Source organism: Pedobacter jeongneungensis (assembly GCF_039538295.1).
GTDB lineage: Bacteria > Bacteroidota > Bacteroidia > Sphingobacteriales > Sphingobacteriaceae > Pedobacter > Pedobacter jeongneungensis.
Genome location: NZ_BAABBY010000008.1, coordinates 1 through 230,686 on the forward strand (window position 1 = coordinate 1; position 230,686 = coordinate 230,686).

A 230,686-nucleotide genomic window follows, 5' to 3' on the forward strand; every position below is an offset into this window, starting at 1 on the left:
AGAATATATTCACTATTATAATAACGACAGAATCAGACTCAATTTAAACGGGATGAGCCCGATAAAATATCGAGCTCATCAGTCTAATTAATTTTTTAACTTTGTCCAACTTTTTGGGTTCAGTCTATTTTATATCGGGAGCATTTTTTTTACCAATAAAAAATATATTTTTGCAACCCAATCGGAGAGGTGTCAGTCCGAAGGACCCCTTTGGGGAGTGTTGATAGGGCACGCTTGGAAAGGAGCTAATAAATTATACTTCGAACACTTGCAATAATAATAGATAATTATGTTTTATAGTTATATTTTAAAAAGCGAGAAAGATGGGAAGTAATATTATGGAAGTACAGAAAACCTCGAACTAAGATTAATTAAGCATAATAGCGGAGGGGTGAAATCGACAAAAGCCAGGTGCCCTTTCATTATTCACTATTTTGAGGAATTTAATACAAGAAGTGAAGCTTTTAGAAGAGAACAATATTATAAATCCATAAATGGATATTTATATCTGAAACAACATAATATCATATAACCGGAGAGGTGTCAGAGTGGTCGATCGAGCACGCTTGGAAAGCGTGTGTACTGCAAGGTACCGCGGGTTCGAATCCCGCCCTCTCCGCTTTAAACAACCATAGTTACTTTTAGGCTATCATTTCTCATTTTAAACAAGCTTTTTTCGCAACCATCTTCGAACAGGCTCATCATACCATTTTAATGCGGCATAGGCCAAAACAATCGCACTGGTTAAAATGAGTAGCGCATAAGGCCAGGCCTCAACAATTGTTATACCTTTATGGTTGCTGATCCAGGCAACATAAAAATAAACCAGCGGATAGTGTACCAGGTAAAGCGGATAAGATATATCACCTAAAAATTTGCAAATCCTGTTTTCTCTCTGGCTTTGGATTACCCCACTCGCGCCAAGGTACACTATCAGCGGGAAGGCGATAATAATACAAATAGATTCATAAAACCCGTTCATCCAGAGATGCTCTGCACCGCCAATACGCGGCATATAGAGTACAATGGCTACCAAAAGGCTGCACCATAAAAATGCATTTTTAATTCGGGTGGGCTTCGCTATGCGTGAGAGTAATAAACCGGCAAAGAAAGGGTACATGGTACGGGTTAACCCAATTCTAACCTGTTCCACATTCAATGTCCAGCCACCGCTTACATCACCATTTGTGATGGCCAGGTGTGCAAGTGCAATAGCCGCAATAACAACTAAAATACTTAAAGCCGTTTTGGAAAATTTCCTGATCCAGATGGCATACAGAATGTTAGCAATGTATTCAAAAAACAATGACCATCCTACGCTATTTAAAGGATGCATCTCTTCCCAGCCGCGTATATCAAGCGATAAGGGTACCGGAAGGATCGTATAACCGATCAGCATTACCAGCAGCATTTTCCAGACAGGAATGGTATGGATGAGTGGCCATATGGTAGAATCCGTAAAATAGAATCCGATCGCGCCAAGGGTCATTCCTAAAACTACCATAGGCTGAAGGCGCTGGATACGGCGTTTAAAAAAATTGCCGGCCGTCATTTTATTCCACCTGTCGTCGTAAGCGTAGCCCATTACAAAACCCGATAATAAAAAGAAAAAGTCTACTGCCAGGTAACCGTGGTTAACCAGAATGTCTAAGTGTCCTGTTCCTAAAGGTTCGGTAAGGTGAAAGGTAACAACGATTATGGCAGCAATACCGCGAAGGCCGTCTAGTATGGGGTAGTGGGGTTTGGTGGCCAGCTCATTATTCAGGTCGGTTCTCATCTAAGGTTGTAAAAATTGCAATTTTAGCTAATAATCAATCACCGGGCTGGATTCTAATTGTAGAAAGATAACTGCCAGAAAATTTCCCTGTCCGATTTGATTTAACAAAAATGTCAAAATAAACGGTTTTGTTAACACTTATTTTGACAAAATGTAGTTACACGAACTGCTCATTAAACCACTGCCTTAATTCCACTGGTGAGAAATACGTCTTCGTTTCAAAAATTGCAGATAAATTGGCTGGTTTTATCGAACCTAATATTTAAATCATTTTTCAGAATCAAGAAATATTTTGAAGAGAATTGATATTAAATATTGTCTGTTTGTTGTAAGAATAACGTAGATACAGCTACCCTTATTGCGGTTGGAAAAATATAGTTAAAAAACGTTGTTTTCGCAGTTCTAACCCTATACTTTTGGCCTTTCTTCTTCCTGATTAATAGTTTAAAGTGTTGAAATACAGCGTGTTTTTTCTTGCTGAGATCAGGAGGATTGAAATTTCGACCGGATAAAAAAAGAAACATATGGGGAATTACGTAATTGGTTTTCAGGGAATCGGCAGGTCAGATCTTTTAACAGCAGGAGGAAAAGGTGCTAACCTGGGCGAACTATCAAAAATTGAAGGCATAACTGTACCTGATGGCTTTTGCATCACCACCGAAGCTTATAAAAAAATAACTGGAAACAATGAGGAGCTAAAAAACTTATTAGATGAATTGGAAGGGCTTGAGGCAGAAAATCTGAATGTAATTAGCGAAATCAGTAAAAAAATCAGGGCGATTATCGAAAATATGTCGATTTCAAAAGATATAACTGATGAAATTGAAGCTTTCCTCAAAAAATTTAATGAAAATGATGCTTTTGCAGTGCGATCTAGTGCTACTGCAGAAGATTTGCCTGCAGCATCATTTGCGGGTCAGCAGGATAGTTATCTGAACATTGCTGGGAAAACGGCTATCCTAAGACATATCAGCAAGTGTTGGGCCTCTTTATTTACCGACCGGGCCATCATTTACCGCATCCAGAATGGCTTTGCTCACCATAAAGTTCGGCTTTGCGTTGTAATACAGAAAATGGTGTTTGCTGATGTAGCCGGAATTATGTTTACTGCTGATCCCGTTACCGGTAACCGGAAAGTACTATCCATCGACGCCAGTTTTGGCTTAGGTGAGGCCATGGTTTCGGGTTTGGTAAATGCCGATAATTACCAGGTTTATGATGGCAAAATTGTTGGTGAGAAAATATCTTTCAAAAAATTGGCCATTCATGCGATAAATGGCGGAGGCACCATTTCAAAAGAAATCGAAGCTGAACAACAAGATCAAAAAGCGCTTACAGCTGAACAGGTTTTGAAACTCGAAAGTATAGGCAGGAAAATTGAAACACATTTCGGCCAGCCACAAGATATCGAATGGTGTTTGGCTGGTGGCCTGTTTCATATCGTTCAGAGCAGGCCAATCACAACTTTATATCCGGTGCCTGAGGCAGGCGATGAGGAGAAGCATGTTTATATCTCTGTTGGTCATCAGCAAATGATGACCGACCCAATGAAACCCCTTGGTTTATCTTTATGGCAGTTAAGAGCCGCCAGGCCCATGTTTAAAGCGGGTGGAAGATTATTTGTAGATGTTACAGATAACCTGAAAACCCCTGCAGGAAAGGATGGCTTACTGGAGGCCATGGCGCAGCACGATCCGTTGATTAAAGATGCACTGATTACCATCACAGAGCGGGCAGATTTTATAAAGTCGCTACCAGACGATGGAGGAGGGCCAGAAGTTGTAAAAAGCACTAAGGGTTTATCGTCTGCCGATATTTTAGCACCGGTAGGAAGCGACCCTGCAATTGTTTTTGAGTTGATTAAGCATAGTGAAGCATCGATAGAAATTTTAAAACAAAGTATCCGCACAAAATCAGGACAGGAGCTATTTGATTTTATTCTTGAAGACATCGGGCTATCAAAAAAGATGACATTTGATTCGAAACATATCAGTGTGATCATCGCAGCCATGAATGCTGCATCCTGGATTAATGAAAAAATGGGCGAATGGTTAGGTGAAAAAAACGTAGCAGATGTACTTTCTCAATCCGTATCAAATAATATCACTTCCGAAATGGGTTTGGCACTATTGGATGTAGCTGATGTAGTTCGTCCTTATCCTGAAATCATCGGTTATTTACAAGATACTAAAGACGATCATTTTTTAGATAAACTGCTACATTTTCAGGGCGGAAAAATAGTTAAAAATGCTATTGATGATTATCTGGATAGGTATGGCATGCGGTGTGCGGGCGAAATTGATATTACAAATACACGTTGGAGCGAAAAACCATCTATATTGATTCCGGTTATCCTCAGTAACATCAAAAATTTTGAGCCAGATGCCGGTAAGCTGAAATTTAATCAGGGAAGAGCACAGGCTTTGGAAAAAGAAAAAGAATTATTGGACAGGCTCGCGTTATTACCAGAAAGTGAACAAAAAATCAGTGAAACCAAAGAAATGATCAGCCTGCTCCGCAATTTTGCCGGTTATCGCGAATATCCAAAATACGGAATCGTTAGTCGTTTTTATATTTATAAAGAAGCCTTGATGAAAGAGGCCGAAAAGCTTTTACAAGCCGGGGTAATTAACGAAAAATCTGGTATTTATTACCTCACTTTCGAGGAATTAAAGGAAGTTGTCGTTACCCATAAACTTGATGAAAATCTTATTGCACAGCGAAAAGATGAACATTTGTTGTTTGAAAAACTTAATCCACCACGCGTAATCACTTCTGATGGTGAAATTATTTCAGGCAGATATCACCATGAAAATCTTCCGGATAATGCCATTGTAGGTTTGGCGGTATCATTTGGTGTAACAGAAGGACGGGCACGTGTAATTTTAAACATAGAAGATGCTGATCTCGAAGAGGGAGATATATTGGTAACCACCTTTACCGACCCAAGCTGGACCCCATTATTTGTAGCCATTAAAGGCATGATTACTGAAGTTGGCGGCCTGATGACTCATGGCGCCGTTATTGCACGTGAGTATGGCTTACCGGCAGTTGTTGGTGTAGAAAATGCTACGAAACTAATTAAAGATAAACAACGGATCAGGGTAAATGGTGCGGAGGGTTATATCGAACTCCTTTAATTTTAAATATACCCAAAAGCGCAATCAGCGCTTTTGGGTATTAGATTCTAACTATTTTCTGATCGAAATAAACGTTTGTAAAATAACAGATGTCATTACAAAAGCTAAACCGATATAAAAAGATAAATTCAGCTCTTTGCCTTCGTTAAAAAATAAAAAAGCCAGTATAATGGAATATACAGGTTCGAGGTTGAAACTCAGGTTTACTGTAAATGCAGAAATCCTTTTCAAAGATTCGGCAAACAGAACGTACAGGCCAACGGTGCAAAAAGAAGCCAGTAAAATCAGGTAAGCTGTATCTTTCCAATTTGGAATGATGCTTTCAACCGGAAAGAAATGCAGATAAACCGGAAGTAAAATACCTAAACCAATTGTTCCGCCAAGCATCTGGTAATAGTTGATCAGCCTGCTATCGTACACCTTAACCAGTCTTTCGTTATAAATTGTATAAAGCGCAGCAAATGCTGATGATATCACGCCTAAACCAATTCCTAGTTGAAAAGAAGAATCGAAATGGAAAATCAGGGCTATGCCGAAAAGGGTGAGCAAACTCAATAAAAGTTCGGATAGGTTAAATTTTTGCCTGTTAATTAATGGTGAAAAAACTGCAGTGAAAAAACTGGTTAAACAATAACACACCACACCAACCGAAATATTCGAGTACTTGATACTGGCGTAAAAAAACACCCAGTGTACAGTAATAAACATCCCGATTTTAGTGATATGAAACTTTTCTTTGAACTTAATATTGGTTGCAACCTTAAACAGTTTTAAAACCAGCAATAAAATAATAGCCGAGAAGAATACCCTATACCAAACCAAAAGACCTTCGTTAAGGGAAATAAGTTTACCGAAGATGCCGGTAAAACCTGCAAGTATTACCGCAAAGTGTAATACCAGATATGATTTTTTCATAAAAAACTAGCTGTCGCCCCCAGTAGGGCATAAATTAATAAATAAATTGTTTAGGCAAAGTTTAAGTACCGGTAATAAACCAGCACCATGCCATTACATAGCAATGCTATTTATTAAGGTGTTGGAGGAGGAAGACAGCTCTTTCTGTTCATGTCTGTTGTTTATGCTAAAGTAGTAAATTTAACTGAAAAAGCGTGGGCGTTTGGCGATAAACGTTTAAAGTTTGTTTCTACTTGTGTCAATATTCAGATGTCAGATGTTCGAAAGTCCGAAGTTTGGTTGTATCTTAAGTAGCCGCCTAGCTTTGCACCCTCTATGGATTCTCTCTGTGTCCTTTGCGGTAAAAATGGAAAGTTAATCAGTCGGAGGTCAGATGTTCGAAAGTCTTAAGTTATGACGCAAATAGAATCGCCCTTCGCTCAACGCCCCACACTCTCCGCTCCAATTTTGTATCACGATTAATACCAATCATTTGCCAAAACAGTATTATTTTTATCGCAAGATTAACTAACATGATAAATAAATATTGGCTTACTGTAACGGCTTGTACTTTAGCCATTACAGCAAATGCTCAGCAAAAAGCTTTAACCGTAAACGATTACGAAAGAGCGGAAAGTTTTATGAGCTATAATACCGCAAAGTATATCGACAATGCCAGCGGGCAGCCCAACTGGCTTGAAGGTGATAAATTTTGGTACAGTATCAAAAACAATGGCACCGAACAAACTTTTTTGGTAGATCCGGTAAAGAAAACCAAAACCCCAACTACCGATTATAAAGGCGGCGAAATGTCATCACGACGCATAGGAGGCCGCAATGAGGTTTTATCTCCCGATGGCAAAAAAGCCATTTTAATTAAAGATTACAATCTTTTTATGAAAGATGTGGCCTCCGGCAAATTAACACAACTCACTACCGATGGCATTAAAGATTACGGTTACGCCACCGATAACGCAGGCTGGAAACATAGCGATGCGCCAATTTTACGCTGGTCGCCTGATTCGAAAAAGATAGCTACTTTTCAGCAAGATCAGCGCAATTCAAAAGATATGTACCTAGTAACCACCAATGTGGGCGCGCCGGTATTAAAAGCCTGGAAATATCCTTTGCCGGGTGATAAACAAATCGCGACCATCAGAAGGGTAATCATTGATGTGGAAAATCCAAAAGTAATTTCACTGAATATTCCTGCCGATCCGCACCGCGCAACGTTGAGCGATGATATTTCGAGCAGCGGTACTTTTGATGATATCGATTGGAAAGCCGACGGCTCAGAAGTGGCCTTTTTGTCCACCTCCCGCGATCATAAAAACGAAAAATTCCGTATTGCCAATGCCACCACAGGTGCGGTGAGAGAAGTTTTCGAAGAAACCGTAAAAACACAGTTCGAGTCGGGTCAGGGCGCGATTAACTGGCGCTATCTTCCGGCGTCGAAAGAAATCATCTGGTACTCGGAAAGAGATAACTGGGGGCATCTTTATTTGTACGATTCCGGTAATGGAAAATTGAAAAACCAGATTACCAAAGGTGATTTTGTGGTTTCACGTTTAGTTAAAGTGGACGAAAAATCCAGAACTCTATATTTTTTCGCCAATGGCCGCGAAAAAGATAATCCTTATTTCAGTTACCTATATAAAATTGGTTTCGACGGCAAAAATTTAACCCTTTTAACACCAGAAGCCGGTAATCATCAGGTGGTATTTTCTCCATCTTTCAGGTATTTTGTAGATAGCTATTCACAACCAGATGTGCCGCCTGTTACCGTATTAAGGAGCATCGACGGAAAACTGATTAACACGCTAGAAAAAACTGATGTTTCGAGATTAACCGCTACAGGCTGGAAAGCACCAACCCCGGTTTCACTTAAAGCTAAAGATGGTAAAACTGATATTTATGGTTTGGTTTTTACGCCAACAAAAATGGATGCCAGTCAAAAATATCCGGTTATCGATTATATCTATCCTGGTCCGCAGGGTGGTAGTGTGGGTAGCTGGGCATTTGCCGCATCGCGTGGCGATAACCAGGCTTTGGCCGAACTCGGCTTTATTGTAGTGGTGATAGAGGGAACCAGCAATCCTGACCGTTCTAAAAGCTTCCACGATATGAGCTATGGCAATATGGCCGAAAATACTTTGCCAGATCAGATTGCTGCCATCAGACAGCTTTCGGCAAAATATCCTATTGATACCACAAAAGTTGGCATCTGGGGGCATTCTGGTGGTGGTTTTGCTACTGCTGCGGCCATGTTCCGTTATCCCGATTTCTTTAAAGTAGGTATCTCCGAATCAGGAAACCACGATAACAGAAACTACGAGGACGATTGGGGCGAACGCTATAACGGCCTGTTAGAAAATTCTGATTATGAAGCTCAGGCGAATCAAAATTATGCTAAAAATCTTAAAGGCAAACTGATGCTGGTGCATGGCTTAATGGATGATAACGTGCCGCCATATAATACACTATTGGTAGTGGAGGCGCTTGAAAAAGCAAATAAATCATTCGACCTGGTTATTTTTCCTAACAGTGCCCATGGTTATGGTGCTTACTCACCTTACATGATGCGTCGCCGCTGGGATTATTTTGTCCAAAACCTTTTAGGGGCAGAACCTCCAAAAGATTACCAGATGAAAAGTCCAACATCAAGATAATTTCTAAGAGCAGCTTTAACCGGTTGCTCTTTTTTTATATTATAGTAAACAATGCCCGCTCCTGTCGGTTTATTTTTTAAATAATTATCATGGGAAAAACCAGAGATCAGAATAACGTTATCATTACCGGTGCTACCGGGATGGTTGGCGAAGGCGTATTGATGAAATGCCTGAATAGTCCCGAAATTAACAGCGTATTAGTCATTAACCGCAAACCATGTGGTTATGTTCATCCAAAACTCAAAGAAATTATCCATTCTGATTTTTTCGATTTTTCGAAAATAGAAAGTGAGCTAACCGGCTATAATGCCTGTTTTTTTTGCTTAGGGATAACTTCAGTAGGCGTTGATAACGATACCTACTACCAAATGACCTATACCCTCACCATGCATGTAGCGCAAACATTAAGTAAGCTCAATAATGATATGACTTTTTGTTATGTTTCTGGCGGAGGAACCAATGAAAATAGCCGTTTGAAATGGGCACAGGTAAAAGGCAAAACCGAAAGCGATTTAACAAAATTACCTTTTGAGCAGGTTTTTAATTTCCGACCGGGTTTTATTAAACCATTGCCGGGGCAGAAATATGCACATAAATTCTATAAGTATATTAACTGGTTATTTCCGGTTGGCAGGGCCATTTACCCTGGTGGTTTCTGTACCATGGCCGAGCTGGGGCAGGCAATGATTAACACCTTAAGCCATAACGATAAAAGACGTGTTTTGGAAGGGAAAGACATCATTGCTTTAGCTAAAGAATAAGCTCAGGTATCGTGTAGATACCCGAGCTCATCTTCAACTGGTTAAGGATTTGGTTTAGGTTAATTGATTATTTTGGGTTTAATATAAGGCAGCTGTTGCGTCTTTATCTTTTTGCGATAATACAGTAGCACCCGAATTGCATTGACCACCATTCATCAATGATGAAGCATCAGTTCCGGGAACGCCAGGTACATTTGTTGCTGTAGATTCGCCTTGGGCAGACCAGTTGGTATGTCTGAAAGAAATACAGTGACCAAATTCATGGCAAATGGTTCGTGCACGTTGGGCAAAAGAATTACCTGCTATAGCCGATTTATTAATGCGTACAAGCGCTCCTGCACTGCCTCCCGATGGAAATTGTGCCTGTCCGCAGGTTACGAATCCCGGAGATGCAGCTAAAGCTTCGTCTTTAATTAAAATATCGTAAGGGGCTGTGGTTACAATACTAAAACGCAAGGTAGAATTTGGTACACCATTCCATTGAGCAATTGCACTATTGATCTCGCTGCTCATAGATGTCATAGATGGATCTACAAAAATCCTGATGTTCAGTTTTTTTGTTGCGTTTACAATACTACCGGTATAATATTGTTCGATTTTTGTACCAACACCATCAGCCGGTATTTGCATGTTTTTAGGAAACAAAATATCTTCTTCTACAACAAATTCACTTCCGTTATCTACGATACTCGATGCAGGGAAGCCCAGATCTTTAATATACTGTAAAACTTTGTCGGCATTTTTTACAGTTTCCTGTGGTTCTGTTTGTGCCGATTCCTGGTTTTTTTTACAGGCTGCAATTACCATTGCAACCATCGCAACGATAGCGATTCTTTTTAGATTTTTTTTCATGTTTTGTTTAGGTTAGTTAATCCTTAAGTGCTGATGAAACAAATGTAACAGAACGTGTTACATAAATTTTGGCCTATATCAGAATTTTACACGAAAACTTAATTAGTATGTGTTGTAATTATTTAAAACCTTAATTGTATTTAAAAATTTACATCAACTATCGTATTTCAGGATAATTTTTTTGTTAAAAAAGAGTTTTGCAAAGCAGTTTTTGCCTTAATAAAAGAAGTAAACTGTAGGCGAAAAATATTTTTTAATCTGGTTTTACGCTGCCATAGGGTTGTCAGTGCCCGATGTTTTCTTTGTATAACTAAAACAAAAAAGATATGGTACAAGAACAATTATTCGCAGAAACAACGGAAGAAACCTCCCTTGTTTATTTGATGAAAAATTATGCTAACTACAATTTCTGGGCAAATTTGACCCTGATAAACTGGTTAAAAAAACATCCGCAGCAGTTACTGGAACAAGAAGTGCCCTCGAGTTTTAAAAGTGTAAAGTTAACCCTTGCGCATATTTTACAAACACAGGAATATTGGTATTCTATTCTTGCCAAAACCGAATTTGAGTGTCGGGAATATGGAAGTTTAGCTGATGTTTTTAATTCATTATTGAAACAATCAGAAAATTTGGCTGTTTATGTTACTGCTATTGGCGAAGATAAGTTTAATGAGAAAACAGAAATTCAGAGCCCGTGGTTTACCTCCGATTTTCAGAATTTTGAATATGTCCTGCATGTTTTTAACCATAGTACTTATCACCGTGGTCAGATCATCACCATGTGCCATAATTTAGGCATTACAGGGGCACCAATGACGGATTATAATTTCTATAATGTAATGGCGAAATAAGAATAATTTGTTTATTTAGTAGTATTAAACACTAAATAAAACGCTATGGATTTAATGCTGGGGACTATAACCCTTTTTGCCGGTGATTATGCACCGGTTGGATTTGCTAAATGTGATGGCTCGCTGCTGTCCGTTACTAAAAATATAAAGTTGTTTTCTATCCTCAAAACAAGGTATGGTGGCGATGGCATGTCGAATTTTGCCTTGCCTAAACTTCTGTCAGTAGAAGGTGCAATATATATCATTGCTACAGAAGGTGTTTATCCCGGACATCCTTCGGATTAGGAATTTATGATTAACAAAAAAGGTGATGATCACGCGATCACCACCTTTTTTATTATTTTTTATTGTCTTGTTTCCTTTGATTGTCTTTGTTCGAAGTCTGGTCAGACCGTTGCCCGCCGCCATTGGTTATACCCTGGATTTTTTTATCCGTTTTAACATCATGATTTGCACGATCTGCTATTGAACTGCCCTGAACCGTTGGATTGTTTTTTGGTGTGCCTGTATTTTTCATAACTGTAAAATTTAGTGAATAATATTGCAGAGCGCTGTATTAACAACCAATGTGATGTTGGATATGTTTTGATTTTTTGAAAGTTGTGGTAGTCAAAGAAAATCTATCTGAAATAGATCTCTCCGTTCCGCTTCGCTCCAGTCGAGATGACGGAAGCGTGGAAGTTGCAAAACCAGTTAACCAATTAACCCAATTAATACAACAAAAATATAGTTGGCTGTTTGTGCAGGTCTATTTCCTCTTTGCGCCAGTTATAAACGCTCTGGGTTTTAATAAATTCGTTTTCTGCAGTGAGGTTACTGGCTACACAAACCTGTGTGTTTGGTTTACAACTTTTTAATACCTCTTCGAAAAGCTGGTTATTACGGAAGGGGGTTTCGATAAAAATCTGAGTTTGTTTATAACGGCTTGCCGATAAATCAAGGTCTTTAATTCTTTTGGTACGCTGCTCCTTGTCGATAGGTAAATATCCCCAGAAAGCAAAACTCTGTCCGTTAAAACCTGATGCCATTAAAGCAAGCAAAATTGAACTTGGGCCTACCAATGGAACCACTTTAATACCGCGTTTATGTGCTTCAGCTACAATATCTGCACCCGGATCGGCAATGCCCGGGCAGCCTGCCTCGCTCATTAAACCTACATCTTTCCCGGCATTAAGTTCAACAAAAAACTGACCCAAATCGGTACGGTTATGTTTGCCGTAATCATGTACAATCAGATCCTTTTGAGGGGTTTTTAATCCCGCCTCCTTTAAAAACCGGCGTGCAGTTTTACTGTTTTCTACTATGTACGTATCAATGTGGTTAATGGTATCAACCAGGTAAGGAGTAAACGTTTTGTGTGCTACCTCTTCTGCCAATGGTACGGGAACGAGGTATAAAGTGCCTTTTTGCATGTTACAAAAATACTCACAATAAATAGAATTTAAGTTCTAAACTTTAGGGTACTGGCAATATAATCTCTTTTATAAGTAATGGTGTAGCAAATTTTATTTCTAACTGACTAATTTTCTGCACAATTAAAACGTACTTAAAACGTTAAATATTAGTTAAATATGCCTTCCGGGGCAATATTTAAAGGAAAACGCAAAAACTATGCTTGCATATTAAACCATCTGCATTTTTGGTTCTCTAATTGATACACACACATTAGGTTATTAAAAATAAAACACACAAATGAAAACACTGAAATCTACGGCACTTGTGCTGGGGCTCTTTGCGCTCCTTGCCGGAACCACAACCCTTGTCAGGGCACAAGACTATCAAAACGATTACCAGGATGATGGTTACAGCACTGGCAATGTTTCTTTACAAACCTTTTACGACGAACTTTCGCCTTATGGAACCTGGATTCAGGATCCGCAATATGGCTACGTTTGGCGTCCGGATGTAGATCAAAGTGATTTCCGTCCATATTATACAAACGGACGTTGGGCCATGACAGAATATGGCAATACCTGGGTATCTAATTACGATTGGGGCTGGGCACCTTTCCACTACGGCCGTTGGGTAATTAACAGTTACAGACAATGGATCTGGTTGCCTGATACCAATTGGGGACCGGCATGGGTTGACTGGAGAAGTGGCGATGGTTATTACGGCTGGGCACCAATGGCACCAAGCATCAGTATTAATTTAAGCTTTGGCCGCCGTTATGTAGTGCCGGAATTCTGCTGGAATTTTATTCCGCAGCGTAATATTTATATCAATACTTTCCCACGATATGATTATGGCCGCAACAATGTGTATATCCGTAACACAACCATCATTAATAATACTTATGTGTATAACAGAAGAACTTATTATGGCGGACCACGGGTTGAAGATATCAGACGTGCAACCAACAGGGATGTAACCGTTTATAGATATGCTCAGAGTTCACGACCTGGCGCAAGCAGGGTTGGAGGCAGAGAGGTTTCTATTTACAGACCAAGACCAGAGCGTAATGTGGATAACCGCAGTGCTGCACCTAAAAGATTTGAACAGGGCAATGCGGGTTTCAGCAGAAGTGGAAGAAATGAAGGTTATACCAACCGCGATCAGAGAGGTGGTAATCCAGGCAATAACGATAACCGTTTCGGATCAAGGGATAACCGCAATGCAACACAACCCGACAGAAATAACGGTAATGTAGGCAGAGATAACAACCAGCCAAATAACAGGGGCGAAGCTTATAACAGGGATGCAAACGGACGTGTTAGCCGTGGAGGTACCAATGGTATTGATAATGGCAACAGACAGGATAATGCCAACCGCGGTCAGGATCAGCAACGTTTAGAGCAGATGAGGCAGCAGCGCAATCAGGATCGTATGAGCCAGGATCAGCAACGTACGCAACGTGATGTTCAGCCACAACGAGGTGCAGATGATCAACAACGTGCGGCTCAAATGGAGCAACAAAGAGCTCAGCGTAACGAACAGATGCAGCAGCAACGTTCACAACAAGCCCAGCAACAGCAGCAGGAAAGAGCTCAGCGCGATGTACAGGCACAGCAACAACGTAATGAGCAAATGCAGCAGCAACGTTCACAACAAGCCCAGCAACAGCAGCAGGAAAGGGCTCAGCGCGATGTACAGGCACAGCAACAACGTAATGAGCAAATGCAGCAGCAACGTGCACAACAGGCACAGCAACAGCAGCAGGAAAGAGCACAACGCGATGCGCAGGCTCAGCAGCAACGTAATGAGCAAATGCAACAACAACGTGCACAACAGGCACAACAACAGCAACAGGAAAGAGCGCAGCGTGATGCTCAGGCTCAACAACAGAGGGTTCAGCAACAGCAGCAACAACAACAGAGACAAGAACAAAGAAGATCGGAGGCTCCGCCTCAACAAAGAGGTGGTGGTGAAAGCGGAAGACCATCAAGAGGTGGCAGAGGATAAATTGAAAGTCCCGATGAAAATCGGGACTTTTTTTATTAGCTGGCCAGTTTATCTTCTTTTAGTTTTACGGGTATCAATATTAGAAACCATATGATCGAACCGATACAAAATGATAAGATTGTACAAAGCAGATAAACATCACCTCTTTTTTCGAACAGATTATATTTTGGAATCAATATAATTGGCTTTTTGGCATAATAAACATTGCGAATGCCCAGGTTGAAATTTTCATTTTCTTTACTAAGGCCTGCTTTCTGAAGGTAATCAAAGCCATAAATTTTATCATTTTTAAAATTCAGATAGGTTTCTTTAATAAAACTTCTAAACACCGAATCTTTAACTGCATCGGGTTGTCTGTTTCTTATACGTAATGATCTTTGCCAACCTAGCCAGGCTTTAGGCACAAAATAGTTTAAAGGTATGTTCGATAACAAAGGGCCATCACTGTGGGTTGATTCTCGTGTAGGTAAAGATGCCCATAACGGCGGGGGGATCGGGTATTCATAAATGGGAACCGCAACATATGCAGTAAATGTAAGATTCGCATTGTTTTTGCCGCTTATCTTAGAAACAAACCTTATATTAGAATGGGCTTTATCAAGATAAATATGACTGATATGATAAAACTTTGTTAAATGGGTTTTATCAATCTGATTAATAGACGGCAATTTAGTTAGTTTGCCCACTGCATCACGAATGTATTTCTGACTTAAGAAAAAAGGAAATAGTATGGCAAAATATGCCAATAGAACATATAGGTTAAACAGATCCCTGCCATTCTTTTGCTCTAGTTTCAAAAGTTTCCGGCAGGGCCTTAGCCAAAAGATCAAAGGTATAACCGGAAGTAGAAGCGGCATTAAAAATTCGTAAAAGAAATCCTCGAGCGGTATAAGTTGCGTTTGGAAAAAGTAAATATTTAATAACGAAAAGCCTATTATCGAACCGAGTGCAATAATGAGATAACGTGAATAAATGAATTTGAGCTTATAAAGTAGATTATCCATATGGTTGAGCAAAACAATTTTGCAAAAGTATCTATTTTATACCATCAAGATATACCGGAAATAAATACTTTTATTGCTCCGCCGCTTTATGTAGCATACTCAAATCATTCCATCTAAACGTGCTCTCTGCGTTTGGGTGTAAATTATCCGGATCGAGTAAAAAAGTGCTGATTCCCAGTTCCAGTCCGTACCTAATTTCTGAGTCAGCATCATCGCCAATAATTAAAATGTCGTTAACGTTAAGATTGTGCTGATCGATCAACTCTTCAAAAACGTCTTTCTTATTGTTAACAGAAACATCCACAACACGCACCTCCTCAAAATCATCGGCAATGCCCAGCATTCTAACTTTCGATACCTGTTGTTTTTGAAAGCCTGCTGTTACAATAAATTTCCGCCCCTTCAGGTTTTTAATATAATGGTAATCATCACTGGGTTTCAAAGGCTTGCTTACTTCGCGGTTTTCAAGGTAAGAAAGCACTTCGGGCATTACTTCTTCCCTAAAACCATATTTCTTAGCCACTTTTAAAAAAGGGGTTCTTAGCATATCCTGTTTGGCGAGCTGAAAGTCTTCATCACTGATTCCTAAATCCAGACTTTCTAAAAAGCGGTATAATTCACCCATTAACTGTTCTTCGTTCGGCTTTGTAAAATAAATGGTATTGTCGAGATCAATAAAAAATATACTTTTCATTGTGGATTGGTTTTTGTAAGATGAAAAAAATAAAACACCTGTGGATTAAATATGTTTAATAAGTAAATCACTAAGATCATGAAAAAAGAGACAAAAATTATAGTAGGCGTATTAGCCGGAGCAGCACTTGGTGCAACCATCGCATTGGCATTATCATCAGATTCTACCAGCGATCTTAAAAGTAAGGTAACAGACTTTTTTGCTGATCTTTTAGATGCCTCGAAAGATAAATTAGCAGGATTGGCCGAGAAAGCCACCAGTGTTGTGGATAAGGTTAAAGATAAAGCATCAGAAATAAATGCTTAAAGAATTGGAAGTGCCGGAAATATCCGGCATTTTTATTCTAAATATTTTCTAACCAACATTTCTAGATGAACATTGCTTTTCATGGAGCCGCCCGTACAGTTACGGGGAGTAAGCACCTTATTACCTTAAAAAACGGTACCCAAATATTATTAGATTGCGGATTATTCCAGGGGATGGGCCGCGTTACCGATAAATTAAACGATTATTTTGGCTTCGATGCTAAAAAGGTTACCTACCTCGTTCTATCCCACGCACATATCGATCATTGTGGTTTATTGCCCAAACTGGTTGCAGAAGGTTTTGAAGGCAAAATTTTTTGTACTTCGGCCACAATGGACCTTGCCCGGATACTGATGATGGATTCGGCAAAAATCCAGATACAGGATACCGAATACGCTAACCGCCACCTCCGCCATGGAGAGGAAATGGAAGAAGCGCTTTACACGGAAGAAGATGTTACCAGAACATTAAGTTTGATGAAGATTGTGGAGTATGAAGAAGACTTTGAAATTGAACCTGATATACATTTGAAATTTACCGATGCCGGCCACATTTTGGGCAGCGCTGCGGTTCATCTTACCATCACCGAAGATGGGAAACCAACACGTATTACTTTTTCTGGTGATGTGGGCCGTTATGGCGACCTGCTTTTAAAAAGCCCGCAGCAGTTTGATCAGGCCGATTATATTTTAATGGAATCTACCTATGGTGATTCATTGCATAAAGACCTCGATCCGATTGAAAATTTGCTGCTGGAGATCATCAACAATACCTGTAAAGTAAAAAAAGGCAAAGTAATTATTCCCGCTTTTGCCGTTGGCCGCACACAGGAATTGCTTTATGCTTTAAACGGATTGGAACTCAAAGGCAAATTGCCTGATGTGCCTTATTACGTAGATAGTCCGCTATCATCAAAAGCGACCGAAATTCTTAAAAACCACCCTGAAGTGTACAATAATGGTGTTAAGGAAATTTTAAAAGTTGATCATGACGTTTTTGCTTTTAAAGGGCTGCGTTTTATTGAAAGTGTAGAAGAATCGAAAGCTTTAAATGAAGATCCAAGGCCATGTGTAATTATTTCGGCATCGGGTATGGCTGAGGCTGGTCGCGTAAAACACCACATCAGAAATAACATCAGCAACCAGAAAAATACGATTTTAATGGTGGGTTATTGTGAGCCTAACTCACTTGGCGGCAAGTTAATAGCCGGACAAAAAGTAGTTGAAATTTTCCGCGATGAATATGAAGTGAAGGCGGAGGTAAGATCGATTAAATCGATGAGTGCACATGGCGATTATGAAGATTTACTGCACTTTTTATCTTGTCAGGATCCGGCAAAGGTGAAACAGTTGTTTTTGGTTCATGGTGAATACGAGGTACAGCAGCATTTCGCTACAAGGTTAAAAAATACAGGTTTTAAACATGTTGCTATTCCCGAGTATCATCAGGTATTTGAGCTGGAGTAATATAAACTAAGCGTTGGTCCGGATTTGTAATCCGGACCCATGTATTCCAGATTTTTAATCTGTTTTTGTAAGGATTGAAAATCCTTAGTTCTCAAGTCGGGATTACAAATCCCGACTAACTATTCCTTGCCCCGTCCACCACACCTCATCCATCTTACATCGTCCATCATCCTTTTTCCCTATCTTTGCCCCCATGGATGTTTTTGGTAAAGCGCTAACAGATATTTACAGAACAGGCGAGGCAGATACCCTTTGGCTGCATAATTCGTACGGCGAACCTGAAGAAATGCCTTTAGAGTTTTTCTTCCGTGATGATGAAGACATGCCGGTTTTAGAATTGCAGGCTTTGCATATGTGCAGTGGTAAGGTATTGGATATCGGTGCCGGCGTTGGCAGTCATGCCCTGCTTTTACAGGCTTTTAACATTGATGTTACGGCTATCGACATTTCTGAGGCTGCGGTAAATATCATGAAAGACCGCGGCGTTAAAAAAGCATTTGTACAGGATATTTTCACCTATCGGGAGAAATTTGATACCATTATCATGCTCATGAACGGTATCGGCCTGACGGGAACATTGCCCGGATTCAAAGATTTTCTGATCAGATTGAAAGATCTCATTAATCCCAACGGGCAGGTACTTTTCGATTCTTCGGATATCGCTTATCTATATGAAGATATGCCAAAACCGGAAAATCAATATTATGGTGAAGTATCTTACCAGTACGAATATAAAGGGGAAAAAGGCAATTGGTTCAACTGGATTTATATAGATGAAGAAACCATTAAAAGCACTGCAAAAGAAACAGGTTGGGATGCTGAACTGATTTTTGATGATGGAGAAGATCAGTATTTAGTAAAATTGACTTTAGCCTAATAATCTAAAAGTCATAAAGCTTTTTGTCGTGTCGATTTAAATCAGCAGGCTCATAAATTTGTTTAATACGATTATGGGCAATACAAAAATTAAACTCAGTGTTTTAGATCAGTCGCCGGTACGAAAAGGTGTTACCGCCCGTCGCGCCATTGAAGAAACCACTATACTTGCACAAGAAGCTGAAAAATTAGGTTATCACCGTTTTTGGGTTTCAGAACATCATAATACCACCAGCCTGGCGGGTTCTACTCCAGAAGTTTTAATTGCACATCTGGCTAATCATACCAAAACTTTAAGAATAGGTTCCGGAGGCATTATGCTGCCCAACCACAGTGCTTTGAAGGTTGCTGAGAGTTTCCGTTTATTGGAAGTAATGCACCCTAACAGGATCGACTTAGGGATGGGGCGTGCGCCAGGAACCGACCGGATTACGGCCTCAATGCTCAATCCATCAAACAACTGGAGCGAACAGGATTTTGTAGAGCAACTGCGCGAACTGCAGCATTATCTACATGATACTTCTGATTGCGGCATACAAGCTAAAATAAAAGCGATTCCGGTTTCTGAAACCGTTCCGCAACAGTGGTTGTTAAGCAGCAGCGGACAAAGCGCTTTGTTTTCAGCACATTTCGGGATGGGTTTTTCTTTTGCGCATTTCATTAATCCGGTAGGCGGTGCACAAGCGATTCAGTATTACCGGGAGCACTTTAAACCTTCGGTAGATCTGACTAAGCCGGTCGAAAATGTAGCGCTCCATGTTTTCTGTTCGGAGGATGAGGAAAAGGTAAAACAGCAGGAAGCTTTAATGAATTACCGGTTTTTACAACTGGAAAAAGGGAAGGGGTTGCCTGCCGTTGGCTGGGCCGATATTAAGGATGTAAGTTACAATGCTGCTGAACAGGAACGGATTAAGGCCAATAAACAGCGGATGATTTATGGTACACCAGCTGTAATTAAAGAACGATTAACCCAATTAGCTACTGATTATGACGTAGACGAACTGATGGCCGTTACCATTACCGAGCATTTTGAAGACCGGATAAGATCCTACGAATTGCTCGCTGAGATTTTTCAATAAAAATGTTCATGGTTTTTGCCCCGCGCAGACCATGAACATTATAAGGTAGCGGTTTGTGAAGACACAAACTCTGGCAATTAGTGCAGATCGTTATAATTGATAATTTTTACCTCCGGATTTTTGGCCAGAATTTCTTCCATCCATTTACGGTGCGATGCGCCAACACCCACTACAACCCGTTTTGCTTTTTGTGCCCTCGCTTGCTCAATGATGTTTTTGCACATGCCCTCATTTCTTAACATCCATTGGGCAATCATTGCTTTTACCGATTCAGTAGGGAAACCTGTATAACCATAAAAATGAGATCCTCCATAAAAATTCCATGCTTCATCCAACACGCCATATTTTACAGTATTCATGCCGGCATATTGATCGGCGTTGAAAACTTTAGATTCCTCATCACTATAACTCCAATAAGTTTCGATGGCTTTAACCGTTGCTGCTTCGGCAGATGTACTATCTGCTTTGGCTTTGGTGATCATGATTTTGTATAAAGAATCTGTTTTGGCCCAGGCTTCGCTCCAGGGTTTATCATAAGTCTGGCAATCCATTTTGTAAACCTGATCCTGACCTAATTGATAAATAAGCGGAAAATAAATTTTGCTGTATTCGCTTTCTGGCCTGTACAATCCAGCCTTTTTTAAAGAATCTACACTTCCAAACATTTTTGCATATTGTGCCTGCTCTTCTTTACCAAACTTATCTTTCATGTAATTTTCGAGTATAAAAATCTGGTATTCCGCATTTGCTCTATCCAGGTTTTTAGCATAATTAACGGCTAAATCCATACGGGTTTTATGATAGTAAGCAAAAGATGAAAGTGCTTTATGTTCTTTTTTAATTTGTGCAGCAATATTTTTTACCGGTTCAGGGTTTAGTTTTTCAACATAATCGTGGCCTTTTTTAAAGACTTTCACTGCCCAGTTGCTTTGTTCAAGCTTTGCATAATCGCTTTCCGGTAAATATTCCCCAAAAACCATATCAGGTTTAAAGTTTTTCAGTTTATCGATGATGGCCTGAAAATTTTGTGCCGATTTAGAATTATCGTGGGCTGAGCCTACTATAACAATTTCGAGCTGGTTTTGGGCATTCGATTTAAACGCAATTGCAGTTAATAATAAAAATGCCAGGCTAAGTTTTTGTATAATTTTCATAATGAATCTTGTTTCGTTTTTTGTTGATTCAAAGATGAGCATACGCACTTGCCTGCTATATTTAATTATCCCAAAGGCTTATTATATTATCCCAATCCGGTAAAACGGGAATTAAAAGGTTTGGATAGTGGTTTCAGGGTTTTGTCCTGAAAAAGAACCTATTCCATTAGTTTTTCGTTAAAACCAACAATCAGTTTAAAGAGATCTTTATACTCGGTAAGCGGTAAAGTTTCGGGTTGATCAAATACATCGTGATAAGCTGATGGGCCGCCCTGGGTGTAGATAAAAAATGCAGGAACCCCTCTTTCGGTAAAGAAATAATGATCGCTGTTGGCGGCCTTTCCCCTCGAATTGATTTTTGAAATATAGCGGTGTTGATTGTTAATATGATTAAGCAATGCAAATGCTTTTGGATAAACAGATGCATTAACTACCGTCATTCCGGCCTCACCTGTTCCAACAAGATCAAGGTTAAGGAGAAATTTAATTTTATTTAAAGGAATGAGCGGATTTTCTACAAAATACCTCGAACCTAATAGCCCGGCTTCTTCACCCGCAAAACAGATGAAACCGATAGAGTAGGGCTGTGGATGGGCAGCATAATATTTTGCCAGACTTAATAATGTGGCCACACCGGCGGCATTATCGTTGGCACCCGGGAAATAGGTATCGGCACCCATTCCGCCCAAATGATCGTAGTGTGCAGTGATCATTAAAAGTGAATCAGGAAATCTGGTTCCCTTAACAAAAGCACAAACATTTGCTGCCTGGAAACCGGGAACGAATTTATTTTCGATATCAACACTGATTTCTTTTGGTATGGCCGTAAAATATTTTTTATTAACCTGAAGGATTGTTTTTTCTCCGACTTCGGTTGCAACAGACCAGGTGAGTTTATCTTTTAAAGAAACGGTTAACGAAGATGTAGCCTGGTAATTAAGACTGTCCAGAGGGGTTAAATTCGCTTTTTGCTTGATGCCGGGGCTTTCGTTATTAATAATGAAATCTTTACCGGGAATAAGTTTCTGGCCATTAATGCTAACCATCATTTTTCCCGGGAAGGTGTTTACTGGAAAAGAAAAATCCTGTTTGTAATTGGTACCCATAGGTAAAAGTCCCATTCGGTGGTAAGCATCTGCAATATAATCGGCCGCTTTTTTCATGCCATCTTTGGTATAACCTCTGCCCCAAAATGCTTTTGATGTAAGCGTATTTATTACGTTACGGGTATAAACAGAATCTTGAGCGAAACTGTTAATGGTCAGAAATAGAAAGAAGATGAAGCCAGATTTTTTCATGCCGGAATTTAGTAAAATAAAGTTACTGTTGGCCGGGATTTGTAATCCCGACCCTGGTACTAAGGATTTTTAATCCTTTTAGTGGATTATAAATCCACAGTTTATTAAGTCGGGATTGCAAATCCCGACTAACATTCAAAAAAAGGTTGACGAGTAACAGCATAGCCATTACTCGAATAATTTATCGTTACAAACGATAGAATCGTATAGCTATTTATGCCTCGTTTGGAAACGAGCGCAAACATTTTCATGTTTAAACATAAAAAAGGTTGATGTTAACAGCCATGCTATTAATCACCAACCTTTTCATATAAGTGAGCTTATTTTACTTTAGCAGATAAGGCTGTAAAGCAGTTTTAATTTTTTCTTTATTCTGAGCAGCAGTCCATTTTTCTTTGATAGACTGATCGCCTAAGCTAAAAAGTGTTTCGTAAAGCAATTTACCATTTGCCATGGTTTGTACTTTGAAAGTATTTTGAGATCCGATAATATCGGCCCAAACGCCACGAACATCTGCCCAGTAAGATTTTTGGCTGGCCCACCATTTTTGTGCATTGGCGAAAGTTTTAGGGTCTATTTTAGTAAATTCTTCATAACCTTTTTCAACTGCTAATAATTTATCGCCACTGGCTGAACGTACAATCTTTTTATTATCCTGTTCGAACATCCAGCCATCCTTAGTGATGGTGATCCTGCTGCCACGGTTTAATACATTGTAATCTTTACGCACGGTCGATTCTCTTCTTGGCAGTGGAGAGTCGGTTTCGCTTTGCCAAGCATCATGTCCGCCTACGTGGCTCCAGGTTCCGTAACCCTGATAACGTGGACTATCATCTACCTGATAAACTTTTTGCGTCCATTTTCCTTTTACATCGGCAGGAGTTAAGTTGCCTTTTTTCCATGCATTACCTTCGGTGTAAAGCATAATGTCGGTATCTTCATACGTCCAGTCCTGGCGCCAGTGTTTAATTACAGTAGTATCATTAATGGCCAGCATGTGCTGGATCACGATCCTTTTAGGCTCATCAACAATAATTTCGGCCCATTCGTTACCATGGCTTTCGTAAGGCTTGCTGAATTTGTAATTCGGATCCGGAGCGGTTACTTCGCCGTAATTGAAATTCACTTCGTAAAAGCCTGCTAAAGATTTAATGGCTTTTCTATCTTTTTCCAATTTTTCTTCCGGAGAATCTGCTTTCGTTTGTGCATTAGCATTAAGGGCGATCAAACCGGTTAATACTAAAATCAGGTTTAAAAACTTCATTTTTATGATTAATTAGGGTGTGCTTAGTTTTCCGCAACTGCGGGATTTTTCTTCTTTTTCTTTTTACCCCACCAGATGATAAATCCGGTAATGGGCAAACTTGCTGCAATAAGGCTTGCAAAAAATGCCATAATTTTTCCAGGCAGGCCCAAAATAGCGCCTACATGGATATCGTAATTCATGCCAATAAGTGCTTCGCCGCCATTTTTGTCGCTTTGGTTTTTACGTGCCAATAATTTGCCTGTGTATTGATCGAATAGCAAAACATCGAAATTCCAAAAGGTTTCTTCTCCTTTGTAGCCGGTTGCATAAATAGGCGCTGTACCACCTCCGGCTGGCGACATCCCAATGCGTTCTGCATTTGTAAAGGTCTTTTTTGCCGTTTCAAAGGCTACATCGAAAGGAATGGCTTTGATGGTTTTGGTCGAATCTGATTTGGCTGTTACTTCTTTTGGTGGGCTAACACTACCTGATGCAACAACATAAACTGTTGCCTGAAACCATTGAAAGGCCCAAACCAGGCCGGTTAAAGCCAGCATCAGGCAAATCGTCATCACATAAAAACCCAGTACATTGTGCATATCGTAATTGATGCGTTTAAATTTCGCCTTCCATTTGATTTTGAAACTTTTATCGAAATTCGATTTTTTGAGATTTTTAGGCCACCACATTACCATACCGGAGATTAGCAGAAAAACAAAAATGATGGTGCTCCATCCGATAATCTGCTGGCCGATGGGATGGTTAATAAGAAAGCTCCAGTGCAACATTTTAATGATGCCAAAGAATTCATACTTATAATCAGAAACCAATGTAACCTTACCTGTGTATGGGTTGATAAGAACGATATCGTAATAATCTATCGAATCGAAATACCAGAAAGCTTTAGGATCGCCGGGTTTATAGGTCATAAATTCCCAGGCCCTGTCTGGCCTGCTGTAACTCGTCATAAACGTTACCTTCTTTTTTCCGCCTAAAGCTTTTTCTGCAGTAGCCGTTAATGTACTTAAAGGAATGTTTTTTTTATTTGCCGGTACCTCAACAAAAAACTCTTTTCTATGGATAAACTCGGTAATTTCTTTCTGGAAAGCAAAAATGCAACCCGTTACACCCAGATGAACAACCACCAGGCCTGATGCGATGCCCAGCCACAAGTGCAGCCAATCGCTGATTCTTCTTATCCGCGATTTTTTTGGTTTTTTCTGTATAGGTTTTGTAAGCGCCATTAAAGCTTTATTTAATAAAAGAACCAATTGACAATCTGGCTGCCAATTGGTTATAAAAATTGAGTTAATCTGGTTATTTAACTTCTGTAGTGTAAGTTACCAAATGCCAGATTTTTTCGTAGTCTTTGCCGTTCAGTTTTCCCGGTGTTTTATCTTCGGTAAAAGCTTCAAGGAAATAACTTCCTTTTGTTGCTGGTTTAAAGGTGAATTTACCTTGTGCATCGGTTTCGGTAGGCTGGCCTTTTTTATCAGGACCAACAACTGTTAATTTTTGGTTTGCAAAAGGCGTTTTGTTATAAATAACTTCATGAACAGCCGTTTCTCCCACTTTTAAAGCGTGTTTATCCGGTCTGATGGTTAAAGCAGCATCGGCAGGAAAAACCGTGTTAATTTTTGAAGCACCCACTGCAACATCTGCGAATGCATAATATTCAATTTTTGCTTTCTCGTAAACTGCAGCTACCTCATGTACCACAGAAATTTTGTATGTTCCATCCTGATCTGGTGTAAAACTGGCTTTGTAAAAAAGCACATCCGGCGAAGTTGTTAAAACTTTGGTAGTGCCATTGGGAGCGGTTAAAACCAATTTGAAATCTTTCAGGTTGCTGAACCATTTTGCTGCCGTATCAGGTTCATTGTGTTCATACTCACCAAAAAAAACTTTTACGTCCTGTGGCTGTCCTTTTTTACCCATTGCCGATGTTTCTATCCACAAAGCATGTGCAAATGCGCTCGAAATGCTAAACGCAAGGAATAATACTAATAAAGAGATTTTAGTTTTCATGTTTTCGGTTTTTAAAACCGTGAGCAATTGATCTGATCCAATTGCTCACGATTGATTTAATTAAAATTTATAAGTAACACTGCCGGTAAAAGTTCTTAAATCCTGAGCATTCATGGTGCTGTAACCTGTCCAGTATTTTTGGTTGGTGAAATTATCTACTTTAGCACCGATCCTGAATTTTGGATGATCGTAGAATACCGATGCGTTGAAAACTTTGTAAGCAGGAAGTATAAACACGTTTTCAGTGGTAGATGTTGGCGTGATGATTAAGTTATTCACGATTCTGTTATCACTGGCATAATTCCCGCCGGCACCTAATCCAAAACCTCTTAACGAACCTGCAGCAAATTTGTAGCTGATCCATAAGTTTGCAGAGTAAGGTGAAGCTGAATAAGCATCACGGCGTCCTTCAACATCAGGTGAAGCATTTTGCAGGTAGTTATCATTATAAGCAAAACCTGCAATAATGTTTAAACCGTTAACAGGGTTGGCAACAATTTCTGCCTCTATACCTTTACTGATTTTGTTACCATCCTGGATCTGTGCATTTGGGTTCGATGGGTCCTGGTTATAGCCCCTAACCATGTCTTTCACTTTAATATAATAGTAAGATACCGATCCGGTTAGTTTACCATTAAAAAGATTGCTCTTAACACCACCTTCTATCTGGTTAGCCTGCTCCGGCTTAAATGCATCACCTTTATAATCTATACCGTTAACGTTGTTAAAACCGTTTTGGTAATTGGCAAATAACGACAACTGATCTTTAATGGGTTGGAATACCAGACCGAATTTTGGTGAGAAGGCCGTTTGTTTATAAGCGCCAACCGGTGCAGAACCCGAACGGTCTGAATTTCCTTTGTTATCAAAACGATCCACCCTTAAAGCGGCTAAGGCAATTAACCTGTCGGTTAAATTAATAACATCCGATGCATAAGCACTGTAGGTATTGGATTTAAAGTTAGACAGGTATTTAGAATAAGGGTGCGAAGCGTAAAATGCAGCCAGGTTAACCTCAGTAAAATCGTTATAGTTAGCACCATTTCCGTTTTTGTTGGTTAAATCGAAAGTATCGATCGAATAGAACAATTGATCAGAATTTTGACGTAAATAATCCAGACCAAGGACAACCCTGTTTTTAATAGATCCTAAGTTAAAAGTACCGTTAAAGTTTTGTTGAACTTCATAGTTATAAAGTTTGCTGTTGTCGGTTGATTGATCGGCTCTGGATATCATATCAGCACCTGGGCCAGCTGTGGGGTTACCCAGTGGGGGATAATTGTTGGGAACCAGAAACAAATATGTTCCACGGCCGTTAGAAAAACTATAGCTGGAGGAGAAACTGGTGTGTGATGACCAGTTGTCGTTAAATTTATAATTTGCCTGACCAAAGAAATTTGTACTGTTATACTTTTGTTTCATCGCATCACCGGTAAACGATTTGTCGTAAGGTATGCCTGATTGATCTGCCCTGTCAAAACCCAGGTCTTTTACCGGGAAATAGAAGAAAACGAATGGTTTTAACGTGTTTTTACCATTGGCAATTTCGGCATCAAAAGTAAAATCCAGTTTATCATTTACCTTATAAGCTAAACTCGGAGCAACAAAGAAGCCCCTGTCGAATACATTTTGCTGAAAAGATCCTTTGTAATTATAAGAAGCATTAATACGTGCATAAATGTGGTTGGCTTTATCAACAGGGAAATTGAAATCGGTACTTACCCTGTTTAAATCATAACTACCTGCCGAATAGGTTACTTCTCCGCCCATACCTTCGAAAGGTTTTTTAGTAACGCGGTTAATTAAACCTCCGTATGAGGTTAAAGTACTACCGAATAGGGTAGCAGATGGGCCTTTAATTACCTCAACACTTTCGATGTTTGCAGCATCATTACGGCTGGTTACATTACCTGCAATGCCGTTTCTGAGTTTGGATTGAACAATAAAGCCTCTTGATGCGTAGTATGCACCACCATCTCCGCCACGACCAGTTGATTCCCACATTTTTTGAATCCCTACAGCATTACGTGTTGCATCGTCAACAGAGAATATCAATTGATCGTTAAATGTTTCTTTGGTAATGGTGGTATAAACCTGTGGGTTTTCTAAATTGGTAATCGGCATTTTTGATACATAATCACTCTTTTGTGCGCCATATTTATTGGCCCTGCCTTTATTGATATTTACTTCGCTAAGCTGGTTTGAATTTTGGCTGATTACAAAATCGACAGTTTTATTTTCGCCGGCAGTAATTACAATGGGCTTTTCTACTGATTGTACACCAACTGCCGAAACCCTTAAAATGTATGAGCCTGGTTTAACGCGTTGAATTTCAAAAACACCTTTATCGTTGGTTACATTTCCTAAGCCTTTTCCTTTTAAACCTACTGAAACATAAGCTGCTGGTTTTCCATCTGATGTGGTTACGGTACCACTGATGGTAGAAAACTGCTGGGCAAAGGAGAGTAAGCTGAGAAAAGTTAATAGAAAAGTTAAACTGAAAAGTTTGATTTTAAACATGATAAGATTTATTTGGATTAATTCTAAAGAGCTGCAAAATAACGGGAGAAAATGTTATTATCCAAATTATTTTGAATTATTCTAAATAATAAAATGTTAAAATTCTATTACGATTAAAAAAAAGCTTTCATTCGTGGCTTTTTTTATATTTTCAGTGCTTAAAACCTGTATTTCTGGTTAAATTATTGGCGGAAAGATGAATTTGAAAAATATTGAAAGACAGGAATCTTTCAGGAATTTAAACATAAAAAAGCCCCATACTAAATCAATAGTATTGGGGCAATTAGAAAAAAAAATATTTTTATTTAATTACAATGGCCTGTAAGCTCAATGGGCGTTCTGTATCATTTGCAGGTGTTACCAAACCGCCTAGTATCACATCATAATGGAAACCAGCGGTAAAAGTAGTGCTACCTGTTGTTGCTTTAACCGTACCTGACGAGGTTTCTTTTGCATCAAGTGAGTAAGTTCCTGCATCTACGCTGATAAAACCACTTGCATTTTTAAAAGTCTTACTGGTAAATAAAGCCGTAGTTGCACTGGTTTTGGCCAAATCGAATGCAGCTGCATCCGGCGATAAATTGATGAACCGGATATAAGCTTTATCAGCTGCCGGTACAGAAAGGTCATCACCAATGGTATAAATATCTAATGCTGCAGGTTTGTTAATTAAGTAAGTAGAATAATAATTGCTGGCACTTAGTGCAACCGTTTTGGTTAATAAACTTTCGGTACTGCTGGCCGTTGTAAATTTTAAACTGTATGATCCTGCTGCGTAAGAGGTATAAGAAGCTGCACCACCAAAAGGTAAAGCAGCTGTATTAACCATGGTGCTGTTAAAATAAGCATTGTATGTAGCTAAAGATGGCGAGGTATTCACAACTCTGATGTAGGCTATGTTCGGATCGGCAGTTTCAGTCTTTTTGCAAGCGGTAAATGTTGTAAAAGCGATCAGCAAAATTAAAGTAAGGGATTTGAAATAAAACGGAGTAGAATTCTTCATGGAGTTTTAAAATTTGATTTAATATTTAGAAACATTAATAAAACGACAGTTCGGCAGCATTCGCTACAGCGATACAAATATTGTATTTTAACCGTGTTTCAGTATGTTAAATGTTGTTAAGCAGATGTTAAAGTTTAAAGCTTCTTTTTAACAATGTTAATATTGATTGGGGCAGCAGAGATGAAATTAAAAAAAAATTAAAAGCGAACAGTTCTGTAAACCTTTATAAAGTCAGGTTAATTTAAAAAAAACAAAAGCTTAACATAAAAAAATCATGATATTATTGTGTAACTCGATTTTTATTTAAACCTTTGCACCTCAATAGAGTTAAAGCCGTTTTAATACGCAAGAAATGATTAAACAATTTTTACATAAACTTTCTGTTTCTACAGCGCAAATGGTGCCTGGGAAAGGTTTGTTTATTAATCATTTTCAGCCCGTTTTTTATTACCCCACAAGCCGGCAAAATTTCACTCCACGTATTTAGTACCTAAACTAAACGTAACGAGGAATTGATCCTCTCTAAAAACCCAATTAACAAGAATACTTATAATTTTTCGTTAGAAAACGAATGGATATTAACGAATTTATAGTGCAGGTTGCACTTCCTGAACATCGTGTATTTGCAGAACAAATTGTAACCGAGATGGCCGAATCTGCTAAAGCACGCGGTACCGGTATCGCAAAGCGTTCTCCGGAATATGTTGCAGGCAAAATGGCCGAAGGCAAAGCGGTAATTGCTTTCCATAAGGATGGCACATGGGCCGGGTTTTGTTACATCGAAACCTGGAGCCACGGACAGTTTGTAGCCAACTCCGGTTTAATCGTATCTCCTGAATTTAGAAAAGCAGGTTTAGCACATGCCATTAAGGAAAAGGTTTTCGAACTTTCGAGAACATTGTACCCTAAAGCAAAGATTTTTGGTTTAACAACCGGTTTGGCCGTAATGAAAATCAATTCCGATTTAGGTTACGAGCCGGTTACCTATTCTGAACTTACCCAGGATGAAGAATTTTGGAAAGGTTGCCAGAGCTGTGTAAACTTCGAGATCCTGAAAATGAAGGAACGTAAAAACTGCATGTGTACGGCTATGCTTTACGATCCGGCTACGCAAAAACACGATGCAGCTAAAAGATTTGCCGAAGAATTACAGAAAAAACCCAAATTATACGAGCGTTTTATGCGCATTAAACAACGTTTAGTTGTTAAACCAAAGCCAAAAACTGGCTTAAAAGCCCTTTTATTTTTATTTACCTTTTTATTTAAGTAGCATGAAAAAAGTTGTTTTAGCATTTAGCGGAGGATTAGATACCTCATTTTGTTGTATTTACCTGGCACAAGACCGCGGATTGGAAGTACACTCGGTAATTGTAAATACCGGTGGTTTCTCTGACGAAGAGTTGCAGGAAATTGAGAAAAGGGCATATGCTTTAGGCGTAAAATCGCATGCTGTGGTAGATGAAACAGAAGGTTATTATGATGATTGTATTAAATACCTGATTTTTGGTAACGTATTAAAAAATGCAACTTATCCGCTATCGGTAAGTGCAGAGCGCGTAAGTCAGGCAACTGCTATTGCCAACTATGTTAAAAAAATCGGCGCTGATTATGTAGCCCACGGTAGTACCGGTGCAGGTAACGATCAGGTACGTTTTGATATGATCTTTAATATCCTGATCCCGGGAGTGGAAATTATTACCCCGATCAGGGATTTAAAATTATCACGCGAAGCAGAAATAGAATATCTGGCGCAGCATGGTGTTGAATATAGTGCCGAAAAAGCAAGATACTCGATCAATAAAGGTTTATGGGGAACTTCGGTAGGTGGAAAAGAGACTTTAACATCACACGAAACTTTGCCAGAAAGTGCATGGCCAACCCAGGTTACCGAAACAGCAGCACGTAAAGTAGAATTAACTTTCGAAAAAGGCGAACTGATTGCTATTGATGGCGAAAAACTGGCGCCGGTAAGGGCAATCCAGAAATTACAGGCTATTGCACAACCTTTCGGTATTGGCAGGGATATCCACGTGGGCGATACCATTATTGGTATTAAAGGCCGTGTGGGTTTTGAAGCTGCCGGACCAATCATCATCATTAAAGCACACCATACTTTAGAAAAACATACTTTAACCAAATGGCAGTTAAGCTGGAAAGAGCAATTATCATCTTTTTATGGTAACTGGCTGCACGAAGGTCAGTTCCACGATCCGATTATGCGGAATATCGAGGCATTTTTAGCCGATACACAAAAATTTGTGAGCGGTAAAGTATTTGTAGAACTGTTACCATACCGTTTCCAGATTATCGGAATTGAATCTAACCATGATTTAATGAGCAATAAATTTGGTAGCTACGGCGAAATGAACAATGCCTGGAGCGGAGAAGATGTTAAAGGTTTCTCTAAAATATTCGGCAACCAGGTAATGATCTGGCACAAAGTGAATGGTGAGGAAGCCTAGTTTTATGTAAAATGTATGATGGAAGAGGTGAAATGGAAGTTTTTGTCCTCTCTTGATACTCAATATCAACTTGATACTTAAGATGAGCGAAATCCTTTCAAAAGATAACTGTTTAAGTCATTATAAATGGGGCGATAATTGTGATGGATGGAATTTTGTAAACAAGCCGGAGGCGGCAATTAAACAAGAATTAATGCCGGCTCAAACAGCAGAAAAACTACATTTCCATACTTATGCAGAACAATTTTTCTTCATATTGAAAGGACAGGCAACCTTTTTAATTGAAGGCGAAACATTTACAGTTGATGCCAATAAAGGTTTACAGATTAAAGCCGGTGATAAACATAAAATCATGAGCACTGGCGTTGATGATTTAGAATTTATACTTTTTTCAACTCCATCAACCCAAAACGACAGAACTGATTGTGAATAATATAACGATAAAACAGATAGGATTAACAGAAGCTCACCTAATAGTTGGCCTGTTTAACCAGTATCGTATTTTTTATAAACAGTTTTCGGATATCGGCATGGCCAGTGCTTTTATCAATGAACGTTTACAGCACAACGAATCGGTCATTTTTGTAGCCATTGATGATGATAGTTTGCAGCCCGTGGGTTTTACACAGTTATATCCAAAATATTCTTCAGTAAGATTAAGTAAAAACTGGATTCTGAACGATTTATATGTTGCTGAAGATTACCGCGAGCAGGGGATCGGCGAAAAACTGATTAAAACCGCCATGGATTTTGCCAGAAACAACGGGTCTACATTTGTACAATTAGAAACCGCTATTAACAATTTTACTGCGCAGCACCTGTACGAAAGTATCGGTTTTGTAAAGCAGGGAAATGACGAGGAATTTTTTCTTTATAAAATAGCACTAAACTCATAGAGATGAATAAAATTAAAGCAGGAATAATTGGTGGTGCAGGTTACACAGGTGGCGAAATGTTGCGCATCCTGGTTAATCACCCAAATGTTGAAATTGCTTTTGTAAATAGTACCAGTAACGCCGGAAACCTGATTTCTGATGTACATACTGATTTAATTGGCGATACCGATTTAAAATTTGTAAGCGATATTCCACAGGATATTGACGTTTTATTTTTATGCGTTGGTCACGGCGATGCGAAAAAGTTTTTAGCCGCTAACCCGATCAGCGAAGACATTAAAATCATCGATTTATCACAGGATTTCAGGTTACATGAAAAATCGGCATTCGAAAACCGCGAATTTGTTTACGGACTGCCGGAATTAAACCGAGATAAAATTAAAACGGCCAAAAATATTGCCAATCCAGGTTGTTTTGCCACTTGCATTCAGTTGGGTTTATTGCCCCTGGCTGCAAAAGGCCTGATTAATAAAGAAGTTCACATCAATGCAACTACGGGCTCAACCGGTGCCGGACAGAGTTTATCAACTACTTCGCATTTCAGCTGGAGAAATAATAACCTTTCCATTTATAAAGCGTTTGAGCATCAGCACCTGAACGAAATCAGCGAGAGTTTGTTGCAGTTACAGCCATCACTTTCTGAGGCTTTAAACTTTATTCCACAGCGTGGAGCATTTACCAGGGGGATTTTGGCTGCGATGTACCTTGAAACTGATTTAACTTTGGAAGAAGCACAAAATATTTACGAAGCGTATTATAGTGCGCATCCTTTTACGCATGTAAGCCGGAATAATATCGATTTAAAGCAAGTGGTGAATACCAATAAAGCACTGGTTCATGTAGAAAAACATGGCGGTAAATTATTTATCATCAGCATTATAGATAACCTGTTAAAAGGCGCCAGCGGACAAGCCGTTCAGAATATGAACTTAATGTTCGGCTTTGATGAAACAGCGGGACTTAAGTTAAAGGCCGCTAATTTCTAGGTAGAAGGCTTATAGACCAAAGCTGAAAGACCAAAGACCAAAGCAAAGATAGCATGATGCCAACATAAATTAAATAATGATTAAATATTGCATTAAGCTTAGTCTTTTTGCTTTTGCCTTTAAGCTTAGAAAATGAGAGATTATCAGAAATTGGATGTTTGGAAGAAATCACATTTGATGGTTCTATATGTCTATAAATTCATTTTGCCTGATTTTCCTGCTCATGAAAAATACGATTTGCAAAGTCAGGTAAAAAGAGCGGCATATTCTGTTCCATTAAATATTGTTGAAGGGGCAGGGCGGCGGACCGAAAAAGATTTTGCACATTTTCTTGATAATGCTCTAGGCTCTGTTCAAGAAATGGAATACGCTTGTTTTCTGGCAAAAGATTTAGAATATCTTGAAGAAAGCAAATATTTAGAAATTTATAAAATGGCTGGTGAAGTTAAAGCAATGTTAATTGGCTTAATTAAACACCTAAGACAATAACCAAGATTGAATACTAATAGATTAGGCTTGATGATATATGAAATATTGCAGGAAGCTTTGGTCTTTAGTCTTTGGTCTTTAAACTTATTAAAAAATGAACTTATTCGACGTTTACCCACTTAATGATATAGAAATTACCAAAGCAGCAGGCAGCAATGTTTGGGATGCTAACGAACAACAATACCTAGATTTATATGGCGGTCATGCTGTAATTTCAATTGGTCACACCCATCCGCATTATGTACAGCGCTTGACAGATCAGTTAAATAAAGTTGGCTTTTACTCTAACTCGGTTAAAATTCCTTTACAGGTTCAGCTTGCCGAAAAATTGGGTGAAGTATCAGGTAAAAAAGATTTTCAGCTGTTTTTATGTAATTCTGGTGCCGAAGCAAACGAAAATGCTTTAAAACTGGCTTCATTTTACAACGGAAGAAAAAAAGTGATTGCCTTTACAGGCGCTTTCCACGGACGTACCTCTTTGGCCGTTGCTGTAACCGATAACCCTAAAATTGTGGCTCCGGTTAACCAGACCGAAAATGTAATCTTTTTGCCTTTCAACAATGAAGTTGCTTTAGAAGAAACTTTTAAAGCACAGGGCAATGATATTTCAGCAGTAATTATCGAAGGAATCCAGGGCGTTGGCGGTATTAAAGAAGCTTCAAAAAGCTTTCTTCAAAAAATCCGTTCACTTTGTGATGAATATAATGCCGTTTATATTGCTGATAGCGTACAGTGTGGCTACGGACGCACCGGCTCTTTTTACTCACACGATTATTCGGGTGTTGAAGCCGATGTTTATACCATGGCAAAAGGAATGGGGAACGGATTTCCTGTTGCCGGGATTTCCATTGCACCTAAATTTAAACCTTGGCATGGCGAATTAGGTACAACTTTTGGCGGTAATCATTTGGCCTGCGCTGCTGCACTGGCGGTTTTAGAAGTGATGGAAAAAGATAACCTGATCAAAAATGCCGAAGAAGTTGGAAATTACCTGATTGCTGAACTGAAAAAATTTGAGCAGGTGGTAGAAGTACGCGGTCGCGGACTGATGATCGGGATTGAATTACCCGAAGAACTTGCACATGTTAAAAAAGAACTATTATTTACACACCATATTTTTACCGGCGAAGCTAAACCTAACGTAATCCGTTTATTGCCTGCTTTAAACTTGACTAAAGCGCATGCGGATGAGTTTTTAGCGGCATTTAGAAAATTAGTAAAATAAGTTAGATGGCAGGAAGGTAGCAGGGTGGAAGGCCTGGGATAAGGCTATGAATTATAAAATAAAAAAATAAATCAGGCGATATAAATCGCAATTATAAATTTTGAGGGATAGCGAGATTGAGGGAGAACAAACCTTCAACCTTTCAGCGCTCAACCTTTAACCTAATAGAAAAGATGAACTTGTTCACTTCCGTACACGATGTTCCAAGCATCAAACAATTTGTAAATGATGCACTTGCGTTAAAAGCAAATCCTTATGCGCACCAGGATTTAGGTAAAAACAAAACCCTGGGCCTGGTTTTCATGAATCCAAGTTTACGTACCCGGTTAAGTACGCAAAAGGCCGCCTTAAATCTGGGTATGAATGTAATGGTGATGAATATGGACAAAGAAGGCTGGGCTTTAGAAACTCAGGATGGTGTGGTGATGAACGGCACAACCGTTGAACATATCCGTGAAGCTGCAGCCGTTATGGGACAATACTGCGATATTTTAGGCTTGCGTTCTTTCCCGAAATTGAACAACCGTGAAGAGGATTACAGCGAAGATTTCTTCAATAAATTTGTGAAATACTGTGCTGTACCTGTAGTGAGTTTAGAGAGTGCAACACGCCACCCTTTACAGAGTTTTGCTGATATTATTACCATTCACGAAACGTGGACAAAACAGCCTGACGGACGCAAACCAAAAGTAGTTTTAGCCTGGGCGCCTCATGTAAAGGCTTTGCCTCAGGCAGTACCCAATTCTTTTGCAGAATGGATGTGTAAAGCACAGGAAGAAGGTATGATCGATTTTACCATTGCTCAGCCAGAAGGTTATGAACTTTCAGAAGATTTTACGCCTAAAGCCAATATTCAGTATAATTTAGAGGAAGCTTTAGCCGGGGCAGATTATGTGTATGTAAAAAACTGGAGCAGTTATAAAGAATATGGCAAAGTGTTAACCTACCCCGATGGCTGGATGATGAACAACGAAAAGTTGAAGTTTACCAACGATGCCAAAGTAATGCATTGTTTACCCGTACGCCGTGATTTAGAATTATCATCTGAAATTTTAGATGGGCCAAACTCATTGGTAATCCACGAAGCTGGAAACCGTTTATGGGCTGCACAGGCAGTAATTAAGGCAATGTTGGAGGAATTGAAATAGCATTAGTTGGATGGGAAAGCCAATGAAAAATATAACAACAGATTTCGAGCAGATTATTTTGCTTATTACAGAAGCCCGGAACCGGGTTTACAGTAAAGCGAATGCAGAATTAGTAATGTTATATTTTAATGTTGGTCAAATTGTTTCCGAAAAAGTTGCCAATGGGAAATGGGGTGATGGGACTGTAAATGATTTAGTAAACTATATTGCAGATAAACAACCCTTTTTAAAAGGGTTTAATCGTCGTGGGCTTTATAGAATGAAACAATTTTATGAAGTTTATAGTGATAAGGAAATTGTGTCAACACTGATGACACAATTTCAAGATGCTGATAATGAGTTAAATAAATTTGTGACAACAGTGTTGACACAAATACCCTGGTCTTCTCATTTACACATTTTAAACAAAACCAAAACTATAGAGGAAAAGCTATTTTATATCCATAATTCTATCAAAGAAAAATTATCTGTAAGAGAACTTGAGCGCCAGTTAAATTCTGCTACTTTTGAACGGACTATGCTTGGTAGTAAGTTTAATTTAGCAATGACGAAACAATTACCCAAAGGAATTTTTAAAGACCCTTATGTTTTTGAGTTTTTAGCTTTACCCGAAATTCATTCTGAAAATGACCTGCAGCAGGCATTGATTAAAAACCTGCAAAATTTCATATTAGAAATGGGAAAAGGTTTTACGTATATGGGGAGTGAATACAGACTGCAGGTAGGAAATAAAGATTACTATACAGATTTATTATTTTATCACCGCGATTTGCAGTGTATGGTTCTATTTGAATTGAAGATAGAAGAATTTCAACCGGAATTTTTGGGAAAATTAAATTTCTATCTCGAAGCTTTGGATAGAGATGTTAAACGGCCTCATGAAAACCCAAGTATTGGTGTCTTGTTGTGCAAAGGTAAAGATGTTGAGGTTGTGGAATATGCCTTGGCCAGAAACTTGTCGCCAGCCTTAATTGCAGATTATGAAACTAAACTCATTGATAAAAAGTTACTTGTAGAAAAACTACACCAGCTTTCAGAAATTTTCTATAAAAATGAAGAATAAACAACTCACTATCATAAAAATCGGTGGCAACGTAATCGATAATTCAGAAAACCTGCACCAGTTTTTACTGGATTTTACCGCATTACCGGGAGATAAGATCCTGGTGCATGGAGGTGGTAAAATTGCTACCGAACTAGGCGAATCGTTAGGCATTGAAGCTAAGATGGTTGAAGGCCGACGGATTACGGATATCGAAACCCTGCGGATTGTAACAATGGTTTACGCTGGTTTGATCAACAAAAATATGGTAGCCCAGTTACAGGCCAAAGGCAGTAATGCCATCGGATTGAGCGGTGCAGATGGAAATGTGATCAAAGCAACCAAGCGTCCGTTAAAAACCGTAACACATGGTGCTGCTCCAGGACCATTGGCTGGTGCCGTAATCGATTATGGTTTCGTTGGCGATCTGGATGAAAACTCTGTTTCTTCAACAACTTTAGATAGTTTGTTAAAAGCTGGCTTCGTTCCGGTTTTATGTGCCATTACGCATGATGGTGATACGCAACTTTTAAATACCAATGCCGATACCATTGCCTCTTCTGTTGCAGTGGCCATGTCGGGTTTATATGAAACGCGTTTGGTATATTGCTTTGAGAAAAAAGGCGTGCTAAAAGATGTTAATGATGATGCTTCGGTAGTAAGAGAAATCAGAGCTGATGAATTTGAAGGTTTAAAAGCAGATGGAACGGTACAAGGCGGCATGATCCCTAAATTACATAACGCTTTCGAAGCGATTAAAAAAGGTGTTTCGGCAGTGTACATTGGTAAAGCAGATGAATTAGCTGAACTTGCCGAAGGTACTTTCGGAACCAAAATGCTAAAATAGAGGTAGAAGGCAGGAAGGTAGAAGGCGGAGGGAGTTGTCGAGATGCATAAACTCATCGCTAAAAGATTTTAACAATCAGGACACAAAGGCACCGAGTTGCATTTGTAATTCTTTGTTGTGCTAACTTTCTGAATGTAAATTTTATAGGCATTTGGAGGGAAAAAGAAACCGATTTACCACTGCTTTTGCAAACTAAACCTGATAGTAATGGAAAGCTTCCGATTTTTCATCGGGACTTGTAATGGATAGCAGGACTGAACATCAATAGAATTACTGAAATTGCTTTTCAAAAACCGAAGGAAAATATAAATCTGTGTAATCAAATCATCTGTGTAATCAACCCGCAGGAAAATTAGTAAACATGACAAAAAAAATAGCCATAATCGGTAGTGGAAATATCGGTTTATCTTTAGCAAAAGGTTTGGTAAAAGCCAATTTTGCACAAGCTGCCGACATTACACTTACCCGTAGAAATATCGACCACTTAAAATCGTATGCTGAAGCCGGTTTTAAGGTAAATAATAACAATAAACAAGCTGTTGTTAATGCTGATGTGGTGATTTTAGCGGTTCTTCCCCAGCAATTAAATACAGTTTTAGATGAAATTCAATCTTCAATAGCTCCTGCTAAACATTTGGTTATTTCGGTAATTTCGGGTGTGAGCTGTGCTGCGGTGAAGGAAAAGCTTGGAGCTGATGTTGAGGTAATCCGCGTAATGCCAAATACGGCCATCGCCATCGGCCAATCAATGACTTGTATGGCCAGTGATAATGCTTCGGTGGAAAACATAGCAAATGTGACCAGGATGTTTGAAACCGTTGGATCTGTGGTTAAAATAAACGAAGATTTAATGACTTCGGCAACTGCCCTTTGCGCTTGTGGAATTGCATTTTTTTTAAGGGCAATTAGGGCTGCATCGCAGGGCGGTGTAGAAATTGGTTTCCATGCAGATGAGGCGCTAAAAATGGCCGTGCAAACTGCAAAAGGTGCCGCCGATTTGCTTTTATTACATGGAACACACCCGGAATCAGAAATAGATAAAGTAACTTCGCCGAAAGGTTGTACCATTGCCGGTTTAAACGAAATGGAGCACAACGGTTTTAGTTCATCACTGATAAAAGGTATTAAACTCTCGGCTTTAAAAGCGGGGAATTTATATACCAAAGAAGGTTAAAATCGATGTAAAATGGTTAAGGTAAGATGGATGATATACCTAACCAAAATTAAAAGTAACAGGTTAAAGATAAAACTTATCTTGCTACTGATACTAACTACTTGATACTATGTTACTAGAAAATATACAAAAAGAAAGTCTGGATTTATTGCGACAGTTAATCCGCATCCAGTCTTTTAGTAAAGAAGAAGACCGGACGGCGAATTTAATTGCGCAGTTTTTGGAGGAGAGAGGGATTAAGACCCAGCGTAAAATGAACAACGTTTGGGCTTATAACAAACATTTTGATGCAAATAAACCTACATTGCTTTTAAATTCGCATCATGATACGGTAAAGCCAAATTCTGGTTATACCCGCGATCCTTATGATGCCGCAATTGAAGGTGACAAATTATTCGGATTGGGCAGCAATGATGCAGGTGGATGTCTGGTTTCGCTAATAGGTACATTTTTATATTATTACGAACAGGAAAACCTGAAATACAACATCTGTCTGGCCGCAACTGCAGAAGAAGAAATTTCTGGCAATAACGGTTTAGAACTGGTTCTGCCCGATTTAGGTGAACTGGAATTCGGAATTGTAGGCGAACCCACAGAAATGAATTTAGCCATTGCCGAACGCGGTTTATTGGTGTTAGATTGTGTATCTCACGGTAAAGCTGGTCATGCCGCCCGTGAAGAAGGAGAAAATGCCATTTATAAAGCGCTGAAAGATATCGAATGGTTCAGAAATTATCAATTCGATAAAGTATCTGAAGTTTTTGGTCCGTTAAAAATGACAGTAACCATTATCAATGCAGGTTCGCAGCATAATGTGGTGCCGGCAAATTGCACTTTCACGGTTGATGTTCGTGTAACGGATGCTTATACCAATGAAGAAGTTTTGGAAATTATCCGTGCAAATGTTGATTGTGATGTTACCCCGCGTTCTATCCGTTTAAAACCTTCATCAATTGATAAAAACCATCCGGTAGTTCAGGCTGGTGTGGCATTGGGAAGGACTACTTATGGCTCGCCAACTACCTCTGATCAGGCTTTACTGGATATCCCTTCTGTAAAATGTGGACCAGGTTTTTCAGGCCGATCGCACATGGCGGATGAGTTTTTGTACGTACGCGAAGTGGCCGAAGGAGTTGCAGGTTATGTAAATATGCTGAAACCGGTTATTGTAGATTAACGGTTCGAAATCAAAGGCTTAAAAGTATCCTATAAGTAAATTCTTATAATATTGTTTATCTTTACATAATGAAAACTTATTCTAATTTCATAGAAATCGATTCGAATAAACGCTTTGGTAAACCTTGTATCAAAGGAACCAGGATTGCTGTTCATGATGTTTTGAGTTGGTTATCTAACGGAATGACTATTCAGAATATTTTAGAAGATTTTCCTGAAATTAAAGAGGAAGAAGTACTGGCTTGTCTGGCCTACTCTGCAGACAGGGAACATAATATAAGAGTTGCCTAGTGAAATTATTGTTCGACCAAAACATATCACATAGGATAACAAAACTTTTAGAGGCTGATTTTTCAGCTTGTGATCAAATAAGACGGTTGAAATTAGAAAACAAATCAGATAAGGAAATCTGGACTTTTGCTGGTCAGAAAAGCTATGTAATTGTAACCTTCGATGCAGATTTTTACGAATTTTCGAATTTATATGGGCATCCTCCCAAAATAGTCTGGCTTCGTTTTGGAAATAATATCACCACTGGAATCGCAAAAACCTTAATAGAAAAAAAAGAATTAATAAACGATTTTGTTAAACAGGATGAATTTTCTTGTTTAGAACTTCAGTAAATAATGGAATATGAAACCTGCGTAGCAAGCTTCATTGCCATTAAAAAATAAAGACTATAATGAAAATCTGGCAAAAAAATATAGATGTTAATCAGTTTGTAGAAAGTTTTACAGTAGGGAAAGACCGCGAACTGGACCTGCAGATGGCAAAATTTGATGTTTTGGGCTCTTTGGCACATACACAAATGTTAGAAACCATCAATCTGTTAACAGCTGATGAATTAAAAACCGTTCAGCAGGAACTTAAAAACATTTATGCTGACATCGAAGCCGGAAATTTTACCATCGAAGACAGTGTAGAAGATGTGCACTCGCAGGTAGAATGGCTGCTCACCCAGCGTATTGGCGAAGCAGGTAAAAAAATCCATAGCGGCCGCTCGCGCAACGACCAGGTTTTGGTCGATCTGAAGTTGTTTTTCAGGGCATGTATTGAAGATATGGTTAATCAAACTTCAACCCTGTTTAACCAGCTAATTGAGTTGAGTAATGCACATAAAGACAAATTAATGCCAGGTTATACGCATCTGCAGATTGCTATGCCATCGTCATTTGGTTTATGGTTTGGCGCTTATGCCGAAAGCCTTGCCGATGATATGGAGCTGATGCTTGCTGCCTGGAAAATCACCAATAAAAACCCATTGGGTTCTGCTGCTGGTTATGGTTCGTCATTTCCTTTAAACAGAACTTTAACAACCGAATTATTAGGCTTTGAAAGCTTAAACTATAATGTAGTGTATGCGCAGATGGGACGTGGTAAAACCGAAAGGATTTTAGCGCAGGCCATGAGCGCTGTAGCCGCAACTTTAGCCAAAATGGCAATGGATGTTTGTTTGTTCATTAACCAGAATTTCGGTTTCATCAGCTTTCCTGCAGAATTGACTACAGGTTCGAGCATTATGCCGCATAAAAAGAATCCGGATGTTTTCGAACTGATCCGTTCGCGCTGCAATAAAATTCAGGCTTTACCGAACGAAATTGCTATGATGATTACCAATTTGCCATCAGGTTATCACCGCGATTTGCAGCTGTTAAAAGAAAACCTTTTTCCGGCGATTACTTCTTTAAACGAATGTTTGGAAATCGCCACTTTTATGTTTCAGAACATCACCATCAAAGATGATATTTTGAAGGACAAAAAATATGATTACCTGTTTAGCGTTGAAGTAGTGAACGATCTGGCGCTGCAAGGCGTTCCATTTAGAGAGGCTTATAAAATTGTTGGCGAACAGATAGAAAATGGTACTTTTGCTCCATCTGGCCAAATACATCATACGCACGAAGGAAGCATAGGCAACCTTTGTAATGAGCAAATTAGTGGAGCAATGCAGAATGTGCTCTCGCAATTTGGTTTCGGAAAAGTGAATAAAGCAATAGAAGATTTAATCCGTTAAACGAGAAAGACTCTTTTAAGCCGCTAGGTAGAACTGAATGAAAATCACAGATAAAAAATATTTTGATCAGTATCATGAATTAATAGGTAAGGATTTAGAAACCCTTATAAATCAGTTTGATTTTGTTGAGCAAAATGGAAATCTGGGTTATCAAACTCAGGTATCTGCAGTATATTCTTCAAACATTGAAGGAAATACGATTGATTTAAATTCTTTTATGAATCTTGCTTTTTCAAAAGAAAAATTTAAACCTACTAAAGAGATTCAGGAAATTGAAGACCTGATTTTAGCATATAAAACTGCTCAGGAGAATAAACTAACAGAAAATAACTTTCTGAAATGCCATAAACTATTGGCAAAGCAATTGCTTATTTCAAGCCTGCGTGGAAAGTACAGAAACGATAAAGTTGGTGTGTTCGGTCAATCTGGATTAGTCTATTTAGCTATTGAGGCTGAATATTTAACAGATGCTATGAAAACGCTTTTTGCGGAAGTTGCTGAATTGCTTTTGGCAAAGTTAAGTGTTGAAGAAACATTTTATTTTGCATCCTTAATACACCTGAGGTTTGCTCATATCCATCCCTTTAGAGATGGAAACGGCAGGGCCGCGCGATTGCTTGAAAAATGGTTTTTGGCACAAAAATTAGGAAATGACCTTTGGAAAATTCCGTCAGAGAAATATTATAAAGAACACCAGCCGGAATATTATAAATATATTAACCTGGGGGTTAATTTTTACGAACTAGACTACGATAAATGTTTGCCATTTTTAACAATGTTACCAAACAGTTTAAAGTAGAAATTAAACATATACATATGAAAGTTTCAGTATTGGCCAGTTCATTAATTGGTTCAGAAATTATTAAAATTGGTAACGAAGTTAACGAAATGAAACGCAAAGGCGCTTCAATTGCCAATTTAACCATCGGCGATTTCGATGCCAACATCTACCCGATTCCAACTGAATTAAAAGCAGGGATTGTGGAGGCTTATAACGCAAATCAAACGAATTATCCACCTGCAGATGGTGTTTTGCCTTTAAGGGAAACCGTTTCAGAGTTGTTAAAAGATAGGTTCGGACTGGAATATAATACCAACAGTATTTTGGTTTCTGGTGGTTCGCGTCCTTTGATTTATGCTACCTACTTGGCTTTGATCGATCCGGGTGATACTGTGGTTTTCCCGGCACCATCATGGAACAATAACCACTACTCGCATTTAACCTCTGCTAAAACCATTGCAGTAGAAACTGATGCGGAACATAATTTTATGCCAACTGCAGCACAGTTGAAACCGCATTTAAAAGGCGCAACTTTATTGGCTTTATGTTCACCATTAAATCCAACCGGAACGATGTTCGATGCAGATTCGTTAGCCGAAATCTGCGATGCGGTTTTAGAAGAAAATGCTACGCGTGGCGCCGATGAAAAACCATTGTACATGATGTACGATCAGATTTATTCGCTTCTAACTTTTGGTAAAGAGCACGTCAATCCGGTTTCATTACGTCCGGCAATGCGCGAATTTACCGTTTTTGTTGATGGCAGCTCTAAGTGTTTAGCGGCTACAGGTGTGCGTGTTGGCTGGGGTTTTGGTCCTGAAGATATTATTAACAGGATGAAAGCTTTGGTGGGCCACATGGGCGCCTGGGCACCAAAAGCCGAGCAGGTAGCCATGTCTAATTATTTTAACGAGAAAACACAGGTTGATACATTTTTGACCAGCTTTAAAGCGCAAATCCAGGATAGTTTAAATGCGCTATACAATGGTTTTAACGAGCTAAAAGCCGAAGGTTTTAACGTTGATGCCGTGGAGCCGATGGGTGCCATTTATTTAACCATTAAAATCGATTATATCGGAAAAACGACCGAAGATGGTCAGGTTTTAAAAGACAGTGCAGATGTAAATTTCTACCTGATCAAAGAAGCCGGAGCCGCTTTGGTACCTTTTTCGGCCTTCGGGAACGAAGATAGTATGCCATGGTTCAGGGCATCTGTTGGTGCTTGTACTTTACAGGATATCAAAGACATGTTGCCAAGGATTAAAACAGCTTTGAATAAATTGAAATAAGGTTATAATTATACAGGAAACCCTCTTCAGTTAATTTTGAAGAGGGTTTTTTAATTTCACCGTCATTTCGAGCGGAGTGCAACGCAGTCGAGAAATCTATCTCGAGATAGATCCCTCCATTCCACTGCGTTTCAGTCGAGATGACGACTTTTTTATTGGATTTTATTATATACTCTTGACCAAGGACTTTAGACCGGGGACTAATCCTCTCTACTTCCATCATCGGCCATTCGCACCATTTTCGGCTCAAATTTAGCCACCACATCAACCAGTTCTGTTTGTGCTGCCATCACCTTGTTAATGTCTTTATAAGCCATTGGTGCTTCATCTAAACCTGCACCGATTAAAGTTACATTATGGTCCTTTAAAATCGCTTTCATATCTGATTTCGTAATCGATTGAAAGGCTTTGGAGCGGCTCATTGCACGTCCGGCACCATGCGACGCCGAGTTGATGGCGTTTGTTTCGCCCTTACCGCGCACCAAAAAACCTGGAGCCGTCATACTTCCCGGAATAATTCCCATTACACCTTTGCCTGCTGGGGTAGCACCTTTTCGGTGCACAATTACTTCTTCGCCTTCAAATATCTCTTTCCATGCAAAATTATGGTGGTTTTCTACTTTAGCTAAAACTTTTGCACCGATTGCCTTTGTTAATCTTTTATGGATCACTTCATGGCAAGCCGAGGCGTAATCCCCGGCTAAATTCATCGCGATCCAATATTCTTGTCCTTCGGCCTTATTCAAATCGAGATAAGCCAGGTTTACAGCTTCTTTAGGGAGTTTACAGATCTCTTTCGCCAGTTTGGTATAATGATCAGCAACGGTAGCTCCAAAACCACGCGAACCGGAGTGGGTTAACAAAGCCACGTAACGGCCTTTATCGATGTTTAAAATCTCATCGCGTTCGGCAAAATCAATAATTCCCCATTCTACAAAGTGGTTACCGCCACCCGAAGTTCCCAATTGTGCCCAGGCTTTTCCATGTAAGTTTTTAAGAAAGGGAGTAGAGTTAAACGCTTCATCTTCTAAAACTTCGTGATCGGCCCTTTCATTGCCTTTAAAATTCTGACCTGCGCCGAATTTGGTAAACGCGATCAATTCTCTTTTGTACATCGCATCTTTCCCGAAATAATGTTTTTCAGGAATATCGAAAATACTCAAAGCCATACGGCAACCGATATCCACACCAACACCGTATGGAATAATTGCATTTCTGGTGGCTAGAACACCACCGATTGGCAAACCATAACCTTGATGCGCATCGGGCATTAATGCACCCGCTACCGAAACAGGCAGTTTCATGGCAATATTCATTTGATTTCTTGCACCTTCTTCAATATAATCCGCGCCAAAAATGGAATAGTTTTTAGCATCGTTGATCAGTTCGATAGATCCGTCTGATTTTGGATTAGCTTCTTCCACCACGGCTGCTGCCAATGTATTCAATACCTCGTCGTCCAAAAAACTTTCGGGATAGTCTTTTACTTTTTTAAATAAGGCCAATAATTCTTTTTCTTCAATATCTGCAAAATTATCTTTCAGGATATTTAAGGCCAGGCCTACTATTTTTCCTTCGGTATAACCTATTTCGATCAGGTTATTACCTGTTATGTCGTTGTTCATTGTAATTTTATTTATCTCTTGGACCAAAAGGAGGTGTCCATTTCTTTTGCATGATTATTTTTTTTACCTCATCGTATGATAATGGGTAAAAGTTGTGATTGTCTACGCCAACGTCAAAAGAGCGTGAAGTTTCGTCATCTCTTAAACTTCCATGAGAGTGCCCGTATAAATGCCAGGTTCCGTGATGGCTTGCATTCCACACCTTCATGGCATAATGGAATAATACGATATGTTTTGGGCCATTACGATCGTTGACTTTCAATTCATAATAATCTTTTATCCATTCAAAACAATCAGCACATTCCAGTGCCGAACTTTCGTGGTTTCCTTTTATCAGATGGATTTTTCCATTTAACTGTTTTCTTAATTGTCGGGTTTTACCCGCCGAAGCCAAGGCAAAATCTCCAAGGTGATAAACATCATCATTTTTTCCAACTTTTTCGTCCCACCGGTTAATCATTTCCTGATTCATTTCCTCAACATCTGAAAAAGGCCGGTTCGTAAACCTGATAATGTTCTTGTGTCCAAAATGGTTATCGGATGTAAACCATATTTTATTTGTATTTATCTCTTTGGTATAACCTTTTTCTATCAGGTTGTTACCACTTATATTTTTATTCATTTTTTAACTTATTAACTGGCATAAAGTTCTGCTCTCATTTCTACAAGTAAAGATTCAATCAGTTTTGCATCAGGCTTTTCCTGAAGCTTACTTTTTACTGTTTCTTTTTCTATTTGTAACATCAGATTTTCTGCCATTTTTAATATTTGATCGTATTCAAATTCGCCATTTTTTATAGATAAAAGTTCCTCGCGGTTTTGCCGTTTTACGCTAAGTTTTCCATCACGTACAATTTCGAGCGCTACCTGAAGCAGCCTGATGGTGTGCATCAGGTTTTTGGCATCATAATCTTTACCGTGACTTTTGTTTGTTGCATACCGTACTTCATTCCGTTTTTCTACCCATTCCCAATAGTCGCTATGCTCTTTACAGTAGGATGAATAACTATCCTGATTGAAAAAGAGATAGGCAATTTCTTTTTCCCCGGCAGGTATAGATGATACGGAGACTTCGTTAGCAGTTTCTTTATTTGCAATCCCTTTATAATTAAATTTCTTTTCTGCATCATGAAATAGAGCATAAAGATTTTTAGTGTTCGGAATTTTCGCTAATCCGCAATCTGCCTGCGCAACACCGTTTCTTGTAAGCCAGCTTTTAACTTTGACTGATGAGTAATTAATTGTAATGAAACAAAAATCCAAAACTGTTTTCCTTCCCTTTGGCATTGGGTTTAAAATTTTCTTATTTAAGCCTTTTGCTTTTCTGATCTGGGTTAAGGCATATCCACCAAAAGTATCTTTGCATAGTTTCGACAAAATCATACCGATATTTAGCTTATTCATTATTGGATGCTTATACAGGATGCATTCTTCTGGAGTAGCTAATATTTCTACGATATTCGGATTGTTCTTGATCAGTAATTCAACAAATCGGCCGATTTCATAATATACTTCGTCGTTGCTTTCATTGCTGACCTGAGGAATATACTTCAGTCCAAAAAACATTTCTTTTGGCATGTAAAAAATTCCTTTAATATCAGTGTCTGATTGTGGCGTATCCAATCCGTAAGCTTTGCTGCCACTTAAACATTCAAATAAAAGCAGGTTTTGATCTTTTAAATCTTTAATGGTCATAACGGCTTATTGTGTTTCTAAAAAAGGCATCGAGCATTTCGGTGTCGAAACTTTCTTTGGGCAGATCTTTGGCACGTTCGGTACAGCTTTTAAATTCTTCATCGATGTATTCCCCTAATTCAGGATCTATTCTAATGACAAATCCTTCGGCAGAAGTCGATTTTAGCGTGATTAAATCCTTTACCAATTTTTGAAGCTGGGCTGGCATCAGGGTTAAAAGCGGACCGATGGTCATTGGTGCGATTGTATTTTTCTCCAGGCACCATTTTGCCGAAAGTAAAGAACGAAGCACATAAAAAAGCTTTTTGATCTTGATTTCGTTGCCATTTGTTACGGTTTCCAAAGCGCCATGTGCTATTCCTAAATAATGGTTGATATTCTTCTTCCTGTAGAAATAAGATTGGCACAATGTCCATAATTCATCCCTGAAATGAGCCTGTTCTCCGTAAACAATAGGGGATTGCAGCCATTCGAAAGGAGTGGTATTAGATTTACGGATTAATTTAAGCACCTTTTTTATATCCCAACCATATATATCTAACTCGTCATTGATCGGGAAACCAAAATGATCGTCTTTCTCCGAAACAGAAAGATAATAATTAAGTGGACGCACATAGATAAAACGGACATCGAAATCGCTATCCGGTGATGGAAATTCCCATCCACGACTTCCTGATTCGCAGGCAAATAATATTTTGATGTCGTTAGATCGTTCTATTTCTGCAAGCTTATTTATGATGGTGGTTTTCATTTTATTTTTTATTAATCCCCGGCAGGCAACATGAACCTAACCGAGGGGTTTCTAAATTTAGCTTATTTAATTAATGAGGCGATAAGCGAAAAATGTATTGATTCTAATTTGGACGAAGTAACATTTTTCAACGGCACCCATTTTTTGAGAGCGCGTAATTTTTAAGAGCAATACTGGCAAGTGTGTATTTACTAGCAGGATTCGAACCTGCACTTTATTCAACCAATCGAAGTAACACTTGCACAACGGCATCTTAATTTTTTAATTAACAGAAGCAAAAAAGCAACAAAAGTTTACGGGGCAAGTCGTTGCCGGAGTCGAACCGGATAATCTTGCTGGTTTTACAACTTCATTATTCCTCCCCTCAATTGTGACGAAGTAACTCTTGTTTACGGCATTCTGTTTTATTTTAATTAAGCAAGGTAAAAGGCAAAAGGAGACTGTTTTCCTGCTCTAACCACTTGAGCTATTCTATTTTATAAGAAGTAGGATTCGAACCTACAACCCGGGTATCCCTAAATACGAAGTAACTCTTTTTTACGACACTTGCTAATCTTTTAATTTCTTTCAAATTCCCACAGTCAAAATGTTGCGGGAGGGGTTTTTAATGTAATTCATGTTTTAATTCTTTAATATACATAATTATTTTAGCAAGGTAAAAGGCAAAAAGAGACTGTTTCCTGCTCTACCACTGAGCTACCCATTTTCATGGGGCAGGATTCGAACCTGCGACACGGGCATTAAGAGTGCGAAGTAACTCTTCCTTACGACACTTGCTTTTTTTAATTTCTTTTAAACTCCCGCAACCAAATATTGCGGGAGGGGTTTACAATGCAATCTGATTTATTTTTTCTAAAGCAGATTTGGTATCTTCCATAGCTGAAAGGATATCGAAAATTTTATCCGACCATCCTGCCAAAAGATAAACATCATTTTTTTGTATATCTAAAGGCACTTTACCATAACCTGAAAGATCGAATAAGTACAACTTTGCATCCGGAGCAATTTTTTTATAATTAGCCCATGATTTGGCAAAAGAATGACTGGTATGATTACTATTCCACATTTGTGTATCTGTAAATAACATCACTTTATCAACCACTTCTCTCTTTTTAATCAGGCTTTCAATAACCAGATGTCCGTTTGTAGAGCAGCCTACTTCACCTTCTCGTCTGTAATACTCCTGAACGTTTGCCAAAACATTTCTTTTTGGCATATTGATTATTTTCCAGGTATCGCCAAACATGCCCGATACTACATTTTTGCATTGTGATTGTAACAGCATCGCCAGCATCAATCCGATATCGTATAAAAATATCGAGCTTTTTGGCGAAATGGCATGTTGCATTGAACCTGATACATCGCAGGCAATTACTACCGAGGTATTAATACCAAAACCTTTAATGTTTTTTGCGCTGCACATTACCGCATCTTCCAGGGCGTCTAAAATAGCCGAAGCATATTTCGATTTCATTACCTTGATCTCACGGTAAGCCGATAAAAACCTGAAAGGCAATTGCTTCGAGCTTAAAATTGCTTTCTCGTTCGACAAATAGCTACAGATCATTTCAATATGATGACCTGAAACGTTAGCTTCCAAAATGTTGCGCAGGTTTCTCAATAAGGCCATATAACCAATTTTTTTGCTTTCGATCATTTCTTCCCATTTTTTGGTAAAGGCCATTGCTTTGGCAGATTCATTTTCAAATCTGTTTTTTCCTAAAGCCGAAAGCTCAGTTTCCCAGGTATAGGGCGTTGCTAGACTATCAGATGCTATTTTGTTGAATATCAACTGTTGATCAGCATTTTTAGCTTTAGGGTGAACCAGAAACAAAGCGTCTTTTAATTTTACCTCGGCGTTCCTATTGTATTTCGCAAATTGATACTCATCAAAATTGTTAAAAGATGACACCAAACCTTTTTGTATCTGCTTAGAAAGTTTATTTAATTTTTTGGTTTCAGTCCGCTCATTTGCAATTTGATAGTAAGCTAACATTTCGGTAATCTCATCTGCACGTAAAACAACTCGGTTTACCATTTTGCTTACGATAGAGTTACCAGATGTTTTTCTTGCCAGTTCTACCGATAAAACCATTGGTATTGATCTTAAATTCATTTCCGTTCTGGCATAAACAGCTAACCTCGCAATAAATTCTGGATTGCATTTTTGGATTAAACCCTTAATTCTTTCCAGCTTGCTGTTGCCAGCTTCGTAAAACGAATCGTTCAATCCAGTAGTCACAACTGCAGTGTACAGTTCCATTTCAGGACTCATGATATATGCTTTTGCACCTTCATGATTTTTGGTTACCTGAGTGTTTTTGTTAAAGAAATTGAATTTCATAATCGTTGAATTAAGTATTTAACCTTTTATTTAATCAGTGCAATTCTCTTTGCCGTTCTGACATTACAAAGATGCCATCGCCACTACGCGGCTTATTTGCGTAGTTAAGATTATTTTATGACAAAAAATTTAACTATTTGATAATTAACGCAATAAATTTTATTTTTCGTGAAAAATATTTCTGTTTATCATAAACTGCGCATCTGTATTGCGTAGATGTGGAGCGCTTTTGTATATTTAGGTTAAAGAAAATCACCACATTTTTGATAAAAACCTAAAACCACTCCAAAATGGCAGTAAATAAATTAGCGCTAATCAGGTATAAAACTATAGACGATTGTTTGAGAAACCGTTTCCGGAAATGGACATTAGAAGATCTTATCGAGAAAGTATCGGAAACGCTTTACGAATTGGAAGGGATTACCACCGGGGTAAGTAAACGCACTGTTCAGGCCGATATTCAGCTGATGCGGAGTGATAAACTGGGTTACAATGCACCAATAGTTGTGAAAGATAAACGCTTTTACGCTTATGAAGATCCAAATTTCAGTATTACCAAGGCGCCCATCAACAATGCGGATGTAGATAAAATGAAGGAAATTGTTGGAGTACTGAAACAATTTAATGCCTTCAATTATTTCGACGAAATGAGCGATATGATTGCCCGTTTGGAAAATAACCTCTACAAATCGACCAAGCAGAGCGGGAATAATATCCAGCTGGAAAGCAATAAATTGGTTAAGGGTTTAGAGTGCATTCCACCCTTGTACCAGGCAGTTTTAAATAAACGGTCGTTATTAATTGAGTATAAATCATTCAAAGCACAGCAATCGCAACAGGGTATTTATTTTCCATATCTATTAAAGGAGTATAGAAACAGGTGGTTTTTAATCTGTAAGGCCAAAAAACGACCAGGGATCTTAAATTTAGCTTTGGATCGGATTATAGAATTTCAGGAATTGCCCAACGAAGAATTTGTTCCTTACCAGGGTGTAGATTTCGACCGGTATTACGAAGATTTAATAGGTGTAACCAAAAATGAGAAAGATCGTGCCCAGAAAGTGATTCTTGAATTTACCAACGATCATGCACCTTATGTGGTAACCAAACCTTTGCATGCATCGCAGGTAATCTTATCAAAAAACGATAAAACAACCACTTTTCGGATCGATGTCGTATTAAACTATGAACTCGAACGGGAAATTCTGGGTTTTGGAGAATGCGTTAAGGTGCTTTCGCCGAGGTTCTTGATTTCTAAAATTAAAAAACGTTTAGAGCAAACTTTTAGCCAGTATGAATAATTACATTAATGAACGATTGAATGAGAGAATGTTGGCAGCTATGAGGCTATTCTCTCATTCAAAATTCACTCATTCAATCACTCTCCCCTTCAATTCTAACTCTTAAACTCGCTTGTTTTATGGAATTCGATATCAGGATAATCCTGTTTGGTTAAATTAATCATGTATTCGCTATCGGCCAGATAAACCGGATTGGCTTCTTTATCGAAACCGATGTGCTGTTGCTTACGCTTCACAAATTCTTCCAGTTTTTTTCTGTCAGTAGAAGTTACCCAGCTCGAACGGGTGTAACTTAAGGTACGGAAACGACATTTTGCACCATACTCATGCTCTAGCCTAAAGTTAATTACCTCAAACTGAAGTTCGCCCACGGCACCAATCACCTTCCTGTTTCCGGGTTGCATCACGAATAACTGCGCCACACCCTCGTCGGTAAGCTGCTCAATACCTTTTTCCAATTGTTTTGTACGCATTGGATCCATGTTTTCTACCTCTTTGAAGATAGACGGAGAGAAACTCGGGATGCCTTTAAACTGCAGTTTTTCACCTTCGGTTAAGGTATCGCCGATTTTAAAGTTGCCACTATCGTATAATCCCACCACATCGCCCGGCCATGCTTCTTCAACAATACTTTTTTCGTTTGCCATAAAATCCATCGGGTTAGAAAATTTTAGTTTCTTATCCTGGCGGGTATGGTAATAAAATTTATTACGTTCAAATTTACCTGAACAAATCCTTAAAAAGGCAATCCTGTCGCGGTGCTTCGGGTCAAGGTTGGCATGAATTTTAAATACAAATCCACTGAAATTTTTCTCTCCAACCAATACATCACGTTCTTCGGCTTCTCTGTGGCGTGGACTTGGAGCGATATCGATAAAAGTATCCAAAAGCTCTTTAATCCCGAAGTTATTAATCGCACTGCCAAAAAATACAGGCGCAACCAAACCATCGGTATATAAATCCTTATCTATTTTACCATAAATGCCATCAACAAGCTCTACATCGTCTTTTAAGGTATTGATCTCGTTTTCTTTGAGGTAATTTAATAAAGATGGATCATTCAAATCGTTTGCCGCCACAACCGAATCGGTTACCTTGGTTTTATCCGAATTGAATAAATTTAAATGTTTGTTATAAATGCTATAAACGCCTTTAAAGGTATGCCCCTGACCAATTGGCCAGGAAAGCGGACAAAGGCTGATATTTAATTTTTCTTCAATCTCATCCAATAAATCGTAAGCTTCTTTACCCTCACGGTCCATTTTGTTGATGAAGATAATTACCGGGGTATTACGCATCCGGCAAACCGACATCAGTTTCTCAGTCTGTTCCTCCACACCTTTTACACAGTCGACCACCAAAATTACGCTATCCACGGCCGATAAAGTCCGGTAAGTATCTTCGGCGAAATCTTTGTGACCAGGTGTATCCAGAATATTAATGCGTTTGCCACTGTATTCAAAACCCATTACCGAAGTTGCAACCGAGATACCACGCTGCTTTTCGATCTCCATAAAATCGGAAGTATTACTTTGGTTCGCTTTGTTCCTTTTTACCGCACCAGCAGTGTTAATGGCACCACCAAAAAGCAGAAATTTTTCTGTCAATGTGGTTTTGCCCGCATCGGGGTGACTAATAATGGCAAAGGTTTTACGTTTTTCTATTTCAGGGTTAAGCATAATAAAATTTTGGGTGTAAAAAGATGAAACCTTGTTAAAGGAATTTAACAGCGATAAGATTTGAATATTGTTGTTTCATCAGGGTGCAAAGATAAGTAATTTGGTTAACTGTTTGAACTGGTTAATTGTTTAATTGAAAAGTGATTGCAATTTTTTGAGATTTGGAAAGCAGGTACAATGGTTTTTTTTTACTGCAGCCCTGCCATACACTGTAGCTCCGATAGAAAAAATCGAAGGCTGCCGTTTCTGTCAGGTTTAGGTTGCTTTTGTAGTAATTCTATTAACGCCATTTATTCGACTTAATTAAGCCTTTATTGGCTAAACAAAGGCTTAGTCCGAAAAATATCCACTTAAAATTAAAATTTCTCATCAATCATTCTTTAGTTTGTGCTAAAATGTTTAGCTTTATTCGTCCCTCCGTTTATTGCTAACTAAAATTTTACTGCCGATGCCCACTTTAGAAGAAACTTCTATGCCCGCAGAAATTGCGGCCAAATTTGTTAATTACACCTCGAAACATGTTTTCTTAACCGGAAAAGCCGGAACTGGTAAAACCACTTTTTTAAGGAAACTCATTCAGCTTACGCATAAAAAAGCCTTAATTGTAGCGCCTACGGGTATTGCTGCCATTAATGCAGCCGGGGTAACCATACATTCGTTGTTTCAGATGCCTTTTGGTGCTTTTTTCCCTGATGCTGCGGGCGCTTTGATTAACGAAAATATTAACTTCAATTTTAATACGCCCAAAACTTTAGTAAAACATTTAAACATGCAAGGCAATAAACGCCGCATGCTACAGGAATTAGAGTTGTTGGTTATTGATGAGGTGAGTATGCTGCGGGCCGATATGCTCGATGCCATCGATTTCGCTTTGCGTTATGTGCGAAGGAATAGAAATCTTCCTTTCGGTGGCGTACAATTATTGTTTATCGGCGATTTGCATCAGTTACCTCCGGTAGTAAAAAATGACGAGTGGCGCATTATGGCCAAATTTTACAAGAGCATTTACTTTTTTGATGCACTGGCCCTGCAGGATAATCCGCCGATTTATATCGAACTGGATAAAATATACCGTCAGGATGATGCTGTTTTTATCGATCTGTTAAACAACCTGAGGAACAATAAAATCACTGCTGAGGATACCGCATTGCTAAGGCAACATTTTAAGCAGAATTTTAAACCTTCGGCAGACGAGAATTACATTACATTAACCACACATAATAATAAAGCGGATAGCATTAACCGTGAGCGGTTGACTCAGCTGAAAAATAAATCTTACTTTTTCGAGGCAAAAGTTCAGGGAGAGTTTAATGAATATGCCTACCCGAATGATAAGAGCCTTGAATTAAAAGTGGGTGCGCAGGTAATGTTCATTAAAAATGATATGACCGCCGAAAAACGCTATTACAATGGTAAAATCGGCGTAGTGCACCACATAGAAAAAGATATAATTGAAATTGAACTGCCGGAAGATAAAGTGGTGATCCAGATCTCACCCTACACCTGGGAGAACGTCAAATATAAACTGGATGAAGCCACGAACGAAATTAAAGAAAATGTGGCCGGCTCTTTTATTCAATACCCCATTAAACTGGCCTGGGCCATCACGGTACATAAAAGTCAGGGTTTAACTTTTGATAAGGCTATTATTGATGTGGGCGAAGCTTTTGCCCCCGGACAGGCTTATGTGGCACTATCGCGTTTACGGTCTTTAAAAGGCCTTGTTTTAACCTCCCATCTGCGTGAGAGTGGCTTGCAACAAGATCAGAATGTTCATTATTTTTCAAAAAGCAAGCAACCTTCTGAAGTGCTTAACGAACAGATCAGCGTAGAGAGTTATACTTTTATCCGCAGTTACCTTCTGGCAGCTTTCGACCTGAACCTGATCCGTTACTATCTTAAAGAACACCGTCAAACTTTTGATAAAAGTGAAAAATCGGCTAAGCAAAGGCATGAAGAATGGACGGATACCGTTTATACTGATTTCCAAAAAATAACCGCAACAGCCGACACCTTCGTTAACCAATTGAAAAACCTATTTGCACAACAAACAGAGCATACTTTATTTAATGTATCGAAAAGGGTAGTGGCCGCATTAAAATATTTTAATCCGCTGGTTAAAGAGATTTCAGACCGCTTTCTGGCTCAAATCGAAGTTATAAAAGAAGAAAAGCAGATCAAAACTTATGTTACCGAGCTGCTCGAACTCGAAATTCTGGTTTATGAGCAACTTAAAAAAATGCACAAAAGTAAAGCGCTTTTACAGGCATTGATTGAGGGTAAAGAATTTAGCAAAGCAGATACAGACGCATTACTAAACACAGTTGAGCGGAATAAACAGCTTCAAAAAGCTATTCAGTTAAAAGGAGAAACACTGAAAGTGAAATCAGCTGCAGAGAAAAAGAAAAAGGAACCAAAAATCGATACCAAACTGGTCAGTTTTGAGCTTTACGAGCAAGGCAAAACTATGGATGAAATTGCTAAAGAGCGAGGTTTTTCTGTGGGTACCATTGAAGGGCATTTGGCTTACTATGTATCAACCCAGCAATTGGATGTGACCAAACTGGTAAAGGCGAATAAAATCAGAAATATTGCAGATGCTGTAGAAAGTCAGAAAACAAAATCAATGGCTGTGATAAGGGAATTTTTAGGGAAAGATTATTCGTTTGGGGAGATTAAACTGGTGCTGGCATCGTTGTTTCCATCGGAGGAATAAGCTTGCTATTTAACCATATAAGACATATAAGAACATATTAGCCATGGTGAATAAAGAATATCTGAAAGCAATGATTTATAAAATTAATGGAGCAGCGATCGAAGTTCATAAAGCCCTTGGGCCAGGTTTACTGGAAAGTGTTTATCACAAATGTTTAAAACATGAAATGACTCTTCGTGGAATAAATTACAAATCTGAAATGTTAGTACCGGTTTACTATAAAGAAATTTTAGTTGAGGCAGAATTATGGTGTGATTTGTTTGTTGAAAATAGTATAGTTGTAGAATTAAAAGCGGTTGAGAAATTATTACCAATACATGAGGCGCAAATTTTAACCTATATGAAACTTTTGGAGGTGCCAATGGGATTGATAATTAATTTTAACTGTTTGAATATTTATGAGGGTGGGCAAAAAACCTATGTAAATGATCTGTACAGATTATTGCATTAAGCTAATTCAATGATAAATCTTAAATGTTCTTATATGTCTCATATGGTTTAAATATTTTAGCAATTTCTTATCTTAGCATCCGTGGAGAAAGTTAAAGTTTTAGCGCAATACATGCCCGAACCTGCGGCGCCGCTAATTGCAAAGTGGATTGATTATTTTCAATGTGAATTTAAGATCTCTAAAACCCGTTCTACAAAACTGGGCGATTACCGTCATCCTTATCAGGGCAAAGGCCACCGCATTTCAGTAAATTTTAACCTCAACCACTACGCTTTTTTGGTTACTACGGTGCATGAGTTTGCACATTTGCTTACCTGGAATGATTTTAAGAATAAAGTAAAGCCTCACGGATCTGAGTGGAAAAAGAATTTTCAGCGGATGATGGTTCCTTTTTTCGAATTAAATATTTTTCCTGATGATATCCATAAAGCGATTGACAATTATATGTCTAATCCGGCTGCTTCAAGTTGTTCAGATCTGCATTTATCGCGTGCTTTAAAAAAGTATGATCGTAATCAAACAGAGACTTTACACTTAGAACAACTTCCGGTTAATACTAACTTTAAAATTAAAGATGGCAGGCGTTTTACCAAAGGCGAAAGGATCAGGAAGCGGTATCGTTGTATATGTTTGGATGATAAACGTTTGTATCTGTTTAATCCTTTGGCAGAGGTTTTTGTAGTGGAATAAGATTGTCAATAATTAAACTAATTGATTAACTTTAGGTTATGGAAAAAATTTTTGACCGTATTTATATTGATTCAAATATTTGCGGTGGTAAACCTATTATAAGAGGTAAAAGAATTACCGTGCAGACCATAATGGAATTTTTGGCAGCAGGAGAGACTTCAGAAGAGATTTTAAAACAATATCCCTCTTTAGAGGCTGAAGATATTACTGCCTGTATGCTTTATGCCACAGAATTGATGAACCATAGTTTTGTGATTAAGCAAGCGGTAGCTTAATGCAAAAGGTTTTTCTCATTGATGTAAATCTGCCCAGATTCTTTTCTTTGTGGAATTCTGATGAGTATATTCACCAATATGAGCTTGGTGATGAATGGTCGGATAGTGAAATCTGGAAATATGCTCAATCAGAAAATCTGACAATCATTACTAAAGATAGTGATTTCTCCTCCCATATTTTGCTTCATAATCCTCCGCCGAAAGTGATTCATATTAAGTTAGGGAATGTGAAAATGAATTAATTTCATGATGTTCTTAATAAGTTATGGCTTCAGGTAATTGAACTTAATAAAGACTTTAAATTAATTAATGTCTTTATTGATCGGATTGAGGGAGTAAAATAAACTACAGAAACTTAAATTCATCTCCGTCGAATAAACCTTTATCGCTTAGCTTTAAATGTGGAATTACCAATAAAGCCATAAAAGAAAGTGTCATGAAAGGAGCGACTAAAGTTGAGCCCAGCTCTTTAGCAAACTGATCTATCGAAGTATAACTTTCTGCTACTTCGTAACCATTCTGATTACTCATTAATCCGGCTACCGGCAAAGCCAAAACTTCTTCTTTCCCATTCCCCAAGGCTACTACACCACCGGTTTCCTTAATCACCAGGTTTACTGCCTCGCAGATACTTTTATCATCGGCACCAACAGCAATGATATTATGGCTGTCGTGTGCTACGCTTGAAGCAATGGCTCCCTGTTTTAAGCCAAAGTTTTTTACAAAAGATACAGCAACAGGCGCATCATGATAGCGGTTTACCACCACCATTTTCAAAACATCGTTTTCCAGGTCGCTGATTATATTTCCGTCCGAAACCTTCGGTTTAGCAGATAACCTGTTCGTAATCAGCTGTCCATCTAAGGCTTCGATCAGCGGGATTTCTTCTTGTCCGCTAAAAGTATAAACAAAATCTTCTTCTTTTTTTAAGCTACAATCGAAATGGTTTACCGATTCTTTATCTTCTACATGTTTTATCCAATCGCCCACAGTTTTACCATTTTCGGCAAGCAATAATCCGTCGATATAGGTTTGTTTAACCTTGAAGTGTTTTAAATCTTCAATTACGATAAAATCTGCATCATCATTAATATTCAATGAACCAACATCTAATTTATAATGAAGAATAGGATTAATACATGCTGCCTGAAGGATATTGAAAATATCGATGCCTTTCTCTACCGCCCTCGCGCAAAGCTGATTGATGTGGTTTTCGACCAAACTATCAGGGTGTTTATCGTCGCTGCAGAACATCATCATTTCCGGCCAGTCGTTCAATAAATCGATCAGAGCCTCGAAATTTTTGGCTGCGCTTCCTTCACGAATCAGGATTTTCATGCCGCGCTGCAGTTTATCCAGCGCTTCTTCGGCGGTAAAACATTCGTGATCGGTGGAAATCCCTGCGTCGATATATTGTTGTACGGCATCGCTACGTAAGCCAGGCGCGTGCCCGTCAACAGGTTTGCCCAATTGGTGCGCGGCAGCAATCTTTTTTAGTACCTCTTCATCTTTATAAAGTACACCAGGGAAATTCATCATTTCGCTGAGGTATTTTATTTCAGGACGTTCTAAAAGAGCTTTTACATCATCGTGGTTAAGTTCGGCTCCTGCGGTTTCAAAAATCGTGGCCGGAACACAGCTAGGTGCACCAAAATTAAATTTAAATGGTACAGTATTGCCATTTTCGATCATAAAATCGACCCCTTCCATGCCACAAACATTGGCAATTTCGTGTGGATCGCTAATGGTAGAAACCGTACCATGCACAACGGCCAGCCTTGCAAATTCGCTCGGAATTAACATGCTGCTTTCTATATGTACATGACTATCAATAAAGCCCGGAGAAATAAAATGAGCACCATCACGCTGATCAGAAATCTTGATGATGGATTTTATCCTGCCTTCTTCTACCACTACTTCTCCAAAGAAAATATTCCGCTTGGTGATGTCGATAATATTTCCTTCGACTTTAAAATTGCTCATGCTGTTTATATAAATTAGCCACGGAGACACGGATTTGCACGGAAATAATAATCAATATTCTCCGTGATTTCTGTGTCTCCGTGGCAAAACCATTAATATTTCAATAATTTATCTATCGTTTCTGCTAATCTTGCTTTAGCCAAAAAATCTTCTTCCAGTATTTTGCTCATTGGAATTGCCGTATCTAAACTCGCACAACGCATTACCGGCGCATCTAAGTATTGGAAGCAGTGTTCTCCAATCCAGGCTGATATTTCTGCACCAAAGCCATTGGTTAAGGTATCCTCGTGCAAAATTAAAACTCTCCCTGTATTTTTTACCGCTTCATGAACGGTTTCTTTATCCCAGGGCTGAAGCGTGCGCAAATCAATTAAGGTCGCGCTGCTTAGCGGGTGTTGTTTAAGGTAATCTAAAGCCCAATGAACACCTAAACCGTAGGTAACGATCGCGAATTTATTTCCATCGCTAAGTTTAATAGCTTTTCCAATCTCTGTAGTATAATAGCCATCGGGAACAGGCACTGTTAAACTTCTGTACAGGTATTTATGTTCGAAATAAAGTACTGGATTTGGATCTTCAATTGCTGCCAGCAACAAGCCTTTTGCATCTTCCGGAAAAGCGGGATACACGACTTTTAATCCGGGGGTTTTAGTAAACCAAGCCTCATTACTCTGCGAATGGAATGGTCCGGCGCCTGTTCCTGCACCTGTTGGCATGCGTACCACAACATCGGCCTTTTCGCCCCAACGGTAATGTGTTTTGGCCAGGTTATTTACAATCTGGTTAAAACCAACGGTTACAAAATCGGCAAACTGCATTTCTACAACAGCTTTATACCCGTTTATCGATAAGCCTAAACCGGCTCCTACAATTGCCGATTCGCAGATTGGGGTATTGCGAACCCTGTCTTTGCCATATTTCGCGGTAAAGCCATCTGTAATTTTGAAAGCCCCACCATAATCGGCAATATCCTGTCCCATTAAAACCAGGTTGGGGTATTTTTGCATGGCCAGGTCCAATCCATCGGTTATGGCATCCAGGTATCTTTTTTCTGTGGAAGCTTGAATAGGTTGGATAACCTGTTGCTCATAAGGAAAATACATATCAGCCTCTTCCCGGTCTGCATTTGTCTCTGGTTCAGCTTCATTAAAGGCTTCTTCAACTTCTAACTCAATATCTCTTTTGATCTGGATTTTGATGTCGATTACCGAATCTGATGTTAAAATACCCTGCTCAATTAAATAGGCTTCGTAATTGCTTAAGGGATCTTTCTTTTCCCACTCATCAAAAAGTTCCTGAGGAACATATTTGGTGCCTGATGCTTCTTCATGCCCACGCATCCTGAAGGTAAGGCATTCTACCAAAACCGGTCTTGGATCCTTTCGGATTTCCATCGCCAGCTGGTTAATGGTATTGTAAACTTCCAAAATATTGTTCCCGTCAATCTGAACACCCTCAATGCCATAGCCAATCGCTTTATCTACCAGGTTTTTACACCTGAACTGTTCAGATTTTGGGGTGGAGAGTCCATATCCGTTATTCTCAATGAGAAAAATAACCGGAAGGCCCCACACTGCGGCAACGTTTACGGCTTCATGGAAATCACCTTCACTTGTGGCACCTTCGCCAGTGTAAACTAAGGTAGCGTGTTGTTTGTTCGCTAAAAGATTAGCTAGTGCAATACCATCGGCCAGGGCCATTTGTGGACCGAGGTGGGAGATCATCCCAACAATTTTATAATCCTGCGTACCGAAGTGGAAGGAGCGGTCGCGGCCTTTGGTAAAACCGGTTATTTTGCCCTGCCACTGGGCCATCAATTTTTTTAGAGGAATATCGCGTGAGGTAAAAACGCCCAGATTGCGGTGCATGGGCAAAATATATTCATCGCTTTGCATGGCCAGAGTACTGCCAACTGCAATGGCTTCCTGACCAATCCCTGAAAACCATTTGCCAATCCGCCCCTGACGCAAAAGTTTAAGCATTTTGTCTTCAACCATCCGGGGGTAAGCCAATCTTTTGTATAAATTCAGTAAGAATTTGTCGTCTTTATCTCCGCGATTGAAATGCATAAGTTGTTTTTGATTGAATCTTTAAGAAATATCCCACAGATTGAAGGCTTAAATGGAATTTAAGAGTTATTACTGTTACCTCTACCATCAATTACAGATTGTTGAAATTCCTCATCAGTCAGATTTAAAAAACTTCTAAATCTTTTGTGAAGATTTTCTTTTGGCTTGTTATCTTTTCCTAAGATTTTAACAATACTTAAAGCCTCTAAATCTTGTATAAGTTTGTAAGCTTTATCGTTTTTGATTTGCAACAAAACCGTGTCCATATTTTTTTAGTGTCTATATCAAATATACAAAATATGGGGTTGACTAAATATACTTTCTGATTTAATGCCGTGGACTAAAGACTCCGGACTCAAGACTCCCGACTTTTCTTCAACTCTTCCCACTGTTTTGCAAAAGATTTATCGGCAACCTTTGGCATTTCGCGGTATTTGCCCCAGCTTTTTTTGAAGAAGCTTTTGAGCATAAAGTTTTTAAACTTACCACCAAAAAAATCCATCCATTTACGTTTTTGCATCATTTTGTTAAACATGCTCCAGCCAATTTCCTCTTTTTTGCCATTATCATGAGCAGCTGCGGCATCTCTGCGGTTTAGGAGTAACATTTTATGGATGTCGATTTTAACAGGACATACCTCCGAACATTTGCCACAAAGGCTGGAGGCATAGCTTAAATGTTTAAACTCTTCCATCCCTTTAAAATGTGGGGTAATTACTGATCCAATCGGACCGCTATAGGTGGTATTATAGGTATGGCCACCAATATTTTTATATACCGGGCAGGCATTTAAACAAGCGCCACAACGGATGCAATATAAAGCCTGCCTTTGATCCTTTTGTGCCAATAAATTGGTTCGACCGTTATCCAGCAAAATGACATACATTTCTTCTGGTCCATCCGTTTCGTTAGGCTGGCGTGGACCGCTTAAAATGGTATTGTAAACGGTTAGGTTTTGTCCGGTTCCGTGTGAGGCTAATAATGGCCAGAAGAGATCCAGATCGGCCATAGAAGGGATTACTTTCTCAATCCCTACGATAGCAATATGGATTTTAGGAAAAGTGGTACTTAAACGTGCATTGCCTTCATTTTCGGTCAGGGCAATACTTCCGGTATCTGCAATTAAAAAATTGCCACCGCTGATGCCGATATCGGCTTTTAAATATTTATCTCGGAGTAATTCGCGTGCTTTTTGTACAAGTTGTGGTGGAGTGGCATCTATTGGGGTGCCAAATTTATCGTGAAATAACTGTGCAATATCAGTTGCACTGAGGTGCATGGCCGGGGTAACGATATGGTATGGAGCCTGACCAAGCAACTGAACAATATACTCGCCAAGATCACTTTCTAAAGATTCAATGTTGTTTTTTTCCAGGAAATCGTTCAGGTGGATTTCCTCAGTAGTCATCGATTTTGATTTGATTACCGTTTTACCATTGTTTCTTTTGATGATGCTGAGGATTTCCTGCTGTGCTTCCTCTGCGTCATTGGCCCAGATTACCTTACCACCACGACGCTGGAAATTAGATTCGAATTCTGGCAGGAACTTATCTAGGTTTTCCATTACACGCCACTTGGTAACGTGTGCCTTTTTCTTGGATGCCTCTAAATTTTCGAATTTTGACAGGCCGCGTTCAACAGCTACATTGTATTTGCTAATATTATAGTTTATGGTTTTACGATGCGGTAAATCGAAAGCTTTCTCGTCAGATTTCTCTAAAAATTCTTCGGCAATATTCATTAATTTTATTTTGTAATAGGGTAACGAATATTAACTGATTTTAGTTTTTAGCTATTTCGTTATAAATTCAAAGATAGGAAACCGTACTGAGTTTATTTTTATAAAAATTGAACCATACTGTCAGAAAAACGCCTTTTTTTAGGTGTATTCTTTGAAATCGTTTAATGGCGCATTAAAATCATCACTAATTTTCATTTTTCCTTTTAGTAAACCCAATTTTCTGGTGGTTTTTCCTGCATCCCTCTTTTTTACTTCCTTGTATAAAATAAAGTCAATAAAGTTTTCTACTTGTTGCTGGTAGGCAACAGGGATCGTTTTAATTTTTTCTAAAATATGCAATTGATCCATAAACCCGCTTTATTAAAAATAACATTTTAATCTTAAAATATAAACCTCAATTCGATTAATATTTATTCGTACCGACTAATTTAAGCCTGTGTAACTAACAAGATCGTCATGCTGTCCCGATTTATCCTAATGTGTGGACATATATTTTTAAGGCGTTATGCAAACTTGCTTTAAACAACAACCTGGTTTTACCGAAGAACGCCCGTCAATCCCAAGTGCATGGAAATCAAAAAAACAGTTGCAAAACGGTACAATTGGCATTATCAAACCTAAAACGCAGTGGTTTTGTGCAGATCTCGCAAAACTTTAAATTCTTCGATATTACTGCACAAAACAGAGTGCCGCTGTTTTTTTGATGTGAGATAGGCTTGTGTGGAAGCACCTAGCTGGATTGACGAAGCGCTTTGGGTAATTTGGCGCTCCAAAGTACCATGCCTCCGCGGCATAGGAGCGGAAAAAAGATTCTTGAGACTTGTGTCCATACGATAGAATTTATCGGGATCAGCATCTTTTCTGTGAGATGGACCCTGAAATAAATTCAGGGTGACGGCTATGAAATAAAAGTATCAACCACAAAAAAGCCCCGACATTTTGCCGGGGCCTGGTATTTTTACTTATTATTTCTTTGGATTGCCTTTTCCGTCCATATCTACTACAGGGCGTTTAGGTCTGTTGGCCAGTTCCCATGCGGTAAAGTAAGTTAATTTTGCCCGCTTAGATAAAAGTGGGAAGTTGATTTTACTCACTTCATCACCAGGTTTGTGATAGTCCTGTTGCAACATGCCATCATAATAAAAGATGATCGGAATACCTAATTTAGCGAAGTTATAATGATCTGAGCGGTAATAAATCTGCTCCGGATCTTTTGGATCGTCATATTTATAATCCAGTTTCATTTTGGTGTAAGTTGCATTAACCTGCTCACTTAATTTACCCAAATCGCTGCTTAACATATTCGAACCAACTGAATAGATATAATTTGCTGAATCTGGTTTGCCTAAATATTCTTCACCTGTACGGCCAATCATATCGGTATTTAAATCTGCTATGGTATTTTCAACAGGGAAAACAGGATGCTCCGAATACCATTCAGAACCCCACAACCCTTTTTCTTCACCAACAACAGTCATGAAAAGAATACTGCGTTTAGAACCTTTTCCAGCTTTTTTAGCATCAGTAAATGCTTTTGCCATTAATAAAACGCCGGTTGTTCCCGATCCATCATCATCAGCACCATTATTTACTTTGTCTTTTGCATTTGGATCAGTTTCTAAACCAATGTGATCATAATGGCCTGTAAGGATCAATACTTCTTTTTTAAGTACCGGATCAGAACCTTCTAAATAACCCAAAACATTTTCGCATCTAACAGGTGTTTCTGTTTTTGCTGCACTTGCGGAGAAAGGTACATTTAATACTTTTGAAGCAGGAGCCTGGCTCTCTGTTATTTTTTTCTGAAGATCAGCAACAGTCGTATTAGATGCTTTAAACAATTCATTTGCTAAAGCTACCGAAATTGAAACGCGAGGTGTTTCATTTTGCTTTTGAGCTTCGATAGCGGCATTGGTTTTAACCATCACCCTACCTTTTTTCAAGGTTTGTTTGGTGTTTTCGGTTATTCTGTCAACAGCAGGATCAATCAGGATAATGGCTTTTACATTGTTTTCAGCAAAATATTTTGCTCTTGCCTCTAATGTTGCGCGATATGCTGCTCTGTCGATTTTTGTACCTGGTTTTAAGGTTGGATCGCCTCCGTTGAACATCATTACTACTTTACCTTTAATATCGGTACCGGCAAAATCGTTGTAGCTATCTTTTTTTATCCCATAACCAATAAATACAATTTCGTCTGTAGAGAAAGTGAAACCTTTATCACTGATCAAGCTGGGTGATACAAGGTAATCTTTTTGATATTCTTTCGGCTGGCCGTTTACGGTTAACTGGCTTTCTTTTAAAGTAACGTTAACCAGATCGATTTTTTGAAAATAGCTGCCATTTACAGGTGCTTTTAAGCCTAACGACTTAAAGTAATTGCTGATATAATCTGCGGCCATCCAGGCGCCTTTAGTTCCTGTTTCGCGACCTTCATACTCATCAGAAGCTAAAACAGATAGGTGTTTGTAAGCATTCTCAGGATTGATGGCCTTGCTGAATTTTATCGCATCCTGGTTAGGCTTAAGGGGCGTGATCTGGCTAAAGCAACTCGCTGATACGAGCGACGCCAAACCAAGGGTTAAAAATTTTTTGTTCATTATGATAATAGTTAGTTGAGTTTATTATTAACACGAAATTTTTTCAACCCTGTTCTGGTGGCGGCCGCCCTCAAATTCAGTGGTTAAAAAAGTAGTGGTAATTTCTTTTGCCAGTTCCTCTGATACAAATCTTGCCGGGATGCACAAAATATTTGCATTGTTATGCTTGCGGACCAAAGAAGCGACTTCATTTTCCCAACATAAACCAGCCCTGATATGCTGATGTTTATTAGCCGTAATGGCTACTCCGTTTGCCGAGCCACATAGTAAAATACCATAAGTAAATTCGCCGTTTTCTACTGCTGAGGCCACCGGATGGGCAAAATCGGGATAATCTACAGAACTTTCAGAATAGGTACCAAAATCTTTTAGCTCATATTCCTGTAAAAAATCTTTTAATATTTCTTTGTATTCAAACCCGGCGTGATCCGCTCCAATAGCAATTTTAATTTTTGTATCAGACATTGTCAAATTTATAGAGAATTATGAAATCCGTTCGTAATGTTTTTGTTAGTTAGCATAGAAAGCTGCCTCGGCTTTTTTCTTCTTCCTTTCAATGTATGCCGAAACAAAAATACTGGCTTCATATAATAAAAATAACGGAGCTGCAACGGTTAGCATGGTAAGGATATCAGGCGTTGGGGTTACAATAGCTGCGATAATCAATATAATTACAGTTGCATATCTTCTGCTCGATCTCATTAATTTTGGCGTCATTAAACCAAGTTTCGAAAGGATAAAAATAATGATAGGCAGTTCAAAAATAATTCCGGTTCCCAAAGTTAATGTTGCTATCGAAGAAACATATGAATCAATTGTGAATGTGTTTTTAATTTCACTGCTCACCGTATAACCCGTTAAAAAGTTAATCGACAATGCGCAAATAATAAAATACCCGAAAATAATGCCAATGATAAAAAGTACAGACGCAAAAAATACAAAGCCGCTGGCTGATTTTCGCTCATTCTCATGTAAGGCTGGTTTAATAAAACGCCAGATTTCCCATAATAAATAAGGGAACCCGAGAATAATACCACACATTACGCAAACGTTTAGCTGGAGATTAAACTGGCCGGCCATCTCGGTATTGATAATTTCGCCATTAATTTTGGTGATACACATATCCTTACCCAATGATGGAAAATGTTCTACCAGTTTACACATCATGCGATAGGTCCAGAAATCTGGTTTTTTCGGTCCGAAAATTATTTTATCAAGGATCTCTTCATTGAAGTAAAAAGCGATACCCGTAAAAACGGCAATGGCAATTACGGCTCTGATTAAGTGTTTACGGAGAACATCCAGGTGATCGAAAAAAGACATTTCTGCCTCTAATGTAGTGCTCTTTTGCCCGATAGCTTTTGTAAGTAGATTTTTTTTAGTGTCGCTCATGTTGAAAACAAAAATACCATTCTATTTGAATAGAATGGTATTTACGTGTTAAATATAGAAATAGTTTATATTATTCTGAGAAATGCTTGAATATATTGACAAATTCAAACTAAAAGTTAATTGTAATGCCCTCTGAGCGAATAGATTTTAATAATTTGTTCAATTTCTGAGACAGCGTAAATAATTCTATGTTCTGAATTTATTCTCCTAGACCACTTGCCTGTTAGATTATATTTTAGTGGCTCTGGTTTTCCAATGCCTTCAAATGGAGAATCGCTTATAGCAACCAGAAGACTATGAATTTTCTTTTGTACAATACTATTTCCTGATTTCTTCCAAAAATCTAAATCATCGTTAGCTTTCGGAAGAAAAACTATTTCCATAAGTTATCTAAGTCAACTTTTGTGAAGTTTCCTTCTTTGAAATCTTTATCCCCTTGTAAAATTTTTTCTACAAATTCTGGGTTATAAGGCTTTTCTTTTTTTTCAAAAGAAATCTTCATGGCCTTTAATACCTGCTTTACGGCATTTAATTGGGCCTTATTTTCCGGATGTACAATTAATGTTTCCATAATTCAAATTTACTGAAATAAATTTAAACTTTTAACAAAGAAAAATCCCATCTCGTTTTACCAAAATGGGATTTGAATTTTATAGTAATTTCTATTATTCAGAAAATTCGAACGTTTCCATAAATTTAGTGGTGAAATTTCCTGCCCTGAAGTTAGGATCTTTCATCAGTTGTAAATGGAATGGGATAGTCGTTTTAATCCCTTCTATTACGAATTCACTCAGCGCACGTTCCATGGTACAGATCGCTTCTTCGCGGGTTTGTGCTACGCAGATTAATTTTGCAATCATCGAATCGTAGTTGGAAGGAATTGAATATCCTGCATACACGTGCGTATCTACACGAACACCATGTCCACCCGGAGAATGGAAATTAGTGATTCTGCCTGGAGAAGGACGGAAATTATTTGCCGGATCTTCAGCATTAATACGACACTCAATGGCGTGCATTTCTGGTGTATAGTTTTTGCCTGAAATCGGAATTCCAGCAGCTACTTTAATCTGTTCTTTAATTAAATCGAAGTTGATAACCTCTTCTGTAACCGGATGCTCTACCTGGATACGCGTGTTCATTTCCATAAAGTAGAAGTTGCGGTGTTTATCAACCAAAAATTCGATTGTACCTGCACCTTCATAATTTACAGCCATTGCACCTTTAATTGCAGCTTCACCCATTCTTTCGCGAAGTTCTTCGGTCATAAACGGAGAAGGAGATTCTTCTACCAGTTTCTGGTGACGGCGTTGAATAGAACAATCGCGCTCTGATAAATGACAGGCTTTACCAAACTGATCTCCAATAATCTGGATCTCTATGTGACGCGGATCTTCGATGTATTTTTCTAAATATAAACCATCGTTACCAAATGCTGCACCAGATTCCTGACGGGCACTGTCCCAGGCGTTTTCAAAATCTTCATCTTTCCAAACCACACGCATACCACGGCCACCACCACCGGCAGTTGCTTTCAGGATAACAGGGTAACCCATTTCGTTGGCAATAGCAATACCTTCTTTAACGCTGGTAAGCAAACCTTCCGAACCCGGGATGGTTGGAACACCGGCAATTTTCATGGTTTCTTTTGCAGAGGCTTTATCACCCATGCCATTAATCTGCTCTGGTGTAGCACCAATAAATTTGATGTTATACTCACGGCAAATGTTAGAAAATTTAGCGTTTTCTGATAAGAAACCGTAACCCGGGTGTATGGCATCAGCATTGGTTAATTCTGCAGCCGAAATAATATTTGGAATATTTAAATAAGAATCTTTACTGGGCGGGGGGCCAATACAAACAGCCTCATCAGCAAAACGTACGTGTAAACTCTCGCGATCTGCGGTAGAGTAAACAGCAACCGTTTTGATGCCCATTTCCTTACAGGTACGGATAATACGCAAAGCGATTTCACCCCTGTTGGCAATTAGTATTTTTTTAAACATAATTTTTTAATTGATGATTCCACCGATGATATGATTACACTGATCATTTGCGTAATGTAAACCGATATAATCAAATTTTTAAATTAAATGTCATGGTTCGTGTCGCCACGAACCATTTATATTTTTTCAGTTTGTTAAAATGCAAAACTGAAGATCATCATAATTTTACGGTATTTCGGTCAGTGAGCACACAGGCCGAGGCGTAAGGTGACGTTACGATTAAATAGGTTCTACTAAAAATAACGGTTGGTCGTACTCTACCGGTGATGCATTATCAACCAGGATTTTAACGATACGGCCAGAAACTTCACTTTCGATTTCGTTGAAAAGTTTCATCGCTTCAATAATACAAACTACTTTACCTGCACTGATCTCGTCGCCAACGTTTACAAACATTGGTTTTTCCGGACTAGCTGAGCGGTAGAAAGTACCAATCATTGGTGATTTGATGGTTAAGTATTTTGAAGTGTCTTCTGCGGCAGGTACAGCAGGTGTTGCTGCAACCGGAGCAGTAGGAGCTGTAGCAACTGGTGCAGCAGCCTGTACAAGCGGAGCTTGTGGTACGGTAGCATGCACAACTGTTGGTGCCTGGTTTGTTTTGATCGTGATTTTGAAGTTTTCCTGCTCAATAGCAACTTCATTTACTCCAGAACGAGAAACAAATTTAATCAGTTCCTGTATTTGTTTGATATCCATTTTTTAGGCTAGTTATGTAAAAAATAGTGTTTATTGAATTAACTAAGTTATACTTTTTTTGTTTTATTTTTCTTTGCAACCCTTTAAGGTTGATGGTTTAATAGTTGATAGTTAATGGCTATAGTGCTTAATCAGGCACCGGTTTAACTCCCAACTCCAATCTCTCAACTCAGTTACTCAGAGTCGTAGGCCCATTTAAGGTAAATTGAGCCCCAGGTGAAACCGCCACCAAAGGCAGCTAAAACGATGTTATCGCCTTTTTTTAGCCTGCTTTCCCACTCCCATAAGCATAACGGGATGGTTCCGTTGGTTGTATTTCCGTAACGTTCGATGTTGATCATTACCTTATCTGTGGTAACACCCATGCGGTTTGCGGTAGCATCGATTATGCGTTTGTTGGCCTGGTGTGGTACCAGCCAGGCAACATCATCAGCAGTTAAGCTGTTGCGTTCCATAATTTCGGCAGCTACATCAGCCATATTGGTTACGGCAAATTTAAATACGGTAGGACCTTCCTGGTGTGCAAAATGCTCTCTTGCATCAACCGTTTCGTGTGTAGCTGGTTTAACAGAACCACCGGCTTTCATGCCCAGAAAATCTCTTCCGGCGCCATCAGTTCTCAGGATAGAATCCTGAATACCCAAACCTTCTTCATTTGGTTCTAACAAAGCACAACCACAACCATCACCAAAAATAATGCAGGTGGTACGGTCTTCGTAATTGATAATCGACGACATTTTATCGCCACCAACTACCAAAACTTTTTTATGTCTGCCTGATTCGATGAATGATGCACCGGTAGAAAGACCGAAAATAAAGCCGGAGCAAGCTGCCTGCAAATCGTAACCCCAGGCATTTTTAGCTCCGATTTTATCAGCTAAAACGTTCGCTGTAGCAGGGAAAGTAAAATCAGGAGTAGTGGTGCAAAAGATAATCAGTTCTATTTCACTTGCATCAATACCCCTCTTTTTAAGTAAACCGTTTACGGCATGAACCGCCATATCGGAAGTACCTAAACCTTCGCCTTTTAAAATTCTACGTTCTTTAATTCCCGTTCTGCTGGTAATCCATTCATCCGAAGTGTCAACAATGGTTTCTAACTCTGCGTTTGTAAGCACATAGTCGGGAACGTAACCATTTACTGCTGTAATAGCAGCGTGAATTTTACTCATTTTAAGAATTTTAATAAATTATTTAAATGCCATTCTAATTTTTTCTACCAATCCGGTGGTAATCATTTCTCTGGATTGGAGAACCATATTTTTAACAGCTAGCGGACTGGAAATTCCGTGTCCGATAACAACTGGAGCGTTAACACCTAAAACCGGACTTCCACCGTACTGTTCGTAATTGAAACGATCGAAGAACTCATCTTTGAGTCCTTTTTTGATGGTAAGTACGTAAAACGATTCTGCTAATTTAAGCATTACATTTCCCGTAAATCCATCGCAAACAATTACATCCGCTTTTTCATTAAACAAGTCTCTTCCTTCAACATTACCCACAAAATTGAACAGGTTGGTTTCTTTCATTAACGGAAAAGTAGCCATGCTCAGCATATTTCCTTTTTCATCTTCTTCACCAATGTTCATTAAGGCTACTTTCGGATCGTTGATCTGCAAAAGATTTTCTGCGTATAAACTGCCTAAAACGCCAAATTGTAATAAAATATCAGGTTTACAGTCGGCATTTGCACCTACATCTAATAATAAGCCGGTACCGCCTTTAATTTTTGGAAGAATTGTACATAAACAAGGGCGGATGATGCCCGGAATGGTTTTAACGCTAAATACGGCGCCAACCAACATGGCTCCAGAGTTACCAGCACTGGCAAAAGAGTCGAGTTTGCCTTCTTTTAAAAGGTTAAAACCAACTGCTATGCTCGAATTCGGTTTCTGAACGATTGCTTTGGTGGGATGTTCGCCCATACCAATTACTTCATCAGTATGAACGTATTCAAAATGATCTGGATTAAAACCTTCTTCTGCAAGTATGGGTTTAATCTGTTCGGTATCGCCAATAAGAACTAAATGCTCTCCGGCGTTAAGCGATTGATGAGCAGCTATTGCTCCCAAAACAATTGCTTTGGGAGCATAGTCTCCGCCCATTATGTCGAGGCCTATTTTCATAGAAAAAATCTGTTTGTGTTAAGTCAGGTGTAATCCTGAATTTTTCAGTTGACTAAGGTATGACTAAAGCCGCTGAAAACACAAACAATTTTTTAAGAAAATTACCCAATCTGAGTATTTTCGATAACCAGTTTACCGTTGTAGTATAAGTTACCATCAACGTTGTAAGCACGGTGAGGTACGTGGATAGCACCTGTTGCCGAGCATGTTGCTAAAGAAGGAGTAACAGCTTTATAGTGCGTTCTTCTTTTATTTTTTCTCTGTTTCGAGATCTTCCGTTTTGGATGTGCCATTGCTGTATAATCTAATTATTTTTTTAACTTATTAAGGGCTTCCCAACGTGGGTCGCTTGTTTGTTCATTTTCTTCGTCCTGCTTTTCGATAGATAACTGATTTAAGCGGTCAATCATTTCCTGATCGCAATCTTTACCTGCCTGTTCGCAGTTTTTGATATAAGGTACCGCTACGTTAATCATTTCGTATAAAGGCCCCGATATATCAATTTCGGAATCTTTCCGGCTTAATGAGATAATTTCCTCATCATCGCTTTCCAGTTCATCTTCAGCAAACTTTACAATCTGCCTTTCGTAAAGGTTTACCGGGTAAGCAAATTCTGATAAACATTTATCACAATCTAAATTTACGGTACCAATAACTTTAAATTTTAAAAGTAACATGGTCTCTTGTTTCTCAAGTTCCAGGTCTACCTTTAAATTTCCACTTTTAATTAACGAGTACTCAAATGCATTAAAAAAGGTATCATCAAGCTCATAATCAAACTGATGAGTTCCCAATTTTAATCCGGTAAACGGTAATGAAAATTGTTTTAGTGGGTTCAAAGTACTGTAAAATTTTAGCCTGCAAATGTAGGGATAAAAAAATTAGATTAAAAATGTTTTTTAAAAATTGTTGGCGTTAACTCTTGATTTTTAGACCTTACAGGTTTTCTGGTTAACTGGGATTTGCAAACCGGGCTTTAAGACAAAGAATTTTTAATCATTGGGTGGATTGGAAATCCACAGCTCAGCTAGTCGGGATTGCAAATCCCGACCAACAAATTACTAATCAGCCAGTACCATTTCCTTATTGTTCCTACTCCACTCGCTCCACGAACCAACATAAAGTTTAGGGATAGGCAAACCGGCATAATCCATGGCCAGAAGGGTATGGCATGCTGTAATACCCGAACCACAGTGTACAATTACATTTTCGGGTTTTACATGAGCCAGGGCTTCTGCGTATTTTTCTTTTAATATTTCTGGCGCAAGGAAAGCACCGGTTGCATCTAAATTTTCGGTAAAAGGAATATTTGCTGCGCCCGGGATATGCCCTGCAATTAAATCAATCGGTTCGGTTAAACCGGCAAAACGGCTGGCATCCCGTACATCAATTACAATATAATCGTCGGTTTTGGCTACTTTTTCCACTTCGTTGATGTCTGATAACGGCAGGTTCCAGGCGGTGATTTCGTATTTTTCAACAGATTTTGGTATTTCTATTTTATCAGTTGTCGGGAAGCCCGCTTTAACGGCTGCCTGAAAGCCTCCGTCAACTACCTGTACTTTTTCATGTCCAATGGCTTTTAGCATCCACCAGAGTCTAGCAGCTGCATTACCACCATTTTTATCGTCATAAACAATAACATGGCTGTGTTTGGTAATTCCCAGTTTTTGTAGCACGGCAGAAAACTGTTCGGCAGTAGGTAAAGGATGACGTCCGCCAACCGCAAAATCTCCGATATTGGCCAAATCTTCATTTACATCGGCAAAGAGTGCTCCTGCCAAATGTTGCTCATCATACCTGGTTTTTGAGCCGGCACTCGCATCGATGATTACAATTTCGTCGTCCTGGTTTAGCCAGATTAATTCTTCGGGTTGTATAATGGGTGATAATTTGTTCTCCATATTCAATTATGTATCGGCTCAAAGCTTTTGCAATATAAGAGATTTTGCAAATTAGACCTAATGTGATTTTTTGCCGAGTAAGGCCCACAATCCCAAAACCGGACCAATGGCCAGTACCATATATAGATATTGAACATTAAGCTGTTTTGATAAAAGGTTGATCACCTGAATGCTGATGATGGTAATGGCAAAACCGATACAGTTTACCAATGTTAAGGAAGTTCCCCGCAAACTTTCCGGGGCATTTTTGGCGATTAAAGAAGAAAATAATGGCGAATCGGCCGTGCCTGATAAACCCCAGCAAAATAAAAAGATAAGAAAGAGGTAAGCTGAACCACTGAACAGGAAAACAGGCGAGAGCAGACAACATAAGCCTGAAATTGCCAATGCGATGGTTGCTATTCTTTTAGCACCAAATTTCTGGGATAACATGCCACCAATCATACAGGAGATTCCGCCTGATGCAATAACCAGGAATGAAAATAAGGGGATATTTAAAGCCGAAGAGGGATGTTTGCTGTTAAAAAGTAATAACATGCCGGGTAAAAAGGCCCAGAAAGTATAGAGTTCCCACATGTGGCCGAAATAACCGAAAGCAGCCGACCGGAACCCTGGATTTTTAAAACCATCAAAACAGGAACGGAAATTAAATTTTTGTCCGGCTGTTCTGAATGGACCGTTCGGCACCAATAATAATATGGCCAGCGCACCAGTTAATGATAAAGCGGATGTACCAAAAATTACATATTGCCACGGGAAACTTGCGGTGAATGTTTTTAATAAATGCGGGAATGCGGTGCCGAATACCAAAGCACCTACCAAAAAGCCCAGCGATTTACCCAAACCGTCCTTAAAGTAATCGGAGGCGATTTTCATCCCGACAGGATAAATACCGGCAAGCATAAAACCAGTTAAAAAACGGAAAAGCAATAATAAATGTACATCCGATAATGGAAGACAGGCACCCAGGTTAAATAACGCAGCGGCAATTCCACAGATGAAAAACACCTTTGAGGGTGAAAAAATATCGGAAATGGCAAAAAAAGCAAAAATTAAAGTACCGGTGATAAAACCAAACTGCACCATGCTGGTCAGGTTGGCCAAAAGGTTGGTTTCGGTAGGGAAGTTTTTAACGATATCGGGTAACACGGCATTGCCCGCAAACCATAAAGAAGTGCAGAGGAACTGTGCAATAACAATTGTAGGTAGGATGTAAGTGGATTTTTTAGCGCTGCTCATCTTAAATTTAATGCACAATTTTAACTAAAATAAACCTGATAGCAGTGGAAATCCTTTTTTGTTTGCAGTAGCCTTAAATATGCTTCATGCTGAGGTACGAAGCATCTGCAACCTATAAAACAGATGCTTCGTGCCTCAGCATGACAGAAGTTTAAAAAAGATTGTAACGGATAGCAGGGCTTCCGGAACCGATGAAAACCAGGCCTTGCTTTACAAAAAAAATCATTACTTAATTCACTTGAGTAATCTTAGTTTTTAGAAAGCCCGGGGTCGGATGTCCGAAGTCAGAGGCCAATGGTACATAACCTTTCTTATTCCTACTTTAGTCTTTCAGCTTTGGTCTTTCTGCTCTCCTAAGAAGCATCATCCTTAATATCGAACTGTGTTTCTACCACCTTACCACCTGAACGTAACTGGTTGCCCAGCATTTCTTCCTGCTCTCTGCGGTTTTTTACAATGTGAATAGCAGAAAATAAAGCCTCAGTGAATGAAGTAGAATCTGCCAGATCTTTACCTGCAATATCGTAACCTGTACCATGATCGGGAGAGGTACGCACAAAGTTTAGGCCTGCGGTATAGTTTACGCCGTTGTGGAAAGCCAGTGTTTTAAAAGGAATTAATCCCTGATCGTGGTACATAGCCAAAACCGCATCGAACTGTTTGTAACTGCCATTGCCGAAAAAGCCATCGGCCGGGTACGGACCAAAACAAACAATGCCTTTATCGTAAGCTTCCTGAATGGCAGGCGTAATAATTTCTGCTTCTTCGGTGCCCAATAAACCATTGTCGCTGGCATGTGGATTTAAACCCAAAACTGCGATTTTCGGTTTTTCGATCCAAAAATCCTTTTTCAGACTTTCGTTGATCAGTTTTAATTTATTTACAATTTTCTCTTTTGTAATCGAAGCCGGAACATCTTTTACCGGAATATGGCCGGTGACTACACCCACCCGCAAATTTTCGCTAATGAGAAACATCAGCACATCTCTGCTGCCGCTTTTCTCCTGCAGGTATTCGGTATGCCCAGGAAAAGCAAAAGTATCTGATTGAATGTTGTGTTTATTGATTGGAGCGGTAACCAAAGCATCAATATCGCCGTTTACCAGATCAGCAGTGGCACGCTCTAAAGATAAAAGCGCGTATTTTCCACCAGTTGCGGTAACCTGACCGAGTTCGATTTTTACATCTTCTTCCCAGCAATTAATCATGTTGGCACGTTTTACCTGCGCCTGATTGGCATGATTGATCACATTAAAACTGAAATCGCCAAGGTTATTTGCTTTTCTGTGGAAAGATGAAACCTTGGTATGTCCGTAAACAATTGGGGTACAATAATTTAAAATTGCAGGATTGGATAATGTTTTAATAATTACCTCTAAACCAATACCGTTTACGTCGCCTATACTGATGCCAATTTTAAGTTTATCGCTCATAATTACTGGAAAATTTTAGCGCAAATTACTGATTTTCGTTTAAAGAGGTGCTTACCGGATAAAAATTAGTTATTTTGTACAAAATAGAGTAGCCACGGAAACACTGTTTGCACGGAGCAGGGGAAAGGGTTTTCCCATTCTTTGCAAAATTTTTCTATGGTTTCTGTGCCTCCGTGGCAAAATAAAGCGTAAAGATGAGTTTAGTAAAAGCAAAAAAACACTTAGGTCAGCATTTTTTAACCGATAAAGGCATTGCCAACCGCATTGTTGAGGCCCTGGTAAATACCGATAAATACCACCAGGTTTTAGAGGTTGGGCCGGGGATGGGAATTCTATCTGATTTTTTGCTGCAGCGGAAAGACCTGGAAACTTACCTGATCGATATCGATACCGAATCTTTCCACTTTTTAAATGAAAAATATCCTCAGCTTGGCGACAGGTTAATTAACGGTGATTTTTTGAAACTCAATTTTGATGATATTTTTCCAGGCCAATTCGCCATTATCGGAAATTTTCCATACAATATTTCTTCGCAGATTTTATTTAAGATTTTAGATAACCGCAATAAAGTGGTAGAGATGGTGGGCATGTTCCAAAAGGAAGTAGCACAACGTTGTGCTGCACCTGCGGGGAATAAAGAATATGGCATTTTGAGCGTGTTTCTTCAGGCCTATTATAAAATTGAATATCTGATTACTGTTAAACCCGGTACGTTTAATCCGCCGCCAAAAGTGCATTCGGCCGTAATCCGCTTAACCCGTAACGAGGTAGAGACTTTAGATTGCGATGAAAAATTATTCTGGCGTGTGGTTAAAGCTGGTTTCAATCAACGTAGAAAAACCTTGCGTAATGCGGTTTCGGCGGTAATGCCAAAAGATAAAATGGACGATCATATTTATTTCGAAAAGCGTGCCGAGCAGTTAACCGTGGCTGATTTTGTGGCCTTAACGCAGCATGTGAGTAAGTTGATGGCTGTGTAATTAACATTCACTTTTGGTTAAAAAACGATTTTTATAAATATGCAAAGCATGCTTCGGCTCATTTCGGTTGCAGCAGTCCCGCTTTTCATTACAAGTCCGCACTCGTACCTCGCTTACGGGCTTTCCATTTCAATCGGGTTTATGTATTTCCTATAGTGCATTAAATCAAATGTTCTGTTTCACTAGTATGAACATTGCCCGAAATACAATTTTAAATCTGGTCGATCTTAAAATCTGTGTTATCCTGCGCTTGCGATTCTTGCAAAATAATGATCATTTTCCTTTAATTTCTCCTTTCCTTTGCGTTGTAATTTTTAGGAAACCATGATAAATTATCGCGAAATTTTTGAACAACAAGGTCTTGATTATTTAACCTATCGTGCACTGATTGACCAACTTCTGTTAGAAGGAAAAGCTACTGGTGATGTAACTTACGATTTGCACTACACCAAAATGAATGTGCAGCGCATGAACCGCGTGGATAAAACAGTTAGTTTAACTGAAGAATTAGCCTCAACTGTAGATCATTTAAAAGCGAACTATAAATTTTTAGTGATTACTGAAGGCTGGTGTGGCGATGCTGCGCAGATTGTTCCGGTGTTTAATAAAATCGCGACGGCATCATTGGGTAAAATTGATCTGAAATTTGTGCTCAGAGATAAAAATCTCCCTTTAATTGATGCCCATTTAACCAATGGCGGAAGGGCTATTCCGGTTTTAATTGTTTTGAATGAATCAGCAGATCAGGTTTTAGCCACCTGGGGCCCAAGACCGCAAATTTTACAGGAGCTATTAAAGGAATGGAAGAAAGAAAGCGCTGAAATGCCGGTATTAGCAGAAAAACTTCATGGCTGGTATGCTAAAGATAAAACGCTGACGACACAGGCTGGGTTATTAGAACTTTTGAGAGGGTTGGAGAATTATTAAAGCTCAATAGATTTTAAAATATCTTCGAGTTCTTTATTTGAAATGGAATCTCTCTCAAACTTGTCATAAATAGATAAAAGATAAATTTTTTCATTAATCACGCGAACGTTGGTAATTAGCCTGACGCCACCCGATTTACCTTTTCCCTTACTTGCAATGGCTATTCTTATCTTGTAACACTCGTTACCGATAGGAATGCCTTGTATAGGGTTTGTCTTAAGATTTTCTACAAAAGTAATGATATCACTTTTTGCAGATTTATGTTTTTTACAGAGTTTTTTGAATTCTTTATTGAATAGGGATGATGTAAATACATCAAATTTCATTTATTAAATCCTCAAACCTTTTTAATTTTATCTTTCCTTTTTCTGCTAATTCAGTTTCTTTATAAGCATTGGCTAATTCATTAAGGTATTTTTCATTTGATTGCTCAATGTTCTTAATCTTAACCCCCTTAATACTTTTCAATGTTTCTAGAATTGAAAAAGCGTTATCATCCTTTATTTCCAATGTAACTTGCATAGCTGTAATTGCTTATCTAAAGATAGTGATTTTCTTTAAAGAAAGTCATCTTTAATCAACAGAAACCGTCAATCCTTCTTGCTGTAAAATTTTACGATACACTTCCATTTCGGTAAATGATCCTTCTAAAACCGGGCATTTACCTTCATTATGCACTTTCCATGCAATTTTTTCTGCCTGCGATTCGTTATAATCCAGGTATTTCATCATGCAGTAAATTACATGATCAAAAGTATTGATATCATCATTCCACAAAATAAGGCGATGTACGGTTTTTAAGGAAGTTAAAATTTCTTCGAGCGTAAAGGTCTCTTCTTTGGTTTCTGTAGACATGGTGCAAAAATAAACAATAATTTAGAAGATTTGAGATATTAGATCTGAGATATTAGATTTTAGGACGTTAAGGTGAATCTCACGTCTCAAATCGCACTGCTCATATCTTTTTTTAATTAACTAACTTTGCTAACCAAATAATAATAAATACGAGCATGCACCAGTCTAAAATTGCGGGAATAGGTTACTACGTTCCGAAAAATGTATATACCAATGATGATTTAAGTCGTTTTATGGATACCAATGATGCCTGGATCCAGGAACGTACGGGGATTAAAGAACGTCGTTTTGCCGATCGGAATGAGGAAACCACCACTACAATGGGCATTGAAGCTGCCAAAATTGCGATAGAAAGGGCAGGGATTACTGTTAAGGATGTCGATTTTATTGTTTTTGCAACACTCAGTCCGGATTATTACTTCCCGGGCTGCGGCGTATTGTTGCAGCGCGAGATGGGCATGGGTGAAATCGGCGCACTCGATATCCGTAACCAGTGTTCGGGCTTTGTATATGCACTTTCGGTGGCCGATCAGTTTGTAAAAACGGGCATGTATAAAAATGTTTTGGTAGTGGGAAGTGAGAAACATTCATTTGCGATGGATTTCGAAACCCGAAGCCGTAATGTATCGGTAATTTTTGGTGATGGTGCAGGTGCAGTGGTGTTGCAACCTACGGATGAGCCTGGAAAAGGAATTTTAAGTACACATTTACATAGTGATGGGGCCGATGCTGAAATCCTTGCCATGTATTATCCGGGCTCTCATGCCAATAAATGGCTAAAAGATAAACCCGCTTATCCGGAACAGGAATTGGGCGGATTATTTATGACGAATGAGATTTTAGAGAGTGGTGCCGCCTTACCTTACATGGATGGACCATCTGTTTTCAAAAAAGCGGTGGTAAAATTTCCTGAAGTAATTAAAGAAGCTTTGGCTGCAAATAACCTTACGGAGAAAGATATCGATATGTTAGTGCCGCACCAGGCAAATCTGCGTATCAGTCAGTATGTACAGCAATTGCTGGGCTTAAACGACGATCAGGTTTTTAACAATATTCAGAAATATGGTAATACTACGGCAGCCTCTGTTCCTATTGCACTATGCGAAGCCTGGGAAGCCGGCAAAATTAAAGATGGCGATCTGGTTTGCCTCGCAGCATTTGGATCGGGCTTTACCTGGGCCAGTGCGCTGATTAGGTGGTAGGTTTTGGAGCTGGGAGCTGGGAGCTGGGAGCTGGGAGCTTTTGTCAAAAAGCCAAGCAAGTTAAGGTAAAATAAGAAAGTTACCGCATCAAAATAGATCCGTCATTTCGAGCGGAGTGCAACGAAGTCGAGAAATCTATAGCTAAAGATCTCTCCACTCCGCGTTGCTTCGGTCGAGATGACGACTGCACTTTTCTTAATTACCTTAACTTCTTAATGGTAGTAACCGTCTATTGCGTTTTCGGCCTGATAAAATCAGCTAAATAACTGCATTCTTCTGATGCAGTAGCATAAAAAGGCGTTTTATTATAATCAAGCCTCAATTCTTTAAGGTAAGGATTATTATAATTGGCCTTGATAAAGTTTCTCCATTTTATATCCTTTTTATCATAATAATAAAATGATAGCGGATTGGCGTTCATAATAATCTGCTTTTGCAAACATTTGGCCAGCATAAAAGTACATTTTGCTTTAAAATCGGCATTGGTGCTTAAAGCCCTCGCTTTTAAATACCATGCTTTTGCGGTTTGCGCTTTTTTGTAATCGCCATCATACACATATTTTGCCGGATTGGTGTTGTCGTATGATGACCAGTTGTAACTAATTAAAAACCAGCTATTACCGAAATAACCTGTCTGGTAAACCGCATTGGCCATTTTATAATAATAAAGCGCTGCATTCTTTTTATCGCTTACTAATAATTTCTGCAAGCGGAGCATTTCTGCAGCAAAGGCTTTTTTAGTAACAGATGCTTTTGCCGTTACATATTTTTTAGGATAATCGTTAATGGTCTCAATAAAAGGATTGGCATACAATTTTGAATTGGCCTCATCCTCATACCAGTTTTCCGGACTGAAATATTTGTAATTCGCCGAAACTTTTGCAAACATCTGCACAGCTTTATCATACTGATGCGTTCGCAGATAGGTAGTGCCATAAAGTTCATAAAAATCGTCATTTTTAAGCTGGTTTAAAGCTGATGCTAATAAACCGGTAACATCATTACCCGCAGCTTTGGTTTTATAAACCGCCAGTCCTTGCATACTTTTCGGACTTAAGTTTTTCTGCCAGAAATTGATACTCTGGTAACTCATGTTCTGAAAAAGTGAATTTTCTTTTATGGTTTTAGCGGTCATATCTCCTTTAACCATTGCCAGTGCTGCCTTAGCTGTATCGCCCATATTTAAGTAGGCGGGCGCTAAAATCTGTTGGTAAAAATTTCTGGTTGTTCTGCTAAAACGCTTTTCCGCCTCATCGTTATCATAATACTGTCGGTTAGATTGACTTTTATTTTCGGCAAAACGTTTTTCATCCAGCCATTTTAGAGTAGGCAATAAGTCATTCTCGTTAAAAGGGTTACCTTTTTTAATGTTTTTAGCTTTAATCAACAAATCGGTAATTCGGTATTGATCGCGCAATCTTTCAGGCAGTTTATCTGGTTTTAAAGTAGCTAGGTAATTTGAGGCCAGGAAATCTTTATTTTCCATCCACGATAAATAGGCGGCTGTTAAAGTGCCGAGTTCAGGTTGCGGATATTTCTTTTCTGTTGCCAGTTTTACCGCAAAATTCCTGATTTCGTTCAATCGTTTTAGATTAACTGTTTTTAAACTATCTTTATATTTAGGATTTCCATTATCCGAAAAGTAATAGTTATAACCAATTTTGGCGATGTCGTTCGCTTCGATAAGATCCTGCTCTAATTTATTTACTTCGCGCACCAGCAATGTTCCGTTCAGCTGACTTTTCGGTTCGTACTGATAAACTTTATTTAAGCTTTCTATCCCCGAATCGTTACCACCAAATCCATTTATCGCCCAAATATTAGCTTTCTCATTATTGGTTTTGGCATATTTTAATGCTCCGTTAACTGGAGTACTATTGTAATAATAATTTTTATACGCCTGTACCCTCCTCTCCGGATTGCTGGCAAAGACCTTAGAAAATAAAAAAGCCGATTCTTCAGGATTTCCCAACCTGCGGGTAGATCCGGCATATAGAGCCAAAGCCCAGCCTTTAGCCGCACTATTTACCTTGCTGGTTTTAATATACTTCTCGTAGGTCGATTTACTTTCGGTATGCATTCCTGCAAAGTGGAACATCCTTTCTGCCTGATACGCATAACGTAATTTTAGAAAATCATCTTTTTCAGCATCTGTTAATTTTAAACCTTCTTTGGCTTTGTCCGCCATTGTTGTGGTATCTCGTGGTTTCGGATCCCAAAGGCTAAAATCTACGTTGGCTAAAGGTTCGCAGCGCTTCGCAAAAAGATAATACTTTAAGGGTTCTTTACGTTTGCTTAAGGCCTGAATGAAGCTGTTTTGTTGTAGGCTATCAGGCAATTGCGAAACATTGCCGTCAAAATTGGTTAGTTTTACATTGGTGGCGCTATCGGTTTTGTACATTACTTTTAGCACATCCTCTTTTTTTACATTGAGGTATTTTGCCCATTCGCGGCTGTTGATATCAGGTTCACTTTCGATGTCGGTTTCACTGTTAAGGTACACCATTTGATTATAGGCAAACGGAGAATATTCGTCACCTTCAACGTTGTTGTGGAAATAGGAAATGTAATAATCGTAGGGATCTATCTCACCACCACAGGCAAGATTTACGGCAATTTCGCCGAAAAAAGTAATCAGGAATACACTAAAAATTAGCGATAACTTTTTGAAGGTTTTCATTGGTAAAATGTTTTAATAGGTCGGTGTCTAAATGGTAGAAAACAAGATTCCGGTCTCTGGGGGCTAAATATCGGGATAAAAATTTAGAGGTAACAAGTAAATCATCAGGAGAAATCTGTTCCCACCTCACTACATCACCCTTTTTTAATCCTGCTTCAGGATAATCAACCAAAAGATCGTATAAAATGAAATTTCCCCTTTGTTTAAATAGTTTTTTATCTTCAATCCGGCTTTTATCAATACGTTTAGAAATGCCTGCATATTTGCTATTTCTAAATACCACTGCCCATTCAAAAATTGGCAGTGCAACATCAAGTGGCAGCGGATATTGCTCTAAATAATCCTTAAGGTAAATATCCATTTCGTGCTGATCCAATATCGAATTTTGTTCGCCGTATTTACGCAGGTTACCCATGTTATAACACATTAAAATTGCCTTTTCTACTGGTGGCACACCGCTGGATACAATATTTTTAACCTGATGTAAACGCAGGGTTACCGAAATGGTTTTCCCTTTTAAAAGCCGATTATCCTTTAATTGTTCCAGAAATTTAAAATACCTGTTTCTGGTGCCTTTTGTCCAGTCGCAATCAATCTGAAGTTCGTGATAACTTTGTTTTCCTGCCTGTTTTACCTTTGCAGCTACAAATTTGGCAATCCGATCGGCCATTACTATGCTCTGCGTGGTATCAATCTTATCAAAAACCTGGTTAACAATAAACACCACCGGTATAATTTCGGTCTGTTCGGGCAATGGATCCGAAAATTTAATGGGCGAAACAGGTACGGGCAGTTGCAGATCGGGATTAAAATCTACATCCATTATCCGCACATACAAAGATTTTGATTTAAACTGATTGAGATAAGCAGTTTCTGCCTTCTTATTCTGGTAATCCGTTTTCCAATAGTAAAAAGCAGGATTAACAACTGATTTTTGTTTGCAGCTGAAGAAGAGAAATACAGAAATCACTAAAATACTTATCTTGCGCATATCAATTTTGTTAGCAAAAGTACTATAAAATGCGGGCAGTTTTACAAAGAGTTACACAAGCAAGTTGCACCATTGATGGTGAAATAACAGGAGCAATTGAAGGCGGATTTCTGGTATTGTTAGGCATTGAAGATGCCGATACCATGGAAGACCTGGATTGGCTGGCGCAGAAAATTATCGGAATGCGTGTTTTTGGTGATGAAAACGGAATGATGAACAAAGCACTTGCCGATGTGGGTGGAGATATTTTATTGATCAGCCAGTTTACTTTATTCGCTTCTACCAAAAAAGGAAACCGTCCGGGTTTTACAAGGGCGGCACGATCGGATGTTGCCATTCCGCTTTATGAGAAAATGATCGAAAAACTCTCGGCTTTATCGGGAAAAAAAATAAAAACCGGAATTTTTGGTGCCGATATGAAAATCACACTTTTAAACGATGGGCCGGTTACGATTTTGATCGATACAAAAGATAAGGAATAATTAAAATTTAATGTGCTGAACGTAACTAATCAGATAATGAATGGTCAAAAATCGTATTAATCTATTTCAATCGAACTTAAGCTAATATGAAAGAAAATCCGAACCGCTTAACTGAATATGGATGTCTGGTATTTTTTCTGATTTTAAAGGTTTTTTTATCTTTTCTGCTGGTTAATTCGGTTTATGAATTACACCGCGATGAATTTCTGCATTTAGATCAGGCCAATCACCTGGCTGCAGGTTTTACTTCAGTTCCACCTTTAACTTCGCTTTTTTCATGGCTGATTAAAGCATTTGGCAATGGCATTTTTATGGTAAAACTGGTGCCTGCGTTAATGGGTGCATTAACTATCCTGTATTGCTGGAAGATTGCAGATTTTTTAAAAGGAAACCTTTTGGCCAAATGTCTGGTGGCCATAGCTTGTATCTGTTCTTCTCTGCTCAGGTTAAATACTTTATATCAGCCCAACTCTTTCGATGTTTTGGCCTGGACGGCTATATTTTATTACCTCTTAAAATATTTCGATAAAAACGAAGCCAAATACCTTTACGCTTTTGCTGTTTTTGTAGCCCTGGGCTTCTTAAATAAGTATAATATTTTATTTCTGATTATTGGTTTGTTACCCGCCATCATCATTACCCCAAACCGGAAAATATTTAAAGATAAACATCTTTATCTGGCTGTTTTACTGGTACTTTTAATTATTTCCCCGAATGTAATCTGGCAAATTAGCCATCATTTTCCGGTACTCACCCATATGAGAATTTTGCAGGCCACACAACTGGTGCATGTAAACCGGATTGATTTTTTTATCGGGCAGTTCCTCTTTTTTTTCAGTTCCATATTTATCCTCTTAGCAGGAATAGGAAGTTTGATTTTTTATAAAGATTTCAGGAAATACAGCTGGATTATCCTTACTTACCTCATTACCCTTATCGTATTTAGCTATTTTAAGGCAAAAGATTATTACGCCTTAGGTTTATATCCCGTTTTATTAGCTTTTGGCGCAGTTTATATAAGTCGCGTTTTAGCAAAGAAATATATCTTAACGGGTGCATTGTTTGTTTTTAATGTTGGTTCATTTATTTATCTGCTGCCACTTTTGATGCCCGTTTATAGTCCTGCGCAAATTATTGCACACCATAAAAGGTTCGAGCGTGTAGGTGCATTGCGTTGGGAAGATGGTAAAAACCACCAGTTGCCTCAGGATTATGCCGATATGCAGGGCTGGAAAGAATTGGCTGCGTTAGTTGATTCCGCTTACGAAAAGGTTAAAGATAAATCTACCCTGCTGGTACGGGCCGATAATTACGGACAGGCCGGAGCGATTAACTACTATTCAAAATATAAAAATATAAACGCGGTATCCTACAATGCCGATTACCTGTATTGGTTTAAAATGGATAAGCCGGTAAAAGATTTCATTATGATTACCTATTGGAAAGATGAAGATCCGCAGCGTAAGCGGGAGCAGCCATATTTTCGCAGGATTACCAAAATCGGGGAAATAAAAACGCCTTACGCGAGAGAAAGAGGTGCCGGTGTGTTTTTACTCGAAGATGCAAAACCCCAAGTAACCGATATTATAAAATCAGAAATAGAAGAAGAAAAAAATGACCATTAACGAAGCACAGGAAACGGTAGACCGCTGGATTAAAACCACGGGTATCCGTTATTTTAACGAATTAACCAACACTGCCATTTTAATGGAAGAAGTTGGAGAAGTAGCGCGGATTATGGCCCGGAAATATGGCGAACAATCTTTCAAAAAGAGTGATGAAGAGGTAAACCTTGCAGATGAAATGGCCGATGTAATGTTTGTGCTGATCTGTCTGGCCAATCAAACCGGCATCAACCTGACTAATGCTTTGGAAAAAAACCTGGAGAAAAAAAGTATCCGCGATGCCGACAGGCACAAGAATAATGAGAAGTTAAAGTGAGTTTTGAATGATGGAATTTTGAATGGCAGCATGAGGCGTAATGTTTAGCATTCACGCATTCAAAATTCTCTCACTCTATCATTTATTGGCTTAGCCAACAAACTCCATCAAACTCCTGTAAGCTACAAAACGGTTTTTATACCTCTCGTTTAACTCTGCCTGTAAAGCCGGAGCAAATTCTTCCTGGTATTTATTGTATTGTTCGAGTGTTTCTGCTACATATTGTGCACAATAAGTTACGCCTTCGTTTGGCGAATCTACAACCTTTAACAAGCGGTTAGAAACAAACAGGCCTGTAGCCATTACCTCAGGGATATGGATATCCTGCATCCATTGTAACCATTCTTCGGCTGCTGCATCCTCAAGGATGAGCGTAACATTATATAAATACATGTTGCAAAGGTAAATAATATATAAATGCTAAAAAATGTATGGATGATGGTTTTTTATTCTTTTAAATGCCATGATTCAATTAAATTTGTGGTACCCTTTATTAGCATGATACGAAATAACGCCTCTCAAAAAATCGATAACTCCACGCGCAATTACATTTATACCGGTTACCTCACTGCAATTTTCGGTGGTGTTTTAGGTCTTGTCATCGGTTGGGATATCATGAAGAAAAAAAAGACACTGTACACCGGAGAAAAGGTGTTTTCTTATTCTTTAATGGACCGGCAGCATGGTGCAAGAATTTTAATTTTAGCCAGTATTTGCTTCATTTTGTTGTTAACCTTAACTATTATTGCATTGGATGCTTAAGTTAGCTGCAATATAAAAATGATTACCATTACCACATCTTCTACAACAAAAGAACTCAAAGGAATTCTTGAACTTCAAAAACAAAACCTAAAGCAGGATTTAACTCCCCAACAGATTAAAGAACAGGGTTTTGTTACGGTTTCGCATTCGCTTGATGATCTGGAAAAGATGCATCTACATGAGCCTAATATTATTGCAAAAGACGGTGATGTTGTTGCAGCCTACGTGCTGGGAATGACCGTACAATCAAAAAACGATATTCCGAGGCTTGTTGAAATGTACGAAAGTTTCGATCATATTATCTATCGGGAAAAACCGGTTTCAGATTATTCTTATATTGTAGTTGGACAGGTTTGCGTAGGAAAAGATTATCGTGGTAAAGGTTTATTTGATCAATGCTACGATGCCTACAAAGATTATTTTAAAGGAAAATATGATTTCGCCATCACTGAAATTGCAAGTATTAATCTCCGATCGATGCATGCACATAAACGCATCGGTTTCGAGGTAATTCACACTTATACTGATAATACTGATGTAGAGTGGAATGTGGTGGTTTGGAATTGGAAACTATAGATTTGTTTGGCGCTTCGCGATAAGCATCTGGGGTCAATTAAACTGTCAAACAGTTAACTAATTTGACTATGAACTATCAATCATTAACCAATAAGCAGCTGGCAATTGGTTGTTTACAATTCAGTTAACCAATTTAACAATTAACCAATTAACCAACGACACTGTTCCCAATGAACTAATGACTAATGAACGACTGAACTAATCAAACCCCATCTCCCCTTAAATTTCTGAATCTTTTTCTCGCTTCGGTACTGAACATGCTGCCGGGATAATCGGTAATCAGTTTCTGGAAATAAATTTTGGCCTGGGCAATATCATTCAGTTTCTTTTCGTACAGATCGCCCAAAGTAAAAAGTGCATCATCCGTCCAGATGCCGTCTTTAAATTCTTCCGTTACTTTTTTAAGGATATCTGCTGCTTTCTGAAAATCGTTCGCTTTAATAAAAATCCGGGCTTTACTCATCATAATGGCATCGGCCAAACTGTTTTGCGGATAGGCAATTGCAATGCTGTCCATTTTTTTTACCGCTTTTTCGGGCAGGTTTCTAAATAAAAGCATTTCTGCATCCGCATACATTTTTAGAGCGTTGCTATCGGCTGGTGTCTGGATATTATCGCTGATCAATAAACTCAGGTTTAAAGCATCGTTGGCAATCAATTGTGAGGTAGCCGCTTTTAAAACCAAACATTGTCCATTGCTATATTCGAAATTACCCTGATAAAAAGAAAGTTTCGCGCTGCGGAAACGGGCTTCGTTGCCCACCGGCTGACCTTCGAACTGTTTGCTTACCTGTTCGTACACCAAAAATGCTTCCCAAGGCTGGTTGGTTAAAATGTAAATGTCGCCTAAATCAAGCTTCAGCTGACCAAGTTCCTGCTCATTTATACCGGGCATTTTAATCGCTTCTTCCAATTCTTTTTCTGCTTTACCGGGCTGGTTTAAATAATAAGCCTGCAGGTTGGCCAGTTTTTTTATCGCGAAAAGGGTATTCCTGTTTTTACCATTTTCTTCCAGTAAGGCTTCGTAATCTTTTGCTAAAAGATCAAGATCGGCAACCGTGTATTTTCCAGTAGTACGCAGATTGTACCTGGTATTCAGCATTTCGATTTTCGATGGCAGGTAATATTGGTTATCCTTTCCTTTAGTCAGCAGGTAATCGTACGCTTTAATCGCCGTTTCGTAAGCACCATTATCTACAAAAGTATAAATGGCATTAAATAATGTGCCGCCATCGGCCTTGGTGCGTTTATCATAGGCAATTAACTGGCGCAGGGCCATATCAAACTCCTGTTGCTGAATGTAATTCCAGGTTAGTAACTGGATATAAATTTCGGCGTCAGGTTCTTTTTGTATTTTCTTTAAAATCGCTGCCTGGAAAATCTGATAATCGTTTTTATCCTCAAAAACAGATGATAACACCGCCTCGGCCTGTGGCAAAAGCTGTGGCATAGTTGCCATTACATCCAGGTATTCCTGCATCAGCATGGGTTTATCCTTTTTGAAACGGTAAATGTTCAACAGTTCGAAAGCAAAAGCCTGATCGTTGCCCAGCAGTTTTCTTCCCTGTTTAAAAGTTTCGACCGCAAAATCGTAATTTTCGAAACGGTAAAAACTGTTGGCCAGATTTCTGATTCGGTATTCTTCTTTCGGAAGTTTCACAATTACCTCGTTAAAAATTTTGTTGGCCGCCTGCACATCTCCTTTTTCCTGGTAAAGTTTGCCAAGTGCGATCGGATAAAGCTCACTTTGCGGGTTTTTTTTAACCTCGCGTTTAACCACTTTTTCGGCAACATCATAACGCTTTAATTTTAACAGCGCATTAAAATAAATGTCGAAATAAGCATCATTATTGGGGATGGCATAAAGTTTTTCGAGCAGCACAACTGCTTTTTCATAATCTCCATCCTGGTAATATTGTATGGCCAAAGTGCTTTCATCAGGTGCAACCTGTTGGTTTGGACGGAAAACCTGCGCACCGGCCCCGAAGGTTAACAATAAGAATATGATGAAAAGCAAGCGGTTCATAACCCTAAATTATAAGTTTTAAATGTAACATTTTAATACATCTTTAGCTAAAGCAGTTATGGATATAAAACGTATTTTAAATGTTACCTGTATTTTATTTTGACTAAATTTTATAAATACTAAATTGAGCAACAACTTATTATTATTTGCATAAGTAACATTGTTGGTGTAAATCGCAGTATAGTTGTCAGGTTACTTATTTTTGTCATCCGGTGAAGGATTTATTTATGCTGAAAAGGTTTTTTCTATTCTTAATGGTAGTGTTGATCTGGGCTTGTAAGGGTTCAAACAGTGATACTATCCCTGTGGACGATTTTTTTAAAACGCAGGATAAAGCCTATTACCGCATATCGCCAGATGGCAAAAGCCTGTCTTATTTAAAACTCCAGGATAAAAAACTCGATCTTTTTGTTGAAGACCTCGCTACCGGAAATAGTGTACAACTGACCCATTTAAATGGGAAAAACATCAGTTTTCATTTCTGGACAAGCAATAACGAACTCATTTATTATACCGAAGATGGCTCTAAAGAACGCCGGTCGGATATTTTTGTGATTAATAAAGATGGAAGCAAACAGGTGCAGTTAAGTGCCAACGAGAAAAACCGGTTGAGGGTAATAGAAGATCAGCTGATTGATGATAAATACATTATCGTAGCTTCTAACAAACGCGATTCGACCGTTTTTGACGTGTACCGTTTAAATGTACGTGACGGGAAAATGGAAATTGCGGCAAAAAATCCGGGTAATATTACCAAATGGATGACGGATAGCAAAGGTGTACTTAAAATTGCAGTGGCCAGTGATGGGGTGAATGAAACCTTAATGTACCGTGAAAGCGAAAGTCAGGCTTTTGCTCCGGTAATTACCAATAATTTTGAAACAACCCTGCAGCCGATTGCTTTTTCTGAAGACCAGCCGAATGTACTTTATGCCATCTCTGGTATTAACCGCGATAAAAACGCATTGGTTGCGATCGATTTAAAAAGCGGGAAAGAAAAACAGGTTCTTTTTGCAAACGATACCTTAAACGTAGTGGATGCAACTTATTCGCGTTTCCGGAAAAAAATGCTTTTTGCTACCTGCGAAACCTGGAAAAGAGAAAAATTTTACCTCGATGACAGCACCAGGGTAGCTTACTCTAAGATAGATAAACTTTTACCCGGCACCGAATGGGTAATTATGGATAAGGATAAAACGGATAAAGTGTTTGTAATACGCACCTTTACCGATAAAAATCCGGGATCTTATTATTTATATACCGCTACAGATAAACGGCTTAAAAAACTTACTGATGTAAGTCCTTCTATTAAACCGGAGGATATGTGTGCCATGAAGCCGATCAGTTTCAAAAGCCGCGATAGCCTGACCATTAATGGTTATTTAACCTTACCCAAAAATAAAAAAGCGATTAATTTACCAGTGGTGGTACTGCCACATAACGGGCCAAAATCAAGAAACAGCTGGGGTTATAATGCCGAAGTACAATTTTTGGCCAATCGTGGTTATGCTGTTCTGCAGGTAAATTACCGTGGCTCTACCGGTTATGGAAAAACATTTTATGCTGCCGGTTTTAAACAATGGAGCGATAAAATACAGGAAGATGTAAACGATGGGGTAAAATGGCTGATTGATGAAAAAATTGCCAATCCTAAAAAAATTGCCATTTATGGTAATGGTTTCGGCGGATATATTGCTTTAAACTGTTTATATAAAAATCCCGATCTTTATAAATGTGGCGGATCAAATTCTGGCGTAATTAACCTGTTTAGTTACCTGAAAACCTTTCCACCGTTTTTAAAGGCCAAATTGCAGATGTATTACGAAATTTTAGGCAACCCCATAACCGAAACCGATTATATGCGTTTTGCATCGCCCGTGTTCCATGCAGACCGGTTTAAGGCACCTATTTTTATTGCACAAAACCCAAAAGATCCTAGTGTTAACGTTGCAGAAGGGGTACAGTTTATCAAAGAGCTTAAAAAAAGGAATGTTCAGGTTACTTATATCGAAAAAGAAGAAGGTCCGGATCCGGTAGTGCGCCAGCAGAGCAGAACAGCACTGTATAAAGCCCTGGAAGAGTTTTTAAAGGAAAATCTAGGTAAAAAATAGGTATGGCCTTAGATAAAAAAAGCAGTTACCGTAAAAATTTCTCTCTTGGTGTAACCTTCATTATACTCATTTCGGTTCTTTTTATCCTGTCGCTTTTCCTTGCGTTTAACTATAGCAAAAAATCGATAGAAAATGATTTTGTTTCGGAAAAGGTAAATGTGCTGGAGCAGAGTATTAAACCTTACAATGACTTCTTTCAGAACAAAATGCCCGAAATTTCTTATTATAACGGCTTTTTGGATTCCTCTACTGCATCAAAGTTTGTTGATACCGTGATGTTGAAATATCCCTTCATCTCAAAAGTTACTTTTTACGATACAGAGGTGAAGAATGTTCCGGTTAAAGACGGGATTAATGCCAATCACCTTGGTATTGGCCCAAAATCAATTTATCAGTTTGGCAAAGGGGTAAAACCCGATTCGATAAAACTGTACTCAGAAGATGATACACGGTCTTTTAACGTGGGGAGCGATTTTAACGCAATTGCAATTAAACTGGCTACTTTTGTTGAAGATCTGGATACGACCTCCGTACCCACCCAGGAAGAACTTTTTACCAATTTCTCTATCGTTAACTCCAACGAAAATAAAATCACTTACCTTAATATTCCCCGTCGCGAAGATTTAAGGATTTATAAAGATATGATCAGGCGTAAGCTTAATCCTGCCCCGGTTTATCCGCAGGATGTAATGGTTTTCAAATTGGATGCACACCAGATAAAGATTGTTAATACCCGTCCTTTATTGTACCAAACCATCAGGATTGAGCCGCTTACCTACGATCCGATAGATACATCTGATGAAAACATTACTACTGAAATTGCATTGCCGGGAGCATTCTCCGATTTTAAGTTTTACCTGATTTCATCCAAATCTTATATCAAAAAGGAGATTTTTATTTATTTTATGCCAATAGCCTTAGTTCTACTATTGGTTTATGGCGTACTTCTGCTGGTTGCCTTTTTAATTTACCGTAACCTGAACATTAACAGTAAAATGTTTAAGCTCCAGTACGATTTTGTGAACAACCTTACACATGAGTTTAAAACGCCGGTGAGTGTAATTAAAATCGCTGGGAACAATATTAAAAGCGCTCCGGCTTTAACCCAGAGGGAACAGCAGCTTTATGGTAAAATATTGGATGAAGAGGCCGATAAACTTAATGGTTTAATGAACAAGCTGCTGGCCTTTACACAGATCGAAAATAAGGCAATCAAGCTGAATCATGAAGAGGTAAATATTGTTGATTTTATTGAGAGTACCATCGAATCGCATACCTTAAAACACCCCGATTTTAAAATGACTTACGAGGTTGTTGGCTTTAAAACCTTTATTACCGACCCGGTGTTGTTAGGGAGTTTGTTTGATAACCTGGCAGAAAATGCTTACAAATATTCGAAACCCGATCAGAAGAAACTGCATATCAGCGCTAAACTGATTAAAGGCGTGCTGGTGTTCCGTTTTACAGATAAAGGAATTGGTATCGCATCATCAGAATTAAACAATATATTTAAGAAGTTTTTCAGGATACAGAATGAATATAACCAAATGGGCAGTGTTGGACTGGGTTTGGCATTCTGCAAAGAACTGGTTAACTTTATGGAGGGAGAAATTACCGTAAAGAGTAAAGTAGGAAGTGGTACAGAGTTTAAAATTGTGCTGCCATATAATAGTTAAATTTAATAGTTGAAATGTTAAACGTTGGAAGGTTGTAAAGTTGAATTAACATTCAAACCTTAAAACTTTTCAACCCTTGCAACAATAAAGAAGTTTGAAAGTTACACGTTAAAAGGTTGGCATGTTAAACTTAACCTTTAAACATTGAAACTTTTCAACATTAAAACAGTAAAAAAACACATAAATGTCTAAAGAAGTAAAAATATTAATCGTAGAAGATGATGAAAATCTTCGCTTTCTTGTGGCCCACCGTTTAAAAGCCGAGGGTTATACGGTGCTTGAAGCAAATGATGGCGAAGCAGGTGAAAGAATGATTTTGGCCGATCAGGCCGATATTGTTTTATTGGACTGGATGATGCCAGGTAAACAAGGTGCCGAAGTTTGCGAAAATGTGCGTAAGCAGGGTTTCGAAAACCTGGTAATTATGATGACCGCCAAGGCACAGGATGTAGATAAAATTGATGCCTATAATTTTGGTGCGTCTGATTATATTACCAAACCTTTTAATATGGACGTTTTAGTAGCCATGTTAGAGAGCAAGGTTAAATTTATCGTGAATAAAGATTCTGCCGAGATTCACCGTTTTGGCAATATGGAACATCATCCGAACATCCACACTTTGTTTAGAGACGGAAAGAAAATTGAGTTAACGATATTGGAAAACCGTATCCTGCTTTATTTCCTTCGCAACCCGGGCAAAGTAATTAACCGTGACGAATTGATGCTGGTGGTTTGGGGTTACAACTCTGATGTAAACACCCGTACGCTAGATATGCACATTGTACGCTTGCGTAAAAAGATAGAACTGAACCCTGATAATCCACAGCTGTTACAAACGGTTAGAGGGGTAGGGTATCGTTTTAACGCGGGGTAAAGAAAAATCGTCATTTCGACCGCAGTGGAGAAATCTAATTAATGATTACTTAGATCTTTTATAGATTTCTCCATTTCGTTGCACTTCAGTCGAAATGACGAGTTTTATTATTTAAGCTCTTTTCAACGTAAAAATCGTAATTTCCGGTAAAATACCAACCCTGCCCGGATAACCTAAAAAGCCATAGCCTACATTTACGTAAAGTTGTTGTTTTTGCTCCTGGTATAAACCTGCCCATTCTTTGTAAATGTATTGCACAGGGCTCCATTGATATTCTTTCAGGCGAACACCAAACTGCATTCCGTGCGTATGGCCACTGAACATGGCATCTATCTGCGGATATTTCTGTAAAACCTCTCCACGCCAGTGCGAAGGATCGTGACTCAATAAAAGTTTAACCGGCAAATCATCTGTATTTTGAACAGCGAGTTCCATTTTTCCATATTTGGGGAAACGGCCCATGCCCCAGTTTTCAATACCTAAAATGCCAATTTCTTCGCCATCTACCTTTAACCTGCGGTTTTCGTTCATTAACAGGTCGTAACCCATTATTTTGTGTACGTCAACCATATCTTTCAGGTTTTTTACTTTGGCCGGAGAAGATTCCTTACCGAAATAATAATCACCATAATCATGGTTTCCGAGTGACGAAAATACACCCAGCGGTGCTTTTACCTTCGAAAATATATCCTGGTAATCCCTTACTTCGTTGGTGAGGTTGTTTACTAAATCGCCCGTAAAAAAGATAAAATCAGGCTTTTCACTCAACAACATTTCTACACCACCTTTTACTGCTGTTTTGTTGTAGAAACTTCCCGAGTGGATATCTGAAATCTGCCCCATGGTAATGCCATCAAAGGCTTTAGGCAAGTTAGGGAGGATTAAATTTACCCGCCGTACCTGATAATCGTAAGCACCAGAAATAATGCCCCAGCTAAGTGAGGTTAGAGGCACAGCAGCTGCCACCAACCCGGCTTTTACCAAAAATTCTGATCTTGAAATCTGTTCTCCAGGTATAGCTTCAGCCGTTTGTGTTGTGCCCGAAACTTGAGCCGTTTTATTTTTCCTGAAAATGCGGATAAACAATCTTCGTAGATCGTCCAATACCAAAAAAGGCAACATGGCCATTTTGCAGGCTACCGTTAAAAAGAAAGCGACTAAGATAATTGCCCTTAACGTGAGGAAAAGATTAAGGTAAATGCCACAGAAAACGCCTATAATCAATAGCGCGCTGTAAGTCCAGTAAGCAATGCCAAATGCTTTTTTTGTGCCCGGTTTCCATTTTTTAAAAACAGAAACAATGGCTTTATAACAGTAAATATCAAATGCAATAATAAAAATGCAGGCGGCAATAATAAAAGGTAATCTTCCCATTATATATTCGGGTTTGTAAATAAAAAAGCTTCGACAGATTCTTCTTTAAGGGAAGAATTTGTCAAAGCTAATCAAATTAGAGAAATTCAATATTATCTGAAATCGTCTTCATCCTCTTCCTCATCAAATTCGGCGTTAAATAAGCTGCCAAACATATCAGAAAAGCCGAAGCCTCCGTTTAAAAAGTTTTTGCTCAATTGGGAATATTCCGCCAGGCCATGCAATACAAACTCCATTAACAATAAGGTTTGGTTTTCACTCAGTTTAGGATGGAATTTCTTTACTAAATCATAAAGCCCAGGCACCAGCATTAATGCTTTTTTGTATTGCGCATTGCTCAAAGTATCCGTAACATCTACATTATGGCCTTCCGTAAACCATTCGGTTACTTCGGTATAAGGATTGGCTGTTTTGGTTTTTTTAGCCTTTTCGGGATCTGGGAAGTAACGTGCAAACAAAGTTTTAACTGCTTTGCCAATTAAAGTAGTGGCTACGTGTGCCGGACCTTCCAGCTCGCCTTCGTAAACCAGCTCTATTTTACCGGTTATAGCCGGAATAATCCCCGCAAGATCAGATAAACGTACGAACGTATTTTTCTCTCCAGCAATCAGCATTCTTCTTTCTGCCGTGCTGATCAGATTTTCATAGGCAGAAATGGTTAACCTGGCCGAAACCCCCGATTTCTGATCGATATATTCACTTTTACGGGCTTCGAAAGCAATCTGTTCTACCAGGTCTTTTAATAAGCCATCGGCCTCAATATTGGCTTTTTGTTCTGCAGTAAGTTTGGCCTCCTGAAAAGTAATTTTACGCGAAATCTCAATACTTTTTGGATAATGGGTCAAAATCTGACTTTCAATCCTGTCTTTTAACGGCGTAACAATACTTCCTCGGTTGGTATAATCTTCCGGATTTGCTGTAAAAACAAACTGGATATCCAAGGGTAAACGCAATTTAAAACCGCGGATCTGAATGTCTTTTTCCTGCAACATGTTAAACAAAGCCACCTGAATACGGGCCTGTAAATCGGGAAGCTCGTTAATCACGAAAATACTTCGGTGTGCACGTGGAATTAGCCCAAAATGAATTACACGCTCATCATTGTAGGTTAACTTTAAAGTAGCGGCCTTAATCGGGTCTACATCGCCAATTAAATCGGCAACCGTAACATCTGGTGTGGCCAGTTTTTCGGTGTACCTTTCGCTGCGGTGCAACCAGGCAATTTCGGTGTCGTCACCTTTAGTAGCGATTTCATTTTTTGCGTACCACGAAATTGGATTCAATGGATCATCAAAAATCTCGCTTCCGGCAACATACGGCACATATTCATCCAGTAAATTTACCATTAAACGGGCAATACGCGTTTTTGCCTGTCCGCGTAAACCTAACAATAAAATATTGTGGCGCGATAAAATGGCGGTCTGTAACTCCGGAATAACCGTTTCATCGTAGCCGATAATGCCCTCAAATTCGGTTTTTTTATCGCGGAGCACTTTAATCAGGTTTTCCCTCAGCTCTTCCTTAACGCTTCTTGATGTATAATTTGTAGCCTTTAACTGGCCTAATGTTGTATTTTGCATATATGGGATTGTACTATTCGTTATTTACTTTTCAGTTTTTTCATAAACTCACCAATTGCGGGCTGAAGTTCTTTGAAAAGTTCCTGGTCTCTGTTTTTTAAAACTACTTCTGTAAACATTTTCAAACCAATGGCAAACTCGGTACTTTGATTTTCATCATCAAAAATGTTTTTGCTTTTAATGGCATTGATAATGTTGAATATATTGTCGTGATTATCAAATTCGAGTGTTAAAGGACCATTTTTTACATCATCCTCTTTTGCTAAAGATATTTCTTCTAATGTTAATTTATATTTATTTGTACGTTTAGCCATGCTTAATTTATTTTAATGCCTTATGTCTTCCAATTCCGGACTAAAGACTTTTGACTCCCGACTATTTAACTGTTTTACGTCTGTTTTTAATGTAATCTTCAAAAATATATTCGCCTAAGCCATTTAATGAGCTATAAAATGCCCTTCCGCCATTAATTTCAGTAAACTGACGTACAAATTGCTGTAAATAAGGATCTTTTGCAATCATAAACGTAGTAATCGGGATTTTTAACCTTTTACACTGCGCCGCCATGTTTAAGGTTTTGTTAATCACTTTACGGTCCAAACCCATACTGTTTTTGTAATATTTACCATTTTCTTTCAGGCAGGTGGGTTTTCCATCCGTAATCATGAAAATCTGTTTGTTATGGGTTTTCCGGCGACGGAGCAAATCTGCAGCCAGTTCTAAACCTGCATAAGTATTGGTATGGTAGGGGCCAACCTGTAAATAAGGCAGGTCTTTCACACTGATCGGCCAGGCATCATTTCCAAAAACAACAATATCCAAGGTATCTTTAGGGTATTTCGTTTTAATCAGTTCGGCCAGGGCCATGGCCACTTTTTTAGCTGGCGTAATCCGGTCTTCACCGTATAAAATCATCGAATGCGAAATGTCGATCATTAGTACTGTAGAAGTTAAGGTTTTAAAATCTTTTTCTTCTACTTCCAGATCGCGGTCGGTTAGGGTGAAATCGCCGATACCATGATTAATCTGCGCATTTTGGATCGAAGCGGTCATATCAATCTGATCCAAACTATCACCAAAATTATATTCACGCCTGTCGGCATTTTTTTCTTCGCCTATGCCCGATTGGTTGCTGTTGTGGTTACCACGACCAGATTTTTTCAGCTTGCCAAAAATTTCGTCCAGGGCAGATTTGCGGATGGTTTGTTCCGTTTTGGCTGTAATTTTAAACTCTCCCGATTGATTGTCTTCCGTCAGGTAACCTTTATCCTTTAGGTCGTCGATAAAATTACCGATGCCATAATCATTATTGGTTAATTTATATTGTTTGTCGAGCTCGTTCAGCCAGCTTAAAGCCTCTGCCGCATCTCCTGCCGTATAGTTTAGCAATTCGCTAAATAATTTCAGCAGTTCATCAAACCCTCCCTTAGGCGCATCGCCCGGCTTATAATCAGAAAAACGAAAACCTCTCATGTGCTTATATTAACGATTTACCGAAGATAAAAGTTTCGCTTTGCATTAATTTAAGCGCCATGTCATATTTGGGGCCAAGCAGAAAGGTAAAAGCTGAAAGAGCAAAGCAGGTAGAATTGAAAACTGCCAACTGAGAACTGTAAACTAATTTGGGCGTTCCCCAATCCCGATGAATAATCGGGAAAGGGTCGGGCTTTTCAGGGCTGCGCTGCGCTTCGGTACCGATGAAAAATCGGTACTGAACCCTTCCAATCCCTAACGCAAAACCCACCGTTTTAGCTCAAGCCTATTAAGTTTTAAACTTTCCTTGTTAATCTGTGCATCCGTGGCAAAAGGCAAAAAGCTTACTACAATGCCATGTGATAAATCTTTTTATTGTAATCAGGGTTTGCACCCGGCTGCGAGGCTACAAAAGCGCCAACCTTACAGGCATTATCCAAAGTGGTTTCCATTGGGTAGCCTTGTAAATAGCAGGCAATAAACGTAGCTAAAAAGGCATCGCCGGCACCAACGGTATCGGCAACCTGAACTTTGTAACCCTCATGTTTAAATAATTTCCCGTCTTTTAAAACACAGGCGCCTTTATCGCCAAGTGTAAGGCAGATGATTTCAATATTGAATTGCTTGGAAAGTTGTTTCAAAAGCTGCTCATCAGTATTTCCGGTTAAACCGAACGATTCCTTTACCCAAACAATTTCGTCTTCATTTATTTTAAGAATATCGGCTTTAGCCATAAGCTCTCCGATTAATTCTTTATTGTAAAACGGTGCGCGGAGATTAATGTCGAATATTTTAGTTTTTGCGTGGTCTAGAAGTTCGAGAATTGTTTTTTTAGATTGCTCCTCCCTGCAGGTTAAGCTGCAATACACCAAGGCATCGGCCTGTTTTACAGCAGCTACGTTTTCATCCGTAATTTTAATATCGTCCCATGCTACCGGCTGTTTAATGGTATAGGTAGCCTGATGGTTTTCATCAAGCTGTACCACAACGGTACTGGTTGGTAATCCGGTGTTTATCTGTACCAGATCTGTTGAAAAATGATTGCCGGTTAAAAAGTTCAGTAATTCTTTTCCATTTTCGTCATCACCAACAGCGCTGATGAAACTGCTTTCGATACTTTGTTTGTGTAAGTTAAGGGCAACGTTCATACTCGAACCGCCTGCTTTCTTTCCCTCCGGGAAAACATCCCAAAGTATTTCGCCTATTGTGATTACCTTATTTTGCATGGTAGCTTGATAAAAAATGTAAATAACCAATTTTTAGCGATGGAACAAAATATTTTGTTTCATATCTTTAATTTTTACCAAAATTGTAATAATCATGAAAAAAATACTGCTTATCGCCCTGTTTTTTATTTATTTCAGCACTCATGCTCAAAATGCAAAAGATAAACAAGCTGTTCTCAACATACTCGAAAAACAGCGCAGCGATTGGAACAAAGGCGATGTTGAAGCTTATATGCAGGGTTACGCAAAATCAGACAGTTTACTTTTTGTAGGTAAAAGCGGACCAACTTACGGCTGGCAAAAAACACTGGATAATTACAAACGCGGCTATCCCGATAAATCTGCCATGGGCTTTTTGGTATTTGGAATAAAAAAAGTCGAATTTTTAAAACCCGATCTTGCCTTTGTGCTGGGTAGCTGGAATGTAAAGCGTGAGAAAGATGAATTAAAAGGATATTTTACACTGTTGATCAAAAAAATAAAAGGGGAGTGGAAGGTGATCGTTGATCATAGCAGTTAATTATTCCGATACCTTTAATATGTATTGAAGTACAGGATCAAGACCTTTAATTTTATCAAGATAACTTGTTTCGATTTGGCGATCGGGTAGTACAGGGTGTCTGGTTTTGTTGTTACAATCAGCCCCAAAATCTAAACTTGTTGATACATTGAAGCCGATTTTACTGTTAGGCAATTGAAAGTGGTAACCTTCACCAAAATCGTTTGTGTTTTCTCCCGTAGCTTCGCCAATTAGCTTTGCCAGTTTAAATTGTTTTACACCATCTGCAAGCATATTTGCACTCGAGAATGTCATGGGTCCGGTAATAATATAAACTTGGCCATTAAAAAAGGCTTGTTCGCTGGTGTATTTTGGATCATAAGGCTCGCAGTTGAGCCTTTGCCAGATACTATTGTTAGATTGTTTTAAGTAATTACTACTGGTATCACCCTGCTTAATTAATTGATCTTTGTACAGCTGACTTATTTTCCAATTTTTCCCGCCAGATAAGGTATATTTTTTTGAATTAAAAAAGCCTAAAAGTAAATCTGCATTGATAGAATTGCCTCCTGTATTTTTTCTGATATCAATGGCAAGGGTTTTGATTTTTTTCTGTTTTATTACCGTAAAACACGAATCGAAAAAATTCAGATAAGGATGGTAATCGCCCTCTAAAGTATTTAATTCAATGTTAGCAACCTTATCTTCCAATATATTAAATGAATAGGGCTTACCAATCAGGTTTGGAAATGCATCGCCTATTAAATCTCTTAAAATACTTCCATTTTCAATTGTTTTAATTCCTTTTTTGTGCTGATACTGATAAGCGATTTTAAAAGGGGGCCTTATACCCGAAAGGTATATGTTATAGCCGATCATTTTAATGGCTATCTCATTGCGGTAAGTTTGAAGCCCACCTACACGCAATGCACTTTCCTGGTAAAACTTTTGAATAGAAGTTCCGTTTACTGAAATGATTTCTGCACCTGCAGGAATAATACCCGGTAATGCTTTTCCATCGGAATAGGTTTTACCTTTTTTATCAGCAACAAATGTTAAGGGTAAAAAAACAGGTTTCCTGAAATCTGCCTTAAATATAGATTGTATAAAAGTGGGTGCAGTGTGGGCATCATCAATAAGACCTGTTATTTCTCCAAGTTTTAAGGTAAAGGGTCTGGTTTCAATTGAATCGGGGATGGTACTTTTTACCTGATTTATTTTTTGTATGTATTTAATCTCTGAAGTGTATAAAAATGGGTTGTAATGTGCCGCTCTGATTACCTTGTCGAGGTAGTCGATATCAGCAATGGCTTCTGTTTTAGAAATCCGTTGTGCAAAACCCGACAAGAAAGTAAAAAACACAAATAAAAAAGGTAGCGCTGTTTTCATTACATCAATTTACCCTAAGACGATATCCGGTGGGTTAAGGTTGCATTGAAATTTACTCACCCAACTTAAAATCCTTATAATAATAATCCTTGTCCTCATCGGTTAACTGGCGGATTACCCTGCAAGGGGCTCCTGCGGCGAACACATTATCCGGGATATCCCTCGTAACCACACTGCCCGATCCGATTACTACATTTGATCCGATTTTTACGCCGGGATTGATTACTACATTCCCACCAATCCACACGCTATTGCCAATCGTAATTTCCTGCGCCCACTCATATTCCTGATCTCTTAAATGTGCATGGATAGGATGGCCTGCGGTATAAATGGCTACGTTTGGCGCAATAAAAACGTTGTTACCAATACTCACTTTGGCGCAATCTAAAATAACGAGGTTGAAGTTTGCGTAAAAATTATCACCAATTTCGATGTTATAACCATAATCGCATCTAAACGGTGGCTCTACATAAAACATCTTTTCTGTTTTGCCGAACAGTCTTTTCAGTAATTCTTTACGTTGTTTAATGAATTTTGGAGCCAGGTTATTAAATTCGAAAACAATTTCGCGGGCTTTTAATCTTTCTTTTGCCAGCTCTGCGTCACCCGCCTGGTAAGCTTTTCCTGACAGCATTTTTTGTTTTTCGGTTAGGGTTGTTTGTTCCATGGATTTATTCTGGTTTGAAATGTGGTTAAGTTAGTTTATAACGAGAAGTCGATTTTATTTCCATTCCAGTCATGCATGCTGATATTGGTAACGACTTCGTCTAATTGAAGAAGGTAGGTTCTGATCTCTTCGAGAGAAGCAGATTCGTGAATGCAAGGGCCCCATAAACTATCAAATGTGCAGGTGAACAATTGTTCCTTTATTTTTCGTTCTATTTCCGCCTTGTCTAACGTTACCTTATAAATTTGAGTATTTTCTTCCAGTTGGGAAGTATCGCCATAAAGAACGTTAATATGTCGTTGTAAAATAGAAGCAATCTCGCCTAAATATTCATCATGAAGCTGATCACAGGCATCGGTAAAATTAAATGGATTGAAATTGGCATTGTATGCTGCAATAGTCTGATTGTTGAGGTCGAGCATTATGATGCCATAATTGTTCAGGCTGGCATAGAAAGGAGTGGTTATCGATTCGAACGAAATATCAATCTCAACGTGCTTATTGGCACTGACGAAGTGAAAATTACTCTGGGGGTTGTGCATCGGCGGTTTTTGAGAAAAATCAGAAAACCCATGCCCCTTTAAAAAGGAGAAATGATTTTCGAACATCGGTCTCATGTATAGATTCAAATCAAAGTCGGCCATGCGTGCTTTAAATGAAAAACGGGACTTCATTGCTGAGCGTCCCGTTTTGGTATTTTGTTAATCACAGCTTAACAGATTTTTAACGCCCATGAAAAACTATTCTTATGGTCTGCCTTTGGCTAGAGCTCTTTCAGCAATTTTAACTGCTTTTTTCTCTCTCCAGTTGGCATATTTTTCTTTGAAAGTCATTTTAATTAAGCTGTCAATGGCGCCGTGGGTAAATAAACTCCAAACGCTGGCCACTTTCCGGGTAATCGATTGATCCCATGCCCTAAGGCTTAACGAGAACGATCCATCCAGGTATTTCATCCAGTGCCACATTCCTGTAGGCATAAATAAGGTATCGCCATGCTCTAAGAAAACTTCATAACCCTCAACACCGTTTAGTGCGGGGAATTTTTCGAAATCAGGATTGGCAACGTCATAATCTTCCAAAGCATAAGTTGCATTTGGTAAGCAATATAACCTGTCTTTCCATTTATTATCGAATAGAACAATGTGTTTCCTACCACCAAAATGGGTATGGAAAATGTGCGGCAAATCGATATCGTAATGTAAAAAGGTTACCGAGTTAGATCCGCCAAAAAACATGGCCGGCATACTTTCAATAAAACCACCCATTAAATCTTTAGGGATTTTTACATCATTGATTAAACTAGGTACTTTTTTAAACAGGTTAAAAAAGAAAATCCTCAATTCTGTTGGCTCACGTTTAATCAGGTCGAGGTAATCGCCAAATTTCATGTGTGCAGTAGCCGCATTAATTGGTTTCGATGGGTCGGCTTTAGAGTTATCGTAAAGCGGAACTTCCAGCTCACCGCCAATTTCTTTTAAATATTCAGTAGTCCATTTTTCTCTGGCAGGCCAGTCTTTGGTAAGGCCCCTGATGACTAACGGACGTTTAGTTTTCAAATAATTTTTCTTAAAATCTTCAGGAGTGATATTCTCAACAATATCAACAGGTTTTAAAATGAAACTCATGCGCTTAAATCGGTTATTTGTGCCGAACAACAAATGTGTAAATTTTATTTTACAAAATTGAAGTTAACAGTTAAATGTGACTAAAATCACGTAATCTAAATTAGCAAATACTTAACAATTTAATAATTAAGCTTCAACTTTATTTTTAACAATTTCGGCATAAGCTGCATCCCAAAGGTCGATGCGTTTCTGTAAAGCCTGTTTTGTGGTTTCTTCTGCTTCTGCCCAAAATGCTTCTTCTTTTTCGCAGAGTTTCTCCGTCATCGAGAGTGCCAAATGGCTGTGGTGATCGCCGTCTACTTCAATATGGCGTTCTAAATAATATTTAAAAATCGATACTTTATCGGCCTGAGTACTGTTCAGGTCGTTTACCATGCTGTAAAACATGTTTGGAATTAAATCCTCCCTGCCAAAGGTAAAACTGGCTGCCTGTAAATGTGTTTTGCCGCTATTAATGGTTTCGAAAGTGGCATTTACAAAATCTTTTGCTGCGGAAGGTACATCGGCAATTTCAAAAGCTTCGTTGAAACTTTTACCATTTTTTAAGGCATTTAAAAAATCATTAATGGGTTTTGTATTGGCCCCGCACTGATCCATGGCATCTAAATATAACTCGAAATGACTTTTAATGGCGCCATCTGCATCCACATCCGATTCTTCTCCAGCTACAATTTCATTAATCAACTGTCTGGTAACCGGATCGCCAACCGGAAACCAGGGCAAACTGGTACAGGTAAGGTTAATCTGTAAAGCTTTAAGCAACGACATGAAATCCCAAACGGCAAAAATATGGTGTTCCATAAACACGCGTAAATCTTCCAGTTCGCTAATGGCCGAATAAACTTTGTGGTTAATAATCTGTTGTTTAAGTGGCGTGATGCTTTCTTGTATTTTTATAATGTTAGGATGCATATTTTATTATTGAATGATTGAGTTTTGAATGAGGAAATTGAAATTTTGAATGAGAGACTGATTGATTTAGTGAATTGGCATAAAGCTTAGCACTGCTCATTCTATCATTCAACACACATTCATTCTATCATTATTATCTTGGTAAATTCTTTTCTAACGCTTTACCTGCTCTTTTAATTGCAAGTTCTTCTTTCCAGTGCATGTACTTTTCACGGTAGTTTGCTTTCATAAAGTCGTCAAATTTACGCTGTAAAGTTAAGTTATACAAGCTTTTTGCTTTCACAGCCCAGCTTTTGTCCCATGCCCTCAAACTAATAGAGAAAGATCCGTCCAGGTATTTCATCCAGTGCCAGTAACCCGTAGGCATAAATAAGGTATCACCATGCTCTAAAAACGCTTCTACTCCCTGAACACCTTTTAAGGCCGGAAATTTATCAAAATCAGGATTTTCCACATCATAATCTTCCAGCGCATAAGTGGCGTAGGGAATCTGGTATAAACGCTCTTTCCACTTATAATCGAACAGGATTACGTGTTTGCGGCCGTTAAAGTGGGTATGGAAAATGTGTGCCAGGTCAATATCGTAATGTAAAAAAGTGACAGAACCTTTTCCGCCAAAAAACATATTGGGGTAACTGTCTAAAAAGCCGCCCATTAAATCTTTTGGGGCAATATAATCTTCCAGTAATTTTGGGGCAAATTTTATGGGATCAAACAAAAAAATGCGCAGATCTGTAGGGGTTTCTTTAATCAGATCGATGTAATCGCCAAATTTCATTTCAGCAGCCGAAGCATTAATCGGTTTAGAAGGATCAGCTTTCGAACTATCATAAAGTGGAACGGTTTTATCCCCAACAACATCTTTCATGTATTCCATCGTCCACTTTTGGTAAGCCGGCCATTTTTTAGCCATATTTTTTATTACCAGGGGTTTACGGGGTTTAAGGTAGTTCAGCTCGAAATCTGATTTAGATATGTCTTCAACTACATCTATCGGAGATAAATTGAATTTCATGTTAAATAACTATTAATGAAGCAAAATTAAATAGTTAAAAAACAGCAAGCAGCAGAAATGAGAAAACTTGAAAAAAAACTGACAATTCATCAAAAAAAGTCAGATGTTAAGAATAGGGAATAATGTTCCGGTAATTTGGTCAAAAACAAAAACGTTCTGGCAAAAACCAGAACGTTTTATTTGATTATAAGGATATACGATATATTATTTAGGCATTAAAACGGTATCAACCACGTGGATTACACCATTTTTTTGGTAAACATCTGCAATGGTTACAGTGCTCATTCCGCCTTTTTCATCTTTTAAAACCAATTTTTTGCCTTCCATCCAGGCCCAAAGTTTACCACCTTGTACAGTTGTTAATTCTGCTTTGCCGCCGCCAGCTTTAATTGCTGCTGCAATTGCTTTGCTATCCATTTTACCGGCAACAACATGGTAAGTTAAAATTTTGGTAAGGGTTGCTTTGTTTTCTGGTTTAACCAGGTTATCAACAGTTCCGGCAGGAAGTTTATCAAATGCTGCATTTGTTGGAGCGAAAACAGTAAACGGACCAGCGCCTTTTAAAGTTTCTACCAAACCCGCTGCTTTTACTGCTGCCACCAATGTAGTGTGGTCTTTTGAATTTACCGCATTATCAACAATATCTTTAGTTGAATACATGGCCGCGCCACCAACCATCGGATTTTTTTGAGCGTAAACTTGAGTTGTAAATGCCATGGTAATTACGGCAAAAACTGATAGGATTAAATTTTTCATTATTTCTAATTTTTAAGTTTCTGTTATTTGATTCCATTTACGATGGCTTACAGATACTTGGTTTTTAGAAATAAAATTTATTGTTTAATTTGTTGATTTTGAGTGTTTTAATTTTTGTTTTTTTAGTTTTGAAAAAGTAATATGGTAAACTTAGGGAGGGGGTAGCCCTGTTTTACTAAATTTCTTGACTGTTGTTCGCTTTGTTCAGAGTGATAATCTCCCATAGCATGGGCGTCATCTCCGGAGCCCCGCGAAGTGGAGAGATCTATCTGGGTAGATTTAGCTTCACTGAGCCTTCGGGTTCTCGACTGCGTTACACTCTGCTCGAAATGATGGTAACATAGCAGAATTTTGCACATAGATAACAGCCAAAAGGATATCGCTGCAATCGGGCTTAAGTATTTGGGTTCATTCTTAACGCTATCCGCCAAACACTCCACCTAATTCACCTTCGCTGTCCTTATTTTTTTAGAGAAAAATTTAGGGAAAAAGCGTTTCAATAATACACCTTTTGTTTCTTTTCCACCAATGTAAACCTCTTCTTTTTTATTGCTAATGGCCTGTACAATTTGTTTGGCGCAATCGGCCGGGCTCATCGCATTTTCATGTGCATCGCCCATCATGTTTAATGGTTTGCCTTCTGCAGTTAAGGCGTTGTAGGTTACGTTAGTTTTGATAAATCCCGGGCAAATTATGGTGATATCAATGTTTTGATCATAAACTTCCGATCGGAGGGAATCGAAATAGCCATGTAATGCATGTTTTGATGCAGCATAGGTTGAACGGAACTTTGTTCCAAATTTTCCGACTAAACTGCTGATTACGGCAATCTGTCCGCCGCCGTTGCTTATCATCAATGGTAAAACTGCTTTGCTCAATACAACTGTTCCCCAAAAATTGGTGTCCATAATCTGCTGTTCTGTTTGCAGGTTGGTTTCCAGTGCTAAACTCCGCTGACTTACACCGCCACTATTGATCAGTAAATCTACTTTTCCAAAAATGCGGATGGCATCAGCGGCTTTGCTTTCCAGTGTTTCGGTTTCGCTTAAATCGAATGGCAAAACATGCACATTAAAAGAATTTTGGCAATTTCCTTTTACGCGAAAAAGTTCATCACGGTTTCTTCCCGAAATAATCAGTTTGTTGCCTGCTTTAAAATATTCATATACCAGGGCCTCGCCAATACCTGATGAAGCACCTGTAATCCATACAATTTTTGACATATATTTTAATTATTGAATTAGAGATGATCGAATTAGAGAATGATTGAATGATAGATTTTACAAAAGCATTCACTCATTCTCTCATTCAGAACTCACTCATTTTAAACAACAAACAATTCCGAAGCAATATGATCGGCAAATAATTTTCCATTCTGGCTTAAACGGATTTTATCTCCATCCATGATCAGCCAATCTTTATCCTCAAAATTTTTGAGATTGTATTTTGTTTCTTCTAAAAAATCTTTCCCGAAATCGGTGTTTATTTTCTGCAGATCAGTGCCCCACATGGTTCTTAATGAGGTCATTATATATTCGTTAAACCGATCGTTCAAACTCAGCTCTTCAACTATTTCGGGTAGTTTATTCTGCTCCAGGGTTTCGATGTATAAAGCATTGTTAGCCGGGTTCATGTAGCGGTTCTGGCCGTTAAAACCATGCGCCGACGGACCAATGCCAATGTAATCTACACCTTTCCAATAATTGGTATTGTGCACCGCGTAATGTTTAGGTTTGGCAAAATTAGAAATCTCGTAATGTTCAAAGCCGGCTTCCACCAGTTTTTCCATTAAAATTACAAATTGTGCAGCACTCTGGTTATCGTTTACCGGAATTTGCTTTTTGTTCTTAATGGCATGGGCCAAAGCTGTTCTTGGCTCAACCGTTAAAGCATAGGCAGATATGTGCGGTACTTCCAGTTCAATCGCCTTTTGGATATTGCTCAACCACTTTTGATCCGTTAGTAAAGGGTAGCCGTAAATCAAATCGAGTGTTAGGTTTTCAAAACCAGCATCCTGACTTCTCCTGATACAATCTTCAGCTTCTCTGGCCTGATGTGCCCGGTTCATCCAGATCAGGTCTTCATCATAAAAAGATTGAATGCCCACGCTAAAGCGGTTAACAGGCAATTGTTTCAGTTCTTTTAATTTCTGGCTGGTTAAATCATCCGGATTGGTTTCGATTGTGATTTCGGCATTGGCATCTACCGAAAAAGTATGGTTGATGGTATCGAAAATCTTTTGTAAAGCGGCCTGTGATAAAATAGAAGGCGTTCCACCTCCCAAATAAATGCTTCCAACCTGGCTTGTTATCCGGTCTTTTTTCATTTTGATTTCCTTGCAAATGGCATCGACCATTTCATCAGCATATTTTAAAGACGTGCTGAAATGGAAATCGCAATAGTGGCAAGCCTTTTTACAGAAAGGAATATGAATATAGATACCAGACATTGGCGCAAAGATACACCATATTCTAAATCCATTTATTTTATTTAGGTAAACAGTGATTATTCGACTACTTTTGCAACTTTAAGTTTTGATTTACAGCATGCCGAAATTCATTTTTCTTTTGTTTGCCTTTTTATGGTCTGCGGATTTTGTGGCAGCACAGCAGGTTCCTGTTCAAACAGATAGTGCGGTGGTAAATCAATACCGGTATAGAAGATACCGCCCCGACTCGGCAACGCTTGCCCGACAAAAATTTTCTACCGATTCCTTGGTTCATCATACCTGGGTACTACCTGATAGTTTAATCAATAAAAATGCACTTTTAGATACGATTGAAAAGGAATATCTTTCTCCCAAGCTTGATTTATGGGCTTGGAATAAGAAATACCAGCATCTAAAGAAAAAGGCAAATCCATACCAGCTGGGTACAAAAATACCTAAAGGCAATGTAGGTTTACTGGGTTTTATTTATGGGATGCTCGTTATTTTTGCTGTCTTAAAAAATGCATTTTCCAAACAGCTATCTGCCATTGTGCAATCATTTTTCAGCAATCGGATTTTAAATAATATTAATAAGGAAGATAACCTTTTTAGCTCGTGGCCGTTTTTATTGCTTTTTGTGCAGTTCGGTTTTGTTTTTGGGATGTTCTTTTTTCTGGTAGCACAATGGAACGATATGTACCAGGCTAAAGATGGCTTCAAATTTTTCTTTAGCATATCCATTACCATAATTGCATTTTATGCGCTAAAATTAATCCTTTTGCGCTTTCTGGGTTATCTGTTTAATGTTCAAAAACCAGTAGGCGAATATATTTCCATATTATACCTGAGTTACTTTAATGCATCGCTGTTATTTATTCCTTTGGTGGTGGCTTTTGCCCTGTCGCCACTTAAATACGGGGCTGTTTATATCGTATTGGCGTTCTTGTTGTTAGGCATAATATTTGCTTTCCAATTATTGAGGGCGGGTATAACGATACTTTCTAATAATAAGTTTTCTAGAATGCATTTAATTTTGTACTTTTGCGCCCTCGAAATATGTCCTATCCTCATACTAATTAAAACGATAGGGCTGTAGCAGGAAAAAGGAAAATGCAAGAAAAGAACGACTCTAGAATCCGCAAAGTAAAAAGTATTTTGGTTACTTTACCAAAACCTGAAACCGAAAAATCTCCCTATTACGATTTGGCCAAAAAACACAACTTAAAAGTTGATTTCAGGTCTTTTATTCATGTAGAAGGGGTGCCAGCAAGAGACTTCAGAAAGGATAAAATTAACCTTGCCGATTTTACGGCAGTGATTTTTACCAGTCGTAATGCAGCAGACCATTTTTTTAGGATCTGTGAAGAAATGCGTTATGATGTGCCGGCAGAACTGAAATACTTCTGTCTTTCTGAAACAATTGCCTTGTATCTTCAAAAATATATTCAATATAGAAAGCGTAAAATCTTTTTTGGTAAACAAACTGCAGCTGATTTGGCAGAAGTGCTTAAAAAACATGCTGGAGAGAAGTTTTTATATCCTTGTTCGGATGTAGCTACAGAAGATACCATGAAATTTCTCGAAAAAAGCGGATATAATTTTACCCCTGCAGTTTTATTCAGAACTGTAGTGAGCGATTTATCTGATCTGGCTGAAGTTTTTTATGATGTTATCGCTTTCTTTAGCCCGTCAAGCATTCAGTCATTATTTAAAAATTTCCCTGATTTTAAACAAAACAATACAAGGATTGCTGCTTTTGGCGTAAATACCAGTAAAGCATGTGCCGATATGGATCTTATTGTTGACATTGCAGCACCAACTCCCGGCGTACCGTCAATGACGATGGCCATTGAAAACTACATCAAAATATCTAATAAATAATACGTACAATAAATTATTTTACGTCAACACAATAAATGCGTAACTTTGCTGTTATATAGGGAGTTACGCATTTTTTTTAAACAAAATTGCAGAAGCTTAAAACTCCTTAAAGTAACTTTAACCGCTTTGTAGTAATGATTTAACGTAAAATATTTGTTTTTGTTGATAATTTCAGTGATTTTTGATAAAATTGCTCCTAATCGTGCGCTGCACACCATAAAAAATATGAAGAAAATTTACCTTCTAGCTATTGTAGGTATAACTGTAATGCTAGCTAGCTGTGGCCATGGTGGTCAGGGTGAGCTGGTTGGTGCTTATAACCGCAAATTTAAAAATGATCGAATCCCGTTGGGGATGGTTTATATTCCGCCAGGGCATACACCATTGGGAGGATCGGATGAAGATATTACATTTTCTCAGAATGGACCGAGTAGAATGACCACCATTAGTGCGTTCTTTATGGATCAAACAGAGATTTCGAATGCCGAATACCGCCAGTTTACCAATTGGGTGCGCGATTCGATTGCCATTGTGATGATGGGAAATCCACAACAGTTTATGGTAACCCCAAGAGGCAATGCTGCGGCAGCTGTTGGGGGCGATAAATATATTGATTGGAAAAAAGTTGGGCCAAACGGAGTAAATATCTGGCGCAACAAGGGGAGAGGTGCAGCAGCAGCTCAAGCCAGTCAGTTAGATGGTATGTATTATTCTGGCCTTGATGCACTTCCCGGTAAAAAAGAACTTGATGTTCGTAAATTCGAGTATTCTTATGCCGAATTGAATATGGAAAAAGCAGCTATCGGACATAAAGATCCAAACAGCAAACGCCAGGATTATATTGATCGTTATACCATTGCCATTTACCCTGATACAATGGTTTGGAAAACAGATTATTCTTACTCACAAAACGACCCGATGGTTCGCGGTTATTATAACCACCCTTCATATGATGATTATCCGGTAGTTGGCGTAAGCTGGGAGCAGGCTAAGGCTTTTTCTCACTGGAGAACCAGGTTGTATGATGGAGTTGCAACAGCGAGAAGATTACCAGTTGGATCGAGATCTGATTACAGATTACCTGCAGAAACTGAGTTTGAGTATGCTGCAAGAGGTGGTAATACCAAAACAAAATATCCATGGGGCGGTCCTTACATCAGAAATACCAAAGGCTGTTTACAGGCTAACTTTAAACCGGGCCGTGGCGATTACTCAAGCGATGGTGGTATTTACACTGTTGGTGTGAGATCTTATTTTCCTAACGATTATGGCCTTTACAATATGGCAGGTAACGTTTCTGAATGGACAATAACAGCCTATAATAAAGGTGCCAGTCCATTATTGCATGATCTGAACCCTAACTTTACTTATGATGCAGGTGCGAACGACAGTAAGTACAAAAAACGTAAGGTGGTAAAAGGTGGTTCATGGAAAGATACCGGCTACTTTTTACAAAATGCAGTAGCAACATACGAATATCAGGATACACAAAGATCATACATTGGTTTCAGATGTGTTTCATCTTACCCAGGTACCGATTTAAGACATTAAACCAAACAAACTAAAAACTAAAGAAAAACATCAAAATTTTATGGCAGCAAAGAAACAACCAGGCTGGTTACACGTAGCGATTTCATGGGGAGCAAGTATTGTAATTATCGGAGCGTTATTTAAAATTCTACACATTGGTGGAATTGTGGGTAACTACATGATTGGGCTTGGTCTAGGAGTGGAAGCATTTTTATTCTTCTTAACCGGATTTTTCCCACCAGAACCAGAACCAGCATGGGAAAGAGTGTACCCTGAATTAAAAGAAGATTTTAAAGGAGAATTACCAACAGCATCAGCAAGACCTGTAGCAGCGGTAACTTCTTCGAACACGGCAGCTTTAGATAAAATGTTATCAGATGCTAAAATCGGTCCGGAACTAATCGAAAGTTTAGGTGCAGGTTTACGTACGTTTGGTGATAAAGTAGCAACCATCTCTAATGTTGCAGATGCTTCTACAGCTACTAACGAATTTACTGGTAAAATTAAAACGGCATCAGCTGGTTTTGATAATTTGAGCGCGTCTTTTGAAAAAGCTACAGCTAATTTAAAAGCAATGGGCGAGAGCAGTGTAGATTCTCAGGCTTACCACGATCAGGTTAACAATTTGGCGAAGAATTTATCTGCTTTAAACGCGGTGTACGAACTGGAATTACAGGATTCGAGTGCACATTTAAAATCGATGAATAAATTCTATTCAAACTTATCGTTAACCATGCAGAACTTTAACGAATCGATGGAAGATTCGAAACAGTTTAAAGAAGAGGTGAATAAACTGGCTAAAAACCTGGCATCACTTAATGCAATTTATGGCAATATGCTATCGGCCATGAATGGCCCACGTGTATAATTTGTTTAGTTTTTAATTTTTAAAGGAAAAGCTACATCAAACATGGCAGGCGGAAAAGAAACAACAAGGCAGCGGATGATCAATATCATGTATTTGGTATTGTTGGCCATGCTCGCCTTAAACGTATCAGATACCATTTTAGATGCATTCAAAAATATCAACGATAGTTTGGATACTTCTAAAAACAATGTAAATACAAGTATTAATCAGTTATTTTCTGCTTTCGAAAACTCGAAACTGAAAGAAGAGCCGGCACGTGCGCAGCCTATTTACGATAAGGCTAAAGAAGCACAAAAGGCTGCTGATGAATTAAATAATTACATTGAAAGCATTAAAAAAGAATTTACCCAGGCTGGTGACGGAATAGACCCTGAAACCGACGACCTGGTGAACAGATCAAATCAGGATATTGCTCAGAATATCATGATCAATCAAAAGAAAGCAGACGAATTAAAGAAAAGAATTAACGCCACACGCGAAAAACTGATTTCTTTATTAGATCCTGCGGATAGGGCAGGTGTTGCATTCTCTCTTGAAGCAAAAGATCCTGCGAGAAAAAGAAAAGGTAACTGGCAGGAAACTTACTTCGGTGAGGGAACGCCATTAACTGCTGCAATGACCATTTTAACCAAACTGCAAACAGATACTAAAAATGCTGAAGCAGAAGTAGTTAAAAAGTTGTTCGGAAATATGGATAAAGCGCAGGTTAACTTAGATCAGTTTGCGGCAGTTGCAGTAGCACCTACTTCTTACGTAATCCAGGGGCAGCCTTATACTGCTGAAGTATTTTTAACCGCAAGTGATTCAAGATCAACTCCTGATATCACGGTTAACGGAAGTAAATTATCGGTTAAAGATGGTAAAGGAACGTACACTGGTGGTACGGGCAGCGTTGGTCAGTTTACATGGGTAGGTACTATCCGTGTGCGTCAAACTGATGGACAGGTTAAAGAATACAAAACCCAGCCACAAACTTACCAGGTAGCTAAACCGTCGGCATCGGTTGCTTCAACAAAATTGAATGTAATTTATGCAGGTATTGCCAATCCGTTTACGGTATCGGCCGCAGGTTTTCCATTAGAAAGTGTTCGTGCTTCTATTTCAGGCGGTTCTATGTCTGGTAGTAACGGAAACTATAATGTAAATGTTCCCGGCAGCATGGTTGGTTCAGAAGTATCAATCAATGTATCGGCAAGTAATGCTGGTAAAACGGTAAGCTTAGGTTCACAAAAATTCAGGGTTAAAGCCATTCCTGCTCCGGTAGCAAAGGTTGGTGGCCGCGCTGGAGGTGATGTAGCTTCGGTACAGTTAAAAAGTGAATCGGAAATTGAAGCAGATTTGGATGATTTTCCTTTCGATGTTAAATTTAAGATTCAGCGTTATAAATTAACGATTATCAAACCTCGTTCGGATGCGGTTACCGTTGCTGGTAGTGGCGGAAGCTTTGCCGGTGCTGTTAAAGGTGCCATTAACTCGGTTACGCCAGGTACAAGGGTGTTTTTTGAAGATATTGTTTCTGTTGGTCCTGATGGCCGTCAAAGAATTTTACCTTCATTGGCGTTTAGTGTAAAATAAAAAGAAGATGAAAAGGATTTTAAGTATTGCTATTTTAGTTTTGTTAACCACGTTTGCTTTTGCACAAAAAAAGCCTGCTAAGTTAGCACCAAAAAAAGCTGCGCCCGCTGTTACTGCTTCTGTAGTTGACACGGCGAAAAAAGCTCCTGTTAAAACAGCTAAAAAGAAACTAAAGGTTCCGCCTAAAGATGGTTTCTATGCCCGTAAGGACATTGACAGTACTGAAATGGTTCCTTTGGCTGATGTAAGGGAAGAGGATGTTTTTTACGCAAAAAGGATCTGGAGGGAAATTGATTTACGTGATACTGTAAATTCACCATTAAGATCACCAAAATCGAGGTTAATCGATGTTTTAATCGCTGCAATTAAATCAGAAGAGCTTACTGCTTATTCTCCGATTGATAGCGCATTGAACGAAGATGATGCTTTCCTTAATCCAATGTCTGCAGATTCTGCAGCTAAATCAGCATTAGGGACAGCGGAGGTTTCAAATAATAAAACCGGAACTGTTACTACAGTTGTTAATGATTTTAATGCAGATTTATTCCTGAAGTTCAGGATTAAAGAAGACTGGATTTTTGATACTAAACGTTCTATTTTCGAACCACGCATTGTAGGTATTGCGCCTTTGAAATTCAACGAGGTTTCTAAACAATGGCAACCAGTATTTTGGGTGTACTATCCTGAAGCAAGGGAAATTTTGACGAAGAAACGTTTAATCAATACCAATAATGATGCATCTTCATTAAGTTTTGATGATTTCTTTATCCGTCGCTTATTCAGCAGCTATATTGTTAAAGAATCTAATCCTGGAGATAACAAGATCAGGGATATCATTTCAAATCCTAAAGATAGATTGTACGAATCTGAAAGGATTAAAAAGTCCGTTCTCGATTACGAACAAGGTCTTTGGGAATATTAATCTTATGTAGAAAGCTCCGATGAAAATCGGAGCTTTTTTTATTTGGGGCCATTCCCATCGCGATATCGTCATTTCGAGCGCAGTCTGGAACCTATCCAGAGACAGATCTCTCTGGCAAATCGTCACCCTAAACCTGTTTCAGTGTTTTTCATGCGAGATAGATCTCTCCAGTCCACTGCGTTCCAGTCGAGATGACGACGCTTTAATAGAGAACTCCTATAAATAGTAAAGAAGCTCTTTCGTATCGTCATTTCGAGCGTAGCCGAGAAATCTATCCGCAGATAGATTTCGCCCTGCCCGTAGCAGGCAGGCATTCCACTGCGTTCCAGTCGAGATGACGACGCTTTAATAGAGAACTCCTGTAAATAGTAAAGAAGCTCTTTCGTGTCGTCATTTCGAGCTTAGCCGAGAAATCTATACGGAGATAGATCTCGCCCTGCCGGTAGCAGGCAGGCATTCCATTGCATTCCAGTCGGGATGATGACGCTTTTGTTAGTCTTGTCATCCTCGGTGCAACGAAGGCTTTTTGAGCAAATTTATTAAATTATTCTTCACTGCTTTCAGAGTGACATAATAGTATAATGCAAAAAGCGGTAACCCATAAATTGGATTACCGCTTTATATTAAAATGCTGATGATCTCTACTGGTTATCGGTAGCTGCCTCTATTGCATTTTGAATTGATGTAGGTACGTTCGATAATAAATCGTAACCTGTAGCAGATTCGATTGAATTAACTGTTGTGCGATAAGTTTTCCAGTTGGTGTTTAAACCGTTGGTATTGGGCATATTTACCGTAATTACCCTTGTAGAAGAAGTGATTCTGCTTAAATCGTTATTTCCGTTAGGCAATACCACAATAACTTTCCAGGTGTTTGAAGGTACATTAACGCGGCCGTTATCAATGGTATAGGTAGTTCCGCCATTGCTTCCTGAACCACCAGATCCATAAGAACCACAGATTACATACACTTCGTTACCGGCGGTTACTAAAGCGCGCGTGTAGTTTTCTAAATCAGCCCAGGGCCCCTGGTTATTATTAGGTGCCTGTGCCATCATATTGCTCATTAAAAAGGTAGAAGAGTTGGCTGCTACTGAAGCTGTTCTATCAGCCGAAGGGCAGTTATGGCCACGGTCAAATCCTGAACCTGAATAACTGCTGCTGGACACCTGATACCAGCCTGCAGGTAAAGTGTTGTCGGCCCTGAAATCATCCTGACGAGGAGTTGAGCCTAAGTCAGACGATCCGATGTGCCAGCTTACCCAATTAGGTGTAGCCCTGCTTTTGCTGTAAGAACTTGAATAGTAAGTGCGTTCCATCAGGTAATTTTCGGGATAGGAGGTAATGGCAACAGCATTACTCGGATTGCCCAGTAAAAGATGGCTATTATCGCCAGGAGTGGTTGTTGGAGGAGTGGTTGTGCCACCGCCTGTCGAAATGCTAAAATCATCGATGTTTATTCGGGCTGTACCGCCACTGATTTTACGGACCTGAAAGCGTACATTCCCCGAAATGGCTGGGTTAAAAGTTGCTGTTGCTAATGTAGTCGTGCTACTGGTAATGGTACTGCCCGTTTGTTGCCAGCTCGAACCGCCGTTGGTAGAATACCAAAGCTGCCAGGTACTATTAGCATCAGTACCATATTTAGCGTGTGCAATGGTAACTACATCGGCTCCGTTTACATCAAAATTCATGCTTAATATGCCCGTGTTGCGAATACGCACTGATTGACTGCCATTTTTAGCATCGGCTGCTAAATTTCCGATTAAGGCATCATTAAGACTCCAGCTTCCGCTGCTTAAGGTAACCGATGCAGTTGTGTAACTTCCTTTGGTACCTGATTCGAATGTTTCGGGAAAACCAGCAGCTATAGCCTGGGCGCTTGCCGTAACAGCTTTACTGTTTAATTTCTGTTCGAATAGGCCGGAGTCTGGCAGCGTTTGATTTTCTTTTTTACAGGCAGCCAGGCCAAGGCATAGAACGGCCAGTAAGCTTAATTTTTTTAATGCTTTCATTGTTTTGGTTTGGGATTATTTTATGGATGGGATAATTTTCTTAGGTTTCTACAGCAAAGGTTTCAAGAACCAGGCAGGTGCCATCTGGTAAATAGCCGGTAATCAGGACAGGAATCCTGCTGGCACCTTCTACTCTTATTACTGAAATATTAGATAGGTTTTGCTCTAGAAAGGCGTGGAGTGCTTCTATTTTCTGAGCATTTTCGACCATTGGTGCATCAGATGGATCAACCTTTGAAATAAGACGGTCGAAAAAGGCAACCTGATCAACTTGTTTTAAACTGGAAAGATCAGAATCGTATTGACTTGCAATTTTCTGCAATAAGTCTGATGGTGCGATTTTGCCCCAATCGGCCACTTTAAAAGGGCTTTCCGATTCGCTAAAATACAGTACGCCCAACAAAAGTTTGGTAATGGTAGCCAGGATGTTGTTATTCATGTAAACAGGGATATTTTACTGGTATTAACAGCCCTAATTTATAGAAAAAGTATTTAAGTTATGCCAATTCAAGATTAATAAAGTGTTAACATTTTTACGCATCCGTCTGTTATTGTTTACATAACGGATTTACGCTTCTTTAAAATGTGCCAGCAGGGTAAGTACCTGTTTTTTGTTCAATATTTCTGAAAGTTCTTTTTCTGTAGCCTCTTTAATTTTTTTAACAGATTTAAAGTGGGTAAGTAATTTATCAGCAGTGGTTTTACCAATTCCCTCAATCTGTTCGAGTTCTGTTTTGAGGGTACCCTGATCGCGTTTTTTACGGTGAAAGGTAATTCCGAATCGGTGGGCTTCATCACGCAGCTGCTGGATAACTTTTAAAGTTTCCGATTTTTTATCTAAATACAAAGGGTAAGAATCGCCAGGATAAAATAATTCTTCCAAACGTTTGGCAATACCGATTACCGTTACTTTATTTTCTATGCCCAGTAATTTTAAACTCTTCACTGCTGACGAAAGCTGGCCTTTACCACCATCAATAATGATTAGTTGAGGCAATGTCTGGTTTTCATCTAACATTCGCCTGTAACGTCGGAAAACAGCCTCTTCCATGGTCGCAAAATCGTTTGGTCCTTCCACCGTTTTCACATTAAAATGGCGGTAATCTTTTTTTGATGGTTTGGCATCTTTAAATACCACAATTGCCGAAACCGGATATTTTCCCTGGAAATTGGAGTTATCAAAACATTCAATATGTTTCGGAAGCTGCGTTAAGCGCAGGTCTTTCTGCATGGTGCTTAAAATCCGGTCGGTACGTAAATCAGGATTTAACTTTTCGTATTGGTTGAGTTTCTCTTTTTTAAAGAACAGCACATTCTTTTGCGATAACTCTAAAAGTTTTTTCTTTTCGCCCAGTTTTGGAACTGTAAATTTTAAACTTTCATCTTCTAAAGACGGTTCAAATGGGACAATGATTTCTTTTGAGGTACTGTTGAATTTCGTCCTGAATTCCAGCATGGCCAGGGTTAAAATCTCATCATCGCTCTCATCAAGTTGTTTTTTAACCTCTATGGTCTGCGTTTGGATGATGGTTCCGTTCATTACTTTCAGGTAGTTCACAAAAGCATAACGCTCGTCAGAAGCAATGCTCACCACATCTACATTAGTGATGGCGCTGTTTACCACAGTCGATTTGCTCTGGTATTTCTCCAAAACCTGTAACCTCCGTGCATATTGATGCGCCAGTTCAAAATTCAAATCTTCAGAGGCAGATTTAATTACGCTTTTTACATCACGGATCACATTTCCGATCTTACCGTTCAGGATTTCCTTAATTTCAGCAATATTTTTATCGTAGTCGGTTTCCGTCTGGTAATTTTGGCAGGGGCCTTTACAGTTGCCGATCTGGTATTCGAGGCAGACTTTAAATTTGCCTTCATCTATATTTTTCTCCGTTAGTGGCAAACTGCAGGTACGTAAGGGATAGGTTTCCTTAATCAGGTCTAAAATGGTATGCATCATACCAATCGAGCCGTATGGACCGAAGTAGGTTGAGCCATCTTTTATTACCTTACGCGTCCAGTAAATACGCGGAAAATTTTCATTTTTCACGATAATCCATGGATAGGTTTTATCGTCTTTTAAATTAATGTTGAATTTGGGCTGGTGCTTTTTAATCAGGCTGTTTTCCAGCAGCCAGGCATCAATCTCCGTATCTACAATGGTAAAGGTAATTTTGCGGATCCTGGATACCAGCACCCTCGTTTTGCCATTAAACTGGTTTCTATCGCTGTTAAAATAAGAACCCACGCGGTTGCGCAGGTCTTTCGCCTTACCAATGTACATGAGCTTTCCATCGGCATCCCAGTACTGGTACACGCCGGGTTTATGTGGAATTGCGGTTAATGCTGTTTTATGGTCGAAACTGCTCATGAGAAATTAAAAGGAGCAAATATGTAATGATTAATAAAGAATAATATCGGGCATGAAATTGAAATCCTTCTTATTGTAAGTAAACAGTTCAATTTTGTTGACGATTGCTGTTGCTCCGATTATTGCATCAGGTATTTGAAGATGATGACTTAATTTAAAACTTTCAATTAACGCTATTGATTTTTGAGATATCAGGTTGTCAAAATGGATAATGTCATAATATTTTATCTTTTTCTTCATCTGCGCCAGCTCAGCCTTATTTCCCATTCCCTGCAACAGTTCCATAGTAGTAACAGATGAAAGAACGATGTTTTCGAAACCAATCTTTTCTAATGATTCTATCGTTGAAATATTTCCATTAAAAGCATGTATCAGAATATTGGTATCGCACAAAACCATAAGTTATTTTTTACGATCCCACGCATTAGCCCTTATATCTTCAATATTTCTTGGCTTATCTTTCCAAATACCAAAAAGTTCTTTTGGATTAAGAGATTTATTGCCCTTTAATATATTGGGTTTAGTATCATCTTGTGGAGAAATAATTTTAATATTTTCTAATTTCATGGTTCGAAATAAAGAAAGCAGTTTTTCCATCTCATCAAAATCGGCAATTTCAAGTGTAACCCTCATATATTTCAATTTTCTATTACAAATTTAACATTTATCCAATATAGTTTGATTAAGTAAAGGCAACAAAAGGATTTCCACTGCTATCCTTCACGCATAACCTGAGAGTTAGAATCCCAACTTCTCATCAAGCTCAGTGGTACCTTCTTCCTGTTGCTGGTACTGGTTACAATCAAATGTAATTGAAACACCCGATTTTGGCGCTTCGAAATCGGCATGACTGATTTTTAAAGCCGGATTGGCATATACTCTTTTTATAAATCCTGCAAAAATTGGTAAGGCAGTATTGGCACCCTCACCCTGGCTCGTGCTGATAAAGTGAAAAGCCCTATCTTCGCAACCCGTCCAGATACCGGTTACCAATTGTGGGGTAATGGCCATAAACCAACCATCGGAGTTATTTTGAGTGGTGCCGGTTTTTGCCCCGATTGGTGCATTAACTTTATATTTATAGTTCAGCCTTGATCCGGTTCCGTTCGTTACCACACCTTTAAGCATCCTGGTCATTACATAGGCAACTTCCTCGCTCATAATTGGTTTTGGTATTTCTTTTTGAGAAAATAATACCACGCCATTCTTATCTTCAATTCTCAATAAATAAATCGGTTTGGTATAGGTTCCTTTATTGGCAAAAGCACCATAAGCGCCCACCATATTATAAACAGAAGAATCGAATGTACCCAAACAGATTGAAGGAAAGGCCGGAACATTGGGGATACCCATTTTAGTAGCCAATGTAGATACAGCCACGGGACCAACCTGTTTCATTAAATAAGCGGTAACAAAGTTTTGCGAGTAAGCCAGGGCTTTTTGTAAAGTAATGCTGCCTGGTAATGGTTTACCCGAATTTCTTGGCGTCCAGGGTTCTCCATAACCATCTATGGTTACCGGAACGTTTGGCACGGTATAACATGGCGAATAACCATTTTCAATGGCTACGGCATAAGTAAACGGTTTTGCAGTTGAACCAACCTGACGGGTTCCCATTTTAACCTGATCGTATTTAAAATGCTCGTAATTAATTCCACCCACCCATGCTTTTACATGTCCGTTGGTCGGATCCATCGTCATCATGGCATTACGCAAAAGCATTTTATAATAACGTACAGAGTCGATCGGTTTCATAACCGTATCAATATTACCTTTCCAGGTAAAAATGGTCATTTCGGTTTTGGTGTTGAAATCGCTGGTGATTTCCTCGTCCGATTTACCTTCCAGTTTTAGTGATTTATAACGATCAGATCTTTTAATACCCTGTTCAATCTGCAATGCTTTATCTTTAAACGGATTTCTGCCTTTCCAGCTCGCAATAAACTGTGCCTGCAACACTTTCATGTATTCCTTTTGCGCTTCTTCGGCATATACCTGCATATTGTAGTTCAATGTGGTATAGATTTTTAAGCCATCGCGGTCTAAATCATACGGCGTTCCATCCGGTTTGGTAATCGACTGCTCCTGGAAAATGGTTTTGATATCATTCTTTAATACCGAACGGAAATAAGGTGCAATACCATCATTAACCGTTGCCGCGTTGAAATGCAGGTTTAAAGGTTTGTCTTTTTCTTCGTCAAATTGTTGTTGGGTTAGAAGCTCAGATTTAACCATCATTGCCATTACTGTATTCCTGCGGTCTCTCGAACGCTCAGGATGGCGGGTTGGCGAATACATGGTAATCCCTTTTTGCATACCTACTAAAGTCGCGGCCTGCGTTAAAGTCAGTTTATCGGGCGTAGTGTTGAAATAAACCCTTGCTGCCGATTTAATGCCATAAGCCTGGTTACCAAAATCGACCGTGTTTAAATACATGGTGATGATTTCTTCCTTAGTGTAATTCCTTTCCAGTTTAACAGCAACAATCCATTCTTTAAATTTAGTTAGCACCAAAGAGAAGAAGTTCAGGTTCGATTCGCGTGGAAAAAGGTTTTTAGCCAATTGCTGGGTAATGGTACTTGCCCCCTGTTTTTTACCGATTAAATTGTAACCGATAATAGAAAACGTACGTTTAAAATCGATCCCCGAGTGTTCTTTAAAACGGGTATCTTCTGTGGCAATTAAACCGTTTATTACATTTTCGGAAATATCTTTATAGGTAACGTTCGATCTGTTCTGAACAAAATAAGTACCCAATGGACGGCCATCTTCGGCAATAATTTCGGATGCCTGGTTGCTTTTGGGGTGTTCAATATCCCTGAAAGAGGGAAGGGCTCCAAATAAACCCAGACCAATCATCGAAATAAAAATAGCGAAAAGGGCAATTCCCCCAATCAGTAATTTCCAGATGATTAAACTATATCTTTTTGTTTCTTGTGCAGAAAGGGATTTATTCATTTTGTGTTGTTATTTTCCAAAATCACCAGAATGGCAATTTTGGATGCAAATTTATTAATTTTTATAGAATCAATTTTCAGACTTAAGTCTAAATGCCCTCTATATTTATTTGTAGTTGTCTTTTAAAAACTCCAGGTATTCGTTAATCCGCGACCGGTCTGTTAGCTTTTCGAAGTTTTCTTTACTGATGATAAAGCCTTTATATAGGTTAGCCGGAACTTTCATAATGTTCTTTAACTGCCCTGTAATGCTTGATTCGTAAATTTTTGCATCTTCAAGATCAATAAAACTTGTCACATAAATCAGCTGATCGTTATCCAGCTCCACCAATTTGTGTACCAAATCATTGTCGGGGTAATTTCCACGGTTAAACTGGCCTATTCCGAAACGTGATGAGCTTAAGGTTAAAGTAGCATCGGCCACGTCGATTACGTAGTAATATTCTTCTGATTTTGCCGAACTGAAAATGCTGGCAGGTTTGGTTGGATCGACTGGTTTAACTTCAACAGGTTTCACAACCGGGGCTGGTTCAGCTGTTTTTGTTACAGGATTTTCGACCACAAGCGGTTTTGTTGGTACGGCGATTGGTGTGGCCTGACTAACGAAGCGGGGTTCGTTGGCATCAAAATCGATAAGGGCAACCGGTCTTTGTTTAAATTCATCCAGATTAGCCTCGATGTATTTTAAATGATCGCGAACCAGTGGGGTAATAATTTTATCGTTTGGATAATTGGTGGTAATCAGGTTAAATTCAGTAAGTAAGGCATCAACCTTGGCAGTACGGCCAACTGCAATGGCCTTTAAATAAGCATATTGTGGCGCCAGATCGTTATTTGGGAAAGCTGAAATATTATCATCTGCCTGTTTTACCACATTTGGATAATCTTTTTTCGCATAAGCATCAAAAGCAACATTGTAGTTGTTGATGGCAATATTTTCCATCTGCGTTTGTTTAGCCGAATAAGATGGATCTAAAATATTCTTGGCAAAATTAGATTCAGGGAATTTGGTCAGTACAAATTGTTTGTACTGATCGGATTTTACTTCATCAGTACCTTTGTAATTGAGGTATAAACTGTAGTAAATGGCTGCTAAATGGTTGTTATCAGGATATCTTTTAATCAGTTCGAGGTATATTTTATTTGCTTCTGGCTTATCATTCAGTTCCTGCTGGTAAAAACTGGCGATTTCGAAATAAGCATCAATAATTTTCTGATCGGATGTAGCCAATAGCGCAGGGGTAACGGGCAAAGCATCTGAAAACCGTTTTTCTAAAGAAGTCTGGTCAGTTGCAGTTTGGTTGGTTTGTCCGTTTGCTGGGGTAATATTATCCGTTGCTACTTTTCCTCCGGCTAAAACCTGACTGGTTTCCTGTGCCGATGAGCGAACACTCTGTCGCCAGTTATCTTCAAACTGACGGTTCCCCCAACGTTTTTTAAAATCGCCGAATCCGCTACTTATTGCAGCATTGTTATTAAAATAAAAGGTGCTTCCTGCAACATTATTGCCGGTATTTAAGCTCTTGTTTGGAAAATCCGGATCGTTTAAAAATTGATTGTTGATTACGCCTCCGGTATTGGCCACCTCAACTTTTGGAGTTAAATAAGCTTTTACTTTAGCCTCGCGTTGGTCGGCTGGGAGTTTTGCAATGGCCTGGGCTGTATCTTCTCTGGCAATAATGGTATATCGATCGGTTAAATACTGAAGATTATCGGCTTTTTTAACAATGTTATCGTAATCAGGGAAGTTTTTAGGTAAAATCATTACCGTACTATCATAATACAGTTTTGCTTTGATGTAATTATTAAACTCTTTAAAGTTTAAATCAGCAATCCTTAAATATGATAATGCTTTTTGGGTTTGGTTTCTTGTACTTTTTGCAACCGATTTATGGTAATTTTCTTCTGCTTTTATAAAATTTCCTTCTGCAGAGAAAAGTTCGCCAACCTGATAATAGATCTGATCCGTATAATCGAAGTTTTTATCATCTTTCAGCAAAGCCAGCAACTGGTCTTCTTTATTCAGTTTAACTCCGCTGAGCAATGCTTTTAGCTTGATCCGGTTTAAATTGGCGTGAAAATACATTTCGAAAGGCGCATTGCTCTTTTCAACTTTAGTGAAATTGGCATAGGCATCCTCGATGTTTTTTTCTTTTTCCTGCAACTGTGCCAGAATAAAGCGCCAACGGATGCGCAACTGCTTTTCTGCCGGTAGGGCAATGGCAGATTCTAAAAATAAAATGGCTTCTTTATTCCGTTTCTGGTAAATGCGCATCTGGGCAGCTGTGGCCAGAGGTTCGGCCAGATCTTTTTTTAACTGGTCAGAAGCGCGTAACATGGTATCGATTATTTTATCGGCCAGCACCATATTATTCAACTGCATTTGGCTCCGTGCTTTCCAGTTCATGGCCATAATGAACGTTTTAAGGTCGCTGTTATAGGTTTTAGCCGTATAGTCGAAATATTCTGACGCGATAAAATAATTTCCTTTTAAATAGTTTGCCTTGCCCAAAAGCATATAGGCATCATCGATATAATTACTGAAACTTTTATCGTTAATGATGGTTTGACCTTTGGTAATCACGTCATCAAGCTGTTTATTGGCAACGCCAGGTGTAAGCACCAGGTTTACCTGTGGCTCAGGATCGAGGTAAACAGGCAGTGTTTTTTCATAATTATCTGCATAACTTTGCAATAAACTCTCATTATATTCGGTAAGTAAAACATTAGAGTTATAGATATAGTTATACCTGGCCGTTAAGTTTTGAAACCTACGGTCTATTGCGGTATCTTTATTTGCAACACAACCATAAATGAGGAGCGCGCTAAAAAGGAGAATGAAGGGATTTAAGTTTTTGTTCGCGTTTTTTTTCAATGATGTTAAATCTCTTTAAGTTGATATACAGTAAACAATATATATAGAAAAATATTTTATCTGGCAACAAATTTTAATTATCCCAAAGTTAATTTAATTATTGCATTAAAAAATGGAAAAACCAAAAGAAGAAAATACAAAGAAAAAGGTAAATGCAGCTGCTAAATATTCTGCCATTGGTTTCCAGATGATCGCTACAATTGGTCTGCTTACTTTTATCGGTTATAAGATTGACGAACACAGAAATAGTAAAACCAATTTAATTACGGCAGCTTTTGCGCTGGCAGGAGTGGGGATTGCATTGTATCAGGCCATTAGGCAGGTTACGAAGGGGTAGTTTACAGTTCCCAGTTTTCGGTTTTCAGTTGACGGTTCTCATCAGTTAACCAATTAGAAAAAATGTAAAATGTAAAATGTAAAACGGATGATGGAACTCCACACTATGCCCAATGCCCTCAGCTCTTTTAATTATCCAATTTAACCAATTCAAACAATTAACCAAACTAACAATTTAGCAATTAACCAATCTTCATTAGTTACTTGATCCTAAAAACCTTATCTTTGCAAAAGTTTTTATCTGCTAAGAAATTATTCCATTGACTCTAGCCAAATTTACCAGTATCTATTTCATCTTCGTAGGCTTATTGATAGGCGTTGTTGCCGTTTTACCTTTATTATTTCCCGACAAACAGCTTCTTGTGAACAATTTTTGGGTGATGTTCGGCTTTTTGGCCGGTATTACTTATATCGCTTACATGTTAGTAGATATTGGTGTAAAACGCGATCCTGAAGTGGGTATTATGGCCATTATGGGATCAATTGCAGTGAAGATGATTTTTTGTATGGCTTTTGTGCTGATTTACAGTATAAAAGCAAAGGGAATTGGGCTTGTATTTCTGCTTAATTTTTTTTCTTTATATTTATTGTTTACGGCCTTTGAAATTTACTGTTTGTTACGTAACTTGCGCCACCAAAATTTAAAGTAAAAAACTGCCAATAAATGGATTGTAACCGAGTTTTTGTGTCTAAAGTTAAAAGGCTAACTATTGTTTTTACGCTTTTAATCGCGTTTTTATCTATCAAAATTGATACTTTCGCTCAAGTTGATAGCGCTGTTGTACCTGTTGATAGTGCTATTGTCGAGTCTGCTCATGCAGTTTCTGGCGAGCACGGCGCTGATGCTAAACATGGTGAAGAAAAATTCGAACCTACCAAAGTAATTATGGAGCACATTGCTGATTCGCATGTGTGGCATTTATGGGGGTATACTTCGTTGCCTCTTCCGGTAATTTTATATACAGCTAATGGTTTGGAAGTGTTTTCTTCAGCTCATTTTCATCACGGCGAAGAAGATTATCAAGGAAAATACAATAAATACCGCCTGGTAACAGGTTTAAAGCAAAGCATGTCGAAAGATATGTTTAATAAAAATATTAAAGTTGTTGGTGCAGATGGTCAGATTGATGAAAATGCATCTGATACAGTAATCGATTTATCTATTACAAAAAATATAGCAGCAATGTTTGTCGCTATATTCGTAATTGTAATAGTGTTTGCTGCTGTGGCCAGAGCTTATAAAAAACGTGTTGGTAAAGCGCCAAAAGGTTTGCAGTCTTTCTTTGAGCCGATTATCATTTTTGTTAGAGATGATATTGCTAAGCCAAACATTGGTCATAAATACGCGAAATTTATGCCTTATTTATTGACTACGTTTTTCTTTATCTTATTTAACAACTTATTAGGTTTAGTTCCGATTTTCCCAGGTGGTGCCAACGTAACCGGTAATATTGCTTTAACTTTTGTTATGGCTTTAGGTACCATGATCATTGTTAACATTAATGGTAATAAATACTATTGGAAACACATCTTTTTACCTGATGTTCCATTTTGGTTATGGCCTTTAATGGTAGTAGTTGAGGTGATTGGTATTATTTCTAAGCCTTTCGCTTTAATGGTTCGTTTGTTTGCAAACATTACTGCAGGTCACATTATCGTATTAAGTTTAATTTCCTTAATATTTATTTTCGAAACATTGGCTATTGCTCCCGTTTCAGTTGCATTCGTATTGTTTATGGATGTATTAGAATTACTGGTAGCGTTTTTACAAGCCTTTATTTTTACATTATTAACTGCCCTGTTTATTGGTATGGCAGTAGAAGAACATCATTAACAGAAAACTATTTTTTACAAATTAATATAAATTAAATTAGTTATGGTAGGTTCAATCGCGGCAATTGGTGCCGGTTTAGCAGTAATCGGTGCAGGTATCGGTATCGGTCAAGTAGGTGGTAAAGCAATGGAAGGTATTGCTCGTCAACCAGAAGCTGCATCAAAAATTCAGACTGCAATGATTATCGCTGCTGCCCTTATCGAGGGTGCTGCTTTATTCGGTGTGGTAGTTGCATTATTAGGCTTAAACGGTTAATAATCACTGAAGAAATTAGGTTGGGTATTTAACGATTGGTTATTTACCCAGCCCTATTAAAAGATTGTTTTTAAAAATTAGATAAAAATGGAATTAGTAACCCCAAGCATAGGATTGGTTTTTTGGACGTCGTTAGCATTCATCTGCTTATTGATCTTACTTAGAAAATTTGCATGGAAACCTATTTTAGGTGCAATTCACGAGCGTGAGCAAAGCATTGATGAAGCCCTTAACAAAGCTGAATTAGCGAAGCAGGAAATGGCACGTTTAACCAGCCAGAATCAGGATTTGATGCAACAGGCGCGTGCTGAACGTGATGAGATTTTAAAGGAAGCTAAAACCTTGAAAGATGGTATCTTAAACGAAGCTAAAAAACAGGCTCAGGTTGAAGGTGCTAAATTGATCGAGAAAGCTAAAATCGAGATCGAAAACCAAAAGAAAGCAGCTTTAGCCGAAGTTAAAGATCAGGTTTCTACGTTATCATTAGAAATTGCAGAACGTGTTTTGCGTACTCAGTTAGATGATAAAACCAAACAGGAAGCTTTAGTAGCTAACTTATTAAAAGACGTTGAATTAAACTAGTTTGAGAAAATAGATTTGAGACACTAGATATTAGATAGGAGATTCGTTCTCACATCTTCCATCTCACATCTCACATCTCACACCTAAGAATATGTCAGAAATTAAAGTTGCAAGCAGATACGCCAAATCATTAATCGACTTAGCCGTTGAAAACAACGCGTTAGAATCCGCTTATAATGATATGGTTTTGTTTGAAAAAGTGGTTGATGAAACCCCTGAACTAGAAGCAATATTAAAAAACCCGATTGTACCTTTAGATAAGAAAACTGGTATTTTAAACGGTATTTTTGCAGATAAGGTAAGTACACTAACCATCTCGTTTTTCAAGATTGTTGTTAGCAAAGGTCGCTCTTCGATTTTATTTGCCACTGCAAAACAATTTGTACAACAATATAACCTAATTAAGGGTATTGTTACTGCTGATGTAACTACTGCAAGTGCTTTAAGCCCTGCAGCTAAAGAGCAGATTGTAGCAATTGTAAAAAGAGAACTAAACGCCAACCAGGTTATTGTTAACGAAAAAATTAACGAGAAACTGATCGGTGGTTTTATATTAAAAGTTGGTGATAAGCAATTTGATGCAAGTATTGCCAGCGGTTTAAGTAAACTTAAAAAAGAATTTGCGCAATAGCGGATAACGTTTTGCGTGAGGCGTTTAGCGTTGATTCGCAAAATGCCTAAAAAATATAGTGAAGCGTAAGTGTTGGTGGTAAAACGCCAAACGCCATGCGCCAAACACAAGAGTATTGCGATAAGCGTATGGCACGGAAAACGCCAAGCGCCATGCGCTAAGCACTAAACATTTATAAAAAGATATAAAGTAAAATTATGGTAGAGGTAAGACCAGACGAAGTATCGGCAATTATCAGACAGCAATTGGCGGGCTTCAAATCAGAAACCGAACTGGAAGAAGTTGGTACCGTGTTGCAAGTGGGCGACGGTATTGCCCGTGTTTACGGTTTAACTAAAGTTCAATCGGGAGAGTTAGTTGAATTTGCAAACGGCCTGCAAGGTATCGTATTAAACCTTGAAGAAGATAACGTTGGTGTGGTACTTTTGGGTGCTTCAGACGAGATCAAAGAAGGTGATACCATTAAACGTACCAAAAAAATTGCCTCTATTAAAGTTGGTGAAGGTATGCTTGGCCGCGTAGTTAATACTTTAGGTGAGCCTTTAGATGGTAAAGGACCAATCTTGGGTGAAACTTACGAAATGCCTTTAGAGCGTAAAGCACCAGGTGTAATTTACCGTCAGCCGGTAAACGAACCTTTACAAACAGGTATTAAAGCAATTGATGCGATGATTCCAATCGGTCGTGGTCAGCGTGAGTTGGTTATCGGCGACCGTCAGATTGGTAAAACTGCTGTTTGTATCGATACCATTATCAATCAGAAAGAATTTTATGAAGCAGGTCAGCCTGTGTTCTGTATTTATGTAGCTATCGGTCAGAAAAATTCTACCGTTGCCAACATTGTACGTACATTAGAAGAAAACGGTGCTTTACCATATACAGTTGTTGTTGCTGCTTCGGCTGCAGATCCTGCTCCAATGCAGTTCTATGCTCCGTTTGCAGGTGCTGCAATTGGTGAATTTTTCCGTGATACAGGTAAACCAGCTTTAATTGTTTATGATGATTTATCTAAACAGGCTGTAGCTTACCGTGAGGTATCTCTATTACTTCGTCGTCCACCGGGCCGTGAAGCTTATCCTGGAGACGTTTTCTACTTACACAGTCGTTTATTGGAAAGAGCTGCGAAAATCAACGCTAACGATGATATCGCTAAAAACATGAACGATTTACCTGAGTCGATTAAACATATCGTTAAAGGTGGTGGTTCATTAACAGCACTTCCGATTATCGAAACACAAGCGGGTGACGTTTCTGCATATATCCCAACTAACGTAATTTCGATTACTGATGGCCAGATCTTCTTAGAGTCGAACTTGTTCAACTCTGGTATCCGTCCGGCAATTAACGTAGGTATCTCGGTATCACGTGTGGGTGGTAACGCGCAGATCAAATCGATGAAAAAAGTAGCAGGTACTTTAAAGTTAGATCAGGCTCAATACCGCGAGTTAGAGGCTTTCTCTAAATTCGGTTCTGACTTAGATGCTGCAACTAAATCGGTATTAGATAAAGGTGCACGTAACGTAGAAATGTTGAAACAAGCACAGTTCTCTCCATTTACTGTTGAGAAACAAGTTGCAATTGTTTACGCTGGTACTAAAAACTTAATGCGTAGTGTTCCGGTTAACAAGGTAAAAGAATTTGAAACTGAATTTTTAACCCAATTGGAATTACGTCATCCGGAAACTTTAGCGGCATTAAAAGCTGGTAAATTTGACGATACCATTACTGGTGTATTAGATACCGTAGCAAAAGAGATTTCAAGTAAATATTAATAAGATTTGAGACATGAGATTTGAGATTTGAGATTGGGCAGAAACGTCTAAAATCTCATATCTCACATCTCACATCTAAATAAAGAATGGCTAATTTAAAAGAAGTAAGAAACCGGATTGCGTCGGTACAATCAACACAGCAGATTACCAAAGCTATGAAAATGGTTTCGGCGGCAAAGTTGAAACGTGCTACCAATGCAATTATCGCTTTACGTCCTTATGCAACTAAACTGAAAGAGATTTTAGGTAATCTGTCGGCAAGTTTAGAGGGATCGTCATCGCCTTTTATCCAGGAGCGTGAGCCCAATAAGGTTTTAATTGTTACTGTATCTTCAAACCGTGGTTTGGCTGGTGCTTTTAACATGAACGTAATTAAAGCGGCCAACAATTTAATTGCTGAGAAATATAGCGAACAGTTGAAAAACGGTAACGTGAGCATTATTTCTATCGGTAAGAAAACTCAGGATTTTTATGAAAAACGTAAATACAATGTTATTGGCAACAATAATGAAGTATTTTCGGCCTTAACTTTCGAAAATGTAACCAAAATTACAGATGCGATTATGGCTGGTTTTATTAAAGGTGAGTTTGATAAAGTAGAAGTGGTTTATAACCGTTTTAGAAACGCAGCTGTACAGTTTATTACTACTGAGCAGTTATTGCCTTTGCCTAAAGCAGAAGCTACTACAGCGGATCTTAAAACCGATAAGAAAACAACAAATGTTGATTATATTTTAGAGCCTTCTCAGGAAGAAATTGTAGAACAGTTAATTCCTAAATCAATTAAGATCCAGTTATACAAAGCGGTTTTAGATTCTCATGCCTCTGAACACGGTGCACGTATGACCTCAATGGATAAAGCAACTGAAAATGCTGGTGAGTTATTGAAAGCTTTAAAACTTTCGTACAACCAGGCACGTCAGGCAGCAATTACAACTGAGTTAACTGAGATTGTAAGTGGTGCAGCAGCATTAAACGGATAATAGTCTGCAGTTCTTAGTTTTGAATTAGCAATACTATTTGTATAAAATATAAAGCCCATTTCTTAATTGAAATGGGCTTTTTTATTGATGTAAGATTTATGTAATCCAGAATTATTATGTTTTTTATGGATTCGAATGTAGAATACGGTGAAAATAGAACAGCAAGATACCGTTACTTTTACGCAGGCTTATCCCGATGCAGAAACATTGTTGATATCAAAAACTGATAGAGGAACTTTTTTGAAAGGTTAAACTTTATCTTTGTCAATTATTATATATCATGAAAAGATACTCCATTATTATCCTGTTACTCGCTCCATTTTTTGTAAAAGCCCAAAACCCGGCACGAGATTATACCAATGCAGTGCTTTGGCAGCAAACCTCGGGCGAGTACAGAGCCTTATGTTTCCAGGCTTATAACTTTGCCCGTTTATCGTTAAAAGAAGCGTTATGGGCTGATACAAGCAGAAAACCAAACTGCGTAATTGTTGATATTGATGAAACAGTTTTGGATAACTCTGCCTTTCAGGGACACGAAATTAAAAAAGGTCAAAGTTATGTACCCGCCGATTGGACAGCGTGGACAAATCTGGCTAAAGCCGATACCGTTCCGGGTGCTTTGGCATTTCTAAAATTTGCCGCCTCAAAAAACATCGAAACATTTTATGTAAGCAACCGCGATGAAAAAGATTATGCTGCTACTTTAAAAAACCTGCAGCATTTTGGATTCCCTTATGCAGACGATGCACATTTGATTGTTTCAAAAGGTACCTCAAATAAGGAGCCGCGCAGGCAAAAAATAACAGAAACGCATAATATTCTGTTGTTATGTGGCGATAATCTGAGCGATTTCAGCAATATTTTTTATCGTGAACAGAAAAACACCTTTGAGCAGGTAAATACAAACCAGGCCTTATTTGGAACGAAGTATATTGTATTGCCAAACCCGATGTACGGCGATTGGGAAAAGCCTTTGTATCAGGGCGAAAAGCTTAGCGACAAAGATAAAGCGAAACAAAGATTAGAACGATTAAAAAGTTACTAAGTTTTATAATTATTCAGCAATAAGTATTACTTTTGCAGCATCATAAACATAAATATTATGGAGAACAACGAATTAAAGCACAATACAGAAAGTATGAAAGCGGCTAACCAGCCAGGAATTTATAAATTAATAATTTTTGGTGTAGTGGTTTGCATGGTGGGTACTTATTTGCGTTTCGCTCACGATTCTTGGCAAATGTCTTTAGTTTCATGGATTATCTTATTTGTCGGTGCAATTATCGCTATTAAGGGTGTTTTCAAAATATTAGACGCGTAAGCAATTTGCTATCAAGATATAAAGCCGTTCCGATTCACATTGGAACGGCTTTTTTGTTTTACTGCCCAAACCTATCAGGTTTTTAAAATCTGACAGGTTTGGAAAAAAAACTTAAAGTCGAAAACTGTAGATTATCAACTTCCGATTTATTTGGGCGTTACCTAAGCATCGCAAAGGTCGGGCTTTACAGGGCTGCGCTTCGCTCCGGTACCGATGAAGGATCGGTACTAAACCCTTACAATCCCTAACGCAAAACCCACCGTTTTAAAAACCTCACGGGTTTAATCGGGTTCTTTTAAATACCAAGAATCACCAGCTTTGTTAAATAAACCCGATAGAACGAAAAGCCCGGAGCGAGGTACGAGTGAGGACTTGGAGGGATAGCGGGACTGCCTTCTGCCATTAAAACAGAACCATACATTTTCTGAAAAAATTATTCTTTAAGCTTTTCTATTTTAACCTCGCAGAAGTAATTCGTATTGTATATTTGTTTTAATTGCCTATTGAGGGATGCGCCGTTTTAAAACCTGCAAGGTTAAAGTAACTACTCCAAACTCCCACCTCAGCACTCCAAATTCAACGTTGGGTTACCTAAATACAATTCTCGTATTAAGGATAAATACAGCGTTAAAAACTAACCAATACGCTGTACTTCTTATGGCCATTTGAAGCAAATATTTAAAATGATTATTTATTTAGAACCACACAATCATGAAAAGGAATATTATTGCTATAGCCATCGTTTTAACCATTTTTGGCTGCCAAAAGGAAAATAAAAAGTACGCAGGTGCTGATGCTGTCGAATCAAATGAGTTAAATAAGGAAATCTCAGATAGCACTGCTACAGAGAAAATCATCAAAACTGCCGATATGCGGTTTAGGGTAAAAGATGTGCAGCAAACCAAAGAACAGCTCAGCAAAACCATTAAAGCCGAAGGCGGCACAGTTGCCGAGTTCTCAATCGAAAGTACCATACAGGAAACCGATAAAATTAAACAATCAACGGATTCGCTAAAAGAAATTACTTCATACCGCACCCAGGGTTATCTGGTAGCTAAGGTACCATCTGATAAACTGGATGAATTTACCAACACCATCGCAAAAATGGCCGTCTTTGTTGACAATCAATCGATGAAGATGGACGATCAGAGCATTGCCTATTTAGCCAATAAATTAAAGGTGCAGAACCGGGTTGATGCAATTGAAAAGATCAATAAGGTAGCTTCTAAAAAAAGTGCCAATGTAGAATCTTCTCTTTACATCAAAGACGATTATGTGGATAAGAAAATCGAGAATATGCAAATCGATAGCCGCGTAAAATTCAGTACCATAACCCTTAATTTTTATCAGGACAATACGGTTAAAACGATGATTGTTGCCAATGACAATCTGTATGATTATCGTCCGGCATTTATAAACAGGCTTTGGTTAGGTATTGTAAATGGGTGGACAATCTTTAAAGAAATCATTATTGCTGTGTCTAATCTCTGGATGTTAATATTGATTGGTTTTGTGGTGTTTTTTGTGATAAAACATTTTATCAGAAAGAACAGGCTAGCTACTGAAGAAGCCACAAGAAATATTATTGATCGGGCCAGGCAATAAGGGGATATCGTTTATTGCCAAACTGGGCTTAGTTAAGGTCTTTTTATAATCGAACATAAAATAATTTGTCTTTCTACTACGCTAAGGATGACAATTATTTTATTCTCCGCGTCATGGTTCGTGTCCCCACGAACCATTTCATATTATTTAATTGTGAAAGATTGCTTCACTCCCTTACTTGTACCCCTCACTTCAGTTCGCAATGACGAATCATGGGATTTACTATGCAAATTATCTTTTATCTTGCCATAGTTCGTGTCTCCACGAACCATTTATGTATAAACTATTTCTTTGCCTTAACTACAATCCCTTTAACCTTGGTTTTATTATCGCTTACAAAAGATTCCCAACCCGAATAGGTTTTGGATTTACCCCCGGAAGTAATTTTCTGAAAGGAATGGCACACGGCTACTGCCAATCCATCGGTAGCATCTAAAAATTCGGGGGTTTCTTTAAAATTTAACAAACGTTGCAGCATGGCTGCCACCTGCTCTTTAGTGGCATTTCCGCTGCCTGTAATCGATTGTTTAATCTTCCTGGGGGAATATTCCGTAACGGAAATATTCCTCGATAGCGCAGCCGCAATCGCAATTCCTTGTGCACGGCCAAGTTTTAACAATACCTGAATGTTTTTACCATAAAATGGTGCTTCGATAGCGAGAACATCTGGTTTATATTGATCGATGAGTACAACTGTTTTTTCGAATATCCGCTGAAGCTTAAGAAAAGGATCTTCTAAATGAGTCATTTTAACCACTCCTAAACTAATCAGCTCCGTTTTATTTCCCTTCTCCAAAATTACGCCATAACCCATCACCGCAGTGCCCGGATCGATGCCCATAATTATCCGTTCCTTTTTTTCGTTCAACATTACAGCAATATTAAGCATATTTGCAAATAAAAAGAGCATCTTGACAGGCAAGCACAAAAAAATACTATCACTTTTAATTAAAGCTGCAATTGTAGTATTTGCCTTTTGGTTTATTTACCATAAACTCGTTGCCAATAAAAACCTCCGCGATTTTAGTACACTTTTAAAAGATATTCCACAGGTAGAAATTATCTCCGTGATTGGCATCGTTGTGCTCCTGATGTTGGTAAACTGGTTTTTAGAGGCCGGTAAGTGGAAGTACCTGATGAGCCACATTGAGCCGATTAGTTTTTACAGGGCCATCGAATCTGTTTTCTGCGGTTTAACATTAGCTATTTTTACACCCAACAGGTTAGGAGAATATGGAGGAAGGGTGTTTTTTCTTTCGCCCAAAAGAAGAATAGTTGGCATAGTGGCCATGAGCGTGGGCAGCATCGGTCAGCTGGTATTAACCAATGTTTTTGGCGCTATTGCGGCCTGTTTTTTTGTGTACCGCTTTATCCCGATTGATCGGGTACTGTTTATCGCCCTGGTGTTTTTCGCAGTAATTTTCTGCCTGTTTTTTCTGATTTTTTACTTTAATATCCGATGGCTGAACGGAATTTTGTTATCCTTTAAATTCACCAGGAAATACAAAAAGTTTTACGGCATTTTAGCGAGGTACAGAAAAAGGGAACTTTTTAAAATCATCACCTACTGTTTTACGCGTTACCTGGTATTTAGTTCACAATATTTCATTCTATTTGTTTGGCTGGTACCCGGTTTACATTATGCTGATATCGTAATGATGACCTGTTTGCTCTTTTTGGTGCAATCGGCACTGCCCTCGCTTGATCTTTTCGATGTAGGCATCAGGAGTGTTACTGCCGTTGAATTATTTAAGCATGTAACCGATCAACATGTGGCTGTTATTGCATGTACTGCCAGTATTTGGCTTATAAATATCATAATTCCTGCTATCTTAGGCACTTATTTCGTTTTTAAACTCAATTTTTTTGGAAATTCTAAATCTAATTAGTCTATTATCTGCTGTTTTAACCCTAATCTATGGTTTTTTAGTCCTTTATTTTATAAGAGGATGGCACAGGCTGGTTTATTTTATCCCTCAAAAATCAGATCTCCACACCAAAGTATCGATTATTGTAGCCGCCAGGGATGAAGAAGCCAATATCAATAAAACCATTGACGATCTGATTGCACAACAATACCCGAAAACTTTAACCGAGATCATTATTATTGATGATCATTCTACCGACCGTACCGCAGAAATTGTACTCAGCTATGCAGACCGTAATGTGAAACTGATCAAGCTGAATGAAGACCGGGCGTTAAATTCTTATAAGAAAAAAGCGATACAAACCGCTATCGGAACCTGTACAGGCGACCTGATCATCACCACTGATGCCGATTGTAGAATGGGGCCAAGCTGGCTGAATACCATCGTTAATTTATATGAGGATAAAAACTATAAAATGATCTCTTCTCCGGTCGCTTATTTTCAGGAGAAAAGTTTTTTTGAAAGATTACAGTCCTTAGAGTTTTTATACCTGATTGGTTTAGGTGCCTCTACCATTGGAAACCAGAAACCATCAACCTGTAATGGTGCAAACCTGGCTTATGAGAAAGCTACTTTTTACGAGGTTGGCGGTTTTCAGGGAATTGATGACCTGGCATCGGGCGATGATGAATTATTATTGCATAAAATTGCCGCAAAATATCCGGATAAGATTGGTTTTCTGAAAAACAGGGATGCCATTGTATATACCCACGCAAAAGAAACCCTGGGTTCTTTTATCCAGCAGCGTAAACGTTGGGCTTCAAAAAGTACCCGTTATAAAAATAAAGCGATTATTGTTTTGGGCGTACTCATCTGGATTTTCAATCTCAGTATATTGTCAAACTTTATTACAGGACTGTTTATTCCGGATTTTTTAACCCTTACTTTCTATCAACTGTTGATTAAAATGGTTTTAGAAACCTTATTTTTATGGGATGTAACCGGCTTTGCCAAAAGGCGCAGTTTACTCATTTTAATCCCTGTTTTAAATATGCTGCATGTAATTTATATGGTGTATATCGGCATTGCCGGAAACAGTGGGAAATACAATTGGAAAGGCAGAATGGTTAGGTAATGGATAATAGCCCATCAAAAAAAGTATGGTTAAAGTTTAAGCGGAATAAACTTGCGTTCGGCGGGCTGATTTTTATCCTGTTGTTAATGCTGATGGGCATTTTGGGCTATTTAATTATGCCCGATCATTCTCCCGACGCCAATGTTCAGACGCTTCAGTTAAACAAAAAGAAACCAGGCAGTACTTTTACTTTTTTAATCATCAGCCGGAACCCTAAAGTAGAAAAAGTAAATTTTTACTCCAGAATGCTCAACGGGCAAACACCGGCTTTTAAAAGTATCCCGATTACCTCGTATAAAATAAAAAATCAGGCTGTTTTTGTGCAGGAATACATCGGGGACGATGAAAAAGCCAGAGAAACGGAGTACGAATTAAAAGATTTATGCCCGGATTGTGTTTTACCTTCAAAAATCGGTTCTCCAAAAGCGCTTTTCGAGAAAAACAACATCTATAAGCAAACCTATATTCTTGGAACTGATATTTACGGACGCGATTTATTAAGCCGGTTAATTTTGGGCATCCGCGTTTCCTTATCAGTAGGTTTAATGGCCGTGCTCATTTCTCTTTTTATCGGGGTGAGTTTAGGTGCCATTGCAGGTTATTTTGGTGGCAGGGTAGATGCGGCCATCAGCTGGTTTATGAATGTGGTTTGGTCGTTACCTTCGCTTTTGCTGGTGATTGCCATTTCATTTGCACTTGGAAAAGGTTTCTGGCAGATATTTATTGCCGTTGGTTTATCTACCTGGGTAGATGTAGCGAGGTTAGTACGCGGGCAGGTAATGGCGCTTAAAGAAGTCGAATTTGTGGAAGCTGCAAGGGCTCTGGGTTTTAGTACCAGCAGAACTATTATTAAACACATACTCCCTAACATCGCCGGGCCGATTTTGGTGGTTGCTTCCTCTAATTTTGCATCGGCCATATTATTAGAAACCGGATTAAGCTTTTTGGGGTTTGGTGCACAGCCACCCATGCCAAGCTGGGGAAGCATGATTAAAGAACATTATGGTTACATTATTATGGATGCCGCCTACCTCGCTGTTCTGCCAGGCTTAGCCATTATGCTTACGGTTTACGCATTTAATGTGCTGGCCATTGGCTTACGCGATGCTTTTGATGTTAAGGGCCAAAACGTTACTGTTTAAAAAATACTTTCGTGAAAAAGCAGTACCGTTACGATACCGCTTTCACCCTTAAAAAACAAAATTTACACTTTATTGCAATTCAATTATTTTGCTTTTTTCTTATCAAAAGAGAATCTCCTCGCAATACTAAAACCCCAACGGTATTGTCCTTTAAGCCATGAGGTATTGGTGTCGGTAATAAATTGTGATTCCTGTATCGCCGTTGCATTGGTAAAATTCAGGTGGAAGATATGTCCTCCCGTTTCAAATTCCAGTCCGGCACCAAGCGTTTTGTAATATTGAGTTCCCAATGTATTTTCGAGATAAGCTTTTTTATCTTTATCCCTGAATGGAATCGTATAATCGGCCACAAAAGCCATGCGTTTGGTGATTTTAATACGTCCCCCAACTGATACCGCAAGCATATCGTTCTGATCGCCAAAAACCGTGAAATTCCGGTGTACATAAGAAGGCATAACCAACACCGAAAAGTTCGAATTAAATTTACGGGCAATTACTGCCTGCACCACATAGGTTAAGCGATCCTGAAATTCGCTGAATGCATTTGCTGCCGTCGGATCGGTAGAGGCTTTTGCTGCTGAAACGGTGGTGCTGCCGAATAAAGTTACCGCAACCGGTATTTTATCATCGGCAGTTTGCTCCAATAAGCGGTATTTTAAGTTTCCTTCGTACAATTGCGTAACTACTCCTGCGCCTTTTGCCCTTGATAACCCAACCGAAAGCCTGTCACTGATTCCATATTCGAAACCGATGCGGATATCTGTTGATTGATCCAGCCCGAAAAAGTTTTTTGTCCCCCCTGCACTGCCTGCAATATCGCCAAAACGGTGATCTACCCTAAAATCCAGTTCGTTTTTATAGATGGTTTCGTTGGTTTGAATATTGATTAGCTTGGTAGCCTTAAACGTAGCCTGTACATTCTTTTTTTCGGTAGGCATCTGTAATGCTTTTTCGAGCGAATCCTGGGCAAAAGCCAAAGAAGGCAGGCAGATTACAGACAGGTATAAAAGAGATTTTAGATGATATTTCATAAAAATTATTTTTTTGGTTGATAAATAGCGGTCATTTTTACCTGTACAGTTTCTGCAATCTGTTTAAAAACGATTGTTGGGATTTTGATGTCATGATCGGCCAGTTTTACATTAAAAGTAGAGATGGCTTTCGCTTCATCACTGGTAATCACCATCGATCCTTTTGCTGTATATTCTTTGGTTACCCCGTGGATCTGCAAGTTTCCTTTAACCGTAACAGGGTAAGTGCCGGGTTTCGAAAAATCGATCTGTTCTACAATTTTTCCCTTAAAATCAGAGGTAGGAAATTTATCACTCTCGATGTAATTTTCGTTAAAATGCTCCTGCATCAGCTTTTTCTTAAACTGAAAAGAAGTGTTATTGATCTTGAAAATAATTTCGTTTGTTTTAATATTAATGGCCGAAGCTCCTGTTTTGCTCTGTGCATCGATGTCTTCTACAGGTGTTGAAGAAAAAAACGAAGAATTAACGCTTTTGCTTACCCAAATTTGTGCTTTTACACCTGTGCATAAAAACAGGATTGTTAGTGTGAAAAATAATTTTTGCATCTGTAATGTATTTAAGTTCTTAATAAAACCGGCGTTAATCCGGATGGATTATTCTGGCATACCTTTATCAAACCATGCTTGTAACAGCTCCCTTTCGCTTACTGTTAGGGTGCTTCCTTTAGGCATAGTTTTGGTAACCAGTATGCTATTGGCCACGCGTGTATCGTTTTTGACCGAAGCGAAACCGTTAAATAACCAGATCGATTTGAGTGCACCATTGGGCCCATGGCAGCCATTACATTTGGTTTGAAAAAGTGCGCCGGCAAAATTGGTATAGGTTACGTTAGCCGTGGTTACAGGTGTAGGACCGTTAGTGGTTGGAGTTTCAGGCTTTATTTCTTCTGCTTGTTTTTTAGAGCAGGCAAAAAGAAATGCGGCAAAAGTGGCTAAGAAAAAAATAGAAAGTTGTTTTTTCATAAGTAATGGTAGATTGGATTAGGCATTTAATTGATTTTGTAGATTTATTTAGGTTTTTATCGTTTTGAAAATTTTTTATAAAAAATTTAACTATGATTTTGCAGATATTTAAAACATAAATAGAAATGCAGAGAATAATGATGCGATTACCTGCTTTTTTATCTTCATAGCTCGATTTTTTTAAAATTTATCCTTCGTTTGTTTGAAAATATTTGCCGTTTTGATGGGGTTATTGACTTTTAAATAGTGTTTCCATCAAAATATTAGTCGATACGTAAGTTTTTGTAAATGGGTTGCCCGCGAAATAAAAAAAATAAAAAAGCCGTCCCGATTTTTACGTCGGGACGGCTTTCATAATGGGTTAACTATAACTTAATTAAAATCCTCGGCTTTTAGTTGCGGATTTACCTTAATGTCTTTAATCACAATCGAAAATTCCTGTGAGCCTTGCGCGGTTGAAACGGATTGTGCCAGGTTGAATGGAAACAATACATCACCAACTTTTTTATAGTTGGAATATTCTGTTGACTGGCTAACCTCAACAGTACCTTTTGTACTGGTGCTTTCTTCTTTTAAAAGCAAACCTGATTTTGTATCATAATATTCGGTTTTCTTTTTGCCTGACGGAGAAGTGATATTCAATTTAAATGCATCAGCTGTGCCCACTTTAGCTGTTCCTGCTGATTCAATTTTAGTTCCATCAGTTGCATAATACAATTGGCTGCCATAACCTTTGTCGTCTTTCTTTTCAGCCAGGTCATCACCAGTTAATTCGGCTTTTTGCCCCATTTGCATCGAGTAGCCAGTTTTGCCATTGTAAACTTGTTTTACAGCTGTCTGTCCACCCATCAACATTTCCATGCTGCTTAAATTAGGAGCCATGTTTTTAATGTTAACCGTTAGTTTCTGTCCCTGTATTTCCATCTCGCCGGTTTGTTGTAGAGAAGTTATTTTTTTGATCGCCTCTGCACCGCCAATGGCTTTGATGTAATTGCTGATAATCTGAGCGGGTACCGGAGGTGGAGGAGAGAGTGTTACATCAAGCGGTTTAACCGGGTTTGCATAATTGTCGAAAACCTTTGGGATAAAATTAGCCCTCAATAATCCTGGTATAAAAGCTTCACCTTTACCAACAATCACAATGCGGGTATTATCATGGTTGTAATACTTTTTAGCTACCCTTAAAATATCATCAGTGGTTACTGCATTTACCTTTTGTAAATAAGTACGGTAAAAATCTTTTGGTAAGCCGTTAATCAGGATATTACTGGCAAAAGCTGCGGTACGTGCCGGGTTTTCTAAACCTAGTGCAAAAGATCCGTTAAACAGGTTTTTGGCATTCTGCAATTCATCTGCAGTAACTTTTGTGGTGCGGATGGTATTGATTTCGTTTAAAAACTCTACCACAGCACTATCTACCTTTTCATTTCTAACGGCCGCATTGGCTGAAAATTTAGACTGGAAACGACCTGAGCCTGTGCTGGAATAAGCACCATATGTAAAACCATGTTTTTCCCGTAAGTTGTTGAATAATCTAGATTCAGAACCGCCACCCAGGATCTGGTTAGCCAGTAAAACCGGGAAATAATCAGGATTGCTCATTGGTAAATCAATTAAGTTCATCACGGTAATTTCTGATTGAACTGCATTGCTTACATTGATCACATCGACTTCTGTTTTTGCGGGATTAGCTACTTTGGTTAACACCGGTAAGCTTAGCGCTGTTCCCTTCCAGTCGCCAAATGCTTTTTCGGCCAGGGCTTTTGCTGCTTCTGGTTTAATATCACCCACAAAAGTTAAATAACCTCTCGATGGGGTAATATATTTTTGATAGGCAGTTTTAACATCAGCCAGGGTGATGGCATTAAGCGAAGTTTCGGTTTCAAATTCTCCCATCGGATGGTTTTTGCCATAAGCCAAAGCATTTACCACACGGGCAGAAATGGCTTTTGCGCTTTTTTCGCTCGATTTTAACCCGGTAATGGTCTGCGATTTTAGTTTCTCGAAAGATTCTGCCGGAAAAGCCGGTTTGCGGATACTTTCTGACATTAAAGCAAATGCCTGAGGAAAATAACGGGTTAAAGCCGAAGCTGAACCGCCATTTGCACTTGCACTTACATCAGCACCCAGCTGATCAACAGCTTCATCAAATTGTGCTTTTGTTTTAGTGGTGGTTCCTTCATTTAACATATTGCCCATTAAGCTTACTACACCAGCCTTAGCGCCTTCGGTAATTGGTCCGGCATCAATGCTGTAACTGGCCGATACTTTTGGCAGTTTGTGGTTTTCTACTACTAAAACAGTAATGCCGTTTGATAATTTATAAATAACAGGATCGCCGATGGTAATTATTGGTGCCGGGCCAGGTTTTGGTTTGTGGCTGCGATCTATGGTTTGCGCTGAAATGCCTTGAGCCAATAAGGAAACTGCAGCTATAATGAATAATTTTTTCATGTTTTTAATAATTAAAATGAAAAGCGGTCAGCTTATTTCTTAGGTAAGTAATACAATACAACTCTTTGGTTTTTGTTCAGGTATTTCTTGGCAACATCTCTAATCTCTTCGCGGGTAATGGATCTGATTACCTCTAATTCTTTGTTAATGTCGTTTGTATCCTTATCATGGAAAGTATAACCATCCGCCAGGTTTTCTGCAACCCCAAGCATTTTGCTGTTAGCACTTACATAATTGTTTTCGAATTTATTCTGCAGCTTTTTATAATCGCTTTCACTAATCAGGTCGGTTTGAAGGCGTAAAACTTCTTCATCAATATCTTTTAACAGATCATTAAGTGGGGTGTCTTTATTTGGAAGAGCCAGTGTGATGTAAGCGCCATAATCCTCAAGCGAATAATTAAAAGCAGCAACCTGAAGGGCTGTTTTCTTCTGGTCGACCATTTTAGTGCTCAATCTCGAGCTTCCCCCTTCTGACAGAATAGAACTGATCATACCCAGAACCTTACTTTCCCTGGTTTTCATTCCCGGTACGCGGTAGGCTGCAAAAATTGCAGGGATCTGGATGTTGGCATCGTAAGCGGTATCGATAATTTCTTTGGTAATTTCTGGTAATTTGAAATCTTTACGCACAATCGGCGCACCTTTAGGTACCTCAGCAAAGTAAGATTTTACCAAAGCTTTGGTTTTATCGAGATCTAAATCGCCGGCAATGGTTAAAACGGCATTGTTTGGCACGTAATATTTTTTGAAGAAAGCAATAAACTCATCTAGTTTTGCAGCATCTAAATGTTCCATCGAACCGATGGGCTGCCAGCGGTAAGGGTGGCCGTCAAATAGATGGGAAAAGATTTTCTCGGTAAATTTTCCGTAAGGGGCATTGTCGATACGTAAACGCTTTTCTTCTTTAACCACTTCATTCTGCGTTTTTACACCAACTTCGTTTATTACAGGGTGCAACATCCGTTCGCTTTCCAGCCATAACCCCAGTTCTAATTGGTTTGAAGGAAATACTTCATAATAAAAAGTACGGTCTTGTGAGGTGTTGGCATTGTTCTGTCCGCCATTGCTGCTTACCAGTTTCATAAACTCGCCGCGTTTAATATTGTCGGAGCCTTCGAAAAGTAAATGTTCAAAAAAGTGTGCGAAACCGGTGCGCTGGGTTTCCTCATCTTTTGATCCAACATGGTACATTACCGAAACGGCAACAACAGGGGCGGTTTTGTCTTGATGGAGAATAACGTGGAGGCCATTGTCAAGATCAAATTCGGTAAACTGTACTTTTTGTGCGGAAGCACTTAAGCACAGGCCCGAAATAACCAAAGCAAAAAGAATTCTTTTTTTCATGAGTTTTTGTTTTTTAATACTTCGAAATGATCAAAGGCAAGAGCAAGCGATTATTTCTTTTATAAGTTAATTTGGATTTTTCCACTAAAGGGTGGAATGGAAAATAAGGAAGTCCTAAAGTATGCATTAAAACAAAAAAAGCGGATATTAAACCCGCTTTTTTATGATTTTTTTTGAAATTTTATCTCCAGTCTTTATACTGGTTGATTAAACCGTTTGTTGAACTATCGTGACTTGAAACTTTTTCGTTGCCCGCCAGTTCCGGAAGAATCTTTTTGGCCAGTTGTTTACCCAGTTCTACGCCCCATTGGTCGAAGCTGAAAATATTCCATATTACCCCCTGAACAAAGATTTTGTGCTCGTACATCGCTACCAAACTACCTAAAGTATATGGCGTTACCTTTTTCAATAAGATGGAGTTGGTTGGGCGGTTACCTTCAAAAACTTTAAAAGGAGCAATTTTTTCAATTTCAGCATTCGATTTGCCTTCTTTTTTTAATTCGGCTTTAACTTCCTCTTCGGTTTTACCGTTCATTAAAGCTTCTGTTTGCGCAAAGAAATTCGACAGTAAAATAGGGTGATGATCGCCCAGTGGATTTAAGCTTTGTGCAGGGGCAATAAAATCGGCAGGAATAATCCTGGTACCCTGGTGAATCAGTTGGTAAAAAGCATGCTGACCATTGGTTCCTGGTTCGCCCCAGATAATTGGTCCGGTTTCGTAATCCACCTCATTTCCGTTTCTATCTACATGTTTACCGTTACTTTCCATATCACCCTGTTGGAAATAAGCAGCAAAACGGTGCATATACTGGTCATAAGGTAAAATAACCTGTGTTTCGGCATTATAGAAATTGATGTACCAGACGCCAAGTAAGCCTAAAATCACGGGTAAGTTGCTTTCAAATTCAGCAGTTTTAAAGTGGTTATCGGTGGCATGTGCACCGGCCAGTAATTGCTTAAAGTTATCAAAACCGATGCTTAATGAGATGGATAAGCCAATAGCACTCCATAATGAGTAACGACCACCAACCCAGTCCCAGAATTCGAACATGTTTTCTGTATCAATACCAAAATCAGAAACATCTTTTGCATTGGTAGATAGTGCCGCAAAGTGTTTGGCAATATCGTTTTCCTTACCTCCCTTTTCTAAAAACCAGGTACGGGCAGAGTGCGCATTCGTCATGGTTTCCTGAGTGGTAAAGGTTTTAGATGCTACTAAAAATAAAGTGGTTTCAGCATTTAAATCTGCTAATGTTTCGGCGATGTGTGTACCATCAATATTAGAAACAAAGTGGATATTTAAGTGGTTTTTATAGTGCTTTAATGCTTCGGTAACCATTACCGGTCCTAAATCAGAACCTCCGATACCAATATTAACAATATCGGTAATGGCTTTACCGGTATAACCTTTCCATTCGCCGCTGATAATGCTGTTGCTAAATTTCTCCATTTTAGCCAACACTGCATTTACCTCAGGCATTACATCTTTACCATCAACCAGAATCGGAGTATTGCTTAAGTTGCGTAAAGCGATGTGTAATACAGAGCGATCTTCCGTTTCGTTGATCTTATCTCCGTTATACATCGATTTTATGGCCTCGTCCAATTTACACTCACGTGCCAGTTGAATTAATAGCGCCAGGGTTTCATCGCTGATGCGGTTTTTACTGTAATCCAGCAAAATATCCTCAAAAAAAACAGAAAACTTATTAAAACGATCTGCATCTTCAGCAAAAAGATCTTTAATGCTTTTTTGGTTGATATCTATAAAATGATCGGCTAAATATTTGTAGGCCTCAGTTTCGGTAAAATTTACTTTAGGTAACATAATCTTTGTTTTTTTGTAAAAGTAATAAAGCAAAAATTTAAAACGGTCTTTTTAATGTTCAAAATCATTAAGAATTTTTAATTCCGGTTAAACAAAGTAACTTTAAAATAACATCCCTGTTAGTTCATTAATTATTTTAATCTTTTAATTCTACACTCATGTTAGAAAATTTAAATGAAATGGTGCGTGAAAACGTACAGGAAAGTGTTGTAAACAATACCGCTATTCCAAACGAGCATAATGAAGCGGTAATCCAGGCGGCATCAGGATCTATTTTCGATAGCCTGAAAAATCAGTTGTCATCAGGTAATATTGGCGCTTTGACGGATATTTTTAATGGTAACAAAGCCGAAGGTACCCAGGTTGCCGAACAGGCATCCGGAAGTTTTATTGATAAATTAAGCGGGTTGGGGATTAATGCTGATACGGCAAAATCTTTAGCGGCGAGCATTATTCCCGGGCTTATTGCGAAATTTACCCAAAAAACAAATGACCCGAATGATAGTTCTTTTAACCTGAAAGATGTTTTAGGGAGTTTGGGTGGTAATGATGGTAAGTTTGATGTGAGCGATGTAATTGGTATGTTTAACGGAGGTAAACAAACAACACAGCCCGGCCAAACAGGTGAAGGCGGAATTATGGATAAATTAAAAGGGATGTTTAATTAAAGAATCGGTTTCCTGTAGATTTTTCTTAAGTGGAGTTGTCAACTTTAAGGGCCGGTTTGCTCTAAAAGTTGACAACTCTAAATCACTAACATGTAGACAGTTTATTCCATCTCTCCTCAAAATTGTTTAGATTAGGGCACCTAAACTAAACTACCATTTTATGAAGAAAATATACCTGATCGGTTTTTCCCTGCTGGGATTAAATGCCTTTGCTCAAAAATCAGATTTAAGACCACTGGTTTCAAAAAAAGCCGATGCCATCGAACAGAAAGTAATTACCTGGAGGCGCGATTTTCATGAGCATCCCGAATTGGGCAATACAGAAGTAAGAACAGCAGGCATTATTGCAAAACATCTTGAATCGTTAGGCATAAAAGTAACTACAGGTGTAGCCAAAACTGGTGTGGTTGGGATTTTGAAAGGTGGTAAACCCGGCCCGGTTGTAGCGCTTCGTGCCGATATGGACGGACTTCCCGTTACCGAAAGGGTAGATGTTCCATTTGCTTCAAAAGTAAAAACACAATATAACGGACAAGAAGTTGGCGTAATGCACGCCTGCGGACATGATAGCCACGTGGCTATTTTAATGGGTGTAGCTGAGGTACTGGCATCAATGCAAAAAGATATCCAGGGAACAGTGAAATTCATCTTCCAGCCTGCTGAAGAAGGTGTTCCGGCAGGAGAGGAAGGCGGTGCCGCTCTAATGATCAAAGAAGGTGTATTAGAAAATCCTAAAGTAGATGTAATTTTTGGTTTGCATATCAACTCTCAAACAGAGGTTGGTGAGGTAACTTACCGTCCGGGCGGTACCATGGCTGCGGTAAACGACATGAAAATTACAGTTACCGGCAGGCAAGCGCATGGTGCTTACCCATGGAGCAGCATCGATCCGGTGGTAATTTCTGCGCAGATTATCAATAACCTGCAAACCATCGTCAGCCGGAACCTAAACGTAACTGAAAACCCCGGTGTGGTTACCATTGGAGCCATTAATGGTGGCGTAAGGTCGAACATTATCCCTGAAAAGGTAGAGATGCTGGGTACGGTGCGGAATTTTAGCAAAGAGGATGAGGCGATGTTTATCGAGCGTATTAAAACCATTGTAACCAAAACAGCCGAAGCCGGCGGTGCAACGGCTGAAATTAAAATTCCATACAGCAATCATTATCCCGTTACTTTTAATAATATCGTCCTAACCGAAAAAATGCTGCCGGGTATGCAAGCTACCGCAGGTAAAGATCATGTTAAATTAAAACCACCCGTAACAGGAGCAGAAGATTTCTCTTTCTTTCAGGAAAAAGTGCCTGGTTTATTTGTGTTTTTAGGTGGAATGCCAAAAGGAAAAGATCCATTAAAAGCACCATCGCACCATACGCCGGATTTTTACCTTGATGAAAGCGGGTTTGTATTGGGGGTTAAGTTATTGTCGAATTTAACATTGGATTATATGGGGATGAAGAAATAAGGTGGTTTATTAGTTCAATAGTCATTGGTTTTATTTGTCATGGTTTCTGATAGATTAGTAATGAGAATAAAATGGTTAGCAAAGCAGTTTTAACTGAAATTGCTTTCCGACATGCGCTATGCTCAAAGCGATTTTATATATTTGCTCCATGACCAAAGAACAAATTCAGGATTTAAGGGACAGGGTAACGTCGCTGAGGAGGTATCTTTGACGTTGATGAGCTACTTTACGCCATCCGCGAAGAAGAAAAATTAACAATGGCGCCCGATTTCTGGGACGATCCAAAAAAAGCAGAAAAAATTCTTGCCGAAATCAGTTCAAAGAAAAAATGGACGGAAGGTTTTAACCAAACCCATAATGCAGTTGAAGATACCGCTGTGATGTTTGAGTTTTTCCAATCAGGCGATGCATCGGAAGCAGAATTAAAAGATCAGTTCGAAATCGGCAAAACCGCTGTGGAAGAGCTGGAACTCAAAAATATGCTGCGCAACAAAGAAGACCAGCTTTCGGCTGTGCTACAGATTACCGCAGGTGCTGGTGGAACAGAAAGCTGCGACTGGGCTTACATGCTCATGCGCATGTATATGATGTGGGGCGAGAAAAACGGCTACAAAATCACCGAGCAAGACAGTCAGGAAGGGGAGGTTGCGGGTATAAAATCGGTAACGCTTCAGTTTGATGGCGATTTTTCTTACGGCTACCTTAAAGGCGAAAACGGGGTGCACCGTTTGGTGCGGATTTCTCCGTTTGATTCAAACGCCCGCAGGCATACTTCTTTTGCTTCGGTATATGTTTATCCTTTGGTAGATGATACGATAGAGATCGATATCAACCCTGCAGATATAGAATTCGAAACTTTTAGAGCTGGTGGTGCCGGTGGACAAAACGTAAATAAGGTTGAAACTGCCGTACGTTTATACCATAAACCATCGGGTATTATCATTAAAAACCAGGAGTCGAGATCGCAGTTGCAGAATAAAGAAAACGCCATCCGTTTATTAAAATCGCAGTTATACGAAATCGAAGAACGTAAACGCAATGAAGCAACTGCACTGATAGAAGGATCGAAAAAGAAAATTGAGTGGGGCTCGCAGATCAGGAGTTATGTGCTGGATGACAGGCGGGTGAAAGATCATCGCACCAATTATCAAACTTCCAACCCTGATGCGGTTTTAAATGGTGATATCAATGATTTTTTAAAGGCATATTTAATGGAGTTTTAATTTAAATCAAATGGCAAAATCATCACTACTTATCATGTTATTGTTTATGGCAATTAACTATTCGAATGCTCAGGAAATCGTGCCCTTATATCAGGCAGAAATTCCTGGTGCCAAACCAACTCCTGTTGATTATGTAGAAAATACCGAAGTACGGTCAAATGGCACTTTAAGTGTTACCAAAGTATCTGTTCCTACATTTACTGTTTTCGAAGCGCCTAAAAATATCGCTAGCGGAACCGCAGTAATTATTTGTCCGGGTGGCGGCTATGGTGCCCTCGCTTTTAGTCACGAAGGGACCGATGTGGCCAAAAGATTCAATGCCATCGGTATAACGGCTTTTGTGTTAAAGTACCGTTTACCTAGCGATGCCATTATGGTAGATAAAACCTATGGCCCTTTGCAGGATGCGCAGCAAGCCATTTACCTCATCAGGAAGAATGCTAAAAAGTACGGGATCAAAGCCAATAAAATCGGCATTATGGGCTTTTCTGCAGGCGGTCATTTTGCATCAACCTTAATTACGCATTATAACGATTTAAAAATTGCTGATCCCGAAAAGATAAACTTAAAACCAAATTTTGGTGCATTAATTTATCCGGTAATTAGCTTTGAAGAATCGGTACATACCGGGACGATGAAAAATTTATTGGGACCAAATCCACCTGAAAACCTTAAACACTATTTTTCTGCCAATAAAAATGTAACTAAAAAAACGCCCCCAACGTTTTTTGTACATGCAAAAGATGATAAGACTGTTCCTTACGAAAATAGTGTTTTGATGAACGAAGCATTAAAAAAACAAGGCGTGGATACCGATATTTATCTTTATGAAAAAGGTGGTCATGGTTTTGGTTTAATTAACAAAACATCGGATGTAGACTGGTTTAACTTGCTGGCTGACTGGTTGAAAAAAGAGAAATTTTAATATCTTTACGGATATTTTAACCTCTTAACCAGAAATCTCGATGCAAAACACAATTAAGTATGCTATGGTAGCCTTTGTAGCCATCATAACCATAGCCGGTTGTAAAAAAGAAATTAATTATAACGAACAACTGCTTGCTAAAGGCAACGGTTGTAAGCTCACTACCTTAAAGGCCGATCTGGATTTTTTGGGCAGTTATACCATCACTTTTGCTTACGATGCTTTAGGGCGGATATCGAAAGCAACCACGGGGCCTGAAACAAACACTTATACCTATTCTGCCAGCAAAATTACTGCAGTTGATGAGAGTGGTTACATGGCCGAAATTGTGCTGGAAAATGGAAGAGCCGTATCGAGTGGAAGTGCGGGAATAATTAAAGTTGGGGGTGTTTATTATGATGATACCAGAAAATATAGCTATAATAGTGATGGTTACCTTATTCAGGTAAAGAATTATTTGAATGGCGATCTGAGTACAACTGATAATTTAACTTACGCAAATGGGAATTTGATAAAAGCTGTATCAGTTAGTGCAGATCTGCGCTTTACTGAAACTACTATCTATTCCTATTCCAACGATATTGCCGTTAATACTTACGAAATCTCCGATCCGCTTTCATATCATGTTGATTATTTTCCAGGAGGATATTTCGGCAAACAATCAAAAAATGTACTCATCAAAAGTGTATCTAAAACTGTTGATCAGGATGGTAAACCATTTAGTGATGATGTAATCACTTTCACTTCACAATATGATGCGAAGGGTAATGCCAGTTCACTTAACTTTTCAAATGTTTCTACCTTTTACCCCATTGGCGCACCTTCTACAACTGAAACTTATAACGCAAAATACATTTTAAATTATACTTGTAATTAAGGTTTTAAAAGTATTAGAAAGCCTGATCATAAACCATGATCAGGCTTTTGTTTTAATCAGTTTTTTAAGTTATTCATATGTTTGACTGATTAAAAAGCTCATTTTACCACTCTTTTTTTACGATTTAGCCCCTCATTTCTGGGTAAGTCTACGTCTATATTTGCTTACAGTAATGTCGTTTCGAAACCGATTACCATGCACTTGATTTGACCAATTTTATGAAAAACATATCAACCTGATTTATTAATAATGATTTTCAGGCGTTTATGCGTTTTGTTTGATTTGCCGGTCAATGGCTACCCATTACAATTAACCAAATATTTACCTAATTCAAAGAAAAATGAGAAATGAAAAAATGTGGTGTATGCTAATTGCATGCGCATTTTTAACCCTTTTATCTTGCAAAAAAGATAATGGAGGAGTTAAATCAGAAAATGGGCAGGTTAAAGCCTGGGAAACATTAATTGATGGTAACTCGCTGGCCAGTTATAGTGCTTTCGAGGCACAATGGAATTACAATTACCCATGGGGTACCGATCATAACGGTTCTGCACGTATGGTAGGGAGTACTACAAACCATAACCAGATTTCGTTAAGTGACGGGGTACTTACCATCAAAGCTACACGTTTAGCTTCCTCACCGGGAAACAGTACAGCCAATGGCTTTACCAATGTAGCCATATGGTATAATTCTGGTGCCTGTTATGCAAAACAGCAGGTGCTTATTAACGATCAGTTTCCCAGTTACACCATTTCCGGCGATTTCGCTGTGCCAACAACTAAAGGAACCTGGCCTGCTTTCTGGATTACAGGTGTTAATTCGTGGCCACCTGAAAGCGATATTATGGAGTTTAAAGGCAATAACACCAATTGGCAGAATACTTACGATGGAGGCTGGGAAAATAAACTCACCACAGTTTCTACCGCAGGCTCATACCACAATTACAAATGCTGGTACAATAAAGTAAGCGCAACCGATGTAGACTGTCATTATTATATCGATAATGTTTGGGTAGCTAAACATACCATGAGCAATTCGGTAAATAAACCCATGTGGCTCATCATCAACATGCAAATGGAAGGTGATAGTGGTTCTCCCGGCCCTTCTGGTAATACGCTTTACACCGGTAAAAATGTTTACGTGGGACGGGAAAGGGCCTTTTAATTTATAAAATTCAATGTTCATATTGGGGAGGTAACTTTGCAGTTGCCTCCTTCTTTAGTAAAAATAAAATATGAAAAAATACCTGGGCATATTCGCTGCTATGTTGCTCTTTATTTTACTGGTGCAATGTAAAAAGGACGAATTGGCTTTACCAGAGCAGGATATTAATTTGGTGATCAGTAAAATTAACTCATTAAGGCAAAGCGGATGTAATTGTGGTACAACATATATGCCACCAGTACCTGATTTATCACTAAATAACCAGTTACAAAATGCTGCAAATGCCCATGCTAATGATATGGCGCAGCGAAACTATTTTGATCATTTATCTCCAGAAGGGGGAACGCCAGAAGAAAGGGCATTAAATGCTGGTTATACAGGCGATTTCCGGGCAGAAAATTTAGCTAAAGGATACAGTCAGGCCGATCAGGTAATTGCCGCCTGGAAAAATAGTGTAAGTCACTGCAAAGCGATGATGGATGCTAAAAGCACAGAAGCAGGAGCAGGGATGGCGCAAAATTACTGGGTAGTAACTTTTGGCAGCAAATTATAATTTTTTGATGGTTTGGTCAATCACATCCAATAAACCATCAGTATAAGCATCATCGGTAAGCTCCCAAAACATAATGCCGTTTAGCTTTTGATCAATCACATACCTGGTTTTTAGTGATATGGATTTTGGATCGTCAAAAGTGGCGAGGTATTTTGTTTGAGGATTATAATAATACGGTGCCTGGGCAGTTTCATCCCAGTAATAGCTATAGCCGTTTACACTCGAAAACTGTTTTTTAAAGTTTTTATAAGAAACCCCGCTGATAAATTTTGTGGGCTGATATAAACCCTGGTTAGCATCGGTAGTGTTTTCGAAAATACGTGCATAAAAAGCTGCGCCCAGGGCTATTTTTTGTGCAGGAACACCTAATTTAATTAAAGCTTTTACTCCAAAATCGCCCGATAAGTCTTGTTCAGTTGTGGCATATAAAGGCGAGTGGTGACCACTTTTAACCGCATAACCACTTACCAGATCGTAACTCATTAAATTTACCCTGTTAACCAGTGGCATTACCTTATCCCATTCGAAACAGGAGTCGATGCAGTTTTTTGTGCCGCCTGCTGCAAAACTGATTTCAGCCTTTTTACCCAGTTTTTTTCGCAGTTCTTCAACCAGTAACGTGAAATTGTGCTTGTCATCAATTGTGTACCTGTGCCCGGGATAACCCATCACCGCAGGGTATTCCCAATCGAGATCGATACCGTCTGCATGAAAAAAATCAAGAATTTCTTTGGTGGTTTTGGCAAAAGTTTTTCGTCCGCCAGCCCTGCTAAAAACTTCCGAACATGGCGCGCAGCCACTCCATCCGCCAAGTGCAATCATCACCTTCAAATCAGGATTCCGTTGCTTTAAGGCAACCATTTTGCTAATTAAAGCCGAATCCTTCGCCGATTTAATATTTAAACTATCGCCCTTTAAATGCCCGAAACTATAAATCAAATGACTTAATTTTTCGATGGGAAAGCTATCGATTACCGAATTCTGCCCTGTGTAATAAGCAATAACATTCGGTTTAACTGTTTTTTGAGCTTTAGATTGGATACTCAAAAATGATAATGAGATAATGGCTGCAATGCAGAACAAAACAGTTGGAGTGGCAAGCTTTCTTTTATGCATGAGGTTTAGATAAACTATTTTTCGGCAATAATATCCTGCAATTCATTCAATTCAGCAACTTTATCGGTCGCTCCCGCATTTTCGTAAGCCGAAATCAGGTTTCTGATCACGCGACGGATAATGTCGGTATTGCTGCAAGGCCTGTAATATTCGGGCAGGGCTTCTAAATTAAGCTGGCGTAAAAACTGATCCACATCGTGCTTACCGAAAATATTACCACGGTTAAAAGCATTGATGTAAAAAAGTACTCCATATTCATTTCCTTCCTGTTTGCTATCATCTATGTAGCCTAAAATAAAATGCTGCGGCAAATTAATGCCGTAAACAGGAAGATCCAGTTTTTGAGCCAGCGTAGAATAGATAATGGCCAGCGAAATCTGGTTGCCTTTTTTACTTTCCAATACCTGGTTTAAATAAGAATTTTGCGGATCGTGGTGGTTTTTAGTGTTCCCTCCAAAGCCATATTGCTGATAAAGTACATGGTTAATCAGTTTCACCTTTTCAACCGAACTCATTTCATATTGCAGTCCAAGCCAGATATCACGCTTAATTTCTTCAATCTGGTTAATTACTTTCTGTTCGTCAAGATCAGGATATTGATAGCGGTTAATAATCAATGCACCCTGCAGTAAATCAAAGGCACCGCTTAAATACCATAAATTTAAATCTTCTTTAACCGTTCTAAACTGAATCTGATGAACAATATTCTCAATACGCTCCTGTAGCAGCCCATCGAAAGATTGTTCCCAGGCATTTTCTAAAAAATGAACTACCGAACCGCCATATTCCAGCAGTTTTTTTTCTACATGTTGGAACACCTCCTCATCAGGATCATCCAATAATTTTACTAAAGCACTTATCTCTGCGTTATTTTCCATAAAACATACATACGTTTGCGGCGTTTAATTACTTTTGCAATATTATGCTATTTCAATTTATAACAGATTACCTTAAACACCGTTTAACAGCAAAAAGCCGACATGGAACGCATTCACCATTCGTGTACAAGCTAGCTGATGAGGTAATTTACGATTTTACCGACAAATCTGAATACAAAAATATAGAAGAACAGCGAAAAAAACTTTTTAATGACGATTCTATAATCACCGTTACCGACCTCGGAGCGGGTTCTCACCTGAATAAAAACCGTACAAAAAAGGTCAGTCAGATTGCGAAAAATGCATTAAAAAGTCCACGGTTGGCTAAACTGATTTATCGTTTGGCCAAAAATACCAAACCTAAAAGTGCAATAGAGCTGGGTACCTGTTTAGGCATTACTACGGCTTACCTGGCCAAAACAAATCCTGAAACTGAAATTATTACTATAGAAGGCTGTCCGCAAACTGCTGAAGTAGCAAAAAAGAATTTTGAAGCACTTAATCTCGATAATATCGAGCTTCATATAGGTAACTTTGACCTGATTTTACCCGATATTATTGCCAAACAGCCAAGTTTGGATTTCGTTTATATTGATGGTAATCACCGTAAAGATGCTACGCTGAATTATTTTAAATGGTGCCTGCCAAAAGTTAATGAAAATTCGCTGCTTATTTTTGACGATATTTATTGGAGCGAAGGCATGAAAGAAGCCTGGACAGAAATTAAAAATCATCCTGATGTATCCGTAACAGTAGATTTGTTCTGGATCGGACTGGTTTATTTTAAAAAAGGGCAGGTAAAAGAACATTTTAAGCTTAAATTCTAAGAATATGAAAGTCGAACCACAGTTAGAGGGAATCCAGAAACGGTCAGCATTGTTTATTTTGTTGAGTAGTCTGTTTTCAGGGATTGCTTTATATTTGGTATCGCTTTTTTTCGAGATGAGTGTGCTTGCGCATATTATGTTTGGTTGGGATGTGTTTTGTTTAGTCCTGATCAGCCTTCACTGGTATATGTTCTTCCATACTTCCGTTGCTGAAACACACTTAAAGGCAAGAATGCAGGATGAAACCCGTGGCGAGATTTTTGCCATCGTGGTGGTTTCAACCTTTGCAGGTTTGCTCGCAGTAATTTTGCTACTCATCAATAAAGATGTTGAGCCGCTTGATTTGATAGTTGCCATTGCCGGTATGTTTTTATCCTGGTTTTTGGTGCATACCACTTTTAGCATGCGTTATGCACACCTCTATTATGGCGACGATCAGGATGGTAATACAGAAAAAAAAGGCTCGGGACTGGAATTTCCCGGTGATGATGAGCCTGATTTTATCGATTTTGCTTATTTTTCATTTGTACTGGGCATGACTTTTCAGGTATCGGATGTAGAAATTTCAGACCGGAAGTTGAGGAGACTTTCGCTTTTACATAGCTTAATTGCGTTTATTTTCAATACCGTAATTGTGGCCTTAACCATCAATGCCATTGCAGGTTTGAGTAAATAAGCGATCCCCTCAATCCGTCATATCGACCGAAGTGCAACGGAGTGGAGAGATCTATCGCGCACCCTTTTTTGTCGTCCTGAACGTAGTGAAGGATCTTTAAAATCATCAAATACCATAACTTTTTTTTTACACCACCTGAGCGCATCCAAGTGGTTTCCCTAACTGTCATGCAGAGGTACGAAGCATCTGTAACCTGTTAAGCATTACATTTTTTTTTGAAATGAACGGTTCTGTTGATTTGGCAGTCTTCAGTCCCGCTTTTCGTTTGTAGTGCCGGCGTGAAGCCGGCAGCTACCACTTCAATCGGGTTTATCAACAATAGTTAGGCTCCTTTGGCATCCTGCTTGGAGCAGACCATTCATTATAAACCTGACAGCAGCGAACACGAAGTAAAGCGAATGGCAGGACTACAATTGCCAGGAACCACTGTACATTCATTTCCAAATTAATAGACGTTTCACCATCTCGACCGAAGTTCAACGGAGTGGGGGAAATTTATAAAGCTACCCTTTTTTGTCATCCTGAACGCAGTAAAGGATCTTTAAAATCATCAAATACCATAACATCTTTTTTTGACACCACCTGAGCTCATCTAAGCGAACCACTATTCCTCAATCCGTCAATCTCAGCCGGAATGCAACGGAGCAGAGAGAGCTATTAGATAAATCCCTCTTTCATCCTAATCATATTTTTTTACTTATGATTATTTTATCTATTTAATAATCAGTTAATTATATTTTTAAACTGATTTTTCAGTAATGCAACTTATTTTATAGTTGTAAAACTGAAAAATAAGTTATAGATTTGATTATGGAAGAATTAACCAAAGCAGAAGAGCGTATTATGCAAGTTTTATGGAAACTGCAAAAAGCATTTGTAAAAGACATTATTGATGAGCTGGATGACGAACCCAAACCTCCTTATAATACCATTTCATCAATCGTTAGGCTTTTGGAGAAGAAAGGTTACGTTAATTACAAAGCTTATGGTAAAACCTACGAGTATTTTCCGGCCATTAGTAAAGATGAATACGCCAAAACCACTTTCTCCAAATTATTCTCGGGCTATTTTGATAACTCTCCAGGCAGTCTTTTATCCTTTATGGTAAAAGAAGAAAAGCTGAGCGAAAAAGATATAGAAGAAATTCAAAAAATCATTAACCAAAATTCAAAGTCATGATTTTAATCTACCTGTTAAAGGTTTCTGCCTGTACGCTGATATTTTTTGCGGTTTATCAATTTTTATTAGCCAAACTCACGTTTTTTAACCTTAACCGTGCTTATTTATTATTGATGCTGGTGGTGAGTTTTAGTATTCCGGCCGTTACTATCGAAAGTCGGCATGAAGTGGTGGCAGCCAATCAGGAGATTCCATTAAAAGTAAAATACAGCGACAATGGTTTTGTAGAGCAGGACAATGAGGGTGGAAGAAATGTAGTAAACAGCAGCATAAACCGGGAAAAATTGCTCTTGTATGGTTATTTCTTCGTTTTAATCGCCCTTGTATTCAGGATGCTTTTTATGGTTGCGCGCATTCAGGTCCAATTGCGAAAACATGTTGTAAACAAAGATGGTGCAGTTATTTTGGTCGACGAGAAATCAGCCATAAAAAACTGTACTTTTTTTAACCGGATCATTATAGATGCATCATTACCGGCTGGCGAAAAGCACCTGGTGATTAAACACGAATCCATCCACGTAAAGCAATGGCATGTTGTTGATAAGATGCTGGTTAACCTGATCACCGCTATACTTTGGTTTAACCCGATTATTTATTTCTGGCGTAACGCAATTGATCATAACCACGAATTTTTGGCCGATCGGGAAACAACCCGGTTTGCTGATAAAAAAGCGTATGCTTCACTGCTTTTAAACCTGGCCATGCCTGCTAAAACTTTAGTGGTAAATAGTTTTAGTAAACTTCCATTAAAAAACAGAATTATGATGTTGTACAAACAACCAAACGTAAAGTTTCAAAGGCTTGTTTATCTGACCATTCTTCCTGTGCTAATGATTTGCTGTATGGCATTTGTAAACCGTAAAGAAGTGGTGGTAGAGAAAACGTTAATTCAGAATTTGCCCTCTGTGGATGCGCCCGAAAAGCCTGATGTGCATACACGGAAATACTTAAACAGCAATAGCAAAGTGAACGTAACTGCAAGTTCTGCTATTAAAGAAGCAGACCCGATATTGATTATTGATGCCGGGCATGGTGGTAAAGATGATGCCTCAACCGCGTTTGACGGACAAAAAGAAAAGGACCTTAACTTAAGAGCCGTAAAAATACTGGCCGAAGAAGCCGTTAAAAGAGGGATAAAAATAGTATTAACCAGAAAAGACGACCAGTATTTAACCTTAAGTGAGCGTTTACCAAAGCAAAAGGCTACAGCATTTATTTCCATCCACCATAATGTAGCGCAACCAAATGAAGCAGCACCCTTTGGTGGGATAGAAGTTTATGTTTCTAAACTTAATCCAAAGATCAGTACTAATGAAGCGCTTGGTAGCGGTATTTTAAATAAACTAAGGCAGTTAAAAGATTTTGCCGTAAGGGATTCCTTAAAAAACGGAAATCTTTTTCTATTAAGGGAATCAAAAGTGCCAGCCATTGTAATTGAAATGGGAAATATTTCGGATGCGAAAACACTGGGTTACATCAGTCAGGAAAAAAATATTCGTAAGATTTCCAACCTGATTCTGGATGGCTTTGTGCAATTCTCAAAACGCGGAAGCTAATTAAATAATAATTGTGACCCGGATTTAAACCGCTAAATGTTCAGATCTCTTTTCTTCCTGATTGCATTTTTTTCTGCCTTATCATCACAGGGTCAATTTCAGCTTTCGGGCAAGGTAACCGGTCAGGAGTTTAAAACGTTGCCATTTGTTACGGTTAAAATTTCTGGGCCTCAAAATAAAATATTTTATACCCAAACCGACAGTACAGGTACTTACCAATTTAAATTACTACCAGGTAAATATTCGGTTGTTTTTTCTGCAATTAATTTCGAAAGCATGAGCCAGATATTTACGCTAACAAAGGATACCCTAATTCATATTCGGCTCAAGGGAAATCAACATCACCTTGCCGATGTTCAGGTGAGTGCTAAAAAAGCGTTGATTGAGAAAAAGATCGATCGTGCCGTTTTTAATGTAGAAAACAGTATTTCTGCGATAGGAAACGATGCATTAGAACTACTCTCAAAAGTCCCTGGAGTACGGGTGTTGAACGATAAAGTTTCATTGGTGGGTAAAGGCCTGGCTAATGTGATGATTAATGATAAATTGGTGCCTTTATCGGCAGATGAGCTTTCGAATTATTTAAAGTCCATTTCCTCAGAAAATATCGCCAGAATTGAAGTCATCACCAATCCGCCAGCCAGATATGATGCACAGGGAAATAATGGTTTAATTAATATTATACTCAAAAAAACTACATCAGAAGGTTTCAAAGGTTCGGTAAATTTAGCTGCAACCCAGGCAAGCTATTTCACTGCATCTGCTGGTGGAAATTTGAATTACCGGAAAAACAAAATCACACTTTCTTCAAATTTCAATATCAGAAAAGGATCGATTGTTCCTTTTGAGCAAAGTAATGTTTTTTATCCCGAGCAAACCTGGAATATTATCAATAAAGACCGGAATTTTAGAACGGTCCCCAGTGGACAGATCGGAATGGATTATCAGGTTTCCAAAAAAACATTGCTGGGTTTATCGTATAATGGCGGACTGACAAATTTCCATTCTGAAGAAAATATTAAAACCAAAATTTATAATCAAAACAATGGTTTAGATTCGGTATTGAATTCTGATGCGAATGCAAAAATTAAATCTCATTACCATTCGGCAAATATTTACTTAAAACAATCTCTGGATTCGACAGGAAAGCAACTCACTATTAATGGCGATTGGTTTACCTATAGAGATGATAAAGACAGATTTTTTAATAATACCAGTTATTTTCAAAACGGAATAACAATTCCGAATTCCTTTGCCGAATACCTCTCAACCAGTAAACAAAACATCGGTTTATATACTTTAAAAGCTGATGTAGATTTACCTTATAAAACTTTTAAATTATCGTTTGGTACCAAGCTGGGTTTTATCAAAAATCAGAGTGATCTTGCTTTTTACAAAGCACGTAATGAAGGATATGAAATAAATCCACAACAAAGCAATCTGTTTAGTTACAAAGAAAATACCCAGGCACTTTACGTTAATTTGAACAAAACAATCAAAAAATGGGATTTTCAGGCCGGATTAAGAGGTGAATATACACAGATTGATGGAATTTCAGTTAACGATCGGAATAAAGATAATTATTTGCTACTTTTCCCTACATTTTACGTGATTTATCATGCCAATGATAAAAATACTTTTTACGTAAACTATGGCCGCCGCATTAACCGGCCGGCTTATCGCAAACTGAATCCCTTTCGTTGGTACAGTAACCCGTTTTCCTATGCAGAAGGTAATCCTTTCTTAAAGCCTTCTTATAATGACAACATCGAGCTTTCTTATACCTATAATATATATACTGCCTCGTTGTCTTTCAGTAAAACTACAAATGGATTTAATGATGTTAATTTTATTGATGCTTCAACGAACATTCAGGCCATCAAACCGGTTAATTTTATAACTGCCTATCACTATCAATGGAATAATACCATTACGTTTAATGCGGTTAAAGGCTGGGAAAGTATCAATCAGCTTGATGTTTTTTATACGGCATCAAATTCGGGCATCGCCCAAACCTTAAGTAGCCTGAACGGATTTGGTGCTTATTTTTCTACGCTTAACCAGTTTGTGTTTAATCAATCAAAAACCATTTTAGGCGAAGCTAATTTCTGGTATCAATTGCCTTCGGTTGATGGACTGAACCAGAATAAAAGTCAGTATAATCTTGATCTGGGGATTAAAACCTTATTACTCCATAAAAAAATACAATTGGCAATTACTGCCAGCGATGTTTTTAAAACAAATCGATACCGTTATAACAGTTTAGTTAACAATATCAGGCAGGAATACAATAATTATTATGATAGCCGCCAACTTCGGATTACTTTCCGCTATAATTTCGGTAATGAAAAAATTAAACAGCCGGATCGGAAGCCCGGTAATGAAGAGGAGCGGAAAAGGAGCAATTAGGGATGATGGAAAACGGATGATGTAAGACGGAATAGGGATGACTGTAGATAAAGAATCTTAACTGTGTTCAGAATGACAAACTTGGCTGAATGATTGTTAGCAAAGATTCTCGCGTTTCCTGTGCCTCCTATGCAATATATTATCTGTGTTGATCAGTGTGTATTTGTGGTTAAAGATTCTTCACTGCGTTCAGAATGACAAACTTGGCAGAATGATTATTAGCAAAATATTCTCCGTGTTTCAGTGCCTCCGTGGTAATAAATATTATATGTATCTGTTGCTAATCCTTCGGCTCCGCTCAGGATGATCAAAAAGTTGGATGATAGAAATACTTCCATCATAACTTTTCCCTCTTACATCATCCATCCCTTCTAAAACGCTTCCGCTAAACTGATATAAAACCCTGCCTGGCGTTTTTCATTTGATAATTTTTCGCCTATTCCATAATCCAAGCGAACACTTAAACCTTTAGCCGGATCGAAAAAGTATCGACCACCTACACCAAAATTAGGTTTTAGCCCATCTCCATTAAACTGGCCGTTAGCAAATACTTTACCCGTACCGGCAAAAGCTACAATTCCAAAACGATTCATAAAACGGTAGCGGAGTTCGGCCTGTGCGGCCATCAGGTTTTCGTCGCGGTAGCGGCCACTGTAGTAACCACGCATCATCTGGTCGTTGCCCAACTGCTGTAATAAATAAAACGGAGTGTTTTTGCTCTGAATGGTATAGTAGATTCCCTGCACACCTAAAACCACTTTTGGCGCTAGGCTAAAGAAACCACGAAGATCTAACTTAATCTGCGAGCCATTAAAACTTTCACCTCCAAAAAAATCAGGAGCATATTGGTAGGTTGCACGACCGAAAAAACCTTTTGTTGGATAATTGTTGCTGTTGCGGGTATCGTAACTCTGTGATGCACCAATCCAGGCTACCGAGCCACCGTCTTTATCTAAAATCTGCGGATTGGTACTGTAAATGCCTCCTGCTACCTTGTCGATAAAATGGTAATTCTCAAAACCTAGTGAAATACCGGTGTAGGCTTTTGGCAGGGTATTCATTTCTGCGTCGAAAAGTGTTTTGAAAACCCTTTGGTCTAATTTGTCCTCGTCGATTTTTTTAGCGTTGTTACCAATACCATAAAAATTGAAGGGCTGGTTTTTGAAACGGATATCGCCGATAAAATGATATTTGTTTCCTTTCGTCCACATATCGCCCTTCAGCATAAAATTAGCTGTCTTTTTAGTAGAGTAGGTCGTGTTGAGTGCGAAATTGGAACTGCGGTTCAGCGTATCTTTACGATCGATATAAAATGAGTAAATGGCACCAACGCCAAATTCAAACCCGGTTTCCTGGCTATAGCCAAAAGCCGGAAGCGGCAAAAAACTGGCTTTACGGGTAGTATCTTTTTCGTTTGAGAGCATTTTCCTGATCAGTTTCATTTGTGCAAAAGCACTTCCCGAAACGAGCGCAAGTAAAATAATCAGATAATATTTTTTCATTGGCACAAAGAAAAGGAAATTTAATAATAGTTCGTTGGTTCACCGGGCATTTGTTCATTGGTGATAGCAATGCATATTGTTTAACCGGTTAATTGTTTAAATTGGTTAACTGTGCCGGGCGATTGCTCATTCCCAAATTCCAAAAGTCACCGTCATTTCGAGCGGAGTGCAACGCAGCCGAGAAATCTACCTAGATAAATCTTTCTCCCGATTATTCGGGACTGCGCTTCAGTCGGGATGACGATCACCAAGATTCGAAGCAATGCCAGCCGCCACCTAAACCGGATTGTAGGGGAAAGCCCGCAGGTGAGGCACGAGCCGAGGACTTGTACCAGAAAGCCGGACTACCTTTAATAAACGCTACTGCAGGTGCTTTTCAAATAAAAAGATCCTTCGACTACGCTACCATTGACAGATTTAGAAAGGTCGTCATTGCGAGGAAGAACGACGAAGCAATCTTTCCTGCTAGCGATCATTGTTAGAAAGATTGCTTCGTCGGCTGAAAAAGCCTTCTCGCAATGACGAACTTAGCGGCTTATCATTGCGAAGATTCTTCTGTCATTCATATTGATTTTTATAAAATTAATTATCCCTCAGGATGACGATCGCTGAATGGAATTTACGTAGCTTAATTGACTAAGGGCTGCCAACTCTGGACTGTAGACTAACACAAACGCTTTTACGCTTTCACCTTTCGGCCTAAATGCCTATTTTTGCGGCAAACAATACAAAACGAAATGAGCAATACAAGAGGACCAATATCTCAGTTTATGGAGCGTAATTACCTCCATTTTAATGCTGCGGCAATGATGGATGCGGCTAAAGGATACGAAACGCATTTAGATGAGGGTGGTAAAATGATGATCACACTTGCCGGCGCAATGAGTACTGCAGAATTGGGTATTTCACTTGCAGAGATGATCCGCCAGGATAAAGTGTCTATTATTTCTTGTACAGGTGCCAACCTTGAAGAGGATATTATGAACCTGGTTGCACACTCACATTATAAACGTGTACCTAATTACCGCGATTTAAGTCCGCAGGATGAGTGGGATCTTTTAGAAAACCATTATAACCGCGTTACCGATACCTGTATCCCTGAAGAAGAGGCTTTCCGCCGTTTGCAGAAGCACATCCACAAAATCTGGATGGATGCCGAAGCTGCGGGCGAACGTTATTTTCCGCATGAGTTTATGTACAAAATGCTTTTGAGCGGCGATTTAGAGCAGTATTACGAAATCGACCCTAAAAATTCATGGATGTTGGCTGCGGCTGAAAAGAATTTGCCAATTGTGGTACCAGGATGGGAAGATTCTACCATGGGTAACATCTTTGCATCTTATGTAATGAAAAAAGAACTTACCGCAACTACAGTAAAAGGCGGTATTGAATATATGGGCTGGCTGGCCGATTGGTATATTGCAAACAGTGGTGGAAAAGGAATCGGTTTCTTCCAGATTGGTGGTGGTATTGCCGGCGATTTCCCGATCTGTGTGGTGCCAATGTTATATCAGGATATGGAAATGGAGAATATTCCTTTCTGGAGCTACTTCTGCCAGATCTCTGATTCAACTACTTCTTACGGCTCGTATTCTGGTGCAGTGCCAAACGAAAAAATTACCTGGGGTAAACTGGATATTAATACGCCAAAGTTTATTGTAGAAAGTGATGCTACAATTGTTGCGCCGTTAATGTTTGCCTGGATATTAAAACAATAAACGTAACATTTTAATAAACCAAATTGGTTTCTGGTATGCCCATTTGAGATATCGTATCAAAAATGGGCATTTTTATGGCCTGAATGGCTTGAAACGACATTTGTTTAGAATGATTATAAATTGTATTTCCAGTCACTATTATGTCATGGGATTTATTAATAAGTTATACTTTTGTTCAAGTTTTGGTGGGGCTATCTGGGCTCAGGCATCAATTTCACAACAAAAAGTAAATTAAATAAGTATAAAGTGTTCATTATGAGAGATATCTCGATGATTTTAAAAAGCGTTTGGAAGTCGTTATTCGTATTTTCAGCAATTTCCGTAATAGCGGTTTCTACCGTAAATGCGCAGGATGCTAAAGAAGGAAGAACGCTTTTCAAAGCAAAATGTTCTTCGTGCCATGCGTTAGATCACAAAGTTGTTGGCCCGGCATTAGAAGGAGTAAGCGATCGTCACCCTGAAGCATTCCTGTTAAAATGGATTCCGAACAACGCGGCTATGATTGCTGCCGGAGATCCTGCAGCTGTTAAATTATTTAACGATAACGGTAAAGTACCAATGACTACTTTCCCTGAGTTAGATGAGACGAAAGTTAAAGATATCTTAGCTTACATTAAAGAAGGTGAGCCAAAACCAACTGGCGATGCTGCTGCAGCTGCTGCTCCAAAAGATGATTCTACTTCAGGTTTATCAATTGCGGGTATCGTTGCTATTGTAGTATTAGCTATCGTAATCCTGGTAATCTTAGGTCGTGCCTCTAAATTGTTAGAGCGTTTGATTCTGCAGAAACAAGGTATCGAGATCGAAGAAGATGTGCCATTAAAAGTTGGTGTGCGCAAAATGTTCAAAAACAAGAAGTTCGTAATGTTCTTTATCTTGTGTCTGATCATCTGTTTAGGTTCATTCGGTTGGATGGGCATGTGGAATACTGGTGTTCATACCGGTTACCAGCCAGTTCAGCCAATTAAATTCTCACACGAGTTGCACGCTGGTATCAATCAGATCGATTGTCAGTATTGCCACAACGGAGCATTTAAATCTAAAAATGCAACTATCCCTTCATTAAATGTTTGTATGAACTGCCACAAAGCAGTACAGGCGAGAGATAAATATGATGGTGAGATTTCTCCTGAGATCAAAAAAATCTACAGTGCTTTAGGTTACGATCCTGAAACACAGAAATACGACGAAAGCAAATCAAAACCAATGGAGTGGGTACGAGTACACAATCTGCCTGATTTTGCTTACTTCAATCACTCTCAGCACGTAGTTGTTGCAGAAGATGCAATCCGTAAAGCAAAAGGATTACAACCAAATGAGCCTGTGTGTTTCGCTTGTCACGGTCCGGTTAATACCATGGAAGAAATTTATCAATATTCTCCGTTAACCATGAAATGGTGTATTAACTGCCATAAAGAAACAGATATTTCTGGTCAGAAAAACAATGCTTTCTACGCTAAGGTTATCGAAGCGCACGAGAAAATTAAAAAAGGCGAGAAAATCACACCAGCGTTATTGGGTGGTTTAGAGTGTGGTAAGTGCCACTATTAATAGATTAGAGTTTAGTAAGAACGTTCGATAAACAGTAATATAGCTTAAATGGAAAGCAATAAAAAATACTGGAAAGGCTTAGAGGAGTATAACAATACACCCGATTTTGTTAAGAATAACAAAAACGAATTCGCCGAGCCACTTCCAATAGAAGATGTTTTAAATGAAGCAGGGTTAAGTACCGTTACCCCCCGCCGCGACTTTTTAAAGGCGTTAGGTTTTGGTTTAGGTGCGGTTACATTAGCTGCCTGCCAAAGTACACCGTTAAAAAAATCAATTCCTTATCTGGTAAAACCTGAAGAAGTAACTCCGGGTATTCCTAACTTCTATACTTCAAGCTTCAATGGCCAGAGTATTTTAGTTAAAACAAGAGAAGGCCGCCCGATTAAAATTGAACCAAACCCAAATGCGGGTCAGTTTAACTGCGGTACAGATGCAAGAGCGCAAGCTTCTGTATTGGATTTATACGATGTATCTAAACTAAAAGCACCTGCAACTGTAAAAGGCGGACAGGTTGAAGAAACTACCTGGGCAAAAATCGACAGCTTTGTAAAAGGTGAGCTGGCAAAAGCACAAGCTGGTGGAAAGAAAATCCGTATTGTAGCATCAACAGTAAACAGTCCGTCAACCAATGCAGTAATTGCACAGTTTGTGACTAAATATCCTGCTGCTAAACTGGTACAATATGATGCTGTTTCTTATACCGGTATTATCCAGGCCAATCAGAACAGTTTCGGTAAAGCAGTTTTACCAAAATATAACTTTGATAAGGCTGACTTAATTGTAAGTTTCAGCGCCGATTTCTTAGGTACGTGGATCAGTGGTGAAGAATTTACTTCGCAATACACTGCTAACCGTAACTATAAATCGTTAGAAAATAAAAAAATGAGCCGCCACATTCAGTTCGAAAGTGGAATGAGCTTAACTGGTACCAATGCAGATACCCGTGTTCCGGTTAAATTATCGGAAGAAGGTCCTGCGTTAATTGCTTTATACAATGCAATTACCGGTGCTGCTTTACCTGGCGGAACATTGGGTAACAATACGACTGCCGATAAAGTAATTAAATTAGCTGCTAAAGAATTATTGCAAAATAAAGGTAAAGGCCTTGTAGTTTGCGGCTCGAACGATGTTTCTACTCAAATTTTGGTAAATGCCATTAACGCCGCTATCGGTAGTTATGGTACTACCATCGATTTAGATAACCCTTGTTATTTATATGCAGGTAACGATGCCGAATTTAACGGTTTTGTTGCCGAAATGAGCCGTGGCGAAGTTGGTGCTGTTTTATTCTTAAACAGTAACCCTGCTTACGATGCAGCAAATGCAAAAGCATTTACTGATGCACTGGCTAAAGTACCTGCAAAGATTTCATTCTCAGACCGTGCTGATGAAACAGCAACGCTTTGTGATGCAATTGCTATTAACCACAACTATTTAGAATCATGGGGTGATGCAAATGCTTACGAAGGATATTATTCTATCGTACAGCCAACCATCAATCCGGTTTTCAACAGCCGTCAGGCAGAAGAAAGTTTATTAACATGGGCTGATGCTCCTGTTAAAGATTACTATCAGTTTGTACGCAGCAACTGGGAGGCTAAAATGCTTCCTGCAATCGGCTTAAAATGGAACGACATTTTAGAGAAAGGTGTAGTTTCTGCAACAGCTAAAACTCCTGCAGCCTATAGCTTCACTTTATCATTAAATGCCGTTGCTACTTCAATTATCAATAGCAGCAAAGCTTTAGCTAAAGGTGGCGATCAGTTAGAATTACAGGTTTACGAAAACGTACCGATGCGTGATGGTAAAAATGCCAACAACGCATTCTTACAGGAATTACCTGATCCGGTATCTAAAGTAACCTGGGATAACTTTGTTGCCCTTGCACCTAAAACTGCAGAGAAATTAAAAGTTAAAGAATTTGATGTTGTATCTGTTAAAGGAAGCAACGGATATTCAGTAGATCTTCCGGTGTTAATCCAGCCAGGACAAGCACAGGGAACTGCATCTATTGCAGTAGGTTATGGCCGTGCCAAAGCTGGTAAAGCTGGTAACGATGTGGGTAAAAATGCTTTCCCTTTTGTTACTTTCGTAAACGGAACCATGCAATATGCTACAAACGTAACCATTACCCCAACAGGCGGTTACTATGAGCTTGCACAAACACAAACTCACCACTCTTTCGAGGGCCGTGCAGTGATTAAAGAAGCTACTTTTAAAGAGTACTTAAAAAATCCGGGTGCTGGTAACGAAAAAGGCGAGCATAAAGATTACGATCTTTGGGATCAATATGAAAAACCAGGTAACAACTGGGTAATGGCAATCGATTTGAATGCCTGTACAGGTTGTGGTTCTTGTATTGTTGCCTGTAACGTAGAAAATAACATTCCTGTTGTAGGCCGTGATGAGGTTCGCCGTCGCCGCGAAATGCACTGGATCCGTATCGACCGTTACTATAGCTACGAAACACCAACGGGTGATGTAACCAAAGAAAAAGAAATTGCCAAGTTAGAAGACTTAGATCATGTTTCTGTGGTTCACCAGCCAATGTTGTGCCAGCACTGTGATCACGCACCTTGCGAAACCGTTTGTCCGGTATTGGCTACGGTACACTCAAGTGATGGTTTAAACCACATGGCTTACAACCGTTGCGTAGGTACACGTTATTGTGCAAACAACTGTCCGTACAAAGTTCGTCGTTTCAACTGGTTCAATTACTGGAACGATTCTCGTTTCGATAACTATTTAAATAACGAGTTTACCCAATTGGTTTTAAACCCTGATGTAACTACACGTTCACGTGGTGTTATGGAGAAATGCTCAATGTGTATCCAACGCATACAAGGCGGTAAATTACAGGCTAAAATGGAAAAACGTCCATTAAAAGATGGCGATATTAAAATGGCTTGTCAAGAAGCTTGTTCAGCAAATGCAATCATATTTGGTGATTCAAACGATCCTAATTCAGAGGTTTCAAAAGCATTACGTTCTGAGCGTATCTACTACGTATTAGAAGAAATCAATGTGAAACCAGGTATCGGATATATGACTAAGATTAGAAATACAGATACAAAAGTACAAGCGTAAGCTTTAGCATAAAGAAAATACAAATTATGTCAGGACATAACGAATCAATACTTAGAGAACCATTAATTACCGGCGATAATATCACGTATGCTAAAATTACGGATGATATTCTGATGCCGGTAGAAAATAAGCCAAACAAAGCCTGGTGGATTGGTTTCACCTTTGCTTCATTAGGCGCTTTACTTTGGGTGGTTGCGGTAAGCTACACCTTCTGGAATGGTATCGGCTCTTGGGGCTTAAATAAAACAGTAGGTTGGGCTTGGGATATCACCGGTTTCGTATGGTGGGTAGGTATCGGTCACGCCGGAACACTAATTTCGGCAGTACTATTACTCTTCCGTCAGAACTGGCGTAACTCCATCAACCGTTCGGCAGAGGCGATGACGATTTTCGCCGTAATCTGTGCCGCAACTTACGTAGTATCACACATGGGCCGTCCATGGTTAGCTTATTGGGTTTTACCTTTACCAAACCAGTTCGGTTCACTTTGGGTAAACTTTAACTCACCATTGGTTTGGGATATGTTTGCAATCTCTACATACTTCTCTGTATCATTATTATTCTGGTACACAGGTTTATTACCAGATATTGCTACCATCCGCGACCGTGCAGTGGGCACACGTAGAAAAATCTATTCTATCTTCTCTTTTGGATGGAGTGGAAGTGTTAAAACATGGCAACGTTTCGAAGCGGTGTCGTTAATCTTAGCCGGTATCTCTACACCACTTGTACTTTCGGTACACACCATTGTATCAATGGACTTTGCAACATCGGTAATCCCTGGATGGCACACTACCATCTTCCCTCCATACTTCGTGGCGGGTGCGATCTTCTCAGGCTTTGCGATGGTATTAACCTTATTATTGGTTGCACGTAAAGTATTGGGCTTAGAGAACTACATCACCATGTTCCACATCGAGTCGATGAACAAAATCATCATCTTAACCGGATCAATCGTAGGTGTGGCTTATTTAACTGAGTTTTTCATCGCATGGTACTCAGGTTCTGAATATGAATCGTATGCATTCGTTAACCGTTCAACCGGTCCGTACTGGTGGGCATACTGGATGATGATGACTTGTAACGTAATCTCTCCACAGTTATTATGGTTTAAGAAAATCCGTTTAAGCATCCGTGCTACCTGGATCCTTTCTATCGTAGTAAACATTGGTATGTGGTTCGAGCGTTTCGTAATTATCGTTACTTCATTACACCGCGATTATATTCCTTCAAGCTGGGCAATGTTCTATCCAACCTGGGTTGATATCAGTGTATTCGTAGGTTCAATTGGTCTGTTCTTTACTCTATTCTTATTATTCTTAAGGGTATTGCCATCAATCGCTATCGCAGAGGTTAAATTATTATTGAAATCTGCAAGTGAGCAAGCTAAAATGAAACAGATTAAAGAAGGACATGAGAATAAAGAATATGTAGCTGAGTACATAGAGTCTTTAGAAAAATTTGATAGTGTTAAACAAGAAGATTACGCAAAAATATAACAATGAGTGATATCAAATATATTTTAGGCAGCTTTGGCGATCCTGATGAAATGATGCACGGCATCGAAAAACTTCAGGAAAATAACATCAGCATTTATGATGTATATACTCCAATGCCTATACACGGAATAGAAGCCAAATTAGGAATTAAAAGATCTAGAATCGATATCGCAGCTTTTTGCTTTGGTATTACCGGTACTTGCTGTGCATTCGCTTTGATTTATTTCTGCGCAGTAATCGATTGGAGAGTAAACATAGGTGGTAAACCATCATTCGCATTGCCGGATTTTATTCCGATAATGTTCGAGCTTACAGTATTGTTCTGTGCTTTTGGTATGGTGTTAACTTATTATGCATCAACACACTTATTTCCGGGAAGAGCACCACGTGTGATGGATTTAAGGGCTACTGATGACCGCTTTGTGATTGCAGTTGATGCAAAAGACAATGCAGCGCACACTGTAATTGATGGATTATTAAAAGATGCAGGTGCTTTAGAAGTAAAGTATAATGAAAGGAAGTACATTAGCTATGAATAAGAATAAATTTGTTTACACGGCGTTTTTAGCTATCGCTTTTGCAGCTACCTTTTCTGCTTGTAAAGATAAGCGCAGTACTGGCTTGGAATATGCCAGAAACATGTATGATCCGATTGCTTACAATCCGGATCAGCCAAACAAGAATTTTAAAGATGGTAAAACTGCACAGTTGCCACCTGCACATACCAAACCAGTAGGTTTTACAGAGTATGACGAGTTTCCTAATACAAAAGAAGGATACGAAGCAGCAGGTGTGAGCATGGTTAACCCTTTACCTGTTGATACTATCAATTTAGCACAGGGACAACACCTGTTCAAAGTTTTCTGTAGCCCTTGCCACGGAGAAAAAGGCGATGGACAAGGACACCTGGTTAAAATTGAGAAATTTAGTGGTGTACCTTCATACTTCTCAGGAAGTTCATCAAGAGGTGGAGAAATGAAAGCACTTACCGCCGGTAAAATCTACCACACCATTACATACGGTGTAAATAACATGGGTTCGCATGCTTCACAAATCACACCAACAGATCGTTGGAAAGTGGTGATGTATGTTCAGGAATTACAAAAACAACAATAAGTAAAGCAGAATATAAATGGGAACTCACAATATTAATTTTAGTGAACAGTTTGAGTTTACAGGTAAAGTAAAAACATTAAGCATAGTTGGTATCGTTTTAGGTGCTGCTGCTATCGCTTTTGGTTTCTTAGCTGGTGATAAAGTGATGCACGAGCGTACTTTTGCTAACCTGTTGCTTATGGCATATTACTTTGCATGCGTATGTATGTCAGGTACATTTTTCCTTGCTGTTCAATATGTAGCTCAAGCGGGTTGGTCTGCATCAATTTTACGTGTACCACAAGCTATGGCAAAAACATTGCCTATAGCAGCTGTAATACTTATTGTAGTTATTTCAGCTGGTTTGTACTCACACAATTTATATCACCACTGGCATGCTGAGGGATTAACTGATCCGAACAGCCCGAATTACGATTCATTAATTGCCGGTAAATCAGTGTTCCTGAACGTACCTTTCTTTTTAGGTCGTCAGGTGGTGTTTTTAGGTGTTTATAGTATCTTTTCTACCTTGTTTGTTAAATTTTCTTACAACGAAGATTTAGCGGGTGGTTTAAATTCTTACAGAAAAAGCTTTAAAAATGCTTGTATCTTCCTGGTAATTTACGGTTTTACAACACCTGTATTTGCTTTCGATACCATCATGTCATTAGAAGCACACTGGTTCTCAACCATGTTCGGTTGGTATAACTTCGCAGCAATGTGGGTAAGCAGTTTAGCTACTATTGCCATCATCATTATCTTATTAAGAAGAGCAGGTTACATGCAATGGGTTAACAACAGCCACTTGCATAACTTAGGCCAGTTTATCTTTGGTTTCTCTATCTTCTGGACTTATGTATGGTTTGCACAGTTCTTATTAATCTATTATGCAAACATGCCTGAGGAAACAGTATATTTCTACAAACGCTTTGAATATTACAAATTCTGGTTTTTCTTAAACCTTGCCATGAATTTCTTAGCGCCGGTATTATTGTTAATGGACAGAGATAACAAAAGAACAGACGCTAAATTATTATTCGTTGCCATCGTGGTATTGTTAGGTCACTGGGTAGATTATTACCAGATGATTATGCCAGGAGCGGTAGAAGATGGACATAATGGTTTTGGTATTGTTGAAATTGGTACTGCAATAGGTTTCGTAGGATTGTTTACCTTTACGGTTTTAACAGCATTAAGCAAAAAACCTTTAATTGCAAAGAATCACCCATTATTACAGGAAAGTTTGCATCATCAGCTATAGTGGTGATAGGATAGAGCAAATATTTAATTATTATTATAATTAGCAGTACAGCGTACTACTTTTAAGAAAATGAGTTTAAGAAAGTTTATAACGAATAAAACGACCGCAGCTTTAGCAGTATTGATTACTGCTTTTGCCAACACTAGCGTATTTGCGCAAGATGCAGCAGCAGGTGCTGCCGCGGCACCGAAAGTTGATATGGGCGAGGTTTATAAATCTGTAATATTTTATATTCTGGTTTTCCTCGCCGTATGCTTATTCATTGCAATTATTGGTAAAGCAATAAGGGTATACGAATTAAGCCGCGAAGCACAGGGTAAAGCTGTGGGTATTAACTGGAACAGGATCCATGCAAGTTTATTTGCCCTGTTTTTAGTGATCGGTTTATATGGTGTATATTGGGAATATACGGTGCATGGCGCCATGTTGCTTCCAGCTGCAGCATCAGAACACGGAAAGAAAATTGATGAAATGTTTAACTTAACGTTAATCATTACCACAATCGTATTTGTGGCTACACACATCCTGTTATTCGGATTTTCTTATATCTATAAATACTCAGCTAAAAGAAAAGCTTATTACTATCCACATAACAATACAATCGAAAAAATCTGGACAATCGTTCCTGCTTTAGTATTAACCGTATTGGTATTAATGGGTTTCTTAACCTGGAGATCAATTTTCTTCAAAGTTGAAGATCCTAAAAACAAGCCATTGCAGATCGAAGTTACTTCAGAGCAGTTTAAATGGTCTATCCGTTACCCGGGAGCTGATGGTGTAGTTGGTAACAAAAACTACAAATTAACTACAGCTACCAACCCGTTGGGTATCGATTTTAAAGATTTAAACTCTCGTGATGATGAGATGGCTGATGAAATGGTAATCCCTGTTGGAAAGCCAGTAAAATTAATTTTAACCAGTAAAGATGTAATTCACAGTTTTTACATGCCACATTTCAGGGTACAGTTAAATACTGTACCGGGTATGAGGGTTTTCTTTGAGTTTACGCCTACAAAAACTACTGCCGAAATGCAGCAGGAAACTAACGATCCTAACTTTAAGTACCTTTTCTTCTGTGCTAAAATCTGTGGATCTGGTCACTACAACATGCAGAAAGTAGTACGTGTAGTTTCTGAAGCCGAGTACAAAACCTGGCTTGCTGAGCAGAAAACATACTTAAACGACGATTTAAGAAAACAATTTAATTTGCCAGTGGCACCTGCGCCTGCAAAAGCAGCAGCAGATTCAACAGCTACAGATTCAGCAGCTGTTAAAACTAACCAAATGGCTTTAAATAAATAATATTAAGCAGGAGCGAACGAATTATGTCAACAATAGCATTACACGACGAACACAATCACGATCACGCTGATCATGGGCATCATAAAGAGACTTTGATTTCAAAGTATATCTTTAGTATGGATCATAAAATGATTGCTAAGCAATTTTTGATTACCGGTATTATTATGGCGGTAATTGCAATGGGCTTATCAATTTTATTCCGTATTCAATTGGCATGGCCAGATAAAAACTTCCCGTTCTTAGAAACATTTTTAGGTAAATGGGCAGAAGGTGGCCGTATCAAACCCGATTTTTACCTGGCTTTGGTAACCATTCACGGTACCATTATGGTATTCTTTGTACTAACCGCTGGTTTAAGTGGTACCTTTAGTAACTTACTAATCCCACTTCAAATTGGTGCAAGGGATATGGCTTCGCCATTCCTGAACATGCTTTCATACTGGTTCTTCTTTATGGCTTGTGTGATCATGATGTCATCATTCTTTATCCAAACAGGGCCTGCATCTGGTGGTTGGACGGTTTATCCTCCGCTATCTGTTGTTGCCAAGGCCATGCCGGGTTCGGGAATGGGTATGACCTTATGGTTAGTGAGTATGGTACTTTTCGTAGCTTCATCTTTAATGGGTGGTATCAACTATGTAAGTACAATCTTAAACATGCGTACTAAAGGTATGGACCTTTGGAAAATGCCATTAACCATCTGGGCTTTCTTCTTAACTGCTATTTTAGGTATTTTATCATTCCCTGTTCTTGTAGCGGGTGTGGTATTAATGGTATTCGACCGTAGCTTCGGAACAAGTTTCTACTTATCAGATATCGTAATGGGTACTGATATTTTACCAAACGAAGGTGGTTCTCCAATTTTATGGCAACACTTATTCTGGTTCTTAGGTCACCCTGAGGTATATATTGTAATTATGCCAGCATTGGGTATCTCATCTGAGGTTATCTCTGTAAACTCGCGTAAACCGATTTTCGGTTACCATGCAATGGTTTACTCATTAATTGGTATTACCGTATTATCATTCATCGTTTGGGGTCACCACATGTTTGTTACGGGTATGAACCCATTGTTAGGTGGTGTGTTTATGATTACAACGTTAATCATTGCAGTACCTTCAGCAGTAAAAACCTTTAACTATCTAGCTACATTATGGCGTGGTAACATCCGTTTCACTCCGGCAATGTTATTCGCTATTGGTTTGGTTTCATTCTTTATCTCTGGTGGTTTAACCGGTATCTTCTTAGGAAACGCATCATTGGATATTAACCTACACGATACTTACTTTGTTGTTGCCCACTTCCACCTTGTAATGGGATCTGCAGCAATCTTCGGTATGCTTGCAGGTGTTTATCACTGGTTCCCAAAAATGTTCGGTAAAATGATGAACGCTAAATTAGGATATTTACACTTCTGGTTAACTTTCATCGCGGCTTACCTGGTATTCTTCCCGCTTCACTTCTTAGGTTTAGATGGTGTACCACGCCGTTACTATGCATTTACCGAGTTTGAGTTTATGAAAAAATGGTTAACCGTTAACGTATTTGTAACATGGGCAGCTATTATGGCCGCACTTGCTCAGGTAGCGTTCTTGTTTAACTTCTTCTATTCAATCTTTAAAGGAAAAGTAGCTCCTCAAAACCCATGGGAATCTAATACATTAGAATGGACTGCACCTGTTGAGCACCTGCATGGTAACTGGCCAGGAGAAATCCCAACAGTTTACAGATGGCCATACGATTACAGCAAACCTGGTCATGATGCAGACTTTATTCCTCAAACTGTTCCTTTCTCTCAAACCATGAGTTCTAACTTACCTCACGATTTTGAAGGAAATGCAGAAGCAGAGAAAATTCAGCAAGACTGGGAATTAGCTAATCCAGTTGCAGAAAATAAAGGCTAGTTTAAGCTTAAAATAAAAATTTTAAAAGGGGTATCTGATTAAGTTTCTGCTTATCCGGATACCCTTTTCATCTTAATAGATATATGGTCAGTAGATCAGAACAACGTTTCATTAGAATTAATCTTATAACCATTATAGTTACGCTATTGGTTATACTTGCCGGCGGTATTGTACGCAGTACCGGATCAGGCATGGGCTGTCCGGATTGGCCTAAATGTTTCGATCGTTATATCCCACCAACCGATGTATCTCAGCTTCCTGCCAATTATAAAGAGAAATATGTGGCAGGCAGGTTGAAAAAGAATGAAAAATTTGCCAAATACCTGGAGAGCATGGGTAAAGTAGCCCTTGCTGATAGTATCAGGCACGATAAGAGCATTACCATACCCGAAGAGTTTAATCCAACCAAAACCTGGACGGAGTATTTAAATAGATTGGCTGGAGTAGCAGCAGGGATATTTTTGTTTTTAACTGTTGTTTACTCTTTTACCTACCGTAAAGCGGCAAAGCGGATAATCGTACTAAGTATTCTTAACCTGTTTGTAGTAGGATATCAGGGCTGGTTAGGATCCATCGTAGTATCAACCAACCTGGCACAATGGGTGGTAACGGTACACATGCTTTTAGCACTTGTTATTTTAGCGATATCCATTTACACCTATAACTACGCGAAACAGCTTAATAAAGCACCTTCTGTAATTATGTACCGGATACTCTGGCTGAAAGGATTTTTGTTCTTTACGCTGGTGATCAGCATTATCCAGATTGTTTTAGGAACGGATGTTAGGGAGGCGGTAGATATAATTGCAAAAGCACTTGCTTATGGCAGTAAGGCGACGTGGATTTCGAAGGTTGGATCAGTATTTTCTTATCACCGCGATCTGGCCATTCTGGTAGTAGTAACCAATGCAATTGTTTATAAAATGGTTATCGACCGTTTTAGCGGTAAAGCGGCACCATTATTAACCGCACGGTTTATATTAATTACGCTACTGATTCAGTTATTAAGTGGTTTTGCACTAGCTTATATTGCTTTTCCACCTGCAGCGCAGGCATTGCATATTCTGTTCTCAACGCTGTTATTTAGTTTACAGTTTTATTTGTACCTGCTGGTTTACCGGACAAGTACCTATAAACAATAATATTTAAGGAAATTGAAACAATATCTTTCAGATTTTTCTAAACTTATCAAATTCAGGCTATCGTTTACGGTAGTGTTTTCGGCGTCGATTTCTTTTCTGATCGGGCAGAAAATGCAGGTTGGGAGAGGCCATATCCCTAATATTGATTGGGGTAACTGGTTGATTCTGATTGCTGGTGGATTTTTAGTTACGGCAGCAGCAAACTGTTTTAACGAGATCATAGAAAAAGATCTGGATAAATTAATGTCGCGTACAAAGGACCGACCAATGCCTGCTGGTAGAATGACTACCGGACAAGGATTAATTCTTGGTGTGTTTATGGCATTTTTGGGTACCTGGTTATTGGGTAAATTAAACCTTGAGACCGGTTTGCTATCGGTATTTTCAATTTTGTTATATGCTTTTGCCTATACGCCTTTGAAAAGAAAATCACCGATTGCTGTTTTTGTGGGAGCAATACCAGGCGCATTACCACCACTTATCGGCTACTTAGCTGCTTTTGGTAGCTTAAAGGCAGAAATGTTTCATGAAATTGATTATTACATCGCAGGTATCTTATTTTTAATTCAGTTTGTATGGCAGTTTCCTCACTTTTGGGCCATTGCCTGGGTGCTGGATGACGATTACAAAAAAGCTGGCTTTAGGTTATTGCCTACTAAGAAAAGAGATAAGACGACAGCTTTGCTTACTTTTTTAAGTACTTTGATATTAATTCCGGTGAGTTTATTGCCAACCATTTATGGTTTTGGCGGTTATTACATTGCTGGTTTATCATTAATTGCCGGATTGATATTTAGCTGGCTGGCATTTAAACTTTTAATGAATAGAGAACTAATCGACGCGAAGAAAGTGATGTTCTGTTCGTTTTTTTACATCCCGGCCGTACAGTTGGGTTTATTATTAAATTTTATAGCAAAATAACTTATGGTTATCACAATGGAAAAAATCCAGGATACATTTGATCCAAAACCCAGAAAGTTTATTGTTTGGCTATTTGTAGTATCATCTACCATTATGTTTGGGGGCTTTACCAGTTATTATCTGGTATTTGCAGCATCTAAAGGTAAAGGGCATGGTTTAGTATTGCCTGATGCGTTTATTTACTCCAGTTTAGTGATTATAGCAAGCAGTATTACCTTATTTTTAGCCTCCAGGGCATTACGAAAACTCAATTTCAGCTTACAGCGCAACCTGCTGTGGGTTACCGTAATATTGGCCGTTGCTTTTGGCGTAATGCAGTTTAATGCCTGGGGAAGTATGGTTAGAACAGGTGCTACCTTAGTGGGTAACAATGCCGCCATTTCTTTTATTTATGTGGTATCAGGCATGCACTTATTGCACATTATTGCAGGTGTTGGCCTTATTATTAATGCATTAGCAGGGAGTTATAAAAGTATCCCTACCGCTAAAAGCCAGTACAGAATGGAAATTGCTTCTATTTTTTGGCATTTTATAGATATATTATGGATATATCTGTATGTTTTTTTACTTTTGAACCGTTAAATTTGTTAACAAACTATTATACTATTTCCAAATGAATGCAGTATCACAATTAGATCAAGTTAAAACCGGACCATGGAATGGTGGTCGTTCTCCGTGGTCGGTAGAATATGGTAAAATCATGATGTGGTTTTTCCTTTTGTCAGATGCTTTTACCTTTTCATCATTATTGATCTACTACGGCGCTCAGCGTTTTTCTAAATTAACGTGGCCAGCTCCGGATAAGGTTTTCCAATCTATCCCGGGTGTGATGGAACATGGTGCACCATTAGTATTTGTGGGTATCATGACCTTTATATTGATCATGAGTTCGGTAACTATGGTATTGGCCGTAGAAGCAGGACACAGACGTGCTAAAAAAGAAGTGATCGGCTGGATGATTGCAACCATCATTGGTGGTTTCATGTTCCTCGGCTGTCAGGCAATTGAGTGGACTCACTTACACCATGACGGTTTCTGGTGGGGACATATCCCTTCTGCTGAAGAATTAAAACACTTCTTCAATAAACCTGAAGATGTATCTTTAATCGCTTCACAACAATTTGCAAACTTATTCTTTACCATTACGGGTTTCCACGGTTTCCACGTATTCAGTGGGGTAATCATTAATATCATCATTTTAATTATGACCATTAATGGTACTTTCGAAAAACGCGGTCACTATTTAATGGTTGAAAAAGTTGGTTTATACTGGCACTTCGTAGATTTAGTATGGGTGTTTGTATTTACATTCTTCTATTTGGTTTAATTTATCATACTATAAAAATATTACTATGTCAGAGCACTCACATACAACAGAAGAACACGGGCACGAAGAGCATGCAGGTTTATCGAAAGGTAAAATCTGGAAAGTTTTTGGTATCCTTTTATTAATTACTGTAATTGAATTTATTATCGCATTGGTATTGATCCCGAAAGGAATTATGACCCAACATTTTGGTAATTACGTTTACATTGTATTAACCTTATTAAAAGCATTTTATATTGTAGCATACTTTATGCACTTAAAGTATGAGAAACTGGGCTTACAGCTTGCGTTAACCGTATCATTCATTTTCATTATTTACTTTATTGTTTTAATGTTAACAGAAGGTGGGTTTTTAAACATCCACATGATGCACCATTAATGAAAAGAAGCCCTATAAAAAAGGTAATAATCCTGGTAAGCATTTTAGCTATACCGGGATTTTTGTTTTTTTACTTATTGCCACACTTTGCCAAAAACCGGTATAAGAGTTTACCTGTTTTCGGCAAAAAGATCGTCGCATCTACATTCCATAGCGTAAAAGGGAAAAAAATCCCTGACACCATTTATCATCAGGTTCCTGATTTTAAACTGATCAACCAGCATAGCGATACCGTAACATGGAAAACACTGGAGAATAAGATTGTTGTGCTTAATCTGTTTTACACAGGCGCTAATAACCAGCAGACCTGCAAATACATTAAGCAACTATCTGATGGTTATGAACAGAAGCCTCTGGTAAAGTTTTTAAGCTTATCTGTAGATCCTGCTGATCAAAGTAAAATAAAAGATTTTGCGGCTGGTTTTAAAGCAAAAGAAGGCAAATGGGATTTCTTAGCCGGGGATACCACTAAAACCTATCCGCTGATTAAGCAAGGCTTATTGCTTGATGTAATTGAAGATGACACAAAAGCGAAACCAACCTTCATTTTCAGTAATAAAATTATCCTGATCGACAATCTGCACCGCATCCGTGGCATGTATGATGCAGATAATGCCGAAGCAAATGCCAGGTTGGAAGACGAAATAAAAGTACTTATTGCGGAGTATTTAAGAAACGTTAAAGACGGTAGATAGTCTTTAGTCCTCAGTCCGTAATCGAATACATTAAATAAATATAAAAGAGATTTAAAATACTCATGGAAAATAGCCCGATTGAGAAAAAGTATAGCAAGTGGATCATCATCCTTTCCATTTTTATTCCTGTAGCAGTAGCGTTTTTGTTTGTGGTAAAGCTAAAAGACCTGGGTATCGATGCACCAACACTTCCTTTTCTGCCACCCATATACGCTACCATTAACGGTATAACTGCGGTATTATTGGTAGTTGCAGTATGGGCAATAAAAAACGGTAAAATAACCCTGCACCAAAATTTAATGAAAACAGCCATTGGTTGCTCTTTATTATTTTTAGTAATGTACATTGCTTATCATATGACCACCCCATCTACCAAATTTGGGGGTGATGGTACCATAAAATATGTTTACTTTTTTATCCTTTTAACACATATCCTGCTTTCTATTGCCATTATCCCTTTGGTATTGGTTACCTATGTCAGGGCATTGGCCCAGCGTTTCGATCGCCATAGAAAAATTGCGAGAATTACTTTTCCACTTTGGCTCTATGTAGCCGTAACCGGGGTAGTGGTTTACCTGATGATTTCGCCTTATTATCAGTATTAACCTAATCTGTTAGTTTAAAAGTTTACTTCGTGTACTAATAATTGCACATTATTGTGTATAATTGATTCAATATTAAGTATTGAATGCAATTATGTATTAATGGATGCTGCAAAAATAGAAACGGGGAGGGATCTGATCTCATTGATAGAAGAGGGACAAAGCGCTACCTTCACACGTTTTTATACTTCTTACTTTGAGAAACTTATTTTGGCAAGTGATAAGTATCTTAGTGATATCCACGCTGCTGAAGAAATTGTTCAGGATATTTTTTTGAAGATATGGGAATTTCCTGAAAGCCTTACTGATGTAAAATCGGTTAAATCATATTTGTACCGTTCGGTAATTAATGCTTCCATCAATTTTGCCAATCGGCAGAAGAGTTTAGAACAGCATCATTTAAAGCTGGCCGCAGAATTTTCTGATGATTATCTGGCAGATTTGGACGATGAGAACGAAATGATCATTATCTTGAGGGATGAAATTGAAAAACTACCTGCTCAGTGTAAAAAAGTTTTCAAATTGAGTCGTTTTGAGAATTTTAAATATAAAGAAATCGCTCTTGAACTTAATATATCCGAAAAAACAGTCGAAAATCATATTGGAAATGCATTGAAAACTCTTAGAAGCAGATTTATGGATGATCAAACGCTAAATAAGAAGGGCAGAAGCTACCTAAACTTAATGACGCTATATTTGTATTAGTTTTTTAGTGTAAACATGTTTTTAGTCTGATTTAAAGAAAAACTTTAAAATAAATTATTTTTTTTAATTTTCTTTAGGGGTTTTTAGCTTTTGGTTTGTCTTAATATTACCAAACCAACTAACTAATGCTTAACCAACCAGAATACCTGGATTTAATTATCCGGTATTTAAACAATCCGCAGGATGAATCCCTTCGTGCTGCCATAAAATCTTACCGGTCTGCATCTGCTGAGCATGAAAACTATTTTCTTGAAATAGAGCGTGTGTGGGTTTTGTCTGCCAAATCAGCTACAATAAATGATACTGATATAAAACAGGCTGAGACTAACTTTAAACGTGAATTAAAAAAGCGCACACATAAATCTGCTAATGGTTTTGCCTGGTTCCGTAATATTGCAGCAGGCCTAGTTCTTTTAGGGGCAGGCTATTGGTTATATAACATCAGTTCAGAACCTACTTATTTAATAATTAAAACAGGCGACAATCAAAAAGATTCAGTCTTATTGGTAGATGGCTCGAAAGTTACTCTGGCAGAAAACAGTGTGGTTAAATATCCCCAAAAATTTGCGGCTTCATCAAGAGAAATTTCCTTAATCCATGGTAAAGCTTTTTTCAAGATCGCTAAGGATCCCAAGCATCCTTTTAGTGTGCTGATGGGTGAATCGAAAGTTAAAGTACTTGGAACTTCTTTTAATATCAATTATCAAAAAGGAAAAATAGACCTTGATGTAAAAACAGGAAGAGTACTTTTTTCACCGTATTCTAATGGAACTTCATCTATCCTTATTGCTGGGCAGGCTTTATCATATAATATTTCCAATAAAGAATTAACTACCAGGATTTCACAAAATGCCGATTCTTGGTTTACCAATGAACTTATTTTTGTTGATACTCCTTTGGAAGATGTATGTAAACAATTAAGTAATTATTACCAAAAAAACATCCGTTTAGAAACGAATCAACCACTCGTTAAAAAGTTTAATGCAACATTTAAGGGCAATAGCCTGGCCGAAGTTTTGGCTGTGTTAAAAGAAACTTATGGTTTTAAAATAACCACTAACAAGGATACGATAACCCTAAAAGCACCTATAAACTAATCAATTAAATAAACTTAAATTAACTATGGAGAAAAATTTCTACAAAAGAAATGCGAAAATGAGTTTGCGCCGTATGGCTCTGCTCCTGTGTGCAATCTTTTGGGCTGTTTTGGCAAGAGCTGATGCTCGGCAAGCCAATGGCAAACCTGAAAGGCTAGATAACTATCTGAAAAAAATAGAACAAACTTATAGAGTAAGTTTTGTTTACGATGCAGCAGAAATTAATAAAACAATGGTATTGGATGTACCTGCAAACCTGTCATCAATTACCGAATCGCTTGATCAGCTTAAACAAAAAAACATTTCATACAGGCTTGTAGGCAATCAGGTAATTCTGAAAATTGTTGAAGCATCCCAAGGTAAATCAAAAAAAGAAGTTACCATTAAAGGTACCGTTCACGATAAGAAAGATGGCTCTATTATGCCTGGAGTAAGTGTGCGAGAAAAAGGTGCAGCAAATGCAGTCTCTACAAATGCAAAAGGCGAATATCAGATCACGGTAAGAGATAACGCAACATTAACTTTTGCTTCAATCGGTTACAAGACCATTGAAGTATCTGTAGCTGGCAGAAGTGTAATCAATGTGAGTTTGGAAGAAGATGCTAATGAATTGAAAGATGTAAACGTTGTTTCAACCGGTTACCAAAATCTAAATAAAAAATTGTTTACCGGAGCGGCCACTGCACTAAAAAGCTCAGACGTAAAACAGGATGGTATTACCGATGTAAGCCGTATGCTTGAAGGTAGGGTAGCTGGTGTATCGGTACAGAATGTTTCAGGTACCTTTGGAGCAGCACCAAAGATCCGTGTACGTGGAGCAACATCGATTACTGGTGAAAATAAACCACTATGGGTAGTGGATGGTGTAATTTTGGAGGATGTTGTTAATATTTCTAATGAGCAGTTATCCTCTGGTGATGTAAGCACCTTAATCGGTTCATCAGTTGCTGGTATTAATGCAGATGATATTGAAAGTTTCAATATTTTAAAAGATGCAGCGGCAACAGCACAATATGGTGCAAGAGCGATGAATGGTGTGGTTGTAATTACTACAAAAAAAGGACGGATTGGTAAAACATTAATTTCTTATACTGGTAACTTTTCTACCTATTTGAAACCATCATATGATGATTATAATATCATGAATTCATCAGATCAGATGTCGGTTTATTCAGAACTGGCACGTAAAGGATGGTTAAATCACTCCAGTGCATCAAGAGCAGCCGATGGAGGTGTGTACACCAAAATGTATCAACTGATTAATACTTATGATGCAACTTCAGGTGCATTTGGTTTAGCTAACACACCTGAAGCGCGAAATACATTTTTAAGCCGTTATGCTACAGCTAATACTGATTGGTTTGATGTGCTTTTCAAAAACTCGCTGATGCAGGAACATGGTATTAGTGTTTCAACTGGTAATGATAAATCACAGTTATATATATCTACTAGTTACTTAAATGATAACGGCTGGGCTGTAGGGAATAATGTGGAGCGCTATACAGGAAACGTAAACGCAGTATTCAATCTATCGAATAAACTATCTGTTAATTTCATTACCACAGGGTCAATCCGTAACCAGAAAGCTCCGGGAACAGTTGGTAGGGTAAGTAATCCGGTAGAAGGTAAATATTCTAGAGATTTTGATATTAATCCATTCAGTTATGCTTTAAACACCAGTAGAACTTTAACCGCATTCGACCAGAATGGTAATAGAGAAAATTTTACTAGAAATTTTGCTAATTTTAATATTCTTAATGAGCTGGATAATAACTCTTTAGATTTGAGTATGCTGGATTTTAAACTTCAAGGTGGATTAAATTATAAGTTTACAAAACACCTTAAGTATGATTTCCTGGCGTCGATGCGCTATGTAAAAAGTGGTAACGAACACAAAGTAAGAGAAAACTCTAATATGGCTAATGCTTATCGTGCAGGTTATGGTCCGGATGATTCTTATATCCAGGATAATAACCGTTTCTTATTCCGCGATCCGGCCCATCCTGAACTACAACCCGTAGTTGTACTCCCTTATGGTGGTTTCTACAACACAACTGATGATTTTCTTAAATCATACCTGGTTAGGAACTCAGTTGAATATGATAATACTATCAACGAAAAACACCTGATCAATATTTATGCTGTGCAGGAAATGAGAATGGCCGATCGTCAAACCAGAAGCACGATTGGTTATGGCTATCAATATGATAAAGGCGGCGTGCCATTTATCGATCCAAACATTATTAAACAAGCAACATTGAATAACCTGAATTATTATTCAATGAACCATAGATACGATCGTTTTGCTGCATTTATGGCAAGGGCAGCCTACTCTTACGATGGTAAATATTCATTTAACGCTACTGGCAGATATGATGGTTCTAATCAGCTGGGTAATTCGGCAACAGCAAGGTGGCTACCAACCTGGAACGTTTCTGGTGCATGGAATATCGATAAGGAAAAATTCTTTGATAATGAGAGCCTTACCCGAATACTGAATCGTGCAACAATAAGGGCCACTTATGGTTTAACGGCAAGTTTAGGTAGTGCTACTAATTCAGCACTGGTTTTAAGAAATGGAAGTGCATTAAGGCCATATACCAATGAAACCGAATCGGTAATGAATATCGAATATATCGAAAACATGAACCTTACTTGGGAAAAACAATATGAAACCAACTTAGGAGTAGATTTAGGATTATTTAAAGATAAGTTAAATATTACTGTTGATCTTTATAACAGAAATGGATTTGATTTAATCAGTCCATTAAGAACTTCGGGTATTGGCGGTCAGTATTTAACTACAGCCAACTATGCTGATATGAATACCAAAGGTATTGAAGTAACTTTAAGTGGGCCTATTATTAAAACTAGTGAATGGAACTGGAGAAGTAATTTAAACTTTGGCTATAACAAAAATAAGGTAACCAAACTTTCAAGTCCACAAAATATATTCAGTTTGGTAACCGCTGATGGCGGACCTCAGCAAGGTTACCCATATCGTGGTTTATATTCGGTAGATTTTACAGGCCTAAACCATGATACTGGAATTCCGGAATTTATTAACGAAAAAGGTGAAAAAAGCTCTGATGTTTACATGCAAAGTTTAGAAACCAAATATTTAAAGTACGAAGGGCCAACTGATCCTAAATTAACTGGTGGTTTCTATAACAGCGTTAGTTATAAAGGATTTACTTTCGGTTCATTATTTACTTTCTCTGCGGGTAATAAAATCAGATTAAACCCAGTGTTTGCTACATCTTATTCAGATTTGGATGCCTTGCCTAACGAATTTAAAGATAGATGGACTTTGCCGGGCGATGAGCTGAAAACTAATATTCCTTCTATTCTCGATATCGAAGCAGCTGGTAAAATCGACGGTACTTATCCGTATAATACATATAACTATTCTACTGTAAGGGTTGCTGATGGTGGGTTTATCAGGTTAAAACAGATATCTCTTTCATACGCCTTGCCTGCAAAAATCCTTAAAACTATTGGGGCAAATAATGCATCAATTAGTGCAGTTGCCAATAACTTCTGGTTAATCTATTCAGATAAAAAATTAAAAGGACAAGATCCGGAGTTTTTTGCATCTGGTGGTGTGGCATTGCCTATCCCGAAGCAATACACGCTCTCCCTAAAAGTTGGATTCTAATTTAATTGAACAGAAAATGAAAAAGAACAAAATACTCATATATATAGTGTGCTCAACCTTACTGCTATCTAGTAGCTGTAAGAAGTTTTTAGAGCATCAACCCGATGACCGTACCGAACTGAACAGCCCCGTTAAAGTAGCAGAGTTATTGGCAAATGCATATCCTCACGGTAATTACCTCGCATTTACTGAAGCGATGAGTGATAATGCTGGCGATAAAGGAACAACTGGAAGGGATTTGCCAAATTCATCTCCATGGAACTACATCGATCAAATCGATGCAACATCTGAAGATACTCCACCATTCTACTGGAATTCGTGTTACAAGGCAATAGCAGCAGCCAATTATGCATTGGAAGCAATTGATAAGGCAGGTAATACTGCCGAATATTCAGCAAGTAGGGGAGAAGCACTTGTTGCCAGGGCTTATGTACATTTTATGTTGGTAACTTTATATGCCAAAGCTTATGATCCCGCTACTGCAGCCTCTGATCCTGGAATCCCTTATGTTACTTTACCCCAAAAGGTAGTAGAAGGTAACTATACAAGAGGAACCGTTGCCAGTGTTTATGCAAATATCGAGAAAGATTTAATAGAAGGACTACCTTTAATTAAAAATCAAAGCTATAGAGTTCCGAAATACCATTTCACTACTCAGGCTGCACATGCTTTTGCAACCCGCTTTTATTTATTTAAAAGAGATTATCAAAAGGTAATCGATCATGCCAACGCAGTTTTTCCAGGTACAACAGTTGCTGATAATTTACGGGCGTGGAATACCACATATAATGTATTGGGTTATTACGAATTACAAGCACTGTATACCAACTCTACTGAGCCGGCAAACTTATTATTACAAGAAGCCATTTCTTATTGGGGAAGAAACTTTCCTGGGTATAATTATGGTCTAAGTTCATCAGTAAGAACCATATTCGATCCCGGAAATAATCCAAGTAAAAAGGCTTTGGCCATGAGTACCAAAATTTTTGGAGGAACGGAAACGGTTTACAATATTCCGAAATTCAGAGAACATTTTGTAAAAGAAACCATTAGTGCAAACTTTGGTGATGCTTATAACATGGTGCCATTATTAACAGCTGAAGAAGTACTATTTAACAGGGCCGAAGCAAATGCCATGTTAAGTAACAATAGTCAAACAATTTCTGATATTGATATTTATCTTTCAAAAAGAATTGTAGGCTATTCTGCAACTGCTGATAAATTTACAGAAGCAAAAGCAACCGCCTTTTTTCCTGCGCCATTAACAGTTAAAGATGCTTTGGTTGGTACTATCATAAACTTTAAACGTCAGGAATACATGCACGAAGGTTTAAGATGGTTTGATATTGTGCGCTTAAAGATTCCAATTGTGCATACTTCTGCCAATGGTAAAACTACAATTTCGTTAGGAGCCGATGATCCTAGACGATTAATTCAAATTCCTCAAGATGCCGTAGCAGCTGGATTAGCTGCAAACCCACGTTAATTATAATATAAAGAATATTATGAAAAAGAAATTATTAATAGCAATAATTACATTAACAACCGTCTTTTTGGCGGGATGTAGCAAAAAAGATAATCTGACTGCCGATATCGTAGGTTTGGGGGGGGATACATGGACTCAAGGACCAATAGATGAATGGATTCGTACCAATTATACAACACCTTATAACATAGAGGTAAAATATAAATGGGATAGATCGGAACTTGGCGAAATATATAAGAATGTTGTGCCTGTAAAAGAGGAGCTTGTTATACCTATTATGAGCATTATTAAGAACACCTGGATAAATCCTTATGTTGCAGTAAAAGGCGAAGACTTTATGAAAAAATACTGCCAAAAGCAGTTTTATTTAGCTGGTAGTCCATCTTATAATAGTAATGGTACCATTACCCTGGGAACTGCAGAAGCAGGAAGAAAAATTGTATTACTTGATTTAAATACTTTCAATCCTGCCAATAAACCTGCAGTTAAGCAAATTTTGCATACCATGCACCATGAGTTTGGCCACATTCTAAACCAGAATATTGCCGTAACGCCTGATTATCAACGAATCACGCCTTCTGATTATACTGCTACCTGGTTTAATATTTTTAGGGGAGCTTACTCATCTAATGCAGCATTAGATAAAATTATGTACGAAGCCGATTTTTGGGGCAAAGGTTATATTACTCCTTATTCCAGATCGAACAAAGACGATGATTTTGTAGAGACATTATCAACTTTATTAGAAGGTGGACAAGCTAATTTTGATAATATCATCAACAACCTTTTTGTTTATGATGGACTTTATATTAAAAGAAACGGAAAAGGTGTTTATGAACAAAACACAGATGCAAGAGCAAAACTGTTAAAAAAGAAAGCCATTGTAGTTTCTTATATGAAAGATAGCTGGGGTATTGATTTAACCGATCTGCAGACCAGAACGCAGGCTGCAATCGAAGCACAATCACCTACTGCCGATTTTAATAGTTTATTGGGCCCAGCCAAAACTTATGGTACGATTACGGTGAATCCTCAGAAATTAACAGGTTTATCAACTAAATTCTTGACCGCTTATAATTCAGCCAATACTGGGATTCAGACAGGAATGGGACTTTATATTGATAATATTTCATTAATTTTTACTACTGCAAATAGAATGATTTTGAGGGTGAATTTTATGGATCCTACAGCTGCATTGAGTGCTGGTTTTAATGCCGACTTTAACTATACAACAACAAATGTTAATGGTGTGCTTAGCTTAACTTATACAAATCCACAACCAACAAATGCAAATGCAAGAGCAATAGAGGCAAGCATCCCAACATTATTGGCATATTTTAATGGTCAACAATTTAATGTCCGATGGGTTGATGATATTGTACCTCAATCGAAAAGTATATTTGGTGGGCTTGTTAAAACCACAGATGCTACCTCTTATTTATTCGGAACATTGTAATAATTAAAAATAGAAATGATGAAAAAGCATTTATTATATATACTCTTATTTACAGTGGCTTTAGGCTCTTGTAAAAAAGACACAACAGAGCCTATTATCGGTAATGTTGATGAAAGGCTATCGGGAACTTTAGCCGAGTACCAGACACAATTAATTAGTGCGCAGTTTGGTTGGAAAGGTTACTTATTAACTGATAATGAAACACCAGCTACGTTTTTATTCAGTTTTACTGATAAGAACAGAACAACTATGTCTGCAGATTATAGTCCTGCACCAGCTGAAAGCTCATACCGTTTAAAGGCCTTGCAAAGGCCTACACTATTATTCGATTCTTATTCTACATTACATTTACTTGCTGACCCTACACCTAGTGTTTTAGGAGGTGAGGTAGCAGGAGGTTATTTCTCTGATTTTGAATTTGCTTTCTTATCATCAAGTGCCGATACCATAAAACTGGAAGGAACTTTTAATAAAAGCAAGTTGATACTTGTAAGGTCTAAATCAGCGGCAGAAAGTGCAGCAATATTTACTTCTGTTCAGAATGTTAGTGCGGTGGCCTCAAAACTAAGGACATATTTTAAAAGGACAACTATTGGTGGAGTAGAATGTGAGGTGAAATTGGATGGCGGTGCCCAAATTATATCTTTCTCCTATTTAGATGGCGCAAATCTTAAAACCGTTAGCTCAAACTTTTATGTTTCGGGTACAACGATTGCTTTGTATAATCCATTGATAATTGGAACAACAACAGTTACCAAATTAGATGGGGTAGGTTTCGATACGGCATCTGGATTTATAAATGCTAGCGTGAGTGGTACTGCAATTCAAATCAAAGAAGCTATCGCACCTTTAAAACTAGATGTTACTGCTGCGCAAAGATGGTACACTCAAATGTCATTTAACTTTAACGGCTGTTGGGTTTCTGATATGGCTTTTCATGCTAATGGTGTAGATGATTTCTGTAACTTCAGAAATGTGCCTAGTTATTCTGGTTTATGGTATGCTGGTGCCGCAGTGTTTGGAGGAACAGGTGCAACCGAAGGTATTATTACCTTTTTAACAACCAATTCTTTTGGATCACCTTATGCTTTATCTAAAGTTCCGTTTGCCGTGAATGCAGGTATTGCAAAATTTACTTTGAACGGAAGCGGAGGAACATTTACCGGTACAACTGCTGTTGCTCAGGCAATGACTGCAGCAAGATCAATTTTGTACGGAGGTGCAACCGCTGGAAGTTCGCAAGACTGGTATTTAATACCAACTTCAGATGATGGTAAAAGATACGATATGGTGAGGGTATCTGATGCTCAAGCATGGATCAGTTGGAGGCCAAGATAAAAATTTAATTAAACTAACAGTCTCTCTTAACCCCTGCCTTAAAAAGTAGGGGTTTTTTATTTAACAAATTTTTTAGCGGCTAAAATTACTTAATCAGTATATTTGATTGAAGAGCAATTTTGATTAAAAGTTATTTTATTTTTAATTTTTCTTTTCTTTAATAACAAAACACACTATTATTAACGCTCAAATGGATCTAAGTTACGGCTAAACAGGTGTATGGCATTAAGCAGCGAAGAAAAAGAACGGGTATTATTAGATAGGATTGTAGAGGGAGATGAGCAGGCTTTTTCTGTCTTGTTTTTTAAGTATCTTCCTGTGCTTCAAATATTCGCTACAAAGTTCACCAAATCTGATGATGCTGCCGAAGAAATTATTCAGGATGCTTTTTTAAGGGTTTGGCTAAACCGGGATAAATTAGCAGAAGTAGAGAACGTAAAAGCATATCTTTATAAATATGTATCTAATGAGTGCCTGAGCTACCTGCGGAAAAAGCTTAAAGAAGATAAAGTGATCGACGCTTTTACCAATAAGCAGCCAAACAGCCACAATAACACCTCAGAAGAGATTAATTTAAACGAAATTACCAAGATTATAGCTGTGGCAGTAGAAAAATTGCCAGAACAGCGCAAAAATATTTATCAGTTAAGCAGGCATGAAGGTAAAAGTATCCCGGAAATTGCTGAAATACTCAATATTTCGCCAAATACCGTTAAAAATGCCCTTGTAATATCGCTTAAATCGATAAGGTTGCATTTAAATCAGCATGGAATTACATTCGTTTTTCCTATTGTTTGCTTCTTTTTTAAAATAAAATAAAAAAAAATAAAATCCCGATAGTCCTGATTTTCCTTAGCGGCTTCTTAGTATCAGAATCTTTATATGGAAGAACGCATACCTTATCTATTACAACAATTTACGGCTAAAACATTAAGCCCTGCAGAAAGAGAAGAACTTTTAGCCCTGGCTGATCATGGCAATCCGGTTCTTAGCGGCGAAATCGTGAAAATGATTGTTGCTGAGGAGGAGAATGCTGTTGATATTGTTGATGAAAAATGGAATCCGGTTCTAAATAAAATTCTCACTGTAGATAAACCAGCCCGCTCACCTCGTAAAATGCTGATGAATACCATAAAATGGGCCGCTGCTGCAGTTGTATTTATTGTTTTATCAATTACCGCTTACATTTCTTTAAATAAAAAGAAAGAGCACGTTTTTGCTACTGACGTTGCACCTGGTAAAAACAAAGCTATTTTAACTTTAGCTAACGGGAAAAAGATTTCACTTTCTGACGCCACCACCGGTAACATTACAGAGGAAGCAGGCTTTTCTATCACCAAAACAGCTGATGGCCAACTGGTGTATAACATTGCAGAATCAGAAAATGTTGAAGATACACGGTTAAATACCATTTCTACCCCCAACGGAGGTGAATGGCAGATCCGTTTGCCTGATGGTTCAACCGTTTGGCTAAATGCAGCATCTTCTATCCGGTACCCTTTAAATATAGGTACAGCTAAACAGCGTGTGGTAAAACTTGATGGTGAAGCCTATTTTGAAGTAGCTAAAGATAAATTACATCCATTTATTGTAGAAACCGATAAACAATCGGTAGAGGTTTTGGGTACTCATTTTAATATTAACAGCTATAACGACGAAATTGTAACCAAAACAACCCTGCTTGAAGGTAGTGTACGTGTTTCGCAGAAAAATACCAATCAAAGCGAAATATTAAAGCCCGGAGAGCAGTCTATCTTATCAGTTTCAGGCATTGATGTAAAAGGAGTTGATGTAGATGAGGCAATAGCGTGGAAAAATGGCTATTTCATGTTTAATAACGAAAAACAGATAAGCATTTTACGTAAAGTAGCCCGTTGGTACAATGTAGAAGTAGAATATGCCGATCCGGAAGCAAAAGATGTGATGTATTACGGTACCGTAAGCCGTTTTGAAAAAATATCGAAAGTGTTAAGAAAATTGGAGCAAACTGGAGAAGTCCGCTTCGATATTAAAGGCAATAAAATTATTGTTTACAAAGAATAAAAGAAAAAAATGAGGGCGTAACTAACCCTTATCTCTAAAAATTAATCAACTTAAACCAAACAAATTATTATGAATAAACTTCGACAAAAGCCCTGACCATTCAAAAGTTAAATGCATAAAAAAGGAGTGCTCTTAACACCCCTTTTAATCTGTTTAGCTGTTCCGTAAGCCGGAACTGATTAAAAATCAATTTATTTCTTGGATAACTGCGAAACGCCTTTGAGCGTCCAAACTTTATTGCGTTCCGCAAAAAAAAAACAGACTATTAAATGTACAAATTTTATATCAGAATTTTATGTACGCATCAACGCTACATCCCTAAATTGCTATTAATTATGAAGTTAGTTACGGTCATATTGCTTACCTCATTAATGCAGGTAAGTGCAGCTTCATTTGGCCAGCTGGTTACATTAAAACAGAAAAATGTAACATTAGAAAAAATGTTTAAAGAAATCAGACAGCAATCTGGTTATGACGTGCTCTTATCAACCAACAAGATCAGTACATCAACAACTTTCAATGCCGATTTTAACAACTCCACCATTGAAGAGGTAATGAATAAAATTACTAACGGAAAAGATCTAACTTATACCATTGAAGATAGAACGATTTTAATTAAACCGAAAGAAAAATCGATCATAGACAAAGTGCTAGGCTACTTTGTTGCGGTAAAGGTAACAGGAAAAGTGACAGATAAAAATGGAGCCGTTCTGCCAGGTGTTAGTGTTCGCGAAAAAGATGCTGCAAATGCTGTATCCACCAATATTAACGGCGAATACAGCATTTCGGTAAAAGATGGTGCTGTTTTAACTTACAATTATGTTGGTTTTAAAACATTGGAAGTGCCTATTGGGAGTAAAACGGTTATTAACGTTACTTTACAGGAAGATGCTGCCCAGTTAAATGAAGTTAATGTGGTATCAACAGGTTATCAAAACATCAATAAAAAATTATTTACAGGTTCTGCTACAAGTATTAAGGGCAGCGATGTTAAACAGGATGGAGTAACCGATATCAGTAGAATGTTAGAGGGGAAAGTGGCTGGCGTTTCCGTGCAGAATGTATCAGGCACTTTTGGTGCGGCACCTAAAATCCGGGTTCGTGGTGCTACCTCAATTTCTGGAGAAAATAAACCACTTTGGGTAGTAGATGGGGTTGTTTTAGAAGATATCGTAAACATTTCTAACGATCAGCTATCAAGTGGTGATGCATTAACACTTATCGGATCATCAGTAGCTGGAATTAATGCCGATGATATTGAGAGTTTTAATATTTTAAAAGACGCTTCGGCAACGGCCTTATATGGGGCTAGGGCGATGAATGGCGTAGTGGTAATTACCACCAAAAAGGGGAGGGCAGGCAATACGCAGATCAATTATAGTGGAAATTTTTCTACATTTCTTAAGCCTAGCTACGATTCGTATAACATTATGAATTCTGCCGATCAAATGTCGGTCTACTCAGAAGTTTTTCGTAAAGGTGGTTTGTCAGCCGACATTGTAAACGGATCTAACGGAGGTGTTTTCGCTAAAATGTATCAGCAGATAAATGCTTATAATGCAAGTTCTGGCCAGTTTGGTGTACAAAATACAACCGAAGGGAGAGCTGCATTTTTACAGCGTTACGCCACTGCCAACACAAACTGGTTTGATGTTTTATTTAAAAATTCCTTCGTTCAGGAGCATTCTTTAAGTATTTCGTCAGGTTCTGAGAAGTCTCAGCATTATTTTTCATTGGGTTATTATAATGATAACGGTTGGACAATTGCCGATAACGTAAAAAGATATACCATGAATTTACGTGGCAATTACAATATTTCTAAAAAAATCAGTGCCGGTATTTTAGCAACAGGTGCATTTAGGCAACAACGTGCACCGGGTACCCTGGGCCGTTCGAGTAATGTAGTAGAAGGTAAATACACAAGAGATTTCGATGTTAACCCGTTTAGTTATGCGTTAAATACAAGCCGTACGATGACAGCTTACGATCAACAAGGACAATTGGAATATTTTACTTTAAACTATGCGCCTTTCAACATCATCAACGAATTAAAAAATAACTATATCGATTTAGATATGTTGGATTTGAAATTACAGGGAGAACTTAATTACAAGTTTATCAAAGATTTCGAATTTAAAAGTGTTGGTGCCATGCGTTATGTAAAAAGTACCCGCGAGCATAAAATTACCGAATACTCTAATATGGCAACAGCTTACCGATGGGCACCAAACAGTACCATTGCCAACAATAATATTTATTTATATGATAACCCTGATTATCCTGCAATTATCGATAAGGAAAGTGTACTTCCACAAGGCGGTTTTTACAACAGAAGCGATGATAATTTATTAAGCTTTAACGTAAGAAATCAAGTAGAATGGAAACATGAATATGGTAAGCATGTGGTGAGCGCTTTTGTTGGTCAGGAGGTGAAATTTGCCAACAGGCAAAATAGTTTCAACAATGGGTATGGTTACCAATATGATAAAGGTGGCATTCCGTACACTGACTACCGTATTATTAAAATGCTTTTGGAAGCAAATTATAACTACTATGGAATGAGTCAGTTATATGATCGCTATGCCGCGTTTTTTGTGAACGGAAGTTATGCTTATAATTCTAAATATGTTTTAAACGGTACCTTCAGGTATGATGGTAGTAACCGTTTAGGTATAAGTAAAACGGCAAGATGGTTACCAACATGGACTATAAGTGCGGCATGGAATGCAGATGAAGAAGATTTTATCAAAAACATCGAGCAGATCAGTTATTTAAAAGTGAGAGGTGGTTATGGATTAACCGCGAGTATGGGTAGTTCTACAAATTCATCAATTGTATTAACAAATAGCACTACACTCCGCCCACGCTTATCAGAAGTTGAACCTCGAATTGTATTAGATGGCTTAGAAAATTCTGAATTGACATGGGAAAAACAATACGAAGCTAATATCGGCTTCGATATCGGTTTGCTTAAAAACCGCATCACTTTTAGTGCCGATTATTACGACAGACGTGGTTTCGATCTAATCGGTCTTGTTCGTACATCGGGTATTGGTGGCGAATATTCTAAATATGCCAATTATGCAGATTTAAGATCACATGGCGTAGAATTTACCTTAGGTGTAACGCCATTTAAAACCGAATCTTTTAGCTGGACATCCAACTTTACTTTTGGTTACAACAGAAACAAAATAACAAACCTTAAAAACAGTCCAAGAATTTACGATCTGATTATCCCAGAAGGTGGTCCGAAAGAAGGAGGTGCTGTTCGTGGTTTATATTCGATCGATTTTCAGAAACTGAATACTTCTGGTGTACCAACTTTTATTGATGAATCGGGTAATTTAAGCAGCAACGTTTACATTCAGAGTGCTACAACCAATTATTTGAAATATGAGGGGCCTGTTGATCCTCCCTTTACCGGCGGTTTAACCAATACGTTCAGGTATAAAGACTTTACTTTCAATTTCTTCCTCTCATATCAGGCTGGTAATAAAATCAGGTTAAACAATGTATTCTCTACAAATTACGATGATACAGATGCAATGCCACGCGAATTCTTAGATCGTTGGACATTGCCATTGGACGAAAATTATACTAATTCACCATCAATTGCCGATTATTTATTGAAGAAATCTCTGAGCGGTACTTATCCTTACACCGCTTATAACTATTCAAGCGATAGGGTTGCTGATGGCTCATTTGTAAGGTTAAAATCGGTTTCCCTAATGTATAATCTTCCGGTTAAAGTAACCAAACGTCTTGGCTTAAATAATGTGGCGTTTAAATTACAAGGAAACAATATCTGGTTAATTTATGCTGATAAAAAACTGAAAGGGCAAGATCCGGAATTCTTTAGCTCAGGTGGTGTTGCATTGCCAATCCCACAACAATTTACATTAACATTAAAAGTTGGAATTTAATTTTTAAGAAAATGAAAAAACTATCAATATACTTATTTATTGTACTTGCATCTTTTAGCATCGGATGTAAGAAATATTTGGAACAGGCACCAGACCAACGTACAACTTTAAATACCCCGCAAAAGGTCAGCGAATTTTTGGTAACGGCATATCCTGGCGCCAGTTATATCCCACTTGCCGAGGCAATGTCTGATAATCCGTCTTTTAATAGTACCACAGGTCAGGATTATGCACCAAACCGTGATGGTTACTATTGGAGAGAAGTTCAGGGAACAGCACAGGATACACCAACATACTATTGGAATAGTTGCTATGAAGCAATAGCAGTAGCGAATCAGGCTTTAGATGCCGTTAATAAAGCGCCAAACCCTGAAGATTATTCCGCACAGAAAGGCGAGGCTTTAGTGGCTAGGGCTTATGCACATTTTATGTTGGTAACCTTTTATTCTAAGGCTTATGATCCGGCAACAGCAGCTTCAGATCCTGGTATTCCTTATGTAATGGAACCCGAGACTATAGTATTTAAAAATTACGATCGTAAAACCGTAGCTTATGTTTATGAGCAGATTGAAAAAGATTTACTTGCTGGAATTCCCTTAATACGTGATAATAGTTATACCGTTCCGGCTTATCACTTTACCAAAAAAGCAACTTATGCTTTTGCAACACGTTTTTACTTGTTTAAAAGAAATGCCGAAAAGGTAATTGAATATGCAAATCTGGCTTTCCCTAGCAATAACTTTGCAGCCAATGTTAGGCCATGGTTATCTTATGCAAATGCGAGTGGCTCAACAGAAATTTCACAGTCTGTTACCAGTGCGGCAAATCCAGGTAATTTATTATTGGGCGAAACCACTTCCTGGGGAGCAAGGTATTATGCAAGATCTGTTTATTCATTCTCACAAAATAGATTAAATACGATAACTGCACCAGTTGGAATTTCATTTACAGCTTTAAGGAAATATTCATTCTCCAGTACCTTTTATTTCGTGCCCAAATTGTATGAGCATTTCGTACGTACAAGTATTAATGCCACAACAGGTAGAGGCTACAATATGATCCCGCTTTTTACAACAGAAGAGGTATTGCTAAACCGTGCCGAAGCATACATCATGCAAGATAAATATGCTGATGCCATTAATGATATGAATACTTTGTTCAGCACCAGAATTACTGGTTATACTGCTAGTAACGGTTTAACCGACGCAAAAATCAGAGCTTATTATAGCACAAGAACTGCCGATACCAAACAAGCATACATTTTTACCTTATTGGATGTAAAAAGAGCAGAATTTGTTTCGGAAGGAATGCGTTGGATGGATATTTTGAGATATCAATTACCTGTTACGCATCTTGATCCAGATGGAAATCCAATTGAACTTGCTGCAAACGATAAAAGAAAGCTTTGGCAGTTGCCTGATGAGGTTGTCCTATCAGGAGTGGAGAAAAACCCACGTTAATTTAAAAATGAAGTAACATGAAAAGAAATTATATACTCTTGCTGGCCCTTGTTTTTGTATTGATGCAAGGCTGCAAAAAGGAAGAAAATCTCGACCGCAAAATTGTTGGTCTGGGTGGCGATAGCTGGCAGCAATCGGCACTGGATAATTGGTTGTTTACCACATTTACACAACCTTACAACATCAGCGTAAAATATCGCTGGGACGGAACTGAATATGATAATACTAAAACATTGGTTCCTGTAAAGGTAGAAAACGTTCAGCCGTTAATGGAAATGGTAAGAAAAGCATGGATTGATCCATATACCTCAGAAATAGGTCAGGGTTTTATAAAAACCTATGCACCGAAAAACTATGTTTTAGTTGGTAGTGTTCAGTATAATTCTGGGGGAACGGTTACATTGGGAGAAGCTGAAGGTGGTATTAAAGTAACTTTATTCAATGTAAATAACTTCTCTAATACCGATAGAAATGTTTCTAAACGTGTTTTGAAAACCATTCATCATGAATTTACGCACATTTTAAATCAAACCACAACTTATCAAAAAGAATTCCCGCTGATTACACCTGCAGGTTACACCGCCGACTGGAATAACAGCACTGGTTTTGCAGCAAACGGTTTTATTACCCAATATGCACAAGCTGCACCTACTGAAGATTATGCTGAAATGGTTTCGGTAATGCTTACTGAAGGTAAACAAGGTTATGAAGCCATTTTGAGGGCCAACTCCACGGCTAGTGCTGTAGCTTTGATCAGGAAAAAAGAAGATTTGGTAGTGAGTTATTTTAAACAGGTTTGGGGTATTGATTTTTATACACTTCAGAACCGTGTTCAGGCGGCACTTAATCAAACCGCACCAGCAAGCCCTGTTGAGTATTTAGGTTCTGGAAAAGCATACACTTTGCTTAATGTAACGCCGGATGCAACAGTTGGCATGTCGGCTGATTTTATTACAATTTATAATGCTGCAAAAACAGGTTTAGCTGTAGTCGGAAATGCAAACCGTGTATTAAACAATTTCAGCTTAGTTTATACAACGACAGGCCAGGTAATTTTAAGGGTAAACTACACCAACACTGCAGGGACAGCTTTTGTTGCAAACTTTACCTATAATGTAACCACAGATGCCAGCGGTAATATTAACCTTACGCTGTCGGCTACCGATGCAAATGGTTTGGTAATTGCACCGGGCCTCGTGAGTTTAACTAATTACCTTACGCAGAATAAATTTACCTACAAGTATTTTTACAGTGCCGATTTTAAATCGGAATATGTAGGCTTAACCAAAACTGCGGATAATAGTTCATTCTTTTACGGCAATATGTCTAACTAAATACGATAATGAAACATAAATTATTATATGTAATGCTGGTTGTAACTGTATTTATAACTGGTTGTAAAAAAGATAGCGATCCGGTTTTTGACGATCCTGATGCACGATTAATAGCAGAATTAGCTGCCGACCAGGCAAAACTGCTTGCTTCAGTCAACGGATGGAAAGCCACTATTTACCCAAAGGGAGGTAAAGGATATTCTTACTATTTGAAGTTCGATGCAAGTGGTAAAATAAGCATGCTTTCGGATTTTAACGCCACTTCTGCAACAACGCTAAAAGAGAGCACTTACCGCTTAAAAGCGCTACAGTTTCCAACCCTGATTTTCGATACTTACAGTTATATCCATTTAGCGGCCGATCCTGATGCCAGCGTAAGTGGCGGAACAAGTGCAACCGGACTGAAATCAGATTTCGAGTTTGCATTTGATAAAGCCAGTGGTGACAGTTTAAAAATGAACGGGATTTTTAATGGCAACGCAATGACGATGATAAAACTATCGGAAGCTGAATCGGCAAGTATTGTTGCCGGGGGGTTGAAAACCATGATGGATGCAAATGCTGCTTACGTAACTGCGAACAGATATCCTTATATTATTTTTGCAGATAATATTAAAGTGGCTATTTCGATTGATCCTGCAACAAAGGTTGTAAAGCTAAGTTACATCAATGGTACTGAAGTAAAAACTCAATCGGTAACTTTTGCACATGGAATTAACAAACTTACTTTAAGCGGTAACTTAACTTATAACGGCATTACTTTTAACGAGCTTCAATACGATCCAACGAACAAAGTATATTACATTACAGCTGGTTCTACAAGGTATATGCTGCAGAATTCGGCTACACCAATTACGCCGCTTTCGCTGATGTTCGGATTCCCGTCTTCTTATACTTACAGGAGAATAACCATTCCATCTGCAGGCTTAACATCGGGTGTAACTTCTGGTTTTTCATCAGTGTATAATAGTATGGTAGCTAATTTTGCCAGTAGCGGAAGGGTTATTACTTCCACATTTATGAGTTTGACCGGTAATGATGCATTTCATGTCGAAGTTGCCTACACATCAGGTACAAGTGCATTTATAGCTGCTGCCGATTATACCTATACACGCGTTGGTGATGTATTTACTTTGAGCGCTCCGGTTTATAACGGAAACTGGACAACCAGGGCGACACAATTGCTGCCATTAACAAATTATATGTTAACAGGTCCATTTAAAATCGACTGGGTAACCAGTACGAATCCTAATAGTCCATTATTAGGTGGTTTTTATCGCACTGCTGATTCCAGTTCATTTATATATGGTGCTTTATAGTTATTTAATAAATAAGAATATCCAGATTTTAAGATGTTATAAAAATCAGTTCAAAAGTCTTTGTTTTTTCAGGGCCATTATGGTTCTTAATTGTTCGATAAACTTATTTTTTAACACTGGTTTAGACTGAAAAACTTTTATATATGGATTAATTCATATTGATGATTAGGATATGGCCATGAAATTATATTTTTAAATCCAGATATCTTTTAAAAACCTCACCCTAAAAAGTGAGGTTTTTTTATGACATAATTTTTAAACCCCTCCAAACGTTTTATGCTTATATTTGTAACTCATGAAGAAGAAAGCAATTTTTATCCTGTTTGTGCTGGTATTTACCTTTGCGGTAAGCCCTAATTTACATGCACAATGTTCTATGTGTACCATAAATGCCGAACAGGGTGTTAAAAATGGCAATACACAAACGGCGGGTTTAAATACTGGGGTATTATACCTTTTGTCTGTTCCATATTTAATGGCAATAATTGTGGGGGTAGTTTGGTATAAAAAATACCGTAAAAAGAATATCCACCTCAATATGAAAAAAGAACCTTTTAATTTAAATTAAAAGCGTGGAGGGGCAAACTTCAAAGTTATATGCCATTGCGCATTGTAAATGCCCGCATTGCCGCAGGGGAAACATTTTTACAGGCAGCATGTACGGCTGGAACATTCAGCATACCAAAGAAATATGCGGTCATTGCGCACAGCGGATAGAAATCGAACCCGGTTACTTTTACGCCGCCATGTATGTAAGCTATGCAATGAACGTAATCGAAATGCTTTTTGCCAGTTTCATTACTTATTTAATTTTCGGACCGCTTACTGATGCTACTTTCTGGCATTATCTGATCGTCATTTTTACAGGCTGTTTTATCCTGTATCCCTTTAATTACCGTTATTCGAGAATTATATTGCTTCATGTTTTGTCGCCTAATATCAAATACAAGCCGTATTATGATAAAGGTTAATTGTTTAAATTGTATAAACCGGTTAACTGTTAGATCAAACAATTAACTGATTAAACGAGTTTGAAATTTGTGGCTGGCCTTAGAGCCGGTTAACCGATTAAAACAATTAACCAGTTAACCATAAAACTGTATGCTTAAAAAAGAAACGCTAAATTTTATAAAAGACGTAGCCGAAAATAATAACCGCGAATGGTTTGCTGCCAATAAAGAGGTTTACGAAACCGCAAAAGCTGATGTGCTCGGGCTTGTCGCCGCGCTTATTCCAGAGCTGGCCAAAGTAGATCCGTTACTTTCGGCAGAGACAGATCCTAAAAAAAGCCTTTTGCGCATTTACCGCGATGTACGTTTCAGTAAAAATAAAGATCCTTATAAAAATAATTTCGGTATCTGGTTTTCTGCAAAAAGCAAGGGAGGCAACGAGCCGGGTTATTACCTGCACATCCAGCCGGGCAAGGGTTTTCTGGCTGGTGGCTACTGGATGCCTGAAGCGTCACATTTAAAATTAATCAGACAGGAAATTGACTATAACATCGGCGATTTTAAAGAAATCATCAACGAAAAAGATTTCAGGAAAAATTTTAAGCTAGGTGTTGATAATGCGCTTAAAAATGCCCCGAAAGGATATGATCCGGCAGATCCGAACATCGAATTTTTAAAACTGAAAAGTTTCGAGGCCACTACCAAAATCAGCGATGAAGAATTTTTAAAACCGAACCTCGTTAATAAGTTGATAAGTTCTTTTAAAACAGTACAACCTTTAGTTGCATTTTTACGGAACGCAATAGATGGTTAACTGTATAAATCGTATAAATTGGTTAACTGTTTTGGCGATAAGCGTTAGGCGCCAAGCGACAATTAACCCATTAACCAGATCTGGCTATTAGCCATGAACCATCAACTAATGAACAGTGAACCAATTAACCCCAAATAACACAATGAAAAATACCTTTCTTGCCTTTGCCGTTCTCCTCTTTTTTTCTTCGCTAACCTCCTGTGTGGTGCTGTCTCCTAAAAAGTATAAAGCTTTATTGGGATCGAAAGATTCACTTTATACCGCTTTTAACGAAGGTTTAATTAAAATCGAAAATTTGGAAAAAGAAGTTGCCAAACTGAAAAAGGATACTACTTTAATGGCCGAAGAGCTTCGCGACCTTCAAAATAGCTACAATACCGTTGATGCGAACTATAAAAAACTTAAAAACAATTCTTCAAGCGAGATCACCAAGCTATCAGGCGATTTAGCTGCCCGCGAGAAACGTTTAAAAGAAGTGGAAGAAGTGCTGCGCAAACGCGATGAAGCCACCAACTCGTTAAAAGAAAAACTGCAACAGGCTTTATTGGGCTTTACCAAAAGCGGTTTAACTGTCGAAATTAAAAACGGTAAGGTTTATGTTTCCTTAACCGATAAACTCTTATTCCCTTCAGGAAGTATCATTATTGATGAAAAAGGTAAACAGGCTTTAACCCAATTGGCCAATGTATTAAAGCAGCAGCCCGAAATTAATATTGCAGTTGAGGGCCATACCGATAACCAGAAAATAAACAATTTGGGGCAGATTAAAGATAACTGGGATTTAAGTGTGCTCAGGGCAACATCAGTTGTACGTTATTTAACGGAGAACGAAAAGGTAGAGAGCGTGAGGATGACGGCTACCGGTAAAGGCGAATTCCAGCCATTGGGTACCAACGCAAATGCAGAGGGCAGAAGCAAAAACAGAAGGATCGAGATTGTGCTTTCTCCCAAACTGGATGAACTTTATAACCTGATTAAGTAATTTAAGTTGGCAGTTTACAAGTCCGCTAACCGATATATAAAAGCCTTGCAACAATTGCAGGGCTTTTGTGTATAGATTTAAATTTTTTTAAGAATTAGAAAATGAAGGTGCAGTAGTACTTAGGATTTTGCAGTCCCGCCATTTGCTACAATCTTTTTGTGCTACTGTAATGCTGAGGTACGAAGCCTTTGTTTCATAGGTTGCAGATGCTTCGTACCTCAGCATGACAGCAATATTCAGGGTTGCTGCCAACAAAAAGTATTTTCGCTGCTGTCGGGTTTAAATACAAGGTTTGTGCACCCTGCAACCTTAAAAATGAAAAGCTGGTTTTGCCGCATAGCCCCGGTTGAAGCGTTACCCTACAGCAACGAGGCACGAGGAAGCGAAGCGTAAAGCGAAAAACGGGAAGAAACTTATTGCTTTGTACAGGCCTTGCGCTCCAAACCAAAAAAGTGTTAACATTTAAATCGGTTTTTTAAGGATTAGAAAATGAAGGTGCAGTAGTACTTAGGATTTTGCAGTCCCGCCATTTGCTACAATCTTTTTGTGCTACCGTAGTGCTGAAGTACGAAGCATCTTTCATAGGTTGCAGATGCTTCGTACCTCAGCATGACAACATATTCAGGGTTGCTACCAACAAAAAGTATTTTCGCTGCTGTCGGGTTTAGGAACAAGGGCTTGTGCACCCTGCAACCTTAAAAATGAAAAGCTGGTTTTGCCGCATAGCCCCGGTTGAAGCGTTACCCTACAGCAACGAGGCACGAGGAAGCGAAGCGTAAAGCGAAAAACGTGAAGAAACTTATTGCTTTGTACAGGCCTTGCGCTCTAAACCAGAAAAGTGTTAACATTAGAAAATGAGAAACTTATAGTTTTTGAAGAAAAAATCCTCTTTTACAGGTTTTGGTGCCTGCGGTATGATTTTAAAATCTTAAAGGTATGCTCAAATTCACTGCCGCTCAGGTTCGAATAATCTGGCATAGAAAGTTTGTGTACGGTTAAAAAATTAAGCAGTTCTTTAATTACGTTTGATACTTCTTCTGATTCTTCTGTGTGTTTTAGGGTGTCGATTTTACTTAGCAATAGCGAAATCTCGAACATTTTAAAATCGTTCCGGTTTGTAATTTCGAGTCCTGCATTGGCTTCTATCAGGGCCTGTTCATAATTATTCGTGGCATTATAAAAGTTTGCCTTAAAAATACTAAAGCTGGCCAGTATAAAATTGGTATGGTAGGTATAATCGCTGCTGATGATCTTATCTACAAACTGCATAATGCGCTGTGCCTTTTTAAAATAGTTGAGCTTTATATAGGTTTGGCCCAAATGAAGCAATAGAAATGGCGAGAAAACGGAATACCTGATGTAAAAAATATTCGGATATTTGCTTAAAATGGCCATAATAAAGCGATGGCATTCTGCATAGCTTTTTTGCGAGAAAAGCGTAATCAACACCAGGCGGTACGATAAAATTTCAGTCGCGGTGATTTCTTCATTTTTCCGCGGGTTGCTTCTGTCTATTTCCTGGCAAAGTTTAATAATTTTATCTTCAAGGGTCTTACTTTCGTTGGGTTTGTTAACCAGGTTATTGTAGAAATAGAGGATTAAATCGTAAGGGTTGATCGGAAAGAGCTCATTCAGTCTTTTGTAATTCCTTTTCAGGAGTTGCATGGTATTGGCCAGCGATACTTTATCTACGTCAATCAGGTTTACATTGCACTCTATTACATGCAGCATAATCTGGATATCTTCGTTAAGTACATTCTCCGAAATGGTTTTGATCGTTTCTTTGTAAAGTGTACTCATGGTACGCCCGGAGGCCATGATATCAACAAAATCGACATCGATACTTAACTTATTAAAGTTCGAATTGGGCTTGCCGAGTTCGAATTTAGATACATAACAAATAAAATCGAAAGCACTGTTTTTCTCCCTGTTGGTAAAGGGAAGTTTGAAAATGTTTTTTAAGGCCGCAATTTCATTTCTGTTGATGCAGAACCTGATCGACCAGTTTAAAATATGGTCTCTGCGCGAATTTTGTGCCGGAAAACTGTTTAAAATATACTCGAAAAATGATTTTCCGGGTTTATATTCAAACTTATCGGTAATCTGGATAAAAAGAAAATATGTATAAATATCGTCGCTTAAAAAACGGACAATCTCGGTCGGAATGGTTGTACTCAACCGCTTTTCTTCAATAATAATCCCCGCGTGCAAAAGTTCTTCATAGGCATCAGGATAGCAGTTAATGTAGCTTAGGATCTTTTCTTTTGATACCCTAAGTTTTTTGTTCCCTTCTGAAATGCAATCGCTTATTTTTTTGAGCAAAAATATCTTTTCGGTACTCTTTTTAGCAAGGAATACGCGTTTTTCTAAGAAATAACTGATTAATTCGTAACACAATAAAGGATTACTCAGCTCGAGATGGTGGTTTTCATCTTTGAGTTTGAAATAAACCTGCAACCAGAATGGCGTTTTAAACTGGGCCAGCAGGGGAGGGCTAACATCAGATCGGTTAATAATTTTATTTTCGATGTGGCTGAGGGTGTACAATACCTCATCGGCATTTAAGGGCGGCACATTGCTTAAGGTATCTTCATCATAAAACAGGCCCGTGTACCAGGCCTTGGTTAAAGATGCAGATCCGTAAATGGCGGGCTGTAAATTAATCCAGCTATTGGTGCGCAGTCCGAAAACAAGCTTAACAAAATTGTTCTCTTCTATGCTGTATAAAAAATCTATAAATGTTTTAAAATAATTGCTTCTGGCCAACAGTTCGTCAATGCCATCCACAATAATGATAAACCGGCCTTCACGTTTTTCGGGGTTTTTCTTAAAAAAACCGATCAGTTCGCTCAGGCTTCCAAACTTAAATTCTTTTAAAAACCAGTCTTTTAAGGTCGCTCCGCTTTGCATAATGGTATTGATGCTTGTAGAGTTTACCATTAAAACAATGTCGTTTTTATAGAGGGCATTTTCTGAAAAGAAAAAATACTCCACCATGTGCGCCAGCAAAATTGATTTCCCCTGGCCTGGCTGTGCACTTACCGTAGTAAACTGGTAGTTGTTTTTTAAAAAGTAATCAAAATCGGGATAGAAAAAGCTTCTGTTCGCCGTGGCATTAAACGGAACACCAGAGTTGTTTTTTTTTGCAATTAACGATACGTCGGTAATGGCATGTGCTTTCAGCTTTAAATCCTGCCATACACTCTGAACAGAAGTGGTTTGGTTTTCCTTGTCTTTACAAAATGCATCCCAGTCATTGTAGCCGATATACTGCGAAAGGCTGTTCAGCGTGAACAACGAAAATTTATGTAGGGTATTGGCGAAGCCGAAGAAGCGCTTTATAGTAGTTTCACTTACGTAGTTCTTGGTTTCTTGAAATACATACTCGGAGATAATCTTACAATGGGCTGGGTCGATGTTTCTCAAACCAGATTTTATTAGGACAAACTTCCTGAGTTCGATAAGGAGATCGTTAGCGTTCATGAATTGACTGATGGGATGACTAGCGCTAATGTCATCATAATTTCACAATTGAAGAAATCTATTCACGAAGAATGGTCTGTATGAATAAAATGAATGAAACGCATTTCATAAAAATGAATAGCAATGGATAGGATAGGTAGCTATTCTAGATATAGATTTGTCATAATTATATAATGCCCCTGAAAAAATAATTACCTAACAGTAGCATCCCACATAGTAAGTCTTCTAAATAACGCCTGACATGATGAAAACTCCTACTTTTTCGTCCCAAATAGGGATAATCCGCAATACCTGTGTTGCAGTCATCATTCTATTAACGCTCTTCTACTCAAAATCGTATGCGCAAACAAAAGTTTTTGCGAATACCGTATCTGCACAAAGCAGGGTCGATAATGCGAACAACGCTACACTGAACGATAACACCTTCGCTACGGTAAATTCGTATGGCGGAGTTGCTGTTGGTATTGGTGGATACAGCGGCGAGCTGGAATTAAGATATCCGGCTGCGGTTAATGCGGGAATAACTTCCTTCATCAGAATAGATTTTGACGGAGACATCCTGAACAGATTGCTGGGAGGAAGTTTAGGCGGCCTGCTGGCTAACGTGGGTGGTACGGTAGTTCTGGGCAACCACTCGTTCGAGGTAGGCGCCAGAAACGGTGCCTCAACTGTATTAACAGGCAGTAGTACAGCGGCTTTCTCGACAGATAATATCAGGATTGTAAAAGATGCCAATGGTTTCTTTTATGTGGCCATAACGCCAACACAGGCATATGACCGTATATATATTAAAGACGTTACCAATGCGGTTTTACTTGGGGTAACCAACAGTACCAGGGTTTACAATGCATTTTATGTTTCGGGTACCGATCCTTGTGCACAGGCATTTAGCACAGGTTATGAGGGAACAGGAATAACGCTTGATGCTTTACAACTGGGCAGTTCGGGTGTAACCAATAGTGAAAGGGCGATTGATAGCGATCCCAATAATTTTTCTACATTAAGTTTAGGCGTACTTGGCGTGGCTTCATCCATCAGCCAAAATTTTTATTTTACAACGCCTTCAAATCCTGGTGATGATATTAACCTGAGGTTCAGCACTACACCAGCATTATTAACCGCCGGAGTTTTACAGAACATTTCGATAACGGCTTATAACGGAAACACCCAGGTTTATACCGGATCGGTTCCAACTACATTAAATCTTGATTTACTTGGCTTGCTCAATAGCGGTCAGCCGGTAACCATACCTTTTTCTCCGGGAGCAGGAGTGGTATTCGACCGGATAAAAGTTACCTTAGGATCGGTTTTAACCGTAAACCTTACCCAAACGCTTAATGTTTATGGTGCAACCCGTTCGGCACCAAGACCAACTTTTACCGCACCGGCAAGTAATGCCATTGCTGCATGTTACAACACTACAGTACCTTTAACTGCCACAACCTCAAGTGCCAACCAATTAATCTGGTACGATGTGGTAGAAGGTGGAACCGCCTTACAAACCGTTGCTTACAATGGTACATTTACCACGCCGGCATTAACGGCCAACAAAACTTATTATGTTGCTGCCAGAAGAATAGGCTGTACAACAGAATCGACCAGGGTGCCGGTTGTAATTACGGTTAACCCACAGATTATTTTTAACGGAGCTACCTTAACCAATGCAACGCCGGGTTTTGCTTACTCAAAACAACTGGATGTAGCAACGGGAGGAACAGGCCCATATACTTATGCTTTAGCGGCGGGCAGCACATTGCCGGCAGGTTTAACTTTATCATCAGCAGGGGTAATTACCGGAACACCAACGGTGGCAAATGCTTATACTTTTTCGGTTGTAGCAACTGATACCAAAGGCTGTAAAGCAACTGCAAATTATAGTTTAACGGTTACCACAGCATTGGTACTTACGCCGGGTGCATTGCCAAACGGCATAACGGGAACGGTTTATTCAACGCAGACTATTCCGGCTGCCACTGGCGGCACAGGGCCATATACTTATACAGCAACTGGTGTTCCTCCGGGTTTAACTTTTAACCCGGCTACAAGAGAGATTACCGGAACACCAACTCAACCCGGAACTTACAATATTCCGGTTACGGTTGTTGATGCGAACGGCAATACCCTTACTTCAAATTATACTGTAAAAATCACTGATCCTTTATTGTTGCCAACCGCTACTTTGGCTGATGGAACAACAGGAACGGTTTACACCACGCAGATTATCCCAACTGCAACGGGAGGAACCACGCCTTATACTTATTCGGCAACGGGACTTCCTCCGGGTTTAACTTTTAATCCGGCTACCAAAGCCATCACGGGTACTCCAACCACTGCCGGAACTTATACTGTACCTGTTACGGTAACCGATGCTGATGGCAAAACGGTAACCACCAATTACAGCATTACAGTAAACAATCCATTGGTTTTACCAGCGGCAACCTTGCCTGATGGAACTGAAGGAGCAGTTTATGCTACGCAGACTTTACCGGCTGCAACAGGCGGTGTTGGTCCGTTTACCTATGTTGCAACTGGTGTTCCTGCCGGATTATCATTTAATCCTGCTACAAGAGAAATTACCGGTACACCGACACAGGCAGGTAATTACACCATTGGTGTTACAGTAACGGATAGCCAGGGTAAAACAGCCAGTAATAATTACCTATTAAAGGTAAATGGAACGTTAACTTTGCCAACCAGGACTTTGCCAAACGGCGTTGTGGGTACTTCTTATCTGCCACAAACCTTACCGGCAGTAAGCGGTGGTGTTGGCCCATATACCTATGCGGCAACTGGTCTTCCTCCGGGATTATCGTTTAACCCAACTACAAGAGAAATTACCGGCACGCCAACACAAGGTGGTAATTATACCATTTCGGTAACGGCTACCGATGCAAATAATAATAAAGCCACTACTACTTATGCATTAGCAGTAACGGTAAATGATCCTGTGGTAGCTTCTGCAACAGTTTGTACGGGAAGCTCCGCCACTTTAACGGTAAGCAACCTTCAAACCGGAGTAACTTATAACTGGTATGCTTCTACCGGAAGTACACCATTAGCCACTGGCAACAACGGTACCTTTACAACGCCTGTGGTTACCTCATCAACTGTGTTTTATGTTGAAGCTGTTTCCGGAACGGCTGTAAGTGCAAGAACATCGGTTAGTGTTTCGGTAAATCCGCCAGCTACCTTGGCTACAGTAACTACCAACAATCAGGTAATTAATGCTGGCCAAACCACAACTTTAACTGCAACAGCTGATGCCGGTAATACCATTGCCTGGTTTGATGCACCAACTGCAGGTACCCAGGTAGGGTCAGGAAATTCATTTACTACACCGGCTTTAACAGCAACCAGAACTTATTATATAGAAACCACCAGTACCAACGGATGTAAAAGCGCAAGCCGCGTTCCGGTAACGGTAACCGTAATTAACGGTGGTGGTGCAACTGCTTGTAATGCAGCCAACAGTCAGAATACAGGTATAAACGGTATCTGTTTATTATGTGCTGTCTCCGGCGCAGGTAACTCAACAGATGCCGATGCGAACAACTTCACCAGGATTTCTCTTGCTGTAGGTGTTACCGCAAATGGTTATCAGCAATTAATTTTCCCTTCAGTTGGGGTAGCTACTGATAGTATTCGTTTAGATTTAGCCTTACCAACCGGTTTAGCTGATGTTGGACTTTTAAATAATGTAACAGTTACCGTATTAAATGGTACTACAGTGGTAAGAACTGTACAGTTAAACGGCGGATTATTAAGCCTTCAACTTTTATCGGGCAACCGTTTTGCAGCAACTGTTTTGGCAGGTGGCGCTTACGATAGGGTTCAGGTGAGCTTTGGTGCCTTGGTTTCAGCAGTTACCAGTTTAGATATTTATGGTGCAACCGTTGTTTATCCTAATCCAACATTTATCGCAGGTGCGCAATCGATCTGTTCAGGCGGTACCGCAACCTTAAGCGCAACTGCAAATGGCGGTACCACTTTAGCCTGGTTTGATGCGCCAACAGGCGGTACACAGGTGGGTACAGGCGCAAACTTCACTACCCCGGCTTTAACTGCTACCACTACATATTATGTTCAGGTAAGCAAAGGCACTTGTTCTAATACCACCAGGGTTCCGGTAACCATTACCGTTAATCCGGCAATTGTATTTACAGGCACAACATTAACCAATGCTACAATTGCTTCTCCTTATAGCAAACAACTTCCGGTGGCAACAGGAGGCACACCGGGTTATACCTATGCTCTTGCTTCGGGCAGCACTTTACCGGCAGGCTTAACTTTATCTACAAGTGGATTGGTAAGCGGAACACCAACTGCAACCGGTAACCCTACATTTGATGTGGTGGTAACCGATAGCAAAGGCTGCAGCACAACAGCAACTTTTACCTTAACAACCACACCTGCACTGGCACTGGCTCCGGGAGCATTGCCTAATGGTGTAACTGGCACAGCATATACTACTAACGGAATTCCGGCTGCAACAGGTGGAACCGGTCCTTATGCTTATTCGGCTACAGGTCTTCCTCCGGGATTGGCTTTTAACCCGGCAACAAGAGAAATTACAGGTACACCGACTCAAACCGGAACCTTTACCATACCGGTTACCGTAACCGATGCCAATGGCAATACCATTACGGCTAACTATACCTTAAAAGTAACCGATCCATTGGTTTTACCACCAGCAACTTTAGCTGATGGAACCACAGGAACCGTTTATACGCCTCAAACTATTCCATCTGCAATGGGCGGATCAACACCTTATACTTATTCGGCAACTGGTCTTCCTCCGGGATTAACCTTCGATCCGGCTACCAGAACAATTACAGGAACACCTACACAATCAGGAACTTTTACGGTACCAGTAACCGTTACTGATGCCGATGGAAAAACAATAACCAGTAATTATACCATAAACATTGTTAATCCTTTACAGTTACCGGCAGCAACTTTGCCTGACGGAACAGAAGGAACTGTATATGCTACGCAAACCTTACCAGCAGCAACCGGTGGTGTTGGTCCTTATACTTATGTGGCAACCAATCTTCCTGCAGGATTAACTTTTGACCCGGCTACCAGACAGGTTTCGGGTACACCTACCCAGGCCGGAAATTATTCGATCGGTGTTACCGCTACAGATAGTGAAGGCAGAACAGCAAGTAACACTTATGCACTTAAAGTAATTGGTGTACTTACATTACCTGGCGCAACTTTACCGAACGGTATTGTAGGTACGGCTTATCCGACACAAACTTTACCAGCAGTAACCGGTGGAACAGCGCCATATACTTATCTGGCAACCGGTCTTCCTCCGGGATTAAGTTTTAATACCGCGACAAGAGAAATAACAGGAACACCAACTTTAGGTGGAACTTATACTATATCTTTAACTGCAACAGATGCAAATGGTAATAAGGCGACTACAGCTTACAGCTTAAACGTAACCGTAAACGCTCCGGTCGTTGCTGCGGCAACAGTTTGCTCAGGAAGTCCGGCTACTTTAAGTGTTAGCAATTTACAGGCAGGTGTAACTTATAACTGGTATGCATCTACAGGAAATACCCCATTAGCAACCAATAATACAGGTGTTTTTGTAACACCTGCGGTAACCTCACCAACCGTATATTATGTAGAAGCAGTATCCGGCACTGCGGTGAGTAGCAGAACTGCTGTAAATGTTTCCGTTAATCCACCGGCAACGCCTGCAACAGTAACCACCAACAGCCAGGTGATCAATGCTGGTCAGTCTACTACTTTATTAGCTACCGCAGATGCTGGTAATACCATCCAATGGTACGATGCTGCTACAGGCGGAACACAGGTAGGAGCTGGTACTTCTTTCACCACACCTGTACTTAACGCAACTACAACTTATTATGTAGAAACTACAAATGCCAGTGGTTGTAAAAGCGCAAGCCGTGTTGCGGTAACGGTTACCGTATTAAACAACGGTGGCGGTACAGCTTGTAATGCTGCAAGCTCACAAAACTCTGGTATCACCGGAATCTGCTTATTATGTAGCGTAACCAATCCTGGAAATTCTACTGATGCAGATCCATCTAACTTTACCAGGATATCGCTTTCCGTAGGTGTTGGTGCATCGGGATATCAGCAATTAATTTTCCCATCAGCTGGAACGGCTACAGATAGCATCCGTTTAGATTTAGCCTTACCAGGTGGTTTATTGGATTTAACCGCATTGGGTAATGTTACCTTAAATGTAATGAACGGTACCACAGTGGTGAGAACAGTTCAGTTAAATTCTTCATTATTAAATCTTCAGTTGCTTTCGGGCAACCGTTTCGCTGCGACTATATTGGCAGGCGGTGCTTACGATAGGGTACAAGTGAGTTTCGGTGCATTAGTTTCTGCAGTAACCAGTTTAGATGTTTATGGCGCAACCATTATTTATCCTAACCCAACTGTAACAGCAGGTGCACAAACCATTTGCGCCGGAAGCACAGCAACTTTAACTGCAACTGCCAACGGTGGCACAACATTGGCCTGGTTTGATGCGCCAACCGGCGGAACACAACTGGCCGCTGGCGAAACCTTTACTACGCCAGCTTTAACTGCTACCACTACTTATTATATCCAGGTAAGCAAAGGAACCTGCGCAAATGCAACCAGGGTTCCGGTAACTGTAACCGTTACACCAGCATTAGCTACTCCGGTATTGGCAACCATTGCCAATGTTTGCGAAGGATCTTCAGCTACTTTATCGGTTGCTAACCCTGATCCGGCGGTAACTTACAAATGGTACGATGCAGCAACAGCTGGTAATCTGGTATTCACCGGTTCGGTATTCCAAACTCCGGCTTTAGCAGCGGCAACTACTTATTATGTAGAAGCATCGCAAGGAAACTGTACCAGTGCGGCACGTGCTGCAGCTGCGGTATCGGTTAATCCTCGTCCGGTGTTGCCTGTTGTCACTGCAAGTTCATCAACCGTGAGTCCAGGACAGACCGCAATTTTAACAGCAACCTCTGCTGATCCAACCAATACTTTCAACTGGTACACTTCTAATACCTCAACAACACCGGTTTATGTAGGAGCAACTTATGTTACCCCTCCGTTACTGGCTACCACCACTTATTATGTAGAATCGGTTTCTACCAATGGCTGTACTTCGGCAAGCCGCGTTCAGGTAACCATTACAGTTGATGGTAACGGATCGCCAAATCCTGTTCCTTGCGAGGCGGCTACCACACAGGTTAACGGCGTTACCGGTGTATCCTTATTATCAGGTGTATTTAACCCGGCTTTAGCTATTGATAACGATACCCAAACAGCCTCATCACTGGTTATGCCGGTTGGCGCACTTGGTGCATCGGTTTATCAGCGGGTTGGTTTTGGATCACTATCTACCGTGGGTGATACCGTACGTGTATTGGTATCCTCACCAGGAAAACTATTGTCACTTTCATTATTGGGCAATGCGACTGTCACCACTTATGTTGGAACGAACAGCAATGGCGATTCGCAATTGTTAAACAATAACTTATTAAATGTTCAGTTGTTGAGTGGTAATACACAGGCCTTAATCACTTTTGTTCCGACCAATGTATTTGATGGAGTAGAAGTAAGGTTAAATTCAGGTGTATTGGGTGCCTTAACATCAATCAACTTAAATTATGCACAACGTGTTCTGGTTGCACCAACTGTAGCATCTGCTAATGTTACTGCTTGTGTGGGCTCAACTGCTCAATTGCAGGTGAGTAATCCATCAGCAGGTTTAACTTACAGGTGGTACGATGCTACCGGAACTTATCTGAGCGGTAAAGACGGTGTTATATTTACCACCCCTGTTTTAACCGGCGATACTAAATTCTATGTGGCTGCAGTATCTGCAACAGGTTGTGTGAGCTACAAAACAGTAGTAAACGTGACCACAAACCCTGCTCCGGTTACTCCTGATCTCCTTTCGGCAGCGGTTAATACCTGTCCTAACACTTCAGTTACCTTCCAGGTTAAAAACCCGGTTGCTGGCACAACTTATAACTGGTACGATACGGCAACTTCTACGACTGTGTTATTTACAGGTGATAACTTTACCACACCATTAATTACGGCCGACAGAAGTTATTTTATGGCTGCGGTTAACAGCTGCGGTACTTCATCAACCAGAACTGAAGGCAAAATTGTGCTTGGAACGATTGATGTTCCGGTAATTACGCCACCATCAATCACCATCAGTGAAGGTTCTGTTGCGGTATTAAAAGCAACATCAAGCACAGCAGGAGCAACCATTAACTGGTACACTACTGCAAACGGAACCATTCCGGTATATACTGGCGAAACTTATGTAACGCCACAATTAAGCACCACCACTACTTATTATGTAGAGGCGACCATTCCTGGCGGATGTACTGCAACCAGCAGGGCAACGGTAACCGTAACGGTGGTGCCTAACGGCAACCCTGTGGTTACCCCATGCGGCGCGGCAACCACTACAGTAGCAAGCGGTGTAACGGGTGTAGCATTATTGGCAGGTGTTTATAACCCAACATTTGCGGTTGATAACGATATTAATACAGGATCTAGCCTGGTTATCCCGGTTGGCTTATTGGGCGCATCTGTTTACCACCAGGTCGGTTTTATAGGCCTGTCAAATGTAGGTGATACTTTAAGGGTAAAAATTACAACGCCAGGAACTTTGCTTTCGGTAGGGGTGTTAAACAACTTAACAGTAACAACTTTCCAGGGTACAACCAGCAATAACGATGCAGTTTCTGTATCTAACCCATTAATCAACTTACAATTATTATCAGGCGGAACATCGGCCATATTAACATTCGTACCAACCAGCAGGTTTGATGGGGCCGAACTGAGGTTAAACTCAGGTTTGCTTGGTGCATTAACCTCTGTTAATTTAGATTATGCACAAAGGGTAATCACTGCTCCGGTAGTAACGTCGAATGCGGTAAGTGTTTGTCAGGGTTCATCTGCCACATTAAGCGTGCAGAACCCGCAGGCAGGTGTAGTGTACAAATGGTACATCGGCACCACTTATCAGGCAGGAAAAGACGGACCAACTTTCACAACAGATCCGGCATTATTGGCTGATAATTACCTTTATTCGGTAACAGCAACAGCCAATGGTTGCGAAACTTTAGGTACTAAAATAACAGTAACCGTATTGCCACCGGCAGTAGCGCCTGTTCCGTCAACAACCAATCCGGCTACAACCTGTATCGGTACATCGGCTACTTTAAGTGTGCAGGCAGTTGCAGGTATTACTTACAACTGGTACGATGCAGCAGTTGGCGGAAACATGTTGGTAACCAACAACAGCAGCTTTAATACGCCTGCAACATTGGCGGCAGGAACCTACGATTATTTTGTAGAAGCTGTAAGTGGTGCAGCTTGTCCGAGCTCAACCCGTACAAAAGTTTCTATCACGGTTAATCCAGCAGCATTAGCTACCGATTTAACCGTAACCGGAACAACTTCATTATGTGCTTCTGGTACCGCAGTACTTACTGCAACCAGCACAACAGTAACCAACCCGGTATTTACCTGGTACAGCGATGCAGCTTTAACACAGGTTGCTTTTGTAGGTGCAGTATTTACTACTCCGGCCATTACAGCAACAACGAAATACTATGTTACTGTTGGCGGAACAAATAAATGTCCTAACACAGCGGGTAATGCAAAAGAGGTTACCATTACAGTAAATCCGGTTGCAGGCCCAACAGATATTAATTTAGCTGGAACAAGCACCATTTGCGGTGGTTCTTCAGTTACCTTAACTGCAACAAGTACAACAGTAACCAATCCGGTATTTACCTGGTACAATGATGCTGCCTTAACTTCGATAGCGTTTACCGGAACCAGTTTTGTTACGCCGGCACTTAATGCCACAACCACTTATTATGTAACGGTTAAAGGCGATAACAAATGCGAAAACACCGCGGCAACAGCAAAACCAATTACCATAACGGTTAATCCGGCTGCAACAGATGCTGATATTACCGCAAGCGGAATTACTTCGATCTGTAAAGGATCAACCGCAGCATTATCTGCCTCAACAACCACAGTAATTAATCCGGTGTTTACCTGGTACAGCGATGCAGCTTTAACAACAGTAGCTTACGTAGGACCAAACTTTACCACACCGGTATTAAATGCAACAACTACTTATTATGTAACCGTAAGGGGTGATAACAAATGTGAAAATTCTGCATCCAACGCTGAAGTAGTTACCGTAACGGTTAAAGATTTTGCTACCGCAGCAGATATTGCGGTAAGCAATGCCCAAATCTGTTCGGGTTCTACTGTAATGTTAATGGCTTCGAGCACCACGGTAACGCAACCAGTATTTACCTGGTACAGTGATGCTTCATTAACCAGTGTAGTATTTACTGGTCCAACTTTTACTGTAACTGGTTTAACGGCCACTACCACTTATTATGTAAGTGTTAAAGGTGCCAATAAGTGCGAAAACACCGCAGCAGATGCGAAAGCAGTTACTGTAACGGTTAATCCGTTGGCTACCACTACCGATATTATCCTGAACGGAAGTACAACAGCATGTGCAGGCTCATCGGCAGTGTTGAGTGCAACTTCACCAACAGTAACCAATCCGGTATTTACCTGGTATAGTGATGCTGCTTTAACCAATATAAGTTTCATTGGTGCAACATATACTACACCACCATTAAACACCACTACCACTTATTATGTAACAGTAAAAGGTGATAATAAATGTGAGAATGCACCTGGTACGGCAAGGGTAATTACCATTACCGTTAGTCCGGTGGCTACCGCTTCTGATATTACCGCGGCCGATGCAACCATTTGCTCAGGATCGGGTACTACTTTGGTGGCCAGCACCACAACGGTTACCAACCCAACCTTTACCTGGTACAATGATGCTGCCTTAACTTCGGTAGCTTATGTAGGAGCTTCATTTGCAACGCCAGTATTAACCACAACCACTAAATATTATGTTACGGTTAAAGGCGATAACAAATGTGAAAATTCAGGAATTACCGCTAAAGTGGTAACGGTTAATGTGAACCAGGCTGCAACAGCTGCAGATATTACCTTATCAGCACCAACTTTGGTATGCGGATCGGGTACAGCAGTAATCAATGCCAGCTCTACAACAGTAACCAATCCGGTATTTACCTGGTACAACGATGCTTCGTTAACCAGTGTGGCCTTTACCGGACCAATATTTACCACACCGGTATTAACCACTACCACCACTTATTACGTAACCGTAAAAGGAACCAATAAATGTGAAAACAGTGCCGCAGATGCTGCAGCAGTTACCATTAAGGTTAACCCGATTGCAGTTGCCACAGATATTGTGGTAAATGGTTCAACAAATGTTTGCGGAGGTTCTGCAGCAGTATTAACCGCCAGCAGCACAACGGTAACCAACCCGGTATTTACCTGGTACACCAATGCAACTTTAACTGATGTAGCCTTTGTAGGTGCAGTATTTACTACACCAACGTTAACTGCCAACACCACTTACTATGTAACGGTAAAAGGCGACAACAAGTGCGAAAACAGTGCAGCAACGGCTAAATCAATAAATGTGGTGGTTAATCCTGTAGCTTCGGCAACTGATGTTACCGCAGCAGATGCAACCATCTGTGCAGGCTCATCAGCCAGTTTGGTAGCCAGCACTACTACCGTAACCAATCCGGTATTTACCTGGTACAGCGATGCTGCCTTAACAACCCCGGTATTTACAGGTGCAACTTTCAATACACCAGCATTAACGGCAACCACTAAATATTACCTGACTGTAAAAGGTGATAACAGATGTGAAAGTTCTGCTGCAAATGCAAAAGTGGTTACAGTTACAGTAAATGCAGGCGCAACCGCTGCTGATATTACCTTATCAACTCCGGCAATCGTATGTGGATCGGGTACAGCAGTAATCAATGCCAGCAGTACAACGGTAACCAATCCGGTATTTACCTGGTACAACGATGCTTCACTAACCAGTGTGGCCTTTACCGGACCAATATTTACCACACCGGTGTTAAGCACTACCACAACCTATTATGTAACTGTTAAAGGAACTAATAAATGTGAAAACACTGCTGCAAACGCGGTAGCGGTAACCATTAAAGTTAATCCGGTTGCCAGCGCAACAGATATTACGGTAAATGGTTCAACATCGGTTTGTGCAAATGCAGCCGCAACATTGGCCGCAACCAGCACAACAGTTACCAACCCGATATTTACCTGGTACAGTGATGCCACTTTAAATACAGTCGTGTTTACTGGTCCGGTATTTACTACCCCGGTGTTAACTGCAAATACAACCTATTATGTAACCGTTAAAGGTGATAACAGATGCGAAAGTTCTGCAGCAACAGCAAGGGCGGTTGCCATTACTGTAAATGCATTGCCAAACAATCCTGTGGTATCTGCTCCGAACGGAGGCATTTGCGCAGGTGATGGTGCAACCCTGACAGTAACCAATGCACAGGCAGGTGTTACTTACGAATGGTACAATGCAGCAGTTGGTGGTAATTTATTATTCACGGGTACAAGCTATAATGTTACTGCTTTAACTGCCACAACAGATTACTATGTATTGGCAATTGGTACAGGCGGATGTAATAACAACGGTGGCCGAGTTAAAGTAACCGTTACCGTAAATGCCAAACCAACCGTACCAACTGTAGCTTCATCATCAGTGAGTGTATGTACAGGAAGCCCTGCAGTATTAACAGTTACCAACCCTCAAACAGGGGTTACTTATAACTGGTACACTGCCGCAGCAGGTGGCGCACCGGTAGGTACTGGCGTAAACTTTACAACACCGGCTGTTATTGCAAACACTACTTATTATGTAGAGGGTGCAAACGGAAGCTGTATATCAACATCAAGAACACCGGTAAATGTAACTGCACTACCAGTACCAGTTGCACCAGCATCAGTAACAGCTGCAAACGGAACACTTTGCGCAGGCAGCTCGACCATATTAACGGTAAATAATCCAGTAACAGGATTAGTGTACAGGTGGTATGCTGCAAGCTCTAACGGTCCGGTACTGGCAGAAGGTATAACCTTTACCACGCCAAACTTAAGCGCTACCACCATCTACTATGTAGAAGCTGTAGCTGTGGGTGGTTGTGCAAGTCCGGGCAGAACGCCTGTTACGGTAACTGTGCTTCCTGTGCTGGCTAAACCTGATGTAGTGGTACAAACCACAACACCTAACAGCATCACCTTTGCGTGGGCTGCGGTTGCAGGTGCTACAGCTTACGAAGTATCGCTGGATAATGGTTTAACCTGGATCAATCCAACAAACGGACCAACCGGAACAACCTACTTTGTTACAGGCTTAAAACCTGATCAAAGTGTAAGTATCTCGGTTAGGGCTAAAGGAGTACTTGATTGCCAAACCAGTGCAAACGGTTCAGTAACAGGTAAAGCAACCAATCCGTTTGGAAACCAGATTTACATACCAAATGCGTTTACACCGAATAACGACGGTAAGAATGATATATTCTTAATCTACGGCAATACCATCGCAAGCGCTAAAATGAGTGTGTACACACAATGGGGTCAGTTAATCTTCCAGTCAGATAACGTAGCAAATGGATGGGATGGAACCTTTAAAGGGGTAAATCAACCAATCGGGGTTTATGTATATATGGTTGATGTAACCTTTACCGACGGAACAACCACACTGAGAAAAGGTACAATAACGCTGATCAGATAAAGAAGAGGATTAATAATTAACAGATAAAACCAAAGACCATGAAAATACTACCGGCTTTAAAAATATATGTTGCTGTGCTGGGATTACTGCTTTGCTCAGCTAAATCCTTTGCACAAACTGATCCGCATTTTTCACAGTATTATGCAAATCCCTTATACCTTAACCCCGCCTTAACGGGTGTAATAGACGGCGATTACCGCGCAACTGTAAACTTTAAGCAGCAATGGAGTGCACTTAACAGTTCTTTCTTAACGGGTGGTGCGTCTTTTGATCTCGCCCCGAAAAAGAATTTCGCTTTTGGTGCAACCATTTTAAACCAGAGGGCAGGGGAGTTGGATTTCAACTACCTTTCTGCCCTGGTATCGGGTTCGTACCGTTTAAGGTTTGGTGCCGAAGGTTTGCAGATGGTAAGCTTTGGTTTACAGGCCGGGGTAATTAACCGCAGTTTCGATTTCTCTCAGGCCAGGTTTGGTAATCAGTTTAATCCAACATCAGGTTACGATGGCGGGATGATGAGCGGCGAAACCCTTTCATCGCAGTCTTCACTGGTGCCCGATGTAAACGCAGGGATCATGTTCTTTGATGGTAATCCAAACAAAAGCGTAAACGTTTTCTTAGGCGCCAGTGCAGCGCACTTAACCCGCCCTATGGACCGTTTCTCTGGTACCAATTCACGTATTCCTGTTCGCTTTACCGCGCATGGTGGTGCAAGGATCAAAGCTTCCGAACTGCTGGATATAGTCCCCAACGCATTATTTATGTATCAGGGTAATACCAACGAGGTTTCGTTAGGTGCGTATGCACAATTAAACGTTAATCCATCAGCAAACATTTTATTTGGCGGTAATTACCGTAATAAAGATGCTGCAATCGCCTTTGTTGGCCTGCAGTTGAAAAACATGGTTTTCGGGCTGAGTTACGATGTGAACACGTCTACTTTCAACCGTGCATCAAACAGTAATGGCGGTTTAGAGCTTTCGGTATCTTTAATTGGACGTAATGGAATTATCGGGCCAAACTTTTTTTGTCCGCGTTTATAATCTTTATCATCAGTGCTAACAAACCGAGCTAACGTTCAAAACGATAGCAAAACGATTAATAATTTATAAAGATGAAAAAAATATTACTCATTTTATTAGTGGCATTTGGCGGTTTTGCTAACGCGCAGTATGTGGTAAATTATAAAAAGGTTGCTGATACTTATTTCGAAAATAAGGATTACTATGCTGCATCTACCTTTTATAAAAAAGCCCTTAAAATTACAGGCGATAGTACCCAGGCCATTTTACCTTATGGCAAGGAAAGAAAATCAGCGGCTGATGATAAAGTGATAGAAGATTATGAAGGATCGATTTATAACCTTGCCGAATCGAGCAGGCTGTACCGTGAATTTAACGAAGCCGAAAAATATTATGCCATAGCCAGTACTTTTACAAATACCCGTTTCAGAAAAGCATTGTTTTATTATGCAGAAAGCCTAAGGGCCAATAAAAAATTTAACCTTGCTATTGATACTTATCAGCAGTTTATTCAAAAAAATGGCGACGATCCTTTAGCTAAAGAAGCACAAAAGGAAATCGAATCGTGTAAGTTTGCCATCGAAGAAATGCGTTTCCCACGCATGGTGCAGATCAAAAAAGTTCCGGCTAATGTAAATGGCCTTGGTTCTAACTATGCTGCGGTAAAAATAAACAACGAACTTTTCTTCACCTCATCACGTCCGGTTGCCGTAGGTACCAAAAGAGACATGGTTAAAACCGAAGCCGGTGGCGAAGTTCAGGTATCAACCAAAGCTAATCCATTTATCAATAATATTTATTCGGCCAAAGGTGATTTAAATACAGCAGATATTGCTGTTAAGAAGCTTGATATCAATTTTGCAAGGGGTACCGAAATTGCAGCTGCTGCTTTTACACCAGATGGAAATACGCTTTATTTCACCTCCTGGAAAGATAAAGATAAATACGCCATTTACAGTGCTAAAAAAACCGGCGATAAATGGTCTGATCCGCAGGCAGTGGGCTTGCAGGTAAACAGTAAAGATTTTAACTCATCGCAACCCTTTGTTACCAGTGATGGTAAATTTCTTCTTTTTTCATCTGATAGAAGTGGGGGTTACGGTAAGTTCGATATTTGGTATTGTGCCATACGCGAAGATGGTTCATTGGGTCAGGCTGTAAATTTAGGTCCCACTATTAATACCGAAGATGATGAACGTGCACCCTACTACAATACCCTAACCAAAAAATTATTGTTCAGTACCGATGGAAGAATAGGCTTTGGTGGCCTTGATTTCTTTGAATCAGAAGGCGATCTGGTTGATTGGACCACCCCAAAAAATATGGGTTATCCTTTCAATTCATCAAAAGACGATATTTACTTCACCGCAACCGATGATAAAGGCACAAAAGGGTACATCAGTTCCGACCGCGAATCATCATGCTGTTTGGAAATATTCGAAGTAAAAAAAGAATATTTATCAATTTCTGGCCTGCTAACCGATTGTAAAACCAAACTGCCTTTGGCTGGCGCAAACGTAACGCTTAACAATGCAGAAGGTTCGCAAAAAGTTGTTACCGGTACCGATGGCGTCTATAAATTTAAAGTAGATTCGAAAAGACCAATCAAATTGCTTTTCGCAAAAGACAATTATTTTGCCGTTACCAAAAACTATGCTTACGAAGAATTGGCAAAAGCAGATACTTTAATTTATAAAGATTACTGCCTAAGTCCTTTCAAATTGGGCATTCCAATCGCTTTAGATAATGTTTATTACGAATTTAACAGCGCCGAGTTAACCGAACCATCTAAAAAAGTGCTCGACTTCCTCATCCCGATTATGGAAGATAATCCCGAAATGGAAATCGAATTAGGCTCACATACTGATAATATCGGCACAGATGAGTACAACCTCGATTTATCAAACAGAAGGGCAAAATCTTGTACCGATTATTTAGAGAGCAAAGGAATTGCCGCTTCCCGGATGACCTCCAAAGGTTACGGCGAGTCGATGCCAATTGCACCAAACGAAATCATCGTTAGACGCAAGAAAAAAGATAACCCCGACGGAAGGGCTAAAAACAGAAGAACTGAATTTAAAGTAACCAAAAAATAGAATACAATTAACATCCCGGTAAAGCCATCTTCGTAAAGGAGATGGCTTTTTTGTTGTTGGTTGGGATTTTGTTGGTCGGGATTTGTAACTCCGCCCCGGTCCTGTATCCTCACAAACCAAAACCCAATAACCAGTAAGTAGTGAAAACCCGAACTATACTATTAATCCAACCGTAAATCTGCGTAAATCTGTCTAATCTGCGGGCAACTCTTTTTCAACCTCAACTCCAACCGAAAACTGGTAATCTAAATTAATCTTTGTAATTTTCACCACCATTTAAATCCGATGAAGCTTAATATCCAACCCACAGTAATTTTTAGAACGCCTAAATTTTCATATCAATCCGAACTTGCCGATTGCTGGGAGGAATTAAAAAAAGCCATCGCCATATCTTCTACCGCTTTCTACGAAAATATTAAAGATGTAGAAGCAAACCAGCTACAAAGCCTGCCTCCAAAGGTTTATTTTACCATCTGGAAGTATTTTAACCGTGCAAAGTTTCGCCCTACGCCCTATGGTACATTTGCAGGTTTTAGCCTGTTAAACGATGCTATTAAACCATCTGATAGTAAGGTTGTTATAGAAGAAGAGCAAAAAATCTGCGGGCTGGTTGACTGGCCCTGCAAAAATAATATTCAACTGCCCTTAGCTGATCTGTTAATGAAAAACTGCCTGTTATTCAGTAACAGCAGTTACTATTTTACCCCAAACAGTATCCGTTATATTGCCTGCACCGATGGCGTTTTCGAACTCGCAGAGCTCGATGAGGATGATTTTGTAAAACAGATATTGGATGCCTGTATAAAACCGGTACCTACTAATGAACTCATCCGGACCTTAAATTTGCAAAGCGAAGAAGTAGAAAACCTTTTCGGCATGCTCCAGGATATGCACGATTTGCAGCTCATATTTACCAGTTACGACCCAAATATTATTGGTAACGACTATTTCGAACGCCTGGGGCTTACCAATGCAACAGATTTGCCAAAATACCTGATTGCCCATAGAACTGTTAAATCAGGACATTTAAACGCACAATTGCTTCATGCTGTTCCGGGGCTGATCAAAATGCTTCATGGCATTTTACCAAACAGTGAGCGCGGGGCATTGAGCCAGTTCATCACAAATTTTAAAAAGAAATTTGAAGATCAGGAATTACCGCTTTTAATCGCACTAGATCCCGAAATGGGGGTTGGTTACGATCAGCTCGAGCAAACCGGCGAAAATGATGATTTTATATCGAAATTAAACAATAAGTCGGGCAAAAAGGAGAGCGATACCGATAGCATTAAAGCAGTACTTAAAAACAGCCTCACCACGCAAAGTTTTGAAAAAGGGAAGCCCGTGTTTTTAAATAAACTTGCCATAAAACCAAACGAAAATCCGAAGCCGTTACCCAATTCATTCAGTATGCTCCTGACTGTACACGACGATTTACTTTTTACCGAGCAGATAGGAGGGGCAACTGCCAACGCACTAACCGGCAGGTTTACCATGGCCGGTGAAGCCGTTGAAAATTATGCTAAAAACGTAGCTGCAGCAGAGCAAGAGGCCAATCCTGATGTGTTGTTTTTTGATGTGGCCTACATGGTAGAAACTAACATTGATAATGTAAACCGCCGGAAACTGATTTACGATCATCAGCTCTCAATCCTCAATTATGATACCTCCGCCGATCCACTCAGTTTAAACGATATTCTGCTTTCAGTTAAAGGAACCGAGGTTGTACTGCGCTCTAAACGTTTAAACAGGCGTTTGGTGCCCCGCATGGCCTCTGCTTATAATTATTCACGTTCAGATCTTTCGGTATTCAGGCTCTTGTGCGATTTGCAGCATCAGGGCCTGGTTACCAGCCTTTCATTACCGCTCGATAACCTGTTTCCCGATCTCGAATATTATCCGCGTTTACAATATCAAAACATAGTACTAAGCAATTACAAGTGGAAAATTAAAAAGGAAGATCTTTTAGGTATAGACCAAAAACTTTTATCAATTGAACTGTTCCGCGCACATCTTGTAGAAATAGGTGTGGGTGAATATTTTAAAGCCGGGGTATCCGATCAAACCCTATGTTTCGCGTTGCACAGTGATGATGATCTTGGTGCTTTTCTTCAATACATGCAAAAACACACCTCATTGTATATCGAAGAAGCAAACCTGCCCAAAAATAGCATTGTAGAAGATGAAGAGGGGAAACCCTATCTGGCCCAGTTTGTTCTAAACATCAGCCATGCAGCGAAAATTTATAATGGTTTGTTACCTCAGGAAAAAAATGCTGGCGCAATCCGGTATTTCCCGCCAGGATCAGAATGGCTTTATTTCGAGATTTTTTGCCACCAGCAAAGGTCAGATCAGATTTTAGCTGAAGTAATTGCCCCGTTTTTAGCCAATCATTCGGGTGATATCAGTTCCTGGTTTTTTATCCGCTATAATGAAAATGGAAACCACATCAGGTTCAGGCTGCTTTTAAACGATAAACTTAAAATGCAGGCGCTAATGGCCAGCTTAATAAATAGCCTGACCGTATTTTTAAATTCAGGGCTGGTATCTGATGTGCAGATTAAAACCTATAAGCGCGAACTCGAACGTTATAGCAGCGACATCATTGAGGATGTTGAAAAACATTTTGCTGCAGATAGTGAATTTGTACTGTCCCTTTTCGAAACACAGCCTGATCATTTTGATAAATATAAACTATGCGCCGTCCTTTTTGCCGGACTTATTAAAGCCGGATTGTTTGATCAGCAGGTAGCAGGGAAGATAATCAGGTCATTATCAGATTCTTTCAACCATGAACATCATTTGGATGCAGCCGATTTTAAACAGCTCAATAACCAGTACCAGTTGTTCAGGAAATCCGAATTTACTGCGCTAACCTCAGCACAAAAAGAGCAGTTTGAACAATTTTCAGCTTCATTGATCAGTATTCTTCAGCAGGCGCAGCCCGAAAAACGTGCTAAATTATGCAGCGATTTAATGCACATGCATGTAAACAGGCTTTTTAATAAAAACCAGCGCACCCATGAAATGGTGATGTATTACTTTCTGTTAAAAGATATTCAACGGCAAAATGCCATTAACAATTAGCGGTTTAGCCTTGCCATCGGGTTAACTACAGTAACTTCAATTTCGGTAATGTATCGGTTAAGCGGGTCTTTATAATACCTGAACACATAATCGTTGCCGTAAAAGTTACTCAAACGCTTGCCAATGTTTTCAATACCAACATGATGGCTCTCACTTTGCTTTCCCTTATTGTCATTAATCATGTTGATCGTGCTGATATGGAGATTATCTTTTTCGTAAACAATTTTAATTAACGCCGGCTGTGTAGAGTGTGAAACATTTCCGTGCTTAAATATGTTTTCTACTAAAGTTAATAATATAAGGGGTGGAAACCTTAACCCAAATAAATCTCCCGTTACTTCAAGTTCCAGATTAATCGTGTTAGCCGTTCGGAGTTTATGAAGATTGATTAAATGCTCAATTTGCTCAATTTCTTCACTTAAAGGAACCATTTCTGACGCTTCAGGGCGTTTTAGTGCATAGCGCATCATTTCAGCCAGGTTCATAATCGCATCTGCTGCCATGGGTGCCTTTTTACGGGCGTCGTTATAAATAAAGTTTAAGGTGTTGAACAGGAAGTGCGGATTGATCTGACTGCGCAGGTAATTGTTCTGCGATTGCACCAGGTCGTTCTCTAAAGCTTGTTTCTCGAGCTGGGTAATCAGATTCAGTCTTTCAAGTGCTTCAACCTTCTTTTGATCCTGAAATGATTTGGTGATATAAACATAACCTGTAGAATAACCAATAAATAGTATAGACCGGTAAACACAGGATAATATTAATTCCCGGTCAAATGATCGGGCAGGATTTGTTTTAATTAAACTTATTTTTTCGAATAAAATAATAAGGAGAAATGTAGAAACCACGTAT

At 39.0% G+C, this 230,686-nt stretch carries 193 protein-coding genes, 1 tRNA gene and 1 pseudogene (1 of these 195 cut by a window edge); 116 read left to right on the top strand and 79 right to left on the bottom strand.

The window, feature by feature from the left end; translation table 11 throughout:
• Nucleotides 1-7 precede the first annotated feature (7 nt).
• The 3 genes and pseudogenes from ABD769_RS25020 (at nucleotide 8) to ABD769_RS16135 (ending at nucleotide 619) form a co-directional block, all read left to right on the top strand.
• Nucleotides 8-91, top strand: coding sequence for an IS3 family transposase (locus tag ABD769_RS25020; RefSeq protein ID WP_425568871.1), 84 nt, complete (start codon nucleotides 8-10; stop codon nucleotides 89-91).
• A 255-nt stretch (nucleotides 92-346) separates the two neighbouring features.
• Nucleotides 347-532, top strand: a pseudogene (locus ABD769_RS25025) (GIY-YIG nuclease family protein); the annotation flags it as partial.
• Nucleotides 533-534: 2 nt separating this feature from the next.
• A tRNA-Ser gene (locus ABD769_RS16135) sits at nucleotides 535-619 on the top strand.
• 42 nt (nucleotides 620-661) lie between these two features.
• Here the strand turns inward: ABD769_RS16135 and ABD769_RS16140 are convergent.
• Entirely contained in the window at nucleotides 662-1,777 is a 1,116-nt protein-coding gene (locus ABD769_RS16140; RefSeq protein WP_344852425.1) for an acyltransferase family protein, read from the bottom strand.
• Nucleotides 1,778-2,301: 524 nt separating this feature from the next.
• On the opposite strand from ABD769_RS16140, the gene ppsA reads away from it, so the two are divergent.
• On the top strand, nucleotides 2,302-4,917 hold the full coding sequence (gene ppsA, locus ABD769_RS16145; RefSeq protein ID WP_344852426.1) for a phosphoenolpyruvate synthase: 2,616 nt from the start codon (nucleotides 2,302-2,304) through the stop codon (nucleotides 4,915-4,917).
• A gap of 51 nt (nucleotides 4,918-4,968) precedes the next feature.
• Here the strand turns inward: ppsA and ABD769_RS16150 are convergent, their stop codons facing one another.
• Complete coding sequence (locus ABD769_RS16150) at nucleotides 4,969-5,832, bottom strand: DMT family transporter (RefSeq protein WP_344852427.1); 864 nt, start codon at nucleotides 5,830-5,832, stop codon at nucleotides 4,969-4,971.
• A gap of 512 nt (nucleotides 5,833-6,344) precedes the next feature.
• On the opposite strand from ABD769_RS16150, the gene ABD769_RS16155 reads away from it, so the two are divergent.
• Together ABD769_RS16155 and ABD769_RS16160 are read left to right on the top strand one after the other, a co-directional pair.
• Nucleotides 6,345-8,480 (top strand): S9 family peptidase, encoded by a 2,136-nt coding sequence (locus ABD769_RS16155; protein WP_344852428.1) that lies wholly within the window; start codon nucleotides 6,345-6,347, stop codon nucleotides 8,478-8,480.
• Between the two features lie 89 nt (nucleotides 8,481-8,569).
• A complete protein-coding gene (locus ABD769_RS16160) occupies nucleotides 8,570-9,241 on the top strand; it encodes a Rossmann-fold NAD(P)-binding domain-containing protein (protein WP_344852429.1) in 672 nt (223 codons plus the stop codon).
• Nucleotides 9,242-9,319: 78 nt separating this feature from the next.
• Here ABD769_RS16160 and ABD769_RS16165 read toward each other — a convergent pair whose 3' ends face one another.
• The gene (locus ABD769_RS16165) at nucleotides 9,320-10,093 is read right to left on the bottom strand and encodes a M57 family metalloprotease (protein ID WP_344852430.1); all 774 of its coding nucleotides are present in this window, start codon (nucleotides 10,091-10,093) and stop codon (nucleotides 9,320-9,322) included.
• A 326-nt stretch (nucleotides 10,094-10,419) separates the two neighbouring features.
• Here ABD769_RS16165 and ABD769_RS16170 point away from each other — a divergent pair, with 326 nt between their 5' ends.
• Together ABD769_RS16170 and ABD769_RS16175 are read left to right on the top strand one after the other, a co-directional pair.
• Complete coding sequence (locus ABD769_RS16170; protein WP_344852431.1) at nucleotides 10,420-10,944, top strand: DinB family protein; 525 nt, start codon at nucleotides 10,420-10,422, stop codon at nucleotides 10,942-10,944.
• Nucleotides 10,945-10,989: 45 nt separating this feature from the next.
• A complete protein-coding gene (locus ABD769_RS16175) occupies nucleotides 10,990-11,229 on the top strand; it encodes a phage tail protein (RefSeq protein ID WP_344852433.1) in 240 nt (79 codons plus the stop codon).
• A 52-nt stretch (nucleotides 11,230-11,281) separates the two neighbouring features.
• Here the strand turns inward: ABD769_RS16175 and ABD769_RS16180 are convergent, their stop codons facing one another.
• Together ABD769_RS16180 and ABD769_RS16185 are read right to left on the bottom strand one after the other, a co-directional pair.
• A complete protein-coding gene (locus tag ABD769_RS16180) occupies nucleotides 11,282-11,461 on the bottom strand; it encodes a hypothetical protein (RefSeq protein ID WP_344852434.1) in 180 nt (59 codons plus the stop codon).
• A 193-nt stretch (nucleotides 11,462-11,654) separates the two neighbouring features.
• Nucleotides 11,655-12,356 (bottom strand): SAM-dependent methyltransferase, encoded by a 702-nt coding sequence (locus ABD769_RS16185; RefSeq protein ID WP_344852435.1) that lies wholly within the window; start codon nucleotides 12,354-12,356, stop codon nucleotides 11,655-11,657.
• Nucleotides 12,357-12,636: 280 nt separating this feature from the next.
• Between ABD769_RS16185 and ABD769_RS16190 the strand changes: the two genes are divergently transcribed.
• Entirely contained in the window at nucleotides 12,637-14,346 is a 1,710-nt protein-coding gene (locus ABD769_RS16190; protein WP_344852436.1) for a DUF6600 domain-containing protein, read from the top strand.
• Nucleotides 14,347-14,381: 35 nt separating this feature from the next.
• Here ABD769_RS16190 and ABD769_RS16195 read toward each other — a convergent pair whose 3' ends face one another.
• On the bottom strand, nucleotides 14,382-15,143 hold the full coding sequence (locus ABD769_RS16195; RefSeq protein ID WP_344852437.1) for a hypothetical protein: 762 nt from the start codon (nucleotides 15,141-15,143) through the stop codon (nucleotides 14,382-14,384).
• Between the two features lie 277 nt (nucleotides 15,144-15,420).
• Nucleotides 15,421-16,044 carry an HAD family hydrolase gene (locus tag ABD769_RS16200; RefSeq protein WP_344852438.1) on the bottom strand — a complete coding sequence of 208 codons (624 nt, stop codon included), beginning with the start codon at nucleotides 16,042-16,044 and terminating at the stop codon, nucleotides 15,421-15,423.
• Between the two features lie 78 nt (nucleotides 16,045-16,122).
• Between ABD769_RS16200 and ABD769_RS16205 the strand changes: the two genes are divergently transcribed.
• From ABD769_RS16205 to ABD769_RS16220, 4 genes are all read left to right on the top strand, one after another.
• A complete protein-coding gene (locus tag ABD769_RS16205; RefSeq protein WP_344852439.1) occupies nucleotides 16,123-16,350 on the top strand; it encodes a YtxH domain-containing protein in 228 nt (75 codons plus the stop codon).
• A 65-nt stretch (nucleotides 16,351-16,415) separates the two neighbouring features.
• Nucleotides 16,416-17,816, top strand: a complete 1,401-nt coding sequence (locus ABD769_RS16210) for an MBL fold metallo-hydrolase RNA specificity domain-containing protein (protein WP_344852440.1) — start codon at nucleotides 16,416-16,418, stop codon at nucleotides 17,814-17,816.
• A 193-nt stretch (nucleotides 17,817-18,009) separates the two neighbouring features.
• Nucleotides 18,010-18,693, top strand: a complete 684-nt coding sequence (locus tag ABD769_RS16215) for a class I SAM-dependent methyltransferase (protein ID WP_344852441.1) — start codon at nucleotides 18,010-18,012, stop codon at nucleotides 18,691-18,693.
• A gap of 73 nt (nucleotides 18,694-18,766) precedes the next feature.
• A complete protein-coding gene (locus ABD769_RS16220; protein WP_344852442.1) occupies nucleotides 18,767-19,771 on the top strand; it encodes an LLM class flavin-dependent oxidoreductase in 1,005 nt (334 codons plus the stop codon).
• Nucleotides 19,772-19,848: 77 nt separating this feature from the next.
• On the opposite strand, the gene ABD769_RS16225 is transcribed toward ABD769_RS16220, so the two are convergent.
• The 7 genes from ABD769_RS16225 to ABD769_RS16255 form a co-directional block, all read right to left on the bottom strand.
• Complete coding sequence (locus ABD769_RS16225) at nucleotides 19,849-20,925, bottom strand: DUF5694 domain-containing protein (protein ID WP_344852443.1); 1,077 nt, start codon at nucleotides 20,923-20,925, stop codon at nucleotides 19,849-19,851.
• A gap of 158 nt (nucleotides 20,926-21,083) precedes the next feature.
• Nucleotides 21,084-22,223: a M28 family metallopeptidase gene (locus ABD769_RS16230; protein ID WP_344852444.1), complete on the bottom strand. Its 1,140-nt coding sequence runs from the start codon at nucleotides 22,221-22,223 to the stop codon at nucleotides 21,084-21,086.
• 325 nt (nucleotides 22,224-22,548) lie between these two features.
• A complete protein-coding gene (locus tag ABD769_RS16235) occupies nucleotides 22,549-23,487 on the bottom strand; it encodes a DUF6607 family protein (RefSeq protein WP_344852445.1) in 939 nt (312 codons plus the stop codon).
• 23 nt (nucleotides 23,488-23,510) lie between these two features.
• Nucleotides 23,511-24,713 (bottom strand): PepSY-associated TM helix domain-containing protein, encoded by a 1,203-nt coding sequence (locus tag ABD769_RS16240; protein WP_344852446.1) that lies wholly within the window; start codon nucleotides 24,711-24,713, stop codon nucleotides 23,511-23,513.
• Between the two features lie 73 nt (nucleotides 24,714-24,786).
• The gene (locus tag ABD769_RS16245) at nucleotides 24,787-25,497 is read right to left on the bottom strand and encodes a DUF4198 domain-containing protein (protein WP_344852447.1); all 711 of its coding nucleotides are present in this window, start codon (nucleotides 25,495-25,497) and stop codon (nucleotides 24,787-24,789) included.
• Between the two features lie 60 nt (nucleotides 25,498-25,557).
• A complete protein-coding gene (locus ABD769_RS16250; RefSeq protein ID WP_344852448.1) occupies nucleotides 25,558-28,017 on the bottom strand; it encodes a TonB-dependent receptor domain-containing protein in 2,460 nt (819 codons plus the stop codon).
• 301 nt (nucleotides 28,018-28,318) lie between these two features.
• Nucleotides 28,319-29,020, bottom strand: coding sequence for a DUF4397 domain-containing protein (locus tag ABD769_RS16255; protein ID WP_344852449.1), 702 nt, complete (start codon nucleotides 29,018-29,020; stop codon nucleotides 28,319-28,321).
• Between the two features lie 571 nt (nucleotides 29,021-29,591).
• Between ABD769_RS16255 and ABD769_RS16260 the strand changes: the two genes are divergently transcribed.
• From ABD769_RS16260 to ABD769_RS16340, 17 genes are all read left to right on the top strand, one after another.
• Nucleotides 29,592-30,290, top strand: coding sequence for a Clp protease/crotonase-like domain-containing protein (locus tag ABD769_RS16260; protein ID WP_344852450.1), 699 nt, complete (start codon nucleotides 29,592-29,594; stop codon nucleotides 30,288-30,290).
• A gap of 1 nt (nucleotide 30,291) precedes the next feature.
• Nucleotides 30,292-31,482, top strand: a complete 1,191-nt coding sequence (argG, locus tag ABD769_RS16265) for an argininosuccinate synthase (RefSeq protein WP_344852451.1) — start codon at nucleotides 30,292-30,294, stop codon at nucleotides 31,480-31,482.
• A gap of 82 nt (nucleotides 31,483-31,564) precedes the next feature.
• Nucleotides 31,565-31,915: a cupin domain-containing protein gene (locus tag ABD769_RS16270; RefSeq protein ID WP_344852452.1), complete on the top strand. Its 351-nt coding sequence runs from the start codon at nucleotides 31,565-31,567 to the stop codon at nucleotides 31,913-31,915.
• Nucleotides 31,908-32,378 carry a GNAT family N-acetyltransferase gene (locus tag ABD769_RS16275; RefSeq protein WP_344852453.1) on the top strand — a complete coding sequence of 157 codons (471 nt, stop codon included), beginning with the start codon at nucleotides 31,908-31,910 and terminating at the stop codon, nucleotides 32,376-32,378. The genes ABD769_RS16270 and ABD769_RS16275 overlap by 8 nt, the downstream gene beginning before the upstream one ends.
• Nucleotides 32,379-32,380: 2 nt before the next feature.
• On the top strand, nucleotides 32,381-33,364 hold the full coding sequence (gene argC, locus ABD769_RS16280; RefSeq protein ID WP_344852454.1) for an N-acetyl-gamma-glutamyl-phosphate reductase: 984 nt from the start codon (nucleotides 32,381-32,383) through the stop codon (nucleotides 33,362-33,364).
• A 132-nt stretch (nucleotides 33,365-33,496) separates the two neighbouring features.
• Nucleotides 33,497-33,853 (top strand): four helix bundle protein, encoded by a 357-nt coding sequence (locus tag ABD769_RS16285; RefSeq protein WP_113947596.1) that lies wholly within the window; start codon nucleotides 33,497-33,499, stop codon nucleotides 33,851-33,853.
• Nucleotides 33,854-33,947: 94 nt separating this feature from the next.
• The gene (locus tag ABD769_RS16290) at nucleotides 33,948-35,078 is read left to right on the top strand and encodes an aspartate aminotransferase family protein (protein WP_344852455.1); all 1,131 of its coding nucleotides are present in this window, start codon (nucleotides 33,948-33,950) and stop codon (nucleotides 35,076-35,078) included.
• A gap of 173 nt (nucleotides 35,079-35,251) precedes the next feature.
• Nucleotides 35,252-36,226, top strand: coding sequence for a Rossmann-fold NAD(P)-binding domain-containing protein (locus ABD769_RS16295; RefSeq protein WP_344852456.1), 975 nt, complete (start codon nucleotides 35,252-35,254; stop codon nucleotides 36,224-36,226).
• A 22-nt stretch (nucleotides 36,227-36,248) separates the two neighbouring features.
• Entirely contained in the window at nucleotides 36,249-37,289 is a 1,041-nt protein-coding gene (locus ABD769_RS16300) for a PDDEXK nuclease domain-containing protein (protein ID WP_344852457.1), read from the top strand.
• Nucleotides 37,279-38,115, top strand: a complete 837-nt coding sequence (argB, locus tag ABD769_RS16305; protein ID WP_344852458.1) for an acetylglutamate kinase — start codon at nucleotides 37,279-37,281, stop codon at nucleotides 38,113-38,115. The genes ABD769_RS16300 and argB overlap by 11 nt, the downstream gene beginning before the upstream one ends.
• Nucleotides 38,116-38,476: 361 nt before the next feature.
• Nucleotides 38,477-39,289 carry a pyrroline-5-carboxylate reductase gene (gene proC, locus ABD769_RS16310; protein ID WP_344852459.1) on the top strand — a complete coding sequence of 271 codons (813 nt, stop codon included), beginning with the start codon at nucleotides 38,477-38,479 and terminating at the stop codon, nucleotides 39,287-39,289.
• Between the two features lie 109 nt (nucleotides 39,290-39,398).
• On the top strand, nucleotides 39,399-40,466 hold the full coding sequence (locus ABD769_RS16315; RefSeq protein WP_344852460.1) for a M20 family metallo-hydrolase: 1,068 nt from the start codon (nucleotides 39,399-39,401) through the stop codon (nucleotides 40,464-40,466).
• A 68-nt stretch (nucleotides 40,467-40,534) separates the two neighbouring features.
• A complete protein-coding gene (locus ABD769_RS16320) occupies nucleotides 40,535-40,756 on the top strand; it encodes a DUF433 domain-containing protein (RefSeq protein ID WP_344852461.1) in 222 nt (73 codons plus the stop codon).
• Nucleotides 40,756-41,088: a DUF5615 family PIN-like protein gene (locus ABD769_RS16325; RefSeq protein ID WP_344852462.1), complete on the top strand. Its 333-nt coding sequence runs from the start codon at nucleotides 40,756-40,758 to the stop codon at nucleotides 41,086-41,088. Before ABD769_RS16320 ends, ABD769_RS16325 begins: the two co-directional genes overlap by 1 nt.
• Before the next feature lie 59 nt (nucleotides 41,089-41,147).
• On the top strand, nucleotides 41,148-42,479 hold the full coding sequence (gene argH / locus ABD769_RS16330; RefSeq protein WP_344852463.1) for an argininosuccinate lyase: 1,332 nt from the start codon (nucleotides 41,148-41,150) through the stop codon (nucleotides 42,477-42,479).
• Between the two features lie 37 nt (nucleotides 42,480-42,516).
• The gene (locus ABD769_RS16335) at nucleotides 42,517-43,278 is read left to right on the top strand and encodes a Fic family protein (protein ID WP_344852464.1); all 762 of its coding nucleotides are present in this window, start codon (nucleotides 42,517-42,519) and stop codon (nucleotides 43,276-43,278) included.
• Between the two features lie 17 nt (nucleotides 43,279-43,295).
• A complete protein-coding gene (locus tag ABD769_RS16340; RefSeq protein ID WP_344852465.1) occupies nucleotides 43,296-44,549 on the top strand; it encodes a pyridoxal phosphate-dependent aminotransferase in 1,254 nt (417 codons plus the stop codon).
• 200 nt (nucleotides 44,550-44,749) lie between these two features.
• Here ABD769_RS16340 and ABD769_RS16345 read toward each other — a convergent pair whose 3' ends face one another.
• The 5 genes from ABD769_RS16345 to ABD769_RS16365 all read right to left on the bottom strand — a co-directional run bounded on the left by ABD769_RS16345 (nucleotide 44,750) and on the right by ABD769_RS16365 (nucleotide 50,964).
• The gene (locus tag ABD769_RS16345; protein ID WP_344852466.1) at nucleotides 44,750-46,174 is read right to left on the bottom strand and encodes an RtcB family protein; all 1,425 of its coding nucleotides are present in this window, start codon (nucleotides 46,172-46,174) and stop codon (nucleotides 44,750-44,752) included.
• Between the two features lie 7 nt (nucleotides 46,175-46,181).
• Complete coding sequence (locus ABD769_RS16350) at nucleotides 46,182-46,796, bottom strand: hypothetical protein (protein ID WP_344852467.1); 615 nt, start codon at nucleotides 46,794-46,796, stop codon at nucleotides 46,182-46,184.
• 11 nt (nucleotides 46,797-46,807) lie between these two features.
• Nucleotides 46,808-47,869 carry a DNA polymerase beta superfamily protein gene (locus ABD769_RS16355; protein WP_344852468.1) on the bottom strand — a complete coding sequence of 354 codons (1,062 nt, stop codon included), beginning with the start codon at nucleotides 47,867-47,869 and terminating at the stop codon, nucleotides 46,808-46,810.
• Complete coding sequence (locus tag ABD769_RS16360; protein WP_344852469.1) at nucleotides 47,859-48,620, bottom strand: nucleotidyltransferase domain-containing protein; 762 nt, start codon at nucleotides 48,618-48,620, stop codon at nucleotides 47,859-47,861. Before ABD769_RS16360 ends, ABD769_RS16355 begins: the two co-directional genes overlap by 11 nt.
• 826 nt (nucleotides 48,621-49,446) lie before the next feature.
• On the bottom strand, nucleotides 49,447-50,964 hold the full coding sequence (locus tag ABD769_RS16365) for a TROVE domain-containing protein (protein ID WP_344852470.1): 1,518 nt from the start codon (nucleotides 50,962-50,964) through the stop codon (nucleotides 49,447-49,449).
• A 290-nt stretch (nucleotides 50,965-51,254) separates the two neighbouring features.
• Here ABD769_RS16365 and ABD769_RS16370 point away from each other — a divergent pair, with 290 nt between their 5' ends.
• Nucleotides 51,255-52,265, top strand: coding sequence for a helix-turn-helix transcriptional regulator (locus ABD769_RS16370; protein WP_344852471.1), 1,011 nt, complete (start codon nucleotides 51,255-51,257; stop codon nucleotides 52,263-52,265).
• Nucleotides 52,266-52,360: 95 nt separating this feature from the next.
• Here the strand turns inward: ABD769_RS16370 and ABD769_RS16375 are convergent, their stop codons facing one another.
• Nucleotides 52,361-53,944, bottom strand: coding sequence for a peptide chain release factor 3 (locus ABD769_RS16375; RefSeq protein ID WP_344852472.1), 1,584 nt, complete (start codon nucleotides 53,942-53,944; stop codon nucleotides 52,361-52,363).
• 448 nt (nucleotides 53,945-54,392) lie between these two features.
• Between ABD769_RS16375 and ABD769_RS16380 the strand changes: the two genes are divergently transcribed.
• From ABD769_RS16380 to ABD769_RS16400, 5 genes are all read left to right on the top strand, one after another.
• Complete coding sequence (locus ABD769_RS16380; protein ID WP_344852473.1) at nucleotides 54,393-56,660, top strand: helix-turn-helix domain-containing protein; 2,268 nt, start codon at nucleotides 54,393-54,395, stop codon at nucleotides 56,658-56,660.
• Nucleotides 56,661-56,703: 43 nt separating this feature from the next.
• Nucleotides 56,704-57,111, top strand: coding sequence for a GxxExxY protein (locus tag ABD769_RS16385; protein ID WP_344852474.1), 408 nt, complete (start codon nucleotides 56,704-56,706; stop codon nucleotides 57,109-57,111).
• A gap of 81 nt (nucleotides 57,112-57,192) precedes the next feature.
• Nucleotides 57,193-57,801 (top strand): SprT-like domain-containing protein, encoded by a 609-nt coding sequence (locus ABD769_RS16390; RefSeq protein ID WP_344852475.1) that lies wholly within the window; start codon nucleotides 57,193-57,195, stop codon nucleotides 57,799-57,801.
• Nucleotides 57,802-57,839: 38 nt separating this feature from the next.
• Nucleotides 57,840-58,076 carry a DUF433 domain-containing protein gene (locus tag ABD769_RS16395; protein WP_344852476.1) on the top strand — a complete coding sequence of 79 codons (237 nt, stop codon included), beginning with the start codon at nucleotides 57,840-57,842 and terminating at the stop codon, nucleotides 58,074-58,076.
• The gene (locus ABD769_RS16400; RefSeq protein ID WP_344852477.1) at nucleotides 58,076-58,318 is read left to right on the top strand and encodes a DUF5615 family PIN-like protein; all 243 of its coding nucleotides are present in this window, start codon (nucleotides 58,076-58,078) and stop codon (nucleotides 58,316-58,318) included. Before ABD769_RS16395 ends, ABD769_RS16400 begins: the two co-directional genes overlap by 1 nt.
• Nucleotides 58,319-58,421: 103 nt before the next feature.
• Here ABD769_RS16400 and ade read toward each other — a convergent pair whose 3' ends face one another.
• The 19 genes from ade to pdxA form a co-directional block, all read right to left on the bottom strand.
• Complete coding sequence (ade, locus tag ABD769_RS16405) at nucleotides 58,422-60,059, bottom strand: adenine deaminase (protein ID WP_344852478.1); 1,638 nt, start codon at nucleotides 60,057-60,059, stop codon at nucleotides 58,422-58,424.
• Nucleotides 60,060-60,151: 92 nt separating this feature from the next.
• The gene (locus ABD769_RS16410) at nucleotides 60,152-62,128 is read right to left on the bottom strand and encodes an alpha-ketoacid dehydrogenase subunit alpha/beta (RefSeq protein WP_344852479.1); all 1,977 of its coding nucleotides are present in this window, start codon (nucleotides 62,126-62,128) and stop codon (nucleotides 60,152-60,154) included.
• A 59-nt stretch (nucleotides 62,129-62,187) separates the two neighbouring features.
• Complete coding sequence (locus ABD769_RS16415; RefSeq protein ID WP_344852480.1) at nucleotides 62,188-62,394, bottom strand: hypothetical protein; 207 nt, start codon at nucleotides 62,392-62,394, stop codon at nucleotides 62,188-62,190.
• A gap of 89 nt (nucleotides 62,395-62,483) precedes the next feature.
• Nucleotides 62,484-63,869 (bottom strand): LutB/LldF family L-lactate oxidation iron-sulfur protein, encoded by a 1,386-nt coding sequence (locus ABD769_RS16420; RefSeq protein WP_344852481.1) that lies wholly within the window; start codon nucleotides 63,867-63,869, stop codon nucleotides 62,484-62,486.
• Nucleotides 63,870-64,007: 138 nt separating this feature from the next.
• Complete coding sequence (gene vapB, locus ABD769_RS16425; RefSeq protein ID WP_344852482.1) at nucleotides 64,008-64,217, bottom strand: type II toxin-antitoxin system VapB family antitoxin; 210 nt, start codon at nucleotides 64,215-64,217, stop codon at nucleotides 64,008-64,010.
• A 617-nt stretch (nucleotides 64,218-64,834) separates the two neighbouring features.
• On the bottom strand, nucleotides 64,835-66,469 hold the full coding sequence (locus tag ABD769_RS16430) for a M28 family peptidase (protein ID WP_344852484.1): 1,635 nt from the start codon (nucleotides 66,467-66,469) through the stop codon (nucleotides 64,835-64,837).
• 27 nt (nucleotides 66,470-66,496) lie between these two features.
• A complete protein-coding gene (rpiB, locus tag ABD769_RS16435) occupies nucleotides 66,497-66,934 on the bottom strand; it encodes a ribose 5-phosphate isomerase B (protein WP_344852485.1) in 438 nt (145 codons plus the stop codon).
• Nucleotides 66,935-66,979: 45 nt separating this feature from the next.
• Nucleotides 66,980-67,861 carry a twin-arginine translocase subunit TatC gene (tatC, locus tag ABD769_RS16440; protein ID WP_344852486.1) on the bottom strand — a complete coding sequence of 294 codons (882 nt, stop codon included), beginning with the start codon at nucleotides 67,859-67,861 and terminating at the stop codon, nucleotides 66,980-66,982.
• A gap of 116 nt (nucleotides 67,862-67,977) precedes the next feature.
• Nucleotides 67,978-68,244: a Txe/YoeB family addiction module toxin gene (locus ABD769_RS16445; protein ID WP_344852487.1), complete on the bottom strand. Its 267-nt coding sequence runs from the start codon at nucleotides 68,242-68,244 to the stop codon at nucleotides 67,978-67,980.
• On the bottom strand, nucleotides 68,235-68,432 hold the full coding sequence (locus ABD769_RS16450) for a DUF2683 family protein (protein WP_113947624.1): 198 nt from the start codon (nucleotides 68,430-68,432) through the stop codon (nucleotides 68,235-68,237). Before ABD769_RS16450 ends, ABD769_RS16445 begins: the two co-directional genes overlap by 10 nt.
• Nucleotides 68,433-68,526: 94 nt before the next feature.
• Nucleotides 68,527-69,867 carry an acetyl-CoA carboxylase biotin carboxylase subunit gene (gene accC / locus ABD769_RS16455; RefSeq protein ID WP_344852488.1) on the bottom strand — a complete coding sequence of 447 codons (1,341 nt, stop codon included), beginning with the start codon at nucleotides 69,865-69,867 and terminating at the stop codon, nucleotides 68,527-68,529.
• A gap of 219 nt (nucleotides 69,868-70,086) precedes the next feature.
• Nucleotides 70,087-70,563 (bottom strand): acetyl-CoA carboxylase biotin carboxyl carrier protein, encoded by a 477-nt coding sequence (gene accB / locus ABD769_RS16460; protein WP_113947626.1) that lies wholly within the window; start codon nucleotides 70,561-70,563, stop codon nucleotides 70,087-70,089.
• Nucleotides 70,564-70,736: 173 nt separating this feature from the next.
• Nucleotides 70,737-71,735, bottom strand: a complete 999-nt coding sequence (locus ABD769_RS16465; RefSeq protein WP_344852489.1) for a beta-ketoacyl-ACP synthase III — start codon at nucleotides 71,733-71,735, stop codon at nucleotides 70,737-70,739.
• Between the two features lie 18 nt (nucleotides 71,736-71,753).
• Nucleotides 71,754-72,692: a phosphate acyltransferase PlsX gene (gene plsX / locus ABD769_RS16470; protein ID WP_344852490.1), complete on the bottom strand. Its 939-nt coding sequence runs from the start codon at nucleotides 72,690-72,692 to the stop codon at nucleotides 71,754-71,756.
• 101 nt (nucleotides 72,693-72,793) lie between these two features.
• Nucleotides 72,794-72,985: a 50S ribosomal protein L32 gene (gene rpmF, locus ABD769_RS16475; protein ID WP_025143959.1), complete on the bottom strand. Its 192-nt coding sequence runs from the start codon at nucleotides 72,983-72,985 to the stop codon at nucleotides 72,794-72,796.
• 15 nt (nucleotides 72,986-73,000) lie between these two features.
• Nucleotides 73,001-73,486 carry a YceD family protein gene (locus ABD769_RS16480; protein ID WP_344852491.1) on the bottom strand — a complete coding sequence of 162 codons (486 nt, stop codon included), beginning with the start codon at nucleotides 73,484-73,486 and terminating at the stop codon, nucleotides 73,001-73,003.
• 267 nt (nucleotides 73,487-73,753) lie between these two features.
• Nucleotides 73,754-74,596 carry a sulfurtransferase gene (locus ABD769_RS16485; RefSeq protein ID WP_344852492.1) on the bottom strand — a complete coding sequence of 281 codons (843 nt, stop codon included), beginning with the start codon at nucleotides 74,594-74,596 and terminating at the stop codon, nucleotides 73,754-73,756.
• A gap of 57 nt (nucleotides 74,597-74,653) precedes the next feature.
• Nucleotides 74,654-75,835 (bottom strand): MFS transporter, encoded by a 1,182-nt coding sequence (locus tag ABD769_RS16490; RefSeq protein WP_344852493.1) that lies wholly within the window; start codon nucleotides 75,833-75,835, stop codon nucleotides 74,654-74,656.
• Nucleotides 75,836-76,188: 353 nt separating this feature from the next.
• The gene (gene pdxA, locus ABD769_RS16495) at nucleotides 76,189-77,268 is read right to left on the bottom strand and encodes a 4-hydroxythreonine-4-phosphate dehydrogenase PdxA (protein WP_344852494.1); all 1,080 of its coding nucleotides are present in this window, start codon (nucleotides 77,266-77,268) and stop codon (nucleotides 76,189-76,191) included.
• A 194-nt stretch (nucleotides 77,269-77,462) separates the two neighbouring features.
• On the opposite strand from pdxA, the gene rsmA reads away from it, so the two are divergent.
• Nucleotides 77,463-78,248, top strand: a complete 786-nt coding sequence (rsmA, locus tag ABD769_RS16500; protein ID WP_344852495.1) for a 16S rRNA (adenine(1518)-N(6)/adenine(1519)-N(6))-dimethyltransferase RsmA — start codon at nucleotides 77,463-77,465, stop codon at nucleotides 78,246-78,248.
• Nucleotides 78,249-78,572: 324 nt separating this feature from the next.
• Nucleotides 78,573-79,175, top strand: a complete 603-nt coding sequence (locus ABD769_RS16505; RefSeq protein WP_344852496.1) for a thioredoxin family protein — start codon at nucleotides 78,573-78,575, stop codon at nucleotides 79,173-79,175.
• On the opposite strand, the gene ABD769_RS16510 is transcribed toward ABD769_RS16505, so the two are convergent.
• The 3 genes from ABD769_RS16510 to ABD769_RS16520 are packed head-to-tail and all read right to left on the bottom strand — an operon-like array spanning nucleotide 79,172 to nucleotide 80,030.
• Nucleotides 79,172-79,501: a type II toxin-antitoxin system RelE/ParE family toxin gene (locus ABD769_RS16510; protein WP_344852497.1), complete on the bottom strand. Its 330-nt coding sequence runs from the start codon at nucleotides 79,499-79,501 to the stop codon at nucleotides 79,172-79,174. The genes ABD769_RS16505 and ABD769_RS16510 overlap by 4 nt on opposite strands.
• Nucleotides 79,491-79,697, bottom strand: coding sequence for a hypothetical protein (locus tag ABD769_RS16515; protein ID WP_344852498.1), 207 nt, complete (start codon nucleotides 79,695-79,697; stop codon nucleotides 79,491-79,493). Before ABD769_RS16515 ends, ABD769_RS16510 begins: the two co-directional genes overlap by 11 nt.
• A 51-nt stretch (nucleotides 79,698-79,748) precedes the next feature.
• Nucleotides 79,749-80,030, bottom strand: a complete 282-nt coding sequence (locus ABD769_RS16520) for an ATP-dependent Clp protease adaptor ClpS (RefSeq protein WP_025143968.1) — start codon at nucleotides 80,028-80,030, stop codon at nucleotides 79,749-79,751.
• 155 nt (nucleotides 80,031-80,185) lie between these two features.
• Between ABD769_RS16520 and ABD769_RS16525 the strand changes: the two genes are divergently transcribed.
• Nucleotides 80,186-81,232: a 3-oxoacyl-ACP synthase III family protein gene (locus tag ABD769_RS16525; protein WP_344852499.1), complete on the top strand. Its 1,047-nt coding sequence runs from the start codon at nucleotides 80,186-80,188 to the stop codon at nucleotides 81,230-81,232.
• A gap of 229 nt (nucleotides 81,233-81,461) precedes the next feature.
• On the opposite strand, the gene ABD769_RS16530 is transcribed toward ABD769_RS16525, so the two are convergent.
• A complete protein-coding gene (locus ABD769_RS16530) occupies nucleotides 81,462-83,912 on the bottom strand; it encodes a hypothetical protein (protein ID WP_344852500.1) in 2,451 nt (816 codons plus the stop codon).
• The gene (locus ABD769_RS16535; RefSeq protein WP_344852501.1) at nucleotides 83,878-84,903 is read right to left on the bottom strand and encodes a hypothetical protein; all 1,026 of its coding nucleotides are present in this window, start codon (nucleotides 84,901-84,903) and stop codon (nucleotides 83,878-83,880) included. The genes ABD769_RS16530 and ABD769_RS16535 overlap by 35 nt, the downstream gene beginning before the upstream one ends.
• 29 nt (nucleotides 84,904-84,932) lie before the next feature.
• On the opposite strand from ABD769_RS16535, the gene dtd reads away from it, so the two are divergent.
• The 3 genes from dtd (at nucleotide 84,933) to ABD769_RS16550 (ending at nucleotide 87,326) form a co-directional block, all read left to right on the top strand.
• Nucleotides 84,933-85,385: a D-aminoacyl-tRNA deacylase gene (dtd, locus tag ABD769_RS16540; protein WP_344852502.1), complete on the top strand. Its 453-nt coding sequence runs from the start codon at nucleotides 84,933-84,935 to the stop codon at nucleotides 85,383-85,385.
• Between the two features lie 86 nt (nucleotides 85,386-85,471).
• On the top strand, nucleotides 85,472-87,010 hold the full coding sequence (locus ABD769_RS16545) for a glycosyltransferase family 39 protein (protein WP_344852503.1): 1,539 nt from the start codon (nucleotides 85,472-85,474) through the stop codon (nucleotides 87,008-87,010).
• Nucleotides 87,000-87,326, top strand: coding sequence for a nucleotide pyrophosphohydrolase (locus ABD769_RS16550; protein WP_344852504.1), 327 nt, complete (start codon nucleotides 87,000-87,002; stop codon nucleotides 87,324-87,326). The genes ABD769_RS16545 and ABD769_RS16550 overlap by 11 nt, the downstream gene beginning before the upstream one ends.
• A 90-nt stretch (nucleotides 87,327-87,416) precedes the next feature.
• On the opposite strand, the gene ABD769_RS16555 is transcribed toward ABD769_RS16550, so the two are convergent.
• The gene (locus ABD769_RS16555) at nucleotides 87,417-87,719 is read right to left on the bottom strand and encodes a DUF4286 family protein (protein ID WP_344852505.1); all 303 of its coding nucleotides are present in this window, start codon (nucleotides 87,717-87,719) and stop codon (nucleotides 87,417-87,419) included.
• 105 nt (nucleotides 87,720-87,824) lie between these two features.
• Here ABD769_RS16555 and ABD769_RS16560 point away from each other — a divergent pair, with 105 nt between their 5' ends.
• Both ABD769_RS16560 and ABD769_RS16565 read left to right on the top strand, forming a co-directional pair.
• Nucleotides 87,825-88,088 carry a hypothetical protein gene (locus tag ABD769_RS16560; RefSeq protein ID WP_344852506.1) on the top strand — a complete coding sequence of 88 codons (264 nt, stop codon included), beginning with the start codon at nucleotides 87,825-87,827 and terminating at the stop codon, nucleotides 88,086-88,088.
• A gap of 18 nt (nucleotides 88,089-88,106) precedes the next feature.
• Nucleotides 88,107-88,664 carry a GNAT family N-acetyltransferase gene (locus ABD769_RS16565; RefSeq protein ID WP_344852507.1) on the top strand — a complete coding sequence of 186 codons (558 nt, stop codon included), beginning with the start codon at nucleotides 88,107-88,109 and terminating at the stop codon, nucleotides 88,662-88,664.
• Nucleotides 88,665-88,866: 202 nt separating this feature from the next.
• Here ABD769_RS16565 and ABD769_RS16570 read toward each other — a convergent pair whose 3' ends face one another.
• Nucleotides 88,867-90,690, bottom strand: coding sequence for a tetratricopeptide repeat protein (locus tag ABD769_RS16570; RefSeq protein WP_344852508.1), 1,824 nt, complete (start codon nucleotides 90,688-90,690; stop codon nucleotides 88,867-88,869).
• 227 nt (nucleotides 90,691-90,917) lie between these two features.
• Here ABD769_RS16570 and ABD769_RS16575 point away from each other — a divergent pair, with 227 nt between their 5' ends.
• The 3 genes from ABD769_RS16575 to ABD769_RS16585 all read left to right on the top strand — a co-directional run bounded on the left by ABD769_RS16575 (nucleotide 90,918) and on the right by ABD769_RS16585 (nucleotide 95,351).
• Nucleotides 90,918-92,801, top strand: coding sequence for a S9 family peptidase (locus tag ABD769_RS16575; RefSeq protein WP_344852509.1), 1,884 nt, complete (start codon nucleotides 90,918-90,920; stop codon nucleotides 92,799-92,801).
• A 2-nt stretch (nucleotides 92,802-92,803) separates the two neighbouring features.
• Nucleotides 92,804-94,477: a sensor histidine kinase gene (locus ABD769_RS16580; protein ID WP_344852510.1), complete on the top strand. Its 1,674-nt coding sequence runs from the start codon at nucleotides 92,804-92,806 to the stop codon at nucleotides 94,475-94,477.
• Between the two features lie 184 nt (nucleotides 94,478-94,661).
• Nucleotides 94,662-95,351, top strand: coding sequence for a response regulator transcription factor (locus tag ABD769_RS16585; protein WP_344852511.1), 690 nt, complete (start codon nucleotides 94,662-94,664; stop codon nucleotides 95,349-95,351).
• Between the two features lie 111 nt (nucleotides 95,352-95,462).
• Here the strand turns inward: ABD769_RS16585 and ABD769_RS16590 are convergent, their stop codons facing one another.
• From ABD769_RS16590 to ABD769_RS16610, 5 genes are all read right to left on the bottom strand, one after another.
• The gene (locus ABD769_RS16590) at nucleotides 95,463-96,725 is read right to left on the bottom strand and encodes a metallophosphoesterase (RefSeq protein WP_344852512.1); all 1,263 of its coding nucleotides are present in this window, start codon (nucleotides 96,723-96,725) and stop codon (nucleotides 95,463-95,465) included.
• A 92-nt stretch (nucleotides 96,726-96,817) separates the two neighbouring features.
• On the bottom strand, nucleotides 96,818-98,305 hold the full coding sequence (locus ABD769_RS16595) for a P-loop NTPase family protein (RefSeq protein WP_344852513.1): 1,488 nt from the start codon (nucleotides 98,303-98,305) through the stop codon (nucleotides 96,818-96,820).
• Between the two features lie 20 nt (nucleotides 98,306-98,325).
• Complete coding sequence (locus ABD769_RS16600) at nucleotides 98,326-98,619, bottom strand: DUF3861 domain-containing protein (RefSeq protein ID WP_344852514.1); 294 nt, start codon at nucleotides 98,617-98,619, stop codon at nucleotides 98,326-98,328.
• A 61-nt stretch (nucleotides 98,620-98,680) separates the two neighbouring features.
• A complete protein-coding gene (locus ABD769_RS16605) occupies nucleotides 98,681-99,778 on the bottom strand; it encodes a vWA domain-containing protein (RefSeq protein ID WP_138818699.1) in 1,098 nt (365 codons plus the stop codon).
• Between the two features lie 347 nt (nucleotides 99,779-100,125).
• A complete protein-coding gene (locus tag ABD769_RS16610; RefSeq protein ID WP_344852515.1) occupies nucleotides 100,126-101,004 on the bottom strand; it encodes a carbohydrate kinase family protein in 879 nt (292 codons plus the stop codon).
• A gap of 94 nt (nucleotides 101,005-101,098) precedes the next feature.
• Here ABD769_RS16610 and ABD769_RS16615 point away from each other — a divergent pair, with 94 nt between their 5' ends.
• Nucleotides 101,099-101,524 carry a YybH family protein gene (locus tag ABD769_RS16615; RefSeq protein WP_344852516.1) on the top strand — a complete coding sequence of 142 codons (426 nt, stop codon included), beginning with the start codon at nucleotides 101,099-101,101 and terminating at the stop codon, nucleotides 101,522-101,524.
• Here ABD769_RS16615 and ABD769_RS16620 read toward each other — a convergent pair whose 3' ends face one another.
• From ABD769_RS16620 to hemW, 9 genes are all read right to left on the bottom strand, one after another.
• On the bottom strand, nucleotides 101,525-102,892 hold the full coding sequence (locus ABD769_RS16620; RefSeq protein ID WP_344852517.1) for a S41 family peptidase: 1,368 nt from the start codon (nucleotides 102,890-102,892) through the stop codon (nucleotides 101,525-101,527).
• A 52-nt stretch (nucleotides 102,893-102,944) separates the two neighbouring features.
• Nucleotides 102,945-103,559, bottom strand: a complete 615-nt coding sequence (locus ABD769_RS16625; protein WP_344852518.1) for a sugar O-acetyltransferase — start codon at nucleotides 103,557-103,559, stop codon at nucleotides 102,945-102,947.
• Nucleotides 103,560-103,594: 35 nt separating this feature from the next.
• Entirely contained in the window at nucleotides 103,595-104,233 is a 639-nt protein-coding gene (locus tag ABD769_RS16630; RefSeq protein WP_344852519.1) for a hypothetical protein, read from the bottom strand.
• A 72-nt stretch (nucleotides 104,234-104,305) separates the two neighbouring features.
• Complete coding sequence (locus ABD769_RS16635) at nucleotides 104,306-105,184, bottom strand: cupin-like domain-containing protein (RefSeq protein WP_113947658.1); 879 nt, start codon at nucleotides 105,182-105,184, stop codon at nucleotides 104,306-104,308.
• A gap of 126 nt (nucleotides 105,185-105,310) precedes the next feature.
• On the bottom strand, nucleotides 105,311-106,096 hold the full coding sequence (locus ABD769_RS16640; protein ID WP_344852520.1) for a DUF3050 domain-containing protein: 786 nt from the start codon (nucleotides 106,094-106,096) through the stop codon (nucleotides 105,311-105,313).
• A gap of 133 nt (nucleotides 106,097-106,229) precedes the next feature.
• A complete protein-coding gene (locus ABD769_RS16645; protein WP_344852521.1) occupies nucleotides 106,230-107,111 on the bottom strand; it encodes a cupin-like domain-containing protein in 882 nt (293 codons plus the stop codon).
• 204 nt (nucleotides 107,112-107,315) lie between these two features.
• Nucleotides 107,316-107,867 carry a fasciclin domain-containing protein gene (locus ABD769_RS16650; protein WP_344852522.1) on the bottom strand — a complete coding sequence of 184 codons (552 nt, stop codon included), beginning with the start codon at nucleotides 107,865-107,867 and terminating at the stop codon, nucleotides 107,316-107,318.
• A gap of 440 nt (nucleotides 107,868-108,307) precedes the next feature.
• Nucleotides 108,308-109,090 (bottom strand): SDR family oxidoreductase, encoded by a 783-nt coding sequence (locus ABD769_RS16655; RefSeq protein WP_344852523.1) that lies wholly within the window; start codon nucleotides 109,088-109,090, stop codon nucleotides 108,308-108,310.
• A gap of 101 nt (nucleotides 109,091-109,191) precedes the next feature.
• Nucleotides 109,192-110,316: a radical SAM family heme chaperone HemW gene (gene hemW / locus ABD769_RS16660; RefSeq protein ID WP_344852524.1), complete on the bottom strand. Its 1,125-nt coding sequence runs from the start codon at nucleotides 110,314-110,316 to the stop codon at nucleotides 109,192-109,194.
• A gap of 97 nt (nucleotides 110,317-110,413) precedes the next feature.
• On the opposite strand from hemW, the gene ABD769_RS16665 reads away from it, so the two are divergent.
• The 6 genes from ABD769_RS16665 to porN all read left to right on the top strand — a co-directional run bounded on the left by ABD769_RS16665 (nucleotide 110,414) and on the right by porN (nucleotide 117,071).
• Nucleotides 110,414-111,391, top strand: coding sequence for a DUF4271 domain-containing protein (locus tag ABD769_RS16665; RefSeq protein ID WP_344852525.1), 978 nt, complete (start codon nucleotides 110,414-110,416; stop codon nucleotides 111,389-111,391).
• 14 nt (nucleotides 111,392-111,405) lie between these two features.
• Nucleotides 111,406-112,176: a uroporphyrinogen-III synthase gene (locus ABD769_RS16670; RefSeq protein WP_025143998.1), complete on the top strand. Its 771-nt coding sequence runs from the start codon at nucleotides 111,406-111,408 to the stop codon at nucleotides 112,174-112,176.
• 225 nt (nucleotides 112,177-112,401) lie between these two features.
• Complete coding sequence (porK, locus tag ABD769_RS16675) at nucleotides 112,402-113,727, top strand: T9SS ring complex lipoprotein PorK/GldK (RefSeq protein ID WP_344852527.1); 1,326 nt, start codon at nucleotides 112,402-112,404, stop codon at nucleotides 113,725-113,727.
• Between the two features lie 40 nt (nucleotides 113,728-113,767).
• Nucleotides 113,768-114,574 (top strand): type IX secretion system motor protein PorL/GldL, encoded by an 807-nt coding sequence (porL, locus tag ABD769_RS16680; RefSeq protein ID WP_344852528.1) that lies wholly within the window; start codon nucleotides 113,768-113,770, stop codon nucleotides 114,572-114,574.
• 42 nt (nucleotides 114,575-114,616) lie between these two features.
• Entirely contained in the window at nucleotides 114,617-116,149 is a 1,533-nt protein-coding gene (gene porM, locus ABD769_RS16685) for a type IX secretion system motor protein PorM/GldM (RefSeq protein ID WP_344852529.1), read from the top strand.
• A gap of 7 nt (nucleotides 116,150-116,156) precedes the next feature.
• A complete protein-coding gene (porN, locus tag ABD769_RS16690; protein ID WP_344852530.1) occupies nucleotides 116,157-117,071 on the top strand; it encodes a type IX secretion system ring subunit PorN/GldN in 915 nt (304 codons plus the stop codon).
• A 641-nt stretch (nucleotides 117,072-117,712) separates the two neighbouring features.
• On the opposite strand, the gene ABD769_RS16695 is transcribed toward porN, so the two are convergent.
• The 7 genes from ABD769_RS16695 to porW all read right to left on the bottom strand — a co-directional run bounded on the left by ABD769_RS16695 (nucleotide 117,713) and on the right by porW (nucleotide 127,289).
• Nucleotides 117,713-119,086, bottom strand: a complete 1,374-nt coding sequence (locus ABD769_RS16695; protein ID WP_344852531.1) for a DNA/RNA non-specific endonuclease — start codon at nucleotides 119,084-119,086, stop codon at nucleotides 117,713-117,715.
• A 40-nt stretch (nucleotides 119,087-119,126) separates the two neighbouring features.
• Nucleotides 119,127-119,525 carry a nuclease A inhibitor family protein gene (locus tag ABD769_RS16700; protein WP_344852532.1) on the bottom strand — a complete coding sequence of 133 codons (399 nt, stop codon included), beginning with the start codon at nucleotides 119,523-119,525 and terminating at the stop codon, nucleotides 119,127-119,129.
• A 129-nt stretch (nucleotides 119,526-119,654) separates the two neighbouring features.
• Nucleotides 119,655-121,457, bottom strand: a complete 1,803-nt coding sequence (uvrC, locus tag ABD769_RS16705; protein ID WP_344852533.1) for an excinuclease ABC subunit UvrC — start codon at nucleotides 121,455-121,457, stop codon at nucleotides 119,655-119,657.
• 30 nt (nucleotides 121,458-121,487) lie between these two features.
• On the bottom strand, nucleotides 121,488-121,856 hold the full coding sequence (locus ABD769_RS16710; RefSeq protein WP_344852534.1) for a type II toxin-antitoxin system VapC family toxin: 369 nt from the start codon (nucleotides 121,854-121,856) through the stop codon (nucleotides 121,488-121,490).
• A 3-nt stretch (nucleotides 121,857-121,859) separates the two neighbouring features.
• Nucleotides 121,860-122,090 (bottom strand): hypothetical protein, encoded by a 231-nt coding sequence (locus ABD769_RS16715; protein WP_344852535.1) that lies wholly within the window; start codon nucleotides 122,088-122,090, stop codon nucleotides 121,860-121,862.
• 105 nt (nucleotides 122,091-122,195) lie between these two features.
• Nucleotides 122,196-124,415 carry a transglycosylase domain-containing protein gene (locus tag ABD769_RS16720; RefSeq protein WP_344852536.1) on the bottom strand — a complete coding sequence of 740 codons (2,220 nt, stop codon included), beginning with the start codon at nucleotides 124,413-124,415 and terminating at the stop codon, nucleotides 122,196-122,198.
• Between the two features lie 105 nt (nucleotides 124,416-124,520).
• Entirely contained in the window at nucleotides 124,521-127,289 is a 2,769-nt protein-coding gene (porW, locus tag ABD769_RS16725; RefSeq protein ID WP_344852537.1) for a type IX secretion system periplasmic lipoprotein PorW/SprE, read from the bottom strand.
• A gap of 112 nt (nucleotides 127,290-127,401) precedes the next feature.
• Between porW and ABD769_RS16730 the strand changes: the two genes are divergently transcribed.
• The 11 genes from ABD769_RS16730 to ABD769_RS16780 all read left to right on the top strand — a co-directional run bounded on the left by ABD769_RS16730 (nucleotide 127,402) and on the right by ABD769_RS16780 (nucleotide 136,608).
• Nucleotides 127,402-127,626, top strand: a complete 225-nt coding sequence (locus ABD769_RS16730) for an AtpZ/AtpI family protein (protein ID WP_344852538.1) — start codon at nucleotides 127,402-127,404, stop codon at nucleotides 127,624-127,626.
• Between the two features lie 259 nt (nucleotides 127,627-127,885).
• Complete coding sequence (locus ABD769_RS16735) at nucleotides 127,886-128,275, top strand: hypothetical protein (RefSeq protein WP_244094992.1); 390 nt, start codon at nucleotides 127,886-127,888, stop codon at nucleotides 128,273-128,275.
• Nucleotides 128,276-128,289: 14 nt separating this feature from the next.
• Entirely contained in the window at nucleotides 128,290-129,459 is a 1,170-nt protein-coding gene (gene atpB / locus ABD769_RS16740; protein ID WP_344852539.1) for a F0F1 ATP synthase subunit A, read from the top strand.
• Nucleotides 129,460-129,501: 42 nt separating this feature from the next.
• A complete protein-coding gene (atpE, locus tag ABD769_RS16745) occupies nucleotides 129,502-129,714 on the top strand; it encodes an ATP synthase F0 subunit C (protein WP_025144011.1) in 213 nt (70 codons plus the stop codon).
• Between the two features lie 87 nt (nucleotides 129,715-129,801).
• Entirely contained in the window at nucleotides 129,802-130,296 is a 495-nt protein-coding gene (locus tag ABD769_RS16750; protein WP_123207333.1) for a F0F1 ATP synthase subunit B, read from the top strand.
• A 91-nt stretch (nucleotides 130,297-130,387) separates the two neighbouring features.
• On the top strand, nucleotides 130,388-130,927 hold the full coding sequence (gene atpH / locus ABD769_RS16755; RefSeq protein WP_344852540.1) for an ATP synthase F1 subunit delta: 540 nt from the start codon (nucleotides 130,388-130,390) through the stop codon (nucleotides 130,925-130,927).
• A 197-nt stretch (nucleotides 130,928-131,124) separates the two neighbouring features.
• On the top strand, nucleotides 131,125-132,699 hold the full coding sequence (gene atpA / locus ABD769_RS16760; RefSeq protein ID WP_344852541.1) for a F0F1 ATP synthase subunit alpha: 1,575 nt from the start codon (nucleotides 131,125-131,127) through the stop codon (nucleotides 132,697-132,699).
• Between the two features lie 86 nt (nucleotides 132,700-132,785).
• A complete protein-coding gene (atpG, locus tag ABD769_RS16765) occupies nucleotides 132,786-133,682 on the top strand; it encodes an ATP synthase F1 subunit gamma (RefSeq protein WP_344852542.1) in 897 nt (298 codons plus the stop codon).
• A 280-nt stretch (nucleotides 133,683-133,962) separates the two neighbouring features.
• Complete coding sequence (locus tag ABD769_RS16770; protein WP_344852543.1) at nucleotides 133,963-134,727, top strand: 5'-nucleotidase, lipoprotein e(P4) family; 765 nt, start codon at nucleotides 133,963-133,965, stop codon at nucleotides 134,725-134,727.
• Nucleotides 134,728-134,784: 57 nt separating this feature from the next.
• On the top strand, nucleotides 134,785-135,003 hold the full coding sequence (locus tag ABD769_RS16775) for a hypothetical protein (protein ID WP_344852544.1): 219 nt from the start codon (nucleotides 134,785-134,787) through the stop codon (nucleotides 135,001-135,003).
• Nucleotides 135,004-135,714: 711 nt separating this feature from the next.
• Nucleotides 135,715-136,608 (top strand): DUF4349 domain-containing protein, encoded by an 894-nt coding sequence (locus ABD769_RS16780; protein WP_344852545.1) that lies wholly within the window; start codon nucleotides 135,715-135,717, stop codon nucleotides 136,606-136,608.
• 283 nt (nucleotides 136,609-136,891) lie between these two features.
• On the opposite strand, the gene ruvC is transcribed toward ABD769_RS16780, so the two are convergent.
• On the bottom strand, nucleotides 136,892-137,479 hold the full coding sequence (gene ruvC / locus ABD769_RS16785; RefSeq protein ID WP_344852546.1) for a crossover junction endodeoxyribonuclease RuvC: 588 nt from the start codon (nucleotides 137,477-137,479) through the stop codon (nucleotides 136,892-136,894).
• 40 nt (nucleotides 137,480-137,519) lie between these two features.
• Here ruvC and ABD769_RS16790 point away from each other — a divergent pair, with 40 nt between their 5' ends.
• From ABD769_RS16790 to ABD769_RS16800, 3 genes are read left to right on the top strand one after another with little or no spacing between them, the layout of a single operon-like run.
• Complete coding sequence (locus ABD769_RS16790; protein ID WP_344852547.1) at nucleotides 137,520-138,497, top strand: lysylphosphatidylglycerol synthase domain-containing protein; 978 nt, start codon at nucleotides 137,520-137,522, stop codon at nucleotides 138,495-138,497.
• Entirely contained in the window at nucleotides 138,475-139,611 is a 1,137-nt protein-coding gene (locus ABD769_RS16795; RefSeq protein ID WP_344852548.1) for a glycosyltransferase family 2 protein, read from the top strand. The genes ABD769_RS16790 and ABD769_RS16795 overlap by 23 nt, the downstream gene beginning before the upstream one ends.
• Entirely contained in the window at nucleotides 139,611-140,753 is a 1,143-nt protein-coding gene (locus tag ABD769_RS16800; protein ID WP_344852549.1) for an ABC transporter permease, read from the top strand. Before ABD769_RS16795 ends, ABD769_RS16800 begins: the two co-directional genes overlap by 1 nt.
• A gap of 83 nt (nucleotides 140,754-140,836) precedes the next feature.
• Here the strand turns inward: ABD769_RS16800 and ABD769_RS16805 are convergent, their stop codons facing one another.
• From ABD769_RS16805 to pgi, 6 genes are all read right to left on the bottom strand, one after another.
• The gene (locus tag ABD769_RS16805; protein WP_344852550.1) at nucleotides 140,837-141,784 is read right to left on the bottom strand and encodes a DUF5777 family beta-barrel protein; all 948 of its coding nucleotides are present in this window, start codon (nucleotides 141,782-141,784) and stop codon (nucleotides 140,837-140,839) included.
• A 5-nt stretch (nucleotides 141,785-141,789) separates the two neighbouring features.
• Complete coding sequence (locus ABD769_RS16810) at nucleotides 141,790-142,332, bottom strand: YceI family protein (protein ID WP_344852551.1); 543 nt, start codon at nucleotides 142,330-142,332, stop codon at nucleotides 141,790-141,792.
• A gap of 48 nt (nucleotides 142,333-142,380) precedes the next feature.
• Complete coding sequence (locus tag ABD769_RS16815) at nucleotides 142,381-142,749, bottom strand: hypothetical protein (RefSeq protein ID WP_344852552.1); 369 nt, start codon at nucleotides 142,747-142,749, stop codon at nucleotides 142,381-142,383.
• 372 nt (nucleotides 142,750-143,121) lie between these two features.
• Nucleotides 143,122-145,203 carry an insulinase family protein gene (locus ABD769_RS16820; protein ID WP_344852553.1) on the bottom strand — a complete coding sequence of 694 codons (2,082 nt, stop codon included), beginning with the start codon at nucleotides 145,201-145,203 and terminating at the stop codon, nucleotides 143,122-143,124.
• A 32-nt stretch (nucleotides 145,204-145,235) separates the two neighbouring features.
• On the bottom strand, nucleotides 145,236-146,549 hold the full coding sequence (locus ABD769_RS16825; RefSeq protein WP_344852554.1) for a M16 family metallopeptidase: 1,314 nt from the start codon (nucleotides 146,547-146,549) through the stop codon (nucleotides 145,236-145,238).
• Between the two features lie 181 nt (nucleotides 146,550-146,730).
• Complete coding sequence (pgi, locus tag ABD769_RS16830) at nucleotides 146,731-148,377, bottom strand: glucose-6-phosphate isomerase (RefSeq protein ID WP_344852555.1); 1,647 nt, start codon at nucleotides 148,375-148,377, stop codon at nucleotides 146,731-146,733.
• A 158-nt stretch (nucleotides 148,378-148,535) separates the two neighbouring features.
• On the opposite strand from pgi, the gene ABD769_RS16835 reads away from it, so the two are divergent.
• From ABD769_RS16835 to ABD769_RS16865, 7 genes are all read left to right on the top strand, one after another.
• Nucleotides 148,536-149,045 (top strand): hypothetical protein, encoded by a 510-nt coding sequence (locus tag ABD769_RS16835; protein ID WP_344852556.1) that lies wholly within the window; start codon nucleotides 148,536-148,538, stop codon nucleotides 149,043-149,045.
• A 160-nt stretch (nucleotides 149,046-149,205) separates the two neighbouring features.
• Nucleotides 149,206-150,510: an amidohydrolase gene (locus tag ABD769_RS16840; protein ID WP_344852557.1), complete on the top strand. Its 1,305-nt coding sequence runs from the start codon at nucleotides 149,206-149,208 to the stop codon at nucleotides 150,508-150,510.
• 148 nt (nucleotides 150,511-150,658) lie between these two features.
• Nucleotides 150,659-151,733 (top strand): peptide chain release factor 2 gene (prfB, locus tag ABD769_RS16845; RefSeq protein WP_344852558.1). Its coding sequence is split into 2 segments (ribosomal slippage): nucleotides 150,659-150,718 and nucleotides 150,720-151,733, totalling 1,074 coding nucleotides; the frame shifts between segments, so codons are not numbered across the junction.
• A gap of 10 nt (nucleotides 151,734-151,743) precedes the next feature.
• Nucleotides 151,744-152,658: an alpha/beta hydrolase gene (locus tag ABD769_RS16850; protein WP_344852559.1), complete on the top strand. Its 915-nt coding sequence runs from the start codon at nucleotides 151,744-151,746 to the stop codon at nucleotides 152,656-152,658.
• Nucleotides 152,659-152,698: 40 nt separating this feature from the next.
• On the top strand, nucleotides 152,699-153,535 hold the full coding sequence (locus ABD769_RS16855; RefSeq protein ID WP_344852560.1) for a hypothetical protein: 837 nt from the start codon (nucleotides 152,699-152,701) through the stop codon (nucleotides 153,533-153,535).
• Nucleotides 153,536-153,875: 340 nt separating this feature from the next.
• The gene (locus tag ABD769_RS16860) at nucleotides 153,876-154,700 is read left to right on the top strand and encodes a glycoside hydrolase family 16 protein (protein WP_344852561.1); all 825 of its coding nucleotides are present in this window, start codon (nucleotides 153,876-153,878) and stop codon (nucleotides 154,698-154,700) included.
• Nucleotides 154,701-154,770: 70 nt separating this feature from the next.
• The gene (locus ABD769_RS16865; protein WP_344852562.1) at nucleotides 154,771-155,253 is read left to right on the top strand and encodes a CAP domain-containing protein; all 483 of its coding nucleotides are present in this window, start codon (nucleotides 154,771-154,773) and stop codon (nucleotides 155,251-155,253) included.
• On the opposite strand, the gene ABD769_RS16870 is transcribed toward ABD769_RS16865, so the two are convergent.
• Both ABD769_RS16870 and ABD769_RS16875 read right to left on the bottom strand, forming a co-directional pair.
• Entirely contained in the window at nucleotides 155,248-156,369 is a 1,122-nt protein-coding gene (locus ABD769_RS16870) for a glycoside hydrolase family 18 protein (RefSeq protein WP_344852563.1), read from the bottom strand. The two genes, ABD769_RS16865 and ABD769_RS16870, sit on opposite strands and share 6 nt — an antisense overlap.
• Before the next feature lie 14 nt (nucleotides 156,370-156,383).
• Nucleotides 156,384-157,247 (bottom strand): transglutaminase-like domain-containing protein, encoded by an 864-nt coding sequence (locus tag ABD769_RS16875; protein ID WP_344852564.1) that lies wholly within the window; start codon nucleotides 157,245-157,247, stop codon nucleotides 156,384-156,386.
• Nucleotides 157,248-157,291: 44 nt separating this feature from the next.
• On the opposite strand from ABD769_RS16875, the gene ABD769_RS16880 reads away from it, so the two are divergent.
• The 5 genes from ABD769_RS16880 to ABD769_RS16900 all read left to right on the top strand — a co-directional run bounded on the left by ABD769_RS16880 (nucleotide 157,292) and on the right by ABD769_RS16900 (nucleotide 163,894).
• Nucleotides 157,292-158,074, top strand: a complete 783-nt coding sequence (locus ABD769_RS16880) for an O-methyltransferase (protein ID WP_344852565.1) — start codon at nucleotides 157,292-157,294, stop codon at nucleotides 158,072-158,074.
• A 4-nt stretch (nucleotides 158,075-158,078) separates the two neighbouring features.
• On the top strand, nucleotides 158,079-158,750 hold the full coding sequence (locus tag ABD769_RS16885; RefSeq protein ID WP_344852566.1) for a DUF1345 domain-containing protein: 672 nt from the start codon (nucleotides 158,079-158,081) through the stop codon (nucleotides 158,748-158,750).
• 810 nt (nucleotides 158,751-159,560) lie between these two features.
• Entirely contained in the window at nucleotides 159,561-159,929 is a 369-nt protein-coding gene (locus tag ABD769_RS16890; RefSeq protein ID WP_344852567.1) for a BlaI/MecI/CopY family transcriptional regulator, read from the top strand.
• The gene (locus ABD769_RS16895) at nucleotides 159,926-161,485 is read left to right on the top strand and encodes an N-acetylmuramoyl-L-alanine amidase (protein WP_344852568.1); all 1,560 of its coding nucleotides are present in this window, start codon (nucleotides 159,926-159,928) and stop codon (nucleotides 161,483-161,485) included. The genes ABD769_RS16890 and ABD769_RS16895 overlap by 4 nt, the downstream gene beginning before the upstream one ends.
• A 36-nt stretch (nucleotides 161,486-161,521) precedes the next feature.
• Nucleotides 161,522-163,894, top strand: coding sequence for a TonB-dependent receptor (locus tag ABD769_RS16900; RefSeq protein WP_344852569.1), 2,373 nt, complete (start codon nucleotides 161,522-161,524; stop codon nucleotides 163,892-163,894).
• A 371-nt stretch (nucleotides 163,895-164,265) separates the two neighbouring features.
• Here ABD769_RS16900 and ABD769_RS16905 read toward each other — a convergent pair whose 3' ends face one another.
• Entirely contained in the window at nucleotides 164,266-165,396 is a 1,131-nt protein-coding gene (locus ABD769_RS16905) for a BamA/TamA family outer membrane protein (RefSeq protein ID WP_344852570.1), read from the bottom strand.
• Between the two features lie 737 nt (nucleotides 165,397-166,133).
• Between ABD769_RS16905 and ABD769_RS16910 the strand changes: the two genes are divergently transcribed.
• From ABD769_RS16910 to ABD769_RS17065, 32 genes are all read left to right on the top strand, one after another.
• Entirely contained in the window at nucleotides 166,134-167,114 is a 981-nt protein-coding gene (locus tag ABD769_RS16910; RefSeq protein WP_344852571.1) for a deoxyhypusine synthase family protein, read from the top strand.
• 255 nt (nucleotides 167,115-167,369) lie between these two features.
• On the top strand, nucleotides 167,370-168,665 hold the full coding sequence (locus ABD769_RS16915; protein WP_344852572.1) for a c-type cytochrome: 1,296 nt from the start codon (nucleotides 167,370-167,372) through the stop codon (nucleotides 168,663-168,665).
• A gap of 48 nt (nucleotides 168,666-168,713) precedes the next feature.
• Complete coding sequence (locus tag ABD769_RS16920) at nucleotides 168,714-171,755, top strand: TAT-variant-translocated molybdopterin oxidoreductase (protein WP_344852573.1); 3,042 nt, start codon at nucleotides 168,714-168,716, stop codon at nucleotides 171,753-171,755.
• A 26-nt stretch (nucleotides 171,756-171,781) separates the two neighbouring features.
• Nucleotides 171,782-173,254, top strand: a complete 1,473-nt coding sequence (gene nrfD / locus ABD769_RS16925) for an NrfD/PsrC family molybdoenzyme membrane anchor subunit (RefSeq protein WP_344852574.1) — start codon at nucleotides 171,782-171,784, stop codon at nucleotides 173,252-173,254.
• A gap of 2 nt (nucleotides 173,255-173,256) precedes the next feature.
• Nucleotides 173,257-173,793 (top strand): DUF3341 domain-containing protein, encoded by a 537-nt coding sequence (locus ABD769_RS16930; RefSeq protein ID WP_039471449.1) that lies wholly within the window; start codon nucleotides 173,257-173,259, stop codon nucleotides 173,791-173,793.
• Nucleotides 173,765-174,370 (top strand): c-type cytochrome, encoded by a 606-nt coding sequence (locus ABD769_RS16935; protein ID WP_344852575.1) that lies wholly within the window; start codon nucleotides 173,765-173,767, stop codon nucleotides 174,368-174,370. Before ABD769_RS16930 ends, ABD769_RS16935 begins: the two co-directional genes overlap by 29 nt.
• A 16-nt stretch (nucleotides 174,371-174,386) precedes the next feature.
• A complete protein-coding gene (locus ABD769_RS16940; protein WP_344852576.1) occupies nucleotides 174,387-175,610 on the top strand; it encodes a quinol:cytochrome C oxidoreductase in 1,224 nt (407 codons plus the stop codon).
• 69 nt (nucleotides 175,611-175,679) lie between these two features.
• Nucleotides 175,680-176,912 (top strand): cytochrome c oxidase subunit II, encoded by a 1,233-nt coding sequence (locus tag ABD769_RS16945; protein ID WP_344852577.1) that lies wholly within the window; start codon nucleotides 175,680-175,682, stop codon nucleotides 176,910-176,912.
• Nucleotides 176,913-177,028: 116 nt separating this feature from the next.
• Nucleotides 177,029-178,816, top strand: a complete 1,788-nt coding sequence (locus ABD769_RS16950; protein ID WP_425568870.1) for a cytochrome c oxidase subunit I — start codon at nucleotides 177,029-177,031, stop codon at nucleotides 178,814-178,816.
• Nucleotides 178,817-178,899: 83 nt separating this feature from the next.
• A complete protein-coding gene (locus ABD769_RS16955) occupies nucleotides 178,900-179,958 on the top strand; it encodes a COX15/CtaA family protein (protein WP_344852579.1) in 1,059 nt (352 codons plus the stop codon).
• A gap of 12 nt (nucleotides 179,959-179,970) precedes the next feature.
• Nucleotides 179,971-180,879, top strand: a complete 909-nt coding sequence (gene cyoE, locus ABD769_RS16960) for a heme o synthase (RefSeq protein ID WP_344852580.1) — start codon at nucleotides 179,971-179,973, stop codon at nucleotides 180,877-180,879.
• A 15-nt stretch (nucleotides 180,880-180,894) separates the two neighbouring features.
• Nucleotides 180,895-181,461: a cytochrome c oxidase subunit 3 gene (locus ABD769_RS16965; RefSeq protein ID WP_344852581.1), complete on the top strand. Its 567-nt coding sequence runs from the start codon at nucleotides 180,895-180,897 to the stop codon at nucleotides 181,459-181,461.
• A gap of 31 nt (nucleotides 181,462-181,492) precedes the next feature.
• Nucleotides 181,493-182,206 (top strand): cytochrome c oxidase subunit 3, encoded by a 714-nt coding sequence (locus ABD769_RS16970; protein WP_344852582.1) that lies wholly within the window; start codon nucleotides 181,493-181,495, stop codon nucleotides 182,204-182,206.
• Nucleotides 182,207-182,231: 25 nt separating this feature from the next.
• Nucleotides 182,232-182,585 carry a cytochrome C oxidase subunit IV family protein gene (locus ABD769_RS16975; RefSeq protein WP_344852583.1) on the top strand — a complete coding sequence of 118 codons (354 nt, stop codon included), beginning with the start codon at nucleotides 182,232-182,234 and terminating at the stop codon, nucleotides 182,583-182,585.
• A complete protein-coding gene (locus ABD769_RS16980; RefSeq protein ID WP_344852584.1) occupies nucleotides 182,585-183,280 on the top strand; it encodes an SCO family protein in 696 nt (231 codons plus the stop codon). The genes ABD769_RS16975 and ABD769_RS16980 overlap by 1 nt, the downstream gene beginning before the upstream one ends.
• Before the next feature lie 62 nt (nucleotides 183,281-183,342).
• Complete coding sequence (locus tag ABD769_RS16985) at nucleotides 183,343-183,885, top strand: DUF420 domain-containing protein (RefSeq protein ID WP_344852585.1); 543 nt, start codon at nucleotides 183,343-183,345, stop codon at nucleotides 183,883-183,885.
• A gap of 99 nt (nucleotides 183,886-183,984) precedes the next feature.
• Complete coding sequence (locus ABD769_RS16990; RefSeq protein ID WP_344852586.1) at nucleotides 183,985-184,587, top strand: RNA polymerase sigma-70 factor; 603 nt, start codon at nucleotides 183,985-183,987, stop codon at nucleotides 184,585-184,587.
• Nucleotides 184,588-184,712: 125 nt separating this feature from the next.
• A complete protein-coding gene (locus tag ABD769_RS16995; protein WP_344852587.1) occupies nucleotides 184,713-185,684 on the top strand; it encodes a FecR family protein in 972 nt (323 codons plus the stop codon).
• Nucleotides 185,685-185,709: 25 nt separating this feature from the next.
• The gene (locus ABD769_RS17000) at nucleotides 185,710-189,342 is read left to right on the top strand and encodes a SusC/RagA family TonB-linked outer membrane protein (RefSeq protein WP_344852588.1); all 3,633 of its coding nucleotides are present in this window, start codon (nucleotides 185,710-185,712) and stop codon (nucleotides 189,340-189,342) included.
• A 16-nt stretch (nucleotides 189,343-189,358) separates the two neighbouring features.
• The gene (locus ABD769_RS17005) at nucleotides 189,359-190,828 is read left to right on the top strand and encodes a RagB/SusD family nutrient uptake outer membrane protein (RefSeq protein ID WP_344852589.1); all 1,470 of its coding nucleotides are present in this window, start codon (nucleotides 189,359-189,361) and stop codon (nucleotides 190,826-190,828) included.
• Nucleotides 190,829-190,847: 19 nt separating this feature from the next.
• Complete coding sequence (locus tag ABD769_RS17010; protein ID WP_344852590.1) at nucleotides 190,848-192,284, top strand: zinc-binding metallopeptidase; 1,437 nt, start codon at nucleotides 190,848-190,850, stop codon at nucleotides 192,282-192,284.
• A 15-nt stretch (nucleotides 192,285-192,299) separates the two neighbouring features.
• On the top strand, nucleotides 192,300-193,622 hold the full coding sequence (locus ABD769_RS17015; protein WP_344852591.1) for a DUF4302 domain-containing protein: 1,323 nt from the start codon (nucleotides 192,300-192,302) through the stop codon (nucleotides 193,620-193,622).
• 219 nt (nucleotides 193,623-193,841) lie between these two features.
• Nucleotides 193,842-194,441 (top strand): RNA polymerase sigma-70 factor, encoded by a 600-nt coding sequence (locus ABD769_RS17020; protein WP_344852592.1) that lies wholly within the window; start codon nucleotides 193,842-193,844, stop codon nucleotides 194,439-194,441.
• A gap of 63 nt (nucleotides 194,442-194,504) precedes the next feature.
• The gene (locus tag ABD769_RS17025; protein ID WP_344852593.1) at nucleotides 194,505-195,665 is read left to right on the top strand and encodes a FecR family protein; all 1,161 of its coding nucleotides are present in this window, start codon (nucleotides 194,505-194,507) and stop codon (nucleotides 195,663-195,665) included.
• 335 nt (nucleotides 195,666-196,000) lie between these two features.
• Complete coding sequence (locus tag ABD769_RS17030) at nucleotides 196,001-199,588, top strand: SusC/RagA family TonB-linked outer membrane protein (protein WP_344852594.1); 3,588 nt, start codon at nucleotides 196,001-196,003, stop codon at nucleotides 199,586-199,588.
• Nucleotides 199,589-199,599: 11 nt separating this feature from the next.
• Complete coding sequence (locus ABD769_RS17035; RefSeq protein ID WP_344852595.1) at nucleotides 199,600-201,048, top strand: RagB/SusD family nutrient uptake outer membrane protein; 1,449 nt, start codon at nucleotides 199,600-199,602, stop codon at nucleotides 201,046-201,048.
• A gap of 17 nt (nucleotides 201,049-201,065) precedes the next feature.
• On the top strand, nucleotides 201,066-202,382 hold the full coding sequence (locus ABD769_RS17040) for a zinc-binding metallopeptidase (RefSeq protein ID WP_344852596.1): 1,317 nt from the start codon (nucleotides 201,066-201,068) through the stop codon (nucleotides 202,380-202,382).
• 8 nt (nucleotides 202,383-202,390) lie between these two features.
• On the top strand, nucleotides 202,391-203,701 hold the full coding sequence (locus ABD769_RS17045; protein ID WP_344852597.1) for a DUF4302 domain-containing protein: 1,311 nt from the start codon (nucleotides 202,391-202,393) through the stop codon (nucleotides 203,699-203,701).
• A 295-nt stretch (nucleotides 203,702-203,996) separates the two neighbouring features.
• A complete protein-coding gene (locus tag ABD769_RS17050) occupies nucleotides 203,997-204,269 on the top strand; it encodes a hypothetical protein (RefSeq protein WP_344852598.1) in 273 nt (90 codons plus the stop codon).
• Nucleotides 204,270-204,273: 4 nt separating this feature from the next.
• The gene (locus ABD769_RS17055; RefSeq protein ID WP_344852599.1) at nucleotides 204,274-204,672 is read left to right on the top strand and encodes a DUF983 domain-containing protein; all 399 of its coding nucleotides are present in this window, start codon (nucleotides 204,274-204,276) and stop codon (nucleotides 204,670-204,672) included.
• A 130-nt stretch (nucleotides 204,673-204,802) separates the two neighbouring features.
• The gene (locus ABD769_RS17060) at nucleotides 204,803-205,465 is read left to right on the top strand and encodes a DUF2461 domain-containing protein (RefSeq protein WP_344852600.1); all 663 of its coding nucleotides are present in this window, start codon (nucleotides 204,803-204,805) and stop codon (nucleotides 205,463-205,465) included.
• Between the two features lie 142 nt (nucleotides 205,466-205,607).
• The gene (locus tag ABD769_RS17065) at nucleotides 205,608-206,447 is read left to right on the top strand and encodes an OmpA/MotB family protein (RefSeq protein WP_344852601.1); all 840 of its coding nucleotides are present in this window, start codon (nucleotides 205,608-205,610) and stop codon (nucleotides 206,445-206,447) included.
• Nucleotides 206,448-207,338: 891 nt separating this feature from the next.
• Here ABD769_RS17065 and ABD769_RS17070 read toward each other — a convergent pair.
• Nucleotides 207,339-209,873, bottom strand: a complete 2,535-nt coding sequence (locus ABD769_RS17070; protein WP_344852602.1) for a hypothetical protein — start codon at nucleotides 209,871-209,873, stop codon at nucleotides 207,339-207,341.
• A 298-nt stretch (nucleotides 209,874-210,171) separates the two neighbouring features.
• Here ABD769_RS17070 and ABD769_RS17075 point away from each other — a divergent pair, with 298 nt between their 5' ends.
• The 4 genes from ABD769_RS17075 (at nucleotide 210,172) to ABD769_RS17090 (ending at nucleotide 229,837) form a co-directional block, all read left to right on the top strand.
• Nucleotides 210,172-223,635, top strand: coding sequence for an Ig-like domain-containing protein (locus ABD769_RS17075; protein ID WP_344852603.1), 13,464 nt, complete (start codon nucleotides 210,172-210,174; stop codon nucleotides 223,633-223,635).
• Nucleotides 223,636-223,673: 38 nt separating this feature from the next.
• Complete coding sequence (locus tag ABD769_RS17080; protein ID WP_344852604.1) at nucleotides 223,674-224,675, top strand: PorP/SprF family type IX secretion system membrane protein; 1,002 nt, start codon at nucleotides 223,674-223,676, stop codon at nucleotides 224,673-224,675.
• A gap of 71 nt (nucleotides 224,676-224,746) precedes the next feature.
• Nucleotides 224,747-226,750, top strand: a complete 2,004-nt coding sequence (locus ABD769_RS17085; RefSeq protein ID WP_344852605.1) for an OmpA family protein — start codon at nucleotides 224,747-224,749, stop codon at nucleotides 226,748-226,750.
• Nucleotides 226,751-227,035: 285 nt separating this feature from the next.
• Nucleotides 227,036-229,837 carry a lantibiotic dehydratase gene (locus ABD769_RS17090; RefSeq protein WP_344852606.1) on the top strand — a complete coding sequence of 934 codons (2,802 nt, stop codon included), beginning with the start codon at nucleotides 227,036-227,038 and terminating at the stop codon, nucleotides 229,835-229,837.
• Here ABD769_RS17090 and ABD769_RS17095 read toward each other — a convergent pair.
• A protein-coding gene (locus ABD769_RS17095) for a sensor histidine kinase (RefSeq protein WP_344852607.1) crosses the window boundary here: on the bottom strand, nucleotides 229,834-230,686 show its 3' portion. Its footprint extends 263 nt past the window's final position; only the last 853 of its 1,116 coding nucleotides appear in the window; its start codon lies off the right edge, out of view; the stop codon is at nucleotides 229,834-229,836. The genes ABD769_RS17090 and ABD769_RS17095 overlap by 4 nt on opposite strands.

Bases quoted from the DNA above. Each gene is read 5' to 3' on its own strand.
- ABD769_RS16140 (WP_344852425.1), bottom strand. From the start codon at position 1,777: ATGAGAACCGACCTGAATAATGAGCTGGCCACCAAACCCCACTACCCC.
- ppsA (WP_344852426.1), top strand. From the start codon at position 2,302: ATGGGGAATTACGTAATTGGTTTTCAGGGAATCGGCAGGTCAGATCTT.
- ABD769_RS16150 (WP_344852427.1), bottom strand. From the start codon at position 5,832: ATGAAAAAATCATATCTGGTATTACACTTTGCGGTAATACTTGCAGGT.
- ABD769_RS16155 (WP_344852428.1), top strand. From the start codon at position 6,345: ATGATAAATAAATATTGGCTTACTGTAACGGCTTGTACTTTAGCCATT.
- ABD769_RS16160 (WP_344852429.1), top strand. From the start codon at position 8,570: ATGGGAAAAACCAGAGATCAGAATAACGTTATCATTACCGGTGCTACC.
- ABD769_RS16165 (WP_344852430.1), bottom strand. From the start codon at position 10,093: ATGAAAAAAAATCTAAAAAGAATCGCTATCGTTGCGATGGTTGCAATG.
- ABD769_RS16170 (WP_344852431.1), top strand. From the start codon at position 10,420: ATGGTACAAGAACAATTATTCGCAGAAACAACGGAAGAAACCTCCCTT.
- ABD769_RS16175 (WP_344852433.1), top strand. From the start codon at position 10,990: ATGGATTTAATGCTGGGGACTATAACCCTTTTTGCCGGTGATTATGCA.
- ABD769_RS16180 (WP_344852434.1), bottom strand. From the start codon at position 11,461: ATGAAAAATACAGGCACACCAAAAAACAATCCAACGGTTCAGGGCAGT.
- ABD769_RS16185 (WP_344852435.1), bottom strand. From the start codon at position 12,356: ATGCAAAAAGGCACTTTATACCTCGTTCCCGTACCATTGGCAGAAGAG.
- ABD769_RS16190 (WP_344852436.1), top strand. From the start codon at position 12,637: ATGAAAACACTGAAATCTACGGCACTTGTGCTGGGGCTCTTTGCGCTC.
- ABD769_RS16200 (WP_344852438.1), bottom strand. From the start codon at position 16,044: ATGAAAAGTATATTTTTTATTGATCTCGACAATACCATTTATTTTACA.
- ABD769_RS16205 (WP_344852439.1), top strand. From the start codon at position 16,123: ATGAAAAAAGAGACAAAAATTATAGTAGGCGTATTAGCCGGAGCAGCA.
- ABD769_RS16210 (WP_344852440.1), top strand. From the start codon at position 16,416: ATGAACATTGCTTTTCATGGAGCCGCCCGTACAGTTACGGGGAGTAAG.
- ABD769_RS16215 (WP_344852441.1), top strand. From the start codon at position 18,010: ATGGATGTTTTTGGTAAAGCGCTAACAGATATTTACAGAACAGGCGAG.
- ABD769_RS16220 (WP_344852442.1), top strand. From the start codon at position 18,767: ATGGGCAATACAAAAATTAAACTCAGTGTTTTAGATCAGTCGCCGGTA.
- ABD769_RS16225 (WP_344852443.1), bottom strand. From the start codon at position 20,925: ATGAAAATTATACAAAAACTTAGCCTGGCATTTTTATTATTAACTGCA.
- ABD769_RS16230 (WP_344852444.1), bottom strand. From the start codon at position 22,223: ATGAAAAAATCTGGCTTCATCTTCTTTCTATTTCTGACCATTAACAGT.
- ABD769_RS16235 (WP_344852445.1), bottom strand. From the start codon at position 23,487: ATGAAGTTTTTAAACCTGATTTTAGTATTAACCGGTTTGATCGCCCTT.
- ABD769_RS16240 (WP_344852446.1), bottom strand. From the start codon at position 24,713: ATGGCGCTTACAAAACCTATACAGAAAAAACCAAAAAAATCGCGGATA.
- ABD769_RS16245 (WP_344852447.1), bottom strand. From the start codon at position 25,497: ATGAAAACTAAAATCTCTTTATTAGTATTATTCCTTGCGTTTAGCATT.
- ABD769_RS16250 (WP_344852448.1), bottom strand. From the start codon at position 28,017: ATGTTTAAAATCAAACTTTTCAGTTTAACTTTTCTATTAACTTTTCTC.
- ABD769_RS16255 (WP_344852449.1), bottom strand. From the start codon at position 29,020: ATGAAGAATTCTACTCCGTTTTATTTCAAATCCCTTACTTTAATTTTG.
- ABD769_RS16260 (WP_344852450.1), top strand. From the start codon at position 29,592: ATGGATATTAACGAATTTATAGTGCAGGTTGCACTTCCTGAACATCGT.
- argG (WP_344852451.1), top strand. From the start codon at position 30,292: ATGAAAAAAGTTGTTTTAGCATTTAGCGGAGGATTAGATACCTCATTT.
- ABD769_RS16270 (WP_344852452.1), top strand. From the start codon at position 31,565: ATGAGCGAAATCCTTTCAAAAGATAACTGTTTAAGTCATTATAAATGG.
- argC (WP_344852454.1), top strand. From the start codon at position 32,381: ATGAATAAAATTAAAGCAGGAATAATTGGTGGTGCAGGTTACACAGGT.
- ABD769_RS16285 (WP_113947596.1), top strand. From the start codon at position 33,497: ATGAGAGATTATCAGAAATTGGATGTTTGGAAGAAATCACATTTGATG.
- ABD769_RS16290 (WP_344852455.1), top strand. From the start codon at position 33,948: ATGAACTTATTCGACGTTTACCCACTTAATGATATAGAAATTACCAAA.
- ABD769_RS16295 (WP_344852456.1), top strand. From the start codon at position 35,252: ATGAACTTGTTCACTTCCGTACACGATGTTCCAAGCATCAAACAATTT.
- ABD769_RS16300 (WP_344852457.1), top strand. From the start codon at position 36,249: ATGAAAAATATAACAACAGATTTCGAGCAGATTATTTTGCTTATTACA.
- argB (WP_344852458.1), top strand. From the start codon at position 37,279: ATGAAGAATAAACAACTCACTATCATAAAAATCGGTGGCAACGTAATC.
- proC (WP_344852459.1), top strand. From the start codon at position 38,477: ATGACAAAAAAAATAGCCATAATCGGTAGTGGAAATATCGGTTTATCT.
- ABD769_RS16315 (WP_344852460.1), top strand. From the start codon at position 39,399: ATGTTACTAGAAAATATACAAAAAGAAAGTCTGGATTTATTGCGACAG.
- ABD769_RS16320 (WP_344852461.1), top strand. From the start codon at position 40,535: ATGAAAACTTATTCTAATTTCATAGAAATCGATTCGAATAAACGCTTT.
- argH (WP_344852463.1), top strand. From the start codon at position 41,148: ATGAAAATCTGGCAAAAAAATATAGATGTTAATCAGTTTGTAGAAAGT.
- ABD769_RS16335 (WP_344852464.1), top strand. From the start codon at position 42,517: ATGAAAATCACAGATAAAAAATATTTTGATCAGTATCATGAATTAATA.
- ABD769_RS16340 (WP_344852465.1), top strand. From the start codon at position 43,296: ATGAAAGTTTCAGTATTGGCCAGTTCATTAATTGGTTCAGAAATTATT.
- ABD769_RS16345 (WP_344852466.1), bottom strand. From the start codon at position 46,174: ATGAACAACGACATAACAGGTAATAACCTGATCGAAATAGGTTATACC.
- ABD769_RS16350 (WP_344852467.1), bottom strand. From the start codon at position 46,796: ATGAATAAAAATATAAGTGGTAACAACCTGATAGAAAAAGGTTATACC.
- ABD769_RS16355 (WP_344852468.1), bottom strand. From the start codon at position 47,869: ATGACCATTAAAGATTTAAAAGATCAAAACCTGCTTTTATTTGAATGT.
- ABD769_RS16360 (WP_344852469.1), bottom strand. From the start codon at position 48,620: ATGAAAACCACCATCATAAATAAGCTTGCAGAAATAGAACGATCTAAC.
- ABD769_RS16365 (WP_344852470.1), bottom strand. From the start codon at position 50,964: ATGAAATTCAATTTCTTTAACAAAAACACTCAGGTAACCAAAAATCAT.
- ABD769_RS16370 (WP_344852471.1), top strand. From the start codon at position 51,255: ATGGCAGTAAATAAATTAGCGCTAATCAGGTATAAAACTATAGACGAT.
- ABD769_RS16375 (WP_344852472.1), bottom strand. From the start codon at position 53,944: ATGCTTAACCCTGAAATAGAAAAACGTAAAACCTTTGCCATTATTAGT.
- ABD769_RS16380 (WP_344852473.1), top strand. From the start codon at position 54,393: ATGCCCACTTTAGAAGAAACTTCTATGCCCGCAGAAATTGCGGCCAAA.
- ABD769_RS16385 (WP_344852474.1), top strand. From the start codon at position 56,704: ATGGTGAATAAAGAATATCTGAAAGCAATGATTTATAAAATTAATGGA.
- ABD769_RS16395 (WP_344852476.1), top strand. From the start codon at position 57,840: ATGGAAAAAATTTTTGACCGTATTTATATTGATTCAAATATTTGCGGT.
- ABD769_RS16400 (WP_344852477.1), top strand. From the start codon at position 58,076: ATGCAAAAGGTTTTTCTCATTGATGTAAATCTGCCCAGATTCTTTTCT.
- ade (WP_344852478.1), bottom strand. From the start codon at position 60,059: ATGAGCAATTTTAAAGTCGAAGGAAATATTATCGACATCACCAAGCGG.
- ABD769_RS16410 (WP_344852479.1), bottom strand. From the start codon at position 62,128: ATGCATTTCAATCGCGGAGATAAAGACGACAAATTCTTACTGAATTTA.
- ABD769_RS16415 (WP_344852480.1), bottom strand. From the start codon at position 62,394: ATGGACACGGTTTTGTTGCAAATCAAAAACGATAAAGCTTACAAACTT.
- ABD769_RS16420 (WP_344852481.1), bottom strand. From the start codon at position 63,869: ATGAATATTGCCGAAGAATTTTTAGAGAAATCTGACGAGAAAGCTTTC.
- vapB (WP_344852482.1), bottom strand. From the start codon at position 64,217: ATGGATCAATTGCATATTTTAGAAAAAATTAAAACGATCCCTGTTGCC.
- ABD769_RS16430 (WP_344852484.1), bottom strand. From the start codon at position 66,469: ATGAACAAAAAATTTTTAACCCTTGGTTTGGCGTCGCTCGTATCAGCG.
- rpiB (WP_344852485.1), bottom strand. From the start codon at position 66,934: ATGTCTGATACAAAAATTAAAATTGCTATTGGAGCGGATCACGCCGGG.
- tatC (WP_344852486.1), bottom strand. From the start codon at position 67,861: ATGAGCGACACTAAAAAAAATCTACTTACAAAAGCTATCGGGCAAAAG.
- ABD769_RS16445 (WP_344852487.1), bottom strand. From the start codon at position 68,244: ATGGAAATAGTTTTTCTTCCGAAAGCTAACGATGATTTAGATTTTTGG.
- ABD769_RS16450 (WP_113947624.1), bottom strand. From the start codon at position 68,432: ATGGAAACATTAATTGTACATCCGGAAAATAAGGCCCAATTAAATGCC.
- accC (WP_344852488.1), bottom strand. From the start codon at position 69,867: ATGTTTAAAAAAATACTAATTGCCAACAGGGGTGAAATCGCTTTGCGT.
- accB (WP_113947626.1), bottom strand. From the start codon at position 70,563: ATGGATATCAAACAAATACAGGAACTGATTAAATTTGTTTCTCGTTCT.
- ABD769_RS16465 (WP_344852489.1), bottom strand. From the start codon at position 71,735: ATGAGTAAAATTCACGCTGCTATTACAGCAGTAAATGGTTACGTTCCC.
- plsX (WP_344852490.1), bottom strand. From the start codon at position 72,692: ATGAAAATAGGCCTCGACATAATGGGCGGAGACTATGCTCCCAAAGCA.
- rpmF (WP_025143959.1), bottom strand. From the start codon at position 72,985: ATGGCACATCCAAAACGGAAGATCTCGAAACAGAGAAAAAATAAAAGA.
- ABD769_RS16485 (WP_344852492.1), bottom strand. From the start codon at position 74,596: ATGGAGAACAAATTATCACCCATTATACAACCCGAAGAATTAATCTGG.
- ABD769_RS16490 (WP_344852493.1), bottom strand. From the start codon at position 75,835: ATGAGCAGCGCTAAAAAATCCACTTACATCCTACCTACAATTGTTATT.
- pdxA (WP_344852494.1), bottom strand. From the start codon at position 77,268: ATGAGCGATAAACTTAAAATTGGCATCAGTATAGGCGACGTAAACGGT.
- rsmA (WP_344852495.1), top strand. From the start codon at position 77,463: ATGAGTTTAGTAAAAGCAAAAAAACACTTAGGTCAGCATTTTTTAACC.
- ABD769_RS16505 (WP_344852496.1), top strand. From the start codon at position 78,573: ATGATAAATTATCGCGAAATTTTTGAACAACAAGGTCTTGATTATTTA.
- ABD769_RS16510 (WP_344852497.1), bottom strand. From the start codon at position 79,501: ATGAAATTTGATGTATTTACATCATCCCTATTCAATAAAGAATTCAAA.
- ABD769_RS16515 (WP_344852498.1), bottom strand. From the start codon at position 79,697: ATGCAAGTTACATTGGAAATAAAGGATGATAACGCTTTTTCAATTCTA.
- ABD769_RS16520 (WP_025143968.1), bottom strand. From the start codon at position 80,030: ATGTCTACAGAAACCAAAGAAGAGACCTTTACGCTCGAAGAAATTTTA.
- ABD769_RS16525 (WP_344852499.1), top strand. From the start codon at position 80,186: ATGCACCAGTCTAAAATTGCGGGAATAGGTTACTACGTTCCGAAAAAT.
- ABD769_RS16530 (WP_344852500.1), bottom strand. From the start codon at position 83,912: ATGAAAACCTTCAAAAAGTTATCGCTAATTTTTAGTGTATTCCTGATT.
- ABD769_RS16535 (WP_344852501.1), bottom strand. From the start codon at position 84,903: ATGCGCAAGATAAGTATTTTAGTGATTTCTGTATTTCTCTTCTTCAGC.
- dtd (WP_344852502.1), top strand. From the start codon at position 84,933: ATGCGGGCAGTTTTACAAAGAGTTACACAAGCAAGTTGCACCATTGAT.
- ABD769_RS16545 (WP_344852503.1), top strand. From the start codon at position 85,472: ATGAAAGAAAATCCGAACCGCTTAACTGAATATGGATGTCTGGTATTT.
- ABD769_RS16550 (WP_344852504.1), top strand. From the start codon at position 87,000: ATGACCATTAACGAAGCACAGGAAACGGTAGACCGCTGGATTAAAACC.
- ABD769_RS16555 (WP_344852505.1), bottom strand. From the start codon at position 87,719: ATGTATTTATATAATGTTACGCTCATCCTTGAGGATGCAGCAGCCGAA.
- ABD769_RS16560 (WP_344852506.1), top strand. From the start codon at position 87,825: ATGATACGAAATAACGCCTCTCAAAAAATCGATAACTCCACGCGCAAT.
- ABD769_RS16565 (WP_344852507.1), top strand. From the start codon at position 88,107: ATGATTACCATTACCACATCTTCTACAACAAAAGAACTCAAAGGAATT.
- ABD769_RS16570 (WP_344852508.1), bottom strand. From the start codon at position 90,690: ATGAACCGCTTGCTTTTCATCATATTCTTATTGTTAACCTTCGGGGCC.
- ABD769_RS16575 (WP_344852509.1), top strand. From the start codon at position 90,918: ATGCTGAAAAGGTTTTTTCTATTCTTAATGGTAGTGTTGATCTGGGCT.
- ABD769_RS16580 (WP_344852510.1), top strand. From the start codon at position 92,804: ATGGCCTTAGATAAAAAAAGCAGTTACCGTAAAAATTTCTCTCTTGGT.
- ABD769_RS16585 (WP_344852511.1), top strand. From the start codon at position 94,662: ATGTCTAAAGAAGTAAAAATATTAATCGTAGAAGATGATGAAAATCTT.
- ABD769_RS16590 (WP_344852512.1), bottom strand. From the start codon at position 96,725: ATGGGAAGATTACCTTTTATTATTGCCGCCTGCATTTTTATTATTGCA.
- ABD769_RS16595 (WP_344852513.1), bottom strand. From the start codon at position 98,305: ATGCAAAATACAACATTAGGCCAGTTAAAGGCTACAAATTATACATCA.
- ABD769_RS16600 (WP_344852514.1), bottom strand. From the start codon at position 98,619: ATGGCTAAACGTACAAATAAATATAAATTAACATTAGAAGAAATATCT.
- ABD769_RS16605 (WP_138818699.1), bottom strand. From the start codon at position 99,778: ATGAGAGGTTTTCGTTTTTCTGATTATAAGCCGGGCGATGCGCCTAAG.
- ABD769_RS16610 (WP_344852515.1), bottom strand. From the start codon at position 101,004: ATGCAAAATAAGGTAATCACAATAGGCGAAATACTTTGGGATGTTTTC.
- ABD769_RS16615 (WP_344852516.1), top strand. From the start codon at position 101,099: ATGAAAAAAATACTGCTTATCGCCCTGTTTTTTATTTATTTCAGCACT.
- ABD769_RS16620 (WP_344852517.1), bottom strand. From the start codon at position 102,892: ATGAAAACAGCGCTACCTTTTTTATTTGTGTTTTTTACTTTCTTGTCG.
- ABD769_RS16625 (WP_344852518.1), bottom strand. From the start codon at position 103,559: ATGGAACAAACAACCCTAACCGAAAAACAAAAAATGCTGTCAGGAAAA.
- ABD769_RS16630 (WP_344852519.1), bottom strand. From the start codon at position 104,233: ATGAAGTCCCGTTTTTCATTTAAAGCACGCATGGCCGACTTTGATTTG.
- ABD769_RS16635 (WP_113947658.1), bottom strand. From the start codon at position 105,184: ATGAGTTTCATTTTAAAACCTGTTGATATTGTTGAGAATATCACTCCT.
- ABD769_RS16640 (WP_344852520.1), bottom strand. From the start codon at position 106,096: ATGCATCCTAACATTATAAAAATACAAGAAAGCATCACGCCACTTAAA.
- ABD769_RS16645 (WP_344852521.1), bottom strand. From the start codon at position 107,111: ATGAAATTCAATTTATCTCCGATAGATGTAGTTGAAGACATATCTAAA.
- ABD769_RS16650 (WP_344852522.1), bottom strand. From the start codon at position 107,867: ATGAAAAATTTAATCCTATCAGTTTTTGCCGTAATTACCATGGCATTT.
- ABD769_RS16655 (WP_344852523.1), bottom strand. From the start codon at position 109,090: ATGTCAAAAATTGTATGGATTACAGGTGCTTCATCAGGTATTGGCGAG.
- hemW (WP_344852524.1), bottom strand. From the start codon at position 110,316: ATGTCTGGTATCTATATTCATATTCCTTTCTGTAAAAAGGCTTGCCAC.
- ABD769_RS16665 (WP_344852525.1), top strand. From the start codon at position 110,414: ATGCCGAAATTCATTTTTCTTTTGTTTGCCTTTTTATGGTCTGCGGAT.
- ABD769_RS16670 (WP_025143998.1), top strand. From the start codon at position 111,406: ATGCAAGAAAAGAACGACTCTAGAATCCGCAAAGTAAAAAGTATTTTG.
- porK (WP_344852527.1), top strand. From the start codon at position 112,402: ATGAAGAAAATTTACCTTCTAGCTATTGTAGGTATAACTGTAATGCTA.
- porL (WP_344852528.1), top strand. From the start codon at position 113,768: ATGGCAGCAAAGAAACAACCAGGCTGGTTACACGTAGCGATTTCATGG.
- porM (WP_344852529.1), top strand. From the start codon at position 114,617: ATGGCAGGCGGAAAAGAAACAACAAGGCAGCGGATGATCAATATCATG.
- porN (WP_344852530.1), top strand. From the start codon at position 116,157: ATGAAAAGGATTTTAAGTATTGCTATTTTAGTTTTGTTAACCACGTTT.
- ABD769_RS16695 (WP_344852531.1), bottom strand. From the start codon at position 119,086: ATGAAAGCATTAAAAAAATTAAGCTTACTGGCCGTTCTATGCCTTGGC.
- ABD769_RS16700 (WP_344852532.1), bottom strand. From the start codon at position 119,525: ATGAATAACAACATCCTGGCTACCATTACCAAACTTTTGTTGGGCGTA.
- uvrC (WP_344852533.1), bottom strand. From the start codon at position 121,457: ATGAGCAGTTTCGACCATAAAACAGCATTAACCGCAATTCCACATAAA.
- ABD769_RS16710 (WP_344852534.1), bottom strand. From the start codon at position 121,856: ATGGTTTTGTGCGATACCAATATTCTGATACATGCTTTTAATGGAAAT.
- ABD769_RS16715 (WP_344852535.1), bottom strand. From the start codon at position 122,090: ATGAGGGTTACACTTGAAATTGCCGATTTTGATGAGATGGAAAAACTG.
- ABD769_RS16720 (WP_344852536.1), bottom strand. From the start codon at position 124,415: ATGAATAAATCCCTTTCTGCACAAGAAACAAAAAGATATAGTTTAATC.
- ABD769_RS16730 (WP_344852538.1), top strand. From the start codon at position 127,402: ATGGAAAAACCAAAAGAAGAAAATACAAAGAAAAAGGTAAATGCAGCT.
- atpB (WP_344852539.1), top strand. From the start codon at position 128,290: ATGGATTGTAACCGAGTTTTTGTGTCTAAAGTTAAAAGGCTAACTATT.
- atpE (WP_025144011.1), top strand. From the start codon at position 129,502: ATGGTAGGTTCAATCGCGGCAATTGGTGCCGGTTTAGCAGTAATCGGT.
- ABD769_RS16750 (WP_123207333.1), top strand. From the start codon at position 129,802: ATGGAATTAGTAACCCCAAGCATAGGATTGGTTTTTTGGACGTCGTTA.
- atpH (WP_344852540.1), top strand. From the start codon at position 130,388: ATGTCAGAAATTAAAGTTGCAAGCAGATACGCCAAATCATTAATCGAC.
- atpA (WP_344852541.1), top strand. From the start codon at position 131,125: ATGGTAGAGGTAAGACCAGACGAAGTATCGGCAATTATCAGACAGCAA.
- atpG (WP_344852542.1), top strand. From the start codon at position 132,786: ATGGCTAATTTAAAAGAAGTAAGAAACCGGATTGCGTCGGTACAATCA.
- ABD769_RS16770 (WP_344852543.1), top strand. From the start codon at position 133,963: ATGAAAAGATACTCCATTATTATCCTGTTACTCGCTCCATTTTTTGTA.
- ABD769_RS16775 (WP_344852544.1), top strand. From the start codon at position 134,785: ATGGAGAACAACGAATTAAAGCACAATACAGAAAGTATGAAAGCGGCT.
- ABD769_RS16780 (WP_344852545.1), top strand. From the start codon at position 135,715: ATGAAAAGGAATATTATTGCTATAGCCATCGTTTTAACCATTTTTGGC.
- ruvC (WP_344852546.1), bottom strand. From the start codon at position 137,479: ATGTTGAACGAAAAAAAGGAACGGATAATTATGGGCATCGATCCGGGC.
- ABD769_RS16800 (WP_344852549.1), top strand. From the start codon at position 139,611: ATGGATAATAGCCCATCAAAAAAAGTATGGTTAAAGTTTAAGCGGAAT.
- ABD769_RS16805 (WP_344852550.1), bottom strand. From the start codon at position 141,784: ATGAAATATCATCTAAAATCTCTTTTATACCTGTCTGTAATCTGCCTG.
- ABD769_RS16810 (WP_344852551.1), bottom strand. From the start codon at position 142,332: ATGCAAAAATTATTTTTCACACTAACAATCCTGTTTTTATGCACAGGT.
- ABD769_RS16815 (WP_344852552.1), bottom strand. From the start codon at position 142,749: ATGAAAAAACAACTTTCTATTTTTTTCTTAGCCACTTTTGCCGCATTT.
- ABD769_RS16820 (WP_344852553.1), bottom strand. From the start codon at position 145,203: ATGAAAAAATTATTCATTATAGCTGCAGTTTCCTTATTGGCTCAAGGC.
- ABD769_RS16825 (WP_344852554.1), bottom strand. From the start codon at position 146,549: ATGAAAAAAAGAATTCTTTTTGCTTTGGTTATTTCGGGCCTGTGCTTA.
- pgi (WP_344852555.1), bottom strand. From the start codon at position 148,377: ATGTTACCTAAAGTAAATTTTACCGAAACTGAGGCCTACAAATATTTA.
- ABD769_RS16835 (WP_344852556.1), top strand. From the start codon at position 148,536: ATGTTAGAAAATTTAAATGAAATGGTGCGTGAAAACGTACAGGAAAGT.
- ABD769_RS16840 (WP_344852557.1), top strand. From the start codon at position 149,206: ATGAAGAAAATATACCTGATCGGTTTTTCCCTGCTGGGATTAAATGCC.
- ABD769_RS16850 (WP_344852559.1), top strand. From the start codon at position 151,744: ATGGCAAAATCATCACTACTTATCATGTTATTGTTTATGGCAATTAAC.
- ABD769_RS16855 (WP_344852560.1), top strand. From the start codon at position 152,699: ATGCAAAACACAATTAAGTATGCTATGGTAGCCTTTGTAGCCATCATA.
- ABD769_RS16860 (WP_344852561.1), top strand. From the start codon at position 153,876: ATGAGAAATGAAAAAATGTGGTGTATGCTAATTGCATGCGCATTTTTA.
- ABD769_RS16865 (WP_344852562.1), top strand. From the start codon at position 154,771: ATGAAAAAATACCTGGGCATATTCGCTGCTATGTTGCTCTTTATTTTA.
- ABD769_RS16870 (WP_344852563.1), bottom strand. From the start codon at position 156,369: ATGCATAAAAGAAAGCTTGCCACTCCAACTGTTTTGTTCTGCATTGCA.
- ABD769_RS16875 (WP_344852564.1), bottom strand. From the start codon at position 157,247: ATGGAAAATAACGCAGAGATAAGTGCTTTAGTAAAATTATTGGATGAT.
- ABD769_RS16880 (WP_344852565.1), top strand. From the start codon at position 157,292: ATGCTATTTCAATTTATAACAGATTACCTTAAACACCGTTTAACAGCA.
- ABD769_RS16885 (WP_344852566.1), top strand. From the start codon at position 158,079: ATGAAAGTCGAACCACAGTTAGAGGGAATCCAGAAACGGTCAGCATTG.
- ABD769_RS16890 (WP_344852567.1), top strand. From the start codon at position 159,561: ATGGAAGAATTAACCAAAGCAGAAGAGCGTATTATGCAAGTTTTATGG.
- ABD769_RS16895 (WP_344852568.1), top strand. From the start codon at position 159,926: ATGATTTTAATCTACCTGTTAAAGGTTTCTGCCTGTACGCTGATATTT.
- ABD769_RS16900 (WP_344852569.1), top strand. From the start codon at position 161,522: ATGTTCAGATCTCTTTTCTTCCTGATTGCATTTTTTTCTGCCTTATCA.
- ABD769_RS16905 (WP_344852570.1), bottom strand. From the start codon at position 165,396: ATGAAAAAATATTATCTGATTATTTTACTTGCGCTCGTTTCGGGAAGT.
- ABD769_RS16910 (WP_344852571.1), top strand. From the start codon at position 166,134: ATGAGCAATACAAGAGGACCAATATCTCAGTTTATGGAGCGTAATTAC.
- ABD769_RS16915 (WP_344852572.1), top strand. From the start codon at position 167,370: ATGAGAGATATCTCGATGATTTTAAAAAGCGTTTGGAAGTCGTTATTC.
- ABD769_RS16920 (WP_344852573.1), top strand. From the start codon at position 168,714: ATGGAAAGCAATAAAAAATACTGGAAAGGCTTAGAGGAGTATAACAAT.
- nrfD (WP_344852574.1), top strand. From the start codon at position 171,782: ATGTCAGGACATAACGAATCAATACTTAGAGAACCATTAATTACCGGC.
- ABD769_RS16930 (WP_039471449.1), top strand. From the start codon at position 173,257: ATGAGTGATATCAAATATATTTTAGGCAGCTTTGGCGATCCTGATGAA.
- ABD769_RS16935 (WP_344852575.1), top strand. From the start codon at position 173,765: ATGAAAGGAAGTACATTAGCTATGAATAAGAATAAATTTGTTTACACG.
- ABD769_RS16940 (WP_344852576.1), top strand. From the start codon at position 174,387: ATGGGAACTCACAATATTAATTTTAGTGAACAGTTTGAGTTTACAGGT.
- ABD769_RS16945 (WP_344852577.1), top strand. From the start codon at position 175,680: ATGAGTTTAAGAAAGTTTATAACGAATAAAACGACCGCAGCTTTAGCA.
- ABD769_RS16950 (WP_425568870.1), top strand. From the start codon at position 177,029: ATGGATCATAAAATGATTGCTAAGCAATTTTTGATTACCGGTATTATT.
- ABD769_RS16955 (WP_344852579.1), top strand. From the start codon at position 178,900: ATGGTCAGTAGATCAGAACAACGTTTCATTAGAATTAATCTTATAACC.
- ABD769_RS16965 (WP_344852581.1), top strand. From the start codon at position 180,895: ATGGAAAAAATCCAGGATACATTTGATCCAAAACCCAGAAAGTTTATT.
- ABD769_RS16970 (WP_344852582.1), top strand. From the start codon at position 181,493: ATGAATGCAGTATCACAATTAGATCAAGTTAAAACCGGACCATGGAAT.
- ABD769_RS16975 (WP_344852583.1), top strand. From the start codon at position 182,232: ATGTCAGAGCACTCACATACAACAGAAGAACACGGGCACGAAGAGCAT.
- ABD769_RS16980 (WP_344852584.1), top strand. From the start codon at position 182,585: ATGAAAAGAAGCCCTATAAAAAAGGTAATAATCCTGGTAAGCATTTTA.
- ABD769_RS16985 (WP_344852585.1), top strand. From the start codon at position 183,343: ATGGAAAATAGCCCGATTGAGAAAAAGTATAGCAAGTGGATCATCATC.
- ABD769_RS16990 (WP_344852586.1), top strand. From the start codon at position 183,985: ATGGATGCTGCAAAAATAGAAACGGGGAGGGATCTGATCTCATTGATA.
- ABD769_RS16995 (WP_344852587.1), top strand. From the start codon at position 184,713: ATGCTTAACCAACCAGAATACCTGGATTTAATTATCCGGTATTTAAAC.
- ABD769_RS17000 (WP_344852588.1), top strand. From the start codon at position 185,710: ATGGAGAAAAATTTCTACAAAAGAAATGCGAAAATGAGTTTGCGCCGT.
- ABD769_RS17005 (WP_344852589.1), top strand. From the start codon at position 189,359: ATGAAAAAGAACAAAATACTCATATATATAGTGTGCTCAACCTTACTG.
- ABD769_RS17010 (WP_344852590.1), top strand. From the start codon at position 190,848: ATGAAAAAGAAATTATTAATAGCAATAATTACATTAACAACCGTCTTT.
- ABD769_RS17015 (WP_344852591.1), top strand. From the start codon at position 192,300: ATGATGAAAAAGCATTTATTATATATACTCTTATTTACAGTGGCTTTA.
- ABD769_RS17020 (WP_344852592.1), top strand. From the start codon at position 193,842: ATGGCATTAAGCAGCGAAGAAAAAGAACGGGTATTATTAGATAGGATT.
- ABD769_RS17025 (WP_344852593.1), top strand. From the start codon at position 194,505: ATGGAAGAACGCATACCTTATCTATTACAACAATTTACGGCTAAAACA.
- ABD769_RS17030 (WP_344852594.1), top strand. From the start codon at position 196,001: ATGAAGTTAGTTACGGTCATATTGCTTACCTCATTAATGCAGGTAAGT.
- ABD769_RS17035 (WP_344852595.1), top strand. From the start codon at position 199,600: ATGAAAAAACTATCAATATACTTATTTATTGTACTTGCATCTTTTAGC.
- ABD769_RS17040 (WP_344852596.1), top strand. From the start codon at position 201,066: ATGAAAAGAAATTATATACTCTTGCTGGCCCTTGTTTTTGTATTGATG.
- ABD769_RS17045 (WP_344852597.1), top strand. From the start codon at position 202,391: ATGAAACATAAATTATTATATGTAATGCTGGTTGTAACTGTATTTATA.
- ABD769_RS17050 (WP_344852598.1), top strand. From the start codon at position 203,997: ATGAAGAAGAAAGCAATTTTTATCCTGTTTGTGCTGGTATTTACCTTT.
- ABD769_RS17060 (WP_344852600.1), top strand. From the start codon at position 204,803: ATGCTTAAAAAAGAAACGCTAAATTTTATAAAAGACGTAGCCGAAAAT.
- ABD769_RS17065 (WP_344852601.1), top strand. From the start codon at position 205,608: ATGAAAAATACCTTTCTTGCCTTTGCCGTTCTCCTCTTTTTTTCTTCG.
- ABD769_RS17075 (WP_344852603.1), top strand. From the start codon at position 210,172: ATGATGAAAACTCCTACTTTTTCGTCCCAAATAGGGATAATCCGCAAT.
- ABD769_RS17080 (WP_344852604.1), top strand. From the start codon at position 223,674: ATGAAAATACTACCGGCTTTAAAAATATATGTTGCTGTGCTGGGATTA.
- ABD769_RS17085 (WP_344852605.1), top strand. From the start codon at position 224,747: ATGAAAAAAATATTACTCATTTTATTAGTGGCATTTGGCGGTTTTGCT.
- ABD769_RS17090 (WP_344852606.1), top strand. From the start codon at position 227,036: ATGAAGCTTAATATCCAACCCACAGTAATTTTTAGAACGCCTAAATTT.